We start from the raw sequence: 230,686 nt of genomic DNA, 5'->3' as shown, positions 1-230,686 counted from the left end.
TCCTCTGGTAACAGCGACATAAAACGAATCACTTCAGCTGTTCGCTCATGCGCACCCTTCCATGCCATAACATTACGTTCATTATTTTCATCCATGCAAACGATATAAGTGAAGTTCGTGAAATCATTTGTTTCAATTTGGCGTGCTTTCATGCCTGCATACGAAATCATCACTTGATCAAGCATGTTTCGAGTTCCTTCATGTGGTGGATGGCCAATGTGCCAATCCCCCGTTCCAGCGCTGTCTACTTGAATAGATGCAGACAATCCCGCATCCTCAACCTGCTGACGCATCACAGCTTCAGCCATTGGTGAACGACATATATTGCCCAAGCACACAAAAAGTACAGAGATCATCTCAATTCCCCCTCAACAAACAGCTACTTCATTGTAACGTTTGTTCATTTCGGTTTCAACTCTTGGTACATCTAGCAGAACAAGATATACTAACATATAACAGGACGACAATTAGAGTTTTGAAATTTATGAATTTTGGATTAAAGGAAGGTCTAGTCATGAAACAACACAGAGATCGCAAAGATCCACATCAGCGTGAAATTGTAATCGTATCTGGCGGAAGTCCAGATGCAAGCATCGCTACTGCACTGGCACAAGCTGATTACATTATTGGTGCGGACCGCGGAGCTGCCGTAATTATTGCACTTGGATATAAGCCGGACCTTTCGCTTGGCGACTTTGATTCCGTTGACGAATCAGAACGTGAACATATTCAAACTTCCAGTAATCAATACATAGGCTGCGATGCTATTGACAAAAATTATACGGACACTGAGCTTGCTTTTCTGGCAGCCATCGAACATAACGCTACTTCCATCACTTTATGTGCGGGTACCGGAACAAGACTGGATCACACGTTAGCTAATATTCACTTGTTAAAGCGCGCACTTGAATTACAGATCGACATGCGTATTATAGATGCACACAACTGCATCCGTCTCGTGGATCGAAAGTTAACCGTGAACAAGGAGCATTACACCTATTTATCATTACTCCCGCTGTCGTTGGAGGTGCATGGTATTCACTTGACTGGGTTTCAGTATCCACTGCACGATGCATCCCTCGTAATCGGGCAATCGCTTGGGATTAGCAACAAATGGATAGACGAGGAAGGCAGCATATCTATCCGCGAAGGTTTATTGCTCGTTATTTGCAGCAACGATTAACTTGCTTCAAATTGGTCAAGTTCGACGTCTTGAACGTAATATATCAAAAGAAGCCACCCTTTTCTGTGATTGCAGACACTGCTTTTTCATCAAGGCGGCTTCTTTAGGTTTAAATGGTTTAGACTAGCCTGTAAAAGCTTATCAAAGGTGTTGCATTGGGTTTACAACGGTCTTACAAAAATGATAACAAAGGGATTCCACAACCGTATCTATCGCCAAGGAAACAATCAGATAAGCATTTTCCAGTGCTGACGTTGCACTCATCAACTTTTAATGTAAGCGCTTACTATATTGATATACAGAAGTTTGTAAGCTTTTAGTATATTTTAGTATATAAACAGAGTAATTACAGTTTGTTATACTTTTGTTGACAAAAAAGTAACGAAAGGATGACAACAATGACACTTTTATCATATCGCCGCCTTGCAGTCGTTGCCATTATGGCAGCTGCTTTTACAGGTATGTTGCCTGGACATACAGCATTTGCGGATTCAACTACTAGCGGAAGCAGCACTTCAACTGCTACACAGAGTAATCAACAAGCATCTAATACAAGCGCCAATCAAACACAAGCTACTTATACAACTAGCTCTTTTACTGCTCAGGCTGCTAGTAACATTATTAGAAAAGGTGAAAAATACTTAGGAACACGTTACGTATTTGGTGCAAAAAGTTTCCAAACAAAAAGCTTTGACTGCTCTTCTCTTGTACAATACTTGTTTAATTTAGAAGGTGTTGACCTGCCTCGCGCTTCCTATGAGCAGGCTAAAAAAGGCGCTTACATTAAACGCTCACAACTACAAAAAGGGGATTTGATCTTTTTCTCCAGCGGTCGTCGTGGTGATAAAAAGATTAGTCACGTTGCTATTTATGCAGGTAACAATCAAATTTTGCATACTTTCGGGAAACCGGGGGTTACTTACTCCAGCTTAAACGCAGATTCGTGGAGCGATCGATATGTGACTGCACGCCGCGTACTGCTGCACAACAATTCAAATATTATTCGTACGCCTTGAAGCTGATTACTGTAACGATTGATACTATGAGTCGCTAGTTAAGCAGATGGAAAACAACTTACTTGGTTGGAGCTTTAAGCTGATAACCGTAGCCTCGAACGGTATGGATCAGCTTAGGGCTCCGACCTTTATCGATCTTGCGCCGCAAATAACGTATATAGACATCTACTATGTTGGTTGTAGTATCAAAGTCTATGCCCCAAACATGTGTCATTAAGAACTTGCGACTAACGGGCCGCCCATGATGTTGCGCCAAAATAACTAATAGTTCATATTCACGCGTCGTTAGCTGCAATTCTGTAGTACATCGACTTACGATACGCGCTTGCGTATCGATAATTAGATCACCTATCTGAAATATAGCAGATGGATCATCGTATTGTGACATTGCACGCAGCCATTTATGCTGCACCCTACAGTCCCATTCCATGCGGGAACATGGAAACTGGATGACATCATCGCCACCCGAAAGCAAAAATGTATAACTGTCGGGTTCAGGCTGATGTGGCACAAATAATATACAGGCTAGATGCTGTATGCCATACAGCTCTGTACTTGATCTTCCTTTGTAAAAAACACCTATTTCTTTGAGGACCGTCTTCCATTGATAGGATAACGACTCTCCTCCTTCCACAAACAACAAAACAAGCCCCTTTACCGTTTGATTACGGCCAGCCGCCACATGTAATAATTTCAAGTCACTCTCAAGCTGATCACAAATAAGTGTACTGTTCCATTCTTCGATTCGAAGTACATCTGCACCTAATTGCGAAAGCCACTGGACCGCGTCTTCAGCAAGCTTCGTTCCATCATCCAGCAACCATATATGAATAGGCAACGTCATCATTCATCATCCTTACTGCTTACCTACTTACCTTCTAAAATGAAAAATGTAAGATAAGCCATTCTAAAGTCTAATGCATGCGCGCACCTATTTTGTGTATTAATTTATATATTTATACATATTATTCTCGCACTGAGATCGTTTCTACAGGAGGACATGCCGCTTATGGTGTAAACAGCAATGACCCCGTGAGAGCAGCGGCAATTACAATGCTCCACGAAGGTAATTTCCAATATACGAGTAATACAAGTGCAGTTACTGCAACGACAAATTGGAGCGGTGTCTGCACCGCCGTCGTAAATATTGGATCGTACCACGCCGCGATCAATAGTCCGACTACCGCAGCATTTGCGCCTTTTAACGCCCTGGATATCCAAACGATACGATAAATGTGTTCTATAAAAGGAAGCGCTGCTCCCATCATCAAATAAGAAGGAAGAAAGATGCCAACTAGCGCAATCATTCCGAATAAGATAGCTTGGCCCCCATTCCCGATGGATGCGCCTATATACGCGGCATATGTAAATAGAGGACCAGGTACTGCTTGGGCTGCGCCGTATCCAGCTACAATGGTTTCTTCCGTCAGCCATCCCATATGAGCAAGCTCACTTTTAATTAGCGGCAGCACAACATGACCTCCGCCGAATACAAGGGAGCCCGTTCTAAACATCATGTCAAATAAACTTAAAGCAATCCCTGAAGACCAGGAAACGAGCCACGGAAGCAGACATAGTCCACCTATAAGTACGCCTAAACTGACGATACCACTCGTCCGCGATATCAAGGGAGCGTTCATCTCATGATCAACTGGCTTAACTTTTATATCTTCATTGCGATAAAGCCAACAACCCGCACATGCCGCTATGAGCATAATAACTACCCCTATATAGGGTGAGGCAAAAAAATAGCTTGCAGCTAACGCAGCAACTGCTATGCTCATCCGCTCCCGATCAGGTGTAAAATGCTTTGCCATTCCCCATACTGCATGTGCAACTACAGCTACTGCGACCAACAATAGACCTTGAAGCCATCCTGTTTGGCCGGAGCTCCATGTCTCAAGCCCAAGGGCAAACGACAATAACAAACAGGCGGAAGGCAATGTAAAACCTAACCAAGCAGCAGCCCCACCTAACCAACCAGCTCTTAACATTCCGATTCCAATCCCAAGCTGGCTACTAGAGGGTCCCGGCATAATTTGACACAAGGCATTTAAATTGCCGAATTGCGTCTCATTTACCCATTTTAGACGTTCAACATACTCTTTATGAAAAAAGCCAATATGTGCAACTGGACCGCCAAAAGATGTTAAACCTAGTTTCAACGCTGTAACAAATACTCCACCCACTGAACGCCACCTTCGCCACACGTCATGCTCCCCCTCTCACGAGGCACCACTATTCCCTACTGCTTACACATGCGTACAACTCGCTTGCCGCCTGCTCTATTTCGCCTGCTGCCGAGATCGCCTGTACCACCGCAATTCCATCTGCGCCAGAATCCATAACTTGCTTTACTCTTTCCTTGCGAATACCACCTATGCCTACTATCGGTATATCTAGCTTGGCGGCACGGATCGAAGCAATAACAGATGGCCCTGAAACCTGCTGAATGTCCGGTTTAGTAAGTGTATGAAACATCGGTCCCACGCCCAAATAATTAGCACCATCCGCAACAGCCTGCCTTGCTTCCTCCACATCATGAGCGGACACTCCGATAATAACATGCTGCGGCAATATTTGTCTCGCGTGAAAGAGCGACATATCTTCTTGTCCAAGATGAACTCCATCTGCGCCCAGCTCTACAGCCAAATGGACATCATCATTTACAATAAACATAACTTTGTGAGCAGCACACCATTGACGGATATGACGTCCCACGACTGTTTTTTGCGCGGCAGTCAGCACCGATTCATAACTTTTCTCCCGCCATTGAAAAGAGGTTATCCCCCCTTTCAAGGCAGCTAGCAGCGTATGTTCCAAGCCTAATGGGCAGTTGACCGTCCCCGCCACAAACATAAGCTTTAATTGCTGTCGAAGGCTGCGCTCGCTAGTTTGATTTATCATAATCACGCCCCTTTGCATTTCTTTGTCGATGTGCCCAGTGATTGACTGGCCCGTGGCCATGACCGATATTCAACGGTTCACGAATTGCAGCGTACACAAACTGTTTTGCAAGCAATACAGCTTGAGCAACAGACGCACCACCTGCAAGAAAAGCAGTCATCGCTGCCGATATCGTGCAGCCAGTTCCATGTGTGTGAGGTGTAATTCTTCTCTCACTAGAGAACCACCATGTTGCGGAACCATCGTAAAGCAAATCATCACACGTGGACCAGGTATTATCGTGTCCGCCCTTGATAAACACATATGGAACCCCATTTGCATGAATACGCGCTGCCGCCTGTATGCGATCTTCAAATGTGTGAATCTTCATATTTGCCAACACTTCTGCTTCAGGTATGTTAGGTGTCACTATAGTGGTCAGCGGCAACAGTTCCTTTCTCAGCGTATCAATTGCGGAAAGACTCAAAAGCGACGCGCCCCCTTTTGCGATCATAACAGGGTCTACCACTACATTTGACCACCCAAAAGCTTTCATTTTATCGCTAATTGTACGTATCGTCACCTCGTCTACCAGCATACCCGTTTTGATAGCATCTGGGACAATATCTTCTTGCACAGCATCGATTTGTGAAACGATATGTTCAACAGGAATAACATGAACATCTCGAACCCCATTCGTATTCTGAGAAGTTATCGCCGTAATGACTGACATACCATAAGCTCCGCACTCTTGAAAGGTTTTAATATCCGCCTGTATTCCCGCACCACCACTGCTATCCGATCCTGCAATCGTAAGTGCGCGTGGAACACGGGCTAGTGACAATTGAGAAATGTCCATAAATGCTGACGCGCCGCCCATTTGCCACTGATGATCCATCCAATTAAATAGCTCTTGCTCCTGTCCATGCTCACTTCTTCTACGCTCATTGAGGTGAGGAGCATCTTTGGAAACAACAATCATACGGGCAGCCCTTCAATCGGACTGCTTGCCGATGCATAACGTTTCATCGGGATTCGGCCTGCATCATACCCGAGTCGTCCGGCTTGAACAGCTAGCTTCATGGCCTCCGCCATCATAACGGGATCTTTCGCTCCCGCCACGGCCGTATTTAACAACACCCCGTCTGCACCAAGCTCCATTGCCTTAGCTGCATCTCCTGGGGTACCGATTCCCGCATCAATGATAACAGGGACAGTCGCTTGTTCGATAATAAACGATAAGTAATGAGGGTTCAGCAAACCTAATCCTGCTCCGATCGGAGACGCACCAGGCATAATAGCGTGGACCCCTAGCTCTTGCAGTCTTTTCGCCAAAATAACATCGTCTGATATGTAAGGAAGTACAGTAAAGCCTTCTTTTAGCAATTGCTCGCAAGCACGATATGTTTCGATCGGATCTGGAAGCAGTGTCTTCGCATCTCCAATTACCTCAACTTTAATCATGTCACACAACCCAGAAGCTTGTGCAAGACGTGCAATTCGAACAGCTTCTTCTGCATTAGATGCTCCTGCGGTGTTGGGCAGCAATGAATATTGGGATAGATCAAGTTGTTCCAAAAAGTTAGGTTGATTAGGATCAAATATGTTCATCCGACGTACAGCAAACGTTAATATTTGAGTCTCAGACACTTTAACTGCTTGCTGCTGCACTTCAAAGCTTGAAAATTTACCTGTTCCTAACAACAAACGTGATTGAAAGCGATGGGACCCTATTTGTAAATGTGATGATTTCATTATGTAATCAGCCTCCTCCAACAAAATGTACAATTTCAATACGATCCCCGTTCATAATCGGGGTCGCATCGTATTTATGTTTAGGTACAATTGTGCCGTTATGTTCAACAATGACTATTCGATGTGTCATTTGCAAATGTTCCATCAGATGCTGGATGTGTGCCTCCTGCAACGATAATTCCATAGAATGACCATTTACCTTTACTTCCATCGTACACCCTCCTAATTAAATCATTGCGCATTCACGCCAATCGCGTAGCTTTGCTGCGTTCGGGACTGAACGCATCCATCCACAACCACGGCACCTCACCTGTTGCTAGCCACCTTGCCATACCGATTGCTGTAGCGGCACTTAACAAAATCCCGTTTCTAAAATGGCCCGCCGCTATCCAAAGACCTTTAATATGCGATATCGGCCCCAAATAGGGAAGTCCATCTGCCGTTGCAGGACGGAGGCCAGACCACGCTTGCTCCCACTCGGAATGCTCCAATTCAGGAATACAGCGACATGCCTTTTCCATAAGCTTCATTACAGAACCAACTTCAACCATTTGGTCATATCGGTTCGGATAAGAGGTGGCACCAATAAAAATACGACCTCCACTCTTTGGTACGATGTATACACCGTCCCCATGCACTACTGTGGATATAGCTAATTTGGATCGAACAACAACCAATTCGCCCTTCACGGGGTGGAGTGGAAGATGAATTCCACATTTATCCGTTAACAAATGACTATCTAATCCAGAACAGATGATGACGTGATCACTGTACCATTCGCCTGATCCCGTCTTGACACCTTGGATACGGCCATTATGGATAATGAAGTCCACCACTTGCTCGTGTTCATGGAATTGGACACCTCGTCTTTTGCCCGCTGTAAACAAAGCTTCCGTCAATTTGGTCGGAGATAAATGGCCTTCTTTAGGAAGCACATACACCCCTTCCACGTCAGAGCCGTGATAATAGGGGAACGCTTGGAGCTTCGCATCGCTAATCCACTCCATCCCATAATGCATTCCAGCTGGATGTAGTAGAGCTGCTTTACGAAGCTGAAGCTCCGTTATTGTGTGGTCGCTTCCCTTCATCACAGGAACATGAATTCCTCGCAGATGCAGTTCAAGATCCACTTGCGACAACTCCCATAGCTGCTCACTCCATCCTGGGAATAGGTCATGACTCGTACAAGCAAATTGTGCCAGTTCATCCTGCTGAATACACTCTGCAACCGGCGCCAGCATCCCTGCCGCAGCCCTAGAGGCTCCGTACCCGATACGGTCTCTTTCTAGCACGATTACTTGCATCCCCGTTAAAGCCGCCTCATAAGCGATTGCGCAACCGATTACTCCCCCTCCTACAACAATCAAATCAACGTGATTCCTGTTTACACTTGAAGCTGAAAGTCCAGATGTTGTCATATGTGTTTCTCCTTTCTATCGTCATAAGCGGCCCAACAGCGACTCAAGGAACAAGGGCATGCATGGCGTCTCTATAACGCAGCACCATATTCAAAGGTGAAGATGTCTCCCATATCGGTGACATAACCGCAACTCCAGAAGCGCCTGCCTGTATTACACTCGAAACTCGCTCTGGTGTAATTCCACCAATAGCAATAATAGGAATGGCGCTTAACTGTCTGCATGACATCAAGCCCTGAAGTCCACGGCCAGCTAAACCTGGCTTGCATGCTGTCTCGTAAATATGTCCGTACAGCGCATAATCAGCACCGCCCATCACACAAGACGTAAGCTCCATCGGACTATGTACAGATACCCCTACTGTCAACTGCGGATATACTGGTCTTATTGCATGAATTGGTACGCTGTGATAGGCCAAATGGACACCACGCGCGCCACAGGAAGCCGCCACATCCGCACGATCGTTTACAATCCACTTATGCATCGGAATACCCTCTAGCCTCGCTTCTTCCAAAACGCTCCACATTTGGCGAGCACTCCACTGTTTCTGACGCAGATGGACGGCGTCTACCTTATGAGCAATTATCTTCACGGTCTGAACGATATCGTTCCCAGACAACCCTTCAGGTGTAACAATATGAAGCCACGGTACAATCACGTTGCTCTCACCTCTCATTTTACAGAGTGTAGATACGTGGGATAACACAAAAAACCACTCTCACATAGAGAGTGGTTAAAGATTGGCCTCATTCAGCAGCTTACTTCCAATTCCCATTGAAAGTAAGGAGCACCTAGTGGAATCAGGTCGTTTATTAGTTCACACTAATACACTTCGAATGGAAATAATGCCACGTTGCAACATAATACCACAAATTCGGAGCGTCAGCCTGACTCACTTGAAGAATTCCAATCCACACTTCCCTACGCTGGCATGATCCAGATCAGGTGCTAAGGGTCCGAAGCTTACACTTCATCTCAGCCGATATACGGCCCCCCTAGTGATGGATAACTATGACAATAATTTGATTGCTACGCTAGTTTATCACGAATTTTACAATTTGAAAAGAGACATGCCCTCCTATGCCATAATCCTCGTATCAACTATAAACAGCGCTTTACGAAATAACCTCGCTTCGCAGCTGCTCTGGAATTGGCCAGCACCTCCTCCACAACAAGTGGTTTACATGACTCGGGAAGGGCTATCTTAACCCCATCCCGTATAGTCCCATAAAATAAATGGTTTCGTACTAATCGGGCACCACCAATCGCATAGTTATTAAACTTATAAGCCCCCATCGGAAGGTCCTGTACACAAGCTAGTACACCAACGTCGTTTATAGAATTGGCCCATTCTTCTCCTGATATAGTAGGAAACGTAAACTTATATGCTGTACCTATCCGTTTTGAATTATTATTGTTCCTATTCACTCGGTAAGCAAGCTCTTCCTGAACCTTATTTACGATCGTCGTGCGCCGTACTGATTCGAACAGAGTTTGATCCCTTAACAGAGGTAACGTTGAATGCTGCATAAGCTCTCGCTGGTAGCCTTTAATCCACTGCTTTAGCTCAGGCTGATATACCGTTACATAATCGTCTAGTGTAAAAGCATAAACATTACCTTTTTGATCAGTATGAGTAAAAGGAATTTTAGGAAGCCATACATGTTTTAAATGTGAGATCCCCTCACGATCAACATAGGCCTCCTCTGTCCATATATCAAGTCCATCATAGCCCACTATTGCGATTGCTGGAATATAAGATGCCAGCATATCCTGGCTAATTCGGTCATCCACAATACTAATATTTATAAACAACGTTTCCATAAACGCTCGCAGTGCAGCATCTTTATTAATTGTAATGTGCTTTGGCGATTCGTAACCCATCTGCGCATCGATGTCTGTTGGATTAGCATGGAGAGTTGCCGCCGCATCATCAACGGCAGTGTCCAAAAAATAATTGTACGATTGTACAGAACGCAAATGATGTAGCTGCTCCTCGGCCTGTAAACGATTATTCCAAAACCACGGCAAACTGACGGCAGCCATTATGAGTGCGAACTTAATAATCTTCATTACGTACCATTCCTCCAACAGAAACGTCAATTCGCTTCCATTCTGAAAATGATGACGTCAACCATTCCAACAACACATCAGCCGCCAGTTGCTGCCTATTAGTCACCTTTACTTGTATGAAGTCGCCTGTCTTCAGCGTGTATCGGCGAGTTAACGCTTCATTCGGCTCCGCACTATGCGGAAATAAAATTTGCATAATATCTGCTGTATTTGTGACTTCATGGCGAACAAGAAATTCCTCATGAAAGCTCTCTGGCTTTAATGGGTCATCGTAAATTGGATCATATCGCTTCGCAGAATGCTCCATCTTAATATCCATCATTATACCAAGCTGCGTAAGCTCATCTTGAAAATCTAGCCACATACGCGGTGTAATATAACCCATATCCCGAATGGCGTCCGTAAATTCAGTCGTACTCTTAAACACATGTAAATACTGAATGTCGGCCTGCCTGGCGTATGATTGTTGTAATGGAAATATAAATAGAAGCAAAATAGCAATAATGAATCCTATTAGCTTTGACAACACGTCAACCATCTCACGTCACCTTACACATAATGAATAAGTACAATCTGGCCTGAACGATCACGATATGTAGTCTCACTGTATAATTTATTCAGCTTAATCATAGATACATTAGCCTCCTCAAGGTTCTTGACATTTAACTGTACAGCCTCATTTCCCACGACTATTTTAATATTTTCCTGCTGCATGAGTGTTAGCATCATCAAAATGTCACCCCCTGTCAAAGTTGGCTCCGATACTGAGCCGATTGTAGAATGAACGATACGATCCTTATTCACATTCGCTGTATTTAATTGCTGCAACGTGCTTGCTGACGCCTGTGCACTGGACAACGCATATATTAAGGAAAATACAAATAACAATACTACAACAGACAGTTCCACCACATTTCTCCCATTAGAACCCATAAATTTCTCCAATCGTGTAAATTAACGTTGATCAAATACAATTCCTCTAGTTACGTTTGATGAATCAACAATTAGACTAGCTTTAAATTTACCGCTTGGATTTACGTATGTATCTAATGATTCCGTTGTCGCCAGTAATATTGCACTGTTCGGCATAATAGCGTTATTAATCGTACCGTCAAGGTTCACATCGTAACCATAGGAGATTCCAGGGTGGCTAGCGTTTGCCACTTTATTTTTACCCGTAATTACACGTATTCCGAACTGCTCCTTTTGATTAAATTTGCGAATGGCGTTAACGACCTGCGAGCCGCTTACAGTCGTATTGTCATAGACCGTAAATGAAGCTTTGCTTAATTCGGTCTGTATAGAAGAGAACTCATTCTGTGCCGTCTTTGTCGCTTCTTGTGCAGAAACAAACAACAATACAACGATAGTAATCAGTGCAATTGTTAAAAATATACCTGCTGCAACTTTAAGCGCCGATTGGGCATTATTCATTAAGATCATCCCCTAGAGATGTTGAATTTGTGTAAAAGACTGATTCATCTGATGAGCACTTATCCATACTAACGGGAGTACTAAATATAAAAACGTAATTGCATACATCGGAGCAAATCCAAGCCATTTACCCCAAACTGCCTTCACCTCCACGCTTTGCTCTTCTTGTTGACGCCTCCACTCTTGATCAAATAGCCAATTTTGCTCCACATCATCAAATGCTTCTTTTAGTGGTACATGTTCATACGCCGCCTCCAATTGATCTACAAACCTTACAAATTCGGGGTACGGGATATTACGCCGCAGTGTAGTAAGTGCTTCCTCTGCTCCACTTTCCCACATCATCTGACAATGTAACAACGCACCACGGCAACTTGTTGAGCTTCGAGCCATCCAATCCAGTAACTGTTCCGCCGTCATTCGCTCAAACGATCTTAATAACATAGTCAAAGCATAAAATTGACTTAGTTCAATCCGAATGTCCATCGTACGGATACGCCTTTTCAATACAAGCTGTACGCTTGGGAAATAATATCCGATTACGCCAGCCATTATAACGATTAGCACTTCCCACCACTTAAATCCGTTGTACATAAATTCAGTATGTATTTCTACAAGACGTTCGCTCATCTGTTTTATTGCCTGTTGACTCCATTTCGGATATTGGGTAGTTATCCGCTCTCGCAGCACCTGCTTCTGCTCACTAATGGACAAGGTCGCCAGCTTTTCATCCTTCACCCAATGTTTTAATCGTTTGATGTGTTGTCTGTCTTCATCCGCTAGCTTACTTTCGCCAATATCGCTAGACACTGGCGATTGCCATCCCGAAGGTGCAACAGTTGTTGACAATAACGTCGTCCATCTCCGATCTTTGTTCAATAATTCATAGTCAATACTCAAGTGAATACCGATACATATAATCGCACTGAACAAAAGGCAAACAACGGATACTAGCAGACGACGTTTGTACCACGCCACAATCGATATTCCTACATTGGACTCCTGTAACGAGCGCACGTTTGCCTGAAGCGTTCGACTCGGAATGTGTTTGATCCAATTTAGGACAACAACATGGATCCATCTGGATTGTAGAATGCGAGTAGCGGAAAAAGTGTGGAGTTGTGCACGGACAGTAGTCGCTTTGTAATATTGCAATTCCCCCAGCAATCGATGGCACGCCAATACAATTGCAACTACAACAACTTTGACAAACCACCCCCACTTGCTCGTGTAAAATTCATTCATTGAAGGAAAACAGGCTCTAGCCCACTGTTCGATGGGGGATGCAAAAAGTACAGGTATTACCGCGATAGCTTTAAGTCCACTCATATGTATGTTAAGTTTATGGCGCAAAAGCTGTTCTGTGTGCATCTCACGAATTAACATCGAGATGCCTTGCAGAAAAACAGATGATCGCTGTTCATTCAAAGGATCTCCATATTCAGAGACCATCCTGCTCAACCGCGCAAACAATCTAAAATATCGATGCGGCGCCGCTTCATCATAAGCTGCCAAGGCTGACTCATCCTCTGGATCGACTATACAACGTAACAGTCTCTCACCATGTGGTCTTACAAGTGGGGCCGAGTGTTGTAACGCCTCTTCAATGGAGAGTTCAATCATACGATGACGATGATAGTCATGCCGAACATAAGATAACATGCCAATCGATTGATGAAGCAACTTCCGTTCTGCCTTATCAACAACGAAATCTATATATAAACTTTCAGCCACACTAAGTACGATCAGAAGCATTAACACTGAAATCCAGTCCTGATCAAACATGCAAAATACAAGGATGACAGCGACAATTGTCCCAAACACTCCCCACATCACTTTGGCCGTCTGTTCTCGCAATAACCACTCATCGTAACCGTACAGCACACTTAGCCTAAGACGTACTTTTTTGACTTTTGACTGAATTACTGGAATACGATTCAAAAGACGATAACTTGTCCGAATTACGCTTCGTATACTTGAAATATCTGTTCGACGCTCGAAATAAATAACCTTATGCCACGGTGACCGTTCCACTCTGTTGATCCTGATCCAGATTGCGAGGGCACACATACTACTTAATATAAGAACAACAACTAATATGTTGTTAAATGACATGTGGCTTCCCCCTTGAAAATAGCCAGTTCCGGCAAGCCTGATTATCTTCCTCTGTCATTTCCTTAAGCATGGTTGCTGTTAATTGCTCCGTCAAACCTTCTGCCCATATGTATTGGCCATTTTTAAATTCCATAATATTACGATAACTATACGAATGTTGATTTAAGCACTGTTTGTAATAGTCGCTTGCCACCTCAATAAATGACGACCAGCTGCTGATTGGAGCGTTCCTCGTCATCTCCTCCACATCTTCATCTAACAAAGAACTGGGATGCCGTGTTTTTAATAAGGGGATGCATTCCGTTATACGTTCAATATATCGCTTGCCTGTAGGGTCTCTTGCCAGATGAACATTTACATGAATTATTGAAGCCACTTGTTGCTCCGCAATTTTTTCATCATGAAACATCCCTGTCTTTAACAATGAATTTCGCAGGGACATAATCAGATCGGGAAACGTCTTGGCGTGATGGGTGAACACCGTAAATAAACTGGCAACTTGGGCCATCTGAATCATCCATGCCGCAATGGGGTCTGTAGACACCTCACCTAATATATGAACAGATCCATCTGTTTTCTTTTGGACGTCCAGACCTGCTTGTCCACTAATACGCTCCGTCTCACGTAATGTTAATATGTTGCGCTCTGGGTATAGTTGGCGCAAATGAAGCTCAAATGCCTGTTCCTGCACTCGAAGCGGATAAAACGGATAAATGGCCTCCACAATCGCCATCAGAAGTGTCGTCTTACCGGAGCCTTGCGCGCCAGTTATCGCCGTCACACAAGCTCCCTTCATTAAATACCGTAACAATTGAATCACGTCTTGTGAGCCTTTATCGGGAATAAGCTTTTCAAGAGATGGATTCGTCCTGTCGAACTTTCTCAAGAAAAATGCCCACGACTCGGAGAAAGGAGGACGCATAACTACAATCCTTGATCCATCTTTCAAATCATTAACTCGATAACCGTCTGCTTCTGTTAAAGGGCCAGGTGTCCTATACTTATAGATGTTATGGCATATACGTCTCAGTTCAGCATCATTTCCAAAGCTTAAAAATGACATACGGATAGATTTTCCTTTATAAAACAGCCACACACTGTCATAGGAGCGCGAAGCAGTGGGATGAGATCGAGATTGTTTATTGTCTATTTCATGAACGCGAAAACCATTAGCATATACTTGCTCAAATGTTGAGGTGGACATTCCGCTTACTCCCCCAGATATGCCATCAACACGTTGATCACGCAGTTCATCTATGACGGACAAACCTTTATATTGTTCATAAATACGTTGAGTTATAAGGCGAATCCGCATTTTGTCCTGTAAATGAATACGTTCTTGACGAAACGCTGCATCTATATCCTTCTCGCTAATTTCATAAGACGGTTCCCACTGACCATTTGAGTTATAGTGGTGTCTCATTTGATCCCATTTATATTTCTGAATAAGCTCATGCATAGCATCTGCACCATATCGTTCTGTATAAACAAACAGTAAAATATCAAATTTGTCTTTAATGCTCATTTCGGATGCCCTATGGAAAGGAATTAACAAATTATATTGCGCTTCTGTCCAAACAACGTGTGCAGTAATCAACTCTGAAATGATATCCTTGACGAACTCCTTCTGAGTTCGGTCCCCACTATTACATACACGTAATGCCCGACGCAATGATTCTCGACGTGTGAATTCTCTTCGATACGTCTCATCATTATCGTAATGATCCAGCAGCGGATCACTCGTCCATTGCTGGATCGTCTCACGTACCATTCGAATCAATTCCTCCCAGTTCCACATTGTGCTGGAGGAATGCTGCGTCTTGTGCTTCCGCCTCCACTTTCGCCAAATAAGGGCACTAACTATAAGCAATGTCGTCATAATTATGAAGAGCACCCCGTAGAGCTTAAACATTATCCCCACTGCCTTGCACCGTCCCATGACTGGCGTCCTACTGCATTGGAACAAACAATGATATGTTCAACAACCTTATCCATGCCTCTTAATAAAGGTACATGCTCCCCTTGACCCATGCGATAGCTTAACCTCATTAAATAAGGTAATAAGGTTCCAACCGCACTGCTATTACGGAGTGCTGAATCGTAAGGAACGGCAAACATGTGATGAGATTTGTATTTTCGCTTCAAATGAGTTAAGCTGATCGACAATTCTGGATCATACATGTTTATGATGCCTAATCGGTACTTTGATCGGGTTCCACTAGGCAAGGGATCAGATTCAAATCGAACTACTTGTGGACTACGAACTGTGTTCGTGCGCGCCTGATTCATAATCTGAATTAGACCAAAACATTCTTCAGCTAACCAATGAAAGCAGTTATATTTGCTTGATAGGCTGCACTCCTCTCGTTCCTCCTTCGTTGTAGCTGCAATCGAAATGTCACGGACGTTCCAATCCCATATAACGATGTCATAAGCAGTAGTCATCCAATGAATACAGCTCGACATAAGTGCGGTCATTTCATTAGAATGGTCATCCCTAGTGTCAAAGAGATCTGGTACTCGAATAATGTCCAACTTAGGAATTACTGGAGTTGTACATGACACAAGAAGCTCAGCATTTAACTGATGTGACTTTAAATATCGCTGGACAGCCGTCCAACCATCAGGCACATCCCCATATCGCGCAGAGGAAGTTGTTACGTGTGCCGAATGATATTTTGAGCTGCATAACAATTGTTCCGCCCCATTATTTAACTCGTCATTATGTACAATTAAGACACGCATACCATGTTGTACAGCTAACCTCACCGCAAGGATAGATGCAATAGTTGACTGCCCAAATACATGGCGAGATGCAGGAGATAAGCACCAATGCTTACATGGCATTATGTAACCACATCCCCTTCTGTGGCTGCTTCATACAATGACGCCACGCTTTGTCGGCAAGCGGGCCAAAATTCGATTCCACAATTTTTCGCCATGCCAACTTGGTAGCACGAGCATATATCGAGACATTGATTATATCCTCAGTTTCGTTGTTCAGCTTTGCTGTCCAATCGGATTCATCGTATGGTATGACAACACTTTCGCTGGCTGAATGATAACCCGATGTATGTAAAAGTCTTTCTACGTACAACTGATCCTGCTCTTTGTCTATTGCATGCAAAATAATAAACTGCAACTTACCATCCAACTTTGTGTCATGCAGTAAGCTAAATGTAGTTAGCCATTCCAAGTTCCTGTGCAACGAATGACTTTCCACCGTCTGCACAATATATCTTGCATGCGCCTCGATAAATAAGGGCGCTTCACTAAAAGCAACACGATCTGTATCGATAAAAATATCGTCATATTCACTAAGCTGAATATTGTACCCATTAGCTAGTTCTTCTAGCTCATCCCAATTCATGACGGCTGACACTGTATCGATCCCTTTCCAATGGGACCATTTTTCTTTTGTCAACCAAGTTTGATTGCGATACTTTAGCCATGGTGACGACATGGCATCAACTAACAGCACTCGCCGATTTAATCTGCTCAGCAACGTGCATATGCCGAGCAGCATGTCACTCTTGTCACATGCCCCAACAAAATAAGAAAGTTTCATCTCGTGTTTATCTCCTTGTCTAATTATTTAGATGGTTTCATTTCAAGCTCAGGTATTACTTCATTTATAGTGGAATTAGGTAGATGTCGATCAGTATCGTTTGAAAAGGTTGGTTGAGCAATTGGTTTTGGAGAACTGTTCGACTGATGCGAGGGTGCTGCAGAGCCCCCATCTTCTTCAGATGAACGCGGTGTGGTATCGTTCTGCTGCCCTGTAAATGGAGACAGCGGCAGCACGTTGGGATTCGTACTCATTAATCCTGGAGTAGACATAACCGGCTCCTTGCTACCTCCATAAACACGGGGTTGCCCGCTAGCAAAATTGCCTCGTTGAGGGTCCACTACTCTTAATTTATCCAATTGGGATTCCAATACGCGACGGGATTGTGCCGACAGCACCGCCTTGGAGGTTTTAATTATGTTAGGGTCTTTATCTATCAATGCCAAAACTTCAGCATTAACCGGATAGTTGATAACCGCTGGTTGCTGTAACATTGGATCAACGTAACGGACTGCATATAATTGAGCATTATTCACATAAGCATCGACACATGCACTTGACAGCATTAACAACTCCTGCTCTGAAAGTTGCATCCATACAATAGCCGGCTTGAGCTTCTCCACCATTTTGTGAGACAACACTACAAAATCTTGACCATCCGCAAACCGGATCCGTACATCCAAAACGTCACCTTCCAATAATTCAAGTGGAAGCTGAATAACTGCTGTCTCCATCCAGCGGACATCGTCCGCTAATACATCCCCTGCTACTAGCATTGATGCCAGCACAGGCGTCCGTGCGGTAACATCCAATTTAAGCAGCTTTCCCACGATATCCTCCTTTCTCGTAACTTGTTGATCGGGAATCCACATTGCTGGTAGAACAACTCGTTCAATGTCCTGCTCAGTTAGTGGATATCCCGACTGTAAAGTCTTCTTGAATCTCCATACCTGTTTAACTCCAGATGAAGAATTGGTTATCAACTTCGGGGAAGATGAGACTTGCTTCCGTGCCTTCTCTATATCCATCTCCAGTCGTTGGCGTTCCTGTGACCACACATGCTGCGAGTAAACGATAACAGTACCACTTATAACGCCTACACAACTTGCACTTATTGCTCCAGCAACTACAATTAGCCTCGTTTTCCTCGTCCAACGTTTGATCACAGCATCACATCCTTATTACAATCTCACTTTACTTATAACTTTCTGGTAGGAATTAGCCACTTCGGCCATGCAAATCTGCGCCTTTTGTGTCTATTTATTCCTGTCCAGGATTGCAGCCACTTCCAAACGTCTTCATTCCCACTAAACGGGTCAGCACAAGTCGGTATAGAAATGACTTGCTGACTAGCTTGCTGCGCAGGATGCTTGAGCAGATCAGCATCATCGTAATGCGGGACACCATAACACCAATAGCTATATTTCCTTGACGCAAAAATGTTCACTGCTGCTGTCGTCTCCTGTTGACGCCAAATCGCAGCCGATCCTACTAATAAGCTGAAGGTTGCCCTCATAAACTCATCCATGCCGGTATGTGCATGCACACTACCCAAGTCAAGAACGACGTAGCGGTATTCCGTCTGCAAATGAGGTAATATGTGACCTTCATGCTTCTCTTTAAGTTGTGGTAAGCTTAAATACGTAACCCCTCTCCACTTAAACGGCTTATCAATATCTCGCCCACTACTTTGCCCTTCAACCGCCTGTATAATAGGGTCAACAACCGAACTAGAGTGGATCTCGTTACTATAATCCATATAAGCAACCTGAACTTTAAGCCAATTACTTAAAGCATGTGCGATCATAATTGCAGTGTGAGTAGTGCCTGCACCATCTCCTGAACCCATAAGAGCAAATACTTCTCCCCGTGATAATTGCATACGCTTACCCGAGCTGTCTGTAGGCACAGCAGAAAAGTCGCTTGTGAGTAACGCATTATCGTTACGCTTCGTATATTCCTGTAAAACATCGCGTAATTGTTCTGCGCTCTGGTACCTATTTTCCGGATTATTATCTAGCAGCCGCAGCAACACAGAGGCAAATTGCTCGGGCACATCCGAGCGCAGCACCCCTCCTTTAAAATCAGACATGCCATACCATCGTCCATCTGTTAGCATATAGGCCATCAAAGCACCAACTGCATATAAGTCTGTACGCGCATCACTTTGCTTGCCGGCATATTGCTCTGGCGCTGCAAATCCAACTGTACCTAGCTTGATCGTATCTGCGTACGCATCCTCCCTCATCTGTCGCGCAATTCCAAAATCAATTAACTTAACTCCTCCTTGAGCTGTTATCATAACGTTAGATGGCTTCAAATCCCGATAAATAATAGGAGGAACATGCTGGTGTAAATAGCCCATTGCTGCGCACAACTTAATGCTGTACTCCATCGTCTCCAAAAATGAAAAGGACTTCTGTATCATACGCTCTGCAATCGTCTCTCCCTCGATATACTCCATCACCAAATAGGCGTGACTGCACTCGTCATGGGGAGGAAAGAAATCTACAATCAAAGGTAAATGGGGATGCTTTAACTCCGTTAACCATTGGGCCTCCCTAGCTAAAGGGTACTGATTATGTCTTAACGGGATGGACTCTTTAATAGCCCATTGCTTGCCCATCAGTCTCTCATCTCTGGCAAGATATACGTAGCTCATTCCGCCCGTACCGATCAACTTCATAATGCGATAACGCTGCGCTAACAAACTACCCTCCTGCAATCTTGACGGCACACGCACTTTATCCCTCCTTTTTCATGCAAATACACACAAAAAAACCCGAACACAGCCTATGGCCGCGCTCGGGATGCTTTCCCACATTTGAATATTCTGGTACGTGATGATGTCATTATAAAAGGCAAACTTTCATTTGTCCACACTTTTTTTCCACACTGAAGTCACACTGCTTTCCACACTGCATTGCATGCTGATTTATTTTACACTACAAAAGTGTAAAGGTACATGTTGCACCGTGAACCGCATAATAACTTACAATATTAATATTTCATCATATACAACGTAATTTCATCTCGATTGTGAAACAGCTGCTTCGCACGCACAATTTGTAAATGTTCTGCAAACATTTCCATACAATCCCGGATCGTTTGCAGCGGCTTTTTATGCATTAACTTCACCGTAACGATAACTGTTCCTCCAGGCATCACCGCATCAAGCAACTGGATAACGAGTTGAGCTGTATGCTTTGGACTCCAACTCATATCACATACGAGCAGGTCAAACTCATGCGGTTCAAATGCCACCTCACCTGCATTCCCTTTAATGATCGAAAGTTGCGGATGGTCAATTAGGCTCGGATGCATATTGGCAGGATCGACTGCCGTTACTGTCAATCCTCTCTCTAATAATAGACTCGTCCATCCACCTGGCGCTGCTCCGATATCCAACGCATTCGAATAAGCGGACAAATCTACCCCAAATGTCCGTTCCGCCTCCAACAACTTAAACTTTGCACGTGAGATTTGGCCTTCTTCACGCTGGAAACGGATGGCTCCACCCGGCCAGTCCGAACCTTGATTGGTAAGTGTCGCCATACCTGCATAAATGTTCTCTTGATGCTCAAAAATTGAAATAACATACTGAGGCTGTTGAAGGATCACCTTCGCCCCCTTACTTTCCAACGCATCTTTTATAAATGACTTAAGCGAACGCTGTTCTGCTTCATCCGCTCCTTTGCCACTTCGACGCAAATGGATCGATACAGCATCTGTAGATTGAATAGCAATCCCACTTCGTTCTTGCATCATCATTAACAAATGCTCCGCTTGCTTTGCGGTAGTTAGTTCTGTCGCTGCCATTACAACTTGAACTGGAAACATGTCCCTAACAAAAATGACAGGTTCGGCGTTCATATCATGCCAGATGGCATTCACTTCACGTGGAAGCTCCATAAGTGCTACTTCACCTGCAACAAAGATCTGACTCTTAAGCGTAGCATACCTGCGTCGCAGCTCTTCTTGAGCGTAAGGGATATAGCCATGATTAGACGTTATAATCCAGTGCGATGACCCTTCATAATTTACTGGTAATTGTATTTCTTTAATGTTTATTTCTGACAAAGTATAATTCCTCCAAGACTACATGTTTTGCTGCTTGTACCCGTTCTCCATTTTTCTTCTAAGCTGCTCATACAAATAAGTCACCGATTGCATGGCGTATATGTATTGAGGTGGAGCTGATATATCTTGATGATCCCATATAATTAGACAGGGCACACTTTGTATTTGTAATAAAATAGCCGCCTTTGCTGCATCATTGATGTTCATCCCATATACTCGGCATAGCGGCAATGCATCAAGCGCAATCTCTAACATCTTCTCACCAAGCGCACAAGTTCCGCATAAAGGCGAATAAACATACACTGCATCCAGTTCAGCTCTTAATGTGCCACCCTGTACATGATCGATGAGCTGTTGAGCGGATATCGACTTCATATTTTTCCTGCACTTGCTTCCAACAGAACTTCAGCAGGCATAGGACCATTTATAAGGAGCACATGATCAGGCTTATGCTCATATAGCATCTGATACATACGTTGTCTCCCAATTGCGCTTGAAGTATGCAAATAAATACGACGTGCAAACAGCTTTCGACGAATCATCTCACGAACGAGTTCAGTACCTGTTGGCTCATCTGGACCTAGATCATGATCAAGCGATAAAATATCCGTCTCTTCATTTTCAAGCAGCAGCAAGCATTCCTCTGCATTTTTGGCTAATACGAATCCTGTTGGACATCGCCGCCAGTCATCCAAATAAACATGTATCATGGTATCCCTCCCATGCCTTTTAATCTGTGTAGCAACTATTCTCACCACAAAAAGTAAATTATGCTGCTAATAGTGATGGGAGGTATGATCATTTAACGCATACCAGGTTCGTATTAATTCCCATTCTTCGCTATGCAGTCGTTCACCCGATTCAGGCGTTTCTAAAATAAACATCTTTCCTTGCAGCTCTGTAGACGTTAACAACTGCTCCATCGCAGTAGGACTGATCTTCCCCTGCCCAATTGGCGCGTGTCGATCTCGCTTACTGCCATAGGCCGCTTGAGCATCATTCACATGAACAGCTGCTACATACGGCCAATAGTCCATGTGCCGGCCATGCTCCAGCAATCGGGCCGTACCATCTGGTAGATTTGCATTCCACATCCCACTGACGTAAGCATGGCAAGTATCTAAGCAAAAACCGATCTGGTCTGGTTTACGGCACAAGTTACGAATGTGCACACATTCTTCCAACGTTACACCCAATCCACCATGAAGACCAGCTTGATTTTCCAATAAGATTAGGGCATTTCCATGCCAAGAGTCCGTTACTACATTTAGCATCGTGATTATATCACGATACCCCTGCAACTTGTCACGGTGCTTGATCACACCAAAATGAACCACAACCCCAACCGCTCCGCAGGCATCAGCAATAACAAGATCGTTAAGCAAGCTCATCGCATGCGCCTTAAATAAAGTGTCATCCGCTTGCATCGACGTAGCTATATTTAACACATATGCAGAGTGAATAATGGTCTGGATGGAAGCACCATCCAACAACAGCCTGCACTCGTGCGCATCATGCTCGTAACCGATTTTTAGCTGCAAACTGCGTGGATTTTTAGCAAAAAACTGAAAGCAACTGCATCCCTCTAGCTCAGCTAACCGGATGGCTGTATTCCCCATTTGTGTGAAGCTGCCATGTGAGCGTATGTGACAACCGTAACGAAGTGGACCTTTCTTCGACAACATCCTTATGCTAGTCTCCGTATTAAAAGCCCAACATTAGCCACATATCTGGCGTGCACTTCGCAGCTAGACGCCTTGCGGTACACTAACCTTAACATGCTCTTCTTGGCAACTCGGACAAAATACAGCCGTTTTCCCACTAATGCGCAGTTCTTCTAATTTTGTGTTACATTGGTAACAAGGCTCTCCCGTGCGCCCCGTTACCGCATACGTATGCTTTGCTTCTTCCGGTTCCTCAATCGCTTCATGCAGCCATTCCACCATCGTTTGATATAAGACGCCCCAATCTTCATCCGTTAATGTTTCAATACGGACAGAAGGAATGAGACCTGCACGATAACTAATTTCATCTGCTATTAACGGCGTTAATCCTGCAATAATAGCGGGGTTTGTTAACGCTGTTTTTAAAGATGAACGGCGTTTGGCAAATCGACGTTTAAACAATTCAATCGTCAAATTACGTGATAACGGCTCTGGTCCCCAAGCCTTTAGCTGCTCATCCAATTCTTTTGCCGTTATCCATTGGAGCGACAATGTGCGTGCTCCTGCTATACGCCAGCTGCCTTGTTCGAATTGGATTTCCATTTGCGGCTTGCTCGCATCCACTACGGCCTCTGCCTCATCGTGACTAAAGCTGAAATAAGCATCAACACCTACGTGCAGCAGTAGACGTTTTCCATCATCCAGATGAAAAATAAATGCTTTCCCTCTACGTTCTACAAAAAGTAACTGACGACCTATCACAGCAGCGGACAACTCAGCCAGAGACACATTGATCCAAGATTCCTTTTGTACCTTTATTTCACGGATACGCTGTCCGACAAAATGCTGGTCGAGCTTTCTGCGCTGTTGTTCAATTTGCGGTAATTCAATCATGCTTACATCTTCCTCTCTATCTCTAATTAACGGCCCAGTTGTATGCCTAACCACTTTTTCATGTCATGAAGGTGTGGACAGACAATCTCAGGGCTCACACCAGACTTCTCTTTATACGATGCTAAATTATTGGAAGTGGTCACACCTGTAAGGACTAATGCCGTACGACACCCCGCTCTTGCCCCTGCCAACATATCCGTCATCATATTATCCCCGATTACAAGCGTCTCTTCCGCCTGACAGTTTAATCGTTCCAGCGCCACCTTCATAATTATTGACGAGGGTTTACCGATCAAGACGGGCTCCGTTCCCGACGCTGCTTGAATCGCCGCCATTAACGTCCCCGCCCCCGGTGAAAATCCTTTGTCCGAAGGTAACATGTAATCCGGATTTGTAGCAACAAAAGCTGCCCCACCTCTAATGGCACAAGCGGCCGCCTCAAGTTTCTCATATGAAAATTGTCGATCGATTCCCTGTACAACAACGTCAATCCGCTTCTGCCATACATCTTGAGGCTGATCCGTCCATTCCACCCCTGCTTCGGCTAGCGCCGAACGAAGTCCTAATTCTCCAATCATATAAACAGACTTCCCCGTGAACTTGCTGGAAATGTAGTGAGCTGCTGCCTGAGCAGACGTGAGCACATCCTCCGCCTTCGCCGGTATCCCCATAGATTGCAGCACATCCGCAACTTGCTCAGGTGAACGTGATGAGTTGTTCGTGACAAATAAAAAGGGAACGTGCCATTCTAACATGGCGTGAATAAGTTCGTCTGCTCCTTCAATTCTCGTTGAACCTTTAAACATCGTCCCGTCCAGATCAATCAGTGCGTGAAGCTGACGTCGATTCGTTACATCCATCTCCTAATTCCTTTCTTCCCCAACAACCAATTCAGTTAGACGCATGACTAACAAGGCTGCACGAAGTGAAGTGTTCCACGTGCCTTATCCTACTAAAATATTCAGGATTGTTACTCTCTTCGCAGCCTTTCGACTGTATGGTCAGCAGCCTATTGGTGGGATTGTGAAGCTATAATATGATCTATCCAGCGTTCTACCGCATATCCGTCCGCGAGCGTAGGTGTAATTTCAGTCCATCTCATATCCCCTGCGTGTCGAAGCACAAAGTGATGAAGCGCCGCAAAATGACTATCCTGAAATACCCCCATCGTCGCTTTCTCATCTGGAAGCAGTTCTACAGCATCAGGTACAGGCAGCGCAGGAGATGAACCGCTAATGAGATGCAGCGTTGGTTGTGTATCCCGTTCCAAGTCACAAATAATGCTGCCTTTTGTCCCTACTATATCTAGTCGGAATTCATCCGCACCCCATGCGATACGTGATACTTCAACTTGTCCTCTGACTCCTTGCTCCGTCTCATAAGTCATCGTAGCCCAATCATCTACATGAACGCTGGTCATTTCCGATGAGCCAGCAGCCGTTGGCCTGCGGGGGACAAAAGTATGTGTCTTGCCTTCTACATACTTATATTCCCCGAACAAATGGCGAATCAAATCAAGGGCATGCACTCCGATGTCAGTTATTGCGCCGCCCCCTGACATAGTGTCGCTTAAACGCCAACTAACAGGGCGATTTGCATTAAGATAGCTCGAACGCATATACGAAATTTTGCATTGCAGTACATCCCCGATAATACGTTCTTGCAGCCAAGCTCTAACCCGCATAATAGCAGGATGATAACGAAATACAAATGCAAGCTGTTGCGGATAATCCACTGGTACGTCCTTTAGCAGCGACGCTGTGTTGGCCGCAGATTCTGTTACCGGCTTTTCACAATATATAGCAAGTTGATTGGATACCGCGAGTCGAACTTGCTCTGCATGCATCGCATTAGGTGTGCAGATGCTTATTGCCTGCGAAGTTCCCGCTGTCAGCGCTTCCTGCAAATGACTTGTTACATGACGAAACCCGATCTGTTCTGCCTGTTCACGCAACACATCAGGCCGTCGGGTAACTAATGTATCCAGAACCGGTGTAACCGGAAGTGACTTTATTATTGGCATGGTGCGCAAGGCAACCAGATGCGTTTTGGCAATCGCCCCGAATCCTACAATTGTAAATACTAGTTTGTTCATGGGGTACCACCCTTCTATGTATGTCATACATATATTCACTGCCGATGCAGCTTCATTCATTGTAAAGAACCGCTCGTCAGCATGCAAGAGCTCAAGCACAGCAGTTTCGACGAAAAATGACGAAGTCCTCGGAAGTTATGACAGAATTTGTCCCGTGTAAGGGTGTTGCGCGGACAAAGGTGTCAATTCCTGCGCTTTCCCGGAAAATAATATGCTGCCACACACATGAACTTCCGGCAGATGAAAAAAAGAAACGGATATTTCACCGTCTCTTGTATCTCTCTTAGTGTACCATATTTATTATACGTAAGGAGGTTCCCAGCCTTTCTTGTTCCAGCCCATTTTGGTATCAATCACATTGTAATCCACGTCAAGCACCACCTCGACTCGAAACGGAAATCGATGATTATGCCAAAAACGAACATCACTACATATAACTCGATAACCTTCCTGCCATTGTTGGCACTGTATGTTTACTCGCTCCGCAAAAGACAGAAAAGCTCGCACTCCATCTGTTGTCATCGCTCGGCTAACCGCCTCCGGCTGCGTATGTGATTTAGCATAAGTACCTTCTTCTGTAATAAATCGATTGTTCTTAATCCAGCCTGTCACAAAGCAATCCTCCTGTTCTATGAGAAACTGCCAACGCGACCACCTGATACCAGGAATTAACTGTACATGAACTGCATCCGCATAGGACTGTCGAAGCATCGAACGTACATCTGCATGCACAACTGTTCTCCAGCCAATATACAAAGCGGTAAGTACATACACACTAACAAACCACATCACCGCTTCAGCTCGCGGCAGCCATAACCAGCTGGATAACGCAACAGCATGAATACTAAACAAAAACGGATCAAACAAACACAACACATCTAAATGTACCCATTTACGTGTCCAAGGCCTAAGAACTTGTATCCCGTATGCGTTAAATGTATCAAGCACAATATGAAACAGAACAGAAGCACAACTCCAAATCGCTAAAGTAGGCCAATGATCCCACACTCCAAACAAGGCAGCGATAGGTATAGCTATAAGTAGAGGCCAAAGTAAAATGGCAGGGAGCGTATGCGTCCACCCCCGATGATGTCTAATATACGCGGAGTAGCTATGAAGCCTAGTTACGGTGTCAAAGTCTGGTGCGTGAGCACCAATTAACGATGCAGTCAAAACTGCATAAAATAATGGTGTCTGTCCGGCAATTGAAGGGTCCGCACAAGCTAACCCTGCCAATGTAGCGCCAAACAACAAATGACTCCCCGTATCCATAAGAACTCCTCCTCGGCATTAGAGGGTGGCATTTTTGTGCTAAGCTTTCGTATAAACGTAAATTCAGCACATACCATAACCCTTCCTAGCAAGAGCATACCGAAGGAGCGTTATCAGAACATTTTATCCATGTTAAGATGTCGTAATGATATGATGTTCGTCTGCCAGTTCTGTATTCGGAAAAATAGAAACGGCCTCTGCAAGCAATTGTTGAATTAATTCCTCATCCTTATACCTAGAGCTGAAATGCGTTAATGCTAACTTCTTGGCGCCTGCTTTTTGTGCAATCGTAGCTGCTTGCTTGGCTGTAGAATGGCCAAATTCATGTGCATTTTCCGCCTTATCCTCCAGGAAAGTCGCTTCATGCACTAACAAATCCACATGACGCGCTAACCGAACCGCATTGTCACACGGGCGAGTATCCCCCAGTATTGCTATTTTCTTGCCTGGAATCGCCTCACCTAACACAGAAGCTGCAAACACTAATTCGCCATCTGGTAATTGAACGTCTATGCCTTGCTTTAGTTGCCCATACAAAGGACCTGGCGGAATCCCTTTATCTCGCAGCATCTCAAACTTTAAACGACCAGGACGATCTTTCTCTTGAATCCGATATCCAAAGCTCGGAACACGATGTTCTAGCGGCAATGCTGTTACCGAAAACTGATCATCAGACCATACGATGCCTGCCTCAATTTCTTTAATTAACAAGGGATAAGGCACTTCCGTCTGACTAACTTCAAATACAGTCTTCATATACTTCCCCAGTCCTCTTGGTCCAAACACCGTTAACGGTGTTGTGCCGCCTTGATGAGCTCTGCTTGATAATAGCCCAGGGAGCCCGAATAAGTGATCTCCGTGCAGATGGGTAATAAATATAAATTCACACTTACTTAATTTGAGAGGCGAACGGAGTATTTGATGCTGTGTTCCTTCTCCACAGTCAAACATCCAAAAGCTTCCTCGTTCTTCATATAATCGAAGAGCCATACTGCTAACATTTCGTCTAGTCGTCGGCATCCCTGCTCCTGTACCTAAGAAGTAAACGTCCAAAGTAACACTTCCTATCATCATTAATGTAATTAACATTTAGTGTCGTTATATTTAGAGATATATTATATGTAATGGTATTGCCGAAAAGCCCCTGCATCTAATCCTAGATACAGAGGCTTTATTATCCCTACAATTCCCTATGCTTTATCCACGTTAAAGTATTGTGCTTGTGGATGTGCAAACACCATCGCGCTTACCGACGCCTCCGGTTCCATCATGCAGCCCTCTGTTAGTATAACACCAATATCCTCCGGCTGCATTAAGCGAAACAGCGGCTCCTGGTCCTCCAAATTCGGACACGCAGGATAACCAAACGATACTCGAATCCCTTGATATCGTGCACCGAACCGTTCCTTCATCGTCATATCCTCACGGTCCGGATAGCCCCAAGTCTCACGCATCATATGATGGATGCGTTCAGCCAAGCCTTCGGCCATCTCAAGCGCCAGCGATTGCAGCGCATGCGAGCGCAAATACTGCCCTTCCTGCTTCATAACATCAGCATGGTCACGAATTGCCCTTCCCGCAGTCACTACCATAAACCCTACGTAATCCATGACGCCGCTGTCCTTCGAGCGAAGGAAATCCGACAAACATAAATACGGCTCCACTTGTTGACGTGGGAATGTAAAGGTATGCAGCACCTCTGACACCTTGTCTGGGTTGTAGATATGAATGGAATCTCCCTCAGATTGTGCCGGGAAAAATCGGTACATAGCGTTTGCCTGAAGCCAACCCTTCTGTGAGCCTTCACGGAACAATTGATCAATCGTTTCCTTTAGATCAAGCGCTTTTGGATCTCGTGCCGCGAATAGTTGATCTACATTGCCTTTTAGGCCAAGATGGTGCCCGAGCAGCATCTGCATATTAACATATGGGATGATCTGCGGAGTAGGTATATCCCGCAGTACATGACGGTCCAAGTCAGGCGGAATGTACACATCCGCCTCCTTAATGTTCGATCGCACCGCTCTTGTCAGCTTAGGCAGCGCTTGCTGCTGTTCGCCTTCCCTTGCCAATCGTTCCTTATGAGAGCGAAGTTCTTCTACGAGTACTTGTCGTTCATTTGAGTTCATAATCTTATTCGCCAAGTCCAAACCATCCATAGCATCCTTCGCATACAACACAAGTCCATCATATTCAGGACTAATCCGATTTTTTGTGAATTTACGGGTTAATGCTGCGCCTCCAACCATTATAGGCACATCAATACCTGCTGTACGCATGTCTTGTGCCGTAATAACCATTTGCTGCGCGGATTTGACAAGCAAACCGGACAGCCCGATTGCGTCTGGTTTCTCGCGGCGATAAGCATCGATCAAATCCTGAGGAGGCACTTTTATACCTAAGTTAACGATTTGGTAGCCGTTGTTGGCGAGGATGATCTCGACCAAGTTCTTGCCAATATCGTGTACATCACCTTTAACAGTAGCTAGCAAAATTTTGCCTTTAACTGCGGATTCGTTCTTTTCCATGTAGGGCTCAAGAAAAGCAACTGAGGCTTTCATCACCTCTGCACTTTGGAGAACTTCAGCTACAATCAGCTCGTTGTTGTTAAACAAACGGCCAACTTCCTCCATCCCCGCCATTAACGGTCCGTTAATAATTTCAAGTGATGTATATTTGTCAAGCGCTAAAGTCAAGTCTGGAATTAAGCCCTCTTTTGTTCCTTCTACAATATAAGCACCTAGTCGCTCTTCCAAAGGCAAATTGCTCGTTTTCTCTTTTTTCTCCACCTTGCGGTCTCGAAACGCTGCTACAAAGGTAGCGAGTGTCTCATCATTCGTATCATAAAGCAGCGCCTCTGATAACTTCCGTTCATGTTCAGGAATCGAAGCATAACGTTCCAGCTTTTCCGTGTTTACAATTGCATAATCAAGCCCTGCCTTTGTACATTCGTATAGAAACACAGAGTTTAGCACTTCACGCCCTGCTTCTGGCAGTCCAAACGAGATGTTGCTGACGCCGAGTATCGTTTGACAGTGCGGCAACGCTTCTTTGATCAACCGTATTCCTTCTATCGTCTCTTTGGCTGATCCGATATATTGCTCATCGCCTGTCCCTACTGGGAAAACAAGCGGATCAAAAATAATATCCTGCGGCTGTATGCCAAATTGATGAACTAAAATATCAAAAGAACGCTTCGCCACTTCTAGTTTGTCTACTCTAGTAATCGCCTGCCCGCGCTCATCTATCGTACCTACGACAAGCGCCCCTCCATAACGATGGACGAGTGGAACAACCTGTTCGAATTTATCCAAGCCATCTTCGAGATTAACAGAGTTAATGATTGCTTTCCCTTGCGTATATTTTAATGCCAATTCAAGTGCTTTTGCATCTGTCGTATCAATGACGAGCGGCACTTTGACCTTTTTCACAACTTCTTGTAAAAACAACTTCAAATCTTCAGCTTCGTCTCGGTCCGGATCTTGCAAACAAACGTCAATAACGTGCGCGCCATTTTTAACTTGAGCACGTGCTACTTCGGCTGCTTCCTCTATTTTGCCTTCAGCAATTAAGCGCTTAAATTTTCTTGATCCGAGCACGTTTGTACGTTCACCAACCATGTAAGGTCGACCATCATTTTCAATATATACAGTCTCGATTCCAGATACAGCAGGTGGATGCTCGCCAAACTGGCGTCTAGGCTCATATTGAGCAAGAGTCTCCGCCAGTACACGGATATGTTCAGGTGTCGTGCCACAACAACCTCCGGCAATGTTCAACCAACCTTGCTCTGCAAAGGCAGCTATTTTGCGTGCTAATGATTCCGGTGATTCATGATAATGTCCATTCTCATCTGGTAAGCCTGCATTCGGATAGCAGCTAACCGCTGCGCTTGCGATACCAGCCAACGTTCTGAGGTGATCTCTCATAAATTCCGGACCTGTAGCACAGTTCAAGCCAATTGAAATCGGCTGCAAATGTTCAAGTGAAACATAGAAGGATTCAATATTTTGTCCTGCAAGTGTCGTACCCATCGGTTCAATCGTACCGGAAATCATAATGGGAAGTATTTTCCCTCTTGCTTCCATCGCACGTTGAATCCCGATTGACCCCGCCTTCACATTAAGCGTGTCCTGCGAAGTTTCTAGTAACAGCGCATCTACTCCACCATCTATTAATGCAAGCGCCTGCTCATAATAACTATCCACCAGTTCATCAAACGTGACTCCACCTGTTACCGATAGCGTCTTGGTTGTAGGCCCCATAGCACCTGCCACATAACGTGGATGATCTGGTGTCGTATACTTGTTTGCGGACTCAACGGCAAGTCTAGCTGCCTCCAGATTTAACTCTACTGCCCGGTCTTGCAGATCATATTCTGCAAGAACTACACTTGTTGAACCGAACGTATTCGTTTCAATAATGTCGGCGCCTGCCGCAAAGTATTGATCATGGATGCTGGAAATGACATCCGGACGAGTTAATACAAGCATTTCATTACAGCCATCCAAATGTTCCCCACCAAAGTCATCTGGCGTGAGATCAGCCTGCTGTATCATAGTGCCCATAGCACCATCTAAAATGAGAATGCGGTCTTGAAGACGCGCTTGTAATGCCGGTTTATTCATTCCTCAGCCCACCCTCTATGTCTGCTCTGTCTAAAAACGTTAGAACTAAGTTTAACAGAACTCTTACCAATAGGAAAGATGAGGATTACACGATTGAAAATGTTTCTTGCCCAATCATTTCCTCTGTACTATAATACAATTTAAGTAATCATATTGGAGAAGTGAGGGATTCACATGGCACAGATTCGAATTCGCAACACGAATGAATTGATCACCGGAGAAGAGCGCATCCAAGCCTTTTTAGAGGCTCAGGGCGTGTTATATGAGCATTGGGATGCTGGCAAGCTTGCACCGGCATTAAGAGATAAATTTGATTTATCAGACGATGAGAAGCAACAGATTCTGGAGACGTTTGATGTTGAGATTCGTGATCTGGCGCAACGTCGTGGTTACTTGACGTGGGACTTGATCTCACTATCTGACGCTACACCGAACATCGAAGAATTGTTGAAGAAGTTTGAGCAAGTCCATACGCATACAGAAGATGAGGTACGTGCGATTACTGCTGGTGAAGGATACTTTGTAATTAAAGGCTCCGACGACGTTGGTTATATGGATGTGTTAGTTGAGCAAGGTGACGTTATCTCTGTCCCTGAGAACATTCCTCATTTCTTTACTTTATCGGAAAGACGCGAAATTGTGGCGGTCCGTCTATTTATTGAGACAGAGGGCTGGATTGCACATCCATTCGAAGATCCTGCATTTATTAAAGCTTAATAAGCTTATCTTGCTAACCCGACAAGGCTTACGCCTGTCGGGTTAGTTGCACCTAGCTGCGTCTCACCACTGTTTCGTATCACTCACACCTTTTTAATACAAAAAGAACAGCCTCTTGTGCCTAGAGTCTGTCCCCTTCTATCATCTTACTTCTTCACTTCAAACGACTTCTTTGGCATCGAATGCATGCCATTTGCAGATACATGTGATATGATCGTATATTTACCTGGCACCGTAAATGTTTGTTCTAATTCATAATTGCCATCTGCTTTCACACCGACTACTTTTTTCTGATGCTCTGCACCCTCCAGCCACCATTCAAATTCAACCTTTTCAGCGTCATTGATCGGTTTTTCCTGTAACGTAACATGCGCTGTAAATACAGCCGGTTCATTAACCTTTACTTGCTCAGGGATTTGAAGTTCAACAGCAATCAAATCCATCTGGCCACCAAGCGCCTCAATGTCCATCCCCATACTGTGACCTTCATGACTGGAGTTGGTCCCTTTGTCGTTAGAGCACCCTGTAATAAGTGCTAATATAAGTATGGATGCTAAGGCTGTTTTCTTCCACATCGCAAGTTCACTCCTTATGTATGCTTGTCACACTGTGTTAGTTTACATTATATCCATCATATACCTTTTCGTTATAGCTCGATAGAGCTATATCTTCACTGTACTGTGAACTAATTATGACAATTATCACATACAACATCTACAACACAGTAATAAATGTAATTCTTACGACTACTATGAAAAAGAACCTGCACATGTGCAGGTTCTCATTGAATACGAAGTATTAATCTAGTGGTTCATAATGGTCGCACAAGCGCTGCATAAGGAATTCTAATCAAGCCCCATCATACAGGCATGATCCATCCTTATACAGCAGCTTGTTGATTATCTATGATCTGTATAATGTCAGTTATTTGGTGTAAACTATTAACTTCAAATTCGGGATGTACCGCTCCTGATAACTCTTGATTCGTTCGGTTAACCCAAGCGTTGTGCATGCCGACATTAATAGAACCTTGGATGTCAGTCGTTAACTTATCACCGATCATCAATCCTTCATGCGGCTTAATACCAAGCAAGGACATCGCATGTTCAAACAAACTAATGGCTGGCTTTCCTTCTGCAAAATTGCCCGATATTACTATGTGTTCAAAATATTGAAGAATATCTGGCACACCATCAAGTTTCTCCTGCTGAAGGCAAGGAGCACCGTTCGTGAGCAGCAGTAAAGGGTATTGTGCCTTTAGCTGTGCCAACACCTCAAATGTCTCCGCATATACATAAGGTCGCTGACGGCGCTCTTTCATAAACAAATCGGCACAAACGCTTCCTAGACCTTCATCATCAATCCCAAGCGCACGAAGACCCCGCGTCCACGCTTCAACGCGATACTGTGGAACGACGCGCTCAAGCCTGCGAAACTCTTCATGTTCTCCACCTGTGAAATGGGCCCACAACGCTTCAAATGGGTTAATGCCAATCCGCTTTGTGAATTCAAACGTATCATATGATGCATATAACGTGCGAGCTGCTTCACGTACTTCATGTTGCAGGGCGTCGGGATTAACTCCCGACACCGTTTGCGCATACTTGCAAGTTTCTGAAAATGCTTCCTCTACACTGCGTTCATCCCATAATAACGTATCGTCCAGATCAAATAATACTGCTTTGATTGTCATTCCTTACCCCCCGATTCCACTTACTTTGACAATTGCTCCAGCTCAATCTGATGTTGATTAGCAAACTTAGTTAAACGCGCACCCATTAGCTCTGTATCATAACGATTCATCACGCGTGAAAATACCCAGTTGGCACCGCGCTTTGATTGTTCGATTACCACATATCCCGGTTGAATCGTAATCTTCTTGATATCCTTGGCGTATAGCACACGTACTCGGTTCCACTTGGTAGTCATGATGTTGTCTCGGCCCACCTTTAGGAACGGCCGCTTTGCAAACAACACCACTCCTAGCCCAATGTACGCAATGACAGTCACCCAATACATCAAGGTCGATTGTTCCTTGCTCCAGAACATGCTTCCGATAACAGCATACATCAGTGCTAATATAATAAGAACAGACGGCAGAATAAAATTTCTTCCTCTGTACTCGTCATATTGCTCTTGCCCCACTTGAATAGCTGGCTTGCCGTGTTTTTGCAGTTTCTTGTTTAACACTGAACTGTTCTTGCGTACTTTACGTTCCCAACTGCGTGACATTACGATAACGACCTCCTAGATATAGGTGTAACGACTGTATATTTCGAGCAAAGATCGAAAAAAAATTCACATAGCATGATAGAAGCGCGAGCGCTTGCTTGAGTCTTACAGCGCTTGTCCATGTAGAAACTGTGGAATCTCTGCACTCGGATCATAGCATGCCACAGCCAACTTTGCTCGAAAATGTGCAAGAAGCGAAGCACTATAGTAGTGTTCGCATCTCACATGATCTATTTCATTTAGTGAACCGTGCCTGAAGACGGATCTTGCTGCTCTTCGTCTTCGGCCCACCGAATATTGTCCAAATTATTACGCACTTGCTTCCTAAATAAGGCTAAATACTGTTCACGCAATTGGGCACGTTCTGCTACTTCTTCTTGAGTCAGACCAACCGTCTTATGCTTGCGTGCCAGCTCATTAATACGTGATATCATCATATCGATGTTCATATTCTACCTCCATGTTGTACTGGCGTTAACCTTTACTTTGACATGGCGAAAGAATGTTGTCAAGCTTGATAGTATGACAGCCTAAATCAATAACTGCCTCATTAAGTTCGCAAGCTTCTATTTACACTAGGGTGTTGAAAAAAGAGGTACCTCTATCACATCACCTGCTTGGATTAATCCGCTATCCAAGTTGTTGTTCTTCATTATGATATAAACATACTCTCTAATGTCCATGTCGGAGGACAGATGTTCCTTTGCAATCGCCCACAACGTATCACCTGGTTGAATAATTACACGGACAGACGTCTTGGCAGGTACTTGTGTCTCGCGATTACGGTCATTTGCGGAAAAAGCTTGAACGATCGTACCAAACGCAATAAACAAACCAATTAAGACGGTAATCGCCAAAGCGAATCTCTTGACACGTAACTTGCGAGCTGATCTTCCTTTATATGTAGGTCTAGTTGATTGTGTGTAAATGGAACGATAGGTTGTATACATCATCGTAATCACTCCTCAAACATGTGTTCTCTTATTAAGCAAAAATTTAGCACGAACACACGTTTGAGTCAACACTTTTCTTAGAACATCCGTTCTCTTTTTTTCAGTTGCCGTTATCCTTTAGAACTTATGTTTGTACGAACGGAGGTTCTGTGATATAATCTTTGCAAAAGTGTACTCATTGGAGTTGATTCTATTGTCGAAGATTTCAAGCCGTCAACAAGCGATTCTTGAATTTATACGTACTGAAGTTCGATTGAAAGGTTATCCCCCGTCTGTTCGCGAGATTGGTGAAGCCGTAGGCTTAGCTTCCAGTTCCACTGTTCACGGGCATTTAGATCGTCTGGAGAAGAAGGGCTTTATTCGCCGTGATCCTACTAAGCCTAGAGCGATAGAATTGTTAAGCCATGATCAATCTGATCGCGGCAGCGAGTTCAGCCACACGGTTGTACGTGTGCCAATTGTTGGTAAAGTAACCGCGGGCGAACCTATTACAGCGACGGAGAATATTGAAGATTATTTCCCATTGCCATTCCATATGGCAGGCGACGATGACAATGTGTTTATGTTATCGGTTCATGGGGAAAGTATGATTGAAGCCGGTATACATAATGGGGACTTTGTTATCGTTCGTCAGCAGCAAACCGCTAATAATGGCGATATTGTAGTTGCTATGACAGAAGAGAATGAAGCTACGGTGAAGACATTTTATAAAGAGAAGGATCATATCCGTCTTCAACCGGAGAACGCAGCTATGGAGCCTATTCGTTTGAAGCATGTTACTATACTTGGCAAAGTTGTTGGCTTGTTCCGCGACTTTCATTAATAATAAGCCATTGCCGATCATTTATTCAGGTTCTAGTTAGCAGACACTTCCTTTTTAAGCTTCCTCGCTTAATACGAAGTGTCTTTTTTTGCACGCCGAACACCAAAAAAGCTCACCCCACACCTGAAGGAAGAGCTTTTATTTGGGATATTATCCTTCTAAAGCAGAACACGCTACTAATTTCTAGGCAGCATGCGGGTACGTTTATCATCTAGCCCATCGAGCGGAAATACATAATTGGCCAAGTGTTGAAATTCAATATGAAGGCCGCTTAACTGGTGTCCTTGCTTGACATATTGTGTGTACTGATTTAACCGTTCCAGCAAGCTTGAATCAGCAGATACGTATACTTCCTGACAATGAGGTTCCATTTGTTTTACTTCGTTTTTTATTTGGGCGATCAGTTGTTCATTTAGTATTTGTACTTGCATTCCCGTGTTGGACGTTCGGGCATGATAAGAGCCCATTCGTGCAGGGCTTGCATAATCCGTCTTCATGCGGCTGTTTCGACTGCCTTGATTATTATTTAAAGCTGCCTTGACTTTTAAAGCCACACCAACGTAAGCATTTCGATCTGTTACTAACACTTTAGCGGACTTAATCTCCTCTATACGTTCTAATCGTGCAGCAATCTTATCGTTTATAACCATCCTTTTAAAAGAATGTTTGGAACCATTGTTTGCGGTCACGTAATTTCGATCGATTGGATTAGCCGTTTGTGTATGGTGACCGTTATACGTATAGTATCTTCGTTCCAGTTGATTCGCATTCATACTATAGGGTTTGTTCGACTGTGGATGAATTGCTGTTTGTGGATGCGACGATTTTGCTTCCATATTATGATTTGCGCTACAACCTGTCATTCCCATCACTAGTATTGCACTCGCTATGACACTCCAGACAACAATCTTATTATTCATAAATGCGCACTCCTATCTGGCTAGTAATACAATTCGCCTTTGTTGTAGCATGCGCATTTGATATCATCTTATACGGGTCAGTAGCCATAACGATGGGCAATTACTGTGATGACGTTATACCCGCCTGTGCCACCATTTCTTTCTTCGCGTGTGACTCGTAAATGGTGTGCAAGCGAAGCGTCCTTATTTCCTTTTTTACACCTATAAAGGAAGCACAACACAAAAACCAAATCCCTCCTACCATATAAAGTGGTGCAGCTCCAAAGAAATCGGCTGCATACCCCCCTATTAAGCTGCTAATCGGGATTGCAATGACTGCAACACTGGACGAGATCCCCCAGGCTCTTCCCCGAAATTCTTGGGAAATGACTAATTGGATCGCCGTCCCCATCGCAATGTTTGTCATCGTCATACCAAGCATACGAATAGTAAACAACACCAACGTTAGTGGAAGCCAAGTGGACATCGCAATGCCGAGAACAGACAAGCCAACAATACATAAACCTACAATCATGACGCGTCCAGCACCAATTTTGCGTTCCAGAGAACCCGCAAATAAACCTGCCAAAATTGCTCCTACAACGGCGGCCGCCTCAATACTGCCCAATGCCGCTGCCCCAGCATTAAGCTGCTGATCGACTAATCCTGGCAGCAGTGGTCCCATAAAAGAAGCTACATTGATGAGCATACCTAACAAGATGATCGTTTTTAATATCGGGATTTTGGTCACCTCTTGCCAGCCATTCCTCATCTCACGAAAAAAAGAGGGCTTTTTAACCGCTTCTTGATCAGACTTGATGTTTGTTGGCAATTGAAGAGGCAAAATAAATAGTGCCGCCGCTAGAAAAGAGCATGCATTCACGATAATCGCCGACAGTACACCGTAAAAGGAAATAAAAATTCCTGCAACACTACTGCCTACGATATAAAATACACGAGATAAGATCGAATAAGTGCCGGTAGCGTCTGCAAGCAATTTAGGTCCGACCACTTCAGGTATGACTGAGCTTTGAGCAGGTGTCATAAATGTAGTAATGCCGTTTAAAAGAAATACAAAACATAGCGTTACTACAACTGGCGGGTTATCCCATTTCCAGACAACAACCGCCAATAACCCAATAATTGTACTTGCCAATACATTTGTGCTCACCATAATAAATTTACGATTGTAACGATCCGCTACAGTACCTGCTACAAATCCCATCAATAGACGATTAACATGCCAGACGACTTGCACAAGTGAAGATTGAAGCATCGATTGACTATGCGAATAGACGGCCCAAACAATTGCAATATTAAAAAATATATCTCCAACCAGAGAAATAATGCCGCCGCTCCACAGCATCATCAACGTACGATTTCGGAACAACTGCGCATAAGTAGATAGATTACAAGAAGGCTTCATCCGATCATCACTCTTCCTTGGCACTCTGTATGAGGCATTACACCGTAACGCTTGCGTCGGTACACGCATTAGCTTTACTAGCAGGCTCCAACAAATAATCCAGTGTGAAGTTAAAATTGTTTAGCTTCTGTTCACTATGTGCCAGACGATGTAAAAATACCGCTATACCTGCTGACCCAGTTGCATAATCTGTTGATATTTTCATCAGTTGTTCTCCTGGGAAGGCAATACCGTTAGGGCGCTCCAATCGGTACAGCATCACACCACTAGCAGCTCGATGCGCCGCTTCCAAATAGTGCTCATCATTAGTAAACTGATACATATCTATTAGCAAATTGCCCAAGCCTGACAACCCTTTAAATAAGCAAGGGAAATTAGTGTACTTTTTGCACGTATCTTTTGCAAGCCTTGTTAAAACATCATAATATGGGGACTTAGCCGTATGTGCCCAATAACGTACCAATACAGTGGCAACACCTGCTGAACCGTCCTGCCAATAATGGGATAACACATGGTCGGGGGCAGCTACCTTACCTCGGCGAACACTTAGATGACCTTCTGCAATTTCACCTAAATGTCCAAGCTCAAATGCAAGCGCTTGTTCACCCGCCTCCAAATAACAGGAATTATTCGTCGCTATGCTTAAATACAACAAATATAACGCGACACCACTTGATCCCTGAGCGAGACCATACCAAGCATCACCTTCAGCATCCAGCCAATAGCTTCCTTCCTCAGCAGCCTGTTTGGCAGCAACTATGTAATCACCTACCCGAACAGCTTGCTGCAACCAGTGATCGTCTTTTGTTGTATGGTAAAAATGTAAACAAGCCATGCCGTATCCTGAAGCTCCCGAAAATAAATTCGCAGATTGCCAAAGCATAGGATGATCCTGAATATTGTGCATCAAACGTTCAGCCGGTTCACGTAGACCTGCATCCAACAGCACCCATGCGATTCCAGAAGTACCTGTAAATAATCCTGGCGGAATATGATCAATTGACATCGTTCGTGCCAACATCCAAGCTAATACTGGCTTTGGCACTTCACCCGTAATAATTCGCAGCGCATGAGCTACTCCTGCTGCACCATGACTAATGCTAAGCGGATTCAACTGGAATATAATTGGATCTGCAGGAAATAGACGATCCGTCCGATAATAATCTGCGTTATGCATGACATAGCGGACTATGCCAGCTGTTGTATCTAGTAATTGTTCCTTCGTCATACGTACAAGTGGCTGCTCTGGCATGATCTTCATCTGCAATTTCTCTAGCTCTTCCACGATGCACTGAGCAGTTGGACGTAGAGAAGGATCAGGATGAATACAAGCTTTTATAAGCTGTTGCATAGCAACTGGCATGCCCAAATCCAGCGCGAACGCTTCTAAAAAAGTATTTTTTTTCGAGGGATCAATCTCATAAATGCTATTTACAGGCAGCAGCAGCGCCAACATAATGGCGCCTAATGAATAAATATCATCCTCGAACCTGGGGGCCTGGTTCACATCTCGTGTAGAATAGCCAGGTGTAAAGATGGAACTGGAACGATCGATCCTATTTCGAAAACCTGATTCCATGTCAATAAGTGTTACAGAGCCTTCTTCTACATCACGTAATATAACATTGGTAATGGACAGGTCACAGCAAACGAGATTGTGTTCATGGCATTTTGCTACACCATGCGCTAGCGAAATCCATATTTTTTGTAATTTGCTTAAATAATTGTGTTTCATGTCGTCACTTGGGTTTCCATACATAAGCGGAGTGTGTGTCACAAAGAAGCGGTTAAGTGGTATGCCAGGAATGTACTCTTCCACGAGAAAAGTATGCTCCCAATCCTGAAACAGATCAAGGGGTTGTGGAGCCACATTTGTTTCAGCGAGCAGCATTAAAATATCATATTCTTTGCGGAGACGATATACGGCATCATGTCCTTGTTCGTCCACTTGTGTGTATGGTCTCGCTTCTTTGATGATGACTTCCTGATTGGTCGTCATATCTGTTGCGATGTACACACCACCATGCATGGAGAAACTTAACGCACTATCGATGCGGTAACGTCCATCCTTGAGATAAGGGGAATCAGCGCTGTCTTCATCGTCGGGAAATGGATCATCTACCCAGGCCGGTGGAGTAAAATACGGCAGACGCATGTCCGGATGATGTTCTCCCTCAGGAGACACTAAGTAGTGCCGTCGATCCCCCATAGGCGTTAATAACGAAAATCCATCAAACCCTCCGTACCGATAATAGACAGTACTGGAATCTTTGTATCTGCGATCCGTTAATATGTAAGGTCCGTTGTATAGTTGTAAGGCTAGCCTCAATTGTTCAATGATAGAAGCAAATATATGATCATCTTTGGGGTATATCGTAATAAATTTGCCTCCAGCCTCTCGTCGCCACATCTTGCCCCCAGACAATCGAGCTAACCTAGTATCTCGTAAAAATTTAAAAGGTATCCCTTCTTTAAACAACATTTCCGCAACTACAAGCAGCACCTCACAGCAATGCTGAGGAATAGAGGAAATATGAATTTTCCATCCTTGACGCGGCTGCTTGTATCCAGATGGTGTCACATAACACCATACGTTCGATTGGCGAGTCACCCATTCGGACGGCAGCCGCGGGTGAACGATTGCCATCAGTTCATGCGTTGGGATATATCTATCAAAGGATTCATAATATTCACTTTTAATTACGCGGTTTAATTGATACCTGAGAAATTCCGGCTTCATAAGATCAAAGCGCCTCCTTTATTCCAAATACACACTACAATTAAGTAGAAGGACAGTGTGAATCACACTGTCCTTCGCTCATCCATTTACAATTAGCAGCTTTGAGAATCACAAGAAGAAATGCTGATTGCCTCTTGATCCAAATCAGACAACTTGCTTGCCGTTTGCAACTTTTGAAGATTGAGAATTCTACCCATCTGGATAACCTCCCTTCAAATATAAATGGATATTTATTTCATTTATGTTATTTCTTGTTTGTAATGCTATAATATACATCTTTTTATCGGATGTCAAGTAGATTTTTAAATATTAATTTCAAACTATTTTTTTCTACTTGGGCGACCGTTTTGATTTCAATAGTCAAAATAATATAGTTCCATGTTAATGAGCGGAACAAGGACCTCTGAAGCTTGGCTTCCAACCCGCCTAATTTGAAAGCGCATACATTATAACTGTAGACACAACGGAATACACCCGCACTAATCATAAAAGTAGTGATTGCATATCAGAAGTTCTTTCAAAGCCGTAAAAGGGTAGACTTAAAGAAAAGGGGAAATTACCGCATAGTTGCCTCATAAACGATTAGGAAGAATAATGAAAGTGCATACGTGTAGAGTACGACGAGATACAGCACAAATAGACGTTATGCATCATGTGACGATAAAGCTGTCTGAATGTAGGAGAAGTCAGAATTTAAGGAGATAACAGGGAAAGTAATTGGAAATTGTTTAGCAAACAGCATATGTGGATTCAAATCAACTAAAAGGAAGGATGTTCGATTATCAAAAATGTGAAATAAACGGAGAAGTGTCTTACTAGCTTGATGTAATTAGAGGCGAGCACAGTGAGCTTAATTGCACCATATACTCGTAGCTTAACAGGTAATGACGTCATCCTATTAATTAACTATTATAATATAGCTGCTAAGCTAAATCGTCAAGCGCTGAATTTTATGCCATCCAGTTGGCTCCCCCTCCCCCGCTAAGAAAACTATCTTCCCTCCCACTTGGAATGAAACTTGATGCAGTCAGCCATGTGCCGCGTGTTAGGGCAGCAGTTCCAGGAAACGAGCGGAAGCCGCAGATAGAGGTACGCCACGTAATGTCGCAATACCAATTTGACGTTCAGGTATTGCCGGAACTAAAGGAATCTCGATCAAGTCACCAGCGGCCAATTCCTTCTCCACATAGTTACCTATCACAAATGCAAGCCCGAAACCACTGCGCGCAAACTGTACAAGCAAATCAATGCTGCCCAATTCGAAGTCTGGTCGTAAAGTAACACCAAAACTAGAAGCATATGTATCGATAAAATGTCTCGTACTGCCTCCTGATTCTAACATTAATAGCGGGTAATGATGAATTTGTTGAAGCGGCAAAGCTGTACCTCCTTTAGCTGCGTAGCGCTTTCCTCCCACCAGACAATCTTGCAGTACAGAGCTTGTACGAAATTCAACTTTAGCATCTTCCGCAGGCAAATTAACGATGCCAAAATCAATTTTACCTTCTTTCAGCAGTGAAAGTGTTTCAGGTGTTGTTCGATTAGTGACTCGAATCCGAATCTCGGGGTACTGCTCATGGTACTGCTCTAAATACGGCAGCAAGTAATGTTTGCATAACGTATCGCTGGCCCCGATATTGATTTCCCCCGTTTGGAGTTGGTGCATCTCACCGATTTTTTTCTCGCCCGCCGCCACAAAGCTGAACGCTTGCTCCACATATTTGAAGAGGACTTCGCCTTCAGTTGTTAGCTTGACCCCTCTGGATGTGCGGACAAACAACTGCCCGCCAAGCTTCATCTCCAATTGCTTTAATGTATGACTAACCGCAGGCTGTGTAATGTGCAGCCGTTCCGCTGCTCTTGTAAGGCTGCTCGTGCAAGCTGTCCAATAAAAGACACGATACCATTCCAAATTAATTTCCATATCATTATCACTCCTTATGATAGGTATTATTAATATCAATTTTATTTATGATTATACCTTCATTATAATGAGAGATGAAGCATAATAACAAGCTCGGGAGGCGAATAAATTGACAGTTACAGCAATAGTAGGTGCAAACTGGGGCGATGAAGGTAAAGGAAAGATGACAGATGTGTTGGCGGCAACGTCAAGTTATGTCGTACGTTATCAAGGTGGTAGTAATGCAGGCCATACGATCATTAACGATTATGGAAAGTTTTCATTACATATGTTGCCATCGGGCGTATTTTACTCTAACGTAACCAACATCATTGGCCCAGGTACTGCGCTTGACGTTAATGTATTGCTGCAAGAACGGAACTCACTTCTAACAAGAGGAGTGCCAGAACCAAAACTTGTCATATCTGATCGCGCGCAAATGGTGTTGCCTGTGCATCGACTTTTTGATGAGCTCGAAGAGCTACGACTTGGATCGCAAAGCTTTGGTTCAACCAAGCGTGGCATCGCTCCATTTTACGCAGATAAATATGCAAAGCTCGGCATTCAGGTCGCTGATCTATATGATAAAACGCGACTTCGCAGCCGTCTTGAGCAATCTTTAGCTTCTAAAAATGTGTTGTTGGAACATTTATATAAGCACACTCCTCTGCAACTTGAATCGCTGCTGAAGGAGCTGCTAGAGCAAGCAGAGCTGTTAAAGCCATTTGTTGGCGATACGACTTCTATATTGCATGAAGCTTATGCCAACGGTGAAGACATCCTGCTCGAAGGACAGCTTGGTGCGCTACGCGATCCTGATCACGGAATTTATCCTTACTCAACCTCGTCCTCAACGCTAGCGGGATTTGCGCCTGTAGGAGCAGGACTTCCACCCTATGCGATCACAAGGGTAATCGCCGTTGTCAAAGCATATTCAAGCTGCGTCGGGGCAGGTCCTTTTGTAACCGAGCTGCACGGAGAAGAAGCAGAACAATTAAGGCGGCTTGGCGGCGATGCTGGCGAGTACGGTGCAACTACAGGCAGACCGCGGCGTGTAGGTTGGCTCGATACTGTTGCAACCCGTTATGGCTGCAAGCTTCAGGGTGCAACCGAGGTGGCGTTAACGAATCTCGATGTACTTGGATACCTCGATGAGATTCCAGTCTGTATCGGCTATAAGCTGAGTGATACGAACGTCACAAGCCATTTTCCTGCAACTGCTCAGCTAGAGGCTGCAACCCCTGTCCTGCAACGGCTACCGGGTTGGAAAAGTAATATATCGCATGTGAGATCATTTGCAGATCTTCCTGTGGAAGCAAAGCAATACGTTCATTTTGTTGAGGCGGCCATTGGAGTGCGCGTAGCCACCTTGTCTGTTGGCCCGCGGCGAGAACAAATCATTTCCCGCTAGCAATGAGGAGCACGTGCATCGATACGGCCAATCGCTCATGTTCCATTCGAAGCTGCAAACGACACAGCTCCTGCTAAAAAGGGGTTGAATGAACCGCCACAATTGGCGAGTCATTCAACCCCTTCTTTTAGAACAATATTGTATATACTAAGCCTGCCAACAGAGCAGTAATCGGAATCGTAATAAACCATGTTACAACGATCCTTCCAGCAAGAGACCATTTAACAGAAGAGAAACGTTTGGCAGAACCGACACCAAGAATAGCAGACGTGATCACATGTGTTGTACTAACTGGCAGATGAAGCATCGTTGCCGTAAAGATTACACTAGCTCCAGTAATGTCAGCAGCAAATCCATTAATCGGTTCAATCTTAAATATTTTGGACCCCATCGTTTTAATAATTTTCCATCCGCCAACAGATGAGCCTAAGGCAATTGCGGTGGCGGCAGACAACTTCACCCAAAGCGGCACAGCCAACGTATCCTGTGTGCCTGCTGAGACGAGAGCAAACGTAATAATTCCCATCGCTTTCTGCGCATCATTTGTGCCATGCGTAAAAGCTTGAAGTGCAGCCGTAAAAATTTGCATCGTACGAAATCCTCTGTTAACGGAATGCGGGTTACGGCTAGCAAAAATCCATTTCAGCAGCTTCATAATGATGTACCCGATCGCAAACCCGATCAGTGGTGAGAAAATGAGCGCCTTCACAATATCAATAAAACCATTCCACTTCACCATACTAGCGCCAGCACCTACAAAAACCGCGCCTGTCAATGCCCCAATCAAGGCGTGAGAGGAGGAGGAAGGAATACCAAACCACCATGTCACCAAATTCCATATAATCGCAGCAATAAGCGTTGCAATAACAATTTGAATACCATTATCCAGTTCGGCGGGATTAGCAACGCTTCCCCCGATCGTTTCGGCTACCCCTGTAAATAAGATAGCACCGATAAAATTCATTACAGCGGCAAGAATAATCGCAGCTTTAGGTGTTAACGCGCGCGTTGATACGGAAGTGGCGATCGCGTTAGCCGTATCGTGAAATCCATTGATAAAGTCAAAAGAAAGTGCTAGTACAATAACTAATCCTAATATCCAGAAGTTAATATCCATGTCCGAGCCCCTAATTCATATGTAGAATGTATGTAATATTCAGACATGCATGTTACGTCTTCATCTTATTCATTCTCTTTTTGCAGCTCATATATTCGCCGAACTTGTCCATCTACTCAGCTCCCTCATACTTTAATCCTGCAAATCCTCTACCTGGTATATTACTTTGTGAAACATAGCACTAAAGTGATCGATAACCCTTACAAAACCGTACCATTTCCCACCTGTATACGGCTTTATTTAGCAACTTGTATGAGGTTATACATTGTTTAGCCGCCAATCCCTCATCGTATCTGTATAACGACATAAGAGATCAGCAAACTGCTTAATATCATCTTCATCCCACTGCTCCATTATACGCTCTAATCCATCTGCACTCTTATCCAAAAACTTGAACAGTTCCTCTTCTCCAGTCAAAGAGATACTAATTACACTCGATCGCAGATCAGCAGGATCTGATGTTACCGAGATATGACCAGATTGCTTCAAAGCTTGTATACGTCTTGTAATGGAGGAAGGGTTAAAATGAAGCTCATTGGCAATATCAGACGGTCGGATTCTGCCTCGATTTTTGACCAGCATCAATATTTCAAACGTAATGCGATCCACTTCAGTCCGCAACTCCTGCGCTTTCTTAAACTCCTGAACAAGCCGAATAGTTCCGAGCGCAAGCTTGCGTAACTCGTCGTGTGAAGATGACATATGAGCCCTCCGTTAAATTATATAGTTAAATATAATTTATTTGTTTGCTCAAAGCAAATAAATAATTTTACATTTCCTTTACAAGAGCTTTCAACTACGCTCAGACAGCCCTATTTTTCACTGTCGTTATGTCTGCACCGTTTCAGTAAGGTACAAGCACTCGCTTGAGGTCACCTCATGACAAAACACCAAAAATAAAAAACAACGAGGAACTGGTCCACGTTGTTTTAAAATGAGTTATCGATATCTCAAATTGCATAACATAAACTATATGCCTGAAGCTTACATCTAAAGCGTGTCATTCCCTTAATTATGGGTGACTACTGCACCAGAACCTCCATACATGTCAAGCTCGCCTTCAAGTTCCAATTTAAGTACAGTGACCTGCTCATGCGTATCCTCTGGGGTCATATGAATCCATGTCGTTCCTGGAATGTTAAACCAAGGCACACCACCATGTATATCATGTGTCAGCTCTTTACCTGAATGTAAAACAGTAATTTTATTAATTTTATTCGATAAACCTTTTAAGCAAATACATTCCTTAGGTGCGTCATAAACGAACAAGTATAAAGAACGTTTATCTTGTGACACTGTACTGCCGCCTAAGTAATAACGTGTATGAATGCCTTCCGTTGTACCAAACACAGCTTCTTCATGTGTACGAATCCAGTCGCCTAGACCGAGCAAAATGTCCTCCTGCCGCTTATCAATCGTCCCATCTTCCAACGGTCCAATATCAAGCAGCATGTTGCCACCCATCGTAATACAATCACAAAACATCCGTATGATTTGATGAAGTGTTTTGTAATGGTGATCGTTTGGCTGATAACCCCAAGAACTATTAATGGTCGTACAAAATTCCCAAGGTCCTTCAGGTCGAGTTATCGGTATCCCTTGTTCCGGTGTTTTATAATCTCCGTGTCCTTGCAGACGGGAGTTTATAATAATATCGGGGTTAAACGATTGCAGATATTGCTTGAACTCCGGCAAGTTCCATTGCTCTGCGCTTCTTTCCCAATCGCCATCAAACCAGAGTAAATCCACTTGACCATAATTGGTCAGCAATTCACGTAACTGATTATTGTTGAATTCAAGGAACCGCTTCCATTTCTCTTCATCTTGAACACCGTCGAGTGGACTCGAGAAGCGATTAACTGAGCTCAAATCCGTTGGTACTTTGCCACCCTCGTATACACTTGGATAGTCTGGGTGAGACCAATCAATTAAAGAATAGTACATTCCAAGTTTGATTCCCTTTCGGGTGATCGCATCTGCGTACTCTTTTATGAGATCACGCTGCGCAGGCGTCTGCTTCACTACGTTAAGATCACTGTACATCGTATCCCATAAGGCTACTCCATCATGATGCTTTGTCGTAAGTACCGCATACTTCGCACCTGACTGCTCAATCAAGTCTGCCCACTTGTCCGCATCGAACCTACTGGCCGTAAAGCCATCTAATTGCTTCATGTACTGCTCGTGGGAAATGCGACCGTTATAAAAGGACCAAGATTCAGCGATGCCATCCACTGCATAAATTCCATAATGAATAAAGATACCAAGCTTGGCTTGCTCGAACCACTTTTGTACCAAGGTTACTCCTCCTTTGAGTGGGTAGTCCTCCGTATTATCTCATATTTTGTCGTCAAATGGTTTATATATTTATAAATTGTGCATTTGTACATTTCTTTGTTTTGTTGTATTTATTCCGATCCTAATTTAGGTATGTTGCAAAAAAAGAGGCTCCTCCCACACTTTCATTTGGAAGATCACCTCTTGTTCGTCGTTATGTACTATTTCGTAATATCAATAAATCCTTCACCAAATACATCACGTACATCATGAATAGTTATGAAAGCATCCTTATCGGTCGATCTGACAATTTTCTTTAATGCGGATACTTCCTGCTTGCTAATAACGATATATAAAATTTGTTTTGGCTCTTTGGTGTAATAGCCATGACCGGAATAAACGGTAACCCCACGATCCATTTGAACATTAACTTGTTCGGCTATTTTGTCGGGTTCTGTCGAAATTATCGTTACCGCCTTTTTAGGATTAACTCCTTCAATAATAAAGTCCATCACCTTTGTGCCCACGTACAGCATCGCTATCGTTAACATCAGACTTTCCGCCCCGATAATAAAATAAGAAGAGAACGCTACGATTAGATCAAAAAATAAAAGACCGTAACTAATATTCCAATCTAAATATTTGTTTGTTATTCGAGCTAAAATCGTTGTACCTGCGGTCGTCCCTCCTACTCGAATAATCATACCAATACCCACACCAGCAAAGACACCACCAAATATAGCGTTGATCATAAGCTCGTCTGAAGGAATATACCAGTTTTTTGTTAAATGTAAAAACAAGGAATTAAAAAGAACAGCTACAATCGTATAAATTGTCGTTGTCTTATCTAAAAACTTATAACCTACAATGAGTAAAATGGCGTTCAGTATAAGGTTAACGAGACCTGGCGACCAGCTAAACAAATAGTACAGAATAATCGTTATTCCCGTAACTCCACCCTCACCTAATTGATTGGGGATTACGAAAAGATTCACAGCTAATGCAAAAATAAAAGCGCCTACCATAATGATTAGTACGTCTTTAAATGTCTTCTTCATGAAATGCCCACCCTTTATAAGACAACAAATTTGCGTTATTAATGTTCTCTGTAACAAACACAAATATTAGTCCGTTTTGACACACAATTTATGAATTATATCCAAGCTAAATACGTTAGTCAACACGTAAAAAAACGATAATAGGTATGTGCAATCATGAAAATATGCATATTTCTTCACACTTATACACGATTGCACCCTTTTTGCAACGTTACCACACACTTTGATATGCACTAGTAGTTTAGGCCATATCAAAAATGGCTTTTCAGAGCAAATTCCCTGAAAAGCCATTTTGTAGTTTACTATTTATGAAGTCGTTCTTTTGAAGTTTGTTTAGGTTTGTTATTTAAACGTCCCCATACATATCCCAAACAAGCACCAACAATGGCTGGAATAGCCCACCCTACCCCTTGTTCGTACAGTGGAATATGCTTTAAATACGGTACAGCAAAGTCAATGGATATTTTCGCTGCTTTTAATCCGTCAAACAAACTTATGAGGGCTGCACCTAGAAGTGCACCACCATATACGGCGGGAATACCTTTAAACCATTTATGCAGGAAAGATAACAGGATAAGCGTAATCGATACCGGATAAATGACGAGTAATATCGGTTTAGATATCGATAAGATCGTATCCAGCCCTAGATTGGCAACTAATAATCCTAACAGGCACGTCCCGAATGTGACCCAACCATAGGATACCCGTGTCTGCAAAGATGCAAAATATTGACTACATGCGGATACAAGCCCAATACATGTCGTCAAGCAAGCTAATGTCACGATGACGGCCAGCAAAATTAAGCCTGATTCGCCAAACAAATGCTGCACGATTTGTGTCAGCAGTTGACCACCGTTATTCGCATATCCTAGTGACACGCTTGTAAGACCCATATAACCTAAAGCTGCGTATACTAACGATAGGCCAATACCAGCGATCACACCCGCTTGAATCGTTGCTTTTGTGATCATCTTCTTGTCTTCTACACCTTGATTACGGATCGAATTAATAACGATAATACCAAAGGCTAAGGCAGCGATGGCATCCAGTGTGAAGTAGCCTTTCATAAAGCCCTCTATGCCTGGAGAGTCCACGTACTCATTGATAGCCGGACCACTTTCACCTATCGGAAATAATAGAGCCGCAATAAATAAAGCAGCTATAGATAGAAGCAGTAAAGGCGTTAAAATACTGCCTATCGTACCCACAAGCTTGGACGGGGTTAAACTTAGCCAAAATACAATGGCAAAAAAGACGAACGTATACAGGAGCAGCGGCCAATGGTTAGCAGCCAAGTCTGTGCCAAGAAAAGTGCTGAAGCCCATCTCATAAGACACGTTAGCTACACGCGGAATCCCCATAGATGGTCCAAGCGATACGTATACCACAATGGCAAAAAAGATGCCAAACTTCGGACTGATCCGGCTTGCGAGGTGCTGCATGTCCCGGCCAGTTAGCGCAATTGCAATAACCGCCAGCAAAGGCAGTCCAACACCTGTTAATATAAAGCCCGCAATGGCTGGAATAAAATGTTCTCCTGCTTGCTGACCTAAAATGGGTGGGAATATAAGGTTACCCGCGCCGAAAAATAAAGAAAACAACATCAATCCGATAAAAAATACATTTTTGTTTGATATACCTTTCAAGCTGTAACCCCCTAGATGACTTTTCCTAGATGTCTTTTCCCAAGTGTGCCATCCCCTATATCAGTGTAATCGTATACACCTCGTGAACAATATAGAATATGGTTAAATACATGTACGTCCTCGTCTTATATTATATACAAACGTACAATTGTTCATATCTCTCAAGTATAACAAAACAACTGGGTCTCTCAACCCAGTTGTTTGTCACTACATTTAGAAGATATCGGATTGCTTCACACGATCATTGAGCACTACAAAGTCTTTGTCCTGTAATGGCTCGACTTTGCCCTTCTGATATCCGCTGCCCTTCGTTGAAAAGAAATCATGTGTGCTCGTTTCGGTACGAATACCGTTCAGAACTACCGGATTTACTTCTTCATCTGGGAAATGCGGCTCGAAGCCTAAGTTCATCAATGCTTTATTACCGTTGTAGCGGATATACTTCTTCACTTCGTGGGTCAGGCCGATCGCATCATACAGGTTCTCCGTATACTCCAACTCATTCTCATATAACTGAATGAGCAGTTCGTGTACATAGGTGTACAACGATTGCTGTTCCTGTTCGCTCAAGCGGCTATAAATTTCTTGAGCCAACAGCCCCACATACACACCGTGAACACTTTCGTCGCGGATGATAAGCTTAATAATTTCGCCGCTCGCCACCATTTTACCTTGTCCAGCAAGGAATAAAGGATAGAAGAAACCGGAATAGAACAGGAAGCTCTCCAAAAATACTGAAGCAACCATCGCTTTGTACAAGCTTACAGGATCATTGTCCCTAATTCCTTTATAAATATCATCAATAATTTCTGTTTTGCGCTGTAAGTGCTTGTTGTCTTTCACCCATTCAAACGTCTCTTCGATCATGTCAGAGCTTGCTACAGTCGTAAAGATGGTGCTGTAGCTCTTCGCATGAATTTCTTCCATTGCAGCTTGAAAGATGAGAATCGCTTTCTTCTGTTTACCCTCCACATGTTGAGCGATTAAGGGCATACCAACGTTGCCCTGCTCCGTATCCAGCAACGTTAAGCCACCTAATACGTGCATATAGGTCAATTTCTCATCGTCACTCATCTTTGACCATGCTTTTAAATCTTTGGATATCGGAATTTCTGTATCTAACCAAAATTGAGAAGTGTTCTGCGTCCAGAGCATCTCGATATAGTCAGATTCAGGAGCATTCCAGTTTACCGCTTCAAATTTTCTCATGGATCAACTCTCCTTAGATGACACAACTGACACATTCATCAATCGTCTTTTTTCTCGTACGTGTATAATACAGTGTTTTTAAGCCTTTTTTCTGTGCATAAATGTAATATTTCGCGAGATCACGTGTCGTCAGATCGTCTTTAACAAACAAAACGGTTGAGATCGCCTGATCAATATGAACCTGAACGTCAGCTACTAGATCGATCAAATTAAACATATCCATGTCATAAGCTTCTTTATAGTAGAAGTAGTTCTCTTCACTTATAAATGGCATCGGATATATCGTTTTGGAGTCGCCATATTCACGTTCTTCAATCTTTTGCGTAATCGGTGCTATGGAAGCTGTTGAGGATTGCAAGTAAGAAATCGATCCTGTTGGGGCAATCGCCAATCGATAAGCATGGTACAAGCCATGCTCCATTACCTGCTCCTTCAGACGCACCCAGTCTTCCATCGTTGGCATCACATGTCCTTCAAACAACTGCTGCACGCGTTCCGTTTGTGGACGGAAATCTTTTTTCATATACATATCAAAGTAAGCGCCGCTTGCGTATTCACTCTTCTCAAAATCTTTAAACGTCTCATTACGTTCCTTCGCAATTAACATAGAACGTTCAAGAGAATAGAAATTAAGCATCATAAAGAAGGCACGTACGAAGTCTCTAGCTTCCTTTGATTCGTAAGCAATTTTATTTTTGGCCAAATACCCATGCAAATTCATCGCACCTAAGCCAACAGAGTGAAGCTCGCGATTCGCTTTGGCCACCGACGGAACGATACTAATGTTGCTCTTGTCCGTCACTTCTGTTAAGGCGTCCATCGAACGGTGAACCGTTTCTTGCATTCTTTTGTTAGCCATCACATTTACGATATTAAGTGAACCGAGATTACATGAAATATCCCGATTAATGACATCATCCACACCATAATCGTTAATGGTTGATACCTCGCTCAGCTGCGCAATTTCGCTGCACAGGTTGGAGAATTTTACTCGTCCAAGCTCTTTTAACGCATGGTACTCATTTGTATTATCTACAAACATAATGTAGGGGTAACCAGATTCCATTTGAATTTGGGCGATCTTCAAAATGAGATCACGTGCAACAATCTTTTTCTTGCGGACGTTCGGATTGTTGACTAGTTCATCGTACATTTCAGAGATGTCCATATCGTCCATATGTACACCGTATTCCTGATATACCGTGTGTGGGTAGAACAGATACATATCTTTATCTTTCTCAACCAGCTCAATAAACTTGTTTGGTGCGACAACACCAAGTGACAACGTCTTGATTCGGATTTTCTCATCGCTGTTAATTTTTTTTGTGTCGAGGAACTCATGAATGTCAGCATGGAACACGTTTAAGTAAACGACGCCGCTGCCGTCACGCTGGCCGAGCTGATTTGCATAGGAAAATGCATCTTCAAACAACTTCATGACAGGCAGTACACCACTTGCCTTGCCATCCAGCCCTTTAATTTGCTCGCTTGCGCCACGAATCTTGCTTAAGTTAAGGCTGACGCCTCCACCGATCTTGCTGAGCTGCAACGCCGAATTAATTGCAAAGCCGATCGAGTTCATCGAGTCATCTACTTCCAGAAGGAAGCAGCTTACTAATTCTCCCCTGCGCTTCTTCCCTGCATTTAGGAACGTTGGTGTAGCAGGCTGGTACTCTTGTGAAATGAGCAGGTCTGCATATTCCATCGCCTTTTTCATATCGCCATTAGCTAAGAACAAGGATACTACCGCTAACCGATCTTCATAACGTTCCAGAAACTTCGTATCGTCATTTGTTTTCATCGCATAATTGTTATAGAACTTAAATGCGCTCATAAACGAAGGGAAGCGGAATTTTTTTGAATAAATATACTCATACAATTTTTTGACTTCTTTAAACTCATATTTGTTAAACAAATTGTCCTCATAATACTCATGCTCGATCAAATAGTTAATCTTTTCTTCGAGATTGTGGAAAAATACTGTATTTTGATTCACGTAATCGACAAAGTAACTTTTTGCCGCTTCACGATCCTTATCGAATTGAAAGCTTCCATTTTTCTGAACCATGATCTCATTGTTAAGCTGTATCCACTTTGGTATCAATGTTATGGACCTCCTGTATAAATTGTTCTACGTCTTTTCTTGTGCCGCTAAGCTCAAACTTCATCAGAACAGGTACGGAATATAACTCGGCAATATGATCCGCAGCCATTCCATAGCGCATCCCCCAGTTCATATTTCCGCTAGAAACGACACCACGCAGCAGATGGCTTCGCTGCTTCAAAAAGTCCATCGTTGACTGTGGCGCTTGCCCAAAGCCTGTCGTATAAGTGACAAGGACAAACGGTTCGTTCATCTCTGCATCCTCAGACACCCGCACACACTGCAAATCAAGCTTGTCCACGAATCGTTTCACGTTACCAGTCTTAGAATCATAGGCAATAAGCACGTGATCCCTCCGTTACTATGTTTGGTGCAACAAACGAAATAAGCTTGTCTCGCAACAAATGAAAGAGACGACAGCATTTATGACAGCCCAAATAATGTATCTATTCATCAACAGATACATATCAGGCTTCAATCAGCCGTATCTTATTTCCATTTTCTATACTGCGAAACCGTCAAGAGCGGGCAGTTTGACCAAGTTGCAGGGTCAGCTCTGGATTATACCAGAATCCCGGCTCCAGCGTCACATACCATTTATTTACTCAACATGTAGTATGATAACAAATTGTTATTCACTAAATGTAGTGTTACGTTGTAGCATAAACAATTTCTACACAATAATCAAGTTCATTATTACGCCTTCTAATGGAGCTAGGCAGCCTCTATTCTCTCGCATAATACCCCAAACCACGTATCCCGCGTTTTTTGAATATTGCTATCTGTTCATAACGTAAGCAGCACCTGAAGCTTTCACTCTATTTCTACCTTCCGCCTTAGCATCATATAAGGCTCTATCTGCTAGACGTATGAGATCCGAGGGGGTGGAGACACCTTCTTGTCGTCGAGATGCGATTCCCGCGCTAATCGATACGACACGGCCTGCTGTAGACGATTCATGGCGTATCGCCATCTCTTCTATATGGCTCCGAATACGCTCAGCCATACGGCTCGCCTGCTCCAAATCTGAGCCTGGCAGGAGAACGGCGAACTCTTCGCCCCCGTAACGAGCCAGCATATCATCCCTAGCAAGGGTACGCTGTAATTCTCTTGTCACGATCTTCAAGCAATCGTCCCCACGCTGATGGCCGTAAGTGTCATTGTATTGTTTAAAGCAATCAATATCAAGCATAATTAACGATAATTCGACATCATGCTGATTAGCTTGCTCCCATAACCTGATGATCTCCTGATCAAAGCTTCTGCGGTTCGGAATATCCGTTAAGCCGTCGATCGTGGACAGCTTTTGAAACATTGCATTTGCCTCTCGCATCTTAGCTTCGGCTTCTTTACGTTCCGTTATATCAGTTGCAACTCCCAAATAACCGACCGCCTGATCAGCGTTGTCCGTTATCGAGGTCACGATTAAATTGACGGTAATGATAGTTCCATCCGACTTCTGATACGTCCATTCACTTTCATATGAACTTGATGTATGAAGTACATTCCGTAATATATCACTACCTGATAGACGATAGGCTGCTGACCCGGATTGACTGCGCGCCAGTTCCGATATTTCAATAACATGATCAAACAGCATACTGGTAGATTTCCCTATCATCTGCTGCTCTGTATACCCGAGGAGCAGTTCAGCTCCCTTATTAAATAAGGAGATATGGCCTTTATGGTCCGTCGCAATGATAGCAACGCCAGTTGCTGATTGAAGAATTGCTTCCAAATGAGAGTGCAGCAGCCGATAACGCTCCTCATTCGCTCTAAGTTCTGTCTCCTGTTTATTAGTTGACATGAAGTAACGAACAAGGAAAGCTTTAAATAACCCACCTATCATCACAAGGACGACAAATAGTGGCAGGATGGCAACACCTTCATTCCCGATCAAAATATAAGTACAACTCGAGACAACGATAATGCTGAATACGAGGCTAAAAATCCATTTTTGCCAATAACCTCTTGTGTAGGTGCAGATGATCCCGCTGCCAATACCGAGAATGAGCGCACTTATCATCGCAATAATAGAAGATGAATTAAACGCACCAAAAAGGATCCCCCTGCTAATAACAATGATGAGACTGCTTATAAGTGCAGATGGAATACCGCCAAGAAAGGCCGCGCTAATAATTACAATTTGTCTAAAATCCAAAATGACGGATGGGGTTACATTCACACTAAACATCATTAACAAAATACCAAATGATCCGTATATCACTCCCACAATCACTTTCGTCTTCAAATCCGAATGAATACCGAAAGGCTTACTTTTATAGAGCAAGCTAAACACAAATGATATGACGAGCATGAGTGAGAGATTCGCTACCAAATTAATCATCATCGATGTAGAACTCACCTCAAAAACGACAAAATATATGTTATTATACCATACCTCGACGTATGGATTATAAAGAGGATTAATCTTCCTTAGAGAAATCAGCTCGCAGCTCCAATCAGCCATAAAAAATCCCACAGCCGAGGACTGTAGGATTGAGGAAGTTTAATTCTAAAGTTTAATTCAGATATTGCTGCTCGCTTGCTTCACCATTGTAATAGCAATCATTACTATGAAGTGCAGCCCTATTTAACATGAATACGGACAGGTAAAGGGATACTCCAATTCAGACCTGTAAATAATTTATCTGTGACTTTACGTGTTAACGTGAGCTGCTGTGGTACATGCTGCATACCGTCAATGAGGGCAAAAGGTCGTTCATCAGGGGTACCCCCGCTTAAAGTAAATGTCATTCGATCATCTTGTAAATGATGATAAGAAGCTGAGCCCCCTCCATTGATGTATACCTGATAATCGTGACCGTTTTCATCAACAGCCACCCATTCGTCATAAGTAAAGTTATTAACAAACACACCCGAGACGATCAGCTTCAATGATGTTCCTTTACCTTGCTTAACATAAGGACGTGAATCTGCAAATCCGACTACTTCCTCTACAGTAAGTACATCACCTTGCGTCTTCCAAACAGCAGCTTGTGTCTTTAATTGTGCTAAATTAATAGTTATCGAATCCGTTGTTTGCACTGGAAGATTGTAATTTTTAATTACAATTCGAGCTGGATCAGGCACGTTTTCCCTGATATTATAAATGGTGTACGTGCAACTGATAACATCAGATGACCCCTTGTTGTCGTTACGGCAGTACATGTTGCCTAAACTACTGCGATAATCCTCATCCTTATGGTGGGCATTGTAATTCACCCTGCCGATCTTATTTCCACCTTGATCTTCCATGTAGAAACCTAGCTGGTGGGCGTAGGGCAGTTCGAAGGTTGATGATTTTGCAGCAACTCGAGAAAGCTTTGTTTGGAACTCGATCTGATAGGCACTGCTATGATAAATTAGCTGAGTCGCTGCAATCTGTGTGCCATCTGGCGCTGTATAGTTGGCTCCATGCAGTGGAATCACCTGCATCTGTTTTCTCGCCATTCCCATGTTAATATCCAGTGCAAAGCTCCAATCTCCACGCAGCAAATCATGAAACTCAGGCTTCTCCGATGCATGACCAATGTAGTTTATATTACCTCTCATGTGTACGATATCCGTTTCAGGTGCATTTTTAAACATAAATTTGGCAACCTCATACTCCGTTTTATCATACCCGGTATCTGTTAGCTCGCCTAACGGTTCTCTACCTGTGACACTTGCGTCCAAAGAATTGCCTAATGCATCGATAAACTCAATCATGTCAGCATTAAACCTATTATTGTCCACTTTTCCGTTTGGATCTGTTAAGCGATAGGCAATAAGTGCACGAGCAGTATCTGCCACTACCTCTTTAATCTCAAGTGTATAGCCTTTGTCTGTCACCTTGATATTTGCAAAGTGATGAATGCCTAGCTGTTCAGCATGCAGCAAACTTACATCTATCGTATCCGCCGTCCCAAACAACGATTTGATCCAATTGGCAACCGTAGGTTGTGTGAAGCACATGGAAATAAGCACGAGCAGCATGACAGCGGCTGTTATTAGCGGCCACCGAACACGGAGCAAGCGCCCCTTCCGGTTCAAACCCTGGACATTATTTAGCTTAGGTGTCTCTATATCTGCAAATGGTGCTTGAGAGTTGAAAATACGAGCCATCACCTGGGCGGTGAATTGTTCGTCTGGCTGCGAACTGAATAAAGCTTCCTTCATCATCAGGCTCTCCTCCATACAAGCCCTTAACCGTTGACTGCAAGTTGTACAGCCTTCTATATGATCCATTACCGTGTCCAACTGCTTAGTGATCATTAATTGTTCCATACGTACCCGATTGATGCATTCCACAGACATACGAACTCGCTCCTTTTTGCTCAATGCGGTATTTTAAGGCTTTCTTTCCTCGATACAGTGCATTTTTAACCTGATGCACCGATAGCCCTGTCACTTCACACATCTCTTCATAAGTAAGTTCTTCCGTATAACGCAACAATAGAACCAATCGTTGCACATCCGGCAATTCGCCGACTAAACGCTGGATTGCTTCTTTTGATTCTGCTTTCAAATAGATAAGTTCGGGTGTATCCTCCTCGATCATCTGTTCGGTATCCAGTTCGATCAACATAAACGCTTTACGTTTGAATCTGTCGCGATACGTGCGGACTACAATTGTGTACAACCAGGCCGCAAAGCTCTTGCCTTTTTCATGCGAGCTAAGCTTGCGGTAGGCTTTAATAAAGGCCTCTTGAGCGGTATCCTGCGCATCTTCATGACTCGCCCCCATGCCGATTAATATCCCGTACACATTTTGCTTGTACTTGTTGATCAGATCAGCGAAACGCTCCGGCTTACCGGCTAATATACTTGCAATGATGTCATCCTCTGTCTGATGGCGGCTCATGACTCTCTCCTTCTTTACAAAGTGACTTACATCTATATAGACGAGTATGGTGAAAGAGATTTCTCACGTTACTGAAAAATAAGTTTGCAAAAGACACTATTAGGGGGATGAACTACGTGCAGCGTGTCAGTTGGACACACGAAAAACCGGCATCTCCTAGTTGGAAATACCGGTTTCCTCTACATTTACATAGGTTACTTGATAAGGTCAATCCTCCAAATAGCTAAAATACCATCTGATGTTAATTAGTTATTCCGTATCACGCATAATCGAAGCGACATCTCGAAGCGCCGACCTGCCTGCTTGGCTGATGCCTCCCAACTGGAAAAAGCCGTGGTTAACACCGAAATAACGTCGGCACTGTGCTTGAACACCCGCTTCTAAAAGACGACGATACAATTCCTCCCCTTCATCTACTAACGGATCGAATTGTGCCGTCAAAATATGTGTGTCAGGCAAGCCTGCCAGATCGTCGCGATACAAAGGGCTCGCTTCCGCATCTCCATGAGGCAAAGCAGCCATATAAGCTTCATACCCAGTAAGCAGCGTATCCTTCGTGATGATATAATCCTCGCCATAACGAGTATAGCTGTCACTGCTCAAAGAGGCGTCCAGCATCGGGTAGATTAAGATCTGGCGAGCAGGCAGCCACGCTCCTAAGGCTTTGAGCCGGAGGCATGTCACCAGCGCCAGATGGCCGCCTGCACTATCGCCAGCCAGTGTAATCTGCTGGCTGTTGCCACCCCAGCCTTCTCCATAACGACGCACAAGCTGCGCGGCATGGAGAGCATCGTCGTGTGCAGCCGGATAAGGATGTTCCGGCGCCAGACGGTAATCGACGGCCACCACAATAACGTTGCCGTCACGGCATATGTGCCGCAATTGGCGATCGTGGGTTTCAAGATCGCCACTCACAAAGCAGCCGCCATGATAATATATCATCATAGGCAGGTTGACTTCTGTGGAAGGTCTGTAGACACGTAAACGTATACCTTCCATTGTATAATCCGCTACACTCCATATGGGCAGTTCTTCACCCGCTAAATGGATGGAATCCACATACCCTTGGCGACGTTCCGATAAGGTCTGAGTCCTGACAGAGGGCCTTCCAGATTCTATAAATGTCTGAACTAGTCTCCGAATGCCCGGTTCAAGCTGATTAAAATTTATCATGTATGTATCCCCCTTAAGTAAGATTCGGATTGCTTTTCGAATTGCATTTTTTTGCGTTGCCCTTCTTGCCAAAATAAAGACGTGTAAGTTTATCATTATACCTTATATTCCCTAGTTAATTGACCATTGATTTGTGGTATGCAGCTAGTTTTCTTCCATACAGGTAACATTATAGATGAGAATATGAATTTTTATTTTCTTTTTTTTCCATTTTAAAACGATATAAAAACTTCATTTTTTAAATATTTTGAAGGGATATGAACGTATACACCTGTCTTATGGGACAGTAATGAATGACGCCTTATTATGATTTGCCTTTCACTCATCTCAATTTAGGAGGAACGTGTAATGACCATGAAACAACATGCCGCGACCCGACGGCCCGGCAAAAAAGTGCTTATTTCTACGCTTGCGCTTGCAACAGCCTTTACCTTTTTTAACTCCCTCTACTTAACAGATGCGTTCGCAGCCGCGTCTCCGACTACCGCTTCAACTCAAGCTGTACCTCAAGCATCATCCGGTCCGACCTCTCCCCAAGAAGTAGAAGCATTTGCCGACAAGCTATTCGCCTCACCCAAGATGAAAGATATCCCTGGTGCTGTATTTGTAGTCGTAAAGGATGGTAAGGTGTTGTTAAATAAGGGGTATGGATATTCGGATGTAAAAGCCAAAACACCGATGGACCCTCATAAAACGGTGATGCGAGTGGCATCTATCACCAAGCCATTTACTGCTGCGGTTCTGTTGCAGCTTGCCGAGCAAGGGAAACTCGACCTCAAAAAAGACATTTCCGCTTACTTGGGAGACCTTCACATTCCTCGCCAAGTCGAGGGTGATCTAACGGCAGAGCACCTCATGACGTACACAAGCGGATTTGATTTCCCTGATCCGCCTTTAAACGCCAATTTTGCAACGAACGCTGACTACTTACGACATTACACACCTACCGTTGTTCGTAAACCTGGACAATCCTATATGTATGACAATATGGCCTTTAACCTTCAAGGATACATTGTGGAGAGAATTACAGGAGAGCCTTTTCACCAATATGCAAAAAGGAACTTGCTTGACCCGCTGGGGATGAAACAAAGCAGCTTTATTATGACTCCAGACACTAAAATGGCGTTGTCCACGTCTTATGATGCGAGTGGCGAGCCCATGCCACCATATGATATTAATCCGGCGGATTCCCCCGATGGCAGCTTATTATCTACGGGCAGCGACATGGCCAAGTTTATGCTAGCTTTGCTTCATGATGGCAGCTACAATGGGCACCAAATTTTAAAACCAGCGTCCGTTCGCAGCATGCTTGAGATTAAAGTGTCTTCAGTTGCTGGGCTGCCTAACACTTCGTATGGATTTGAATCCCTCTTCCGAGAAAGCTACAATGGTCAAAACGTGGTCGGCAAAGGTGGGGATCTTCCTGGATTCAGTTCCTGGATGTGGCTGCTGCCAGATCAAAAGACTGGTGCCTTTGTTATCTTTAACCGGAATGACGCGACTAACGCCTACTTCCGCGAGCACGCGTTCACTTCTTTTATGAACCATTATTATCCCGTTAACAAGCCCGATCCCCACATCTTAAAGCCAACTCAGCAAGAGTTGCAGCCGTTTGCAGGAACTTATCGTGACCTGCGCTTAGGCTTTGAACTGCTGCGCGTAAAAGTACAACCTGAAGGTGTGTTGGAATTATCAAGCTCAAAAGGCACACAACAATTGCAGCAAATTGCACCACTTCTCTTTAAGACCAAATCGAACAAACTTATTGGCTTTAAACGGGATGAGACCGGACAGATCATGTACATGGATTGGGGAAATGTGTCATGGCTGCAAAAACTGACTGCACCAACCGTAACCATCACTGATATTAACGAGAAGCATCCCTACCATAAATATATTGACGATCTGCTCCTGCGTGGTGGTATTAAGCTAGGTTCAGGGAATACCTTTTTGCCAGACGAAGAAATAACACGTGGGGAATTCATCTCACTGCTCATTTCCAGTATGCATATTCGAAAATCGGACCAAACGTCCTCTTTTGCAGACATGCAAGGACATACGTATGCCAAAGACATTCAAACGGCTGCTGAGTTTGGTTTAGTTACAGGAACACAAACTAATCAATTTAGCCCGGACACCCCCATTACACGTCAAGAAGCAGCCGTCGTCTTATGGAGATTAGCGCAGCTTATGGGAGCTGATCCACAAGAGGCCTTACTGGCTGACGCAACGGATCATTGGGCACAGACTGCGGTCAAGTATGCTGTCGCCAGTCAATTGTATGGCCCTGATGTAAAGCCTCGGGCTGACGGAACTATAGACTACGGCTCAAAACGGAGCCTAGTACGTAAAGAAGCCGCAGCAATGATCAGTATGATGCTGTCCGGACCGATTTCATAACGGGCACTATTTATTTCCCCCTTCCTCATACGACGCTACCGCATAGCAGCAATAACACATAGATGCATCCTACTCTTCAGGCAACCAAGCAATAGCCTCATTCCGTCATAGCGGAAAGGGGCTATTTGATCGTGACCGCTTCCTTTATTTGATTTTAAGCCTAGAACCTTATATGTTTTGTATACATAGGAGGGGAAATAGCAATGATTGAAATTGGACTTGCGGGCTGGGGAGATCATGACGACCTGTACCGCAGTGGAGTTACAGCCCGCAACAAGTTAAAAGCATACAGCGCCCATTTTCCCATTGTGGAGGTTGACAGCTCCTTTTATGCGATTCAGCCCGCATCCACATTTGAGAAATGGTCAAAAGAAACACCGGATCAATTTGGCTTCATCGTCAAAGCCTATCAAGGAATGACCGGACATGACCGCAAAGGAATGCCTTATGAGGATGAAGAAGACATGTTCCGCAAGTTTATCTATTCTATTGAGCCCATAAGACAGTCAGGCAAACTAAAGTCGGTCTTGTTTCAGTACCCGCCGTGGTTTGACTGTACACGCGAACATGTACATACGCTAAAAAAAGCGCGACACCTTATAGGCGATCTGCCTGTATCGCTTGAGTTTCGCCACCAAAGCTGGTTTACCCCTGATATGCGAACACGAACACTCACCTTCATGAAACAGCAGCATTGGGCGCACAGCATATGTGACGAGCCTCAAGCAGGGCAAGGCTCTGTCCCGATTGTGCTACACCCGACGGACTCTGATATGACCGTGGTACGATTTCATGGACGAAACGTAAGTGGGTGGATATCACAAGGTCAAGCGAACTGGCGTGATGTCAGGTACTTGTATCAATACAACAAGCAACAATTATTGGAATGGAGAGATCACCTACTCTCTCTTCAACAGCAATCCAAGCATATTTATGTCATCTTTAATAATAACTCAGGCGGCCATGCGGCTCAGAACGCAAAGGAGCTCATCCAACTGCTCGGAATCACCTATAAGGGGCTTGGACCGCGGCAATTGGATCTATTCGAGTAAAAAGCCTTAAAGAACCTTAACAGGTATAAATGAGCATGTTCCTCTGCTCCGCGGACATACTAAATACAAATTAATCATAATGCGAGCTGAGCATGAGAGTATGGACAAAATTTTACTGGTAGAAGACGAACATAACGTCTCCCAATTTATTCAATTAGAACTTGAACATGAGGGTTATGAGGTGACTGTCGCTCAAGATGGCGAGCAAGCGCTGGAATATGTCAGTCAGGACAGCTGGAGCCTCATTTTACTCGATTGGATGATCCCAAAGCTAAATGGACTTGAAGTATGCCGCCGTATTCGCAAAACGAGTGATGTGCCTATTATATTAGTAACGGCACGCGATGACATTGGCGACCTCATTGCGGGACTGGATACGGGAGCAGATGATTATATTACTAAGCCATTTGAGATTGAAGAAATGCTGGCTCGTATTCGAACGGTTCTCCGCAGATATCATTGTGCTGTTGGCACACCAAATGCGGCGGTACATCAAATTGAAGACTTAGTTGTCGATGTCAAAAAACGGCTTGTGAATAGAGCCGATGCACGCATTGAACTGACACAAAGGGAATTTGACCTCCTTCTTTTTCTGTTAGAACATCAAGGTGAAGTCATTTCAAGAGAGCGGCTGTTATCTGCTGTTTGGGGGTTTGATTTTGTGGGGGAGACCAACGTTGTAGACGTATACATTCGGTATTTGCGCAACAAATTGGATCGGCAATATAATACGAAACTCATCCATACGGTTAGAGGCGTGGGATATGTCATACGATCAGAGTGAACAAGCGGTACCCTCACAGGGGAGACAGACACTAAGAGCACGACTTGTGCTTAAAATGAATACACTCATGTTTCGATTTACATTTTGGTACGTGCTCAGTTTACTAACGGTCATCTTATGTATTGGCTTGTTTATTATCGGCAACGTTAGTCATTACTTTATTGCCGATACAAAGCTGGAACTGCTTGCCGTAGAGCAAAAACTAAAAAGTACACTTCAAGATGAAATGCATGCAGACTGGAATCTGATCATAAATGAGCTGCTGTATCCCGAACACGTAAACTATGACGTCAAAATTGCTGATGCGGCTGGCAACACAATCGCTCAATCAAGAGGCTGGGATGACAACATTCGTAATGAGGAAATCGAAGTAGACTTGAAATGGACCGATACGATCTGGTGGAGTTGGAAAGGTGGTTTGTTCTTTCAGGATGAAGTCAAATGGAATCAACCTAATGGTGAAAAAGGGACCATTTATATTCACGTCCATCTTAATGCAATTGAACGTTTACTAAAAATTATTGTTAAAGTGCTGTTATTTACAGCTATCATTAGTGGTACACTTGGGACGTTTCTAATCTACCATATTACAAGGAGAAACTTGTCCCCCCTATTTTCCATTACGAATGCCGTTCGTAAAATGCGTAACCTGCCGAATTTGAATCAGCGTATTCCGATACCTGTGACACCCATTGAGCTTACTAATTTGGCACGGACCATTAATCAATTATTGGACGAGCATGAGGAACTGCTAGAGCGCGAGATGCACTTTATTACGAATGCTTCGCACGAGTTGCGCACGCCGCTTACCGCATTTCGCGGGCACGTCAACTTGATCAAACGCTGGGGTAATCAAAATCCAGTTGTGCTGAATCAGTCCATTCAGGCGCTTGACCAAGAAAGTCAACGCATGCAGCGGCTCATCATTCAATTGCTGGCTGTCGCACGGCACGGAAAAGTATCCATTAAACAGGATAAAGTCAATTTGAACATACTGCTCGAAGAGGTATTACGACAGTTATGGAAACAAGAATATGAAATCGTGTTCCAATTGCATGATGAGCAGCCTACCTATGTTACAGGGGACCGGGAGCAGTTAAGGCAAGTTGCTGTCATTTTAATTGAAAATGCTATTCGTTACACCAATCCACATGGACGAATTGATATACGTATTATGCAAAGTAAACAACACGTATGTTTCTCTGTTGCTGATACCGGAATCGGTATTCCACAAGCAGAACAAAGCAAAATATTTGATCGTTTCTATCGTGTAGATAAAGCACGCTCTCGTGTAACTGGCGGCACTGGCCTCGGTCTGGCTATTGCCAGGCAACTCGTCAACAACCATCATGGCACGATAACCGTTAAAAGCGAGTTGGGACAAGGCAGTACATTTACCGTTTGTTTTCCTTCACCTGTCTAAGCTATGTACGGAAAGCTATAGAAACGGAGTGAACACCGCTCCCTTCTATAGGCTTGTCCGGTCTTTCTATATACTATGGCACGTATGAACTACAAGGTGCGCATACTCGAATCCATATACGCTGCTACGCTACAGAACACGACGAATCTTATTGATGCGTGAATCCCAAGTGCTCAGTTTAGATACTGTCACACCAGGCTTGCCGTAAGTGTGCAATATTTTACCACCACCCATATACACAGCAACATGATGAATCGGTGAGTAGAAGAAGATAAGATCTCCTTTTTTAAGTTGACTTTTCTTTACCGCATAACCGACTTTGGATTGCTGTCTGGAGTCTCTTGGCAGTTTAATTCCATGTTTTTTAAAAATATATTGAGTAAAGGATGAGCAATCGAACGTTTTCGTTTGTCCACTTGCTGACCCGAACTTATATCGAACTCCCATATATTTTTTCCCAGTCGCAATAATGCTATCTGCCTTTGTACTTGTAGCTGTAGCCGCTTGCGCAGCTTGTAATGGAGCCACTACACTCCCTGCTAATAAAAATGATGCACTTAAACTTACACTTACGAGCAATTTGCCGAATTTGACTTTATTCAACAATCGAACTCATCTCCTTCAGTTATTTTTTATGGGGTGGTTAACCCTTTCCTAAGATAACATAAGGAATTTCCCCACAATTTACCGCCGAATGATGGAAGCCACTGCTGCTCCTGCTTTAGGCGTTTCTATGAAAAGACCATTATAAAATTCTCATTTAATTTACCTTGACAGCCTTAAAACAAGCGCAAAGTCAGGTCCGACGTCACTTTGTGCACACCAAAAGAGCGCTAAAAAAGCTCAAAGCCCTTTAGCGCTCTTTTATACGTACTAGAATAAACGACACTTGTCCCTGAAGCTTAGCTTACTTCTTGGCAAGTGTGGTGATGTCAGGCACCACTCGTTCTAAATCCGCTCTAAATCGTTCATACAGCTGTTGCAGTTGGACATCCTCATTTTTACCTGTTAGCTTTCTGACCTCTGCCTCACATTGCTTCAGCAGCATCGTTAATTGCACATTCGGTTGCTGCTGCATCCCCACACTTCGTTGATCATCGTACAGATCAACATACAACTGCTTATTGGAATCCACTTGTCCAAGAAACACTTCTTCCATCTTGTAACCTACCTTCTCCAGCTCATGATGAAGCCAATTAAGGTCTAGTCCCAATCCCCGCAACGGTTCAGGCAGCAGCTTGCCGTCCATAATGACAATTTGGGGTTCTTTCTCATTCGGCAATACAATGCCTAAATCTTTAGCTGTCAGCGGCTGTAGTTCTTTCTTTAATAACACATTAATTTCGCCACTCGGTTCCATCACCGCAAATTCTACGTCTGCGACGCGGAATGCATTATTTTTACGAAGCTGCTGCATAAGTTCGTCTGAAGTAATTCGTTCTTTATGTAAATTTTTCTCCAGTATTCTGCCGCCCTTTATTAATACGGTTGATTTACTGTCAATAAAGTCGCGCAATTTTTTGGTTTTGATCTGTAAATATTCGATACCAAGTGAGAACGCAACCCACACCACTAAAGAAATAATACCTAAATACCATTTTGCTTCTGCATCCAACGAGATGTAGGCGGCAATGCTGCCAATCGTTATACCTGTTATATACTCAAATAGTGAAAGTTGAGATACTTGCCTTTTTCCTAACAACTTGGTTAAAAAAAAGAGTACCACAACGGAAACCAATGTTCGTATGGCAATTTCAAATCCTTCCAACATAGACGCTCCTCCGTTCTTTAACGTGCTTGCGTTTACTATTTGCCATACATCACAAAGTTATGCCTCCCTGACCATTTGAACAGACTTACAACGACTTTTCCAACACATGATCGTTACACAATTGTTGATGAGAGATGCTGTGTACAATTGTACAGCTCGCAAAACCATCCCTTTTCGGTATAGATCAGACAAGTGAGCGAAGTATTGTCCAGCCATACGTTACGGTCTGGATGAGGAACAATTTCATCTAACATATATTTAATGATAGCGCCGTGGCTTACGACGAGTATGTTCTTTCCTTCGTGTTCTCGAAGCAGCGTTTCAAGCGCGGACAGCCCCCGTTCCACTACATGCTCTGTACGCTCAATTCCTAGATCGATTTCCCGCCATGTTGAACCCCATTTTGCGACACGTTCTGCTTCTGTCGTTCCTTCTATCTGTCCGCCGCCAGCTTCTCTTAATCGATCATCCAGCAGCATTGGGATGTGGCCGAATTTTTCTTGAATAATTTCTGCCGTTTGCTTGGCTCGCAGGAGGGAGCTCGACACGATTAAATCCCACTGTTCTAAACAAAGTCGCTCTCCCAGCAGAATAGCGTCACGTTTGCCTGCTTCATCAAGCGAAATATCGGAATTCCCCTGAGCCCTGCCTTCCTTATTCCAAGGTGTGCTGCCATGTCGTATAATGCCTAATTTTGTCATATAATATCCTCCAGATTGCTGTTAGGTGTTATTTGAATTTAATATCCGATTGCTGAATGGGAATATAAATAGACATCTTCATCTGATCTGGATAACGGGATTGCCCTACATCTGTTATTTCGAAGTCAGGCCCTTCCAATCGTTCATAATTGGAATTTGGCAGCCAGGTTCCGTAAATATAACGTCGTGTATGCTGCACCTCATCTGCATGCCCATGTACCTTAAATTCAGCGTAGAGACCTTCAGGAAGGCGATAGCGAATAAGACCTTTTGTCAGCTTCACATCTGAAGGGTGTACGGCCTCGCCTACGATAAACGAAAATTGACCATCGTCCTGAAACCGGCACGAAATGCCGTATGCCATCCCTGGGGCGGCTTGATTCGGAATGTGCAAATAATACTGCTGTTCACCAAAGTGATGATAAAATCCTGGAATGTCTTGATAATAAGCTTCATGTTGAAGCGTGGTCATATACTCATACCCAACAATATCTACCGCAGCCAAATTGGTAATAAACGGTTTATTCATAGTAAAACTTCCTCTCGCTTGATTTCGATAATCTACAAAGTTCATTTTCGACTGATAGACAAGCTGCTGAGTGGATGATCGATATTTAGCAGGTGTAATGCCAAAGCAGCTATCAAAAGCACGGGTAAACGCCTCTTGAGAGTTATACTGGTAATCCAAAGCCACATCTAATATGTTGCGGTCAGTTGACTTCAGGACGATAGCCGCTTCCGATAAGCGTCGTCTGCGAATATAAGTCTGAACCGAAAAGCCCGAGATCGCCTGGAACAATCTCTGAAAATGAAAAGCTGAAAAGCATGCAGCCTTTGCGATTTGCTCAATCTGGAGTTCCTCCTGCAAGTGCAGTTCCATGAAGTCGATAGCTGCTTGGATTCTATTATAATGATCCATCTGTCGCTGCCCTCCCTCACATCGTTGTATCGTTATTGTACACGATGTTTGCAGTTCCTTTTTGATTAGTTGTGCTATTTGTGATGGGTGTATAGTTGTCGTCGTTCGCACAAACAAAAAGACCACATCCGGCGTAAACCGGTGCAGTCCTGTTGCTTACATGATGACTCAGCACCCACAGGGGTTCCATCTAAGTGAGTAGGATAACTTCAATAACCTGTGCGCTTATCGCCCCACATTTGCTCACTGCTAGGTGTCGTACAGTCCAGAACGTGACTTAAACCATTGGAAAAAGTGTGTAGCAACGACTTTTAGCACTGCATAACCGGGCACCGCTAGTATAATACCTACGATACCAAACAGGTTTCCTGCTGTTAAAATGACAAAAATAATCGTAATGGGATGAATTTTTAGCGACTTTCCCATAATTTGTGGAGAAATAAATTTACCTTCAACCAGTTGGACAACTGTCCAGACTACAACCATCTTCAGCAGCATTACTGGCGAGGTAACTAGCGCGATAATTAAAGCTGGCGTAATGGCAATTGCGGGTCCCAAATAAGGAACGATGCTCGTACATGCCGCGATAACAGCCAGAACAAGCGAATACTCAAGCCCGATGATCAAATAACCAATGTACAATAAAATACCAATACAGAAGCTGACAATAATTTGTCCGCGGATATAAGAGCTGATTTGCCCGTTAATATCTGCCATCACTTTATACGACCGCGAGCGAAGGCCCGTCGGAATAAAGTTGGTTATATAATTCGGAAGCTTTTTCCCATCTTTAAGTAGATAAAACAATATAAACGGCACGATGACAAAAGCTAACACAAACTCTGTTATTTTCCCTAAAAATGCCCCTAATCCTTTAAACGTATCATTAAAGAAGGAGGAAGCTTTCGCGGTAATATTCTGCACAAGTTCGGAGGCATTAAATCCTAGACTTTGTTGAACCTCATTAAACACATCACTGCCGATCCAACTTTGGAATAACAGCTGTGCCTCATGATAATATTTAGGGAAGTTCTCCGATAAACTTATAATCTGATCACGCACAAATGGAACGATGGCAACAATTAAAAATGTCACCAATCCGGCAATAAGCAAATAGAGCACCAGTATAGAATAGATACGTTTGATCCGAAAGCGCTCCAACAAATCGACGATCGGATTAAGTAAATAATATGCCACACCTGCTAAAATAATAGGCAGTGAGACAGTGGTCAACAGCACTTTAAAGGGCTCGAAAACGTAAGAAATTTTAGTAAATACATATACGTTTAATCCAACCAGCAGCAGAATAAGCAGAAACAGAACAAACTTCTGGTGCAGGAAAAATTGCAGCAGCCTACCGCTCCAATTCGTTGGTGACTTGACACGCGCTTCGTCCGAATTCAAGTACGACTCACTCCTTATTAAATTGTATATAAGAGAGATTTATCTCTATCCTCTACTCTCTTTCCAATGTACTACGCACAAAGTTACGCATAAGCGTCAGAAATGTCATCATTTTTGTGAATGTTATTCGCATCCCTATCTTCTACTCCTCCTCCAGTCGTCTAAGAGGGAGCAATGGTAATCCAATACTTGCATATCCCGTTCTGAATTGAAGTAAGGCGTCCACGGTTGGCTTCAACCACCCTTCTGGACGCCATATTGGTTTCATCTACAGTTAGCAGTACTTCCTGCAGCGCTCTGTTAGACGCTTCCTCTAGTAATAACTTTAAAATAATCGTCCCATATCCTTTATTCCGTTCGCTTGGTCTGATTGCATAGCCAATATGGCCGCCTCTCTCTGCTAAAGATTCATTTAGATAATGCCGCAGCTTCCCAAGTCCAACAGGTTGATCATTCGCGAGGAGCCAGTAGGAAGTTTGCGGCACGAAATTTGGAGCCAAGGCTACTCCACGTGACATCTTTTCAGTCTGACTCAAAGCAAGTCTGAACTGCTTGGGTGTTAATCCGTAAAAACTATTGTGAAACCCGTTCTCCCCCGGCCCCATTTCTTGCGACATCTCATAGTAACGATAATCATCGAATTTCGTAAACTTACGAAGTTTGATATTCATCATCGACTCCCCCTCGAATAACACTTTATGATGCTCTAGTTCAAAAGATGAAGCATGCATATATGGCGAATCCTATCAATTAACTTACTTTGTCTACTCCCCGAAGTCAGATATACAAATGAATCATTTATAAACGTTATCCCTTTCAGGTGACTACATAACTTATGTTGTTGGGGGTATCTGGTCAAATGTAGGAACGAGTTCATGTTATATTATTAGGAAATACACCACACTGACATGAGGATCATACCCGTTTAACGTTAACATCTATACGCATACACGCAGCTTATTCACCTAACACAAGGTGCGCTAATTCTCCCGCCAGAACTGATGTCGTCATCGTAACAAAATTGCTGAGCACTACGACTGTAAGATGCTCATCAGGGTATCGCAGCAACGAAGAGGTAAATCCGTTAATTCCCCCATGATGGAACATCATACGTGGATCTGAATCGGATATGAACCAACCCATGCCATATCCCCCTTTATAGGTAGTGAACATGTCAGTTACTAACTTAGGACTCATCAGATCTCCAGTCGTTAAAGCACGTTCCCAACGATATAAATCCTCAACAGTCGAATAGAGTCCTCCAGCTGAATATGCATTTGACATATCAATATAAGATGCGTTCCTTAGGATCCCCGACTGGTCAAACTCATACCCTGAAGCTCTTCCTGCTAACACCTCCCCATTGACATCAAGTCCGGTGTGACGCATGGAAAGCGGCTTACATACGTGCTCACGCATATAATGATCGTACGCTTGGCCGCTCATCACCTCGATAAGCTTGCCTAACAATACATAGCCTGAATTGGAATAGGAAAATTGATCCCCTGGATTAAATTCTAACGTCTGTTGGTTAAAACGTTCAATTAGGTCATTCACCCCAACCGGCTGCATTAAGGTGACCGCAATATCTTCAGACACTGTAAAGTTCGGAATACCAGACGTATTGGTTAACAAATGTCTAATGGTGATACGATGGCCCGATACGAAATGAGGCAGGTAACAACCAATCGGATCATCTATGGATACTCCCTTCATCTCACAGCATTGAAGAACTGCGGCAGCGGTTAATGATTTGGTCACGGAGCCAATCCGAAACTTCGTCTCACTTGTATTTGGTATTCCCCACTCATAATTAGCCATGCCAAATCCTTGACTCACAAGTAGGTTTCCTTCTCGTGCCACCAAGACGGAACCGCTAAATTTTTGCTTCGATACCGCATGTTGAATATGAGTCACAAGCTTTGTCTTTATCATCTCGGTTCATTCCCCCATTATATTAATAGCGTGTCACGCAAAGCAGCTTCAAGCTGCTTATAAATAGACTGAATAGCTGCTACTGACTCCAGATTGCGCAGCATCCCTGTTATTATGACTTTACGGGGCTGTACCGCGAGCAACTCAAACTCAAGCACTTGAATAGATTCCATTACCACTTCCTTCTCTTCAACATTTAACGTCGACTGCTTGACGTATTCCCTCAATTGGCTAGTAAGTGTTAACGGATGAACTGGATGATGCTGTTGGGAAGTATGGGAGTGTTGGAATGTGCCTTCGGTAAATAAAGGCACTGCCCGTTGTGTCACCATTCCGTCAACGACATGATCCATAGCCTGACTAATCGCTTGTGCCGACTGTTCCACAGAGAGTTTCGCGTGTTCAAGAACAAACAGTCCCATAAAAGATGAGATCATGCCACTTAACATAAGGCCCAATTCAAATCGGTACATTAACGCAGCTTGCCCATAGTTCACAACTATAGTGTCTAATAGCAGTTGAAGATTCCGATCATTTATTTGAGCGATAAAGTGCTGCATCTCTTCACTCGCATAACTTACATTCTCTCTTGTTTGCATAGTAAAAAATTCGGGATAGTGCTTGCACATGGATAGATGAGCTACAATCACCCCAAGCAGTCGATTCTGCGTGCTATAAGATTGCTCCGCTTCCTGCAACTGCGCAACAAACAAGTTGTCATAATATTTGAAGATGTGCAGCAGCAGTTCGTCCTTTGATGAATAATGTTGGTATATACTTCCTTTAGATATTTTGCAATACTTTGCGACTTCCTGCATCGTTGTCTGCACATATCCTTTGGAAGCAAACAATTTGGTTGCGGACAACAAAATTGTCGTCATTTTATCTGGCAATAAGCCATTAGACGGATCGGTCATTTTGATCACACCTTTCAAGAACTTATAAGTTCTATATTTGACCAATAAGTTCTTTCATCGTAACAAAAATAGTTTTCAGATGCAAGCTGATGTTCCATTTGCACTTGAAATGACTTGCTCTCTCTTTACCCTTACAAAAAAAAGCAGACGTACGATGGATACTTATACCACAAAAGGCAGCCCCGAGGGCTGCCTTTTCAGTCGAATCAAGTATGATCTATTCTCTATCAAATAAAGCTGCGCCTGCAATGCCAGGCTTGGTCATCTCATGTGCGTCCAAAATAATATCCAATTCCTCTTCGGTTAACACTTGATACATCAAGCACAATTCACGCACGGACTTCCCGCTTTCTGTCGCTTCGCGTGCAATTCGTGCAGCGACCTCGTAACCTAGGTGCGGACTTATCGCTGTTATGATCCCTACACTATTTTCAACGTACAAGCGGCAACGTTCTTCATTAGCCTCGATTCCTTCTAGGCAGTGTGTGCGGAATACTTTAAAGACGTTGTTCATCATGCTGAGCGACTGTAGTAAGTTAAACACCAGTACCGGCTCCATCACGTTAAGCTCCAGTTGCCCTGACTCCGATGCGAGACAGATCGTATGATCATTTCCGATCACCTGGAAAGCGACCTGATTCACCACTTCACACATGACCGGATTCACTTTCCCTGGCATTATCGAAGATCCTGGCTGACGTGCTGGCAAGCGAATCTCACCAAATCCGGTGCGTGGTCCAGATGCAAGCAGACGCAAATCGTTTGCAATCTTGGACATATTCATCATACAAACCTTTAATGAAGCAGACACTTCCGTATACGCATCCGTATTTTGCGTTGCATCGATAAGATGCTCTGCATGTTTAAGCGGCAAGCCACTTAACTGCGCTAGCAATTCCACCACTCGCTGTATATAACGCGGGTCAGCATTTAAGCCTGTTCCAACCGCAGTAGCTCCCATATTAACTTCATATAAATGTTCCTTTGTATGCTCGATTCGTTTAATGTCTCGAGCAAGCATTCGGCTATAGGCTTCAAACTCTTGACCTAAACGAATAGGTACGGCATCCTGTAAATGAGTACGTCCCATCTTAATTACGTGGTCAAACTGCTCTGCTTTGTCACTAAAAGTCTGGTGCAGCTCTCGCATCGTAATAAGCAGCTTATCTATAAGAGTTAAGACAGCGATGTGTATCGCAGTCGGAAAGGCATCGTTCGTGGATTGTGCGCGATTCACATGGTTGTTAGGGCTCAAGCTCGCATAATCGCCTTTAGCCTTGCCAAGCAGTTCCAACGCGCGATTGGCAATGACCTCGTTGGCATTCATATTGATCGAAGTACCCGCTCCACCTTGAATCGGGTCAACGATAAATTGATCATGCAACTGACCTTGAATAATCTCATCGGCCGCTTGTGTAATCGCTTGGCACAAGTTGGGCTGTAGTTGCTTCACTTCCATATTGGCAATCGCTGCTGACTTCTTGACAATCGCTAACGCACGGATCAATTCTTCACTCATCCGATAACCGGTAATAGGGAAGTTCTCTACTGCCCGCAGCGTCTGAATACCATAGTATGCCTCAACAGGCACGTCTTTTTCTCCAAGGAAATCTTTCTCTGTTCTTGTTAAAAGTGTAGCCATAGGATTCACTTTCTTTCTGTAGGTAATAGAAAACAAATCAGTAAAACACGAGTAAGCGTTTACAGGGATAGTATACCATTGATTACCATACTTATCTATTATAATCTTATGATTTTCATCACATAATTTTAACCAGTGTATTATTATGATTGATATTTTGGTCACCTCCTTCAAAAAATACCATATTTTAATCATTGCATTAGATACTCAAAAATTTGAATATTATGATCTAAACGCAAATGGAAAAAGCCATCATTTGATGTTGATTTTATTTGACTGAAACGAGATTCGATGAAATATTAAATATAAAAACTGGAGGAGCAGACATGGATTCCAAACAAGCCTTTGCAAGGTTTGAAGAACTATCGCAAGTCTACATAACAGCAATTGAACGTTATAGCTACGAGGAACTACTCTTTAAACCCTCGCCTACTTCCTGGTCGCTTGGTGAGTTGAATAACCATGTAGTGGGTACCGGTTTCATCCAGATGGAGACTTTAATGAATTGCAGGACAGCCGCGGCACTGCCAAAGAAGAAATCGTGGTCGGGAAAGATTGTGTATTGGATGGGCTCCATGCCGCCAATTAGAGTCAAAATGCCAGAGACCATTGAACATACCCCTTTCCAACCGTGCAGCAAAGAACAGCTATTAGAGCGCTGGGTTTCTTTTTTGAATACGATGCGAGAACTGGAAACGCTTGTATCCACCATTCCTCGCGATCAAAAAATGAAACAGCCCTATCTAGGCTACTTAAATGCTGAAGAGTGGTATGAGCATATTGTGATGCACGTTGCGCACCACTTGCGGCAGCAGGCGCGTATCGAGCGAGCGCTCCGTAAACGAATACATAACCATAATTAAGATTCACATCGCGTACCATTTACTGTATACTAGCTGATGGTGAACGGATCTAAATCCATCGTGTCGAGGTGTTAAGCAGCATGGCGTCTCAGAAATCATTACATTTGTATGTTTTCATGTTTATCGGTATCATTGCGATTTCATTTTCAGCTATTATCGTTAAATGGTCAGCAGCTCCAGCTTCAATTTTGGGCATGTATCGATTGCTGCTTACAAATTTGCTGTTGCTCCCTTGGATGTGGTCGTATCGTGAGGAGTGGAAAGCCGTTCGGAAAAATGATTGGTTACGGCTTTCTATGTCTGGAATATTTTTAGGCATTCATTTTCTGCTCTGGATGGAATCACTGCGTTACACATCTGTATCCAGTTCAACGGTCATCTTGACCTTAGAACCTGTCCTAATTCTAATTGCATCATACTGGCTGTTTCAGCACCGCATTAAACGTTCCGCAATCTATGGTCTTGGTCTTGCCTTAATTGGCATGGTAATGATCGGTTGGGGAGATTTTCAAATTTCCGATCAAGCCTTATATGGTGACTTTTTGTCCGTTCTGGGCACGATTGCAGTTGTCATACATATGTTGCTAGGTCAAGATTTAAGAAGCCGCGTCACCTCCTATGTGTACAATTTTTATGTTTTTCTAATTGCCGGACTTAGCTTGGCCGTATACAACTTATGTGCAGGTCTCCCTCTCGTGGGGTACCCCGCCAATGAGTGGCTCCTATTCGCTTTAATGGCTGTCATTCCAACGGTGCTTGGCCATATGCTGTTTAACTGGCTGCTTAAGTATGTCAGCGCCACTTCAATTTCAATGAGCATCCTTGGAGAACCGGTGGGGGCTAGTTTGCTGGCGTGGGTATTACTTGGTGAGACACTCGGTGCGTTACAATGGTTTGCTTGTGTACTGCTCATTGTTGGCGTCTGGATCTTTCTGCGAAATGATAGGCCAACATATCAAATATCCGAAACTAAAACCACAGCTGCTCCTTCTACTTCACAGTAATGAGGCAGCTTCTATGCCGCATGGACAAAAGCGCAAACGATTACACGACCAAATAAGTCACGGTTTATCCAAACAAAACGACCCGCATCGCTGTATTAAGGATGCGGGTCATTCGCTTACCTATTTAACATAACTTCTTTGTTTACCACCTTAGAAGAATTTCTTCCCCAAATAACCGACAAACCGAAGCTTATAACCAGAATGATGGCACCAACTGAATAAGGCAAATCCAAATGGATATCAAATAATATGCCTGCCAGTGCAGGGCCAAAAATGTTGCCCAAACTCATGTACGCATTGTTCATCCCAGCTACGAACCCTTGCTCTTCGCCTGCAAGTTTAGATAATAACGTATTAATGGCAGGGCGTAATATCGAGGTAAACGTAAAGAAAAGGACAATCATCACGAGCATGTACAGCATATTACCTGAAAATAACATCAAGACCAGTGTTGCTGCTGCTGCCAAAAAGGTCACATTGATCAGCCTGCGCTCCCCAAACTTCTTCAGCAATTTATCAATAAATAGCGCTTGGATGAACACACCAACCAAAGCTCCTACCGTAATTAAAATTGAAATGTCACGTGCGGTATAACCGTACTTTTGGTCAACAAACAACGGGAAAATAGCTTCAAAATTCGCCAAACCAAACGTCAAAGTAAACATCAGGAACAAGAAGATCCAATAAGGCGCTTTTATAGACTGTGCCAACTGTTTAAAAATATGCTCAGATTTCTGCTTATGCTTAATCAACTGCTGGCGCTGTTCCACAGACAACGTCTCGGGTAGGACAAGCAGCGAAACAATCATAGCAATCGCTCCAACACCTGCTGACACATAAAATGGCGCCCGAATGCCCAACTCAGCTAAAAATCCACCAATACCAGGTCCAATAACAAAGCCTAATGACATCGAGGCGCCAAGCATTCCTAATCCTTTGCCTCGACTTTCAACACTAGTTACATCGGCCACATAGGCCATCATCGAAGGAATCATAGCCGCAGCGCCAATTCCTCCAATAAACCGGGACACATAAAGCATCCATATTTGATCTGCTATTGCAAAAATTAAATTGGAACCACTAAATAGAAGAAGACCTGCAATAATTAACTTTTTGCGTCCGAATCGATCGGACCATTCCCCTGCGATCGGTGAAAAAATAAACTGGGTCAATCCCATTGCTGCCACTAAATATCCCGCCGCCTTACCCGTTGCACCAAATTCCTTCAGAAACTCAGGCAGCACGGGAATAATTAGACCGATACCCAACATGGCAATAAACATGTTGATCATTAAAATAAAAAGCGGTCCTTTATTCATTTCCTTGCTAGACATAGTCGTATGCTCTCCTCCATCGCCGTATGCGGATACTATCCTGCATGATTGGTATGTTACTATCTTTTTTTCTGTACGATGTAGTATATCTCACAGATTGACCCAAAGTCAATCTGTGAGATGTTTCATTTTTCCTGTCATGAAATTGCTTGACCTTGACGTTCTTTCAGGAACGCTCTATCATGAATAGGTCTTACATATGGAAACCAGTATGGGGAGGACGGCAAAGTGGCCAGAAATGAAGAGAAGGACCGAGAACTTCGCAAGGAACGTTGCGAGCAGATCATGTCTGCGGCGGTTGAGTTATTTGCTAAAAATGGAATAAACTCTACGAAAATATCGGATATCGCCAAGCAAGCTGGCATGAGTCACGGACTTGTCTATAATTATTTCAAATCCAAAGAAGAAATCTATGTATCTCTTTTAAATAAAAATATAAACAGCTTTAAGCATGAGCTAGTACGTATAACTCAAATGCAAGCAACCGCAGACGTGAAACTACAGTGTCTGGTAGAACAAGTGTATGTATGCAAGTGGGAGGATGTTTTATTTCATCAATCGTTTGTGGATCAATTTATGACGTCTGACTCAACTAGTGCAGAATTAAAAGATGCTGTCAAACAGCAGATGAAGGAAAATTTACAGCTGGTGACCTCCATTATGGCAGATGGCCAAGCTACGGGACATATCGTTGACGGATCACCTAGTGTGCTCGCTTATTACTTTTTATCTTGTCTCCAGTCCATTTTATTAGCGGAGGCAAAAGACCTATCCTTTATCGAGCAAGATTCAGCGATGCATGTGCTGCATTTATTTGTACGTCATCAACAATAAGGCTCCAATCACGTATCAGAAATGGCCTCATCAGTGGAATACTGCTTGAGGCTCGTTCCAACTTCCTCTTCTTTATAACTCCCCTTATTTAAGCATGAAACCCTAAATCACATAGGTGAATATGATGCTGTTACTGCATAAAAAAAGCGATATTTACACAAACTTTCCACAATATGAACAATGTTGGGGATGAGATAATGGCAAGTTCCGGTGGAACAGTACACGAGCAATTGCAGCACAACATTTCACAATTGCAAACTATTTTTACGCTGGCTCCAGACCTTGTCATCCGGAGCATGGATACAGAGCAAGGTGCATCAGCAGTCGTAGCCTACTTTGAAGGACTTGTCGACATGAATTCTATTAATAACGATGTACTGCGCCCCTTTTTCCACAGCATCCACAATCAAGAAGGTGTTGTTCCTGTTACTGTCGGCAACATCAAAAACACAACGAAGTGGAGTGAAATAGAACATGGCTTATTAATCGGAAAATCTGTCGTATTTATGGAAGGACAGGCCAAAGCTTTCCTGTTAGACACGAGTGGATGGCCGCAGCGAGCGATTGAAGATCCACAAATAGAAGCTTCAATTAAAGGTGCTCATCAAGGATTCGTGGAGACAGCGCAGCTGAACATTGCGCTTATTCGCAGATACATACCCAATCGTGAACTAAAGATTACGGAATTAACAGTTGGCGCACGCGGCAAAACAAGCATCTCTATCATGTATCTTCAGGATGTCGCCGATCCCGAAATATTGACAGAGCTTGTTGAACGTATTGGCAAAGTAGATGTTGATGCCATTATAAATACGGGGGAATTAGCGGAATTTGTGGAGGATCGCTCTTTTTCACCTTTTCCGCAGCTTTTAATGACCGAGCGTCCTGACTCTGCCGCTTCTCACATCTTACAGGGGCGCTTTGTGATTGTAGTCGATCGTTCACCAAGTGTGTTAATTGCTCCTGTCACCTTTGTGGCCTTTTTTCAGAGTGTGGATGATTACAGCATGAGATGGTCGATAGCGACTTTCATTCGTCTACTTCGAATGTTTGCGTTTATGATCGCCTTGTTTTTACCTTCTATTTATATTTCATTTTTAACTTTTAATTTCGAAGTCATCCCGATCCAACTCGTACTATCGATCGCAGAGTCCAGAGAAAAAGTTCCCTTTCATCCGTTTCTTGAAGCCGTCATGATGGAAATAACACTGGAAATGATGCGTGAAGCAGGCATTCGTCTACCGGCGCCTATCGGGCAAACTGTTGGATTAGTAGGAGGCATCATCATTGGTCAAACCGCAGTGCAGGCAGGAATCGTCAGCAACATTATGGTTATCGTCGTATCTGTCACGGCAATTGCCTCGTTTATTATCCCGAACTACGATATGGGCGCAGCCATTCGTTTCCTTCGATTTCCAATGATGCTACTTGCTTTTATGTTTGGCATTGTAGGATTGGTTTCTGGAGCAATGATGCTTGTTTCACATATAACGGCACTGACCTCATTGGGAGCGCCCTATGGCAGTCCCTTATCACCCTTAAAATTTTCAGATTTGAAGGATGCATTTGTTCGATTACCGCTTTGGAAAATGAGTTCTCGTCCTACCAACGCCATGCCAAAGCAAAGTAAACGGCAAGGAAACAACAAACCAGATGGTGATGCGTCATGAAAAAAAAACCCGTCTTTACATTTCTGCAATTTTCGCTTCTGGTCCATAGTATGCAAGTTGGTACGGGCATTTTGTCACTCCCACGGCAGTTGGCTGAAATTGCAGGAACAGACGGCTGGATCTCTATTTTGCTCGCCTGGGGGTTAAACGTCTGCTTTGGTATCATTATGGTGCTCGTCATGCAACAATACCCGAATGATACACTGCCCGACTTGTTTATGCGACTGTTTGGCAAAGTGATCGGAAGAGTATTCGTGCTGCTGCTGGTCGTACATTTTGTATTTTTCAGCTGGAGTGTGCTAGTCAATGCCATGTTGTATATTCAAGCTTGGTTCCTGCCTTTAATGCCTATGACGATGATTATGATGTTATTTGTCGTTCCCGCTTATATGATGGCACGTCATCATATTGTAGCGATAGCCAGATACTGCGAATTTGTTTTCTTTCTCTCGTTATGGATGGGCTTCGTCTTTATTATTCCGTTGCGCGAGGGGCAATTCGTACACATGCTTCCCCTCATCAAGGAAGGCTGGCTACCTATTTTTAAGGCTGTGAACTCAACAACATTTTCATTTATTGGATTTGAGATCATCTTTCTGGTCTATCCTTTTTTAAATCGCAAGGAACTAGCCATCCCTGGTGTGTTGTTAGGAAACACCTTTACGCTGCTGCTTTACTTAGCCAGCACAATTGTTTGTTTTGTGTATTTTAGTCCAGATGAGATTACGCAATACAATCAGCCCTTCTTATCGCTGCTTAAAGTGGTAGAATTCCGCTTTCTGGAACGGTTCGATATCATTTTTTTAGCATTGTATTTATTCGTTGTCTCTACTGCATGGGTTCCTTATATTTATAGCGCCGCCTACTGTAGCTCCCATCTGCTCGGTTCATCCAACCATTCGATGCATGTGCTTCTGTTTAGTGTTGCATCGCTTGTGATCGTTACTATTATACAGCCGTCTTGGAATCAATCCGAACTATGGAAAACATGGGCAGGCTACTCTGGACTGATGGTGGCTTACACACTCCCTGTACTGCTGTTACTTTATGTCAAACTGATCAAGCTAGTTCCGAGGAAAGAGGTACATCCATGATAAATCGCTGGCTGTTACTCCTTGTCTGTCTCTTTACCCTCTCGACAGTTTCAGGCTGCTTTGAGCAGCACAGTATCGAGAATCTTACCATTTCAATGCTTGTCGGAATAGATGTAAACGAAAATGGACAGCTTATTATTTCACAGTCAAGTCCCGTCTTCAGTACCGAAGCTAAAGAAAATGAGGAAGACTATGAAGTCATCTCCAATTCCATGCGCAGCGCACGGGATCGTTTTGATACATTAACACTAGGCCTCACCTCATCAAACAAAGCGCAGGTCATATTAATTGGAAAGGAACTGACCAAGGTAAATGGCTGGCAAAGCTTAATTGACGTCTTCTTTCGGGATTCTCGAAATACGGTAAGTGCCCGCATGGTCTACGTGGACGGGCCTGTAAGTGAAATCATTAACTTTAAGCCGAAGGACAAGCCGCGACTTCCATTTCATCTATCCAAGCTTATTGATACAGCTCTGAAGCGTAATGATACGACAAGGACGACGATTCAGGACTTTCATCGTCAGCTTCACGAGAAAGGCAATACCCCTAGCCTGACCGCTATGCGCAAAGAAAAAGACATTATTTTGCTGGGCACGGCGTTGCTTAATCAACAAGCTGGCTTTGTAATGAACGTTACGCCTGGTGAGACAAAGCTGCTCTATATTTTAGAAAATAAAACACGAGGAGAGTTTCCCTATACACTGATTATGCCTATGAATGAGTCTGAAGGTATTATTAATAAGAACATTCTTAGTTTTAATATGCAAAAAATTAAAACAAAAATTAAAGCCTCCTACAGTGACGGGAAATTTAAATTTAATGTACATATAAAAGGTCAAATTTACCTGACTGAAAAGTTGTTTAATAAAGGAATCCGTGACAGCTTTGATGAGCTGGAGCAAAAAATTAGCAAACTGATGAAGCGTGATTTTACGAAACTAGTCACAAAGTTGCAGCGCGCGGCAATTGATCCTGCTGGCTTTGGCATGTATGCACGAGCGTATGCTTATCCAGAATGGAAAAAAGCAGAAAAAAATTGGACAGATGCATTTAAAGAGGCAGACGTTAACGTGAACGTTAATTTCAAATTAATTGGAGTCGGTGCCATAGAGTAGTGCTTCGCAAGCTTCACTTTCTCTCCCAAATGGTATACGTTGGGCGATCGATAGGCACACGACACATATAAGCCCGTGCCAGCGCATAGAATGGGGAAGCTGGCTCTAAGCCTACCGTGAGAGAGGAGCAATTCGAATGTCTCTTGCTGCTACCCATTCACTGGCACCTCAACAGATGATCGAGATTATTCATAATGGACTTCCTGCTGCCAAACAGCCGAACCGCATTTTAATAGTAGGGGCCGGTATGTCTGGACTCGTTGCCGCCTCGCTATTGCAAGCTGCCGGCCATGAAGTTCAGATTATCGAAGCAAATAGTCGAGCTGGCGGGCGTGTGTTCACGATCCGCGCCCCATTTAGTCACGGTTTATTTTATAATGCAGGCGCCTATCGGATTCCAGATGTGCATTATTTGACGATGGCATACGTAAAAAAGTATCATTTACCTCTCAATGAACTGAGACTAGCAGATCCATCGGATCTACTAGTTGCGAACGGCCAACACATCCGCCGGAATGCGTATGAGCGAAATCCTGCTTTGCTTCGATACCAAGTAGCCCCTCACGAAGAAGGGCTAACCGCCTCCACATTATATCAACTCGCGCTTCAGCCCGTACTAGATTACATTATTCAAAATCCCGCGTTGCATTGGCCACACATCGTACGCAGCTACGATTCATTGTCTCTGGATACCTACTTGAGACAATATCCGTCCGCCTTCGGTGTCCCTTTGTCCGTAGGCGCGATTGAGATGATTAACGTCTTGCTTGAAAATGAAGGCATGAAAGAATATTCCGTGCTGGAGTTCCTGATGTCAGCACTAACCTACAACCAGACAGGGGTTACTTTTTATGAGCTGGCAGGCGGAATGGATCAGCTTCCCGATGCCTTCCTCCCCCAGCTGTCAGACGTCATTCACTATAATAACAAAGTAACCAAAGTAGTACAGCAGGCCGACCAAGTGACCGTATTAACTAGGCAAACACGCTCGCATCAAGTGTCTACCTTTTCAGCCGATTATTGCATCATTACGCTGCCCTTTTCTGTGCTCAAGCAAGTAGAACTGCTCCCTTTCGCTAGCTTCTCCCTGCCAAAACGACAAGCCATTCGTGAAATGAGATATATGTCAGGTACCAAAGTAGCGATTGAATTTAAACATCGCTTTTGGATAGAGCAACACTTAAATGACCGCCGAACTGTCTCAGATCTACCGCTGCGAATGACGTATTACCCCAATCATGTACCTGACCCTGATGGCCCTGGCATCGTATTAGCCAGCTATACATTAGGCAACGACACAGCAAGTTGGGACGGGTTAAACAATGAGGAGCGAGTCCGTTCTGCCCTCCAGCATCTCGCTGTATTTCACGGTCAACAAGTCTATACCCACTTCGTTAAAGGCACCTCATTTAGTTGGAATCAGAACCCTTATTCATGCGGAGCCTTTTCATATTTCATTCCAAACCAGGCCAGCAAATGGTATCCGCACCTGAGCACACAAGAAGGCAACGTTTTCTTTGCTGGTGAGCACACGACGTTTACCCACGGATGGGTGCAGGGAGCCATTGAATCAGGAATTCGGGCGGCGTATGAAGTGAATCTGAAGACATCGAATACATAAATAAAAACGGTCGCGGGCTTGTCGCACGCAGCCGTTTTGCTGTGTAATCGTTTAGAATTCGGATTTAGGTTTGCGCGGCTTAGGTTTCACTTTATTCTGAACCTTTGCTAGATGCTTAATACTGCGAATCATAGGACCTTTACATAGCGGACATACTTGGTCCGCAACTGCAAATTCTTCTCTGACCCATGCTTTACAATCTGCATTTCTGCACTTCAAGATTTTGGTAGGCATTAATTGCGGCTTTTCTTCTTCCATAGTTGTCACTTTATTACATCCCTTTCTCTCTGCTAGTAACACAAGACTGAGTAGAAAATATATCACTGATACCGTATTCAAGTCAAAAAAATTTCCCGACAACTTAAAAAGACTGCTTCTCCAATAGGAAGCAGTCTTTTTAAGTGATATCTTTATATACCTATTTTGCAGCTCAATTTCTACTTTTATGCATTTAATAAGCGAATACCTTTAACGACATTCCATACAAAATAATAAATTCCAACTAAAAAAGAAACGATATAAGTTATGGATAACCCTATTCCAAGCGATGTCACATTTTGAATGCCAAAGCCAACGCCTGCCGAGACAATTAATCCTGTGATCAATAACGCGTAAGGTACAAAGTGTGTCCACAGTGCTTTTTTGGCGTGTGCTTTAACGTCACCCTCAGCTACAAACCACACAATTATCGGAAACAGAAACGGTGCAAAAAAAATACTGAAATAGCATAAAGAAGATAATATGTTGTTCGTTTTCATATGCAATCACCTCGTGGTTTATTGTTCGTGTTTTGTTTATAGGCTCATTATCACACGAGTTATCTTTATGTCCTATTTAATTTCCTTTCAGTAAACTGGCATTTTTGTAACGTTCCTATCGTTCGATTCATCTGCTGAGGGCTAATTGCTTTTTAGAGCATGCATCCACTTACTTTTGGATAAGACCTTCTGCTACACACTTGATCAGCAATGTTTTTACCTTGTCATAACGCTCGGTTCCGATTTCTTCTCTATGTAGCGATATCAACACAACAGCACGTAAAAGTCCGATGATAATATCAGGTTCTTCATCAACTAACAGGCGATTGCTTTTCCATTTGGCAATCAATTCAGCACCTGACTCATTATCGGACTCTGAATGAGACTCTAACATCTCCTTTGGAACTTTTCGGATCAGCAACTCATACTCTTCTTTGCGAATGACTCGCTGTAGAAATGGATTCGATTCGAGCATGTCAAACGACTTAGTAAACAAATCGTGTAGTAATTCTTGCGGATTCCGATCCGAATTTATCATTTCCTGAATCATTGCGTCTTTGAATGCTTCCTCCTGTTTCATAATCGCGTAATAAAGCTCTTCCTTCGAATTAAAAAATGTATAAAATGATCCTTTTGCAATACCGCAAGCATTCACAATCTCATCAATACTCGTCTTTTTTAATCCATACTTGATAAACAATTCCTTCCCTTTTATCATCAAGCAGTTTCGAACCGTTTCCTTCTCATCTTCACTGAACTTAGGTATATTAAACTCCCCTTTGCTTCATACAGCGGTATAGTGCTTGCCGTACCGCATTCTCTCTTGGATTGTTGTCCATATGACCTCCCACATGGTTAAGTCCATATGCATAGCCCAACTTGTAGTCTGGGTCTGCAAAACAAAATGATCCGCCCGCTCCGGGGTGACCATAGGCTCGCTCACTGCTACCAAACTCATGACCTGCTAACGGCTTCCAAAAACCTAACGAATATGCTAAATTCGTACGATTCACATGATCATACCAGCCTGATGTAGGTTGAGTTGCTGATGCCTCAATGGCTTGCAGCGACTTCGGATGAATTCCAAGACGTTGGCCTCCACTTGCAAATTCTCCATAGATATTGGCCATTGCGCGTACTTCACCAATACCGTTCCCAGATGGAAATTCAATCGCAAGCATTTCACGTAGATTGAAATTGCCGTTAGCTACTAATCGTTTAGGATCTACGAGGCTTCGTGCAGTTAATGAGCGTGGGTTTAGAAACCCAAACAACATGGGAATAGGTATCTCGTGAATGTGCTTTAATAGCTGCAAGGGACTTTCGATCCCCTTGATTCGAGCTAAACGAGTATCAGGCACTGAATCAGGAAGCCCAATGTAGAATTCTGCTTGCAGCGGCTCAGCTATTTCTTCTTGGAAAAATCGTCCCAAGCTTCTCCCCTTAGGATCTACACGTCGTATAAGTTCACCAATAAACCATCCAATTGTCCAAGCATGATAGCCATGCTTGGTACCTGGCAACCATTCGGTTCTCACACCAGCCAGTTTATGAATAACTTCACTCGTATGTAAATCAGAAATGTTCTCCAACCGTAATGTATCCAGTGTACACAGTCCTGCCTGATGGGACAAGAGCTGCCTGACCGTTATTTGATCTTTTCCATTCTGGGCGAATTCAGGCCAGTACGTCCCTACATATTGTTCGAAATCCAACAACCCACGTGAATGTGCAAGTACCGCTGCCAATGCAGCAAACCCTTTAGTGCTTGAAAATACAGGAACCATCGTATGCTGCTCCCATGGCATTCCCCGATCTGAGTCTCTTAGCCCTCCCCACAGGTCAACAACTTGAACACCTCGAACATAAACGGCACATGCGGCTCCCCGCTCTCTCCGTTCTAATAAATTTCGCTTGAATTCTTCCTTCACTTCTTCGAATCCCGGTGCAACCCAACCATGAACGCAGTATGTTGTCATGTAATTATCCACCTCACCATTTATATGACTATTATAGTTTATATAGTCATATAAATGGTGTAACGTTCTTTGATATTTGTATAGAGTAAAAACAAATTTTTTCTTCTACATTAAAATGAAAGTGATAAAAACGCATCTCACGGTATGTTTCCTTAATAGGATTCTGGTATGTTAAAAGTTAAAATTTTGCTGTGTAAACTCAAGAAAATACTCATTTTATATAATTTTGCATATGTTCATTAATTTTTTTATTCTTTTTTTTGAATGCGCTAACAAGCATAGCCCGTCTCGTTTTTCTCTTATTTACACGACCTTATAACCCTCACAAAATGAAAGTTTTACATATTGACACGTTGACATTCCCCTCCCACTATCCTATTATTCATACTAATCCTATCAGATTTAAAAATTAACAACTGGTTAAAAAGATCAGCGTTTACACTTTTTGCAGCTATTTACCCAACTATACATAGTGTAATACTCAATTTAAATAGACAGGAGAAGAAGATGTTATGTATGTTGTAAAACGGCTGTTTACGATGCTAGTGACTTTATGGGTTATCGTCACCTTAACCTTTCTCATTATGCATCTTATACCAGGGGATCCATTCGCTACGGATTCCAAGGCTATTCCTGAAGCCGTGCTGGAAAATATGCGAGCCAGATACAATTTGGACAAGCCCTTGTCTACGCAGTACGTATTGTATTTAAAAAATTTGCTGACGTTTGATTTAGGGCCTTCCATCCAATCCAAAACGACGGATGTGAACACACTTATTGCCAGAGGGTTTGTCCCCTCAGCCTTATTGGGCATTCAGTCTATGCTGTTGGCACTTTTTGCAGGCATTATGCTGGGCACGATAGCCGCGCTTCACCATAATCGCGCCTTGGACTTTATATCCATGTTTATTGCTATGTTAGGGATCTCCATTCCAAGCTTTATTTTGGCGCCCTTGCTTATCAAGTACATGGCTGTGCAGTGGGGGCTGCTTCCCGTCGCGGCATGGGGCACATGGAAGCATACGCTGCTGCCAACATTCGCATTGGCCGTCACACCTATTGCGATCATTGCGAGATTTGTGCGGACAAGCATGCTCGAAGTTCTTCATCAGGAATACATTCATACGGCAGAAGCCAAGGGATTGCCGACTTGGAAAATTGTGCTCAAACATGGCTTAAGGAATTCGCTGATTCCGGTGCTGTCCTTTATCGGACCGCTGTTTGCCTCTGTTGTCACTGGTACATTTGTCGTAGAAAAAATATTCGCCATACCTGGAATCGGTAAATATTTTGTGGACAGTATTTTTAATCGAGATTACCCCGTCATTATGGGAACGACGATCTTTTATAGCGTTGTCCTTGTTGTCACCTTGTTCTTGATTGATCTGTCATACCGGTTTATCGATCCAAGAATCAAATTGTCCAGCAAAGGAGCTTAGCATGAACGTTACTTCAACCAAGTTGGATCAGCCTTTGGATCATTTGTTCCATCCGGTAGACCGTAGTCAATTAGCTGATCAGACATTAGCCTATACAAGCGTCCCGATGTGGAAAGACAAAATAAGAAAGCTAGTACGTAACAAACTAGCTGTGATTGGGCTAGCCTTGCTGCTGTTGATTATGCTGCTTGCAGCAATAGGCCCTTCATTGCTGCCCCATTCGCCAAGTGCGCAGTCCTTGACACAAACGAACCTGCCTCCGTCCGCAGAGCATTGGTTCGGTACGGATGATCTCGGTCGTGATGTATGGGCACGGACGTGGGCAGGAGCTCGTATATCGCTCCTAATTGGATTTGCAGCAGCAGCCATTGACTTAATCATCGGAATTATAGTCGGCGGAATATCCGGCTACATGGCTGGCAGAAGCCGTTTTGGGGATCGAATCGACAGCATATTGATGCGTATCGTGGAAATTTTGTACAGCATCCCGTACCTGCTAGTAATCATCTTGCTCCTTGTCGTCATGAAGCCAGGTATATTAACAATGATCGTAGCGCTATCCATCACAGGCTGGGTCGGTATGGCCCGGGTCGTGCGTGGACAAATGCTGCTGTTAAAGCAGCAGGAGTACGTGCTGGCTGCTTCCAAGTTAGGTACGTCGCATGCCAAAATTATTTTTAAACATCTGCTGCCAAATGCAGCAGGCATCATTATCGTCAATTTGACATTTACAATTCCAGCAGCCATATTTTCCGAGTCATTTCTAAGCTTTCTCGGCTTAGGTGTTCAAGCCCCGATAGCCAGTTGGGGCACAATGGCTAATGACTCCCTTGGTGTCATTTTAAGCGGACAATGGTGGCGGCTGTTTTTCCCGGGATTTATGATATCCCTTACGATGTTTGCGTTTAATGCATTTGGTGACGGGTTACAGGACGTTCTGGATCCCCGCTCCCATCAATAAAGGAGGTGTTCACATGAAGCATTTGCTGGAGGTTCATCATCTAAACGTCGTGTTCCGCTCCCGTGAAAAGGAACTCCAAGCCGTGCGTGACGTGTCCTTTCATGTTAACGAACGAGAAACGCTAGCCATTGTAGGTGAAAGCGGAAGCGGCAAGAGTGTGACCGCTCGTGCCATTATGGGGATGCTCCCCTCTCCTTATGGACGAATTAAAGGTGGCGAAATCCACTTTCAGCAACGGAATATTACACAGCTATCCAAGAAGGATATGCAAAAAATTAGAGGATCTGAGATCGGTATGGTGTTCCAAGATCCGATGTCATCCCTGAACCCGACGATGATCATCGGCGAACAAATTAGTGAAGGTTTGCGCCAGCATCAAAAATTATCAAGATCCGCTGCCCGTGACAAAACCGTGGAATTACTAAAGCTTGTTGGCATACCTGATGCGGCGAATCGGTATAAGCAGTATCCGCATGAGTTCAGTGGAGGCATGCGGCAGCGTGTATCCATCGCGATAGCACTTGCCTGCAACCCTAAGCTGCTCATTGCGGACGAGCCAACGACAGCTCTCGATGTGACGATTCAAGCGCAAATATTGGATATGCTAACTGCGCTTCAGGAACAAATGGGAAGCTCCATTTTACTTATCACCCATGATCTAGGTGTAGTAGCAGAGGTTGCCCAGCGAGTTGCGGTTATGTATGCCGGCATGATTGTGGAGACAGGAACGGTAGAGGACATATTTGACCGCCCTAAACATCCGTATACATGGGGATTGCTGCAATCCACTCCGAAGCTGGATGCCAACAGTCAGGAGCGCCTTATACCGATTGAAGGAACACCGCCTTCCCTGCACGCGTCCATTGCTGGATGTCCGTTCGCAGCGCGATGTCCTTATGCCATGAACGTCTGTGTAGAGCATTTGCCAGCATCTATATCATTTACAGAGCAACATAGCGCGCGCTGCTGGCTGAATGATCCGCGATCTCCTGCCCTGCACACGCCAGCTGTATTTAGGAGGGATAAGCGATCTCCTGCCCTGCACACGCCAGCTGTATTTAGGAGGGATAACGATGCCGAAGCCTATTCTTGAAGTTCAGGAGCTGCACAAACATTTTCATACGGCAGCGGATCAAGTCGTCAAATCTGTTGACGGCATAAGCTTAACGATACAACCTGGTGAAACGTTGGGACTCGTCGGAGAAAGCGGAAGCGGAAAATCAACCCTTGGCAAAACAGTCGTTGGACTGCTTGAGCCGACTTCTGGAAAGGTGGTGTTTCATGGACAAAACATTGCAACTGCCCGCGGCAGTCAAAAACGAGAACTGAATCGTAACATGCAAATGATTTTTCAAGACCCCCATGCCTCCCTTAATCCAAGATTTCGGGTTGGCGATATTATCGCAGAGGGAATTGATGCGTACCGTTTAGCGCGGGGGCAAGCACGAAGAGATCGTGTCGCCGAGCTGTTAGAGCGAGTAGGTCTGCACCCGGATCACGCTGCACGATATCCACATGAATTTAGTGGTGGGCAAAGACAACGAATCGGGATCGCACGAGCGTTAGCGGTAAAACCGCAATTCATCGTTGCAGACGAGCCTATCTCCGCACTCGACGTATCCATTCAAGCTCAAATCGTTAATTTACTTAAAGATTTGCAGCAAGAAGAGGGTCTGAGCTATTTGTTTATCGCACACGACCTGGCTATGGTCAAACATATAAGTGATCGCATCGGGGTGATGTATCTAGGCAAAATGATGGAGCTTGCAGACCGCGATTCTTTGTTCATGGAACCATTGCATCCCTATACAAAGGCATTGTTGTCAGCGGTGCCCGCTTCTAATCCATCAGCCAAACGATTGCGTGAACGTATCGTGTTACACGGTGACCCGCCAAGTCCGCTTTCACCGCCGGTCGGATGTCCATTTCATGCCAGATGCCCGGCAGCAACTGAAATATGTGTTCGTTACATACCCGAAGGCAAAGAAGTACGTCCTAATCATTGGGTTGCATGCCACCTGTTTTAACTTTTTTGAGGTATAACCTGTTATGAAGATCAACCTTTAATCTTATGTAATGGAGGAATCATTATGAAAAAATGGAATCTTATGCTTGCCATTATAATTCTTACTGCGGCGGCGCTTACTGGCTGCTCTGGCAGCGATAACAGCGGTGCGACACCGACCGAGGCTTCAAAGGACGCTGCTAGTGTGCCGCAAGTGCTGACAGCAAATCTGTCAGGCGGCGAGCCGTACACGTTAGATCCTGCCTTTGCATCAGATACAACTTCTTATTTTATTATCGACAATCTGTACGAAGGTTTATATACCTATGACAAGTCTGGAAAAATTGTGGAAGGTGCAGCTAGTAAAGTTGATATTTCTCCTGATGCCAAAACTTATACGTTTACGATTCGGGACGGGGCCAAATGGTCCAATGGCGACCCTGTAACCGCACACGATTTCGAATATTCTTGGAAACGTATTTTGAATCCGAAAACGGCAGCCTATGATCCTTCTTCCTTGTATTACATCAAGGGAGCAGAAGAATATAACAAGGGCAAAGGTAAAGTTGAAAATGTCGGGGTTACGGCTAAAGATGACCGCACACTTCTAGTTGAACTTAAAGCTCCACTCGGTATTTTCCCTACGATTGCTGTAGGCCATGCTTATCTTCCAGTGCGCTCTACCGTTGTAGACCAAAATGAGAAATGGGCGGCTGAAGCGAATACGATCGTTGGTAATGGACCATACAGTCCGCAAGAGTGGAAACATAATGAGCAAATCACATTGACTAAAAATGCAAACTATTGGAATAAAGATGCAATCTCTATGGAGACGATCCATTTCAAGATGGTACAAGATGCAACTACCTACTATCAAATGTACAAAACAGGAGATCTCGATCTGATTTTGGCACTCCCGCTTGATACGATTGATCAAGAGAAAAATAACAAAGAATACTTGTCCCACCCTTCGTTCAGTGTGTATACATACTCGTTTAATGTGAAGGAGAAACCATTTACAAACCGTAAAATTAGACAAGCCTTTTCTTATGCCATTGACCGTGAGACACTTACTACTAACGTAACAAAGGGTGGAGAAAAAGCAGCCTTTGGTTATGTACCGTATGGTGTTATCAATCCGTCAGGCAAAGATTATCGCGATGATGCGCCTGAAAAATACTATGCGTTTAATGCAGAGAAAGCTAAACAACTACTTGCAGAGGGGTTAAAAGAAGAGGGCTTGACGCAACTGCCAACTGTGACGTTTAAATACAATACAGCTGACAATCACAAAAAAATTGCTGAGGCGCTGCAAGCGATGCTGCTTGAAAATCTGGGAGTTGAAGTGAAACTTGAAAATCAGGAATGGAAAACGTACATCGATACTTTTAAACAAAAGAACTTCCAAATCGCCCGTATGGGATGGGAAGGCAACTATTTAGACCCACTCGGTGTACTTGGTCATTATACTTCCAGCAACTCCAACAACTTTACGAATTGGAGCAACAAAACGTATGATGATTTGATCGAAAAAGCAACGTATGAGCTAGATGCAAACAAACGGGTAGCATTGACCCAGCAAGCTGAGAAGGTGCTTATGGAAGACTTGCCGATTATACCTATTCTGTTCTCGGCGGATACTGCACTCGTTAGCCCGAAAGTAACGGGTATCGTGTTTGATGCCCGCTCCAATCCAGATTTGCGCTTTGCTACAAGAGTTGAGAAATAAGGATGTATAAGCCTTATGTGCTTGCTTTTATAATAACTGCTGTTATGCTATGCGGCGGATATATTCCAATCGTGTCTGGCTATAACAACGTGGATATAACAATGATCAATTCACTATTTCTATACGGCTTGTCCGCGTCCATAATCGGAGCCATCCTGTATGTGCTTCGAACCGGATTTCTCACGCCGCTGTATCGCGGCTTGGCGACGATCAGCTCAGCTTTTCTGCCCAAGTCGCGAGCTTTGCAGGAGGAAGAAAAACGAGCCGCTCACACCGCTTCGGTCGTGTGGAAGCACGTCACTTTCCAAAAGCTTGGTGCCTACTTTCTCGGCGCAGGCACAGGAATCGTTACGGTATCTATAAGTATGCAGTTGTATTATTTCTAAAATTTCGAACGAAATCATTCAACACTCAATTTTGACTTGTCGTTTTTTCGCTTCAAGTAAAACCATGTCATAAAAGGACCTCATTTCCCACTGAAGTGCCCCCCTTAGTATTTCATCGGATAAACCATGGGTTTATTCCAATGTTCATTATAAGGGGCACTTCACACTTTACCGTGGATTTTGAGGTCCTTTTGTATAGGCATGGGGATAAGGAAAGTCATACATCACGTTTGCGTGATCCCCTGCTGTAGGTTACTTTAAGGTGTCCACCAATTACCAGACATCACAATTACGGAAAAAAGCTTAATGCTGTCCTCGTAATATCCTTCAGCTGCGCTATTAGCGACGTGTGTCCACACCGAATTTAGCCAGCTTTGATTGGAGCTGCTCGTCATTGCACTTACTCCGAATGGGGCGTAGAAAGCACCGCTGTTGTAAGAGCCATAGTTGCTGCCATTTAGCTTATAGCCATCGACAATGTTGGCAGGTGAATTGCCTGCTTTCGCCTTTATCCAGCTGTTTAATTGATTCAACTGCGCTAATGCGCGGTTATCCCCGCTAATTAAGTAGTCAGTTGTAATACGCCAAGGTATGCGACAGGAATTGTAATGATAATGACCATCATGTTCGGATTCAAGAAACTCACCTGAAACTGGCTTGTAAACACCACCCGACAAAATCACAAAATCAGGCAGCAGTCCGGTATTCGGACTATTGTTCGTATAAAGAGTGTTAATAATGCTGTAGGTTTTGTTAATGACATTTGTCCATTTGGCATCACCTGTCGCTGCTCCAAACGCCTTCATATGACTCAGCATAAAATCAGAAGGACGTGTCGCCGTATCCTCACTTCCGCTTGTAGCCCAGTCCCCTAGCCTTGTGGTCCATTTAGATTGATTCACATCTTTGGCCATAATCGCATTAATGATGTTTACTGCCGCCTGAGAATAATTTATAGCCCCACTACTCCCCCACTGTTTGTCAGCGAGCAGCAAGGAATAGGCAATATCCATGTCGCCATCTGTAGCGGAATTAGCGCCTCCAATATTTTGGAAGCTGCTGTTCTGTTTCCAAGCCATCAAATACGGGTTGTTGTTGCTTGGGTGTGCTTTGTAATATTGATACAAGCCATCGAAGTAACCCTGAGCGTTAGCTTCATGCCCCGCCATAATGACAGAGAGCAGCATCCCGTACCCGTGTGCTTCTGACACTGTTTCTCCTTTTGAATTGTATTTCACATAGTACTTTCCTGTACCCGCCGGCTTTAAGTATTTGGACTTCCAATTATCCCATTTACTTTTAACTGTATTATCCATCGCGCTTTGCGTAACATGATTAGGCTTTATCGCCCCACTGGTGTAACTCGTATGCTGCGGAAATGGTTTGCTCGGTCCCGCGGCAGACACGATTCCACTCACAGGAACTAGCATTGCCACTAGAAGTGCAATGATGGCTGTACCCTTAAGCTTATAGCTCTTGTACATAAAGCTAAACACTCCTTCATCAATGAATTGGGTTTCTTCAGTCCATGTGATAAGTTACATTTACTTCATTAACAGCAGCCTAACTTGTGTGAGTATCCATGCGGGTTTGCTCGCTTGCGTATCATTAATAGTTTAACTTAGAACTTCTCAAGCACTTCTTGCACCACCCCTTCAAAGAAGGTCGATTTTCATAGCATAACAGCACTGTTTGAATGAGAATTGAAGTAAACAATTAAAGCATCATGCAGCTTTTTAGTATGGTTGGATGTTGGTTGGCTAAGTGATAACATCGTTCGCTTCAGTTACGTACCTAGTGGAGTGGAAGAAAAGAGGAGTGAATGCTGGATAAAATCCTACAATTGGTAATTACCTTTTCTAAATCATATCTTTTGTAATGACATATGTCAATTTCATTCTTCTAGCTTTATTACGCTATCCCCTTAGCTCATGCAAATAACTGGGAATAAACGCCACACTTCTATATAATAAATTCATAATAACTTTATATATTTCGTATCGGGGGAACATTGGTTATGACAAAGAGGCAGACGGATTCACTTTATACAAAGGTGAAAGAACAAATTTTAAAGCATATTCACTCTGGCGTTTATCCCGTCGGCTCCCAAATCCCAACAGAGGCGGAAATGTGCAGGATGTACAGCGTAAGCCGTACGACCATCCGTACAGCTCTGCAAGATTTGGAGCGTGACCGTCTACTAGAACGAACGCAAGGTCGTGGCACGTTTGTGAAGCGACAGGAGCTTCAAATGAAGCCGACGCGCAGCTTTGCCGATGACGTGCTTGCCTATGGCAAACGGCCCAGCAGTAAAGTGGTGGAGACAGCCGTTGTGCCTGCCGCCCCACCACTGGACGAACTGCTAGGTATCCCCTTGAATTCAGCGGTGCACCAAATACTGCGTGTCCGATACGCCGATGATGAGCCTGTCCTGTACGAACAATGTCATATTCCGTGGCATCACGCACCTGGACTTGCCCGTGAGTTAACGGAAGGTTCACTCTATGAACTATTGCAGCACAAATTCAATTTACATGTACGTACGTCCACTGAAAAGCTGAAGCCTGTACTCGCCGATCATACAGCGAGCAGGCTGCTAGGCATTAAAGAGGGTGCTCCATGCCTGCAAGTTGTTACGTTATCGTATCTCGACGATGAAAAACCGCTTGAATATACGTATGGTATTTTCCGTGGGGATGTATCCTATTATGTAATTGAAAGAACCTTTTGAACCTACACAAAGAGCTGTCAGCATCAGGTAGCAGGCCCCCATCATCGTACACAGTAGACACAACTCAAACTTCTCCTGCTACCATGATCGGCACATCCCTATCGCAATCGACAGCTCTTTATTTCCGTACTAATGAAGCTCCTGTTAACGAACTTTTGCTTGTTTTGTTCCATATGTGTGTAAATCCTTATGCTTTACAATGCTTTTGCTGCCAAATGAGAAGTAAGCGTCTAACCTTTGTAGACATATAGACTTATAGACATATAGACTGCTCCAATTAACAACGACGTGCCATGCCGCTAACAAAACTTAGCATAAATTGGACCGCCATGCGCGAAGTTACATTACGTACATCAACCGTCGGATCAATACATACAAAGTCAAGCCCTTGCACCTGCGGCATTGCCCCCAACCGATAAAGCGCATCCAGTGCATCCCAGGGATTCATCCCTCCTGTCCCTACAGCAGGACAGCCAGGGGCGTACGCCTGATCAATGACATCGACATCAAAGCTGACGTAGATTGCTTCTGTTTCATGCCCAGCTAACGCTACTGCCTGATCCAACACAGCATCAATTCCGAGACGCCGTACATCACGTGACGTATAAACATGCACGCCGTGACTCTTCACATAATCATGATAAGGCTTAGAATTCATAAATCCACGTATGCCAATCTGGACGATGTGTTTTCCTTCGACGATGCCTGACTCCAATATTCCACGAAAGGGGGTTCCATTTGTGACACCCCCATCTTCGAAGTTACGTACGTCATGGTGGGCATCAAAATGAATAATGCCCACCTTTTTTGAGTCGTAACGTTCGACGAAGGCTTTGACAGAAGGGCACGTAATCGAATGGTCTCCACCTACAATAATGGGGACAATATTAGGCTGTACAGCGTACAAACGTTGCATGCTCTCTGCAATGCGCCGGTGACATTCGCCAATATCAGTTGCGTGCATTCGAATATCACCGAGGTCACGCACAGGAAGATGCTGCAAATCTACGTCATATTCCATGCTATACGTCGTAAACGATTTAAACGCGGCGCGCACTGCTTGAGGCGTGCTAAATGCACCGGAGTGCGAGATAGAAGACTTTGAGAGCGGAACACCAACAATACCTGCTAACAGTTGCTCTTCTCCGTCCCACTGTCTTAGCCAATGCGCTACTTTCGTTTCCATCTGGTCTCGAAATACAGCCGCCTCTGGCGTCGTCAAATAGGGAACATGGCTGCTGCTCATTTAGCATCCTCCACTCGATGGACGAGTTGACGGTCCCATACGACTGTCCGTCCGCGTTTAATAACGCCAAATGTATGGTTGATACCAAAATGATAAGGCAAGTAAGCCAAATTTGGCGCGTTCCACACCGTTAAATCTGCATGTTTTCCTATTTCGATAGAGCCTATGGAGGACTCCCTTCCAATGGCGGCAGCCGCATTTAGTGTGCAGGCCGTTAATATTTCCTCTGGCGACATGTTGAGATTTAAGGAAGCTAACATAATGATTAGTTGAATTGACTCTGTTGGGCATGAACCAGGATTATAGTCTGTTGACAACGCAACTGGCAGTGCAAAATTATCGATCATATCGCGGGCGCGTGCATGCTTTGTCAGCCCCAAATTAAATGATGTGCCAGGCAACACGACAGGGATAACACCCGATTTCGACATAGCGGCAAGTCCTTGATCCGTGGCCGCCAATAAATGCTCTGCCGATATGGCCTGAATCTCCCCCGCCAACTCCGCTCCACCTAGAGCAACGATTTCATCAGCGTGAATTTTGGACTTAAGCCCATAACGCTTGCCTGCCTCCAAAATACGTCTTGACTGCTCCACTGAAAAGACGCCATGCTCACAGAACACGTCGCAAAATTCGGCTAATTTTTCCGCTGCAATTACAGGCAGCATATTTTCAATAATAACTTGAACAAATTCATCTGTTCTGCCCGCATATTCAACTGGGACAGCGTGGGCACCCATAAAGGTCGACACTAAGTCAATGGGGTGGGCTGCCTGCAAGCGCTGCGCTACACGAAGCTGTTTTAGCTCCGTTTCGAGATCTAGTCCATAACCGCTTTTCGCCTCAATCGTTGTTACGCCCTGCAAAAGCATCTCATCTAGGCTTTGCTTGGCTTGGTTATATAACTGCTCTTCACTTGCTTCACGGGTCTTGCGGACCGTACTTAAAATGCCTCCCCCTTGCGCCAAAATGTCCAAATACGGCACACCCGATCGTTTTAATGCCAATTCATGCTCGCGCGAGCCTCCATGAACGAGATGCGTATGCGGATCAATTAAGCCTGGTGTCACCATTTTGCCTGCTGCATCAAGCGTTCTATTAATAGAACGCCCCTCCAGCTTTTGTTGTAACTCCACTTCCTTGCCTATAGCAACGATGCGGCCTTCATGAACGGCAATGGCCGCGTCTGTTATTTCAAAGACATCGCCCATATCGCGACCACGGCGTGCCTGTTGGCCGATCGGGGTGACGAGCCTCCCAATTCCCGTTATGAACAGATCAAGCTGTGACATATAAAGATCCTCCTGTTCCTATGACTGGATTCGCATTGGAATTCGAATCTGATGCTGTTCAGCCGTTTGAATAGCTTCCTCATAACCTGCGTCCACATGGCGAATGACACCCATGCCAGGGTCCGATGTCAGCACGCTGCGCAATCGCTCAGCAGCTTCATCTGTACCATCGGCAACGACTACCATGCCTGCATGTAAAGAATACCCCATGCCCACACCTCCCCCGTGATGCACGGATACCCATGATGCACCTGCTGACGTATTAATGAGCGCATTTAATATCGCCCAGTCGCCTACTGCGTCTGATCCGTCCTTCATACTTTCCGTCTCACGGTTAGGAGATGCGACGGATCCACAATCCAGATGATCACGGCCGATAACAATTGGTGCGCTTAACTCGCCGTTCTTGACCATCTCATTAATAGCAAGGCCAAACTTGGCACGCTCTCCGTATCCAAGCCAGCAAATTCGGGCTGGAAGGCCTTGGAATGCCACCCGCTCGCGTGCCATCGTAATCCAACGATGCAAATGCGCATTGTCTGGAAATAACTTCAACACAAGCTCATCTGTCTTACGAATGTCTTCTGGATCTCCTGACAAGGCTGCCCAGCGGAAAGGCCCCTTCCCTTCGCAGAACAGCGGCCGGATATAAGCCGGTACAAAGCCCGGAAATTGAAACGCATCCTTTACACCTTCGTCATAAGCAACTTGGCGAATGTTGTTGCCATAATCAAATACGATCGACCCCGCCTGTTGCAAATCCAGCATCGCCTGCACATGCAAAGCCATACTCGCTTTTGACAATGCTATATAACGATCTGGATCTTGTGCACGCAGTTCCGCCGCTTCTGCCAAGCTTATGCCGGCAGGAACATAGCCAATTAACGGATCATGCGCAGAAGTCTGGTCCGTAACAAAATCCGGTTTAATCCCGCGACGAACGATTTCTGGATATATTTCTGCCGCATTGCCAAGTAATCCGATTGACAAAGATTTCTTTTCAGTTATTGCGGTCATAGCTAATTTGAGCGCCTCGTCTAACGTCTCTGCGAGTACATCGCAATAACGTGTTTCGATCCGGCGTTTAATCCGCGTTCGGTCCACTTCAACTGCAATGACAACCCCACCGTTCATCGTTACGGCTAACGGCTGCGCTCCCCCCATACCACCTAATCCTGCTGTCAGTGTTAACGTACCTGCAAGAGTACCCCCTGCATGCTGTCGTGCCGCTTCAGCAAATGTTTCATATGTTCCTTGTAAAATACCTTGCGTGCCAATATAAATCCAGCTGCCTGCTGTCATTTGTCCATACATCATTAAGCCTTTTTGCTCAAGTTCGCGGAAATGCTCCCAATTGGCCCAGTTAGGTACGAGCACAGAATTGGAAAGTAATACACGTGGTGCACGCTCATGTGTACGAAATACACCTACAGGCTTGCCGGATTGAATAAGCAGCGTTTCATCACTTTCTAGTCGTTGCAGTTCACGTATGATAGCCTCGTAGGATGGCCAGTTGCGGGCAGCCTTGCCAATACCACCGTATACGACCAAATCTTCTGGGCGCTCAGCCACATCCGGGTCTAAGTTGTTCATCAGCATACGCATTGCCGCCTCTTGAACCCAACCTTTACAGGATAGCTCCGTTCCTCTTGGTGCGCGAATCGTTGTTGTTTTTGTATTCATGGACATACTCCTCCTCAAGAGAAAAATAGTGTTGAATCGAAAAACAAACCTTTCTACGAACAAGTGATTGTGGCTGATTGGAGGGATAGCTAGTAAAATTAATAAAGTGGTCCGCTTACATCCTCAATGTATGTTAGAAATTCCCCTTGCAGCAATGCCTCGGCGAGCCGCTCAATATCAGCACTGGTGGAACGATCCGTTAATACAGGCGGCACCAACGCTCGCACCTTATCAAATAATACACGTGTTGCTGGTGCAAGCAGTTCTTCCCCGCGAAACTGAATCGCTTCTGCTGCGCATATCAGCTCAATAGCAAGCACCTTGGCTGTATTCGAGATCACTTGTGCCGCATGCCGTGCCGCGGTTGTCCCCATAGAGACATGATCTTCCTGATTCGCAGAAGATGGAATCGAATCAACGCTTGCTGGATGCGCAAGCACTTTATTTTCCGACACTAAGGATGCGCTTACATATTGCGGAATCATCATGCCGGACGCGATGCCAGGTTGATGGCTCAAAAAAGCTGGCAAGCCACCAGACAGTGCCGGATTCACCAGCCGTTCTGTTCTGCGCTCTGAAATGTTAGCAAGTTCGCTCATGCCAATCTTGAGGAAATCCATTGCAAAAGCGATCGGCTGCCCGTGAAAATTGCCACCTGATATAACGATCTCTTCCTCCATGAACAATAACGGATTGTCGGTGGCTGCATTCATTTCGATCATGAGCTTCTCCTCAACGTAAGCTAACACTTGTCGGGTTGCACCGTGCACTTGCGGCAAACAACGAAGGGAGTAAGCATCTTGTACACGTAATTCACCTTGCCGTGTCGTTAGTTTGCTGCCCGTCAACAAAGCACGCAGGTTTTTCGCCACTCCAATCTGCTCAGGATAAGGACGAACCTGTTGAATCTCCTCTGCAAACGCGTCCGTAATGCCTTGCAAACATTCCGTAGTTAGCGCTGCAATTACATCGGCCATTTTTGCCAGATGCTGCGATTGGATGTACGCCAAAGCACCGATTGACGTCATAATCTGGGTACCGTTAATAAGCGACAGTCCTTCTTTCGCCTGCAACTGGATCGGCTTCAGTCCTGCTCGCGCCAGCGCCTCTTTCCCTGACATACGTTCACCTAAATAGAGTGCCTCTCCCTCTCCCATCAGTACAAGCGCCAGATGTGACAAAGGTGCTAGGTCACCACTTGCTCCTAGTGAGCCCTGCTCAGGTACGACAGGATGCACACGTCTGTTCAAACAATCAAGCAGCAATTGCAGTGTCGTCAGCCGAATGCCGGAATAACCTTTAGAAAGCGCATTGGCGCGAAGCAGCATTAAGGCTCTAACGGTTGCCTCAGGAAGGGGTTGACCAACAGCACAAGCATGGCTTCGAATCAAATTCGCTTGTAACTGCGCGCTGTCTTCAGGCGAGATAGTCACATCACTGAACTTGCCAAACCCTGTTGTGACCCCATATACAACCTTGTTCGACGCCACTAAATTTTCGACCATCGTTCTACAATCCGCAACACGTTGCGCCGCTTCTTCCGCAAGGACTACAGGTGTAAAGTCATAAGCGATAGCACGTACTTGCTGTAAGGTTAATTCTTGTCCACTTAATACAACAGCTGCTGGAACAAAGTCATTAGATGTTGATTGTACCGCCAATTTTGTCATCCCCTTTCTTGCTTTAGCAAAAGAAAGAGGCTGTGCGGAATGTACTACCTTCCACACAGCCTCTTAGTAAAAGAGTGAACTATGAAATTGTTATCCCATCTTCGATGTTCGATAAAAATCATGAGCCACACTCTTTTCTCAGGTATTTTTAACCATTTGCTCCACTATTACATGTGTATGTCGTTCTGTCAAGTCCCGTGCACAGGATTACGTTAAATTTTATACTTTTAAGCACACGCTCGTCCGTACTCCGGCAGCGTTGGTACGTTCCAATGCAGGACTTTGTCCGATGCCAGCACCTGAGCCGGTTATAAGCCACACTTTTTGCTGAAGACGCATCTATCAAACTTCTTAACCAGATACTAATATAAGGTTTGCATAAGGAATCGTATCTCCTGTACGAACGACTGCTCGCGACTGTTCACTTAACGCTTTCAATTGAACGTGTGGTACAGTCACGATTTTAATATGCGGAAAATCCATCTCCAAGGCTTCAACATGCTTGGGACTAATGTTCCACATCTCCTCGGTAATGATAATCCGATCGATGCTGAACTCTGAGTGAATTAAACGCACCACATCCAACACTGTTGGCAAGTTATCTGTCAGCGCCAGATCGATCCGTTCTACGTGAACAGGGATCGGGAAGCCACGGTCTGACACTGTAATATAATCTGTATGTCCTGCCTCTGCCAACACGCGGTTAAGCTGAGGATGAAGAATACCGCCTTTTTTCATCGCGCTGCCTCCATCCTGCTTTGTGAACTTAAATCAGCACGCTGCTCCAACGTAATCTGTTCTCGCAATGTAGGCAAACATCGTTTAAGATGGTATCGTTCAGCTTGATTCCAGACGGTAACACTAACCAATTCCCAACCTGACATCCCTAATTGTTGCAGCTCTATAGTTGATTCTGTGCTTATATACTCCCACTGTACGTACATTTGGTCCTCTCCTTTGTGCGACTCCGCTCTCTATCTAACACGTCCATTGTAACGCCACAATTCGGGCAGGAGCGCCACTGCTATCCCTTATCTTTACAGGCATCGCAAACACATGCCACTCCCCTTGCAGCAGTTCCGTATCATTTAGCTGTAACCCTTCCGCAATCCAGATGCCTGCTCCTAACAAAATACGATGCGTCTCTTCATTGTCGTGTCCGGTTCCCCCGATGCTGAAATGATCGATGCCAACAGCTTTCACCTGATGATTCACCAAATACTGCGCGGCCTCATTTGACAAATAGGGGGATTCATAAATCCACTCCTTAGTCCACGCCCGCTTCTCCCCCCAACCGGTATAAAATAAAACGATCGCATCCGCTGCTAATTGGTTACAGTAAGGAGTAATATCCGAAACTACGATCGGTTCACCTGCACTTTTGGTAGATACATTCACTAGCACCAGTCTCCCTTGGAACTGATCAAGCGGGAATTGATCAAGCGTCTTGTCAAATTCACCCAAATGAGCTGGCGCATCCATATGTGTGGCAGTATGAAGATTCATCGTGATCTGTTCCAGTTTCCAGCCATCACGTGGGCCAATACAAATATAATCTAGCTTGGGTGGCTCAAATGCGGGAAGCACTGGACAGAGATGATACAATTCCTGCGACAGGTCCACCATCTTTTTGATACTTGGAATACGATCCACTCATTACCACCTACCGTTCCATATGGTCATCGGGCTGCGCCGCCTTAACCGTCAATCCGCCATCCACCATCAGTAGATGTCCATTTACCTGCATAGCCTCATCTGAAGCAAGGAACACAACAGCATCACCAATCTGCCGGGCGGTTCCGAGTCGTTTCATCGGATTGGCTTGTGTTTCTTTTTCACGCATACCAGGTGCCGCTAAATATTCCGTGCACATGTCCGTATCCACCGTGCTTGGTCCGACCGCGTTTACATTAATGTTGTAAGGCCCAAGCTCAATTGCCATTCCTTTGGTCAGCATATGTGCCGCTGCTTTAGAGGACTGATAATGCGGAATAACCGGACTCGTCACAACAAGGCTTGCCGTGGACAATACGTTTACAATTTTGCCGTATCTCTGTTCCATCATCGAAGCGGCTGCACGCTGCGAACATAAAAAGATCGATTTCACGTTTGTTTGGTAAGTCCGATCCCACGTTTCTTCTGTCACCTTCAAAAACGATTCAAACGGTGCTATGCCCGCATTGTTCACGAGAATTTCCACTTGACCTAACTTGTTTTCTATTTCTTGGAACATATGTTGTACATCATCATATTTACCTATATCTGCTTTTACGATAATAGCTCGGCGTCCGATCTCCTCGACCTTCCGCTTCACTTCCTCAGCCTCGGATTTAGACGCATCCGTGTAATAATTAATGGCGACATCAGCCCCTTCCTCAGCTAAACGAATAACGATAGCTTTACCGATGCCGCGACTGCCGCCGGTTACGAGTGCAATTTTATGAAGTAAACGCATCATACTGTACCTCCACCTTTCATTATTTAAGTATTTGCCTTCGGGATAAATGCAATTTGGGTACTAACTTTTGAATACGGTTACAAACCTGATTAAACAAATGGAACTCTGGATACGCAGCAAACGATATGTGGTACCGATAACATTTTGTCGCATCGATATCTTTGCCACCTAGAAATTATATCAGTTGTCCCCCTACTGATAGGCTTGATGGCCCCGTTTTGGAATGCCTTTTCAGATTGTGTACATGCACATAACCAAACATAATGTCCTGCTTCAGCTTTACGCTGCGCTGCTGCCCCCGTATGACACCATACAGCTCATCTCCGACTTCACAAATTGAAATACGGTCGCTACATGATCACATTCATCCATCACAATCATTGGAGCAGCCGCCAGAATCGGAACGGACATCAAAACACCTCCATTTATTGGTGTGATACCGATATCTCAAAATTATCACTTAACCCCCTTGCTGTCAATTCAAATATTCGACTACAATAGAGAGAGTGCTTTTTTTTCAAGGATGATCACATTTCACACGGAGTGATAACAACGAATGACCACGATATATGATATTGCCAAACTTGCCAACGTATCACCGATGACGGTGTCGAGAGTGATTAACAATAACGGCAGAGTAAGTGATAAGACTCGTGCCAAAGTAAAGAAAATTATGAAAGACTTACACTATGTGCCCAATTCTATGGCGCGCAGCCTTGTCCTGCAACAAAGTCACATTATTACGTTGCTAATTACAGATATTACGAACCCGTTTTATACTACAGTGGCACGCGGTGCAGAGGATGCTGCGAACCGTAATGGCTACAAGCTGATGTTTGGCAACACAGATGAAAGTCTGCTAAAAGAGCAGGAGTATGTTGACACTTTTCTCTCCATGCGAGTTGACGGGGTTTTGTTTGCGCCTGTCGGCGACGATTCCAAGCCGCATTTGGAACGGCTGCAACAAAATAATATGCCGCTCGTGCTGCTCGACAGAGAGGTGCCTGGCGTTACAGCGGATGCTGTCATCGGCGACAGTAAAGATGGCGCGCGCAAGCTGGTTGAACTGCTCATTCAGCAAGGGCATACCCGAATTGCGCTCGTAAATGGCTCCAGTCATGTTTCTACGGCACGTGAGCGTTTAAATGGATACGTGGAAGCTTTAAAGCTGAACGACTTACCTGTAGATCCAAGCTATGTTACTGAATGGAAATATAATCAGACTGGTGGTGATCGCGAAGTAATCCGTAGCTGGATGGACCGTGAGGATCGGCCTACTGCCATTTTCGCAGCTAATAATATACTTGCGCTGGAGACGTTAAAGCTGCTTCGTTCGATGGACGTCCGTGTACCCGACGACATCTCATTAGTAAGCTTTGATGACTTCGGACAAGCTGATGAAGTGTCACCGTTTCTAACCGTCGCTTCACAGCCTGCTTATCAATTTGGCGTTCTCGGTATGCAAATGCTTATTGAGCGTATCCAGAACAATGAACAACCTGCACGCAAGCTGGTGCTGCCATGTTCTCTTATTACTCGAGCATCCAGCATACCGCCACTCCACTTGAGTTGATCATCTTGTATCCTCATCCTGTTCAGCTCTTAATCAAGCAAAGCCTTCAGCCTTCCATTCAGGAAATGACTTAAGGCTTTGTGTTGAACGGTGCAAAACGATACCCGCAAGAAACGATTAAAATCGCGGCGGCTGCACTGCTCATCATCGATACAATCCATATACCGTATGCATAAATAGAGATGCCTCCTCGCAAATAACTGCTTAATCCAAAAATGGCTAACGTAGTCATCGCAATCAGCAGCCAATAGGTCCATTTTACCGATACCGCTATGTAATGAGCAGGTTCATGCTCCTTATCTCTAATTTGATAGGCCCACACGATCACACAAATACCGCCGATAAGCGTGCTGCCATGCTGGGCCAGCTTATACAATGGAACGTGCCAGGGACCAATCTCTAACGAAGCCGCCAATAGAGGGATTCGAGTGACCGCATAACCTTGCACATGCGTAAAGGCATCCCACAACACATGGGTAGTCATACCTAGCAGCGCAGAATAAACAAATCTAATAACGGAATAAAGGGAGTGGATCTCCCACGACAAAACGGCATGAGTTCGATACCAGGTTGGGATTGGTTCCGGTAAATGTGGAATAAGTATTCGTTTTACGATACGGTGATAAAGATAACTGCATATGAACACAAGCGGCAAATTAAAATACAAAAAACCTAACCATGAATGTCCGATAAGTCCGTGTGGTTCGAAATATATAAAATATTCAAAATCAGGTGCCATACTTCCTAGCACAAGCGCTGTGAAGCAAAACATATGTTTTCGCTTATACAAAGGAACTACAGCAGCTGGATGCGCCAACGTAAATGGCATATACTAACCTCCTTTATTTACATATATCCTTATCGATTGTAATACTGCATCTTCGTCCAACAGCAAATACACTCGGTATCGAGAGTTTGCAAACCGATCTGTTGCCTCATCACCGTACTGATTATATAGCACTGCTGCCAAAGTCCTTTTTATCAGCTTATACGAATGGCTCATCCGATTCAATCTCTCTCCCCATGCACTGCTCATTGACTAGAACTACTTTCCGACAGCTCAGCCTTAGATACAGCAACAGGTTGAGAAAAACACACCATAATTAGCAAATTAGTACACAAAACTATAACATATAGCTTTCGTCTGTTGTCTCCTTCGGCTCATTGCTGTATAATGAATTAGCAAACATATGTTTGCATCGACAACAAGATATACATAATGAAGGAGGACAATATGAAAGGAAGGACCCATCTTGGGATAGGCTGCGCAATCGGCGTGGCAGTTGCAGCCTATTATCCCTTTACTTGGCACAATGCCACACTCTACATTGCAGTGTCAGCCTTTTCAGCGCTCAGTGCTGATCTGGATGGGCCAAGTTTATTAACAAGCAAGCTTGGGAAGGTATCCAAGCTGCTGCGTGAACTAGGACTGTGGTTGGGGGCGCTGATGGTAACAGGTATCATCTATTTATACGCCAACAATTATGAGGTAGCCCCAGCTCTCTCGTTATGCGCCATCGCAGTTATGCTGCTTGGTATTGTAGCACGAGATGGATTTATTCGGAACGTACTCGCCTGTTTAGCTGGCTGCGTAGTAGTCTACTTCGGATTTCGAGAACAGATGGATTGGCTGCTGCTGCTCGGCTTGTTTGTCGCTATTGCGCCATGGCTCAAGCATCGAGGCATGACACATACGATCTGGGCCGTCCTCCTCTGGGGATATATCGGCTCTGGTCTGGAACACTATTTGCAGCTTGAAGGTATTATGTGGGCTGCAATTTTAGGATATGTCTCTCATTTGGCAGCAGACACACTCACACCAAGAGGTGTAAAGTGGCTATTCCCTCTTTATAAGAGGTCGATCCGTCTTCCCTTCTAGTTGACGTCCCACACCAAGTTCGCTTTTAAGTCTAACTGCGATAATAGATATGGAATACAATAAGGGCAGTCCTCCGCTATGATGCGGTAAGACTGCCCTTAGTTCGACAAGTTATCTGTACATACTTATTATAGATTGTTAATCGACCTGCTTCTTCACATCTAGTATATCCAGCAGGAAGACAAAGATCGGAATACCGATAATTAACCCCCATACCCCCATAAAATGCTCGGAGAACAAGAGAACCAAGAACGTATAGAACACAGGCAGATGTGTCTTGGAAGACATCAGCTTCGGATTCAGCATGTAAGCCTCTATAGCGTGAATAACCGTAATTAAGACGATCACATAAATGATATACTTCAGTCCGCCAATGCTGAACGCAATCGTACATAGCGGAACTAATGATATAAACACACCCGCTACTGGAATAAGACCCAATACAAATATTATAAGCGCTAATCCGATAAGTTGCGGGAAGCCAAGCATCCACAAGGCGAGCGTAGTCAGAATACAGTTAATCAGCGCGATCAGCAACTGCGTTTCGAGAACTTTTCCGAATGTCTGAACAAATTTGACACCAAAGTAAGCCACTTCGTCAAAGAACCAAGATAGTTTGCTGGACTTAAATTGTGCTGTAAATTGAGTCACCTTGGTTTTCTCTAGCAGGAAAAATAAACTCAAAATTAAAGAAATAAACAATTGCAAACCAAAATGGCTTATTTTAAACACAAAATCCATACCTGGCTTGATATAGCCTTTAATGTCAAACGAATGCAAGAATGACACAACGTAATCAGGGAGCCCGTTAGCCCTTGGATGTGTGTAAATGGCCACAATATAATGGTACAACTGTAGTACCTGCTCCCATATCATCGGGAACAGCTTATACGAACCGAGTACAATAATAGCTACAAGCAGGACGTACAGTACCGGCAGAACGATCTTGGGGTGAATGCGCATAACCCTGTCAAGCGGTTTGGTCACCATCTCATGCAGCCTGCCCATTAGAAAAGTAAAAATAAACGTCAGCAATATAACGTTCATCATACTTCTAACGCTGTACAACACCAAACAGAAAAGAGCCAGTATGGCAAATCGTCTAACGCTTTTACTCTCAACAATCCTCTTCCAATCCATAAGATTCCTCAATTCTATTTAAGTAGACTGAACAATTGATTATACGTATGACATCATAAAAAGAAACAAATACTTCATTATCATAACGTCTACCCAATTATTTTACAAATATTGAGCTTCATCTAGCAAGGTATATAATCAAGCGTACCTTGTAAAGCCCCTTTATACATACTTATTCACGATTGTTAAGGTTTCTTCCAATTTTTCCTCCTATCATAAAAATAACCAGACAAGCCGCGCGGCAATGCCTGGTTATTCACAGTATTTAACTTTTAATCCGGTGATCCAGATGCGTCAACTCTATTTAAATGAGGTTGATCTCCCCATTGTAACCGAAATTATTGCTGTCTCGATACAAGATATAAAGCGATCCATATTAGTGCAAATCCGGTAACTTGTGCTGTTGTCACCATTTGTTGAAACACAATCCAGTTCATCAACATACCTACTAACGGAAACGAAAGTTCAGCCAGTGTTGCATAAGAAGCCTTTGTTGTTGACAAACCTCGATAGTACAGCAGCAGACTTACAAGTCCTGGAAGCAATGCTTGCAGCAAAATATAAAACGTCACCGTGCCCCATTCGGTACTAGACACGTTCCAACTTGGTGCTTCCGACCACGTAATAACAAACAACAACGGGAGCGCTAGCAAGAAGCGTAATGAAGTTACTGTTTCGTACTTCATCTTTCCAAGCATATATCTGCCCATCACTGTCGAGCCGCCCCATAGAAACGCTGCCCCTAATGCCAGTAAACTGCCTGTTCCAACCACATCATTCATGTGGCCAACTGGTGATGACCAGCCAAACGTTAACAAATAGGTGCCTATTACAGCTAGCAGGAGCAACGATGAGAAACCTTTTGGCAATGACTCTTTAAGTAGAATTCTCGCCAGCAATACGGCGAATATGGGTTGCAGCTTCTGTAGCAGCAGAACCCCATTTGGATTCCCTTGTGCGAAAGCATCTGTAAACATAATCGTTGCAAACACGGAGCCGCCCCAAGAAATAAACAGGAGCGCAAACAAGTGACGCCATGAACACCCCTTTAACTCATGGCGATGCAGCCATAAGACAGGTGCCGCAAATACAAACAAAATCAAATGTTCAATCAGTACAATTTGTGATGATGTTAATAACTCTAACAACAACACACGGAACAAAGGTCCGATGCCCCATAAAGCAGCTCCCATTGCAACCAGCCATACGCCAGTCCGTGAGCTCCCCATTTTGCCTTGATCCACGTTTAATCGGTTCTCCATATTCAATAACCTCCCAAGGTCGTCGAATATAGGATCTTTACGTGCTTGAAGAAGACATACCCCACCCAACTATAGAACTATAGCTGGTTGTGGTATCAGCGAATTTCACTTTCGATCTGTAATTACAGTCATCCTGTGGAAATGCTTGCCAACATGCGATCTTCTTCCATCCGGACTATACCGTCGGCCTTGGATTCTCACCAAGTCAGTCGCTGTACACACTTGCTGTACTGCGAGTCGCGGGCTTAGCGTCAACTACCGCCTCACCGCCGGTCAGGAATTTCACCCTGCCCTGAAGATCCTACTTCAAAAGTATGTAGTAACAAGTCAGCCTAAGTACAGATTGACTTGTCCCGCTTTTTATTATACCGCCATTTCACTATAGAGCAATGATGATTTTTGTAATTGACAAATTGAACTTACATGCCTATCAAGTAGTTCAAGCACAATTAGCGTTTCGGCATTTTGCTCTCATCCATATATAGCAGGTTCCAGCGATGCCCGTCCAGGTCGGCAAATGCTGCGCCGTACATCCAACCGTCCGTGTCACTCGGCTTGCCAAAAATGGTTCCTCCCGCAGCCTCTACTTGTTGAATACAGGCATCTACGTCTTCTCTGCTTTTAGCACCAATAGAAAATATAACTTCTGCGCTTTGGGAAGTATCTGTAGCTTTTGTGCCTGTAAACTGCTCAAACACCGCATTTGGAAACAGCAAAATGGTGGTTTGGCCAATGACAAGCTTGGCCCTCTCCGTCCCAACGCTATCCGCTTGGAATCCGATGTCATTAAAAAAGGCAGTTGACCTTTCAACATCTTTGACCGGCAAGTTAATCCAAATCTCCTGTGACATGGCTGTAGCCTCCTACAATATATTTCAAACTACTCCTACTATACTCTACCTGTTACGCAAATCAAATCCACTTCTTGATGTGATTATCGTGCTTTATTTCCAAAAACATTCAGTTTATTTCACTGCCTATATTCGCACAATAAAGTAAAGCATACTTGGTAAGACTACAGTTTCCTGCAAAGGGGATACATATGTTACGAAAAGTTGTCGTTGTCCTGCTCTGCTCCTGCTTATCTTTTTCAACCCTAGAAGTTCATGCCTGGCCTTCCCAAAAAAGCAGAGAAGAGTATGAGAAGCAGGGCCACATTATATGGGAGGCAAAAACCGATCAACCCATAATGGCTTTAACTTTTGATGATGGACCTGATCCAACGCAAACGATCGCTATATTAAATGTTTTAAAAAAGTATGGTGTAAAAAGCACCTTCTTTGTTCTCGGACGCAGAGTGAAACAACATCCTGAAATTGTTAAAAAAGTGATGGCCGACGGGCATGAGATTGCTAATCATACGTTCTCTCATGCCTATTTCAACGCTGGATCAACTTCTTCCTTTATTCGCCAGGAGATAGAACGGACCCAGCTTGCTGTATATGAAGTAACAGGCGTAAAGCCAACTTTGTTTCGGCCACCTGGTGGTAATTACAATGATCGTATCATTAACACAGCTCACCTGCTTGGGTTGAAATCGGTGATGTGGTCATGGCATCAAGACACAAAAGACTGGACGCATCCAGGTGTCCACAAAATATGTGACAAGGTGCTAAAAAACGCACACAACGGAGATATCGTGTTATTCCATGACTACGTGCCAGGAAAAACACAGACCGTGCAGGCGCTTGAAACCATTTTACCCGAATTACAAAAAAAAGGGTTTCGTCTTGTTACGGTTTCTGATTTGATACGGCAAAGCGGCAACCAACAAAAAGTTAATCAACCTGATAATCACCGTGCCAAAGCAAAGCATGTTGTGAAATAACAAAAAGGGAGGCATTACATTACATGTTAAAACCATATGTAGCTTCGATCGTAATCGTCGGACTTATGCTAGTCTCAACGGCAGCATGGTGCACTGACGTTTATGCACATCAAGGCCCAGCTTATCACTTTGGCTTCAAAAAAAGCCAAAATGGAAGTATGCCCTCCATTAATGAGGAAGGCTTTAAACCTATTGTTGACAAATACGGAGCCGTATTTCTGGGAGATACAAGTCGCAAAGTATTATATTTAACTTTTGACAACGGCTATGAGAATGGATTTACAGGTAATATTTTGGACACATTAAAGGCAAAAAAAGTGCCTGCTGCCTTTTTTGTAACCGGCCACTATGTAAAAACACAGCCCGAGCTTCTAAAACGAATGTATGCTGAAGGACACATTATCGGTAATCATTCTTGGAGTCACCCGGATATGACGCAAGTGACGTCCTCACGTTTGCGGGAGGAATTGGACAAAGTACAGACAGCTGTGTCCCAAGTTACAGGTCAAAAGGAGATGCGCTATCTTCGTCCGCCTCGTGGTATTTTTAACGATCAAACCTTATATGCAAGCCAACAATTAGGATATGTGAACGTATTTTGGTCCATCGCCTACAAAGACTGGGATGTTAATCAGCAAAGAGGGTCGCAATACGCCTATGAAAATGTTATTAAGCAATTACATCCTGGGGCTGTCATTCTTTTGCATGCCATCTCAAAAGACAATGATGGCGCCCTCGGCCGTATTATAGACGAGGCGAATAGACAAGGCTATCAATTTGTTAGCTTGGATGAGCTGACTGCTGGCAAGCGCTGAGCTTTGGCCGTTTCAATTCATATCTTTTGGCTCGTTTGACTAGTTTGAGCAAAATAAATCCCCTTGGCCCTTAGCCAAGGGGATTTATTTGCCCCGTAAATGAAGTCGAAAGTTTGAACTCTTGCTTGAGCTGATGGACAAGCTCACCTAGCGGCAGCACACGATCTACTTCGCCTACGCCTTGCCCCGCAGACCATATATCTTTCCAAGCCTTCGCCTTCATTTCCAAGTTCACAACTTTCGCTTGATGCGCTGACTCTGTTAAATTTACGTTTATCCCTGCGGTTTCTAAACTGCGCTTTAAATAATTTGCCTTTACTCCGCTCACCGCATCTGTATACATAATGTCATCCAAGGAGGATTCAATCAGCATTTGCTGATAAGCCTCATTCGCACCGCTTTCAACCGTTGCAATAAAGCGCGTCCCCATATAGACTGCGTCCGCTCCAGCCACGATGGAAGCATGAATATGCTGACCATTAGAGATGCAGCCTGCTAAAATAGTTATCCCCTTCCACCAGCGTTTTACTTCTGCAACAAACGCATATGGGTGGATCGTGCCCCCATGACCGCCAGCTCCATTACATACCAAAATAAGCCCATCAACACCACAATCGGCTGCTTTTCTCGCATGTGCAATCGTACTCACATCAGATAACACGATTCCGCCATAGTCATGTACAAATTGTACCACTGATGCCGGATTGCCGAGTGAGGTTATGACGATTGGAGGCTCATGCTTACGAATTAGCGTGGTATCCTCCAGCCAACGTTTATTGCTGCGATGAACAATCAAGTTAACTCCCCACGGGCCTACGTTCTGTTCAGGATGTGAGTCACGGAACGCTGTTAAATCCTGTTTAATGGATGTCATCCATTGATCAAGTTGCACGGAACTACGGGCATTCAAGAGGGGAAAGGTTCCAACGAGTCCTGCACGGCAGCTTTCCATGACCATACGGGGAGTGGAGACAAGAAACATCGGGGCCACGATGACTGGCAAGGATAAATCGTGTAACCAACGTGAGGATAACATCAAATGGCTCACCTCTTTTTTCGTTGAGAAAGCACTTTATATGGAGTGTATTCGACTACGCTGTTTATCATGCCTGTGAGCACGTCTTCTACTGTGGGTTAGCTTCCCGCTTTTTAGAAACGTCTTTCGCATTAGCCGCTGCTAAGCCAAAAAGCACCGCTACATTTTAGCAAGTGCTTTTAGGTGCTTTTTCTAACCTTGACTGCCGTTAATGCTAACACAGCCGCTACGGCCCCTGTAATCGCAAGTGTCACAAACAAGCTATTATCCGAACTACTCATAAGCAGTGATGCCACCATAGGCCCTGCTGCCACCCCTACAAAGCGCATGCTGCTGTACAAGGAGCTAATCGTACCACGCTGTTCTTTCTCAATCCCTTCTGTAATAAAGGAGTCGAGACATGGCAATGACGCACCCAACCCCAATCCTGCCACACTGAGGCATGTCATGAGGCCCACAACAGACTGAAACAACAGACAAAGGCTAACTGCAACGGTTGATACTGTAAATCCAATACACACGATCCATTTCATCGCATATTTATTCTCACCGATCAGCTTGCCTGCCACGTATGAAGCTACACTAAGGACAGCTAATGGGATCGCGATAATACAGCCCTTTACTATTCCTTTGTAGCCATGAGCTTCTTCTAATGTTTCTGACAAATAAAATAGCGAGCCGAACAACATAAACATACCTATACCGCCGATAATAAACAGAGCTATTAACCATCGGAAATTGCTTTTAATTAACTGGCATGTAGTATGCAAAAAGTCGCGCACAGGGACAGCTTTATGCTCGGTTGAGACAGCCGGTTTCTTGACTAGAAACAACACCAGCACGATGGAAATTAAGCATAAGACGGGCACAGCCCAAAAGGGCAAGTACCATACAATGGCCACTAACGCCGAGCCTATAATAGGGCTTAACACTTTCCCGCATGTGTTGGACGTTTCAATCAGGCCAAGACCACTGCTTACATCCTTCTCATTTTTAAACATGTCCCCGACTAACGGAAGCACAATCGGCATCGCCCCCGCTGCTCCAATTCCTTGCAGCACCCTGCCGATCAAAATAATAGTATACGATTTGTCCATCCAGACGGCCGCAGCGCCGCATACACCACCACCAATACCGGCAATCGCCAGACTTGGAATAATAACCGCTTTACGCCCAATGCGGTCAGATAAATAGCCTGCAATCGGTATTAAAATAATGGCCATTACGGAATAAGCTGTAATGAGCAGACTTGTTTGGAAAGAACTGACTTTAAGCTGCCTCCTGATTTCAGGCAATACAGGAATTAACATGGAGTTGCCTAACGTCATAATTAGGGGGATAGATGAAAGCGCTAGTAAATCAGATCGCTTGTCCGCTTGCAATATCGGCACCTCCGCACATTTAACCCATTTACGGACCTTAAACAGCTTCCTAAAATGATAATCTGCACTTCAATGCCATGAATTATGCTTGCCCAGTTAAGAAGAGCACGGTTTCTTTAAAGCGGATTGAGTTGGATACATGCCTGCTTGCCGCTTAATTGAATACCCGATTGCTTGCTGCCGGCATGTGTCAAGTCCGCGAGCATACGTTGCAGCAGCGATTTGGCTTGTTCGCCTTCTTTACCTGTTATTTTGACGACCAGCAAGACCGAATCTCCTGATTTTAACAATCTCTCCGCTTGATGAAGCTTCGTTTCAAAATCGTGATCTTCTATTTTGGCCGTAAGTCTAATTTCTTTCACCTTAGCATTTTGTTCTCGTTTGCGGGACTGCTGCGCTTCTTCTTTTACTTTGCCTGATCGAACTAACCTGCAAGGAGGCGGACTGCTCATTAATGAGGTGCATACTAAATCAACTTTATACTGCTTTGCCAACACTAGCGCCGCTTTTGTGGACATAATACCTAAGTCTTCCCCTTCGATCCCTGTCACATGGACCTCTGCCGCTTTTATTTTTTCATTCTTTATCATTGTGATAACCCCTTTAGCTTCGCTATAATGAACCCATATTAACGTGATTAAGGAGATTAAGCAATGAACGCTAAAGAAATGGAACAACAAATGATTCAAAGCTATCAGCAGGATGAAAATATGATGATTCTTGTATTTGCGCAATGGTGCGTCAACCATAAGCTCGACCCGGAACAGCTGTACCAGCGTGCATATCCGCAGCAAACTGCTAATCACGCCTTGCAGCAAGCTGTGGAGTTAACCGTTCCAGCTGATGAAGCTGGTGAAATACCGGATGACACGCTGCTTGGTGTACTTTCCTTATTTGGGAACGAAGACTTGGCTTACGTCGTTACTGAAGAAATTCAAAAGCGACCTCCTGCGAAAAAATAAGAGGAACAAAATACAACCGACTGCCCGATTTAAGGGCAGTCGGTTGTATTTATTCAGACGAGCTTTCCTTTTTGTCTTACAACGTGATAAATCACGTAACCACCTAGAACGATAGCGATGACAATTGCTACAGGCATTAAATAGGCCTTGGCTATTGGCGCAACGTCTTTCCATCTCGGCCCGAGCCGGTACCCCAAATACACATACAAACTAGTAATCGGCAGCATGGCAGCATACGTGTAAGCCACAAATTTAGTAAGACTCATATTTGCCATTCCGCATGGCAATGATATAGCCGTCCGTACGCCTGGAATAAATCTCCCAAAAAAGGCAACTCCCGCGCCATACTTAGCAAAGAACCGTTCCGAGGCTACTATTTCCCGCTCGCGAATCAAGAAATACTTTCCATATTTCAAAATAATAGGTCTTCCCCCATATTTGCCAAGCGCATATAAAGTAAGCGGTCCTGTGACGCCTCCTATGGAGCCAGCTAGTATGGCTAGCCACAAATTCATATCACCTTGAAACACCCAGTACCCCACTAAAGGCAGCACGATCTCCGCAGGAATAAATTCAAATGTGAGTGCAATAATAATACCCGCATAAGATAATTGCTTGAAATGCTGTAAAATATCAATAATAAACGATTCCATTCCTCACCTCATGAAGCTTTGCCAGAAAGAGCTGATTTTTTTAATACAAGCCATACTTGCCCCGCGATAAATAAGGAAGAGCATACACCAAATACAAGTCCAAGTGTCATCGCAAGGGAAAATAACTGAATTGATTCACTTCCGAATACATATAAAATTAACGAGGCTACCATGACTGTAAGTCCCGTATTGAGTGACCGTACTAATGTCTGATTAATGCTGTTGTTAACAAGCGCTGACAAATCATGAACGTTTTTTAAGGTAGCAAATCTTAAATTTTCACGGATGCGATCAAAAATAACGATCGTATCATTAATCGAGTATCCGATAATGGTAAGAATTGCAGCAATAAACGGCAGATTCACTTCCAACTGTAACAAAGAAAATAGACTGATGACCATAAAAGCGCTAAATAACAATGCAAGTACCGACGCAAGCGCAAAACGCCATTCAAATCTCGCCGCGACGTAAATAATAATACCGATGCTGGCAATTAAGACTGCATAAATGGCTTTTAAACCAAGCTCTTGCGCAATTCCCGGGTCAACTGTATGTTCTTCGCCAGATACTTGATCCCCATAAATCATACGGAAAGCTTGTATAATGGATTCCGCCTCACCCGTGTCATTGTTCAGCACCTTGTCAAAACGGATCGTAATTCGATCCTGTTCTGTTCCTCCGATCGTCATAGTGCCCGGGACCAGCCCGGTTGCTTCAACAATCTGCTCCGCTTCCGTCTTTGTTATTGATTTTCCAATTGAAATGTCAATGGATGTGCCTGCTTTAAAGTCCACTCCAAAATTAAAACCTAACGTCATAAGCGAGATAATGCCTGCCACTGTCATTGCTAGGGACAGGCTGAATGCTACTTTGCGATATTTTAAAAAGTCAAATGTCCATTTTGTTTTGTTATGGTGACGTGTGTTTGCTTGCTCAGTAATAGGAATGATCTGGGATGGCTTCACACCCAGATATTCAGGCTTCGTGATCAATTGACTTTTGAGCAGTAATTGCAGCAGAAAACGAGCAAAAATAACATTTGTCACAATACTTAGAATTATGCTTAAAATAAGGGTTAACGCAAAACCTTGGATCGCACCTGTTCCCAAATAATAAAGTACAGCCCCTGCTAAAATAGTAGTAATGTTCGCGTCCATAATCGTCCGGAAGGAATGCTTTGATCCCTCCTTTAATGCGGAGACCATACTTTTTCCGCTGCGAATCTCCTCCTTGATCCGCTCATACGTAATAATGTTGGCGTCCACTGCCATACCAATGCCGAGTACAAATGCAGCAATCCCAGGCAAAGTAAGTGTTGACTGGATCGCATTCATCACAAGCAGAAGCGCCCATGCATACGTAATTAAGGAGATGCTGGCCACAAGTCCAGGAACACGATACAAAATAATCATAAACAATAAAATAAATATCGAAGCCAGCGTGCCCGCCTTAACCGTCTGATCCAATGATTGCTGCCCTAATGTTGCGCCTACAGATTGTGTATATTTTTCGGTCAGCTTAAGTGGCAGCGCCCCCATATTAATGACCTCAGCCAATTCGCGTGCCTCAGCTTGTGTGTAGCTGCCTGTGATCGATGCGTTGCCATCTTTTAACACCGTTCTGACAACAGGTGCGGACAGCTCTTCCTCATCCAAATAAATAGAAAGCGGCTGGTGAAGCAGTTTCTCTGTAACTTGCTTTAGCTTCTCTTTGTCACGTACTTTGATCTGAATTAGCGGCTGATGAAGATCATCAAAGCCAACTTGGGCAGCACCTTCCACAAAATCACTGCCGTGCAGCTCGACCTTGCCGTCAGGACCTCTAAACGTCAAGTTAGCTGGCTTCTTCATCATTTCTCGAACCGTTGTCTCGTCGGCCACGCCAGCAATTCGCGCACGAATACGGTTCGTACCTTCTGGTGTCACTTCCGGTTCAGCCACGCCGTAAGCATCGGCGCGTTTTTCTAAGCTCCGTGCCGTCTGACGCAGTGCTTCCTTCGTAATCGTTCCGCCTTCTTCTACTGGCTGTGCTTCATATAGAATCTCAAAGCCACCTTTGAGATCAAGTCCTAGTTTGGTGTTCTGAATAAGCTGTGGTGAAGTTACTGCAATAATGGTAAATGTCACCACAACCGTTAATATAAATGCGCCAAGTCTTTTCATTTTCATCATGTAACGCTCCCTTTAATCGGCAATGTAAGCTGAAAAAGAGCAGCACAAAATAAACAGGCCGCCCTGCTGCTGTTAAAGAGAGCTAATGATAGCTGTCGTAGTCCGTTTGATGGGCATTAGAAATAAACGTCTTATAGCGGTAGCAATATACGTGGAATGATGAGGGAAGCTTATTCGTCTAATGGAGCTAATAAACAAACGATACATCACTACAATCAGAATCAAATGCAGCAATGTATATTTAACAGATTGCGTCGATTTGCGTACAAGTAATATATCGGCCGATTCCAAGCTGCTGCCAAATTCTATAGTTTGGTGAATAGTAGGTTCATTATGTGCAGCAAGCAACGGTAAGCATAATGAACCTACCAGCACAAGCACCATTAGTATAAGTGTGAACAAATGATTTCGTCTGTGAGTCTGCTTTGTCAACTTGCTGCACCTCCCTACCGTAATTTAAAGCATAATCTTATCATACAGAGCAACAAGCAAACAAGCGATTAAACAATCAAGGGTTTCAAGGGCCCCGCATTACTTCTCACCTATGGTGCCAAACACCATTGCCCCCTTGTGAATAACCGCTTTTCTCACCGCTCTTCTGGCTACAGCTTCAGCTGTGCAGCTCGCTTCTACTAGTACAAGGCTGGCTTCATCACCAACAGATGGCCACACGCGGTTTCCATGTTCATCTAATGGGGTTATTCCATTAGTAATATACTTGATGGACTGGGATAAGGCGAACTCAGAACTATGGCCATACAATTCGGCCAAGCGTCCTACCTTCTCCAAGTTGTCCCCATTGCCAAAGGGTGACCAATGATCTGTAACACTGTCGGTCCCGAGCATAACGTTTACGCCAAGGCTGGTCATTAGCGGAATCGGCATATTCATCCTGCCTATTGGCACCGTTGAAGTTACAGCTATATCAAGCGCTGCGAATCGCTTGGCAAGCGTTGTAACCTCCTCTAAAGCGTTAGTCGCAAATGCAAACGCATGGCTAACGGTAACTTTCCCCTGCCATCCGGCCTCCTCCGTCAAGTCGGCCAAGCGGACAAGTGTTTCTAATCCCGCAGTTCCCTGATCATGAATATGCACATCAATGCCTGCCCCCGTCTCAACAGCAATTTCCATAATAGTTTGTAAGGAACGCTCCATGTCACGATCTACAGTCGCCGGGTCAACAGCTCCTACATATTGCGCACCATTTTGCATGGCTGCTCTGACAAGTGTGACAGAGTCCGAGTGGAGCAATCCATGCTGTGGAAAAGCGACCAGACGCGTAGTTACTCGTCCTTTGTAATCCTCAAGTGCCGCAAGTGTCGATTCCAGCATCCGCAAGCCGCTCACTGGATCGATATTTACATGCCCTCGTACATGAGTCGACCCATGTGATAATAAAAGATCAAGTAAATGTCCTGTACGCTGCCGAGCTACAGGTATTAGTTCTGGGAGCAGTTTACGTTCCTGCTCGATACGCTCAAATAGGCTACCTGCTGGGCGAACAGCGCGCCAATTCCCACCATAAAACGTCTTGTCTAAGTGAATGTGCGCATCATGGAAGGAGGGCAGCAGAAGCAAACCATTTGCATCATATGTGGTCAAATGCTCGTCAACGATTATACTGGATACAGGTACGATTTCCTGAATAAGTCCATCCTCTATCCGTATGTGAAACAATGCTGTACAAGTTTCCACTACTTGCTCATCTTCATATAAATAGCCTGTATCCAATCTGACGTTTTTGATCCAATAGGACATGCACATGCGAATACCTCCAATATCAAGCTAAGTTCATCGACTTCGTTAATAGATAGCTGTCCTAGTCTATTATAATATACTTAACTTTCGTAGCTGTAGATTAACCAGAAATCTCCGTGATTTTAGAAATGATAGTGGAGAGGTAGTTTATACGAATTAAAGTGCTGCTTGGATCACGCCAACCCAATTTGGATTGTGCATCATCTCGGCAGAATTGCCACGAAATGCTTTCATGGCTTGCTGGTCATCAAGCAGCCAATATCGCATCCAAGCCGTTAAATAGCCCCTATGATAGCTGCCATTACCTTCAATTGCTGTATGCGCGGCACCTTTTGCCATCCCCATCATTACAGGCGTGTTTGCTTTCGTATGCTGCACGGCTAACTGATTCGTGGATCGCGGTGAGATTAAAAAATCTCGTGTACCGCCCATAATAAGGAAAGGAACCGAAATTTGTGCTGTATCGTACTTATCTTCTGGATCACAATACTTCAAATCCGGGAGTGCAATAGATACAACCGTTTTAATTAACGCTCCATTAGGATAATTGGTGTGCGCATTAATGACACCTGTAGACCCTTGAGAATGCCCCGCTACGCCAACATGATCCGTTTTTATTTTTTGATAAAATAAGCTGCTTGCTAATTGGTTTTCATTTCTCAAATAATCAATTGCAGCCACAATTTCTTTGCCTGTTCCTGTCGTCTTGCTGTAGGAATCAATGACAATAAATCCCCAGCTGGCAAGGTGAGTCAAAAGTTCATCATAATTATTTGGCGTGGCACCCGTTCCATTTCCCCAAGAAATAATAGGATAAGCTTCGTTGCCCTGAAATGCTGGATAATATATTCGATAAACAGCCTCCCCGCCCATCCCTTTCACTTCTTGTATATTGACCTCATTACTTCCTCGCTGTGCAAATCGCTGCTCAATGCTTCTCACTGCAAGTTCTGGCACATTAGAATGAGTCATCATTTGCATGAAAATAGTTAGCGGTACTGCAAGGATAAAAAATAAAGCTAGCACCCACAATATCCACTTTCGTTTTTTCAAAAAGGACATACACGTGACCTCTGCGATAGTCTATAAACTTCTCTATCGTTTTCCTTGTTAGAATATGAGACTAATGGGATATACGCAAAAAAAGGTAGTGATGTTTCATGAATTTCACCGTCTGCCAACAACATAAAGAGGATGAGCAGCACAGCCGGAAATATCCCGCTATACCACTCACCCTACTATGTACATATTCCACAGCATTCCATGACTTACAAATTATTAGTTAAAGTGGACTTCCCACGCCTTCATCATAATAGCGCACTTACGACGCTTATAGCCCTTCATCCATGCTACAGCTTCTTGCTGCCCGTTAAGCGACTCTGCCTAATAATCCAGCCTAACGTTGCCAAAACAACAGTAACGAGCCCAAACAATAACAACGGACTACAAATAGAATCAAACTGTCGATTAGGCTTAGGCTGCTTAGCCTCTATCCCATGTGTGGCCAAATATTGTGTAAAATACAATTGTGCATAGGGGTCTTCTGGCTGTTGTACTTTTGTGTCTTTCAAGCGCACCATCCCATTTGGTCCACCTACTGGTGTCATGAGATTCGTCTCCAAGTCACGCTCCAGAAACAGTAAATACTCCCCGCCCGCATTTTGATGTTCAACAGCACCCTGTTGGTCATACCGGTCAATTCCTGCCGTTATCATTTGGGGGCTATGCCCCTTTATAACGTGAGAAACCGTAAAATTATAACCTTCCCACATCGAGGATGGATCCGATGCAGAGTCGCTAAACGCATAAACGCCTGTAACGACAAGCTGAGCCCGTTGAACGACCATTTCTGGCTCCATCCGAATCCAGCTCGTAGCGTCCACCTGAGCTTGAAAAGAAACATGGAACAACAAAACTAATCCTATGACACGAGTCCACAAAATTCTGTTTCGAAATAGACACATAACTCCTCCTCGACAGCGCAGCCTTCATCTCATACAAACTTCTGTAAAATAGACGTAGGCTTGCCCAAAAAGGTTACATGTCAGGTTCATTTCATTTTGTGAACAAAGACGTTAATCAAGTTCTAAGCCTTAAATCGAGCATGCGCCATCTGCGCACGAATCCCCAGCATTAGATCCAGCAAGCCCCTCTTGCGCTGCGGATTCGTTCCATGCTTTAAGCAATTGCTCTGCAAATGCTTCCGTAGGTTGAGCACCAGAAATACCATACTTCTCATTTAAGACAAAAAACGGGACGGCACGAATGCCAAGACGACCTGCCAATTGCTCATCAAAGCGCGCAGCCTGAGCAAATTGATCGCCTCCCAGCACCTCTGCAACTGCCGCTCGTTCAAGGCCAACACTGACAGCTAAATCAGACAGTACATCATGATTACCGATGTGCTTGGAGTCCGTAAATACTGCACGGAACAAAGCTTCGTTCATCTCACGCATTTTGCCATGCTGAGCAGCAAAGTGAGTCAATCGATGAGCATCAAAGGAGTTGCTCAACACCATCGTATCAAAATGGTAAGTCAGCCCAACACTTTTTGCTTGCTCCGTAATGTTATCATTCATAGCTTTTGCTTCCTGCACACTCATATTGTACTTTTTGGACAGCATCGTATGAACATCATAATCAACATCACGAGCAGCTTCAGGATCAAGCTCAAAGCTCCGATAAATCACTTCTACTTTATCCTTATGTGGGAATTGATCCAATGCCTCCTCAAAACGGCGTTTACCAATATAACAAAATGGACACATATAGTCAGACCAAATTTCAACTTTCATCATAGACCTCCACATTTAATTATCATAAGATTTGATTAATTATTTTTATTGTAACCGTTGTGGTTACAATAATCAAGTAGCTTACTTTTATTTTGTTGAAATAAAGATTCCCTAACTTAAATTATATATGCAAAAGGTTCCTTTTATTGTAAAATAAACAACAAAGAACATCGTTAGGAAAAGGGGACGAAACTTCCACTATGAATCAATATTTCGATGTCCATCAAACCCAAGTATTCACATTTTATTCCACTGCACATTTGAGTGCGTTGGCTGTATTTGGGTTATGCCTCCTATTGTTATATGCGAATCGGCTTCGTCTTCGAAATAGTCGCTATCGTCAATACGGACGGTTTATTTTGGCCGCCGTGTTGGTCCTATGTGAAGTGACACTTAATATATGGTACATCACACAAGACATATTCCGCCTTCAGGACACACTTCCGTTGGAGTTATGCAGCATTTCATTGTATTTATGTGTAATTATGCTGCTGTTTAATCAGCGGCTGCTTTTTCAGATCGTTTATTTCACAGGACTTGGCGGGGCGCTTCAAGCGATCCTTACACCCGCTCTTACCTTTGATTTTCCCCATTATCGTTTTCTTGAATTTTTTGTTGCACACTTCGCCATTATGCTAGCTGTACTTTACATGGTATGGGTGGAGCAATACAGACCAACATTTCAGTCCGTCGGGTTAGCGATGGGATTCTTAAATGTATTGCTCGTAATCGTCGGCTCCATCAACTATGTCGTTGGCGGGAACTATATGTTCCTGATGAAGAAACCGGAAACAGCCTCCATGCTTGATTGGTTAGGTCCATATCCTTGGTATTTACTATCATTGGAGGTAGTTTCATTTGTGTTGTTTACGTTGCTTTACTTACCTTTTATTTTTGTTGCAAAAGACCCGTCGTCACGCAAAAATAAGCTCCCCTTATCTGAATGACGGCTTACTGTGACATTGAATAACTCGAACAATATGAGTACATGCACAAGGGAGGTGGTTTCAGCTCATACAATTTAGCTTCTTCACAGCTAAGAGGTACTAGTCGAATAAACAAACAACTGGAAAGGTGATGATGATTGATGAAAAAATTGTCCGGCTTTATTCTGTTGTATGTTATGGTAGCATTCTTATTCTCCTCAAACGCATCTGCATATGAAAGTTATCAATATTATCAACACAATACGTATAGCAACCTGAATGTCAAAATTGATGTTGCATACAAAGGTTCTGAAACAACTGGTACGCGTCAGTTTGTCGTTAAATTGTTTAAGATTACCCCTTGGGGCGAAATGCCTGGTGAAAATGATATTTTTATTAATTTTGATTTATCCGACCCTAAACCCCATCCTAATGCCTATCGTGTCAAAACGGTGGTTGATACCTTTTTCCAACTCGATCCAGGCCAATATGTGATCCGGGTATATGCTGACGGCGGTACAGATAAATGGTCACACAGCATTGTGGCGCCCTACTAGTTAGAACTTAATATTAATAAGCTTCAATTAAAAGAGCAGACCATTCCATCATATTGGAAGGTCTGCTCTACTTATTTATGAGATAGATGCAGGCTCACTTGTATATACGGTTACGACCCTTTTATCAAGAGCAGTGCGCTCGATGCTGTTATGGACACAGAGCTCGTCGAGCAACTGATTTAGCACGATTTTTTCAGTCGTGTGCAGTTCCGCAAGACCAACATCTATTTTGTCCAGCAAAGCTGGCAGCGTTGTAAAAAAATATTTTAACAACAAATTTCTAAGCTTTAGTGCTATACGCTCCATCTTTTCATATCCCTGAAGTGTCGAACTGTCGGCATTTAAATACCCATGCTGCTGCAAATAACGAATCCGCTGCACCATAAATTTTTTGTGCTCCCAAAGTAAATGCAAAGGACGAACATCCAAAGCAATCTTCTCTTCTGCAAGCAATTTGAAATAATGCTGCAACGCCTCATACACCTTCATCCCATAAACGCCTGGCTCCAAGTTTCGATATAATCCCATCCGTCGGGATGAGTTAATACCGTGGAGGTACTCTGTTAATGATTCCATCATCACGCCCAGGTCAAAATCAAACAATCCGTTTTTCAAGTCATACTTGGTTTGTTCATAATTGTCAGCTTTGCGGAACATACTAATATAGTTGTGTGTTGTTGGACTGTTATAGGCAGTCTCAAACTCTTCAAAACTGATTTCTCGGATGCTAAAGGCCCGATCCTTGTTAAAGCCCGCAACCGTATACGTTTGCTTGTCCAGGTTGTACCCTGACACTAGCAGATCATGGGTCATATGGCGGAACTGATAACATAACGTGTTTGGAATATAAAATTCATCGATATAAGAGAAAAAGTAAAAGCCCCGATTAATATGATCGATAATAAAATCACGGATGTTAATATTCATTCGAGTCAGCATCTCTTTATCTGTTCGATGATAATCCAGCCAAGGCACGTTACCAAAAATGATTAACAGGTCCGGATAAAAATCCAATCGATACTCACCTAGCTCGATGTACTGCTGCGTTATATGAAGCTGAACATAGTTAGTATAAAACCAATCCATACAGCGCTCGTCATCTTGCAGGGCACCGAGTACATAGGCATGGCCCAGAAAACCATACAATTGTGGCTGGCTAAAAGGTAATATGTTCTCCCGCATGGAATTCCTCATTTCTCATCTGAGTTGTATATCAGGTCATTAAAATGAATGAAAAGATTTAAAAACTGAAATGAATTAGAAAGAATCTTTATCTGCAAACATACGAACACAGCGATTACAAACTAATAAATTGTCATTTCTCATATAATTACGGAATTTTACAGCACGTTCCCCTTCCCACATTTCTTGGAACGTATTTTCATAAATATTTCCATATTTATAGTCTGGGAAATCAACACAAGGATAAACATCCCCAGTACGACGAATTACAAGTTCGTGCCACGGTGCAACACATTTCGTATGGCCAAATACGTTATCAATGTCAGTAAAATATTCATGAATATCGATATACTGCGAGGAATCGACTCCCTCTGAGCGCCATATTTCTTCCATATCGCGTTTTAACAATTGGGTATCGATGCCGATATCTTCTTCAACAAAACCCTGCCAAGCAGGAGATACGTTGCAATCCAAATGCTCTTTCATTTGCTCTGCATACTTTAATCCACGTTCTTGTGATGTAAACAACAGTGGAGCGAAGTTCACCGACATGTCGCGGCGCTTTGTCCAAGGTGTTTTGGTATCATGCAGGACAATGTTGGCGTCCTTGAAGCGGTCTCTGAGCGCTTGCATAAAGTTTTTGGTACTCTTGTAGTTGTACTTGGACAACACCATCGTAATGTTGATAAACGGGAACATTTTGTTATGACGCTTTTTCTCTTGAATTAACATTTCTACGTTTTCACAAACCGTGTTGAAACTGCCTTTGCCTCGAATGGAATCGTGAAACTCTTCAGGGCCGTCCAGAGAAATATTCATAGCTACAATGTTTTTCATAATAAACGGGATCTGCTTCTTCATTAATGAACCATTCGTTAACAAATAAATGTTGGCCTTTTTGCTGCGTAAATGTTCGACTAGCTCGTTTAAATGCTTGTACAACATCGGTTCGCCACCCGTAATAATGACACCTAGCTTCTTGTTGTCCGCCGTAACCTGATCGATGAACCCTTTTAACACGTTTATGTCAAGCTGTTCACGAATGACACGCTGCGGCTCTTTTAATGCCCAGCCAGTCTCTCCCCAAATATGGCAGAAGCTGCAACGATAATTACACATCTCAGAGGGGAAAAGTGTTAATTGTTTAATCTCTGGTGTTAAATTACGAACATAGTCCTCAAGTGCTTCATCTCTTAAACCTATAGCTTCCGTTAACATTATAGTTTCCTCGCCTTCATCTTCTATATATAGGGGTGTATTGCAGGGTCAACAGGCAATTTGATGCAGGTTTACTCGTTCTCGTCATCCGAAGCGATAATATAATTCATAATGCTGTTAATCGTCATAAAGTTACGGAAATCCAAATCTTCATCTTTCCAAGTCACACCAAACTCCATTTCCGCAGCAATGACCAATTTAATAAAGGTAACCGAGTTGATGCCTAGCACGGTCAATTCATCGTCTGGGCCAAGCTGGTCTAACGCATCACTATCATCTACATTGTCTTTCAGCATTTCAATTACACGTGCCCGCAAGTCGTTTTGAAGTTCGATTGTCATTGTAAATTCCTCCTAAAATGTGTGAATGATAGATTATATATTTAATTGCAAGGTGTAAGCAGTAACTGGGCCAAGCGTTGCTCTTCTTCTACAACTTCTTGCAACCTGACGCAGCAGGCTTCGAACACTTCTGGCTTATAGACAGGCAGGTACAAATAACGAACGACACCTTTACGTACTTCATCCCATTTTTTAATGATGCGATTAATGGACTGTAACGTATCACTCTCCAGCCCGTATAGCTGCCTTATGCGATAGCTCTCTACGTGCTTGGCGTTAATCACCTCATTACAAAAGGCAATCGTATCCTCCAGATGGAGCTTGAGTTGCTCCTCATCAGATGTCCAGCGTCGGAAAGATTCGATATAACGGGTTAACGCCTGCACACTTTGTTCCAACAAATGTGTGCGTCCATTCAGCAATGCTTCATAAGCGTTATCGAGCCGGAAGACTTTTTCCAGAATTGTCAAGGGAGCAGGCGCAGCGCTAAAAATGTAATGGGTCGCTTCATGTCCACGATACAAATATCGTTCTCTAAAGCCAACGTGTCCTTGCTCCAAGTCTGCAAAAGGTAAAACGCATGATTTGTACGACAAGTTTTCTCGTCGGTCATGCTCTATTACATGGAATATCTGTTCCTCTTTGTTATAACCGTATACGAGTAACGTATGGTCCAGATGTTCCTTTTCAAAAGTATCTTTGCGAATCGATTCGTAGTAAGCATCTACCCAAACCACTACAGGGCTGCCGTGCGAAATAGCCTCGATCAGCTCTGCCACAATGTTACTTGAATCTGCTCGTATATCGACCTTCATATTTAATTGTTGAAACATTTGCTGCATCGGATATTGCTCGTCGTAGCGGATGCGATACCCTCTGTCCAAACTTGCAGCTTGCTGCCCACGTTCATCCTTCTGATCATATTCATACAGAATGAGATCATTCAGCATGATGCACAGTGGGTCTTGACCAAAATGCCGCACGACTGGAAATACCGAATTAAAGAAGCAATTTTTGTAGAACACGTCGTTAAAGGGCTCGATCGCAGGGATGATCACCTGTATCGCAGTCCTGTCTGACTCAGCTTCGGTTAATCTCACAACTGTTGCTTCGGCTTGCGACATCGTTGCAGCAGTCGCGGCAGCTTCTGTCTGAGCGACTGCTAGTGTAGCGATCGGCAGCTCTTGTCTCTCATTTAAAGCTATCTCACGACTTGAACCGATTACGTTAGCCGCGAGCTCTGTGATCGAGCTGAATCGATACAGATCATCGGAGCTGATTGTGACATGCTGCCGCTCCAACTCAACCTCCATTCGAATAGCTTGGATGGAGTTTCCACCTAGCTCAAAAAACGAATCGTAGACGTTAATTTCGGATAGCCCAAGCAGCATTCCCCATACATTCGCAATTGTTTGCTCTGTCTCGTTGTATTGCCTACTGTCCCTGCCCGTTAGTTTCACAACTATATTGGATGACGAAGTCGTATCCACGACTGCCGCTTCATCCGTTCGAACAGGATTACACTCACCAATCTCAATCGAGTTCTGATCACCTCCTTGTAGCGCCTGGTAATGCTCGGATGTATATTCATCTGCAAGTTCCAACCAACAGCGTGAGCGCTGAAACGGATAGGTTGGTACGCTGACCGTACCTATCTCCTCATCCATATCAAGCAGCTGCCACTCAATGTCGGCACCTTCCGTATAAAGACGGCATATCTCATCCAGTCCGTCTGCATACGATGTTGTACGGGCCATCATCTGTTGAATCCGCTCCCGCCCCTGCTCGTTTTTAGCTATTAGTTGTTCACTTGTTAACGCCCCTACTTGGATTTCTCCTCGCTGTACATTGCGAAGCCGGTGCTCACCATAATACACACCGTCCATCGTTGGAACCGAGGTAAGGCCTGTTTGTTGAAGCTGAGTCAGCTTCTGACAAAGTTCCTCCTTGTCGTACGCGGTTAAAGCTAATCGATGTCCGTAATGCCCTCTACCCGTATTGGCTGTATAACAAATTGATCGTAAATCTGCTATTGAATGGCGCAAAAATGTGGCATACTCATTCACTAGCTGCTTTACTCCTGATTCGCTTTTTGCTGATAAGCACAACACTGCCCGCTCTCGCTTAGGTTGCGTATCGACTCGCTCCACCGCAAATGAAGGCTGCTTAGTAGGCGGTTCCTCTAACACGACATGGCAGTTCGTTCCGCTAAAGCCAAAGGAACTTACTCCGCATCTTAGCGGGGTACCTCTGCCTTCCCAGTTCCGTAGTTGGTCATTCACATAAACTGGCGAACTTTCAAATGCAATTTTGCGATTAGGTCTCGTAAAATGCAGTGTCGGCGGCAGCTGCTTATATTGAAGCGCAGCAATTGCTTTCACGAGCCCGACTATTCCAGAAGCGCTGTCCAGATGGCCTACATTCGTTTTGACCGAGCCTACCGCACAAAATTGCTGCTTGCTTGTGCGCTGTCTAAAAGCACGCTTTATACCGTCTATTTCGATCGGATCCCCAAGCTTCGTGCCCGTGCCATGTGCTTCGATGTAAGAAATCGAATCTGGCGGGACATCCGCATCTTTCCACGCTTGCAGCAGCAGTTGTTCCTGCGCCTGCGCATTTGGCGCCGTAATACCTGCTGATGCTCCATCCTGATTAACTGCGCTGCCCTTAATGACCGCATAAATACGATCCCGATCCGCAACAGCCCGCTCCAATGGCTTCAACAGCAATGCTGCTGTCCCTTCTCCCCAGACAGTACCGTCCGAACTGTCGTCAAAAGTGCTCGTTCTAGCATTGGACGATTCGATTCCAATCGCAAATACATCGTCCACTGGCAGGAGACATACCTTCACCCCTCCGGCAAGCGCTTGATCACAATCCCCATTTCGCAAAGCCATACATGCAAGATGTACAGCTACCAGAGAAGAAGAACAAGCCGTATCTACCAGAAAGGCTGGTCCTTTAAAATCAAGCAAATAAGAAATTCGGCTTGCGATTAAAGAAGGCGTATTACCAACACTAGCCATATCTACCAATGTTGGCTGCCGCTTTGAAATATATTGACCGTATACCGGCCAATCTGCATAACCGAGGTATACCCCGGTCCGACTGCCTTTTAGCCGATTGCCGCCATACCCTGCGTCCTCGATCGTTTTCCAGGCAGTTTCCAGAAACAGTCGCTGATTTGGGTCCATCAATGCCGCTTCCTTGGGTGACAAGTTAAAAAATCCGTAATCAAACTGATCGATTTGATCCAAATAGCCGCCTTGACTAAATGTAATTTCATGTTCCCTAAGGCTCGTAAATTGTGTAATAAACGGTCGTGTATCCCGCTGCCGATCAAGTGGCAACGGTCTGACAAATTGTTGACCATCGCGAATATTAGCCCAAAACTGCTCTAATGTGTTCGCATGAGGCATGTCCAGCCCTACTCCAATGACGGCAATATCCTTTACGCCTGATGATTGTTGCTGCAGCTTGAGTGCTTTCAGAACTTGAAGTCCTGTCGCTCGATCCATTTTTCCGGCAGCCACTTGTTCAAATATGATTTGGGCAGCTTTCATATGCGAGCCACCTCCATTAAACGGTAACGCTCAACAGCTTCCGTAATTGTCAACGTTCCTGCTTCGATATGATCAAACCATGCATACACCTCAGCCTCAAACGGATCTTCCTCTTCCATTGGAACTGGCGCCGAAGCTTGTAGGCCTTGGCTCACATATTGTGCCAGCTTGGCAATAGTGGCGTAGGAAAACATATCGGATATGGACACCACACCCGGATATTGAGCTTCAACTAACGCGTGTACTTTAGTAACCAATATGGAGTCGCCGCCAATTTCAAAAAAGTTAGCATGAATGTCCAGCTCCTCATACCCTAAAATGTGCCGCCAAGCTTCCGCAATGCGGCGCTCGATGTCTGTATAATCGCTGTTCGCCTTCCCTTTAAGGGCAATATAACTTAGTTTGGCGCGTGCAGCAGAGGTACTTCCCCCTCTATCATGCTGCTTGTCCGCTATCGCGCCAGCCCGCTGCTCCAGCTGTGCTTGCACACGTTCTGTCATGCGGAATGGAAGCTTATCCCTTAGCTGAAATAGAGCGGAATCTACATTTAATGGACCGACATACATTTGTGTCACATTATGCTTTAAGGCGTCATCAAACGCTTCGACTCCTTTTTGTACAGGCAGTACGTTAAACAGTTCTTTGCTTTCATCAACGTCTGCGTTTTCAGATAACCCTGTGTTGTCCCATGCAGGCCAATTTAACACAAGCGTCCGTTTCCCTTGCAGCAATGAACGGCATGCGGCAACAGCATCCAGATAAGCATTGGCAGCTGTGTACGGCCCAGAGCCCATGCCCCCGACAAGCGTAATAGCGGAGGAGAATAACGCCAAAAATTCCAAGTCTTCATCTCGCAGCACTTGATTCAGCACCCATGTTCCCTGTACTTTTGCTGCCATCACTTTTTCGAAATGATCCTGTGTCAAGCGACCGCTTATGTCTCCCTCGGCAATGCCTGCCGCATGAATAACACCTGTAATAAAGCCATACTGCGATCGAATATCGCCCAGTATGGACTGAATATGCGCTTCGTTTGTAATATCCGCTTGTATACATGATATGGTAGAGCCTAATCGCTCTATTTCTTGTAAGACAGCAAGGGTACGGCTTACGTTGTCACGTGACCTTTCCCCTTCTATTTGCGGTACAGATTCAAGTGCAGATTGATGAGCACTGCTATGTGTATCTGTAGGTGAAGCATCAGCAGAACAGTTAATTAAAAAATGGTCATTAGGTTCGGTTAAATGCTCTTGATGTGGCTCGTGGTGGGTGGCTTGCAGTTGAAGCAAAGTGTTCCATTGCGTGCGCTCTGGAAATGGAGATCTATTTAGTAAAATGATTTGAACAGGCTGTTGCGACGCCAAATATCGGGCCATTTGAAGTCCGATGCCGCCAAGCCCCCCCGTTATTACATACACGCCATGAGGCTTGATGACTGGCAGATTGGAATGTAATGGTTTGTTCACATCTGGCAAATCCAGCTTGTCCAAACGTTCTACATATCGAATGCCTCGTCGATAGGCTGTTACATATTCTGCTGCGGGTTTGTGAATTTCCTGTATACAGCAGCCTATGTCTGTCTCCAAATCCATATCTAAACATCTGATATGGATGTACGGATATTCCCAACCAATCGCTTTGCTAAATCCGAACAAGGACGCATGCTCAGGCAGTACGGGATCAGGAAGACCTGCAATCGCCGTCAGCATCTGGCCATCAACAACGGAAGCGCCGCGGCGGGTCATGATCGTCAACTCCAATGCATCATTACGCTCTTGACGGACGATCGCTTTAATCATGCGGTGGAGCCGATATACGCTTTTTTCCAAACGATTTTGCAAATCCGTCAATGTTGCAGGCACCGTCGTTTCTTGTGCCGCACATATAAATACGATACGACGGACGTTCCTATCCTTGAGCTGCTGCAACAGTTTGTCATAGTCAGCTTCATTGTCTTGTATCCGGAAGCCATCTCTACTAACTTGCTCGTAACAGTCGGCATAATCAACTTCAATAACAGGTGTACCTGACTGGCGCAGCTTGTCCTTAACACCAGCATCCGCTTTATCTTCGCTTTTGAATATTAGCGTAGTAACTCGTCCCATTTGAACCGAATCATCCATAGATAAGGGCTGGGCTTGCCATATAGTATGGTAGTAGCGATTATGATCCAAAAGTGTAGTAGTATGCGGATCATATTCAGTCAAATTCAGCCAGCAGCGCTTGCCTTCAAACGGATAGGCAGGTGCGTGTAACCTGTGGGGTCTTCCTCTGCGATACAGCGTATTCCACTGAATTTCGGCACCATGCGTATATTTTTCCGCCACTTGATAACACGCTTGCGGGTCCGATTCCATGTAACTAAGCAATGCACGGTTACCTGCTAATGACAGCTCTTTGCGATCGCTATCGGAATCAGGTCCCGCATCATAATAGTAATAATCCACGTGCCCCTGTTGGAGTCCTTCTTGCTGTATTCTAAGCAGGGTGGATTTAAGCTGCTTATGATTTGCTGTCACGATGGCTAGCCGATGCTGATATTCACCTCTACCCGTCTGCAACGTGTAGCATAAATCGGTTAAACTTATATCCGTTTCAACGTCTAAATAGTAAATAAATTTCTCCACAGACTGCTGTAGCGCTTCTCTTGTTAAAGCAGACAACACAAAGATGTTATTCTTCTTTTCCGACTGGAATAGCGGAGCCGAATTTACCTCAGTCGATTGGGAACGATTGGCGGGCTGACTCTCTTCCAAGACAATATGGCAATTCGTACCACTAATACCAAATGAACTCACACCACAACGCCGTTTCTCAGCAGGATTACTGATCCACTCGCGCAGCTTGTCATTTACATAAACAGGTGAATCTTCGAAGCTGATCTTTCGATTGGGACGACTAAAGTGAAGGGTTGGGAACAACTCCTTGTACTTTAGCGATAATACTGCTTTGACCAGGCCGGCAACACCCGCCGCACTGTCCAGATGTCCGATATTACTTTTCACACCACTTACCGCACAAAATTGCGCCTTGTTCGTATAACGCTGGAACGCTCGCCGGATGCCATCCATTTCAATCGGATCGCCTAGCTTAGTACCGGTCCCGTGAATCTCGATATATCCTATCGATTCGGGATGTATATGGGCACGAGACCACGCTTCGGCAAGCACCTGCTCCTGGGCTTGTGCATTCGGTGCGGTTATGCCTACGGAAGTGCCATCTTGATTGACCGCGCTAGACTTGATAACCGCGTATATCGCATCCCGATCTTCCCGCGCTTGACGCAGCGGCTTCAACAAAATCGCTACCGAGCCTTCTCCCGTCCCTGTTCCATCGGCGCTATCATCCAATGCTTGTGTTCTCGATGTGGATGATTCCACCCCCACCTCAAAATCACGCACTGGAATGAGATGAAGCTGTATCCCGCCTGCAATCGCCAAATCACACTCCCCATTCCGAAGCGCCTGACACGCCAGATGAATGGCAACCAATGACGAGGAACAGGTTGTATCTACAGTCATATTAGGACCTTTCAGATCGAGCAAGTAGGCTATACGACTCGCGATCATCGGCCTAACGTTGCCTGGCATAGACATGGAATAGGCATCAGGTTCCACTTGGCTAATCATCTGTTTGTAGTCCCCATCTGAACCATATCCAAGATATACACCCGTGTTGCTGCCTTTTAGCATCGCTCCCCCGTACCCTGCATCTTCAATTGCTTGCCATGCCGTCTGTAGAAACAGGCGTTGATTCGGGTCCATCAATGCTGCCTCTTTGGGAGACAACTTAAAATAGCCGAAATCAAACTGATCAATACCCTCCACATATGCCGCCGCACCATAGTTAATGGTTTTAGGATCTTTGCCGATATGATTAAAATACCGATCCGTATCTTTTCTGCGCGCTTCTGGAAGATCACGGACACAATCTTTTCCTTCTCTAAGGTTATGCCAATATTGTTCCACGGTGTCGGCAAGAGGCAACTTTAACCCGATCCCGATAATCGCAATATCGTAGGCCTCATCTCCGTCATCATGAAATGGGTCGGGAGCTGCTGCTGACTCCTCAAATAGCGAGTTTTTTAATGTAATGGAGCTAAAATCCAACAATCCCACCTCCTTCTTTTTCAAGCACACATTTATTTAAGTACGAGCATAACGTTCAGACAGCTGATGCAACATATCCTGATATGCTTGCAGCAATGCCGATATTTTCTCTTTCTTTAATCGCTTGTCATTAAATCGAAAGCTAACCGTCAGACCTTGTCCTCCCTCTTCTTCATCCAGAAGAAGCATCACATCATATGTCTTTAGCCACTCCCCGCGCTGTGATACCTCCGTGTTGTACGTGACAAGCGCAAGTATTTCCTCCCTTGCTTTCGGCTGTTGAACTAGCAAGTGTGGTGCGATGTGGAGCACATAATATGCCGGTGGATCAATCCGTGTTGTGTGCACAAGGCTGAACAACTGTGCAAACCCTTGCAGCTCGGACAAATTAATGGCAAGTGGCACAACTTGTTGACCATCTTCGCCCAACAACTGAATCGTTGATTCCGTGCTGTTATTTATTTGTGTTAGCAAATAGGCATACATGGAAATGACGAGATCTACTAACTCTGCTTTATGTTCACGTGCCATCTGTCTTAACGAAGTTACGGTTTCATATTCAAGCTGGCATGTAACGGACATCGAGCCACTAGCTAAGGGCTGATGCGTAAAATATTCAACCGGCAGCCGTTGGTAAGCAATTTGGGGAACATCCGAAGCTTGTGTATGCTTCAAATCTACATACTTAGCAAACTTGGCAATGGTCGTATGTGTAAACAAATCAGTAACCGTCGTTCCCCAGTTGTACTTTTTCTCCAGCTTCGTATGGAGCTGCATCAGCAGAATCGAGTTGCCTCCTGCCTCAAAAAATGGCTCGTGACGACCTATATGTTGTCTTCTCAGCACATCTTGCCAAGCCTCGAGAACAAGAGCCTCCGTGCTGGACAAATCAGTCTGATCGTCATCTTCAAGGGGGATGTGCAGGCTGCGCTTCATCGCCTGCAACGCCTTTTTATCCAATTTACCGTTAATCGTTAACGGCACGGCATCCATGTGGTACATGACCGTTGGCACCATATATGCAGGCAGCTTGTCCACGGCATATTCTCGTAAGGTCAATCCTGCTGTCTCTAGCACGGCATCTTCTGCAAGTTGAATATAAGCTGCCAACATCTTGCTGCCGTCGCCATCATCTACGGCTAACACAATCGCTTCCTGAACGGCTGGATGTTGGCGCAAATGGTATTCGATTTCGCCCAATTCAATTCGGTATCCCCGAATTTTGACTTGTTCATCGCTGCGACCGACATATTGGATGCTGCCGTCTGGCATCCACTTGCCAAGGTCACCCGTACGATACAGCTGACCTTGGCCGTGCACAGGATCAACTACAAACTTCTCCGTCGTAAGCTCGTTCCTATTCAAATAACCTCGCGCTACCCCATGCCCTGCTATACAAATTTCGCCAACTACACCAATAGGAAGCAGTTCAAAATAATTATCCATCACATACACGTTATAATTAAAAATAGGTTTACCGATCGGGACGTCCTGCTGTTCGCTGCCCGTACAACGATGATAGGTTGCACACACCGTTGCTTCAGTCGGGCCGTACGTATTGTAGACCCGTCCAATTTGGACTAGCTGGTTGATATACGCCGGCTTTAGCACATCGCCTCCACTAATGTACGTGTGCACGTTAGGTAAACCATTACGCTTGTTGATCTCATTTAGCAACAGTGGCGAGCACGACACGATACTTACGTTTTGATCCCGTGTGGTCTGCGCCAATCGCTCCAGATCAAGCACATCCTGCTTGTCCGCAACAACGACAGCTCCTCCTGCTAAAAGTATGGGATACACTTCTTCCACAAATTGATCAAATGAACAAGAAGACTGCTGTAGAAAGCGATCTGCACTTGTAAGCTGGAACTCGTGTTGAAAGGCTGCTGTATAAGCTACCAACTGCCGGTGCTCGACAACTACGCCTTTAGGCTTGCCAGTTGAACCAGACGTATAAATGATATAAGCAGCTTGCTCAGCTTCTACATGTTGTGACAAATTGTCTGATGCTAGCGTTGCAGCACAATCTGAATCCGCCGTCTCCAGCCCCGATTCCATGTGAAGTATGGTCCCTTTAAATGAAACTCGTCCCCGCCATTCCTCGCTAGTAACCAGCAGCTTTGCGTTGCTATCTTGCAGCATGTACTGAATACGATCCTCAGCATATTGCTCGTCTATCGGAATGTACACACCACCAGCCTTTAGCACCGCCAGCATGGCAATGATTGTACATGCAGACCGTTCCAGCAAAATCGCAACTGGCTGTTCTGGCTGGAGTCCTTGTTGAAGTAGACGCCTAGCCAGTCGGTTAGCCTGTTCGTTCACCTGCTTATATGAGATAGACTTGCCGCGATGCACAATGGCAGGTTGATTTTCAACAGCGGCAGCTTGTCTCTCAAATAAACGATGCACTGGTTCAACCGTATGCTGTGCGGCAACAGGCTTGTTAAAACAAGTCGTGATGACGCTCCGCTCTGCCTCAGTCAGCATAGTCAGCTGACCTATCGGTTGCTGCGCGTCTCGAACAATAGCTAGCAGCAGCGTCTGCAGATGACCAGCCATGCGTACCATCATCTCTGTTGAGATGCGCTGCGGATTAAAGGAAAGATCAAGTTCAATGCTATCCATCGACATGACACCCAAAGTAACGTCATAGTGTGTCATTTCATGCATATAAAAGTTGTCAATCTTCAACATCCGATTTGAGCGTATTCGCTCATCCAATGGATAATTTTCCAGAACAACAATCGTGTTAAACAGAGACTCCGCACCCGTCAGCCCGCTGTACGTTCCTATGTCGATCAATGGTGTATGCTCGAATTCCTCTCGTCTTTTACATTGGTCATGTGTACGATTGACCAGTTCTAGCGCAGACTCTTGTTCCTTCATCGTTATGCGGAGTGGAATCGTATTAATAAACAACCCCACCATATTTTCCACACCATCGATATCCGGCACTCTTCCAGACACCGTAGTGCCTATTACGATGTCTGCACAATGTAAATACTTTTGCAGTACACTGCCCCACGTCGTATATAAAAGGGAGGCGAGCGTAACTCCGTACTGTCGTACAAAAGCAAACACTTCATCACACTCAGAACTGGACAGACTGAGCGTTACATGTTTAATAGAAGGGGCTGCTCGTTGTTCAAGTGAAGCTTCGTTGCTCAAAGAAAGCGACTTTCCGGCTTCAACACCACTAAGCACGTCACTCCAATAAGTGCGTTGCTTGTTGGCATCTTGATTTTTCAGCCACTTAACCAGCTCTTTAAATTTCGTTTTTGAAGGTAGAGTCTCTTCAGAAGTCACGGATTGTGTAGCTAATCGTTCATATGCCTCCATCCATTCCTGCAAGATGACCCCATTGCTCCACCCATCGTATAAAATATGGTGCCAGCTGATCATCATCTCACAATGATCTGGTCGAATTAGCAGCAGCGCTATTCGAAACGGCTGCTCCTCTAACGTGATTTGAAGCTGTTCCGTACATGACAGCTCTTCTCGCGTTGCAAGCAATTCGTCTTCAGAGAGTGAAGTAGCATCGATTACTTGCCATACAACAGGCTTGTGTTTAAGTACAACTTGAATCGGGCTCTCCAGTTTATCCCAACGATATATTGTTCTTAACATCTCATTCCGAGAAATAACAGTCTTCCATGCTGTACGCATATGATCCACGTCAATTTGACCTGTCAGTGTTAACACAAGCTGTTGCACATAAAAGGAGCGATTTTCCTGCCTCAAATAATGAAACAGCATGCCTTCCTGCGTAGGGGTTAACGATACGATGTCCTCTACATTTGACTTGTCTATTTTGTTGGATTGCCCAGTAGCAGCCACAACATTCATCCTCTCCGTGTTCCATTGTGCTCTATAAACGGCTTACAGCGTTGTTTTGTCCGCATAACTAGCAGTTGCTGCAATCTCAGACAAACGCCCTGCTTCCTGATGTACAATCTGGCCCATATCCATTTTAATGATATGATCCGCCAGTTCGAAAAATCGATCATCATGTGTGATCGCAATTATACATTTCCCCCGCTGCCGAAGCTCTGGCAGCAACGTGTTGTAGAAAAAGGCACGGAATTCCGGATCTTGGTCTGCCGCCCATTCATCAAACAAATAAATTGGCCTGTCTTCTAAATAACTGATGAGCAGCGCCAAGCGCTTACGCTGACCGGTTGACAGCTTGATCGTATTCAGCTTCCCGTCTTCAATATTTACTTTGTCCTGTAAATGCAGTGTACGGAGGTAAGTTTGAATTTCTGCTTGTTTATGTTCGGTTTCGATGCCGTATAATTTCTCAAACAGATGAAAATCGCTAAAAATGGCCGCATATTGCTGGCCAAGCGTCAGACTGTCAACGATTTGCCCGTTAATAAACACTTCGCCCTTTGTTGGTGTATAGAGGCCCGTAATCAGCTTGGCAAGTGTTGACTTGCCACTTCCATTGCCCCCGGTAATAAACGTAATTTCTCCCCCACGGAAGGAAAAATGAATCGGCCCTACCGTAAAGGTATCCCCTTCCTTGTTGTCATACTGATACTCCACTGCTCGCAATTGTACATCAAGCTTCTGCGCCTCCACCTTCGTACCGGTTGACGTATGATCCACTTGCAGCTGCTGTTGCGCCCGATATTCATCCAATTGCTTAGATAACTCACTAATCCGATTCCAACTGATCCGAACACGGAAAATATTCGGAATCGTGCCTAAAATACCATGAACAGGACCTGTCATATATAACAGGACAAAGACATAGTTTCTTAATGCGTTCACTTTAAGATCTGTAAATAATAGTGGAAACAAAAATGCGACAGCCCCAATGACTAACGTAAACAACAATTCTCCGATAACGTTGACGTTGGCAAACTTCAGTCCACCTTGAATCCGTTTCTCCCGATATGTGTTGCAGCTAGCTTGCATATCCGTCTTAAAGTCCTGCTTTTTGCCATTATGCAAGCTCAGTTCTTTAAAGCCGGTAATCAAGTCATTTATAAACTTAAAAAATACATTTTGAATGTCTCTTGTTTGTTCCCACAGCTTGTTAGCCTGACGACCAATCGCAAAGTGTAACCCTGCGGCAATAAAAATAAAGGCAACTGATACGACCAAACCGTACACGCTAATAATTCCCATATATACAAAACAGCAGATTAACGTAACAAAGCTAGTCGCCCCAGTAATGACAATGCCGGAAAATTCACTAATCGTTTCCGTGTCATTGTTAAGCGCAGCCTGAATCGATCCGTCCTCTAAACCTTCGACCCGCTGGTAAGGAGTATCCAAAATTTTATCGATTAGCTCTGCCCTTTTTTCGTAAACCATATCATTTGCGATGTAAATTAATCTGGTCCGCACCAGCTTCTGACCAACGACGTAGATTGCAATCCCCACTGCAAAGTAGAGCAGAAGCCCCCCCTGAAAGCCGTCATCGCGATTAAGCGTTTCATTAACGATAAAAATGATAAGTGCGTTTCCGAACCCACTCGCAATGCTTAGCAGCGTCAAGGTAAACATCGAGCGATCATTTTTCTTAGGAAATAACGTGGTCCAAATGAAATAAAAATTAAACAGCAGCACCGCAAAAAAGAGCAAAATGATTGCAGTAATAAAGCTCTGCGGAGCCCACACCTGCACAAAATCCCACGATAATCCGCCATAAATCACATCCGGGATTCGGTACAAACAGTACGTGAAGCCAGACATAAACAGTAAGGAAATAAGCAAATTTGCTGCCAGCTTGCTGCCACTGCCTGCATACCGCCGCTTGCCGCGCACGGCTTCCCATATAGCCGTACCCGAGAACCAGATGATCATTAGCATTGCGGGAATCGCAATAAATAAAATAGCGGATGCGGTGTTGTCCATACTTTTATATTGGTCTGTCGCAGGATCGGGAAGCTCTTTGCCTAACAGCATTTGCATGATCCCGTGTCCAATTGTTTGCGTATACGTAGAGTTCAGGTTGGCAAGGACACCTACGCCAATTCCATCCTGCGGCCTAAATAAAAAGGCGGATGAAAAGTTAGGGTTCTCTCCCCCGTGTGTAATTTCACCGCTGCCTCGTTGATGAATTGTCCAGCCAGCGGCATAGGAAGACCCATCCCCTCCTGGCATTACAGTCCGGTCAGGTGCATGCGATTTCTCGATAATTTGCTGTGGAAAAGTAGGTGCAATGCCTTCTTTCTGACCAAGTTGAATACTTAACCACTTGCCAATATCGTTCGCACTGGACATGACATATCCGGCTGGCGTGTTTCCCCTATAGACAGGTGCATCGTATTCAACGGTTCTCAGCAGATTAAACTTGTATCCTTTAGCCATCTGTTCAGCAGGAACGTCGTTTCGGAATAAGTACGTATGCTGTAGTCCGAGCGGATTGAGTACTTGCTCAATTACATACTTCTCATAGGTGTTACCTGTGACGAGTTGAATGATATAACCGAGCACATCATAGTTAATCGTGGCGTACGAATACACTTCCCCAGGTCTATCATCCAATTCAATACCTTCCAACGTTTTCACCGTCTGCGCAAGCGCATCGTCTCCGTCTGCAATCGGTATGTTTCCGATCGTGTCAAATGGAATGCCGCTTGTGTGATGAAGCAGCTGATACAGCGAGATATCTACTGGTTTTCCTTCATAGGTTACTTTAAATGTAGGAATATATTGATTTACGGTGTCTTCCAACCGTAACTTGCCTTCTTCCACAAGACGAAGCAGCGCAATTCCTGTAAAAGCTTTACTTGTCGAGCCTAGTTCAAACACCGTATCCGACGTTACAGGTGTAGAAGCTGATTGATCAGCATAGCCAAACCCTTTCGTATACACTGGCTTATTATTCTGAAGAATAACGACGGATACCCCAGGTATGTCCCCTTTGGACATTTGCTGCTCAATATAGGCTTCAATCTCTTTTTCCTTACCTGCGAACAGATCAGCCGCCGACACTGATCCTAGTGGCAGGAGGAGTAAACAATAAATAATAGCCAATATTGGAAAATGCTTTAGTCGAATCATATCGGACCCTCATTTACGATTTAATGGTTATGGAATAAGCGCTCCATTATGGACTTCACTGTCGTAAAACTGATTTACGTACTCGAATATCCGATCAACTGCGGTCGTCAGTCCCCCCGCCTCGTCGAATTTTCGCTTTACATCCAAACAGTTTGTACGATAGCAATCGTCCCCAAGCACCCGCTCTACAGCTTGTTGAAGCATAACCGCAGTCGGCTCACGATCGGTCACATACAGACCTGCTCCAACTCGTTCCACCATCATCGCTCCCATAAATTCGTCGAACACTTGAGGGACAACGACCATCGGCACGCCATGGGCAATACTTTCATATATACTGTTAGCTCCACCGTGCGTAATAAACACGTTCGCATGCTCTAAAATTTGTAATTGCGGGACATATGGCCGAACGATAAAGTTGTCTGGAATTTGTCCAAGCTCGGCAAGAGCAACTTGATGCCCTACCGACATAATGACCTGGCAATCTGAATGTGCAAAAGCTTCAAAGCACGCTTTGTACGTATCTACAAGCTGATTGTAGATGGTACCAAATGCCACGTAGATTAACGGTCTGCCATCTAATCGATCAAATGGAAAGTCTACAGCTTCAGCACGCGGGAAGATCGGGTACCCCAAAAACAAGTAACTGTCGTCAAACGCTTCTTCGTGAAGTTGGAAAAATCGCGATGAAAAAATAAGATTTAACGGCTGCTTGCTGCAAAAAATGTCATTAATGACATTCACCTGCATCAAGCCGTACTTTTTGCTGATAAGCATCGACATTTTGTCTAGCAGCTTACGATAAAGGAGGCTGCTCCCTTTAAATTTCTGATATAACGGGTCATTGGAGGCCCTCAGCACATGTTCCACAAAAAAGTCCGGGTCCAAGTCGGCCATTTCATCGATATAAGGAAAGTTCGCACATAAAGATATAGCAGGCACACCGAGACGCTCTGCACATACTTTTCCCCAATAACAAAAGGCATCATGGATAATATAATCTGGCCTCCAAGCGGCAATCTCGTCATAGAAACGTGCCAGCACAGCCTCCGTTCGACTTAAAATAAAGTCGGCAAATACTAGAAACGTATCAATGCCATGCCCATCATGTGTAGCAAATCCAACAGTTCCCTCATAACTTCGAAACTTTGCCCCTGTCTGCTCGACCTTCTCCTGAAACGGAGTGCTGGCGTAATAGACAACTTCCTCTCCAGATTCAACCAACTTATGAATCAACCCCAATGTCGGATTGACGTGTCCATGAAGATCTACGCTAAAATAGAGCACTTTTGCCATATTAGCCCCCATCCTCCATTAATAGATTGTTCTCTCTAATCGAAATAACATGTTTGTATGCTAGATCGTTTCTAAATAAACAGTTCGTCCAAATCATCCTGAGTAATCTGGACGGCATCAAAATCGGATGGCGTATAGTCCTGATCAGTCTTGCCACAACAGTGATTCACGATTTGAATCAGCTCATGCACATACATGGAAACTAGTTCTTTACCTTCACTTTCATTAAAGTGCAAGTGACTGCAAGCCAATTCCACACGCAATTGTTGATCAATTACAATCGCCTGTATATCCAGTAACGCTGTCATTTCATTGTGTATGTCACTCTCTGAGCCTGAAGACTCATGTGCCATGCAGAACCACTCGTTATTAAAGCTTGTGTCCACATCCCCTAAGTAATTAAATCGGATTGGAGCCTGAAGTCGGGTGTCCTTTAAGGTTTTTGTATAATACCGAAGTACCCCATATCCAATTCCGTTATAGGGAATAGATCTCAGCAATTCTTTAATCGTTTTAATTTTATGGGTAATAGGTCCTGCATGATTTTGAATCCGAACAGGATAAATTGAAGTAAACCACCCTACTGTTCTAGACAAATCCAAACTGCTGTCTACCAGCTCTCTACCGTGCCCCTCAAGCTCTATTACTACTTCATCAAGCTCGAATTTATGGAATAGAGTCAAGGCTAACGCTGTAATCAATAAATCCTTAGTCTCTGTTCGATAAGCTTTATTCGCATCTTTCAAAAGATTAGCGGTTATACTTTTGTCAAATACGTGATGGTACGTTTGTGAAGTTACAAGCATCGGCATTGCTCCACCCATTGATTGCTGAACCGGAATAACAGGCGGGTCTTGTATGACGGCTTCCCAATATGTTTGTTCTTTGCTTGTTTCGCCCTCTAATTTCCCCTTATAACTAGACCAATCCTGATAAGAAGATGTCTTGTCTGGCAACTGTAACTTTCCGTGATCAAGCACCGATTGCTCCAGCAACAAGGCCAAATCCTCCAGCAAAATACGCCATGACACCCCATCTACAACCAGATGGTGACCAATTAGCAACATTCGTGTACCTTGTTGACCCAGTTCAAACAGATGAGCTTTAAACATCACTCCACGGTGAATATCCATTTCCGACTTGAGCTTGTAGCCTGTCGATGCTAGCCTTTGCAACTGCTCTGCTGCACAGTACCCCGTCAGATCCGTCTTCCCTATCGAAAGCGCTCCATCTGTATGTTCCATATAAGCTAATTGCTCATCCTCTGCTTTGACATAAATGCGCAGGGAATCGTGATGATGCAATAAAATATTTAGCAGTTCGGTGAGTCGTTCTGTACTAATGTCCTGCTTTAATTGCAGCAGTACTGATTGGGTATAATGGTTCGGATTCCGCAATGATAATTCTTGAAACCAGCTTATGATTGGTGTTGTCCCGATCGTCCCTGAACGGGGAGACTGATCGATTTGAATTGCATCGTGTAATGGACGGACCTGCATCACCATATCAATCAACAAAGGATTGGACAAAATATCCTTCACCTTTAATTGATAGCCCGCGTTTTTGAGCTTAGATGCCAGTTGAATCGCTTTGATGGAATCTCCACCCTGATAAAAGAAATGGTCTTGCCATGTCAAGCTATAATGGTTAAGCACTTGTTCAACCGCAGCCATAAACACGGCTTCCATCCCATCACGCGGGATATTCCGCTCCACCACATCAAGTGTCATCTTGGCCGTCAAAGGCTCAGGCAGCTTATTACGATCTACTTTTCCATTTGCCGTTAAAGGAATGGACTCTAGTTCAACGAAATAAGCCGGAATCATATAATCTGGCAAGCTTTGCTTCAAAGCTATGCGGATTTGTTGCTCGGTTATGGATGCCTGCTTGACAAAATAGGCACATAAATATACAGCTCCCTGATCGTGCTTTCGATCCATTACAACAGCTTCCCTGATTGCTGTTATACGCGTGAGGGCATGGTCAATTTCGCCTAATTCAATCCGATAACCTCTAATCTTTACTTGATGGTCCACTCGTCCCATATAAATAATCGAGCCATCTTCCCTCATGAACGCGAGGTCTCCAGTCCGGTACATCCGATATTCAGGATGGAAGGGGTTGTCGATAAAGCGGGTTGCAGATAATTCCGGCTGGTTCCAGTATCCTCTGGCGACGCCGTGGCCTGAAATGTAAAGCTCCCCGATCCCATAACACGGCATAGGATTCAGTTGAGCATCCAGTATATAGATCATGACATTGTTCGCAGGTACACCAATCGGAACTGACAAGGAGGTTTCAGTACGATCGTACTGATAAATCATACAACCAACTACTGTCTCCGTTGGCCCATATTCATTGTAAATTTCGATCTCGTGATCAAAACAATGCTCAATTTGCGAGGCAAGTGACGACTTTAAGTCCTCTCCGCCTACAATAAATCGTTTGACCGAGCTGTGCGGATATCGACGATCTTGCAGCAACGATAAGTGGGCTGGTGTTAGCTTAATAACTGTTGCTTCATTGTCTGCCAATATACGAAACAACACGAACTCATCCTCGTCATCACGGTAAATGGTGATAAGTCCTCCACCAATTAAAGGTGTGAAGATAGACGTTATCGTCAGGTCAAACGCCAGTGAAGAATATAAAGGGAATACGGCTCGTTCCTTTTTCATATACGTTTCTTTGGCCCACCAGCTATAATTGACCAATCCCCGATGCTCTATCATCGTGCCTTTCGGCTTCCCTGTAGAGCCTGAGGTGTAAATAATATAGGCCAGATCTGATGGACCACTTCCGCCCGCTAAATTTGACGCATCTCCGCGATAAAGGAATGTCTGACGAAGATCAATCACTTCACCTGAGTACGCTATAGCTGCTGGTAGGTCTGTATTCGTCAGCAATACAGAGGCATTGGTGTCTGCAAGCATATAGGCAAGTCGTTCTTCAGGATGTTTAGGATCTAAGGGGAGGTAAGCCCCACCAGCTTTCAGTATGGCAAATATGCCAATTATCGATTCTAGTCCATGCTCCGTATACAATCCCACGATCGATCCACTGCGTACACCTTTGCCTTGCAGCACTCGTGCTAATTGGTTTGACTTTTCATTTAACTGCTGATAGCTGCACTGCTCACTCTTATATTTTGCGGCAATGGCATACGGTGTTCGTTCAACCTGCTCTTCAAACAGTCTTGTAATCGTCATTTGTTCCGGATAAGACACTTTTGTATCGTTAAACCGAATGATTTGCTGCTCATACTGCGATTCTGAGAGCAGGCTAAGCTGATCAAGCGGCCGTTCTGGATAAGCCATAATCTGTTCTGACAAATTCATCATGCCGCTAATCATCATTTTTATATATTGCTCATCATATTCAGTCGGTTTATAGTCAACATCTAACGTTATACATCCCGTATCGGACCATTCCTTGATCACAAGCTGCTTGGCGTATAATTGAAATCCATTGTAGAATTCTTCATTTTCGACGGGACATCCGTTCCAATCATTAACGTGCTTGGAGTTGTAATAATTAACACATACGTGGAACAACTGATCGAATCCCTGTCGTTTAAGCTCCAGGTCCTGCACAAGTAAATCATACGGGTATTTTTGGTGGAAATAACATTCGATCAACTGCTTGCCCATCTGCTGCAACGTGTCTAAAGCAGAAAGACTTCCGTCTATCCGATAAGCAAACGGCATCGTGCTCGTAAACATACCGATTGTGCTTTTCTCCTTGCGTCCTGAGCGGTTCAACACTGGCGTTCCGATCACTAGATCTTGCTGGTTGGTTGTCTTGTACATAAAGAGTAGATATAACATTACAAACTGAGTATTTAGAGAGGTCTTATGTATGGCGGTGAAACTTTGCATGCGAGCTGAAGTTAGCGCATCTAAGGTGTGGGTAATCCTAGTCCCTACGATATGGTCTGTGCCGTAGGACATATTCACATCAGGCAACGGAGTAAATTTATTAATCCAGAACTGTCTATTCTTATTATACCGTTCTGATTGCAAATAATGGCGTTCCGAATCAATGACGTCCAAATAGGAAGGAGCAGCCGTTAATTCGATATATTCCCCTTGACTGATCTTGTTGTATAGATTATAAATTTGCTCCGTCATAATCTGCGTGGACCAGCCATCTGCGATAATATGATGCAGCTTAATCAAGTATCCGCTATCATGGTCTGAAATTCGGAACAATTTTAAATCGTACAGTGGAGATTCCAGCAGTTGAAAAGGTGTGCGTGCTTGCTCTGATAGCCACAGCCGATAAGCTGCTTCAGCATCGCTGCTGCCCGTGAAATCTACCAACTGTAAACGTTCTTCACATGCTGCACTCACATATTGGTATATGACATTATTAAGCTCACGAAGACGAATCCGCAAACCGTCATGCTGCAAAATGACGTGTCGGATCGCTGTCTCAAGCACATCCATGTCAACGCGACCCTTAATGCGAATCGTTCCTCCAATGTTGTGGAGCGGAATGGATGGATAAATGTTTTCGATATACCAAATACGTTTCTGCGGATGAGTCAGCTCATGCAGAACGACTGGTTCAGGTGTAAGATGAGCTGTATGGCTCATAGTCAATCCCCCATCATATGAGATTCAAAATATAAACATGTAATATATACTGGAAAAGATGTGTAACGACAGGAAAGGTATATCGCGGAAGGGCATGCTCATGATGTCCGCAATGTATGAAACAGCAGCTATACAGCCGAGGAATGCTTATGCAGAATCAATGTTGTTGCAAAATTGATGTTAAATCTTGTGAATTGTTACGAATCTATTTTTATATTAGCAAGTGCTATTTCGCTTTTCAAGGGTCCAAAGCGTGAACAAATCATACGACGTCAACGACTGCAACAAAAGATAAGCGCTTTCATTTGTTGCTGTATCAATGTTTCTTCAGCTTTCCTCTCCTATTTTGACAGATACAGGGGCAATAAAATTTTACCTAATCTTTAGCAAACGGACAATTTTGGAAACCATTTAATCCCATATAATATTAATGTTGTTACTCTTATCTTATCGATTTCATTTGTTATACTGAAATAAGACACAAGTAACCTCCTACAAATGAGGAACGTAAAGGGTGAAAAATGGAATGGCTTTTGGTATCAAGAGACAGGAACTTAATCAGTGGAAGCAAAACGTACTGCGAGGTGAAATCGCGTACCTTACCCACTATTGGTTGGATAATCGTTATCCAGGCGTCACCTCCGTCACAAAGGTTGGCTGCGCGGACATCATACGTTTACAAGCATGGTGTGTTAAGCACAAGCTGCCAGCTCAATATATCCATAACCGCGATCCATTTCCCCATTTTGATCTGATCGGATCACGTCAAAGGCCCATTCTGGAACAAGAAGGTCAATGGGAGCAAATCAAGCGCTTTAACTTAATATAAAAAAAGGAGACGATAGTATATCTATCGTCCCCAACAGTTTGGTCAATGATTAAAGCGAAAGTAATATTCAAATTATCCCTAGTGGATTAATCGATTATTACTTTAACATGAACTTCACTGAATCGTCAAGGTTTGTTGCACCTGATTTCTACACCTTGCCGAAACCTTTCCCAAAGCTTACAAAGGGCGTCCTTTATAACTTTATATATGGTTAGGAATTTCGTCTGCCGGCAGCTCACCATCTGGACCTATATAATAATGTCTGATTGGCTTCAGCGTATCATTGTCTAGCTCATATACGAGTGGAACACCAGTTGGTATGTTTAGGTTAGCAATACCATCACTTGGCACATCATCCAAAAACTGAACAAGCGCTCGGATCGTATTGCCGTGGGCGGCGATAACGACCCGTTTGCCAGCATGTAAATCGGGCAAAATACACGTATTCCAGTAGTTGACTACACGTTTCTCTGTATCCTCGAGATTTTCGGTTAAAGGAAATTCCCCTTTAGCAAGCGCCGCATATTTAGGATGTTCCGCTTCATACCGCTCGTCATCCAGTTCTAACGCCGGAGGTCTAACATCAACAGAACGACGCCAAAGGTGAACTTGATCTTCGCCATACTTTGCGGCTGTTTCCGCTTTATTTAATCCTTGAAGCGCACCGTAGTGGCGTTCATTTAACATCCACGTCTTCGTCACAGGAATCCACATAAGATCCATCTCATGCAGTACGATCCATAACGTTCGTATCGCTCGCTTTAGTACAGAGGTATAAGCTGTATCAAAAATAAAACCATTTTGGCGTAAAATGATTCCCGCCTGACGTGCCTCATTTAACCCTTGCTCCGACAAATCAACATCTGTCCATCCCGTAAATCGATTTTCCAAATTCCACAAGCTTTGACCATGACGTATAAGTACAAGTTTAGTAGTCATCGAGCAAACCTTCTTTCACCATTGTGCCTGAAAAGCGGCTATATATCCCTATATATTTATTGTACCCGTTCCCCCTAAAAAGGAATCAATATCCATTAGCCAAATCAACCCTATTGATTAAAGTGTCTCCTTGACGATACAGATTCAAATTTTGTTCAAATAGGGATAAACATCGCGGCAGATACATTTTGGACATGCCCGAGACGTGCGGGGTAATTATACAATTGTCAAGCTGCCATAATGGGGATTGTTCTGGCAATGGCTCCATCTCAAACACATCCAGATATGCACGTCGGATGCCTCCATTGTGAAGCAGGGCCGCAAGTTCCGTCTCCACTACAATTTCCCCTCTCCCCAAATTTATAAACACGGCATCTTTCTGAAGCAAGCCTAGCCGCTCCTTGTTAAACCAATGTCTCGTTTCTGTCGTTAGAGGGGCTGCCACAATTATATAATCAGCGGCTGGAAGGGCTTGATCAGCCATCGTATATGAATAAACGTTTTCAAATCCTGTCACACTGCGACCTGTGTAGTTAATGCCGATACAGGTCATACCAAACACGCCTGCTTTGCGGGCAATTTCCTGCCCGATCGCACCAGTACCGAAAACACACACCGTCTTGCTGTACAATTCGCTTATTTCCAGTTTGCGGTTCCACTCTGAACGCTGCTGATTTCGATACATTGGCACAAATTGCTTTGATTCTTGCAGCATAAGTCCGATCGCAAACTCTGACATCGGTACAGCATGAATGCCGCGTGCATTCGTCACGATAATGTTACGCTCGGCCAATGAAAGTAATGGCATCTGATCCACGCCCGCACTGAACACCTGAATCCAACGAACCTGCTTTAATTGATTAAGCATCTCATCTGTAATATCAGTACCATAAGTGACAACTATTTCTGCCGTACTCAACGCCTCTTCGAATTGCTCCATCGGATACACAATGTCGACTTGATCCTGTGGACACAACTGCTGCAAACGATTCATATATTCTGGTCGTAACTTTACAGATGTAACGATATGCATATGCTAGTCTCCATTCCTCTTATTTGTCCGCTTGATCCCATAAAAAAGCAAGCCTAACAATAAACCTGATATGCCCAATTTAAAGATAAGGTCATTGGTTAGAAAAGCTTCTCCTACCATCGTCTCGATATAAATGGAAGGAGCTTTGCCCACAAAAGTCACAAGCACAAAGTCCGCTAGCCGCATACTCGATAATGCGGCTACTGCATTAACTAAGCCGGACGGCATAAGCGGAATCAGCCTCGCAACAGCTATAATCGCCAGTTGCCGTCGCCGCGATGCTTGATTCAGCCTTTGCAGCCAGCGCCATCTGTCTGTATGAATAAATGGCAGCCGCGATACACCTTTACGATAGAGTAGAATCGTAATGCCTGCCCCAATCGTTTCCCCGAGCAAAGAAAGGATAAATCCGTATCCCGTGCCGAATACGAGCACGTTAGCTCCTGTTAGAAATACGCTCGGGATAAATCCGGCAACACTAATTAGCACATTCAAGAGCAAGCTGACCCCAATAGCCCAAGGACCAAAGCTGCGCAGCCACTCAACCGCGCTGAACATATCCAAGCTTTGCAGCATCTTATATATTTCCGTCTCTTCCATTAAATAATAGACTTACCTTGCCTTATACGTCACATTATAGCACAATAGCCTCTCTGCACTTCCTTCAACATACTGTCTTTCTCCCCGTGAATACATTAAAACCATTTACCAATGGTTAAACTGACATCGGCTGCGCATGTCCCCGTTTGACCTGAACATAAAAAAACAGAGCATGTGAGTTCATCATGCCCCACTATACTCTGCACCGAATCTTTATTGACAATGGATGAGCATGTCATTCTCCGTTACTTGTCTTCTGAATTGTGATGGGGAGTTCTAAACTGTGATTCCATGCCACCCGCTTGTACAACAAAGAACTAATATTAATTAGTGTAAACATGCTTGTTGGTGACCAATACATTGGCGTGTTTGGTTTAGTATCGTAAAAACAACTACCGATGGAGAACGCAATGAAAAAATCTTCCCAGTTATGATACGCAGCTTGAACCATCTTGGCTGCCTGTATTTTATAGGTCCAAGCCTCCTCTTCTGTAATCATTTTTGCAGCCTGGCCTGCACGACACAATGCAACTACCCATGAAGCGCCGTAGCCAATTAGGTTACCCGATGGCAGATGCTGTAAACAATTGTAAACCAGAGACATCTTCGCATAATCTTCGTGCCTGCGGTACGACTCCAAATATTTGACGCGCGCCTTCTCTGTCAGCACACTCAACTGTGTATGTAGTAATTGATATTCCAAATAAAAATTGTTACCTAACAATATATGTATTCGTTTGTTCAAGTCATCAGCATTTGATATATCCCAGTGTCTGAGCAGCTTGAAACCTTGTCCTTTGGTGGATATGAACGCGTTAGATGAGAACTCATGTATAACAAAGTAATTTCCCATTATCCCATTAAAGCAATTGGCCGATAGACAGCGAAAATAGAGATCCAGCTTATACTTCTTTATCGATTGATAATTTCGAAACATACAATTGCCCTCCTGTAATTAGGTCAACAGCAAATATGTAGCTCGGATGGACTTCCATGTTCGCCAGAGCATAGCTCCAGCCGCAATGTATGCAGGCAGTGATCCAAAGCCAATAATATAACCGCTAGCAATATAGATTAGCAGGAGCTTCCAATTAAGCTTCCAAAGGAGCAGAAGAAATTCCATGATTCGATATCCGGTAACGCCTAGCATGTACTTAAAGGACTTCTTTCTAGGCTTTTGGGCATATATTTGCTTGTTGCAAAGCGCCATTATAACTGCACAATACCGGAAATATATTTTTGGCGGTTCATTCTGTATCGCCCATGCTTTTTCTAATTGGTTCAGTGCCATATAACATTCAATAGCCAGACATCTTGCATCTTGCGATTTAGGCACTTGTTGGAGCAGCAATTCTGCATCTTGCTGTGCCTCCTTATACTGTTTCTCGTTAAACAATAATCGTCCCCGCAACAAATAAGCTTCCCATTCCTGCGGATTATAGCTGATCACTTGGTTGAGGATTCCAAGCACTTCTTCTGATACTGCTCCATTCATCAAGGCAAATTTGGCCCGCATCAATTGCAAATCGGGGTCTTCCTGAAACAACTCGTTGGCCTGAGCGAGCCTTTGCTCAGCATCCTCAAATTGCCTTCTCATGAGAAAGAACTGTGCTGCTTCCCTGCAACTTAAATAGTCATCTATATCAAATGTAAACTCACGCCCCACAAAACAGACATACCCCATTTCCATTGTCCCGCTAATTTGTAATGTAATGTATTCGATCACATCGTTATCGTAACGTTCCCGCCTATTTTCGAGGTTCTTACTCAGTTCAAACGTTAAATCAAGCAAAGTCCATACGTCATGCGGCATATATCGGCGCTCGGCTAAAAAACGCATGAGTACGTCAAACCGTTTCTCCACAGTCCCCATATCCCACATATAATCTTCATTTAGCAGGGATTCCCATTGCTGTGGGTCTACACGCCGACTAATATCACGATACCGTTCATGAAGCCCTTGCCAAAATAACTGAAGGGGTTCAATACGAGTATTCGGCATGCCCCCTGCTTCCATCTGGTCCTCTAATCCATCAGCTATAACGTCAAGAACTTCAGTTTCATTTACAGACGACAATGGTGATAAAGTATGTAACCGTTCTGGATCTGGCCTCTCATCTCTGACAAGTATAGAATGGATGATTTCGGGACTGGTTTGCTCTTCAACAAATGGAACGGATTTTCCAGCCTGCTTCATCGCAGCATCAAATGCTTCTCTAAGCCGCTGGTAATCTTCTGGATGATCCTCAGGATGATAGACGCGAAGTTGTTTCGCATAGGCTTTCTTAATGGCAGCCTTATCATCAGTCGGACTTATGCCTAACATTTTCCAGTTAATCACGAGAAATATCCCCATCCTTCCATCTGTGCCAATTGCTCTTTATACCATTGAGCTACTTTTTTAATGACCCGATCGTCCTGCGTATGCAGCGCATCCTCGAATTCCTTTAAGCATCGCGCGATAAATTCCCGCCGTTGACCAAGCGACTCCTCATACAGCCGCTCTCCTTTGGCAATAAGCAGTCTGTTTTCCACTCGATCCCGGGGGTGAATTTTGATGCTTGCAATTTCTAGCAGGCGGGCTTCAATCTGCTCCCGGCTCATAGTACCCACATGCTGTTCAATGAGCAAGCGATTTTTTTCACCTGTTGTCACGCTGATGACCTCAACCTCAAGAATTCCGTTAATATCATAAGTGTAACGGACATCAATACACTGTTCTCCAGCCTTAGCCGCTGGAACATTAATATTTAGCTGACCAAGCTTCAAATTGTTCTCTACTAGTCTGCTCTCGCCCTGATACACATCCACAATCAGCACTTTCTGCATATCATTTACGGTGTATAACCGCTCTACCCGACTCACGGGAATAGGTGTATTACGTTCAATAATTGGTAAATAGTGACCGTCACTTAACTTCCCTTTTGCTCCGATCTGTATCACACTAGTTCCCAATGTATACGGACAAACATCCGTCAGAATGATTTCTTCCAACGCCTGATTTCTCTGCTTCAAGGCGGCTTGGACAGCCGCGCCAAGTGCAACAGACTCATCTGGATCAATGGAGGCGTATGGCATCTGCCCAAACATTCGACCGATAACATGCTTCACTAGTGGCATTCGGGTTGCACCACCTACCATGACAATGCCATTCAGGTCGGAGGGCAGTAGTTCTGCATCCCGCAATGCGCGCTCCACCGGTTGACGTAAACGAATGATTAGGGGCTGTGCCAACTGTTCAAACTCTGGCTTGGTTATATGAAGCACAAGTTCACGGTCCTCCAGAACTGTGCGCATACATCCTCTAGTTTCAGCACCTAAACTGCGCTTGCATTGTTCCGCTTGCTTGTAAAGAGAAGATATCGTTTTATCATCAAGCTGTTCGAGTATAAGCTGATGCTCTGAAACGAAGTGAGCAACAAGTAGCTCAGTAAAATCATCTCCTCCCAAATAATTGTCGCCGGCAATCGCTTTGACGTCCATTACACCCTCAAACATTTCTAAAATGGAAACGTCGAACGTTCCACCACCGAGATCAAATACCAAAAATCGCATTTCTGCTTCTCCTTGGTGCAGACCATAAGCAAGGGCCGCCGCTGTAGGCTCACTTATGAGACGTTCCACCTTCAAACCCGCCAGTTCCGCCGCTTTTTGGGTCATTTTACGTTGGACATCATTAAAGTAGGCCGGAACACTAATTACCGCTTCATGGACCGCTTGTCCAAGATAAGCCTCTGCATCCTCTTTTAATGTTCGCAAAATGAATGAGGACATTTCTTCTGGTGTAAACTCAAACGCACCTAGCTTATATTTCTTCTCAGACCCCATAAATCTCTTAAAAGAGGCTCCCGTTAAATGAGGATGGGTAATGAGGCGCTCCTGTGCAATTCGTCCTACTAATATTGCTCCATTATCATCAACGCTTACCACTGAAGGAGTCAATTTTTCCCCTAAAACATTCGGAATTATTTGCGCCTGTTTACCGTCCCAGTATGCAACTAAACTATTCGTCGTTCCCAAATCGATTCCAATCATACAATCATTTATCCCTCTTTCAACATTGGAATAACACAACCTAAATAATACTATATAACAGACATACCGAAACAAAATATGAATTAATGTTCATATTTCTTCCATTTTCTTAACTTTGCACGAAAGGTACGAAATGGCGCAACAGAATTAATGTGTATCCATCTGACAAGAGGCCAATTCGGCTTCTCTCCTGTCCACTTACGAGCACCTTGTGTAAATAGTTCTTCCTCGCTTAATTCATCTACCCAACAGAGCCACTCCTGCTCCGTCTGCTGAAGCAGCACACGCAGTTCATGTAGTGAATAGCTGCCATAAGCTGCATAAAAAGAACGGTTCAACACGCCAAGCTGATTCCATTTGTACCCAGGCGCTGGCATAAGCACTTCTTGATTTGATCGCTCAGCCTTTTCCCAACCCATAACTAAATGAAGCCAACCGAGCTGATAGGCGATAATTTGTGCCGGTGTTTTGTCTACTTCTGGAACAAGCACATCTTTTTTATGATGATCAATGTCCTCAAATTCCTGATCCAACAACAAGTATGTACTGTGGATAGCATTCTTTAGCGCCTCCCTAGATCGATAATCATAGCTCGCCATAAGTAAGCTCCTTTGCGACGTTTATAGTTATCGTAGCATACAACTGTGACACCCCTATGACAGGTTAAACATGCGGTAAGCGATAAATTATAAGATTATACGCTTGCCGCCAATCGAGATTAGCACGCCAAGCGCGCCAATTCATTACGAGCAAATTAGTTGAAGTATAGAACATATAATATAGAGATGGTATACTCAGAAAAGAGTGCTAAGTGCTAGATTAGAAGATCTCTTTTATAATATTCCAACCTAAATAAAGTTCAGAAGAAAAGGTGCCCTCATGCCAACCATTCAACTGTCCGCCCCACCCCTGCCTCATTACATCAATAGCGGTCATCGTGTAATGTCGATCGGCAATAAACCGCCTGCCCGACGACAGATCGATCTGTTTCAATTAATCGTTGTCCGACAAGGATGCCTATATATTGGGCAGGAACAACAACACTATAAATTATCTGCTCAACACACACTAATTTTACTACCGAACCAATATTATTTTCCTATACAAGCATGTGAAGAAGAGACGACCTATGACTGGATTCATTTCCAATCCGAGGGCAACTGGACGTTAAACAACACAGAACATACACCACCGCCACAGTATGGCTCAGCCCCCCCTGATGTACACCCAATAAATGCTGAAGTAAAAAAAGAGGACAAACGTATCAGGGTGAATCAATTTCATCTGCGACTGCCTCAGCTCAGTGTCATAGAACAGCCTGATTCGTTATTAGCTACGTTAAATCTGCTCTCGTCGCCCCATTTGAACGATGACCTGGCTCACAATCGGTGGCAGCAGCAGCTACTCTTCCAACAACTACTGCTGCAACTAGCTAGCACAGGTGGGGCCGTAGAGCAATCATCTGCTTCCCAATGCGCTGCTCAAGCCGCGCAATATTTGCGCAATCATTATCAGGAGCCTATTACGGCAGAATTGTTAGGTGAGAATATTAACTTTCATCCAGTCTATATTGCAAGGTGTATGCAGCGGCAGTTCGGCTGTTCTCCATTTGAATACTTGCAAAAATACCGAATTGAGCAGGCCAAGCTGCTGCTCTTGCAGACTGATAACTCGATTGCTAAAGTAGCCGCTTTAGTTGGCTTTAATCAACCCGCTTACTTTACGGCATGCTTTGCCAAGTTGGAAGGTATCTCACCTCGTCAATACCGTCAACAATTCATTTGACAAGCGTTTCAATGGGTACTACTTTCACACTCTCTCAAAAAGCTATATAATACAGTTTATGTGCTTGTCATTATAGAAGGAATGTATGTAGGAGAGTGAATCAGCTTGAATTGGTGGGAAATGTTTGTCGCCTTTATACTAGGCGTCGTTGAAGGATTAACGGAATTTGCTCCGGTATCCTCAACGGGACATATGATTATTGTGGATGATTTTTGGTTTCAGTCGAAAGACTTGTTTTCTCCAGAGGTAGCAAACACTTTTAAAGTCGTTATTCAGCTTGGTTCCATTTTAGCTGTTGTAGTGGTGTTCAAAGACAGATTTTTGGATCTGCTTGGACTTAAGCGCAGACGATCACAAGACGCTGTCCAACTAGGACGGGGCGGACATCTGAATCTGCTGCAAGTGTTGGTAGGGCTTATTCCAGCAGGTGTGCTGGGCGTACTTTTTAACGATTATATTGATGAATATTTGTTCTCCACAAAGACTGTAGTCGTTGGTCTTGTGATCGGAGCAATTCTGATGATTGCAGCAGATTGGTTCCGTCCTCGAAGACCAAAAGCTGAAACAGTCGACCAGATCACGTATGGACAAGCATTAGGGATTGGACTCTTCCAATGCTTGGGCTTATGGCCTGGCTTCTCCCGCTCCGGATCAACGATATCGGGCGGTGTTCTACTTGGAATGAGTCATCGTGCTGCATCTGACTTTACGTTTATTATGGCTGTGCCAGTTATGGCGGGCGCTAGCGGCCTGTCACTGCTAAAGCATTGGGAGAACTTCACGTTAGACGCCCTTCCATTTTTTGTTGTAGGCTTTATTAGCGCATTTATTTTCGCTTTAATATCCATTCGTTTCTTCTTGAAATTGATTAATCGCATTAAGCTCGTGCCTTTTGCAATTTACCGTTTAGTGCTTGCTGCCATTATTTATTTCGTCTTTATTATGTAATCACGTAGCCTTACACAAAAGGGGCAATCCCAAAGTCATCCAAAATGACTAGAGGGATCGCCCCTTTGCTGTCTATGGAGAGTTATCTTTTGGAACGACTTCGAATGGAATATTATTCTATTTATAAGACTTTTCCTGATTGTGCTCTCGTATACCTACACGAGCTTTCCATAATCCATAAATAAGAAAGTGGGACCAATAATATGACCAGTATAATTAAAACGTATTAGTTTCAGTGAAAACTAAATATAACTAAGGTTATATTCAGGAGTATATTGCTCATACCTTCTTCACATTATCGTCTCCAAACCAATCTTTAGCTTGACGTATAATTAAATCATTTGGATTATGAAAGAAGATAACTAAGTTGTTTCTAGCTCTTGTACAGCACACATAGAATAGTTTTTTGGTTCTATAGTACACAGAGGCTTTCTCTGTTTGCTCGCTAAATAAATAATCGAAATTAAAACTAGTCCACTTTCCATTATCCAATACCACAAGAACATTTTCAAACTCCGCACCTTTTATCTTGTGTTGCGTGGAAAAGGGAGTAAAACCCTCTAAATAATAAAATAGATTTTGGAATTCAGCATATTTAACTTCCCTCACTCTGTCAAAAACATAGAAATTGTCTTGGACGAACTTATTGTACTTATCGTCCTTTTTGCAAATACCATTGATGTCGGCTAATTCAATAATCTCGCCTATTTTTTTGTTAGAGGAATCACTAAAACTCTCAATAATATCATGAATATCTTTTTTTCTTTTTATCGATGTAATCGGAAGCTCTGTTCGTCGTATAAACTCATTGTAATTTTTCTTGTTGTATAGATCGACTATGTGCTGGATTTTGAACAAATGTTTCACTAAAGCATCTCTCTTTGAACCTTTTCTATTTTCATCTGTTTTATCTTGCTTTTTATCATCAATAAGTGACTCCTTATCTAAGTAGATACCTTTGACTTCATAATATGGTTTGTCTTTCAAAAGGTTATATAGAATACGTGTCTCTGGGTCTTCTAGTAAAATTTCTTTCTTTAGTTTTTTTTGTTTTGCTAGTAGATCGGCTATCTGATCAAAGGTATCGTTCTCATTAATAGATACGTTGTCCTCTTTAATCTTACGTCTCATTTTATTTTTAAATTTAATTATTGGATCTTTATCGTATATTTCCATGAGACTAGGAAAGCCTGCCTTGGCTGCTATAAGATTATGTGTCAGGTATAACTCTTTTGTCTGTTTCGAGTCTGTGAAATCCCATCCCTCAAAATATAAAGTTTTCTTTATTTCTTCAATACTGTCGTTACTAGAATACAGGAATTTGATATTACCTTCCTTGATCACACCATTCAACATATTAGGAGCAGCAGGGTCTTCTGAAGACTCCTGAACTAAACTATCATATCTTAACTTATTAGCAAGTTCTATGACTAGTCTAGGATTCCTTCTATTTTGCTTCTTCTGAATTTCAAAGACTTCGTTAGATTCGATGTACTCGTTTACATTTCCAATACCGCTGTCATAAATTGATTGCATTGCATCTCCAAATAAACCAATGATACTTCTACGTTTACTTTTTTTTACGTGTTCTAAAAATATTTTGATCACAAGTTGACTAGTATCTTGATATTCATCGATGAAAATAAATTGAAACGTATCTTGCAAAATGTCACATAACACAGAGTGCTTTTTATACAAATAATTTGCTAACTCAAGCACCTCATCGTGAGAAATTATCCCTTCTTGTATACGAGTATACTCTTTATACTGAATCCCTTCGTTTAAGTTGTCAAAGTAAAATGCTTCTACAGTTCCGTCTGGACTAGTTATCTTTGAATCTTCAGTATTTATAAGATCAATTAATCCATTCTTCAGGTCCTTTTGATAGTTTCTAATGCTATCCCACAAGAAATCATGGATGGTTGAGACTTTCAAATTTTGGTGACTGACCCTTTCTTCAATTTCCTTTACTGCTGCATTTGTATAAGTTATACAGGCGATTTTAGCTAAAGGATTAGTATGAATAATCTCTTCGATGAGTTGAACCAAAGAATAAGTCTTACCTGATCCTGCTCCGCCACTTAGCAAAAAGTTCTGTTTTCGTGCTATACACTTTAGTATTTCCTGAACTTCTAATTCTAATTTTTCAACCATAGCAAACCTTCCTTTATGTATGCTGGAATTTGCCAATTACAAAAATCAAGTCCATTTTCGCTTTTACTATTGAGAAGAATTTCCATTGCAAAACTGGGTTTCTTATCGATGCACTTCTCTGCTAATAAGTACGGGTCTTTAGATGTTTTTAGATTTTCTTTATTTTTAAGGCTTTGAAACCGATCAAGATTATCTAAAATAAAATCTTGATTTAAGTGGAAAAATGAATCCTCAAAACTTCTTGCATGATATGTCTTCTTGTATGAGTTTTTCTCTGGTATTTGAAAGATAACTAATACATTTCCATCATCTTTTTGCATCCATTGCTTTGTCTCCGAATGTTTGCGAAGCAATTTTCCTCGCAAATCTAGAGACTTTAAGAATCCCAGTTCACCTTCGTTATCAACATTATATGAATCTACTTCCACAGTTACTGCGACACTCGAGTTTGATTCTTTGAATAACTCAAACGATGTAGAGTAAAAGAACTTCAAAGACGAGTTCGTTGAAAATCTGGCGTGTTTTTCAGTTACTTTGCACTTTTTTGTGTCAAGTACCAAAGTCCCCTTATTGTTTTTTCGAGGAACTTTTTTTGCAGAATCTATATCTGTAATAATTAATGCTTTAATACCAATGAAGTCGATGAATTTTTCAAAAATCTGTGAATATGCCCCGACTTCAACTATGGAAATATTCTGAGAAAGCAAAGGGTTTTCGGGAAATTCTTGATCCATTTTCTTCATAAAGGCCGGGAAAAGTATTCTTTCAGTATCCCCTTCAATAAAGATCGCTTTATCTACAAAAAATAATTCAGCACGATTAAGAGTGAGATATTGTTTTAGAAATTTAAATGATTGGACTTCTGTCTCATATTCTTTTTCCAAATCCTTTAGGTTTTTCGAGTAAACTTCGTTTGTATTAATTTTAAAAAAATACTTGATGTCATTAAAGTCACATTCCGAAGTAATATGAGACGAATGTGTAGTTATTATTGTTTGTAAATTAAATTTTTTACCGTCTATGCCCTGGCTAGCTTGCGTCAGAATATCCTTTATGTTTTTTATGAAAATATATTGCATTTGAGGATGCGTGTGCGCCTCTGGCTCTTCAATAAACAGCAGATTTATATCTGCTGGAGAATCATGAATGTTCGACTCCCTTCTAAATTCACTAAGTAGAATCTCAATTTCAAAAATCATTGTGATTAAATTCAAATAACCTAGTCCGTTATAATTTTCAGGTAAAGAGTGCTCTGTATCATGATCATACATAACAGTTGTGTTACCTTTCAGGAGTTCTCTGTGTTGTAATGAAGAGGCGATTTTAATTATTGAATCGCCTTTATTAAGGCCACCAAACTTTTTGACTTTATCTATGACACTGGAAAAAAGTCCGTTATAAATTTGATTTAAATGTGAGTCGGTTGATCTAAGGGCATCTTTGAAATCTTGTACTTCATTGGACTGGTTCTCTTTGTCCTCTTTCTTTTCGTAGTACTTTGAAGAGAGTGTGGATAAAGCTCGATCTGAATCATTATTTGTTACGTTTCTTTTTGCGCTAATAACTTTAAAGTTTATAACTTTATCCAGAAGGTTGTTCTCTTTTCCTAAATCTACGTATTCGTCATCTATCTCTATTGAATTGATAGGGTCATATCCCAAAGCTCGTTTACTCATTTTAAAGTATCTTTTATGATTATCTTTCAAAAACTCATTAATACTCTTTGCTTGTTTGCTTGATTTTGCACGCTCTTTTTTATGATTGGCGTAGTCGGTTCGAATATTTACTAATTCTTCATTAGTTATAATATATTCAAATTTAATGACTACGTAATTATTACTTGGATCTAAGTCCATCATTAACTTGCTGATATTAGACAAGTTATCTGTTTCACCGTATGAAATAATAATTGTTAGTGTAATACCGATGTTATCAACGGTATAATCGACTGCACTAGAAACAATTAGTCTTTCTATTTGTTTTTGAAAGTTAATATTAAAGTCATCATAAGAAAATACGTTTGTAGTCGAACGTTTTCCAATAAATTTGTCTAAAACTGAAAGCATGGAAGTTTTTCCGCTATTGTTTTTGCCAATTATAACGGACAGATCATTCTCAAGATCAAGTTCAAATTTCTTTAGAAGCCTGTAGTTGTTAACTTTAATTTTGGTGATTTTCATAGGAGTAACTCCATTTCAATTAGTATTTATATTGTTTATATAAGAATCTACTCGAGATAAATAGCAAAAAGGAAGACCTTTTCTTGTAGAATTAAGTCACCACAACACAATTCACAGAAAAGAGACCTTCCCTATGAATCATTTTACATCAGATTTGGTCCAAGCTCTAGTCACGAAGCAAGATGTGACTTAGATTTTACATAAACACCTAGAAACGACAATGAATCACTTGTCAGAGGCCGAATTAACAGCATTTCTGGATGAGGAGAAGTATGACCGCACTAGAGTCAATTCTGGAAATTCCCGCAACGGTAGGTACACATGTACACTTCACACCGAATACGGGGATCTGCAACTTTGGTATCCGACGGGATCGTAATGGGAGTCTAAACAGCAGACGGTCGCTCCATATAAGCGTTCTAATGACATGCTTGAATACTTTGTCATTCATACGTTTCAAAAGGGCGTAAGCATGACTGAGATTGCTGACCTCATCAAGAAGAAGTATGGTCATCACTACATGCCTCAGACCGTATCCAATAGGAGAAGCATTTATTCAACGAATCTCATTGAATCATTCAACAAACAGATTAAGAAATACACCAAGCGAAAAGAACAGTTTCCACATGAAAAAGCATTAGAGAAGTTCTTGGTCGCACAGTTCGAAGACTACAATCAACGATTTGCTACTCGCTGTCACATAGGCTTTGATCAAGCACGTGCCGAACTCCAAGCCATGTTTATCACCAAGGACTAGCACCATCTTTTCTACAAGGGAAGGTTATTTCTATTTACACATAAATTTTGACGCTACCATCTACTTTAATTTAATAATGTTAATATAATTCTCAAATGAAGGTAATTTTCGATTGCTCAATAACAGGTGATGAGATTACATTGCTTCTCCTAGTTTAAAAACCATGAAATTCTAAATAAGGGTTTTTATGTAATTATCTCTTTGTTGCTATATGAACCTTTCACTAAATGGTATATAATGGGATTTAGATTCGAATTAGTCTTTTTAAGAGGAATATAAATGAAGATTACAGAAACAATGAAATCTAGAGATGGAACGTATATGGGATCGAAATTAGATGTAAGTGACATTTATTATCTTGACCAATATGCTACAGCTCATATTACCGATGGTGCGCATACCCAGTCAGGATCATATAAAATGCAGTGGTCTGGCCGAGTAAAAGGTTACTATAGTGACGGAAGTGATTGGTCCGACTCAGGAGAAAAAACTTATTATTTGAACTAAATATTTTATGAGGAGTGTTAGTAATGAAAAGAAAAAATAAAATGTTTATCATCCTTGGATTAGCTACTTTCATTTTAATAACGGGTACTAGCGCATATGCCAGTGGAGCTCTCTCTTCTCTTTTTCCGACTTTAAGTTCTGAACAGTAGGCTGAAGCCAAAATAGTAGAGGAACGTTTAACTCAATCATGGAATAAAGGACGGGAAATCATTCAAAAAAGTGAACAGGTTAAAGCATTTGCAAACAGTAATGATGTCAATGCAGACCAAGATCTTAAAAATTGGACGTTTGTTAATTCACATAACTTAAGAGAAGATATCCTATCTTCTTTATCTAAAAAAGAACAATCTTCTTTCCTAGATGCTTTTTATAGTGAGAAGAGAAGAAAAAATCTTGAGGTAGGCGATAAAATGTCCTCCTTACTTATAAGTCCAGATAAGTCACAAGCTTTGGTGTATTGGGAAAAAGCTAATGGTTCTTACGTTGTAATTGGGATGAAAACAAAAATCACTAGTTCTGACACATGGTATGTGGATGGAGTTAGCATTGTACCCTCTAAATAGAATATTGACGTAAAGTAAACTAAATATTTTCATTTGATAGCAAAACAACCCTCATGAAAGATGAAAACCTGTCCTCGCACACAGAACATGATCAAGACCCATTTATCCTAAATTCATTACAACAACATTTCTAGCGTATTGGAAACCTCGAATCGAGGCAAAAAAGAAGTGACGTTAGCTAGATATTGGAAAAATGTCTTTTAAACGAAAAAAGGTTCCAGCATAAATGGGCTGAAACCCTTGATCTTATTGATGCAATGGATGGAGTTCGAGCCGATGCATATCACCTATCGAGTAATTACACCATCAATAAGCCCATAAGCCTTCGCTTCAGCTGCACTCATAAAGAAATCGCGGTCTGAGTCGCGTGAAATTTGCTCCAACTGCCGTCCCGTCCGTTCAGCCAACAATTCATTAATTTTCAAACGTGTCTTCAAAATCCATTGCGCGTGAATATGAATGTCACTTGCTTGGCCTCGCGCACCTCCCAAAGGCTGGTGGATCATGACTTCACTGTTCGGCAGGGCAAATCGCTTGCCCTTCTGACCGCCTGCCAGCAGCACTGCTCCAAAGCTAGCCGCCATGCCGATACAAATGGTTGAAACGTCGGGCTTAATATGCTGCATCGTGTCGTAGATAGCAAAGCCTGCTGTGACAGAACCACCAGGGCTATTAATATACATTTGGATGTCCCGATCTGGATCATCCGCCGCTAAAAACAGCAGCTGCGCCACGATGGCGTTCGACATCTGATCGTGAATTTCATCGCCAACGATGACGATCCGATCCTTTAGCAAGCGCGAGTAGATGTCATAACTGCGCTCCCCGCCCTTGGACTGCTCAATTACGTAAGGAATTACCCCCATCTTTCATCCTCCTTATCCCTCATCAGGCAGCCATTAATAATGGTGTGCAGTCATCTATCTCTGGAACTGATCGATAGCTACGTCCTGTTGGCAACGTCAGCACATGGCTGGCCGCATAGGCATGACTGACAAGCTCATCCTGAATAAGAGCCAGCAGACGCTGAGCGTCTTCTTCCATAATCGCTGACACATACGCCCTCAACATCTGCTTATCTTCCAGCTCCTGTAGACAAACGGCCTGCAGCACGAATTCAGGGTCATCTTCACGAATGGAGCGCACAACATGACGTGCTCGATTAAGCAGCGACTTGATTGCTCCATCAGTTCGCTTCAACATGGAGGCCACTTCCATCGTGGAATAACCAAGCACCTCACGCAGCAGAAATACAGCACGTTGAAGCGGCTGTACACGCTGGAGAAGCAGGGCAACAGCTAACTCGATATCCATCACACTGTCGCTCAAGTAAGGATTCAACTGCATCTCATACGCAAGCAGTTCTACTTTCCCCCTTGACATGTGATGCCTTCGGCGCTGATCCGTCCACTTATTCTTCGCGATTCGCAGTGCATACGCGACAGGACTAGGATGGCGCTCGTTCCCCTGTAATACAGGCAGCAACTTCAAAAATGTATCTTGCGTCAAGTCTTCTGCATCCCACCGAGAACCCGTTAGCCCTGTGCAATAGCGAAAGATGACGGATCTCATCTGGTCCCATTCGCCCACAGCAGCCCTCTCAGTCGATTCCACTTGCTGGTGATGAGTCATGTGCAGGCCTCCTATGACCTTAGAATTAATGGATACACCTTATTAACGAATGACATCCAACAAAAGATACGCGATGCATATAGTTACGTCCCCCTATTCAGGGAAGACACCGCCAATAACCAGCGCAGGAGGGGAAGGTGAACTTGTAATCTCACTTATCTTCTTCTTGTGAGGCTTGTGTATGCTGCTCTAGCTTTTCAAACAACGAGGCGAACGTTTCAAGCTCCTGTGGGGTAAATACCGATAAGTAACGAATAAACACCTCACGCGAAGCTTGTCGTGTTTGGTCCAAGATGTGTCTGCCGTTTTCCGTTAACGTTATAATAACCGCCCGTCGATCCTGCTTGTCCATTTGACGCTCGATAAAGCCGCTTTGCTCCAAGCGATCTAACATAACCGTGGCTGCGCTCGGCTTCACGTCCATTCGCTCCGCAAGCCTAGCTACTTTAGCAGCCCCTTCCTCATCAATTAGATTAAGCAAATAAAATTGAGGCCCTGTAAGGCCCAGTTGCTTATGCTCCATCACTTCCGATGACATTTTTCGATGCGTACGCCACATGGACATACCAATTCGGTTCGTGTAATCCTGTATATCGTCCATCATGTATGTTCCTTTCGACTAGGTTATCGCTATTATATGTACACGATATGTACACGTTGAATTAAATAAATCAGTTAATATTTAAATTGTAAAAATAATAGCTGCGACAGTCAATGGGGAAAGTTTATCGATACATGGTCCAAAAAAGCGTCCTGCTACACCTTAACAGGGTGCAGCAGGACGCTCTGCGCTAATGCATATTCGTCTATATGCTAATACATTCCTAAAGCCAGAACCCCATCTACCGTAGTAACATCAAGCCAAAGCCCTCTAATACAAGCTGCCTCACCTGCGACACTGCTGCATTTACACGTCTAATTCAACGTACAGTTGCTCTAGCTCTGTAATCAAATCGCCAACATAACGAACGGCTGCTTGGATCGGCTGCTTGGTGGACATATCCACACCCGCCAGCTTCATTAACTCAAGCGGACTTAATGTTCCGCCAGCCCGCAGTGCTTGCAGCCAGCGATCAACAGCTGGTTGGCCTTCAGCTAGTATCCGTTGTGCTGCCGCTGTTGAAGCTGTCAGTCCGGCTGCATACGTATACGGATACAACGACATATAATAATGAGGCTGGCGCATCCAGGTAAGCCCCGCACCCTCGTCAAGCTCAACGCTGTCACCCCAGAAGGCAGACAGTGCGCTTAGCTTTAGCTCATTTAATCGTGTTGCGGTTAATGCTTCACCTACAGTAGCTGCTGCATAAACTTTACGCTGCATCTCCCCTTCTAACAAGTGGGTGACATAGTTATGGTAATACGTGTTCAGCAGTTGTTCGATGACCCATCTACGCATTCGTTTATCGTCAGACTGCTTCATAATGTGTTGTGCGAGTAGCAGCTCATTCATCGTTGACGGTGCTTCAATAAAATACATAGAAGGACGTGCATTGATGTAACTTTGGTGACGTCCTGCGAGCGTAAAATGGCCCGCATGCCCGACTTCATGCGCTAACGTAAAGGCACCACGCATATTGTCTGCCCATGAGATGAGTATGTAGGAGTGGCTGCCATATGCTGTTGAACAAAACGCGCCTGTAGACTTACCTACATTGTCCGCGTAATCGACCCAGCGGTCAGAAAATGCCTTCTCTACTATAGCTACATATTCAGGCCCCATAATTTGAAGAGCATCTGAAATGAGACGGCATGCATCCTCATAAGTCGTTTTCGGGTTGTAATGAGGATCAAGCGGGGCTTTAAGATCGCTATACAGCATCTTGTCAAGCCCGAGCACGCGCTGCTTCAGACTGGCAAGACGTCTCATATGCGGTGCTAGTTCCATTTGAATCGTATCCAAAATATTGTGATACAACTCCTGTGATACTTCCTGTGGCTGGAGCAGCATATCCGTTACGGAATCGTACTTCCGTAATCCCGACATAACGACTTGTTTCTTGACTTCTGTTGCATACGTCTCGGCAAATGTATGCTGATAAGCGGCCAGCGTCTTCGTAAAGGAATCATAAGAAGCTCTTCTCAACGCTGTATCAGACGATTGAATATATTTATTCTCATATAATGCAAATGATACGGGCCAAGTCTGACCTTCACTATCCTGTACTGGCTCAAAAGACATGTCTGACAGTTTACTGCGCAAATAAATGCGGTACGGGGCTCCCCATACTTCACCTAGAGAAGCAAGCACAGCTTCTGTCTCCGCACTTAATTGATGAGGCTGCACAGCCATTAAGCGGCTCAAATAACGGTGGTATACGGCCAACTTCGGCTGATCTTTATAATATTGTTCCAACGTCCCTTCAGGAAGAGATAATATTTCTGATGACACAAAGGAAAGCGCTGCTGAAGTTTTGGATACGATGTCGCCAGACCGTGCTGAACGTGCTTGATTTTCAGGATCTGTATTGTCTCCTGAGGTGTGAAGATGCGCGTAAGAAGCAAATCTTGAGATGCGAGCCTGCAACGCTTCGAGCGACTCCAAACATCCAAGCAGCGCATCAGCGCTTTCTCCTAATCTACCTGCATATTGTGTAACAGTAGATAAATCCTGTAAGAGTTGATCCGCTTCTTGCAGCCATAATGCAGATGTTGCGAATAAATCTTCCAGTCTCCATGTGGCTTCCAAGGGTACATTAGCCCGTGACAGTCTTTTCTGCATCTTGGCACTTCCTCTCTGGTTTAAAATGGATATCGTAATGATTGCCGTGAAGAAATAATACCATATTTCGGCAGTCTCGTAAAAAGCATCTGCTCATCTTAATGTTACTGGTGATCGCGTTTTTTTCATTTTTCTGTGTGTGTTCTACCTATAATATTCATCTAGGTTATTAAATAATCTCAATTGACCATCGGCATAAAAAAAGAACCCGCAGCCACTGTCTCAACTAAGAGCAGGGATGCAAAGGTTCCGGTTGACTCTATTTGATGCTGTTTTTGCGACAAAATCGACTCCACTTATTTAACTTTTTTGGCAGAACTCGTGTACCAATAAGCAAACCCTACAAACACCGCACCACCTATTACATTTCCTAGTGTTACGGGAATCATATTATGCAGCCAGCCCCCCCATGTAATCGCCTCTGGATGTTGGGGCAACAAAAGGGAAACGGTTAATAATGACATATTGGCAACGCTGTGTTCATATCCAGACGCGATAAAGGCATAAAGCATCCACCAGATCAAAATCAATTTTGCTGTATCCTCTTTTGCACGCATCGAAGTCCATATAGCCAAACAGACGAGCCAATTACAGAGAATTCCCCGGAAAAACAATTCCGATAACGGCATACTCATCTTATTTGCAGCGGCCAAAAACAGTAAATGGTCTGGAGCAATCTTGCCAAATATGCCAGAACCGTATACAAGCAAGCTGAACAAAACAGCGCCAAGCAAATTCCCGAAAAAAACGACAATCCAATTGGTGAAGGTAAAAGACCACGGTGTTCGTCTGGACAAGCTGCTTACTGTAAATAGCATATTATTTCCCGTAAACAGCTCAGATCCGGCAAAAATAACGAGCGTAAGTGCGATCCCAAAAGACATTCCCATCACGACCGGAGTACCTGCCGCACCTGCGGCTTTAAACGGCCCCCCTACCGTAAAGATCAGCATAATCCCAAATCCGACGTAAGCACCTGCAAGCAAAGTAGCGACAACATAACGCATAAAGCTTGACTTCATTAACGACTTCTTAACTTCAACCGCCTCATTAATCTGCTCGATCGTTGCCTGATACATCTCTCTCCCTCATTTCCCGATCTACCGTCTACTTTACTTACTTGCTGACCAACTGATTCCCTGCTATTAAGAGATATACATCCTCTCCCTCAACAATAAGCGGGAACGTCTGGACTTGGCCGCTATCAGGCTCTTGCACCATGCCATCTCGCATATCTATCTTCCAATCGTAAAGAGGGTCATATAGGAAACTTCCTGAGACGATGCCTTCATTGAGAGGACCGCCTTTCGGATGTGGACTACGATCGAGCAGCGCATACATGTGTGTTGACGTTCTGAACACCGCTATCACTTGTCCTTCTACCTCAACAGCACGCCCGACCCGCTCCAAGAAATCATCCTGCTTGCCGATACATATTTTTCTTTCCGCTCTAACCTCAGACACAAGCGAACACCTCTTTCTCTAGTTTAATGTGTACACGGTTCATTGACGATCACTTTTTCGAACAATGCAGTTCGCAGCTTCTGATCTCCGACCACTTTTTTCCATGGATCTTCAAGCTTACTAAGTGCAATTTCCATGCTGGCCGTTAGTCGTTTCCGCTGATCTGCATCATGAACGATCATGTTTTGAACTTGCGTCAGCCCCACACGTTCAATCCAATCGGATGTCCGTTCCAAATAATTAGCCGTTTCCCGGTAATACTGCATCGTCGCAGCTACCATTTCCATCAATTCTTCATCTGTTTTTACCTTGCACAATAAATCAGCCAGTCGTGCTTTAATCCCGCCATTGCCGCCAACATAAATCTCCCAGCCACCATCATTGCCCACTATGCCGATATCTTTAGTGCAAGATTCTGCACAATTTCGTGGACAGCCATTTACAGCAAATTTGAACTTAGCAGGCATATCCACCCGCTCAAACTTCCGTTCTATCAAATCTCCGATCGAAAGCGAGTCTTGTGTGCCAAAGCGGCAATAAGTAGAGCCGACACACGTTTTAACTGTACGAAGAGCCTTGGCGTAGGCGTAGCCAGAAGGCATCTCCAGCTCTTCCCACACTTTTGGAAGGTCTTCTTTTTGAATCCCAATAATACCAATACGCTGTCCACCCGTCATTTTCACGAGTGACGCTTTATATTTAATCGAAACGTCCGCGATTTTCTTTAGATCTTCGGGTGTAGTCATCCCACCGTACATACGTGGTACTACTGTATAGGTACCATCCTTCTGAATATTTGCATTCATCCGTTCGTTTACAAATCTCGAAGCCCTCTCATCCACATAAGTTTCCGGCCACAGCATCCCCAAATAATAGTTTAAAGCAGGTCTGCATTTCGAGCAGCCCTCAGCTTGACTCCACGCCAGCGCTTGCGTCACTTCCGTAATGGTATACAGTTGTTGCTCCTTGATCGCCGCTACAATTTCGTCTCTGCACAGCGAGGTACATCCACAAATACCTTGCTTCGTTTGTGTGGATTGGAAGCTTTCGCCCAACACATGCTGCAAGAGCTGCTCTACCATAGGCTTGCAGCCACCACACGAACGAGAAGCACCCGTCTTCATTTTCACAGCATCCAACGTCGTTAAGCCATCCACCACAATCGCATCTACGATCATCTTTTTGGTCACACCGTTACAACCGCACACGATATCATCATCGACCAGTTCAGCGGCCATATTGGACTTGGCCTTCCCTCCGCAGCAGCCTCCCGAACCTGTTAACTCCTGATACAATTCCTCCGTCATCTGCTCGCCCTTTTTGACCAAACGCTCAAGTCGGGATGAATCATCAATGTTGCCGAACAGTACAGCCCCTACAACGACACGATTATGCAATACAATTTTTTTGTATGTTCGGTTCCACCCGTCATGGAGCCTAATAATATCATGATGAGGCTCCTCCAAAAAGGTTCCCGTAGAAAATACGTCCACCCCGGAAACTTTTAGCTTTGTAGATACAATGGAGCCTTCATAAGGTTCTGTTTCAACACCTGCAAGTGTTTTCGCTAAGACAGCCCCTTGCTCAAATAATGGTGCGACCAAGCCATAACAGATGCCGCGATGCTCGGTGCATTCGCCTACCGCATATACACCTGGAACCGATGTCTGCATATAATCGTTCACTACAATTCCACGGTTTACCTGAATATCGCTCCCCATCGCCAAGTCAATGTTAGGTCGAATTCCAACAGACATGACTACCAAGTCGGCTTCAAGTGAAGTGCCGTCGGCAAAGGTTAGCCCCGTCACTCGTTTAGTTCCCGTTAAGGCCGTTGTCTGTTTGCCAAGAGCAAACTTTAAGCCTTGACGTTCTAGCTCTTGCTGTAGCATTTTGGCCGACGGCACATCCAACTGTCGCTCCATCAAATATTCTGGCAAGTGTACTACGGTTACGTCCATGCCCAATTGGACAAGTCCCTTGGCTGCTTCAAGACCAAGCAGACCGCCACCAATTACAGCTGCTTTTTTATAGTGAGCTGCTGCTTCCATCATCGTTCCACAATCCTCAATGGAACGGAACCCGATAACACCATCTAATGTTGAACCCGGTACAGGCAAAATAAACGGAGTGGAACCCGTAGCGATCAGCAGCTTGTCGTAAGCTACCACTGATCCGTCCTCCATCATCACTTGTTGATGCGTCGTATCCAGACGTACCGCTTTACAGCCGGTCATTAGCAAAATACCAGCAGACACATACCACGCTCGATCATTTATAATAATATCATCAATTGACTTGCTTCCTTCCAACACGTAAGACAACATAATGCGATTGTAGTTCGGATGAGGTTCTGCCCCAATAACGATAATTTCATACCGATCAGTGAGCTTTAGCAACTGCTCAATTGCATTCATACCTGCCATTCCATTTCCGATTACGACCAATTTCTGTTTCTCTGCCATCGTTGTTTCCTCCTCATTTCCAATTACAGTTATGCATGGAAACGCCTCAATTACATTTGTCATCGTCATCATTAGTTAGCTAGTACCGATAATGTTATTAATTTCACATAGTTAAGTAAAAAAAGTGAACTGGTGCCGACTCTCCTCATCATCTGCATGACAGCTCACTCTTTATCTTTACATTAAAATAGACCGCATATTTCAATAGTGATTACACTCACATCAACTATGTCAAAAGTGTGTACAATAGTTACTCAATCGTCCCTGTCCGAATTAGGTTGACCTCCACTTGAGCGTCGAAGCGAGCATTCGGAAACTTTTTTTGCCACACCTCAGGACTTAGACCAGAATGTCGGATAGAGCTTCGATACACCTCACCAAAACCGACTACATCCGCATCCAACTTTTGAAAATGATTCAAGGCTTCCATAAGTTTGGCGCTCATATTTTTACTAAGCTCTGCTTGTAAATTTCCAATTGCCTCTTTAGCTGTAAAATCATAATTTTCAGTAATTTCTTGCAGCTCCGCTTTCATCTTAATTTTCACTTTAAAGGTTAACGGAGAGGAGGATACAAGCTTTAGTGATGATGAACTGCCTAGGTTTGATATGACGGCATTTACTTTGTTGTGTACGGAATCTCCTTTCTTAATAAACTTTCGCATGCCCTCAAGCGGCATAGCAACCTCGAATTGACTTGGCTGTCTCTCTTGCAGCAGCAGCTTTAAATATGCCCCTTGCTCTCTTGTTGCCTCACCCACCATTTTGCCGCCTTTAAACAAAGCCAAAGACTTAATGAGCACTTTGCCATTCTGACGTGCAACTATAGGCAGCACCGGCTGCTTGCCGATACTATAATAATCTCTGCGAAATTCATGCACCGTACAGGACGGCACCCATTCATTCCGTACATTCTGATCAATCATGCCATACAAGTACAGCCCTACATTCGGATATTCAGAGTAATTGTAACTTAGCAGGTCACGTGTGGACATGTCACTGACGACAAGATAAATCATATCGCCATGCGAAGGATCACGACTTAACGTGTCCGCAATATCAATGACACCTTCCTTTGCTAATTTATCATTATATAAAATAACTCGAATCTGGCCGCTCACGAGCAGGCGCGCCATCTGCTGATTCATCGCCATTCTCGCGCCTTTACTCGTTAAGGCTTCTACGGATACGACTTGGCGTTTCTCCTTCGCCTCCGGCACGGATGCCAAAGTAACCGTCGTGACCTCCATCTTATTATCTGGCAAGCGGTCGTATCCAACGGCGACACCTAAAGATAATCGCTCCAGCACCGTTGTGCGGACACAGCCTGTCAGCACAGACACACAGCACACTAGAAGCGCCGCACACCTACTCGTTCTGTTCATACGTCCTCCTTGCTCTTAGCACGAAGCTTGTTCAGACTTGACTTCATCAGAATAGATATATAAATAAAAGTTGGATAGACGAAGCTGAATATGACAGCCGATTCACTTATGTAGTCATTTAACTTGTCGATATGTCCACGGTTAACAAATAAAATCGAACAAATAAAAATAAATCCCGAGATCACATATCGCATGCGATATTGGCGAAAGCCAAATAAGCGGTTAAATCCGTTAGACGTGATCCACGTGGTCAACATAATCGTTGGAATTAAAGTAATCATCCATACGGCAAGCGTAACAAATTCCAGCCTCTCGATGAACGGATACTTTACAATTTTCTGCATATTGATTGAACTCCACGTGCCTTTTAACAGCTGGTTTTCACTAAAATATACAATTGAAATAGCCATCACCAAAATAAGCAGTACGCTTGATATCGCAATGCTAATTTGCATACTCCTCATCGTTTTGGGCTTATCACGAACAAAGGGGTACAAAAAGTAAATAACCTCAAAGCCGGTCATCGTAAAACCCATATGTTTCGCACCTGACATTATTTGGGATGGACTAGCTTCCAGTAACGGCAGCAGTCGAGACCACTGCGCATAACGTAAAGGATAATAATACAAGCTTGCGATTAAAAATATAATTACAAAGCTAATCAAGCTCATACCTACGATCACTCGAATACCGCCTGCTCCTCCGTATAAGGCCAGACTTAGCATCATCGCCACCATTAACCAAGTTGGGAAACTAGGGAATATCCATGACTGAACTGCTTCAATATAGGTTCGTATGATCGTTATTGTAATGGTGCTAAAGTGAATCATAAGCAAGATGCTGAGGAATCCACCAATCCATTTTCCGAAAATATCTTGGTGAATACCGTACAAATCTGTAGATTCGTAACGTTTTAATGCGGATACGATCAGCCAGGCGGAACCGTGGCAAAACAACGCTGCTACAAGTACAGACACCCATGCATCATGTCCTGACTCTCTGTAAATGTAACGCTGGAAGCCAAAGATACCTACGCCTATTTGACTATTGAGCACCATAAAAATGAGCATATACGCTTGAAACTTATAATGGGGCTTGGGCCGAATCGTGATGTCCATCTGGATACCTCATTTATTTCCATTTTATTCATTAGCGCCGCCTTTTGGCAGGCTGGGCGGTTTGGCTATGTTCCTTATCCTGCTCTCGCTTCGTATGGTCATGATCGCCACTCAGAAGCTCATCATGTGTATGCTCATTTTGCGTGAAGCCTGTCTTATGTTGAAAATGGGAATCGTGTGTTACTAGCATGTCCCGCCATATCTCCTTCACCCGAAATGGAAAGATCGGATACATGTAAGGTCTGCCGAGGCTTGTCATTTTCAACAAATGAATAATAATGAGCGCCGTCATAAACACGATGCCGATCACGCCCCACAAGCCTGCAAATACGATAATCGGAAATCTGACAAATCGGATCGCTCCGCTCATCATATAATTGGGTGTTGTGTACGACCCGAGCGCGGCCAACGCCACAAGCATAATTAGAATATTACTCGTAAAACCAGCCTGTACCGCAGCCTGCCCAATGACGATACCACCCACGATACCCATCGTCTGACCAACCTTCGTTGGCAGTCTCGCCCCTGCCTCCCGCAGCAATTCCATCGTCAATTCCAAAACTAACGTTTCAATCAGCGGCGGAAACGGAACTAAGGACCGGGATATAATAAGAGGTGCGAGCAGCGTTGTAGGGATAATTTCGTAGTGGAAAGTTAATGCTGCCACGTACCCAGGGGTTAGAAATACGGACATAAACAAGCCGATAAGACGTATCATTCGATAAAAAGTTCCTAAGCCCCATGAGGAAAAACGATCCTCCGTCGATACGAAAAAATCAACAAACGAATTAGGACCAATAATTACTTGCGAATTCCCCTCAACAATAACTACCAGCTTTCCCTCCAGTATAGCTTGAGCTGCTCGATCCGGTCTTTCCGTTAAACTAAGCATCGGAAATAAGTAATAGCCGCTGTCTTGAATTAATTGCAAAAACTGTGCGCTTCCAATGACGCCATCACTTTTCATGTTCTTAATCCGCATCCGAACCAAGTCTACATATTGATGGTCCGCCACATCGTCCAAATAAAGCAAGCAAGCTTGTGTCCGTGTCCGCTCCCCTACCGCGTACTGCTCATTGCAGAGCGCTGGATCTGTTATAAACGAACGCATCAACGCCACATTTTTATCAAGCGATTCAATAAAAGCTTGCATCGTACCAAACATTAACGTTTCATTTTCAGCGTTGGAAGGCTGACGGGTCGGAATGTCAGCTACATCAATCATTACACAACCCTGCTGCCCGCTTACAGCGACTAACACCCGCCCTTGCAGCAGCTTAACAGCCGCTGTATCATCGATGGCAGGCAATATCTCGCTTCCGCCGATCGGGATCACCGTCAACACCTGCTCTAACGTGAGTCGGTGATCTTGATTCATCAGCACGGACAGGATGTGTGCATTCAACTCGCTGCCTTGTACTACACACGACATATAAGCAACGGCCATATCATTATCCACACTCTTAACGACCAAATCAGAGCTGTTATTCAGCAGCTTTCCTAACTTATCAAAGATTTGATAACTGAATGTTGACAATTTCCGGATCTCCTTTCACCTGTCGCATTTCATGATGAAATGTTGTTCCCTTAAACAGTTAATCAGCTAACAATGTATCCGAATTGTTCCCCGTTTTGCCTCATATCATGCACATGTTCAAGTAAAGGAATGTTCATGCTCGTATAGCACCTGTCCCAATAAAGTCCCTTTAAATCGGGAGTAAGAGGTTGTGAATGCATAAAAAAAGACCAGAGCTACACAGGGTGTAGTCTAGTCTATTAGCGTTCATTGTTGGTCAGGCTGAATGCACGTTGTGCTCGTGAATCGGTTAATCATAAGGAACATGATCCTGATGCTCTGCAAGCGGCTTCGCCAAGTAGATAAGCAAGTCATCATCAACACATACTGTTGCGCCAGGTGTTACCGTGTGATTGTTATATTGAATACCTTTTCCATCTGGTACATAACCAAGTCGAGCGTAACATCTCTGGGCAGGCCCGTAATCAGGATATAATCCCACACCGATACCGACATAGTTTTTGCCTCTATTCACCGCTTCTAACTCAAGCTCGCTAATTAGACGGGTGGCAACTCCTAAACGTCGATAAACAGGAAATACAAATAAATCATTAATTTCAGGAACATCATGTAAGGCAAAATAAGCATAATCAGATATCAACTTTAAGTGAATGCATCCGGCTAGCTTATCGTCAACGTACGCCAGAAGACTAACACGCTCGCCTTGATTACATTCGTCATAACAACGCTCGAAATAACCTTCTGGCCGTTCTACACCGTGTGTCTTAAAGGTTTCCCGCCACTCGTCTAGCATCTTTTCCGAATGTAGTGCTTGAATAATTAGTCTCATGCAACCACCTCATCTCTCCTTGATGGATCCTGTGTTCCTGCTTCACGTTCGCCACCGACTGCTGAGTCATTCTTCAATAAGAAACAAAAGACATCAAGTTCCCGTTTCTTGATGTCTTCAGCAAGCGCTCCCTAGCATCATAACAATCATTATACCACTATGAGGGCCTAAGTTACGATTCCTTTTTGCGGGCAGCCAGGAGAAATCTGTGGCATGTCACGTCCACATAACCTTTCGTCACCAATTGATCATGAATATTTCGCAGCTGCTGCTCATAACGTTCTACACTAAAATTCTCCACTTGCCATTCGATAATGTTCAAATAATATATAATAGCACCTATATCAAAAAAGCGAGTGATCCCCTTATGCTCCTGCTGCGCTATTATTTCCAATCCAGCTGCCCTTACTCCTTCAGCCGCACTCTCCAAGCTCCAATCCTTATACACCGGATCAGGGGCACCCAACATATGGTTAAATTCAATATCATTGTGACCGCCGCACTGCTGAGTTATAAACAAAGCGCCAGGCTTCAGCATTCGATACACTTCCTGTGGTGCGAACGATTCATGTCGGTTCATAATAAGATCAAAATGAGCAGATGGCAGCGGCAATTGTTGCTCATCTTCATAAGCGACGACCTGAACGTTCCAAGGTTTTAATCTTTCTGCTGCAATTGATACGTTGGGCCTATACCCCTCTGTGGCATATGTATGAGGCGGCAATGGCGCCAGCCGGCTTAGAAATTCACCGCCTCCTGTACCCATATCAAGCAAGCTCTTGGCATCGCGTACGAGCGGTTCGATCAGCGTATACAAGTTCCAAGGGAGTGGACTTTCACTCATCCGACCTGTGGCGACTAAATAAGAAAAGTCCCAGCCAGTAAACCCCTGTAACGCATCCGATACATAATGGGAAAAAGGTCGTGTTTGCAGTATGGTCATTTGTACCATCCTTTCTTTTATCTGATTCGATATGAAATGAAGTTAGATTTTCAGCATCAAATCGCGCACATCACCGCATGACGCTCATCTAAGTATGATGGTCCTGCGCGTATAGCTCCTTGACTCGTAGCATCATAAGTCCACTAACAAACAATAGGACGGAGCCTATGTAAAACATGAGGTCAAGCGTAAATAAATCGATCAGGAATCCACCTGCGATGACCGCAATCCCCGCGCATATGGACACACCTGCTTGGTATGTACCGATCTGTTCTCCGCTTCGCCCGCTTTCTGTCAAATCAGCTAATAGCGCCCGTTCACAAGTACGCTGCATCGCACCGAAAATCCCCATTACAACTTGAAGTACGTAGATCTGCACGATACTTGTTACTAGAGGAAATAGTAAAAACAACACGGACGTTCCCCACGCACTTATAACCAAGTAACGGACTTTGCCGAAACGGTCTGAAGATTTGCCAAACCATATACTAAGTAAGGCTGCACATAAAGTAAACAGCCCATAGGACAAGCCAAATTCCGTAAAGTCGCCACCGATTTCTTTTACAAATATAAGATAAAATGGAAATACGATGCCCGCCCCTAAAGTCATCATGCTTTGGGAGAGCATAAGCCATCTCCATCTGGATGTACTAGTTCGTGCCTGAACAATCGACTTCATTTACTTGTACCTCGCATAAAATTCGTTCATAAATAGCTCCTCTGGATCCCACTTACGCTTCATGCGGAAAAACAGCTCCGCCTGCGGATAGGCCTGTCTGAATTGCTCTTTAGTCGGAAATGGTAAATACGTTAAATAGTAGCTCCCTTTAAATTGTAAGGAAAGCTCCACCAGTCGTTGAGTAGCGGCTTGCAAATGCTTCAATTCGGCAGCGCTTTTTTTATGATTGATTAACAACACGAGGCCAAAGCTGTCCTGTCTGGCGTACGAAAGCAGTGCTGCGCTCGATCTGGGGACATATCGCACCGTTATGTTAACAACATTCAACTGCTCCTCCTTTAAAATGCGTCTTAAACCATCTACAAACGGTACAAACTGTTGTACCGGAACGAAGTATTCTTGTAATACATCTGTCTTCTGCACATCTTTGTATTCTGCAAATGAAACGTCAGGCCGCATCGCATTGTTACGAGAAATGAACATCCCTTCTTCATGAGCGAACAGTTGCTTTTGCAGCTTCCAGCTTACATTTTTGCCCCAATCCCATTTACGGGCCAAACCGAATATAAATTTAGCCGTGCCTATACCACGTTGATGCTGCAATTCTCTATACGCAGGTGTTAATGGCTCATCTGTACGCTCATAATTAATGGTGTACATTTGGGTCAAAAAAGAATGGGGAGCCGTTGATAATCTTGCTACTGATAATGCTACCATCGGGTTTGAGATCACATTTTGATCAACATATTTCGGAAACTGCTTATACGTCATGGGCACCATATGCTCCACATACAACTCATCATCTGTCAATTGCAAATCTACGTCCAAAATAACACCCATTAAACCAAATCCCCCATTTACAGCTCGAAAAAGCTCCTTGTTCTCTGTACGGCTAGCTTGAATGATTCGTCCATCCATCGTCATAAGTCTAAATGATTGGATACTATCTATTAACGGACCTTCATTCGGGTCGCGGCCATGTACATTAGCACTGATCGAACCACCGACTGTAAATATATTGGAAGACTGCATCATACGAATAGCAAAACCGTGAGGATTAATATAATCCTGAACCTGCTCCCAAGTCGCTCCACTCTGTACTCGCAGCACCTTATGCGCCTTGTCTAGCCTGAGCATTTGATTGTAAGCACGCATATCAAGCACGATTGCATCTTCGTAGAAGATATGGCCCCCTTGGCTATACCGTGCTCCTGAAATGGATATTTTCTTATGGAGGCGTCGCGCCTTAGTTAGCGCTTGTTGGATATCAGCGTCAGTTGAGACGACTATCGTTTCAAAGATCCGAGCAGACATTACTCGTCCAGCATCCGTCATCTCTAACTGCTCTTTTTCATGGAATCGGTACCAAGCCGATCCAGCAAGCAGGATGACATACAACATAACGACAGCCAAGGTCCTCCACCTTGATGCATGTCTTACACGATGAACCATGTATAGAAATTCACCACCTTGTAAACATATAGTAAATTATATGTTTATTTACTATATTCTTCATTTATTATACAAGGTGATTTTCGGGATTGCTACTTGAAGGGCTGTCCGCCAGAAATCGTTGGAGCGCAGCATACAACAAATGTGCCTCTGTGTGCTCCACATCATGGGCGGAGTGAGCAAAATGAACCGTTTCAGCATCAGGATGACTGGTCAAATAACGATTAAGGTCAGTATCGTCAAGGAGTGATCCTTCTAAAGTACCACGCATAACGAGCAACCGGATGTGAGCAGGTACTTGCAGTTCCACCTCCACGGATTCCTGTTGGATGCGGTAAACAGCCTCAGCTCTAATGTGAGTTGTACGCCCAAATGGAATTAAGTAGTCATTAATATAGGCGTCAGCCCAAGATTGCTCCATTCGTTTATGTACAGCGGGATAATCGAGTATAGCAAGTGACAATATGGTCATTGGGGTCTGCATAGCATAAGCAATCGCATAAGAGACCCCGCGTGAATATGCATACAGATGGAATCGGTCCAAGCCAGCATGCTCCACAACCGCAGCAATGTCAGCAACATGATGCTCCAATGAATACCCTGTTTCTGGTGTTCCACTCTTCCCCCGCCCTCGAAAAGATAGAACGACACACCGGCGAGAATGAAGCTGTTTCATATATTCGACACACTCTTCTGCTGTCTGTGATAAACCTGGACAAATGAGTAATGGCGAGAGCTCAGAACTGCTTTCAGGTTGTGAATCCAAATAATGTATCGTTGTTCCGCCATGATGTACGACTTGTGACACGTATTGCACATGAATCCCTCCTGAATCTTCTATTCTGATTTAATTACAGATTATATCATGTTCAGATGAGTAATCTATTCTAGTTAAGGGGCTTAAGCTTGAAAAACATCTCTTGCAGTTCCATAACCCCTATATGACTTTCTTGGATGCCGCGGCTTTAAGGAGTATTTGCTTAATATAACTGTCCTTGCCACGCGTGTAAGCAGCTCGGTTATACTTATGGCACTGCTCAAGCTGTTTTTTTAACTTATAATACTGCTGCGCTTCTTGAGAATGCTCACGCAAGTAATTTCGGAACAATAGTTGATTCGACCAAGCTGTGCTTCCCAACGGGTACATATGAAGATGATGAGTTCCTGCCCTCCACTTACCACGGCGAAAAAATAACCTGTCTGGAAATTCCGGTTTAGGCACATATTCATAACCGATCTGCAACAAACGCTCCTTATGGCTCTCCTTCACAACGGACAACTCAGTAATTCCCACCATTATATCTATAACAGGCTTCGCGCCTAGACCATTGATTGCGGTGCTGCCTATATGCTCTATCTGGATGGATAGATCTAATAGCGCCTCCTCCAATTTCATACGCTCTATCTCATACTCATGCGCCCAACTAGTTGAGTATTCTACCACAATAACTTCTTCCATGGAGTACCTCCGTTAGTGGTTCGTTTAACCGTCGATAACGAAACGAAATCAAAATAGGCCGAGCCTCTGGCAATCAGAAGTCGGCCTTCATTGTATACCTTACTAGGTCTGCCTAGCTGCTATGTATAGCTGTTAGGTATGCGCTTACGAATCCATCTGATTTGACCCCGATGATTAATCTCATCTTCAAACACATGGAACCATTTGAAGTAATGGTTTGCTGGTTGATTATACCAGAACGAAGTCGTTTGTTCCAGCCAATCATCATCGCGCAATTGCAGTTGACGTAACGTATTCTCCCTTACTTCTTGCATAGCTTCCAAGTAATAAGATAACGGGTTACCATGTATATGACGACCACGTTCGCCCAGATCCAGAGCAGCCCCCCACAGCTCCAGTTCTTCTTCCGTCAACTCCCTGTTATCAAATGTTTCGCGCTGATACGCATATTCAATCGCTGCTACGTGAAGTAATAAAGAGCCGATTGAATTTGAAGCTTCATCCATACGATAGTCTAGTTCATCAACTGTACAACCCTGAACACTTTCCAACGTGGTGTGCCGTGCATAATTCATCATCGACACCAACTGACCTATTTGTGGAGTAAAACCTTCCTTATGCGTAATTAGATATAATTGTGATGTGCTCACTCATTTTCCCCCGTTTCATCATGTGTGGCAGGTAGATCAACTAAAATATGACATGTTCTAAAACGAATGATAAGGAAAACATTTACATTTAGTCAGTTGTTTGTGTAATATCTCTTATTTTTCACAATTTGTTCACAAACATTTCAAGCTGCATGTCTCTTCGCATGAAGATTGTTTATTAAGGATGTGATTCATTTTATTAATAACCCCAAGAAATTATACGAACTGGTCATCATGACTATGCAATGATAAGTTATGGATAGGATACATGATCCTATGGTCTTTATCCTATATCGCTTAATGGAGGTTGGCTCATGACATCAGATATGTCCATTTCACTAGGAGAACATTATTTACAAGTCGTGATGGAGAAGTTTGTGGAATTAAAAGAGGTGTCAGAACGCACATTTGACCAATTAAGTGAGGACGAGTGGAACTGGTGCATGAATGCAGACTCGAATAGTGTGGCCACAATCATCCAGCATATGAGCGGTAATATGATTTCACGCTGGAGTGACTTTCTGACAACAGATGGAGAGAAACCGAACCGAAATCGGGATTGTGAATTTGAGTTGCAAATGTGGACCAAACCCGAACTATTAGACATCTGGAATCAAGGGTGGGAAGTATTGCTCGGAACAGTGGAACAATTAAGTCCAGAACACCTACAGCATACGGTATTCATTCGGCAGCAGCCACATACCGTCTTGCAGGCCATTGAACGTCAATTGTCCCATTATGCGTACCATGTCGGACAGATCATTTACGTGGCCAAGCTGCTCCGAGCCGATGAATGGTCATCTTTAACGATACCTCGCAGGAAATAATAGATACTAAATTCGAAGCGGAGACTTATTGTGTTGCTTCTTATTTCGGCGGGGAATTACGCACAACCGGTACCCCCTCATCCACCATACAAAGCGGCAACTTCACTGTAAAAGTTGACCCTACTCCTCTAGTGCTTACCACGGCAATTGTGCCTTTATGAAGCTGTACAATCTTTTGCACAATGGACAACCCTAACCCATTGCCACCTTGCGTACGATTACGTGATACGTCTGCCTTAAAAAACCGTTCAAACACGTGTGGCAACTGATCAGCTTTAATACCGATACCACTATCTTGCACAACCACTTCCACATAGGCATCAGACTTCTTCATATCGATTCGAATGGAACCATTGTCTGGTGTAAACTTGATTGCATTATGAATCAGATTCACCCAAACCTGACTTAACATCTCTTCATCTGCCTTAATGCTTACCTTCGCCAAGTTCAGGTCAATATCCAGCTCTTTTGCCGACCATTGTGGCTCACTAACTAGTATCAGCTTGCGAATCTGGCTGTCCAACCGGAACAATACCGGCTCCATCGGATGATGGTCCGATTCTAATGACGTTAGCTTTAGCAAATTATCGCTTAATTTAGATAAACGCATCGTTTCCATCTCAATAATGTACAAATAATGTTGGCGTTCATCCTCAGTAAGCTCCTCGTTTTGCAAGACGCGTGCAAACCCACGAATGGACGTTAAAGGTGACTGAATTTCATGGGAAACATTCGAAATAAATTCTTGACGCATTCTCTCCATCTGTCCCAGTTCACCCGCCATATGGTTAATGCTTTCTACCAAGGCGCCATACTCATCCTCAAAATCCTCATGCGGCTTAATTTTAACATCAAAATCACCACGAGATATTTGTTTAACGGCATCAACGATTGATTGGTAAAATGCCAAATGTTTGTTGCGTGCTAATGGAAATAATATGCCAATAACTGCGCCCAACAGCAGCAATGCCACAATACAAACCAAAACAAAAGCCCAGTAGTCTGTAACACTCCATCCTGCCCAGTTTATCAAATAAGGTGTAATGAAATAGGAAATAGACCACGACGCAAGTATAAACAGCAAAATGACCATAATGCTAAATGCTAGTTTACATGCTCGCCACATCTTATTGGCCTTCAGCTTCTTAAGACGTAGTCTCAGCCTCATACCAGCACCTCTAATCGATAGCCCAAACCTCTTATTGTCTTGATTTTAAACGCATACTCCTGTTCCGGAAAACGTTCACGCAAACGATTGATGTGTACATCAAGTGTTCTTTCATTTCCTTCAAAATCGTAACCCCAAATGTCCTCGATCAACTGCTCTCTCGAAAAAGACTTGCCAGGATAACTTCCAAGTTTAAATAGAAGCTCAAATTCCTTCATAGGCAGTGAAATCTTTTGCTTGGACGAGGTGACTTCGAATGTTTGGCGATTCATCGTAAGATGCCCGAACTGTACGGTATGGGATACCGCGATCTGGTAGCGCTTGAGCAGTGCCTTCACCCGCACAACCAACTCCATCGGATCAAACGGCTTTACTAAATAATCGTCTGTCCCCAAATTAAAACCTTTAACTTTTTGCGAGGTTTCCCCTTTGGCGGTCAGCATGAGCAGCGGAATGTCGTATAAAGATTTCAACTCGCGGCACAATTCCCATCCATCCATATTCGGCATCATAATATCAAGGACGACAAGATCCGCTCTATCCATCTCCATCAACTGTACTGCCTCAATGCCGTCCGCGGCTTCCATTGTCCGAAAGCCTTCCTTTTGAAGAAATACGGTCACTAATTCACGAATATGTGGATCGTCATCAACGATTAAAATCGTGTTCATGCTGATGTTCCGCCTTTCAGGGAGATAACTTTTATGAACTGTGCTGCTCTTGTACGCGCAATTGCTGGTTTGCAAATTCACGATACATAGCATGGCTTTCTAACAACTTATGATGGTTACCGCTGCCAGTCAGTTTCCCCTTCTCTATAAATAAAATCTGGTCTGCATCCACTACAGTTGATAATCGATGCGCAATCACTAACGTGGTTCGACCTTTCATCAAGTTGTGGAGAGCTTTCTGTACGACAATCTCGGATCTGCTGTCCAGACTAGATGTCGCTTCATCCAGCATTAGAATTTGAGGGTTGCGCAGCAAAGCTCGCGCAATAGCAATCCGTTGCCGCTGACCACCAGACAACTTAATACCGCGTTCGCCAACTTCTGTCTCATATCCGTCGGTCAATTCTCGAATAAATCCGTCAGCGTAAGCCATTTCAGCTGCCCGCTCCAGTTGTTGCTGTGATACTTCCTGATCCATGCCATAACATATATTATCCCGAATCGTCCCATCAACTAAAGGGCTCTCTTGAGAAACATAACCGATCTGTGAACGCCACGATTGTAATGAAAATTCAGTAATGCCTTGCTGACCTAACTTGATTATACCCGAAGTCGGCATGTAAAAGCGTTCAAGCAAGGAGAACAAAGTTGTTTTGCCTCCTCCACTCGGTCCCACAATGGCCGTTACTTTCCCTGGTTTAATCGTAAAACTAATATTTTCCAGTATCGGTTCTGCCTCTGAGTAAGCAAAGTGGACTTGTTCAACTGTAATCGGCAAATTCGTCTGCGTAACTTCTTTGCCGCTGCTGTGATCCTCTTCTTGCGTATCCAGAATAGAAATCATATGCTCAGTCGCGCCAATAGCTTTCTGCAATTGGGTAAAGAACATCGACAATTGACTCATCGGCATTACAATTTGAATCAAATAAAGTATAAATGCAACCAGTTCACCTGCCGACAACACGCCAGATGAAACCCTCATGCCACCGTATCCGATCACAACGACCAGCAGTACCATCAGAACAAAAGACATAATCGGTGAAATTAGCGCTTGCACAACTCCTTCTTTAATCCCAAATCGCTGCAAATTGTGGATACCTTTGCTGCCTTTTTCGTACTCGCGCGACTCCGCATTAGACGCTTTGACTAGTCTAATTTCGGACAACACCTGACTTAATACTGCCGTAAACGAAGCCGTTTCATCCTGAAGACCTTTTGAAATTTTAAACATTTGCTTACCAAGTGGTACCAAAATAAGGGCGGCTAACGGAATGACTATGAGCATAATAAGCGTCATTTGCCAGTCCAGATACAGTAATACGATAAACGAACCAACAACGGAAACGATTCCCGTAAAGAAACTCGCAAGGTGCTCGGTAATAAAGGCCTTAACGATACCTGTATCATTTGTAATTCGACTGACCGTTTCGCCTGTCTTGTTCTGATCGTAGTACGAAACGGGAAGAACGAGCATCTTTCTCCACAACCGATCTCGTAAGCCAGCGACCGCTTTCTGTCCGATCAAATTCAGCAAGTAAATGGACAGCCCTGCTGCAATCGTTTGTACGATAAAGGCTCCTGCAAGTAATGCAATCTGCATCCCGTCTAGTTTCGACATAGAAAAATTGTCTACCATTCCCTTTGTAAACATCGGAATGACCAGCGATACCGCAGTCGAGCCGATACTCATAAGCAGCGCAACCATTAACATTAATTTGGAGGGCTTTGTCTCATTAATTAAGTTCATAAATTGACGCCAGTTGCTAATGGACCCTTTTCGTGCAGCTGTAAATGTGGTGTTGTCTTCCATAACGTTCACTCCTTCATCTTGACCGTATTGCTTATGGAATACATCATAATGCGTAAATGTAAACGGAATTTAAACAACTGCAACCAGGCCAAGCGATCATCCACCACACAAAAGCCCCTTCTTCGTCGCGGAAAACAAAGAACCATCAATTCGAATATTTGCTCCTGTCTCCTCCGCTACCTCGCGTATGGCAGCATCAATCAAGGACTCGCCAAGCTCAACTTGTCCACCAGGCAATTCCCAAGTGTCCGAACGGTACGCTGTCTTAACCAGAAGAACATCATTTTTATCATTTGTTACATATGCACTTGCAGCTACTATGTGCTTTGGAGGATTATACAAATCTGTTGTAGAGGTTACATTAATCATACAATCATTTAAGCAATTTATAGTTATGACCTGCATGATGACATTCAACATAGAAGATCCACAATTTTCATTTTCGAAGTAATTCCTCTATTAGTAACAGTCGTATTTCTATTAAACGTAAAAGATAGGGAGCGTGTTCGCATGTTAAAAGATTTGAATACACCTGTAGCAGCATCCCGCAAAAAGAAATGGCCACGCATAGTTCTTATCATAGTTGCTGTTATGGTGATGCTTGTTGGTACAGGCATGCTGTATCAATTTTTAGCTGTTAAGCAGGATCAAGCACACTACCCTCCAACCGGCCAGCTTCTATCTATTAACGGTCACCAAATGCATATGTATAGTATTGGCGAAGGTGCACCTGCTATCGTACTAGGTGCTGGACTTGGCACGCCTAGTCCATATGTAGATTTCTATCCGCTATACACTGAACTTGCTAAACATACTCGCGTAATCGTTTATGAGAAAGCGGGATACGGATGGAGTGAGCCAACAGATAGAACACCTGATATTGATACGGTGACAGATGAGTTACACGAAATGTTAAAGCAAGCTGGAGTATCCCCCCCTTACATCATGGTCGGACACTCGCTTGCTTCTTTAGAGGCGATTCACTACGCACAAAAGTACAAAAGTGAAACCGCAGGGGTAGTCCTGTTGGATGGAGGAAACCCTGACTTTTACAAAAACAATAAGTTAACTTGGCAGCAAACTCTTTCTATGTTTGCGATTCGACTCGCCACAAACATCGGGCTCGTCCGAACATTATCTATCAACCACGATATAGCCAACTTTATTACAACGATAGAAGAAGGTTACGGTGAACAGCTTCCGTCACAATTAAAACAGTTAAGTCTAGCGATGACTTTAAAAAATGTATACAATCCTATGATTATGGAAGAATTGGACCATTCCATCGACAATGCCAGCAAAGTATCCGCAGCCGGCCACATCGGAAATATACCGCTACTCATTTTCACCGCTGGTCGCGCAACGCTCCCCGAATGGGTAACGTCACAACAAAATTTGACCAATTGGTCTACTCAAAGTACACAATTCGTCCTACAGAATGCAGGACACTACGTGCATCATCATAACCCAGACACCATTAATGAACAGCTTATAAAGCTGGTACAACAACTCAAAAGACATGCTAATCCTTCATAAGACACAAAAAAGAAGAAGGAGGGGCATTTCCTCCTTCTTCTTTTATCTATGGATTAATCGTGCAGGCTACTCATGTAGTGACTTGACTGGGACATAGATGTCATAATCAAATTGTTCAATGACGTCTGCTGGTATGTGAAAAGGATTCACGGGCTGCAATCGATTGGCCTCTACGCTGTAACTGCCATGCCCGCTTAATCGTTCGTATTCGTGTTCACGGATCCATCTATCGATTGAAGCATAGATTGACATCATATGATTACGATCACCAGTGCAGCGCACTTTCATATACATCCCTGCGGGAATAATTTTCGTATCAAGTCGTTCCGGAATATGCTCAAAGCTGTGCGTCTCTACACCGACCCACAGTTCTTTGACTCCACTGGCCCATTGCCACTCCGGCACGATCACATACCCCATGCTTCTATTTACCCAATTCACCTCGTGTATCTCTAGTTGCTGCTGAATCTCAGACCACGCTCTTCTAACATCAACGCCGCTCTGTTCGGCATGTAACACAATTAACTTTAGTTCTTGTCTTTCCACAATTATCGGTTCCATTTACGTGGCCCCCCCATTCCGTTCATCTCCACTCATTATACTGCTAGTCTTACATAATAGCACTTCCTATTCGTTTGTCGTGTGCGAGCGAGTGATGTACGAATGTGATGAATCGAAGATGGCTGTGTGTGGTTTCGTACAAATATCCCTCGTTTAAACGCTAAATTCTCGGGCGCTCAAAAAAGCAGCTTTGCCCTCAATCATAGCCCTAAATGTTGTTTTTAATGAAATTCCAATCAAATCCGGCGGCGATTTCTTCGATTTGAGGTCAGAGACGCTCTGGCGGCATCATACAGTGGTATACATGTACGTGGAAAAATAACCTGTCTGTAACATCACATGCCTGCCCCCTATATTAGAGAGCCCGCGCAACAATATCGAGCATGTACGCAATGATACGCTTGCAAGATCATGCCACTTCATTTGACTCATTTACACCTGCTCATGTACCCGTAATTGGGCCATTAACGCCTCGATCTGGCTCATATGGTGTTGATCGTGCCGAATAAAATCATGTAAATATTGTAACACATTAAATTGGTTTCCATCTCTCATCGGATAATCTTGCTCACACTGCTGTATCGACATCGAATCGATGCAATCCACAATAGCGGTTCGATACACAACTGATTCGGATACGATCCGAGAGATCGTATTGGCATGCCCATACAGCTTGGCATGCTCGTTAAAAGAGTCAAAATCAACGTGCTGAAATGATAAAGGATCATGGTCTGCCAGTTTTCGAATTGCCTCTTCATAAAAAAATTGATCCCACAACATGATATGGCTGACGACTTCTTTGACGGTCCATTTGTTCGCCGCAATCGGCTGACTCCATATTTCTTCTACTTCAAGAAGCTGCTGCAAAAATGGAAGCCATATTTTAAATTGCGATAGAAGCTGCTGTTTGTTGGACATGTTGTTTTCCCCTTATCTGCAATATATCATTATCAACTCATATACTCATAATTCGATGTAATAATGGTTTTCTCCTGTTCAAACGACCTGTTTATTTAGCTGTTAGTCTGTTTTACGTTGAAATGATGTCATATATTTAATACAATAATAGCATTGATAATGATTATCATCAAAGAGAGGAGCTACAACCATTGACACAGCTAAGTATACATACTCCTCCATTACGCTCCTTGTCCTTCCAATTGTCCGATACGATACGAATCGAACAATTAACGAATAGCCCTCTAAATGTAACCGATTGTACGATGCACACCTTACTCTTATTTGAGCGTGGCAACGGCAGCCTCCATATCAATCAGACCGCTTTTGAATACACGGCTGGAAAGAGTTATCTTGTACCTCCACAAACTTCACTTCGCGCGGATCACGACGGTCAAAGTGACGTTTGTGTTTATCGGATTACGTTTACCATTATTCAGACCCTTTCAGACGGCCAGCACTCCAGTTACTTACAGCAGCTGTTTGCCGACCGTTTTGAAATATCAACTTATCCGTGGTCGAGGCTGCTCAAAATGGTGGAGGAATTATACGCGGGTAGATCAGGCAAGACAGAAATGGAATGGTTTACGCAACAAGTTCGTTTCTTACAGCTAATGGGCTTTATACTGGAGCACAACCTGCGCTCCCACCTTTCTCAAGGTACGAGTCAATCGGTGCAGAACACCATTCAGTATATGCAACACAATTATATGAATCCGATTACCGTCAAGCAGCTCGCTCAACTTGCTAATGTGTCACAATGGCGCTACACACCGATATTTCAGGAATTAACAGGAAAGAGGCCGCTTGACTACTTGACAGAACTTCGGATCACACGTGCAAAAGAGCTTTTATGCTGCTCCGAACAGCCCTTGCGTGAAATTGCCGAGCGTGTAGGCTTTGCGGACGAATACTATTTTAACCGTCGTTTTCGTCATACGACTGGCATTACACCTAAGCAATATGCACGCCGGATGCAAGGCAAAGTTCGCGTCAAAGATTGGACTGGACATGAGGTAGACATCCCGGCTACACCCCAACGTATTATTTATCACGGGGAGACTTATGGTGATCTGGTTGCGTTAGGCGTAAAAGCGATTGGCGGAGCTTCCTATTTCATCCAAGGAACGATTTATGAGGAATATGTGCATCGCATCGAGGATGTGGGCCACCCTTGCAACCCGCACGCCTCTCGTATGCTGGAACCAGACTTGATCATTATGGCAAATGAAGACGAAAGCTTGTACAACTCCATTTCACAAATTGCGCCAACAGTTACGTTTAATTCGTTTGCTCCACTGGATCAGCGCCTGCATACACTGGGCAGCCTTCTTGGCAAGCAGCGTGAAGCCCAGCAATGGCTTGATGCCTATACAGCAAAGGAAAATGCCATGTGGCGTGAGTTGCGATCCCACATTAAGCCCGGTGAGACAGCTTCAGTCTTTATTTATGATCACGGTGATCGACTTTTTGTGATGGGAACTACAGGGTTGTCCTCTGCCCTCTATCATCCGATCGGATTTAGACCCGTGGATAAAATTCAGCACATATTAGATGCAGGATGTAGCTTTATGGAAATCAATCCTGAACAGGTTGCTGACTATGCTGGAGACCGTATCTTTATGCTGATCAGTGGCAATGAGGTTTCCAGACAAGCAACAAAGCAACTTATGCGCAGCACTGCCTGGAAGCAGCTTCCTGCCGTTCGTGCCGGATACGTCTATCAGGTAAACGCCTTACATTGGAATCTGAGTGATGCCCTGACTAGAGAGCGACTCCTTCAGACACTTCCTTTATTGTTAAGCCGAACCTCCTAAGCATAATTAAAGCTAGTTTTTAATTCGAAGCCGTCGACTGTTCTCGATGGCTTTTTTACTTAGAGTTGCTTGGAATAGCTGTTTTCTGTGGATGAACATGGTCAACAGTCAAATTGTACATGAATAGTTGAGGAGGTGAATATGTATGAACCATTCCCTAATTAAAGGAGGATGATTATGTCCGGAAAGAAAAAACGGTTAGCACGTCTGCTCGTGCACCAGACCGTCTCTTTGTCTATTGGCGCATCACTTGTTATGACACCGCTTACAGCTTTTGCAGCTGCCCCCTCTGCCGCAAGCAAAAGCACCTCAACCTATTCTGCTAAGCAGGTACATAACAATAGTGCCGAGCGCATATCTCAAACTGGCGATCGGTATGTTCAAGCAAGTGCCCTGCAAGTTGGCGAGAGCAGGCTGCTCACGCGCAAAGAAATTCGTAAAGAATGGGACGGCATTGACCCTGATTATGTGCCAGATAAAGCAGTAGAGGCGGTGAAGGCAGCCTTACCGCAACAAGATTATGAGCAATTATTTCCATACCGCTTAGGCTCTCCCGAATGGCACAAGGCAGCAAAAGGCAAAGATTATTATAATGTTAACCAAACAGATTATTTCTCCTACGATAATCTAATCCAAGCCGTAGCAGAAGTTGCAAACATTAAGTACAAGGTCGTTAGCCGTGTAGGTGACCTTAATGCGCAGGAAATCTATCGGCTAGATAAGGATGCTAGAGCTGAGACGCTTGTATCTCGTTCTGCTAATTTTAACTCCGAAATTAACCGCAAGCGTAATGTAGTTGTTCATATTGTGGATTATGGCTCCTTTCTGAAAGAAGGGACCAAAAAAGATCGCAAGCGTGAACTCGCGGCTTTACTTGCCAATCTCTCACATGAAACAGGCGGCGGTTGGGATACTGCGCCAGGCGGGCCTCTGCGTTGGGGACTGTTCTGGAATGAAAATATTGCAGGTAGAACCGGTAAAAACAATTCCAGCTTTGTAGACCCAAATAGCAGTGAACTGTACCCTGGCTACAAGGACAAAAGATACTATGGTCGAGGGCCCATCATGTTAAGCTGGAACTTTAATTATGGGTTGTTCAGCTCCGTTATTTACGGAGACAAAGAGGTTTTGCTCAAAAATCCAGAAATCGTTGCCGCAGATGGCAAAGTCGGATTTATGACGGCTATTCTGTTCTGGATGACACCACAGGCGCCAAAACCGTCCGCACATGACGTTATGGTCGGAAAATGGAAGCCTACCAAGGAATTGACTGCAAAAGGGCTGAATTCGCCAGGATTCGGTATTACAATTATGGTTCTGAACGGACTCGAGGCCAATCTAGGCGAAACAGAGGGCAGCCCGGTGAAGCGTCGCGCAGGACATTACCGTGATATTACTACCAAGATGGGGATCGATGTTTCTAATGAGAAGCTTGATACACTAGGCATGCAGCCTTTTTAAAGTCTTTTTAAAGTTAAATGTAAGCGATAAAACTGCGAAATAAAAAAGAGAGCGAGCAATCCCGTTTATGGACTGCTCGCCTCTTTGTGCTCCATGTAGCTAAAGGAATCTATGACCATGTCGTCCGCATACGGACATTGAGCGACTTGAGCCGATGCTGCTGCTTGTTCAACATCATGTACCATTTCATTGAACAATGCAAAAAGTTGCTGAAATTGTTGCACAGCACCGCTGTCAACATGCTGCTGCATCCACTTTAATCGACCCGCGCGAAGAGAATGCGCAATTTTAAGGCCCGTGCTTGTAGGTACGATCTCCGCCTTCTTTCCAGGCCCCCATTGCGCCAAACCACTAATGATAAGGCTATCGATTGCCTCTTCAACTACCTCAGACGTTAAAGTCAGCCGATTGGCCAACTCGGCCACTGTACAATCGGGTTGATCGCTTATCATTTCCAAAATGATATACTTAGTGCCGAACATTTTACTGTTTAAATAGCGGTGCCACTTGCGAATAATTTGACGGACCGTGTATATGGATTGTGCATCCATCCCATCCCCTCCCGTCTTTAAGCTTTCACAGCAGACAAAGCAGCCAATTCATATGGCATGCACAGTGGAACTCCAGACCTTGGGTCGGACATAATATCAGCCTCGATCGCAAATACTTCCCGCAGCACCTTCTTATTCATAACTTCAACGGGAGTACCTTCACAAATAACGGTTCCCGCTTTGATGGCTACCATATGCTGTGCATATCTGGAGGCATGATTTAAATCATGCACGACCATAACGATCGTTCGTTTCTCTTCCTGATTCAGCTTATGGAGCAATTGCAGCACTTCCAGTTGATGTGCCATATCCAAAAACGTTGTCGGTTCATCCAAAAATAAAATGTCTGTCTGCTGCGCAAGCGCCATCGCAATCCAGGCTCGCTGCCGTTGCCCCCCAGACAACCTGTCAACTGGGCGATCATGAAACGACGTCATACCTGTCACTTCAAGCGACCATTGGATGACCTTTTTATCCTCACTCGTTAAGGAGCCAAATCCTTTCTGGTGCGGAAATCTTCCATAAGAGACAAGTTCAGACACCGTTAATCCGTCGGGTGCAGTTGGGTTTTGCGGCAAAATAGCCAGTTGCTTCGCGACTTCCTTGGTTGACTTTGATTGAATGGACTGTCCATCAAGCAGAACTGCCCCTGCATTAGGACGCATCAGTCGCGCCATCGCCTTTAAAATTGTCGATTTACCCGAACCATTGGCGCCAACTAGCGCAGTAATTTTTCCATCAGGAATCGTCAGATTCAAATTGTTAACGATTTGCGTATCCCCGTATCCAATTTGGAGCTGCTCCGTATGAAGACGTTCTTTTAGTGTTTGCATCCTTTGATGCCTCCTTCTTCATATTAGGTGGTGCTTATATGGCGTGTATTGTAATAGGCAAGCTACCGGCTCCGCATACACATGCTGTCCATACAAAATATACGTCCCTTAAACTAACAAGCACCTTTGTTTATGAACGACAGCTCTGTAAGTATAGCTGGGACTATACAAGTTAAGTGCCAAATTGTGCCTCGTGTAATCTGCTGTATGTGCCGCCTACTTTAAGAAGCTGCGCATGGCTGCCCTGCTCTGCTATCCCTTGATCGGCAACTACGACGATACGATCAGCATTCTTAATGGTAGCTAGACGGTGAGCAATTACAAGCGTTGTTCTACCTTCTGATAATTGAGTAAGCGCCAGCTGAATTGCAGCTTCCGTCTCTGTGTCAAGCGCCGATGTTGCCTCATCGAGAATGAGAATCGGTGGATTTTTCAGGAACATACGTGCAATGGACAAGCGCTGCTTTTGCCCTCCTGATAGCTTCACGCCACGCTCTCCTATGACAGTATCCAGCCCTTCTGGCTGGGACAGGATTAATTCCTCTAATTGTGCACGGCGCGCCGCTTCCCAAATTTCATGCTCAGATGCGCCTAACTTGCCATAGGCAATATTTTCACGAATCGTCCCATCAAATAAGAAGACGTCCTGCTGCACGATACCAATATGACTGCGCAACGACTCTAATGTCATGTCGCGAATATCGATATCATCAATCGTAATTGTACCTTCATCGATTTCATAGAAGCGAGGCAGCAAGCTGCAAATCGTCGTCTTGCCTGCGCCTGAAGGGCCGACCAACGCAACGGTCTCACCTGCTTTGATCGTGAGATCCACTTGCCGCAGCACCTTATCTTTGTTCTCGTATCCGAAAGTAACACCTTTATACGCAATGTCTCCCTTTAAATGGGTAACAGGCTTGGCATGTTCAGCATCTGCGATATCAGGTGCCAGTTCCAGCAGTTCCAAATACCGCTTGAAACCCTCAATCCCTTTAGGATAAGTCTCAATAACGGAATTGATCTGTTTAATCGGTTGCAGAAACACAGTAGAAAGCATCACAAAAGCAATAAATTCACCGTATGTCATTTTCCCAGCGATCACAAACCAAGTACCACATACAAGTACAAATAACGATACAAATTTCATTAAAATATAACTTAACGAAGAGTTCCAAGCCATAATTTTGTACGTGATCAACTTGGTTAGACGGAATTGTTCATTACGCTCTGCGAAGCGAGCAATCTCATGCTTCTCGTTTGCAAATGCTTGCACGACGCGAATGCCGCTGACATTGTTCTCAACGCGGGCATTATAATCCGCTATATCTTTGAACAATCGGTCAAAAGCTCGTGACATCTTCTGACTAAAGTATAAAGATAAATAAATCATAAGTGGAATAATAACAAAGGTAAGCACCGCCAACTGCCAATTGATACCGAGCATAATGCCGAATGCACCTGCCAACGTCATAATCGCAATAAACAAGTCCTCTGGACCGTGATGTGCAATCTCCCCGATATCCATCAGGTCATTGGTCATACGAGATACAAGATGTCCAGTTTTGCTATTGTCAAAAAACCGAAATGGAAGCTTTTGGACGTGATCAAACAATTTTTTTCGCATATCGGTTTCAATATTGATCCCCAGCTTATGTCCCCAATAAGTCACCACAAAATGCAGACATGAGCTAATAACATAAATACCTAGTAATCCCGCACATCCCCAAAGAATCCAATCCCAATGTCCACTCGGCAGCAGCTTATCTACTACTTGGTTTACAGCTAACGGAAATGCAAGCTCTAATGCCGCAGCGATAATGGCACAAGAAAAATCTAATATAAACAGCCATTTGTATGGTCTGTAATAAGCGAAAAATCGTCGCAGCAATTATATTCCCTCTCTCTCATCTTCAAGTTTTTTGACACTGTTATGTACCTATGCTTTGGACTTTGCAAGCAAGTATAAGAAGTACGGCGCTCCTACTACAGCTACTACGATTCCCGTTGGCACCTCGGAGGGCTGAATAATCCAGCGGCCAATCGTATCCGACACGAGGACTAGTAGTGCTCCAGCTAATGCAGAGGCAGGCAGCAGCAACTGATGCTTGGGCCCTACTAACCTCCTTGCTAAATGCGGGCCTATCAAGCCGACAAAGCCAATTCCACCGCTTACTGCTACACACGCACCCGCAAGTCCGACTGCTGCTGCAATCAAGACGAAGCGTTCCTTCTCCACAGGAGCACCAAGTCCAGTTGCCGTCTGATCTCCCAGATTTAAAATGTTCATTACTCGTGCCTTATAGAACACATAGGGAAGCAGAATAACAATCCAAGGCAGCAGCGCAAGCACAAACTTCCAATTGGAGCCCCAAATACTTCCGGCTAGCCAAGTGGCTACGAATTGGTATTTTTCTGGACTGAGCTTTAAAGTTAATACAACCATCGCTGCGCTTATTCCCGCTGCAACCGCGATCCCTGTTAGCAGCAACCGCGTCGGGGACAAACCTTCATGAGGCTTGAAAGCAAGCGCATAAATTAAAGTTGCCGTTAATCCTGCCCCAATCCATGCCAATACAGGAAGCAAATACACAGGTGCAGCAGCCGTCGTCGGATAAAAGGAGATAAACAGCATTACCATTAATCCTGCTCCCGCATTAATGCCAAGAATACCAGGGTCCGCTAATGCATTACGTGAAATCCCTTGCATAATACATCCCGACACTGCCAAACCGGCCCCAATCAAGACAGCTATAACGATCCGCGGCAGGCGGAAATCAAACAAGATGAGATTCTGTTTCGCTGTACCCGAGCCAAACAACGTCCGTATTAACTCCATTGGTGATAGCCGAATATGTCCTGTATTAACGCTGATCATTAATGCAATAACAATGAATACGCCTAAAATGACTAGCACAGCTATGCCACGTTTCTTTCGCTGTCGCTCGCTTAACGCAATTCTTGAGCTTTCCATATTTATAGCTCCCTTCTTTCTTTACGGGCTAGATATAAGAAGAAAGGAACACCGATAAGGGCAATAAGCGCGCCAATTGGCGTCTCATACGGTGGATTAACTATTCTAGCCGCCAAATCTGCAAAAACGACCAGCAAGCTGCCAAGCACAGCAGAACACGGTATAATCCAGCGGTAATCAACACCTACCAGATAACGGGTCAAGTGAGGAACAATCAATCCTACGAAGCTAACCGCACCCGCGACCGAAACGGCAGCCCCCGCTAACACAAGAACAATGAAGGTACCAGCAAGTTTAACTAGCACGGTTCGTTGACCCAAACCTTTCGCAATGTCCTCTCCCAAACTTAACATAGTAATGGAACGGGATAGAATCAGTGCACCGATTATTGCCGCTGCAATCCAAGGAAACATAATCTCCAAGTGCTCCCACTTTGTACCCGCTACTCCACCTGCACTCCAAAAGGCCAAATCCTGACCCGTTCGGTAGTATAATGAAATCCCTTCCCCTAATGCAGATAGCAGTGCGCTTAAAGCTGCACCTGCTAACACTAGACGTACCGGTGTTAAACCACCTTTCGCCAGTGATCCAATACCATATATTAGCCCTGCACCTACAGCCGCACCTACAAAGGAATACATAATAAGATACATGTAGGGTAAACCAGGGAAAAAGGCAAAGCATAACGCTAACACAAAGCCGGAGCCTGAATTAATGCCTAGGAGACCTGAATCTGCCAGCGGATTACGTGTCATCCCTTGCATGATCGCCCCTGCCACTGCAAAGCAAGCACCTACTATAGCTGCTGCTAATACACGAGGAAGGCGGAGCTCCTGTATAATTTGATGCTGTGTCACATCTTCATTAAAGTTAAAGATTGCATGCCATACAGTAGGCAGCTTAATATCTGCCGCGCCTAAAGATACTGAAATACCGATCCCAAAAATTAAGGCTATGACACCTCCAATAAGGATCAACGTTGCAGTCAATGGCCGAGATTGGAACTTAACTGCTGGTTCTGCTACTACTTCAACTGCTGAACGAATAGTTTCACTCATGCTTGCCACCCTTGTTCTCGAGATGATGTTCCTAAAAAGTTAATTTGTTGATATTGATTCTCAATCGCACAAAACATATTGTATGCCAATGCCTAGTCGCACCGCAATGGACAAACTGAACTGTTTTTTTGTACAAAATAGACAAGCAATACATAAATAGAAGCTTTTCAGTTCAAAGACTGAAAAGCTTTATTTTAATTATCGGGCCGTACATTGCCTCGTACCTACCCAAGCTTATCATCTACATACCTAATAGCAGTCGCGCGAACTGCTCTCTTTTGACTGGACTGCTACCACCATCTCCCTATCGTCAATGTACACCCAGCAAGCTTTACCTGCGTAATAAATAATGATAATCATTATCACTAATTTGATTATACTTCAATTTTTCTTTCTCGTGAAGGAAATAATTACATTACGTGTTACCGCGCCGCCTGTCATCCTCCAACTACTAAGGGAAACTCCGCACGATCCTCTATCGCCAATAAATATCCCGATCAAAGCTAACTCAATTCATCCCATGCTACGTAACAAGAGGTCCTTTAAATGACTACAATAACAATCTACTAGAGCTCTAATGTCCCATCGCTTGAATAATATCTTCAATACCATTGATTTTGGCTAGCGCCATCGGCCCTGGGAGGGAGGGATCTTCCAGATAATAAACCTGATCCTTCTTAACAGCCTCCATGCTCCGCCAAACTTCATTATCTTTTAGCGTCTTGCTGACTCCTCCCTCAACCGGATTTTGCCAATTATTAATCACAAAAATATGATCCGGATTCAGAGCTGCCAGACCTTCTAAGGTTAAAGGCCCCCCTTTCTCCGTGTTTGGTACCGGTTTAAGTCCTAAACCTTTGTAGAATGGTTCAAATCGCTCCCATTCCCACGTGACAAATTGATCCTTGCCGCTGTACATTGCAAACAGTACCGTTTCATGCTCATGTGCGGCCAGCTTTTGTTTGTACGCTGCAGATTTCATGTCAAAGGCAGTCAGAACGCTTTCCGCCTTCTCTTCCTTGCCGATCATATCCGCAATCTGGATTAACGTCTCCCGCCAGTTCCCTGCCTGAGGCAAAATGACGGTAGGGGCAATCTGCTTAAGCTGCTCGTACTTATCGGCCATGTCATTCGCTGCAATAATGAGATCTGGATTTGCGGCGAGCAGCTTCTCCATGCTCACCTCCATACCGAGATCCGTAATCTCCTTCCCTTGCAGCAGTTTGCTTAGATTCGGGAAATTATGATGAATCGTATCTATCCCTTGCCCCGCAACCGGATAAACGTTAAGTACGGCCAAATAATCCACAAAAGCGATATATGGCGTCGCAATCTTCATTGGCTTCTTTGCAATGACGGTTTCACCGCTCAAATGTGTAATCGTTTTCGGGAAAGAGGCATCCGCTTGTTGTTCGGCTTCTTGGTTACCATAACTAGACGTCGCTGCCTGACCCTCACTAGAATTTTCACTCGAAGGTGTGCAGCCTGCGGCAAATAATACGGTTATCGCAACCATCATCCACACTATTGTCTTTTTTCTCACCATATGTCACATTTATCTCCCTTTTCTCGGCAGCACTTATGGCGGCCATGTAATAACGATTCTCATTATCGTCATTTGCATGTTACAATGTGCAGCAGCCACGAATCTACCAGTAGACGGAATACGACACTGGTTAACGGGATAACAACCAGCAGCATGCAACACAAAACAAGCCACCCTCTGTTCAACTGGCTGGCTTCTACATATTGCAGCATTAGATGCTGCACACGTACGTTATATTCGTCTAACGAGAGCCCCAGGGTTAATGCCATACTTGTCGCGGAACGACTCCGCAAAATAGCTCGGGTTCGAATATCCGACAGCACAGCAGGCCTCTGTCACATTCACGTTCCCTTCCTGAAGTAATAAAAAAGCTTTCTCAAGTCGTTTGTCCCGCAAATAACCAAAAACAGTGTTGCCATACATCTCCTTAAAGCCAATCTTTAACTTATAATCATTCATTCCAATCATGCGGGACAGTTCTAACAGTGTCGGTGGATTTATCATTTGCTCCAGCATAATGTCTCTAGCTTGCTTCAACATGCTCATATCACTTCTTGTCAACTTGCTTGATTCCGTCTGTCCTTCTAGCAGAAAGGAATGAAACGCGGATGACAGTAATTCCAACACACCACACTCCATTTCAATATTACGAGTACTCGGCAGTTGGGATGCCCGTATGATACGGTTCAGAAGGATTGAATCCGCAGGCTGAATCATTTGATTAAACATCCGATAAGGCCGTCCACCCATAATATCCTGAAAAGCAATAGCTCTAGCACCATTTCCCTGCTCGATGAAGTGATGGAACGTCGCAACAGGAATCGCCATACTTACCATAAAAAAGGGCTGGTCGCCGTCAAACTCAAATTGAACCTGAGCGTCATCAATAAATTGCAGCATACACGTACCAGGCACGGTTTCATACTCGCTGTCCCCTACACTCGCAGATCGTTTGCCTTTCACACAATAACTTAATTCCACCATTGGATTGTTGGCGTGTAAGCCGAAACGACGTTGTTCGTGAAATTGATACTCCGAAATGATCACTTCCATATCCATACGTGGTACATATCGCTGAATGCTGCCATGACCTAATTGGGCATGTAACTGCATACGTTCTGTCTTAGTTCGATCTGATCTATCCAACTTTAACGCGTCAAAAAATTGATGAAAATTGTGATGAAAATCAGGCTGATAACTTCTTTCATTCATGCGCTTCGCTCCGATATCGTATTGTTCACGTGTAGTTGATAACTATTATCAAGCATTATAACGGATTGAGCAGCAGATGCCTATCTCAAGAAATGGAACTCCCCCCCTTACACCTGTAAGGACAGAAGTCACATTGATACATTCTGCGCACGACAAAACGGATTAGGCCTTCCACGACCTAATCCGCTTTGTTCGTCCTATGGTTAGTTATAACACTATGACGATGAACTATAACAGTGTTTCCCCAATGTATCCCCCTTCACGAGCACCAGGGAAGCAGGCAAACGTAGCACTGCCTACATGAACGATATACTCGTTTAACTTATCCGTAGCTGCCAGTTTCTTCTGCATAGGAATAAATTGCGTACGCAAATCCTGTTGATAGCAAATAAAAAACAAGCCGGCATCAATCTGCCCTGTTTTCGCATCAAGACCACTAGAATACGAAAATGCACGGCGTAAAATTTGAACTTTGCCATCCATATGCGCCAGTCGTGAATGTGCCGTGGCCGGTATTACAAGCTCTCCGGCAGCATCTCGCTTTTCCAAATCAAGCGGCTCGAATTCATCCTTGCCGCCAAGCGGAGCTCCTGTAGTTCTGTACCTTCCGAAAGTAACCTCCTGATCTTGAAGGGTGGAACGATCCCATACTTCAATGCGCATCCGTATTCTGCGCACGACCATGTAGCTGCCGCCGTCCATCCAGGATGCACCATTACCAGGCTGGACCCATACGACCTCATTCATCTTCTGCTTGTCATTAGTATCTGGGTTGCCCGTTCCATCCTTGAAGCCCATCAGGTTACGCGGCGTGCTGCCAGATGGATCTGCCTGGCTGGAGCGCTGGAATCCGTCTTGTGTCCAGCGTAATACGGCTGTACCGCGAGCGATACGCGTAAGATTACGCAGCGCATGAAACGCAACTTGCAAATCATCCGCGCATACTTGCACGCCTAGATCTCCGCCTGACCATTGCGGCTGAATATCATCTGCGACAAATTTGGGCAAGTCCGGAAATGCAGCCGGACGCTTGCTTGCCAATCCGAAGCGATTGTCAAACAACGCAGGACCCGCTCCAAATGTAATTGTCAGCCGTGACGTGGACAAGCCTACTGCTTCCCCTGTGTCCGAAGGGGGCATATTCAGATTATCGTTCACATCACCAATCATTTGACCAGCGGACATTGCAGCAGCAGCTTTGGTCCATGCTTGAAAAAGCTTGCGAACATCTTCGATGGACGTTGTTGTGAAGTCAAAGGCACCAAAGCAAACAAAATTTTGCGCTGGCGTTGTAATTCCAGACTGGTGTGTCCCATAAAAGGAAATTTTATCTTCTGCCGATGAGGGTAGACTGTTCGTTGCGGAGGACTCTCTACTTGTAGCAGAAAGAAGACCCCCAACACTAGTCCCACCAAGCAACAACCCAATTCCCCCAACACCGGCCATTTTTAACAATTCTCTTCGACTTAGCTTGCCGTGAGTACCAGAAGATCCAGCGTCGATCTTATGCTCTGTGGTGTTCGTTCTATTATGAGCTTTCTTCTTCATGTGTTACACTCCTAGCTATTTCCCCATTTTAAACAGCAGCTCAGCCTGTACGTTAACATAAGGCTTCATATGACAATTTCATCATACGTTAACTTTGCCCCGATAGATAAGGCTTGATCCCGTTAATTGATAATGATTATCGATGACGTATTTATCATAAGACCAACCCTTCATTCCGTCAAGAAGCGGCATTCAAATTTATTTACTTATCGGTAGCGTGTAAAAAGACCTGCCCCAGAAGTGTTCCAATCACTTGACAGATATCATCCCAATCGACATACCAAAGGACCTCCACATCCACTTCAAAGTGGGGCCGAGGTCCTCTTTAAAAATCTATTGTTCCATGAAAATAAAGTAGTAGACTGCCGGTACTACATCTCTTGTGTGTGTTTAAATTTTTGAAGTTCGATCATATTTCCTAAAATTGTGAAAATAGCCGTTCCTATAATCACTATCATTAACTCGGCATCACGGAAATAAAAATACGAAGTTACCCAAAAAGTATCGGCTTGATCGTTATTTTTTTGATTAAAAATAACAAATAATAAACGAAACAATTACCAGAATAGGTGACCAGAAAGTGATAAATCTGATGCTTCCTAAGAAAATAAGCGCATCATCATTACCACTCAGATTCTGATAACTTGCTGCTAAAGAAAGAGGCGAGAATTGCGGCAATAGCAGCAACTAAATAAGTTGTGACATTTAAAAATAATTTCAATTTGGATACCCCTTTGGTTCTAAAGGCTGTTATCTAAAATTTACACCTATTCGATGTTAATTGGATGTGAAATGGGCAGCACCAATCAAAATTGACTTAGAAGACATCCCGTTCTTCGCTACAGTGCTGCTCAAACAAGGAAGTTCCATCATCGTCTAAACGTATTTTGCACACGCTCCGAGCGATTAAAATAGGGGATCCATATTAGACAACTGAGAATACTCCGTACCATATCTTTTGACGAATTCATATCAGATATTTCATTTAACAGCGGAATCTGCATATATAGTGTATAATTAATGATTTGGATCATTGCAAATAAAATGTATAAGATTTTGATAAACTTGGGAAAACTTGATTTCTTACGATACATCTGGACCAAAGCAAAAATCGAAAGGCCGCCTACTACTAAATTCATGACGATTTCAAATATAATAGTTGGCGCTAATAATGGGTGGAAATATTCCCAGCTTTCTGTTGTAATGACTTCCCACATTTGGGCTGAAAAAACCCAATCCCAACTTTGATAAATCCCTGCCACGCTCATCGCTACAGACGCGAACAGCCCCATTTGAACGAAAATAAGCCATCCGCCTAAACCCGACACACCTAAAGGAGGCAACGGCTCCGCTTGCTTGTTTACAACTTCTTTAATTTCCATACTCATCTGATCTCACTACCCCTATGTCTTGTTATGTATCTGTACGATCTGTTTGTAAAATAGCAAACAATGAAGCGTCTACAAATTTACCTTTTTCAAAGAAATAAGCTCTGAGCAAGCCTTCCTCCTGCATCCCGACCTTTGTTAACAACTTTCGGGAGGCTTCATTCATAGGATCAATAAACGCTTCAATACGATGCAGCTCCAACTGCTCGAAGCCATATTGGATAATCGCATGTACAGCCTCCGACATAATCCCTTGTCGCCAATAGTCTGGATGAAGCTCGTATCCGACTTCCGCTTTGAAATGTTCCTTAGACCAGTTATGATAACCGCATGTACCGATAACACGGTCATCGCCCTTTAAAGTAATGCCCCACCGAATGCCCTCTTGCTGTTCAAAACGGTTCCCCCAACTCAAGATGAGCTCTCGAGCTTGCTCGCAATTCGTGAAGCTGTCCAAATCATAAAATTCAGTCACCTGATCCTGCGAAAAATAACGAAATAAATCTTCTGCATCATCTGCTCGTAATGCTCTTAGCCACAATCGATCCGTCTGTAATTCCGGAAATAGCTTCATATGTCTCTTCCCCTTTCCTATGTATCTCTTCCGACCATTTCTCAATAAAGAGTCATCGTCAACCACACTTCAAAAAAACCATATTGTTCCTAAAAAGTTTAATTGTAGCACAACCCTACCATTTTTGAATAGACGCCCACTCCACCTAAAAGAGGGCCTGTCCCGAAAGTCAGTCTAAACTGACTTGACTACGGACGCCCCGTTTTGTTGAATGGTAAAAATAAGCACAAAAAACCGTCTTTTCTTGTGAAATGGAAGTTACGCCACTAACCTTTCACAAAGAACGGTTTTTATGCGTAATCAAATGACCACTACGGAACAGTATGTTTACAGCTGGCACCAACGTCCCCCCGATACGCGCCGCTTCATCCCCCATATGAAGCGCCTGGCTACGTCTTCTTTGCCCTTGCCCAAGACGGTGCTAACCCTCGCAGGCTATGGCAGGGAGTATATTCATTTGTATGCGATAAGGGAAGACAAAAAAACGGATGTGCTCCTGCCTACCAGCAGCTATATGAAGGAGATTATACGTCGCTGCAAAAAGAACATTCGGCACGCCTCAAAGGGGACGTAGGAAGGGCACGATGATCGGTTCGTGTCCGAACGGCCGCTTTAAGAATACAAAACGATAGCGAAGAGCATAGAGAGCGACGATATTTGGCTGAATAGACTGGCTTGGGTGGACAGACGATCCGTTATGTACCGTAATAACACGCTTTTGGTGTAGTTACCGGACAGGAAATCCGCTATTGCCTCCAAACTAGCGCCAAATCGGGATGAAATATGCCAATAGCGTACCTCCTGTCCGCTAAGCGACCAAATAATCCTTACATCCACTCCATAACGGATCTCTCGTCCGTTCACGTATTCCGCGCCACTACCGCACCATCATACCGATGATCCGCACGCTCTGCATCTAAGTTGTAACGGGGTCTTTTAATGTGCGCATGTTGAAGGTGGGGGCATCCGTTTCGCCATTTCCAGCAGAAGCAAAAGCACAAAAAAGTTGGACGGAAAACATTACGTTTCTCCGCCCAACCTTTTATTTTAGAGACTTATTGGACAGCCCCTTTTCATGTAGTGCTACGGATGTCTTTGAAAGTTTACAGCACGGTGTCGTCTACGCTGTTTAGCCAATTTTCAATCTCACCAATAACAGAAGCGATACAGCCATCCTGGAATGGAGAAATGAGACCTGCGTATTCAACCAGATGAACAAAAGATTGGCTTCCGCCAGCTTGACACAGTTTCAGGTAGTCTTCCCACGCAGGCTTAAAGTCCGCATTCATACGCTTCCAGAATTGGAAGGCACAGAGCTGAGCCAGCGTATAGTCAATGTAATAGAACGGCGTTGAGAAAATATGGCCTTGCTTGTGCCAGAAGCCTCCACGCTCCAAGTAATCATTGTTGTCATAATTACGATGCGGCAAATACTTCTTCTCAATCGCACGCCAAGCACTCTTACGTTCCGCAGGTGTTGCGTCTGGGTTCTCGTATACAAAGTGCTGGAACTCGTCAACCGACACACCGTAAGGAATAAACAGCAAGCCGGAAGACAAGTGATCAAAATGATACTTATCCGTATCTTCTTTAAAGAAAAGCTTCATCCAAGGCCATGTAAAGAACTCCATACTCATAGAATGGATTTCACATGCTTCATAGGTTGGCCAGTTGTATTCTGGCACTTCAAAGTGTCTGCTCTCATATACTTGGAACGCATGGCCCGCTTCATGAGTCAGTACGTCAATATCACCCGAGGTTCCGTTAAAGTTCGAGAAAATAAACGGTGCTTTGTATGCAGGGAAATAAGTGCAGTAGCCGCCACTTTGTTTCCCCTTCTTACTCACCAAATCCATCAAATCGTTGTTTACCATAAAGGAGAAAAATTCATTCATCTCTGGTGACAGCTCCGAATACATCGTTGAGCCGTTGGCTACGATCCAGTCCGGATCTCCTTTTGGCGTCGGATTACCGGATTTAAAGCTGAAACTTTCATCATAGAATTTCAGTGTGTCCACACCAATTCGTTTGCTTTGACGTTCTCTCAGCTTCGTTGCTACCGGAACGATATGTTCCAACACTTGATTGCGGAAGTTCGCAACCATTTCCGCATTGTAGTCAGTACGGCTCATACGAGCGTAGCCCAAACCTACATAATTGTCATAACCAAGCTTCTTTGCAATTTTGGTACGTACTTTTACCAAATCGCTGTAAATACGATCAAATGTTTCTTCATTTTCTGCCATGAACTGATAACGCGCTTCAGAAGCACGACGTCTCATTTCACGATCAGTTGACTGTTCAAACGGAGTCAATTGCGACAATGTGCGCTCTTCGCCTTCAAAAACAATTTTAGCGGAAGCGATCAGTTGAGAATACTCTGTCGTCAATTTATTTTCCAATTGTAAATCTTCGATTACCTCTGGGCTAAATGTCTTTAAGGACAGCTCCGCTAATTGGAACAATTGAGTGCCCCACTTGTCCTCCAGCTCTGTTCTAAATTTAGACTGAACTAGCGCTCGGTAGTAATCCGTTATGTACTCTTGTATGACTGGACCCATTTCATCCATATACTCTTGTTCTGCTTTATAAAATTCATCTGTTGTGTCGATCGAATGCCGCACGCTTACAATTGTTGCTTGTGTGTCGATGCTGCCGCGCAACTGGTTAATGTCTGCCATGTATTTATCTTGTTCTTCAAAGCTGGAGGCTGCATGAAAGCCATGTAACAGCTCTTTAAACCGTTGTTCAATTTCTTTAATGTCAGGACGTTCATACTTAAATTCATTAAACTTCATACTACACGCTTCCTTTCAATTTATAATCTATTTACCATTATACAAAATCTTAACCTAACAATACCATTAATTTGTATTATATTTTAAGTTACACATTCGAAATACGACACTATGCATGATGATTTACCCCCTCAATCTGTCCTGGTCCACGATAGCTTGCACCTCGATTTCTACAAGTAAATCGGGCTCAATTAATGCCTTTACTTCTACCATCGTTGCTACCGGCCTAATCGTGTTAAAATACTCGCCGTGAGCCCTTCCAATATCCTCCCATGCCGAAATATCGGTCACAAACATGCGGGTCCGGACTACATCCGATAGTGTTGCTCCCACCTGTTCGAGCACCTGTTCGAGCACCTGCTCGATCGACTGTATTATATATTTGGTCTGCTCATACGCATTACCAACTGCGATGACCTTCCCATCTTTCATGGCTGTCGTTCCTGCTACCTCCACCACATTTCCTACTCGGATTGCCCTGCTATAGCCTACTACAGGCTCCCACGGAGAGCCTGTACTTACATGCACTCGATTGGACATCATAATCCCCTCCACTATAGTTATGTGTATGCTACTATCTACTCGTTTCTGTCCCCTTCATCAGGATCGCGTGCTCCATTCTATTTCCTCCGCTCTGCCAACCACCTAACTGATTGTGAAGCTTTGTATGTGCTATTCGCTAACACCGCTAACACCATACATTATATTCCTCCCGAGTCAATGATGGCGAGCTCATTATGCTATTTGCACATACTCCGCTGCCCTTGCTCCATTCTAAGCATCTGCCATAACAAAAAAATCTGCAGCACAAGCTGCAGACCCCATCTTATATCCTCTATGTAGCTCAAGTATTAATTAGTCACGATATCTCCCAAACACTTGCTTCTCTAATTCACGAACACGGAATAGCAGCTCTTCCAACTCAAAATGAGGCAGCATCGAACGTTGTTGAACAGGCTGCTGAACAGATGGTTGAGCAGGCTGCGATGGCTGCATAAATTGAGGAGGCTGCACAGGAATCGACGGCTGCTGCCGCTGATGCGCAGCACGTGCAGTTAGTTCGTCAATCTGCTTCTGCATATCCCGAATAACGACAGCAAACTTCTGGTAGTCTACAATAATGCGATCCAGAAATTCATTAACCTCATCAGAATCATATCCCCGCATGCGGGTTGCGAATTCTTTCTCGTGGATCTCCAGTGCCGTCAATTCGATGCCAACGTGCTGTAGTGAATCCGGCTTATTAGATTTATTCATAATAATAGTAATCTCCTTCCCTAACAAGTACCCCTCTATTTTAACACAAAATTGTGGTTCATTTCTCCCTGCGAACAGGTAAATTGTCCCGTCTGCCTAAACAACTAGACGATCGATGTCACACAAGCTGCTTCCTGACTTCATAAAGCAAAGGTTGCCGCCAAAAAACGTTCCAGTATTTCCAAAGCAGCACTCCGTCCATTATAATGCTAGTAATCAATACTTTCCAATCTCACTTTTCAAAAACGAGGAGATTCGTAATGACATCTGATATGGCAACGATTGAAGATTTTATGAAGCTGGATATTCGGGTCGGTACCGTCATTCATGCTGAGCCCTTTCCTGAAGCAGCCAAGCCTGCTATTAAGCTGCAAATTGATTTTGGTTCATTAGGTGTTAAAGCGTCTTCTGCACAAATAACGAGACGTTATGAACCTGGCAAGCTGATTGGAAAACAAGTGGTAGCTGTCGTTAATTTTCCACCGCGTCGAATTGCGGGTTATAAGTCAGAAGTGCTTGTACTGGGCGGCGTGCCAGAAGAAGGGGATGTCATATTGTTGGCACCTGAGTCCCCGGTCACAAACGGGACCCCTATTGCCTAATGCACTAGATTATAGGCATACGGGTTCTTGTAGGACCAACCGTGTCGAGCCCGTATGCTGCACAACTATAAGTATAATGCTACTTCACGCTTTCCTAGATCAGTTCTACGACCCAGCTAATAAAATAAGCAGCAGGCACAATTAACGCTTGGGCCAGCAGCGTACCCAAAAAGCGTGAGGTCATAAGCAGTGTGTAAATTTTCCCTAATTGCTGTCTGGATTGTTCATCTCGTAAAGCTTTGTCGGTAATGAGCCCTAACTGCGGATCAATAAATATCGTTAGTAAAATAGTTGCTACGCCATTAATGATACCGGAAGCCTGAGAAGCGGTGGTACTATACTCCGGCAATAAATGAGCAGCATACAAGGAAGACAGCACACCTACCGTGTAAAATGCAGTTACGATAACATTTAACAAAATAAAGCGCTTAGGTATGCCCAGCACTCTAAAAGACTGCCATCTGATGGATGGTCGCTTTATATAGTGCTTCGTATTTTTTAATTGGCCAATCGTCACACTTGATACTAATCGTGGAATTGAGCCTGCTATTTCCAGCTTGGCTATGACTCTACCAAACAAATTAACGAACGTCGGAAACAACATAATGGCCAAAATCGTTCCAATGGACGCGGCAAACAATATAAAGCGCAGATGGCCAAGCAAATCAAAACTTGGATGCACTTTAGCGTAATCAACAAATTTGGCGGTTAGTGGTGCTTGAATCAAATTAGCAGTCCTTGACACAAGTACGATAATACCTGTTAAAGATAAGGCAACCGCTATTTTGTTAAGTTTAACGCCAGCATATCGCACCGAATAAGACAAAGTCTCAGCCGTATGGATAATCATCGTGAGAACAAATACTACGATCAGACTGTTGGTCATCCCATTTCAACTCCATTGCCAGTAGATCGATTCCATAATCGCACGTTAGAATTAAGCTCTCTTCATCCAAGTATTTGTAATCGTATCGTGGAATACTAATTCGTGATTCATCCAGAAAATGTTGCAGCCTACACTTCATATGTAACACGGAATACGACTAGCTAAGTGCTTCGTTCCAAGCATCATAGAAAGCTGCAACCGAGGCAAACCTCTCATCCCGCTCTAATGACACCGCTTTAGCAGCGACCTGGTAAAGCGCATCGCTTGCCTCCCATTTGGCACAAGAACGATCCCTTTCGCCTCCAATTAAGGAAAAAGCTACAGCTCCCATGTTAAATACATTCGTTCGTTTATCGATCAGCGCGCCTAACTCAAACTCTTCTGGCGACATAAAACGTGACGACCCCCATAGCCTGCCCATCTTATTTACAAATGGAATGCGCTGATACAAATCAATGTCACAGATTCTCGTAACATGCTGCTCAAAATCATATAGAATACTGCCGTCATAAAAATCAACCGCTACATACTGGCGCTCTTCAACAGCCTTATGAAACGAAAAGATGCTGTCCAGAGACGCTAATTTTCGCTCTAATGGCAGCTGCTTAAAACGAAAATACGGCGATCCTGAATCCGTGTATTTAGATGGTGGCGGAAAAGACCAATGCGCATGCAACGTCTCCCCCTCAAACCATTCAAATACTGCTGCATAACCACCACCAACTTCAAAATGATCATGTAATCGAATTAAATGATCATGCTGCAGATGTTCGTATAGAGGAATCGCCCGAATCAAGCATTGAACAGCCTCCTCAGGCTTTCCCTTATAGTTGCGGGTAGGTGCGCCGGCATATTTAACAAATTTTTTCAGTCCATCTTTTTCAATACCAAAACTAATGTTTCCAGAGTCTTGTTGGTCGAATACAGCAAAAACGACTCCCATTTCAGTCAACCATTCAAATGGATGGTCTGCAGCTAATTGAAAGGTCACTTGGTCAAGTGTTCTCGAAAATAGCGGCATACTCATAGATCTACCTCCATACCGTTACAATTATATTGTTATATGAGTATACATCATAGGAAAGTTAAAGTACCGATTATTCCATTCTTTTCATCTATCGCTCAATACGATTGCCATCCACAGCAAAAAAACCGCTAATTAGCGCGGTTCTCTGTATCCTCATTACTTGCGGATAAACGTAAAACAGTACACACAACCGTAACTGAAAATGGAAATAGCAAAAATAAGCAGTGAAAAAGAACTGAGATGATGCAAACGAACAGGATCGAGGAGCATCTGGTACAACTCTTGTATCCGAATACCTGGCATCGTGAGAAGATCCCAGCTGTTCCAGCGTATAAACCTGCCAATATAGATACCTACACTGCTCAAAGCCAGCACGACGCTAACAAACAACCAGCTCGTAATGGTGCCGAACGATCGAGACACTAACGAGTGGAGGATATAAAGAGAATAAATTCCAAGCATTATACCTACCCAAGCCGCTGAAAAAAAGACAAGTAGATGATGCCAAAATTCGATGTCATGCGTAAATCGCATTCCGGCTGCTGGTTTATAATGTACGAAGGGATGGAGCATGTCCGTAATTAAATAAGCTGAATTCGGATAAAAAGCCAGCCATATTAAACCTAACAGTGACATGATTAGGACTCTGATGCCACGACTTGTCCACCTGCCCCAGTAGATACACTCAATAAGCAGTGCACAAACAACAGGCACCCATGCCAAAAACATATCCCATCGTAGAAAGGAGTACACGTTGCGGCCTGTATATTCTCTTATGTAACTTGCCAATAGTAAACAAGCTAGCGAGAATACACATAGAATACCGAGTATTACAATTCTACTTTGCACATGCTTCATCCGCAGCACAAGAGTCACCTCCATTTCATTCGAGACAACACGCCATTTGGAACTAGTCAAAATGGGAATAGCTCGATTAAATTTAACCGGGCCACCTTCAGCACATCACCTGTCAGGTTCATGATGAGGCGGCCTCTACCCAGTTGACGTAACCTCTCATGTAGATTCTCCGGCTCTAATTGTCCAACAAACCACCTCATCTACAGTAAAGGCTTCAGTTGATACCTTTTCACAGTGACTGGTTGTACAAACTGAACATGCTTCATATTTCGTGCTGTCATTTCATCTAACATTTTCAACAAAATACGACCTGTCAGCATACTATTTCCAAGAGCATCATGCCTTCTAATGTTCGAATCAGCTACGTTGTAGTATTGAATCAAGTAGTCCATAAACAAAATATCGGTTATTTCGGGATGAAGATATGAAAATAGTGCCTTGATGTCCAGGCAGGGCAAATCTAACATTTGTAAGCGATTTCTATAACATTCCTGATGTAGTAAGGGAAGGTCAAATTCGTATCCAGCGTGAGTGACCAGAATACTATCTTTGGTAAACGCAACAAAATCATCGTAAATGACCTGTAATGGGGGCGCATCTTCAATATCTGCATTGTAGATGCCGGTAAATCGTTCAATTGCGGCTGGAATCGGCTTAGGGGATTTAATATTAGTCTTAAATACTTTGGCTTGTTGAATCTGCTGATGCTCAATGATGACCGCGCCGATCTGAATAATATGTTCCGTTTCGTGGTTAAGCCCAGTTGCTTCAACATCAAATACGCAAAACCTTTGTGCTTGAATATTGTGAATCATTAACCCCGATACATGATAATCTTGATCCGACACGTAATTGATCTCCATTGAACTCACCTCAACTTAGATTTAATCGGCCTCTGCCTAGTTTATGACACGATTACGCTTACAATGACGTTGGTCATCGTTGGCGAACGTCAACTCCAAGGCTTAAACCATCCTATCTATATCAAACTAAGGCAGATTCCGTGCAGCGTTTCATCGCCTCTGGCTGCCTTAGTCTAAATAGTGTGAGTAAATGATGCCAATACTTGATTATACTAAATACCGCTCCTGAATAATATGAAGATGATGAAGTTCATGCCCTGCAATAATGTATGCAAGCGCGCGGGCAGATACACTACTGTTATTAGCAGTACCTTCCCTTAACCAAGCTGATTGTTCAATCCCCTTACACAATGAGATCGTCGCATGACGAACTGCTGTATAGTCCGCTTGAAGCTGCTGAATAGAATGGGTTGCAAAAGAGGCCCTTTTCACATACTCTTCATCATCATAACCTGGCAGTGGTGTAGTATCTCCCCGAGCGATGCAAAGCAAGCGATAGCTCATAATACGCTCCGTATCCGCAATATGACCAAACACTTCCTTTATACTCCATTTATCTGGTGCATATTTATAGTTAGCCTCTGCTTCCGTCAGTGAATCTAACAGACGAACAGTGAGCATGTTTTGCGAATGTAGATGCTCAATGACGTTCCCTTCATGAACTAAACTTATGTATTTCTCATAATAAGGATCATATTCTCCGATTAATGGTCGTACTAACATGGTTTGGCCCCTCCTGCTTACGAATTTCTAATAAGTATCCCTTGTCCTGTCAGTACACATCCCCGTTTCATCCATACATGAACACATGGAATGTAACTATGAGAATAAACGAAGGTCTAAGCTATAGTATACATCATCCTTAAATCCTTTACATTAAATTCCTGCAATATGAAGTAAAAGCTGAAATCCTACAGCTTCTGATAAGTATACAAACCTCCATTACGAGGGGCGTTAACGAATGGTCTATCGTACCCCCTCACCCGCAGCTGCTCGCTTAATATTTTAATAAACATCCCGTGGCTAACGACCAGAACGCTGTCTACTTGATAAGACTCGATCAAATTAATGACATGCTGCGCACGGGCCATAACTTGAACTTTCGTTTCCCGCTGAGAACGGTGTGCAAAGTACCACACAATTCGACCTAATGCCAACCATACATTAATATGAAGTCGTATCCGCAGTCGTAAAATGGGGGCAATGTCTATTTCTCTTAAAAGGCTCAAATATTGAACATCACCTGAATAAACGATGGGTGCCGTCTGTCTTGCACGTATCGTATCACTGGATATGCACACATTCCAATCCGAAGCCACTACCTGCGTCTGATTGGGCCTAATGTTTGCACCGTTAAATTAGAGCAAAACTTATTTTTATCTCATATACTCAAATACGCAAAAAGACCGTTATGAAAAGAGTTCTTTCCCCCTTCATAACGGCCTAATACCGTCTATTTATTGGTACATTTTGTTCATGTTTACATTTGACCCATCCGATGTGACATATTCATTCTATCACTCCTCATGGAGCCGTCGCGAGTTTCACGATGACGCTCCAATTGTTCATGACAGCTCTTTCTCATTTGCCCGATCTCATTCTCAGTTCGCTCTGCATACATCTCGCTCATATGAAACATTCGATCTGCCTTACTTGTCATATCGCCATTCATCCATGCCGCGGCGGCATAAGCACCTGTACCTAACACCAAGGTGAGCACCAAACTAGCTGTAAATATCCTACGACGTTTTTTCATGCTGATCTTCTCCTCTGGCTTCTGTATATCTCTCTTTTGTGTAAAATGATGTGATCTAGCTTTAGCTACGTTTTAGCAGTTCTATTCGCCATTAGTTCGTAGCTTCACCCGTTGTCGCTTGCAGCTCCGCTTCAATCATTGCTTTTAACGACTCATAATCTCCGTCCGGAGCCATCTTCCCATTGATAAATATAGTCGGTGTACCGCCGACCTCAAACTTGCGAGCCACTTCTATATCGGCATTTACGACAGATTCAAATTCCCTAGCTTGGAGCTTGCTCTGGAAATCAGCTGCGTTTACCTCTGGAAAATGCTCCTGTATTAACTGAAAAAGAAAGGTTTCGTTGGCCCACGCCTCTTTTTTAACCCCTTGCTTCTCATTCATTAACTCGTGATAACGCCAGAACAAACCTTCATCCTGCTTATGGAGATACTCGCCTGCTAACGCCGCTAATGTGGAATCTGGAGCTAGAAAAGGGTCATTCATATAATAAAATGCTGCTTTCCCTGTCTTCACATAATCACGCTCCAGCAGCGGATAAATCGTATCCGTCCATACTTTGCAGGACGGACATTTGTAATCACCAAATTCCACGATTTGGATTGGCGCTTTGCGGTCTCCCTTTACAGGCTGCTCCGCTAGCTTCATTTGTGCCGTGACTGTATCCAAGGACAGCGATGCTGTTGCCCCCTGTTGGTCATCCGTTTGCTTCTTCTCCCATGAGGTCATCCCTAGTATAAATACCCCCACCACAATGACTGCCGCAGCCAGCGTAACAAAAAACATACGGTTTCTTTTCATTTTATGACAACCCCTGTCTTGTTATAGTGTTTGTATGTATAGGCTCGATGTTGGATAAGCCATTATAGCGAATTGTTAAGGCTCTGTGGTATGCTCTTTTTCACATGTACCTGCCAACATAAGCAGTTATCTCCAACAAAAATAGCCCCTTCCATTTCCATTGAGAAATAGAGGGGGCTACACTTGCCATAATTTAAGGACCCACTAGCACTAATACATTCCCATCAGGCGCTTGCATAACAGCTACATTTCCGTCTTCTACTTGGAACGGGGTCTGTATCCATTTTACTTCAGGATCTTGGCTTAAACGCTCGTACACCAGACGGACACTTTCCACGCGTACTTCAATGTCGATTTCTTTAAGCTGCGGATTATTTTGCAAAACGAGCTGCGCCCCACCATCAGGAAACTTCAGCCCAGTAAGCGTCCACTCCCGCCCGCCTTCAAGCGGTCGTTTCACTTCCCACGCAGGCAGCACACCTAACTTGCCGTAAAACGCTTTTGACTTCTCCATATCATCCGTATATAAAGCGGCACAATGTAAAGCTCTAAACATTTCCATCATCCTTTCGTCTCTAAAGTGAGCTCCATCTTATAAATCAGTTCCTGCATGAGCGCTGCTGCTTCCCGCTCCGCCGCTTGTGCTACTGTCAGGTCCGCGACCGCATGGTCAACTACCACTCGATCACGCGGATTTCCCCCGCTCGGAAACGGAAATTGAGTCGCAACGCTGTGGAGAGCCTGACTGGACCGCTCATACAGTTGCTGCAATTTGGCGGCATCCTGCTCCCATGCCTCGTACTGAACCCGCTCCTTAGTGGAGCGTTGCTGCTTATTGTTAAAATAAGTTACCCAGTGCGCAAAAAACTGCGCAGCATAACTACGGTCATCAGCTGCTGTCGCTGCTTGATAGGCATTACCTAACACATCAGCCGTACCGCTGCGCAGCGCGTGAATCCAAGCCGTAAACGCTTCAAGCCCGTGCGAAAAGTGTAAAATGTGCCAATCCTCCCCGCGGAGGTGTCGAACCGCATCCTGTAACGTCATACGAAACGTGTCTTCAGGTCTAAGCTTGTGCTCGTAGCGATAAGCTGCTACAAACAGTTCTCCCAATTGTCTACGGCCCAATTGCTCATAAGAAATCGGGCCGTCCCCAAGGGGATCAATCGCATACACAACCTGTTGCTTGTCATCGTAGCCATAAATGAGACCAAATTCAGATACGTGCATATCCCACACCATAACCGGAACGCCCTTATCCACGCTATCCGTTATAAGCCGAAGCGCATCACTCAACTGGTCTGCTGTTGGGGGCTGAAAGCAATCCGTGCCAACAACACGAATCTCAGCTCCACAGCGCTGCATCCCTTGCCGGAAGACGTGCTGCCAATCGTAAGCTGTCGGGCCCGCAATATCGACGGTGCCCTCTCTGACTTGCAGACGGAACGGCAGTGAGCTCAAGCCCATCACTTCCTGTAAAGTCATGTTCCGCTCTGGCTCTGCGCTTGATAACATGCCGTACATCGCCAAACCAGCCGATGACCATGCGCACGGCTGGCCATTTGCGCTGCGAAACAATTGCTTGTAACGTTCCGAATCGAGTATTTTGCGTTTCATCAGCCCGTGCTCCCTCCTCTCGTGTACCATGAAGCGGAGCGTTGAACGTATAACTTGCTGCTGAAGCTTCGTTTTGGACCGATGGATAGACGTATAGACGACACCCGTTGACACTTGCAGTAGCTCAGCTATCTCAGCAGGTGCCAGCTGTTCAAAGAAATGAGCCTCGAAGATGCGTCGTTCTTTCGGCTTTAAGTGCTGTAGCATTTGTACGATAAAGATGGCTGTTTCACCACGCATCACCTTGTCCAATGTCTCATTCCCTAAATGCACACGGGACTCAGATTCTAATGTATTCGTTGATGTACCCGAACGCCTGGCAGCCACATGTTTGGCAATGCTCTCGACATTGGGACAGTCCACCCGAGCATTAGGATGAGACGCTTCATCATAGGGAACAGGCGTCTCTTTCGCATAGGGACCGCCACGACGCAGCTTCGTATAAGCTTGGTTGCGCACGATCCGATGGAGCCAAGGTACAAATCGGCTTGCATCCGTTACCGATCCTACATGTAGGAATGCATTTAATAACGCATCTTGCACGATATCTTCAGCCAGTGCATCCTGCTTGGCAATCTGTCTCGCCCAACGAAATGCCTCCTGCCGATGTCTGCGCACAAGCTCGCCAAACGCGGTGCGATCCCCAAGCTGAGCCTGCCTCACAAGTGCCGTTTCTTCGCGCATGCGTGTCTCATCCGCTGCTCTACTCGCTGTCAGTAACTCCGCTATCGGTGCCGTTTCAATCGGTTGTGCAACTACGCTTTGACCAAGCCATTTACCTGTTGTCTTCACCATCTTCCAACCTCATTTCCTCTGCTGCAAGTTACAAATGTATTGTTGAGCTTGCCAACGTTATCCGCTTCTATCTTGTCTGATGCCAGAACACGAGTAAGTCTTACAATTCAAGCATTTTTATTTTTATCATTATTGATAGTTGTTGTCCGTCCCCTGCATAAGTACAGGCAGACATGCGTCTACACGCCAAAAAGGACTGCGCTCTCATCCTAATGCCATGCAGAATAAATGCTCGGCATTAGGATGGAGAACATCAGTCCTCATCGATTATTAGAATCTATAACTACGTATAAAATTGTAGGTCTACTCCAATACCCGAGCTAAAAATGTACAGATTCAAAATATGTACCGCTTGTATTGTAGTCCCTTTATTCTGTAATGGCCGCGTATCGTTCAGGAGAAAGCAGTTGTTTTAGCGCGTCTTCCATGCTGCCCTCCACTTCAATCTCAACAATCCAGCCACTCTCATACGGTTCTGTATTCACTTGCTCAGGTGATTCTTCCAGCTCTGTGTTTACTTTTGTCACTTTGCCAGTAACCGGCGTGTACAATTCCGATACGGTCTTTACCGATTCAATGGAGCCCATACTGTCACCAGCCGACAACGCAGTGCCTACCTCGGGAAACTCAAGAAAAACAATGTCGCCCAATTGATGCTGCGCATGGTCCGTAATACCGATGCGCACCGTGCGCTCACCAACTACTAACGCCCACTCATGCTCCTCACTGTACAGCAGGTTGTTCTTAATTTCGCTCATCATAGAACCCTCTCTTCTTTGCGTAATCATAACGAAATGACCATCAAGAATATATAAAGGAATGAATACACTACTTTAAACGTACAGACAACTGGTCTGATTCTGTATGCGCTAACAAAGTTGGTTATATGCTGCTTTTATTTTAACGCCTGTGCAGGCGTCCCCGAGTTACCTATAGGGTAGTGCAGTTCGATAGTGCCTGTCAATACTCTTATGATTTTCGTCAAAATTGAATAAATGGATTGACAATGTCAGGAATGTTCAAGTAATAATGTAGGTATAACAATTAAAAAAACAGCGGATGAAGGTATAGGGAGAGATTACGGCTTAGTTTAGCAATCTAGCGCGTAACGCCGAAGGAGTAAGCCGTTAAGGTGAATCTCTCAGGCAAAAGGACTTTTACCGGACGCACCTCTGGAGAGAATCTTGTCAGTTGTGAGCGTAACAGCTTGCATATTTGCGACAAGGTCGCCCAAGGGGAAACTCATAAAGAATGATGTAAGCGTTCACCCCGAGTGACGCGATCGCTTCTAAAGTTATGAGGACACTCTCAGGTACAAGGGACAGAGCAGAAGATATACGGGCTGTTGGATTAAGCCTGCGTTTCTTTTGCCTGTTCTTTTTTGCATGTGTTGCTGGTCAAACAGATCATACGAGGTGATGACATGACAGAATTGAAGCGAACCCCCTTATTTCCGCAATACGCCAACTATCCTGGTGCCCGTTGCATAGACTTCGGTGGCTGGGAACTCCCTGTTCAATTTTCTGGTATTCAAAAAGAACATGATGCCGTTCGTCAACAAGCCGGCTTGTTTGATGTGTCGCATATGGGTGAATTTTGGATTGAAGGCCCGCAGGCAGAAGCCTTTATTCAAGGGGTGACCACAAATGACGTTACCCGCCTAGTTGATGGTCAAGCCCAATATTCTTTGCTCTGTTACCCACACGGCGGCGTCGTAGACGATCTGCTCGTTTATCGTGTTGCAGAGGGACGTTATATGCTAGTCGTAAACGCCTCTAATATCGATAAGGATTTCGCTTGGCTGGAGCAACATATACCTGCTAGTGGCGTTAACCTTCGTAACGTATCCGACGAGACCGCATTAATTGCGCTGCAAGGCCCACAAGCCGTTGCAATTCTAAGTTCGCTGACAGACACACCTGTTGCACAGTTGAAGCCGTTTCACTTTGAAGAACACGTAAATATTAAAGGTGTGACTGCGCTCGTATCCCGTACAGGCTACACGGGAGAAGACGGCTTTGAGTTATATGCCGCATCCTCTGATGCACCTAAGCTTTGGGATATCATTATGGCTGCTGGAGAGCCACATGGACTCGTTCCGGCAGGACTTGGCGCACGCGACACCCTACGCTTCGAAGCGAGACTACCACTGTATGGGCAAGAACTCTCACAACATATATCACCACTTGAGGCCTCGCTTGGCATGTTTGTTAAGCTTGACAGCGGACCCTTTATCGGCAGTGATGCCCTTCAACAGCAAAAGCAAGAGGGCCTGAAGCGTAAGCTTGTCGGATTAGAAATGATCGATAAAGGCATCGCCCGTGCCCACTACCCTGTATACGCTGATGGCAAACAAATAGGCGAAGTAACGACAGGAACACAGTCACCGACCCTCAAGCGTAATCTTGCTCTAGCTCTCATCGACACCAAATATGCGGAGCTAGGAACTGAACTGAACGTGGAAATACGCGGTAAACAGCTGAAAGCCCAAGTCATTAAAGCACCTTTTTATAAACGTAATCAAGCATAATAACATGACGTTCATTTCATACTTCATACAGCAAGCATCTGTTGCCTAATTCATCCTTACCGAAGGAGAGAACTACAAGATGAAGCAGAAGCATCGTTACATCCCGATGACTGAACAGGATCAAGCCGAGATGATGAAAGTCATTGGCATTTCCTCCGTAGAGGAACTGTTCCACGATATACCCGAGGCTGTTCGTTACCAAGGTACGCTGCCGATGTCAGAAGCGCTAGATGAGCCGTCGCTCTTGAAGCATATGAAGCAGCTAGCAGAACGCAACGCCGACTTCGAGCAGTATGTCAGCTTTCTTGGCGCAGGCATCTACGATCATCACGTGCCAGTGGTCATTAATCATGTCGTTTCTCGCTCTGAATTTTATACGGCCTATACGCCATATCAACCCGAGATCAGCCAAGGCGAACTGCAAGCGATATTTGAATTTCAATCCTATATATGTGAACTGACGGGCATGGCTGTTGCCAATGCAAGCATGTACGACGGGGCAACTGCACTTGGTGAAGCAAGTGCACTCGCAAGCGCGCATACGAAGCGCAAACAAATCGTGATCTCTCGTACCGTTCATCCTGAAGCACGTGAAATTGTATATACAACTGCAAAAGGACTTGATCTGGACGTCGTTGAGGTTGATTATAACGAAGGTACTACAGACCTCGATAAGCTTAAAGATCTCGTATCCGATCAAACTGCTGCTGTTGTCGTGCAGTCCCCTAACTTCTTTGGTGCCATTGAAGATGTCACAACTATTGCGGACATCGTACATGCACAGAAGGGCTTGCTTGTTATGAGCACTAATCCGCTCTCACTCGGTTTATTAGAAACTCCGGCCAAGCTCGGTGCCGACGTTGTCGTGGGAGACGCACAACCATTTGGCATCTCCGCTTCACTAGGCGGACCAACATGCGGATTTTTCGCTGTATCGGAAGCTCTCATGCGCCGAATGCCTGGACGCATTGTAGGACAGACTGTAGACCGTGACGGCAAGCGTGGCTTTGTACTCACTCTGCAGGCGCGCGAGCAGCATATTCGCCGAGAAAAAGCAACGTCCAACATATGCTCAAACCAAGCCTTGCTTGCTTTATGTGCATCTGTATACTTGTCCACAATGGGCAAAGCAGGTTTGCAAGAGGTCGCACAGCTAAATGTTCAGAAAGCACATTACGCAGCCAAGCAATATGAACAAGACGATAGTCTCCAGCTTGCCTTCTACGCTCCGTTCTTTAATGAGTTTGTCGTAAAGCTTCCTGAGGGAGCTTCGATACCAGCTATCAACGAGCAGCTCATTGCTAAAGGTTATATCGGTGGCTATGATCTCGGTCAGGCGTATCCTGAATTGTCTGGGCATCTGCTGCTTGCCGTAACTGAACGACGGACGAAGGATGAAATCGACGCCTTTAAGGCGCAGCTCAAGGAGGTGCTCGTATGACGGACCAACACACACAAGCCGAAGCTCCACTGACACAAGCACCAGCTCAACCGGACAAAAAGCTAATCTTCGAGCTAAGCCGTCCTGGACGTGTCGCTTATTCTCTTCCTGCTTGTGACGTACCTCTCGAAGACGTAGGCAGCCTCATTCCTGCTAATTATTTACGCAGTCAACCGGCTGAACTTCCTGAAGTATATGAAGTTGATGTCATTCGCCATTATACAGAGCTATCCCGTCGTAATTTCGGGATCGACAATGGCTTCTATCCGCTCGGTTCGTGTACGATGAAATACAATCCTAAAATTAACGAAGACACGGCACGCTTTAACGGCTTTGCCAAAATACACCCTTATCAGCCCGAATCCAGTCTGCAAGGCGCACTGGAGATGATGTATACGCTGCAACAAGATTTGGGTGCATTAACGGGAATGGATCAAGTGACACTTCAGCCCGCGGCAGGCGCACATGGTGAATGGACTGGACTGATGATGATCCGTGCTTATCATGAAAGCCGCGGCGAGACGCGTACGAAAGTCATCGTGCCTGACTCTTCACACGGCACCAATCCAGCAAGTGCAACCGTCGCAGGGCTGGAGACGATTACAATCAAGTCCAACCAACAAGGACTCGTTGATCTTGATGCCTTGCGGGCTGTAGTAGGTCCAGACACGGCTGCACTTATGCTCACAAACCCGAGCACGCTTGGCTTATTCGAAGAACATATAGTCGAAATTGCAGAAATCGTTCATGAAGCAGGCGGATTGCTGTATTATGACGGAGCTAACTCGAATGCCATTATGGGAATTACTCGCCCTGGCGATATGGGCTTTGATGTCGTTCATTTGAACTTACACAAGACGATGAGCACACCACACGGTGGCGGTGGCCCTGGCGCAGGACCTGTCGGTGTGAAGAGCAAGCTGATTCCATTCCTGCCGAAGCCGATTGTCGCGTTACGTGAAGATGGCACCTATTATTTGGACTATGATCGTCCGTCATCCATTGGTCGCGTTAAAGCTTATTACGGCAATTTCGGCATACTTGTGCGTGCATACACGTATATGCGCACTTACGGGCCTGACGGGCTTCGCACCGTGTCTGAATGCGCCGTACTGAACGCTAACTACATGATGCGTCGTCTTGCACCATACTTTGAACTTCCATACGATCAAGTATGCAAGCACGAGTTTGTTATGTCTGGACGAGCGCTTAAACAATATGGCGTCCGCACACTTGATGTAGCCAAACGATTGCTCGACTTTGGTTTCCATCCGCCTACCATCTACTTCCCGCTTAATGTAGAGGAATGTATGATGATTGAACCGACCGAAACCGAAAGTAAGGAAACGCTGGATTCCTTCATCGATACGATGATTCAAATCGCACAAGAAGCAAAGGACAATCCAGAACTATTATTAAATGCACCTTACTCCACACAGGTCCGTCGACTAGACGAGACGCAAGCCGCACGCAAGCCCGTCCTGAACTGCGCGTGCAGCTAACATTTTGGGCTCGCTCACATGGGCTTGCTGTCACCACCCTCAACGGGGCCTCCCAGAAAGCGTCCGTAGTCAAGTCAAATTAGACTGACTTGACTACGGATGCCCCGTTTTGTTGAATTTCATAAATAAGCACTAAAAACCGTCTTTTACTGTGAAATGGAAGTTACGACGCCAACATTGCACAAAAGGACGGTTTTTAGTGCGTAATCAAATGACTACCACGGAACAGTATACTACGCAGTGGAACACTTCCTTTAGGAGCAATGGAAGAACAGCCTGTTATCAAACACCTGCTCGCACCTATCTTTAAGCCCTTTGAAATAAACAAGCTCAGATGATTGTGGATTTGGAGCGCTACATTTATGCGGATGAAGGAAGATCACATGATAAACGGTCAATTGAAACAGGAAACCGGACTACGATGTGCACATAGCGACCGAAAACCAGTTCATTCTGTTCAAGAGCTGCACCAACCGATACGCGCTACTTCATCCGCCCATTATGAAGCGCCTGGCCGCATCTGCTTTGCCGATGCCCAAGACAGTGTTAGCCGAAGCAGGCCAAGGCAGTGAGGGAAATGATCTGTATGCAATAGGGAAAAACAAAGAACCGCGGGTGTGCACCTGTCTTACGGTAGCTATATGAAGGAGAAGACACGTCGTTACAAAAAGGACATTCGACATGCCTCGAACTGGACCTATGAAGGGCACGATGATCGGTTCGTGTGCCCGAATGGCCGCCAAGTTCGCTTTAAGAAATACATAACAATAGAGGAGAGCACAGAGAGCGATGATATCTGGCTGAATAAGCTGGCTTTGGTGGACAGACGATCCGTTATGTGCGGTAAAAACACGCTTTGGGTGTAGTTACTGGACAAGATATCCGCTATTGCCTCCAAACTACCGCCAATCGGGGATGAAATACGCATATAGCGTACCCCCTGTCCGCTAATCAGTCAAATAATCCTTACATCCACTCCATAACGGATCTCTCGTCCGGTTACATATTCCGCGCCGCTACCGCACCATCATACAAATGAACCGCACGCTCTGCACAGCTACATTTTGTTTGGTTTGAAAATGAGTAGTTGAGATGTGACCATATCGCTCCAGCTCGTTACAGATAGGTAGACGATGGATAGCGTGTGCGAGTAAAAATTTAACGAATGGATACGTATAAACCCTATTCCTGCAAAATGGAAGTTACGACGCCAACATTGCACAAAAGGACGGTTTTTAGTGCGTAATCAAATGACTACTACAGAACAGGATACTACGCAGTGGAACACTTCCTTTAGGAGCAAAGGAAGAACAACCTGTTATCAAACACCTGCTCGCACCTATCTTTAAGCCCTTTGAAATAAACAAGCTCAGATGATTGTGGATTTGGAGCGCTACATTTATGCGGATGAAGGAAGATCACATGAAAAACGGTCAATTGAAACAGGAAACCGGACTACGATGTGTAGATGGCGACCGAAAGCCAGTTGAAGGTGGTGGGCATCCGTTCCGCCACTTCCAGCAGAATCATAAGCCCCGTTTTTTTAACGCACGCACCCATTTTTTATCAATACGAATGCAATGAGGACAAAGGAACATCCCTTTCCTAATAGACCTTAATATAATGAACTATCACAGAAAGGAGTTGTTTGCATGTCAGGTCATCGTGAGTGCCCTCCAATTGATCCCATTCATTGCCGCCCAACGGTAATCTATCAAGACCGTTTCATCCCTCAAGTTGTCCCCGTCGTTCACCCGATCGAGATCGTTGAACGTATTCATTGTGTTCCCGTACCTAAACACATTTATGAGTGTCATCGTCGTGTTGAGCACAATTATAACGACGGATTAGGGTATGGAGACGATGCTATTAACATTAACAGCAAGCAAAAACAGACCTACAAAAAAACAAGAACGTCCAGCAAGCATCCAAGCAGAACAAAAGGAAAAAGCCGCACTAGCCGTAGAAAATAACTGCATGTTACTTTACTAAATAGCGAAGCATAATTAAGTTCATATCCTATCTCTATTCCGATACTGTTCCATATTCTATATGAGGTTATCAGTCATCACCTTCATCCCCTTGCTGACACCCACGTCTTACGAATCATATGTCCGAGTTAGCCTCGGGCCTCCTGCGGCTAACTTGGACCTCTTTAATGCACCACAACGTTCTCCGCCTAACCTCTTATAAATAAACGTTTCTACTATGTAACCTGCCGTATGTTAACGGCAGGAAAAAATGAAGGTATCCACCTTATTCCGACACTTATTTTTTTGCTAATTCTTGCAGCAATGACGCCCATTTCTCCATCGTAACATCAGAAGGGGATGAAGCAGGGGCTGGAGTCTCCACTACATGTGTTGCTTCATCTTGTGCTTGCAGACGCTCACGTTTACGTTGTGCTCGTGTTTCTCGAAGCTGTGCCATCAATGATTCCATTTTGCGTTCATTAAATTTTTTGATTTGTGCCAGCACGTCCTCCATATTGTTAATGTTGTCCAAAGGAATCCCTCCTCCCTTCGGTAAAATCAACTTTTCCACGTATAATCGTAATTACAGTACGTCAAGTTGAATGACCAAAGCCAGCAATATTTGGAACAGAACTTGAATGTTAACCGAAACGAAAGAATCTGTAGTGGACACAACAACACCTTTTGAATTTTGGATTACGACGCGCTGACGGTTCGTCTGCTTCACGTCGATTTTTTGCAACAAATCGTTTACAATCGATTCTGCACGTGTGGAACTTCCGATCGAAATGCTAATGACAACTACTAACGCGGCCTGCAACGATGCTTGCAAGGATGCCGCTATTTTTGTATCTGTTGTTGTTACATTGACATCACAGGAATCTTTAATAATAACTTCCTCATAGGAGGCCTGTACATTTTCGATAGACTGATCTGCGTCTTGTTTAACTGTAGAATGATCCAGTGGATGACAGCAATGCTCCAATGCCGACCAGTGATAATGTTTCTTGTGCCCATCGTTACACTTTTTGTGTTTTTTCTCACGCTTCTCGTGGCAACTCATAGGACCTGCACCTCACTTTATTATTTTTTACAAAACATCTATTTTAATGACCAACGCCAGCAAAATTTGCAGCAAGGCTTGTATATTTAACGATACATCGGTACTTGTCGTAGAAACGTTAACATTAGCAGAACGTTTTACAATTGTTCTTTGATAAGTCTGCTGTTTCACTTGTACCTTTTGCAATAATTCTTGTGTAACCGCCTTCGCACGATCACCATCAGCAATCGTAAGATCAATGACAATAGCAATTGCCGCTTGTAAAGCGATCTGCAAAGTAGCTGTAATCTTCGTATCCGTGGATTCTACTGTTACACCACAGGAGTCCTGTATAAATATAAGTTCTTCTGAGCCTTGCCATGTGCTCGAGATTTGATCAGCCTCTTGGTTAATATCTCCTCTGCTCATGAACTTCACCTCCCCCTTGATACTCTATTTCTATTCGATTCATATCCAAATGGTATAGATGAATTCTCTATTAAAACGTACATTCTATTCATATAGGGAAAACTATTTTTAAAAGCGCCCTAGGGCGCTTAAATAAGAAATCATTTTTTCTTCGGTTTCTTTTTTTCCTCGCTTTTCTGTTCTTTGTGCTTTTTGAGCCGTTGTTTTAGTTCTTCCTTCCCCTTCTTAGTAGAGTCAACGGCTTCTCTGACAGGCGGCTTTGAAGCTTTCATTCCCGTGGGCTTCATTGGCAGTGATGTTTTGGCGCGCGCTGCTTTATTACGTTGTTCCTGCATAAATTGAACGTATTCTGGTTTCATTTCAGCCTTCTTTTGCTGTTCCTCCAGTTGTTTCTGCGCCTCAATAAACTGCTGGACCTGCTTGGACAAATCTTCTACCATCGCTTTAATTTGTGTCTTATGGCCTTCAGCAATAGGTTGTTGAGTTTCAGGTGTAATCCCATTCCGGTGAAACGAATCTGATATAAGTAAATCCAGCACACTGTTTGGCAGCAGAAGTGGCGTTGGTTTTTGTTCGTTTTGATCTCCACTCATTGGACATTCATCCTCCTACATGGCTCATTTCGGATGTTCTATTCCACATTCTATGTATTAAAAACATAGTTTGATTGGGTGATAGGAGCAAAGGCACCAGCAAGAAGTACAGTTCAATTATTGTCCCTGTCAGCAATCGTAGTTGTGTCTACAAAATAAAAAGCCCTGCACCATTGCAAGGCTACCGATTGCTCATAAGTTTGCTATTCTTACGTGAACACTTAAAAAAGAAGCTCATTAATCCGACGGGCGAGCTTACCCGCACCATTTGTAAGGTTGCTTAGGATGTGTACTCGCGCATTCGTGTTCGTGTAAATGGAAGAATATAGTCCTACCCCAGGATCACACCCCATCACATAATATTTCATGACTTCATTATCGATGACGTTGATCCATACACCGTACCCGTAACTTACATACTCGCTTGATTTCACAAAAGGAGTTAGCATCGTCTTGGTGATTTCCTCAGTAAGCAAACGATTGTTCACTAACGCCGTCCAAAACATATCCATATCAGCAGTTGTTGTAAATGCACCGCCGTCTGACAAGCTCATAATCGGAATAGAATACATATTCGTCCGCCAAGCGCCTGCTTGATCCAGCATATATCCTGTTGCTGTACGCGCAGGAAGCTGGTCTAATCGATAGTAGCCTGAATCTCTCATCCCACAAGCTTCAAGCACATGCTGTGTAACGAAGGTATGAAACGGCATTCCTGATACATTTTCCACTATAATACCTAAAAGGATATACCCTGAATTATTATAAGCAAAGCGCTCCCCTGGTTTAAACTTCATCGCCTGATCATGAAACAACGGCAGCATATCCCGCGGTGATAAGATCGTATACATCGGCGTAGTTTGCCACAGCTCGCTATAATCTGTCATATACTCTTCATCAAAGTAATCCGGCACGCCAGAACTATGGGTCAGTAAATGATGGATCGTAATTTCTTTGTCCCAGCTTGTTCCTGATATATCCAAACAAGTGTGCAGCGGGGTCTCAAAGGTTAGCATTCCTAGCTCTACTAATTTACATATGGCAACTGCCGTAAATATTTTGCATCCAGACGCCATTCCATATCTTGTATCCACTTGGTTAGCCAATTGCTCGCTCCGATTAGTTAACCCATATGCCTGTTGAAGAACAGTTTGCTCCCCATTATGTACGAGAATACTTCCCGAAAAGGAAGCATAATGTTCCTCCATTTCCGTAGTTAGCTTGATTATGTTCATAAGCTATTCCTCCACATGGTGT

At 44.0% G+C, this 230,686-nt stretch carries 205 protein-coding genes, 1 pseudogene and 3 riboswitches (1 of these 209 running past the window's edge); of the genes and pseudogenes, 48 read left to right on the top strand and 158 right to left on the bottom strand.

Translation table 11 applies throughout. The annotated features are described in order from the left end of the window. A protein-coding gene (locus tag H509_RS0112955) for a low molecular weight protein-tyrosine-phosphatase (protein ID WP_028545458.1) crosses the window boundary here: on the bottom strand, window positions 1–356 show its 5' portion. The gene continues 124 nt to the left of window position 1, outside the view; the window shows 356 of its 480 coding nt (coding positions 1–356); it begins with the start codon at window positions 354–356; its stop codon lies off the left edge, out of view. Between the two features lie 158 nt (window positions 357–514). Here H509_RS0112955 and H509_RS0112950 point away from each other — a divergent pair, with 158 nt between their 5' ends. Further along, window positions 515–1,183 carry a thiamine diphosphokinase gene (locus tag H509_RS0112950; protein ID WP_036697019.1) on the top strand — a complete coding sequence of 223 codons (669 nt, stop codon included), beginning with the start codon at window positions 515–517 and terminating at the stop codon, window positions 1,181–1,183. A 398-nt stretch (window positions 1,184–1,581) separates the two neighbouring features. Next, on the top strand, window positions 1,582–2,199 hold the full coding sequence (locus tag H509_RS26795) for a C40 family peptidase (protein WP_051287055.1): 618 nt from the start codon (window positions 1,582–1,584) through the stop codon (window positions 2,197–2,199). A gap of 58 nt (window positions 2,200–2,257) precedes the next feature. Here H509_RS26795 and H509_RS26790 read toward each other — a convergent pair whose 3' ends face one another. From H509_RS26790 to metH, 28 genes are all read right to left on the bottom strand, one after another. Further along, on the bottom strand, window positions 2,258–3,043 hold the full coding sequence (locus H509_RS26790; RefSeq protein WP_051287053.1) for a winged helix-turn-helix domain-containing protein: 786 nt from the start codon (window positions 3,041–3,043) through the stop codon (window positions 2,258–2,260). Between the two features lie 163 nt (window positions 3,044–3,206). Continuing rightward, a complete protein-coding gene (gene chrA / locus H509_RS0112935; protein WP_028545455.1) occupies window positions 3,207–4,409 on the bottom strand; it encodes a chromate efflux transporter in 1,203 nt (400 codons plus the stop codon). A 28-nt stretch (window positions 4,410–4,437) separates the two neighbouring features. Continuing rightward, window positions 4,438–5,106: a thiamine phosphate synthase gene (gene thiE, locus H509_RS0112930; protein ID WP_028545454.1), complete on the bottom strand. Its 669-nt coding sequence runs from the start codon at window positions 5,104–5,106 to the stop codon at window positions 4,438–4,440. Continuing rightward, the gene (thiD, locus tag H509_RS25200; protein WP_036697359.1) at window positions 5,090–5,944 is read right to left on the bottom strand and encodes a bifunctional hydroxymethylpyrimidine kinase/phosphomethylpyrimidine kinase; all 855 of its coding nucleotides are present in this window, start codon (window positions 5,942–5,944) and stop codon (window positions 5,090–5,092) included. The genes thiE and thiD overlap by 17 nt, the downstream gene beginning before the upstream one ends. 119 nt (window positions 5,945–6,063) lie before the next feature. Beyond that, complete coding sequence (locus H509_RS0112920) at window positions 6,064–6,840, bottom strand: thiazole synthase (protein ID WP_036697016.1); 777 nt, start codon at window positions 6,838–6,840, stop codon at window positions 6,064–6,066. A gap of 7 nt (window positions 6,841–6,847) precedes the next feature. Continuing rightward, window positions 6,848–7,051, bottom strand: a complete 204-nt coding sequence (gene thiS / locus H509_RS0112915; protein ID WP_028545452.1) for a sulfur carrier protein ThiS — start codon at window positions 7,049–7,051, stop codon at window positions 6,848–6,850. Window positions 7,052–7,082: 31 nt separating this feature from the next. Then, window positions 7,083–8,258, bottom strand: coding sequence for a glycine oxidase ThiO (gene thiO, locus H509_RS25195; protein WP_051287051.1), 1,176 nt, complete (start codon window positions 8,256–8,258; stop codon window positions 7,083–7,085). A gap of 43 nt (window positions 8,259–8,301) precedes the next feature. Further along, entirely contained in the window at window positions 8,302–8,916 is a 615-nt protein-coding gene (locus H509_RS0112905) for a thiamine phosphate synthase (protein WP_051287050.1), read from the bottom strand. 243 nt (window positions 8,917–9,159) lie between these two features. After that, window positions 9,160–9,265: riboswitch (TPP riboswitch) on the bottom strand. 94 nt (window positions 9,266–9,359) lie between these two features. Further along, on the bottom strand, window positions 9,360–10,331 hold the full coding sequence (locus tag H509_RS0112900; RefSeq protein WP_028545450.1) for a hypothetical protein: 972 nt from the start codon (window positions 10,329–10,331) through the stop codon (window positions 9,360–9,362). Beyond that, the gene (locus tag H509_RS0112895) at window positions 10,318–10,869 is read right to left on the bottom strand and encodes a hypothetical protein (RefSeq protein ID WP_028545449.1); all 552 of its coding nucleotides are present in this window, start codon (window positions 10,867–10,869) and stop codon (window positions 10,318–10,320) included. Before H509_RS0112895 ends, H509_RS0112900 begins: the two co-directional genes overlap by 14 nt. 11 nt (window positions 10,870–10,880) lie before the next feature. After that, on the bottom strand, window positions 10,881–11,264 hold the full coding sequence (locus tag H509_RS0112890) for a hypothetical protein (protein WP_028545448.1): 384 nt from the start codon (window positions 11,262–11,264) through the stop codon (window positions 10,881–10,883). 21 nt (window positions 11,265–11,285) lie between these two features. After that, a complete protein-coding gene (locus tag H509_RS0112885; RefSeq protein WP_028545447.1) occupies window positions 11,286–11,765 on the bottom strand; it encodes a hypothetical protein in 480 nt (159 codons plus the stop codon). A 12-nt stretch (window positions 11,766–11,777) separates the two neighbouring features. Beyond that, entirely contained in the window at window positions 11,778–13,880 is a 2,103-nt protein-coding gene (locus H509_RS0112880) for a hypothetical protein (RefSeq protein WP_028545446.1), read from the bottom strand. Beyond that, complete coding sequence (locus H509_RS25190; protein WP_211234334.1) at window positions 13,870–15,759, bottom strand: ATPase, T2SS/T4P/T4SS family; 1,890 nt, start codon at window positions 15,757–15,759, stop codon at window positions 13,870–13,872. Before H509_RS25190 ends, H509_RS0112880 begins: the two co-directional genes overlap by 11 nt. Before the next feature lie 32 nt (window positions 15,760–15,791). After that, on the bottom strand, window positions 15,792–16,625 hold the full coding sequence (locus H509_RS0112870; RefSeq protein WP_211234333.1) for a hypothetical protein: 834 nt from the start codon (window positions 16,623–16,625) through the stop codon (window positions 15,792–15,794). Between the two features lie 91 nt (window positions 16,626–16,716). Next, window positions 16,717–17,448: a hypothetical protein gene (locus H509_RS0112865; protein WP_028545444.1), complete on the bottom strand. Its 732-nt coding sequence runs from the start codon at window positions 17,446–17,448 to the stop codon at window positions 16,717–16,719. A 23-nt stretch (window positions 17,449–17,471) separates the two neighbouring features. Continuing rightward, window positions 17,472–18,614, bottom strand: a complete 1,143-nt coding sequence (locus H509_RS25185; protein WP_051287046.1) for an SAF domain-containing protein — start codon at window positions 18,612–18,614, stop codon at window positions 17,472–17,474. 32 nt (window positions 18,615–18,646) lie between these two features. Further along, the gene (locus H509_RS25180; RefSeq protein WP_036697011.1) at window positions 18,647–20,191 is read right to left on the bottom strand and encodes a serine/threonine-protein kinase; all 1,545 of its coding nucleotides are present in this window, start codon (window positions 20,189–20,191) and stop codon (window positions 18,647–18,649) included. Window positions 20,192–20,448: 257 nt separating this feature from the next. Beyond that, entirely contained in the window at window positions 20,449–21,528 is a 1,080-nt protein-coding gene (locus tag H509_RS0112850) for an SAM-dependent methyltransferase (protein ID WP_051287044.1), read from the bottom strand. A gap of 18 nt (window positions 21,529–21,546) precedes the next feature. Further along, on the bottom strand, window positions 21,547–21,903 hold the full coding sequence (locus H509_RS25175) for a YbbN family protein (RefSeq protein WP_051287042.1): 357 nt from the start codon (window positions 21,901–21,903) through the stop codon (window positions 21,547–21,549). After that, window positions 21,900–22,238 carry a cyclic-phosphate processing receiver domain-containing protein gene (locus H509_RS0112840; RefSeq protein WP_028545442.1) on the bottom strand — a complete coding sequence of 113 codons (339 nt, stop codon included), beginning with the start codon at window positions 22,236–22,238 and terminating at the stop codon, window positions 21,900–21,902. The genes H509_RS25175 and H509_RS0112840 overlap by 4 nt, the downstream gene beginning before the upstream one ends. Before the next feature lie 66 nt (window positions 22,239–22,304). Next, entirely contained in the window at window positions 22,305–23,213 is a 909-nt protein-coding gene (locus H509_RS25170; protein WP_036697008.1) for a deoxyribonuclease IV, read from the bottom strand. 63 nt (window positions 23,214–23,276) lie between these two features. Then, window positions 23,277–24,086 (bottom strand): DNA-formamidopyrimidine glycosylase family protein, encoded by an 810-nt coding sequence (locus H509_RS0112830; RefSeq protein ID WP_028545441.1) that lies wholly within the window; start codon window positions 24,084–24,086, stop codon window positions 23,277–23,279. 26 nt (window positions 24,087–24,112) lie between these two features. Further along, entirely contained in the window at window positions 24,113–24,946 is an 834-nt protein-coding gene (locus H509_RS0112825) for a TIGR01457 family HAD-type hydrolase (RefSeq protein WP_028545440.1), read from the bottom strand. Window positions 24,947–25,095: 149 nt separating this feature from the next. Further along, window positions 25,096–26,181, bottom strand: a complete 1,086-nt coding sequence (locus H509_RS0112820; protein ID WP_028545439.1) for a Gfo/Idh/MocA family protein — start codon at window positions 26,179–26,181, stop codon at window positions 25,096–25,098. Between the two features lie 300 nt (window positions 26,182–26,481). Beyond that, window positions 26,482–27,453: a metal-dependent hydrolase gene (locus tag H509_RS0112815; RefSeq protein WP_028545438.1), complete on the bottom strand. Its 972-nt coding sequence runs from the start codon at window positions 27,451–27,453 to the stop codon at window positions 26,482–26,484. A 132-nt stretch (window positions 27,454–27,585) separates the two neighbouring features. Next, window positions 27,586–28,506, bottom strand: coding sequence for a ribonuclease Z (gene rnz / locus H509_RS0112810; RefSeq protein ID WP_028545437.1), 921 nt, complete (start codon window positions 28,504–28,506; stop codon window positions 27,586–27,588). A 137-nt stretch (window positions 28,507–28,643) separates the two neighbouring features. Continuing rightward, window positions 28,644–32,081: a methionine synthase gene (metH, locus tag H509_RS0112805; protein ID WP_028545436.1), complete on the bottom strand. Its 3,438-nt coding sequence runs from the start codon at window positions 32,079–32,081 to the stop codon at window positions 28,644–28,646. 174 nt (window positions 32,082–32,255) lie between these two features. Between metH and H509_RS0112800 the strand changes: the two genes are divergently transcribed. Next, window positions 32,256–32,798 carry a 1,2-dihydroxy-3-keto-5-methylthiopentene dioxygenase gene (locus H509_RS0112800; RefSeq protein WP_028545435.1) on the top strand — a complete coding sequence of 181 codons (543 nt, stop codon included), beginning with the start codon at window positions 32,256–32,258 and terminating at the stop codon, window positions 32,796–32,798. A gap of 146 nt (window positions 32,799–32,944) precedes the next feature. On the opposite strand, the gene H509_RS0112795 is transcribed toward H509_RS0112800, so the two are convergent. From H509_RS0112795 to H509_RS0112775, 5 genes are all read right to left on the bottom strand, one after another. Beyond that, complete coding sequence (locus H509_RS0112795; protein WP_028545434.1) at window positions 32,945–33,373, bottom strand: FixH family protein; 429 nt, start codon at window positions 33,371–33,373, stop codon at window positions 32,945–32,947. Between the two features lie 305 nt (window positions 33,374–33,678). Continuing rightward, complete coding sequence (locus tag H509_RS0112790) at window positions 33,679–34,491, bottom strand: HAD family hydrolase (protein WP_028545433.1); 813 nt, start codon at window positions 34,489–34,491, stop codon at window positions 33,679–33,681. Window positions 34,492–34,511: 20 nt separating this feature from the next. Next, on the bottom strand, window positions 34,512–35,030 hold the full coding sequence (locus H509_RS0112785; protein WP_028545432.1) for a hypothetical protein: 519 nt from the start codon (window positions 35,028–35,030) through the stop codon (window positions 34,512–34,514). 239 nt (window positions 35,031–35,269) lie between these two features. Further along, window positions 35,270–35,479 carry a DUF896 domain-containing protein gene (locus H509_RS0112780; protein WP_028545431.1) on the bottom strand — a complete coding sequence of 70 codons (210 nt, stop codon included), beginning with the start codon at window positions 35,477–35,479 and terminating at the stop codon, window positions 35,270–35,272. Window positions 35,480–35,605: 126 nt separating this feature from the next. Then, window positions 35,606–35,983, bottom strand: a complete 378-nt coding sequence (locus H509_RS0112775; protein ID WP_028545430.1) for a LysM peptidoglycan-binding domain-containing protein — start codon at window positions 35,981–35,983, stop codon at window positions 35,606–35,608. A gap of 193 nt (window positions 35,984–36,176) precedes the next feature. Here H509_RS0112775 and lexA point away from each other — a divergent pair, with 193 nt between their 5' ends. Then, window positions 36,177–36,806: a transcriptional repressor LexA gene (lexA, locus tag H509_RS0112770; RefSeq protein WP_028545429.1), complete on the top strand. Its 630-nt coding sequence runs from the start codon at window positions 36,177–36,179 to the stop codon at window positions 36,804–36,806. A gap of 176 nt (window positions 36,807–36,982) precedes the next feature. On the opposite strand, the gene H509_RS0112765 is transcribed toward lexA, so the two are convergent. From H509_RS0112765 to H509_RS0112745, 4 genes are all read right to left on the bottom strand, one after another. Further along, on the bottom strand, window positions 36,983–37,726 hold the full coding sequence (locus H509_RS0112765; RefSeq protein ID WP_028545428.1) for a YhcN/YlaJ family sporulation lipoprotein: 744 nt from the start codon (window positions 37,724–37,726) through the stop codon (window positions 36,983–36,985). A gap of 100 nt (window positions 37,727–37,826) precedes the next feature. Beyond that, window positions 37,827–39,155 carry an MFS transporter gene (locus H509_RS0112760; protein WP_169450901.1) on the bottom strand — a complete coding sequence of 443 codons (1,329 nt, stop codon included), beginning with the start codon at window positions 39,153–39,155 and terminating at the stop codon, window positions 37,827–37,829. Between the two features lie 13 nt (window positions 39,156–39,168). Then, entirely contained in the window at window positions 39,169–41,871 is a 2,703-nt protein-coding gene (gene lanKC / locus H509_RS0112755; RefSeq protein WP_028545426.1) for a class III lanthionine synthetase LanKC, read from the bottom strand. Between the two features lie 1,045 nt (window positions 41,872–42,916). Next, the gene (locus H509_RS0112745; protein WP_028545425.1) at window positions 42,917–43,795 is read right to left on the bottom strand and encodes a LysR family transcriptional regulator; all 879 of its coding nucleotides are present in this window, start codon (window positions 43,793–43,795) and stop codon (window positions 42,917–42,919) included. A gap of 109 nt (window positions 43,796–43,904) precedes the next feature. On the opposite strand from H509_RS0112745, the gene H509_RS0112740 reads away from it, so the two are divergent. Then, window positions 43,905–45,185: an adenylosuccinate synthase gene (locus H509_RS0112740; protein WP_028545424.1), complete on the top strand. Its 1,281-nt coding sequence runs from the start codon at window positions 43,905–43,907 to the stop codon at window positions 45,183–45,185. A gap of 127 nt (window positions 45,186–45,312) precedes the next feature. On the opposite strand, the gene H509_RS0112735 is transcribed toward H509_RS0112740, so the two are convergent. The 12 genes from H509_RS0112735 to H509_RS0112680 form a co-directional block, all read right to left on the bottom strand. Then, entirely contained in the window at window positions 45,313–46,302 is a 990-nt protein-coding gene (locus tag H509_RS0112735) for an inorganic phosphate transporter (RefSeq protein WP_028545423.1), read from the bottom strand. Window positions 46,303–46,560: 258 nt separating this feature from the next. Then, window positions 46,561–47,004, bottom strand: a complete 444-nt coding sequence (locus H509_RS0112730) for a MarR family winged helix-turn-helix transcriptional regulator (RefSeq protein ID WP_028545422.1) — start codon at window positions 47,002–47,004, stop codon at window positions 46,561–46,563. A 306-nt stretch (window positions 47,005–47,310) separates the two neighbouring features. Further along, complete coding sequence (locus H509_RS0112725) at window positions 47,311–48,600, bottom strand: alpha-L-fucosidase (protein WP_028545421.1); 1,290 nt, start codon at window positions 48,598–48,600, stop codon at window positions 47,311–47,313. Between the two features lie 200 nt (window positions 48,601–48,800). Next, on the bottom strand, window positions 48,801–49,637 hold the full coding sequence (locus H509_RS0112720; RefSeq protein ID WP_028545420.1) for a YitT family protein: 837 nt from the start codon (window positions 49,635–49,637) through the stop codon (window positions 48,801–48,803). A 302-nt stretch (window positions 49,638–49,939) separates the two neighbouring features. After that, the gene (gene brnQ, locus H509_RS0112715; protein WP_028545419.1) at window positions 49,940–51,283 is read right to left on the bottom strand and encodes a branched-chain amino acid transport system II carrier protein; all 1,344 of its coding nucleotides are present in this window, start codon (window positions 51,281–51,283) and stop codon (window positions 49,940–49,942) included. A 213-nt stretch (window positions 51,284–51,496) separates the two neighbouring features. Beyond that, entirely contained in the window at window positions 51,497–52,492 is a 996-nt protein-coding gene (gene nrdF, locus H509_RS0112710; RefSeq protein WP_028545418.1) for a class 1b ribonucleoside-diphosphate reductase subunit beta, read from the bottom strand. Window positions 52,493–52,505: 13 nt separating this feature from the next. Further along, a complete protein-coding gene (nrdE, locus tag H509_RS0112705; RefSeq protein WP_245596067.1) occupies window positions 52,506–54,560 on the bottom strand; it encodes a class 1b ribonucleoside-diphosphate reductase subunit alpha in 2,055 nt (684 codons plus the stop codon). Between the two features lie 10 nt (window positions 54,561–54,570). Continuing rightward, window positions 54,571–54,942, bottom strand: coding sequence for a class Ib ribonucleoside-diphosphate reductase assembly flavoprotein NrdI (nrdI, locus tag H509_RS0112700; RefSeq protein WP_028545416.1), 372 nt, complete (start codon window positions 54,940–54,942; stop codon window positions 54,571–54,573). Window positions 54,943–55,374: 432 nt separating this feature from the next. Then, window positions 55,375–56,946, bottom strand: coding sequence for a diguanylate cyclase domain-containing protein (locus tag H509_RS26785; protein WP_051287040.1), 1,572 nt, complete (start codon window positions 56,944–56,946; stop codon window positions 55,375–55,377). Window positions 56,947–57,185: 239 nt separating this feature from the next. Then, window positions 57,186–58,895, bottom strand: a complete 1,710-nt coding sequence (locus H509_RS0112690; protein WP_084159172.1) for a DUF4179 domain-containing protein — start codon at window positions 58,893–58,895, stop codon at window positions 57,186–57,188. Further along, on the bottom strand, window positions 58,843–59,442 hold the full coding sequence (locus tag H509_RS25160) for an RNA polymerase sigma factor (RefSeq protein ID WP_051287038.1): 600 nt from the start codon (window positions 59,440–59,442) through the stop codon (window positions 58,843–58,845). Before H509_RS25160 ends, H509_RS0112690 begins: the two co-directional genes overlap by 53 nt. A gap of 249 nt (window positions 59,443–59,691) precedes the next feature. Then, window positions 59,692–60,615 carry an alpha/beta hydrolase gene (locus H509_RS0112680; protein ID WP_157277651.1) on the bottom strand — a complete coding sequence of 308 codons (924 nt, stop codon included), beginning with the start codon at window positions 60,613–60,615 and terminating at the stop codon, window positions 59,692–59,694. A 348-nt stretch (window positions 60,616–60,963) separates the two neighbouring features. On the opposite strand from H509_RS0112680, the gene H509_RS0112675 reads away from it, so the two are divergent. The 4 genes from H509_RS0112675 to H509_RS25155 all read left to right on the top strand — a co-directional run bounded on the left by H509_RS0112675 (window position 60,964) and on the right by H509_RS25155 (window position 66,274). Next, a complete protein-coding gene (locus tag H509_RS0112675; protein WP_245596035.1) occupies window positions 60,964–63,015 on the top strand; it encodes a serine hydrolase domain-containing protein in 2,052 nt (683 codons plus the stop codon). Between the two features lie 203 nt (window positions 63,016–63,218). Beyond that, window positions 63,219–64,067 (top strand): DUF72 domain-containing protein, encoded by an 849-nt coding sequence (locus tag H509_RS0112670; protein ID WP_028545412.1) that lies wholly within the window; start codon window positions 63,219–63,221, stop codon window positions 64,065–64,067. Window positions 64,068–64,167: 100 nt separating this feature from the next. Then, window positions 64,168–64,851, top strand: coding sequence for a response regulator transcription factor (locus tag H509_RS0112665; RefSeq protein WP_028545411.1), 684 nt, complete (start codon window positions 64,168–64,170; stop codon window positions 64,849–64,851). Continuing rightward, window positions 64,832–66,274, top strand: coding sequence for a sensor histidine kinase (locus H509_RS25155; protein WP_084159171.1), 1,443 nt, complete (start codon window positions 64,832–64,834; stop codon window positions 66,272–66,274). Before H509_RS0112665 ends, H509_RS25155 begins: the two co-directional genes overlap by 20 nt. Before the next feature lie 129 nt (window positions 66,275–66,403). Here the strand turns inward: H509_RS25155 and H509_RS0112655 are convergent, their stop codons facing one another. The 9 genes from H509_RS0112655 to aspA all read right to left on the bottom strand — a co-directional run bounded on the left by H509_RS0112655 (window position 66,404) and on the right by aspA (window position 75,563). Next, entirely contained in the window at window positions 66,404–66,877 is a 474-nt protein-coding gene (locus H509_RS0112655) for a C40 family peptidase (RefSeq protein ID WP_028545410.1), read from the bottom strand. A gap of 304 nt (window positions 66,878–67,181) precedes the next feature. Next, entirely contained in the window at window positions 67,182–68,045 is an 864-nt protein-coding gene (locus H509_RS0112650; protein ID WP_028545409.1) for a DUF421 domain-containing protein, read from the bottom strand. A 113-nt stretch (window positions 68,046–68,158) separates the two neighbouring features. Continuing rightward, a complete protein-coding gene (locus H509_RS0112645; RefSeq protein WP_028545408.1) occupies window positions 68,159–68,746 on the bottom strand; it encodes a histidine phosphatase family protein in 588 nt (195 codons plus the stop codon). A 28-nt stretch (window positions 68,747–68,774) separates the two neighbouring features. After that, on the bottom strand, window positions 68,775–69,665 hold the full coding sequence (locus H509_RS0112640; RefSeq protein ID WP_028545407.1) for an effector binding domain-containing protein: 891 nt from the start codon (window positions 69,663–69,665) through the stop codon (window positions 68,775–68,777). A gap of 249 nt (window positions 69,666–69,914) precedes the next feature. After that, a complete protein-coding gene (locus H509_RS0112635) occupies window positions 69,915–71,069 on the bottom strand; it encodes an AI-2E family transporter (protein WP_036697005.1) in 1,155 nt (384 codons plus the stop codon). Between the two features lie 161 nt (window positions 71,070–71,230). Continuing rightward, window positions 71,231–71,740, bottom strand: coding sequence for a GNAT family N-acetyltransferase (locus H509_RS0112630; protein WP_028545405.1), 510 nt, complete (start codon window positions 71,738–71,740; stop codon window positions 71,231–71,233). Between the two features lie 286 nt (window positions 71,741–72,026). Continuing rightward, window positions 72,027–73,004, bottom strand: a complete 978-nt coding sequence (locus H509_RS0112625; protein ID WP_028545404.1) for a serine hydrolase domain-containing protein — start codon at window positions 73,002–73,004, stop codon at window positions 72,027–72,029. Window positions 73,005–73,021: 17 nt separating this feature from the next. Continuing rightward, on the bottom strand, window positions 73,022–73,921 hold the full coding sequence (locus tag H509_RS25150) for a TetR/AcrR family transcriptional regulator (protein ID WP_051287036.1): 900 nt from the start codon (window positions 73,919–73,921) through the stop codon (window positions 73,022–73,024). A 217-nt stretch (window positions 73,922–74,138) separates the two neighbouring features. After that, window positions 74,139–75,563, bottom strand: a complete 1,425-nt coding sequence (gene aspA / locus H509_RS0112615) for an aspartate ammonia-lyase (protein ID WP_028545403.1) — start codon at window positions 75,561–75,563, stop codon at window positions 74,139–74,141. 326 nt (window positions 75,564–75,889) lie between these two features. Here aspA and H509_RS0112610 point away from each other — a divergent pair, with 326 nt between their 5' ends. Together H509_RS0112610 and H509_RS0112605 are read left to right on the top strand one after the other, a co-directional pair. After that, the gene (locus tag H509_RS0112610) at window positions 75,890–76,426 is read left to right on the top strand and encodes a DinB family protein (protein WP_028545402.1); all 537 of its coding nucleotides are present in this window, start codon (window positions 75,890–75,892) and stop codon (window positions 76,424–76,426) included. A gap of 80 nt (window positions 76,427–76,506) precedes the next feature. Then, window positions 76,507–77,430 carry a DMT family transporter gene (locus H509_RS0112605; protein WP_028545401.1) on the top strand — a complete coding sequence of 308 codons (924 nt, stop codon included), beginning with the start codon at window positions 76,507–76,509 and terminating at the stop codon, window positions 77,428–77,430. Between the two features lie 116 nt (window positions 77,431–77,546). On the opposite strand, the gene H509_RS0112600 is transcribed toward H509_RS0112605, so the two are convergent. Further along, entirely contained in the window at window positions 77,547–78,764 is a 1,218-nt protein-coding gene (locus tag H509_RS0112600) for an MFS transporter (RefSeq protein WP_028545400.1), read from the bottom strand. A gap of 228 nt (window positions 78,765–78,992) precedes the next feature. On the opposite strand from H509_RS0112600, the gene H509_RS0112595 reads away from it, so the two are divergent. From H509_RS0112595 to H509_RS0112575, 5 genes are all read left to right on the top strand, one after another. After that, the gene (locus tag H509_RS0112595) at window positions 78,993–79,598 is read left to right on the top strand and encodes a TetR/AcrR family transcriptional regulator (RefSeq protein ID WP_028545399.1); all 606 of its coding nucleotides are present in this window, start codon (window positions 78,993–78,995) and stop codon (window positions 79,596–79,598) included. Window positions 79,599–79,795: 197 nt separating this feature from the next. Further along, a complete protein-coding gene (locus H509_RS0112590) occupies window positions 79,796–81,268 on the top strand; it encodes a spore germination protein (RefSeq protein WP_028545398.1) in 1,473 nt (490 codons plus the stop codon). Then, window positions 81,265–82,362 (top strand): GerAB/ArcD/ProY family transporter, encoded by a 1,098-nt coding sequence (locus H509_RS0112585; protein WP_028545397.1) that lies wholly within the window; start codon window positions 81,265–81,267, stop codon window positions 82,360–82,362. The genes H509_RS0112590 and H509_RS0112585 overlap by 4 nt, the downstream gene beginning before the upstream one ends. Beyond that, window positions 82,359–83,477, top strand: coding sequence for a Ger(x)C family spore germination protein (locus H509_RS0112580; RefSeq protein WP_036697002.1), 1,119 nt, complete (start codon window positions 82,359–82,361; stop codon window positions 83,475–83,477). The genes H509_RS0112585 and H509_RS0112580 overlap by 4 nt, the downstream gene beginning before the upstream one ends. A gap of 136 nt (window positions 83,478–83,613) precedes the next feature. Continuing rightward, window positions 83,614–85,098, top strand: coding sequence for a flavin monoamine oxidase family protein (locus H509_RS0112575; RefSeq protein ID WP_028545395.1), 1,485 nt, complete (start codon window positions 83,614–83,616; stop codon window positions 85,096–85,098). A 51-nt stretch (window positions 85,099–85,149) separates the two neighbouring features. Here the strand turns inward: H509_RS0112575 and H509_RS0112570 are convergent, their stop codons facing one another. The 4 genes from H509_RS0112570 to H509_RS0112555 form a co-directional block, all read right to left on the bottom strand. Next, on the bottom strand, window positions 85,150–85,356 hold the full coding sequence (locus H509_RS0112570; RefSeq protein WP_028545394.1) for a cold-inducible protein YdjO-related protein: 207 nt from the start codon (window positions 85,354–85,356) through the stop codon (window positions 85,150–85,152). 185 nt (window positions 85,357–85,541) lie between these two features. After that, window positions 85,542–85,856, bottom strand: a complete 315-nt coding sequence (locus tag H509_RS0112565) for a magnetosome magnetite crystal formation protein family (protein WP_028545393.1) — start codon at window positions 85,854–85,856, stop codon at window positions 85,542–85,544. A gap of 169 nt (window positions 85,857–86,025) precedes the next feature. Continuing rightward, window positions 86,026–86,574: a TetR/AcrR family transcriptional regulator gene (locus H509_RS0112560; protein WP_245596034.1), complete on the bottom strand. Its 549-nt coding sequence runs from the start codon at window positions 86,572–86,574 to the stop codon at window positions 86,026–86,028. A 49-nt stretch (window positions 86,575–86,623) separates the two neighbouring features. Continuing rightward, window positions 86,624–87,835, bottom strand: coding sequence for an EstA family serine hydrolase (locus tag H509_RS0112555; RefSeq protein ID WP_028545391.1), 1,212 nt, complete (start codon window positions 87,833–87,835; stop codon window positions 86,624–86,626). A 512-nt stretch (window positions 87,836–88,347) separates the two neighbouring features. Here H509_RS0112555 and H509_RS0112550 point away from each other — a divergent pair. The 6 genes from H509_RS0112550 (at window position 88,348) to H509_RS25140 (ending at window position 94,355) form a co-directional block, all read left to right on the top strand. Next, a complete protein-coding gene (locus H509_RS0112550) occupies window positions 88,348–89,274 on the top strand; it encodes an ABC transporter permease (protein WP_028545390.1) in 927 nt (308 codons plus the stop codon). A gap of 1 nt (window position 89,275) precedes the next feature. After that, window positions 89,276–90,235, top strand: coding sequence for an ABC transporter permease (locus H509_RS0112545; RefSeq protein WP_051287034.1), 960 nt, complete (start codon window positions 89,276–89,278; stop codon window positions 90,233–90,235). Between the two features lie 13 nt (window positions 90,236–90,248). Next, window positions 90,249–91,328, top strand: coding sequence for an ABC transporter ATP-binding protein (locus tag H509_RS25145; protein ID WP_051287032.1), 1,080 nt, complete (start codon window positions 90,249–90,251; stop codon window positions 91,326–91,328). Continuing rightward, the gene (locus H509_RS0112535) at window positions 91,309–92,262 is read left to right on the top strand and encodes an ABC transporter ATP-binding protein (protein WP_028545388.1); all 954 of its coding nucleotides are present in this window, start codon (window positions 91,309–91,311) and stop codon (window positions 92,260–92,262) included. Before H509_RS25145 ends, H509_RS0112535 begins: the two co-directional genes overlap by 20 nt. 63 nt (window positions 92,263–92,325) lie before the next feature. Continuing rightward, a complete protein-coding gene (locus H509_RS0112530) occupies window positions 92,326–93,969 on the top strand; it encodes a peptide ABC transporter substrate-binding protein (RefSeq protein ID WP_028545387.1) in 1,644 nt (547 codons plus the stop codon). A 2-nt stretch (window positions 93,970–93,971) separates the two neighbouring features. Beyond that, window positions 93,972–94,355 (top strand): DUF3899 domain-containing protein, encoded by a 384-nt coding sequence (locus H509_RS25140; protein WP_051287030.1) that lies wholly within the window; start codon window positions 93,972–93,974, stop codon window positions 94,353–94,355. Window positions 94,356–94,612: 257 nt separating this feature from the next. Here the strand turns inward: H509_RS25140 and H509_RS0112520 are convergent, their stop codons facing one another. Next, entirely contained in the window at window positions 94,613–95,839 is a 1,227-nt protein-coding gene (locus H509_RS0112520) for a family 8 glycosyl hydrolase (protein WP_028545386.1), read from the bottom strand. Between the two features lie 533 nt (window positions 95,840–96,372). Here H509_RS0112520 and H509_RS0112515 point away from each other — a divergent pair. Further along, window positions 96,373–97,086, top strand: coding sequence for a GntR family transcriptional regulator (locus H509_RS0112515; RefSeq protein ID WP_036696999.1), 714 nt, complete (start codon window positions 96,373–96,375; stop codon window positions 97,084–97,086). Between the two features lie 277 nt (window positions 97,087–97,363). On the opposite strand, the gene hutG is transcribed toward H509_RS0112515, so the two are convergent. The 9 genes from hutG to H509_RS28585 form a co-directional block, all read right to left on the bottom strand. Beyond that, complete coding sequence (hutG, locus tag H509_RS0112510; RefSeq protein ID WP_028545384.1) at window positions 97,364–98,332, bottom strand: formimidoylglutamase; 969 nt, start codon at window positions 98,330–98,332, stop codon at window positions 97,364–97,366. Further along, entirely contained in the window at window positions 98,329–99,624 is a 1,296-nt protein-coding gene (gene hutI / locus H509_RS0112505; RefSeq protein ID WP_028545383.1) for an imidazolonepropionase, read from the bottom strand. Before hutI ends, hutG begins: the two co-directional genes overlap by 4 nt. A gap of 18 nt (window positions 99,625–99,642) precedes the next feature. After that, complete coding sequence (gene hutU / locus H509_RS0112500; protein WP_028545382.1) at window positions 99,643–101,307, bottom strand: urocanate hydratase; 1,665 nt, start codon at window positions 101,305–101,307, stop codon at window positions 99,643–99,645. Window positions 101,308–101,405: 98 nt separating this feature from the next. Next, window positions 101,406–102,977 carry a histidine ammonia-lyase gene (hutH, locus tag H509_RS0112495; protein WP_157277648.1) on the bottom strand — a complete coding sequence of 524 codons (1,572 nt, stop codon included), beginning with the start codon at window positions 102,975–102,977 and terminating at the stop codon, window positions 101,406–101,408. 351 nt (window positions 102,978–103,328) lie between these two features. After that, a complete protein-coding gene (rbsD, locus tag H509_RS0112485; protein ID WP_028545380.1) occupies window positions 103,329–103,715 on the bottom strand; it encodes a D-ribose pyranase in 387 nt (128 codons plus the stop codon). Beyond that, entirely contained in the window at window positions 103,712–103,921 is a 210-nt protein-coding gene (locus H509_RS25135; RefSeq protein ID WP_051287028.1) for a hypothetical protein, read from the bottom strand. The genes rbsD and H509_RS25135 overlap by 4 nt, the downstream gene beginning before the upstream one ends. A 34-nt stretch (window positions 103,922–103,955) precedes the next feature. Further along, window positions 103,956–104,630, bottom strand: a complete 675-nt coding sequence (locus H509_RS0112475; protein ID WP_245596033.1) for a cyclase family protein — start codon at window positions 104,628–104,630, stop codon at window positions 103,956–103,958. Window positions 104,631–104,640: 10 nt separating this feature from the next. Next, window positions 104,641–105,435: an SDR family NAD(P)-dependent oxidoreductase gene (locus tag H509_RS0112470; protein WP_028545378.1), complete on the bottom strand. Its 795-nt coding sequence runs from the start codon at window positions 105,433–105,435 to the stop codon at window positions 104,641–104,643. 279 nt (window positions 105,436–105,714) lie between these two features. Next, window positions 105,715–105,846 (bottom strand): hypothetical protein, encoded by a 132-nt coding sequence (locus tag H509_RS28585; RefSeq protein WP_281169731.1) that lies wholly within the window; start codon window positions 105,844–105,846, stop codon window positions 105,715–105,717. A 145-nt stretch (window positions 105,847–105,991) separates the two neighbouring features. Between H509_RS28585 and H509_RS0112460 the strand changes: the two genes are divergently transcribed. Next, window positions 105,992–107,008, top strand: a complete 1,017-nt coding sequence (locus tag H509_RS0112460; RefSeq protein ID WP_028545377.1) for a LacI family DNA-binding transcriptional regulator — start codon at window positions 105,992–105,994, stop codon at window positions 107,006–107,008. Between the two features lie 70 nt (window positions 107,009–107,078). On the opposite strand, the gene H509_RS0112455 is transcribed toward H509_RS0112460, so the two are convergent. Beyond that, complete coding sequence (locus H509_RS0112455; RefSeq protein ID WP_028545376.1) at window positions 107,079–107,837, bottom strand: DUF4184 family protein; 759 nt, start codon at window positions 107,835–107,837, stop codon at window positions 107,079–107,081. A 405-nt stretch (window positions 107,838–108,242) separates the two neighbouring features. Here H509_RS0112455 and H509_RS0112445 point away from each other — a divergent pair, with 405 nt between their 5' ends. Then, window positions 108,243–108,887 (top strand): metal-dependent hydrolase, encoded by a 645-nt coding sequence (locus tag H509_RS0112445; RefSeq protein ID WP_028545375.1) that lies wholly within the window; start codon window positions 108,243–108,245, stop codon window positions 108,885–108,887. A gap of 138 nt (window positions 108,888–109,025) precedes the next feature. Here the strand turns inward: H509_RS0112445 and H509_RS0112440 are convergent, their stop codons facing one another. From H509_RS0112440 to H509_RS0112430, 3 genes are all read right to left on the bottom strand, one after another. Beyond that, complete coding sequence (locus H509_RS0112440) at window positions 109,026–110,027, bottom strand: AI-2E family transporter (protein WP_028545374.1); 1,002 nt, start codon at window positions 110,025–110,027, stop codon at window positions 109,026–109,028. A gap of 338 nt (window positions 110,028–110,365) precedes the next feature. Beyond that, a complete protein-coding gene (locus H509_RS0112435) occupies window positions 110,366–111,289 on the bottom strand; it encodes a DMT family transporter (protein WP_084159169.1) in 924 nt (307 codons plus the stop codon). Window positions 111,290–111,443: 154 nt separating this feature from the next. Continuing rightward, window positions 111,444–111,593: riboswitch (FMN riboswitch) on the bottom strand. A gap of 145 nt (window positions 111,594–111,738) precedes the next feature. Next, a complete protein-coding gene (locus tag H509_RS0112430) occupies window positions 111,739–112,140 on the bottom strand; it encodes a VOC family protein (protein WP_028545372.1) in 402 nt (133 codons plus the stop codon). Window positions 112,141–112,331: 191 nt separating this feature from the next. Between H509_RS0112430 and H509_RS25130 the strand changes: the two genes are divergently transcribed. Continuing rightward, window positions 112,332–113,117, top strand: a complete 786-nt coding sequence (locus H509_RS25130) for a polysaccharide deacetylase family protein (RefSeq protein ID WP_051287027.1) — start codon at window positions 112,332–112,334, stop codon at window positions 113,115–113,117. A gap of 65 nt (window positions 113,118–113,182) precedes the next feature. Next, the gene (gene pdaA, locus H509_RS0112420) at window positions 113,183–113,932 is read left to right on the top strand and encodes a delta-lactam-biosynthetic de-N-acetylase (RefSeq protein ID WP_245596066.1); all 750 of its coding nucleotides are present in this window, start codon (window positions 113,183–113,185) and stop codon (window positions 113,930–113,932) included. Between the two features lie 70 nt (window positions 113,933–114,002). On the opposite strand, the gene H509_RS25125 is transcribed toward pdaA, so the two are convergent. The 3 genes from H509_RS25125 to infC form a co-directional block, all read right to left on the bottom strand. Further along, the gene (locus H509_RS25125) at window positions 114,003–114,968 is read right to left on the bottom strand and encodes an NAD(P)H-dependent flavin oxidoreductase (protein ID WP_036696996.1); all 966 of its coding nucleotides are present in this window, start codon (window positions 114,966–114,968) and stop codon (window positions 114,003–114,005) included. 179 nt (window positions 114,969–115,147) lie between these two features. Beyond that, a complete protein-coding gene (locus tag H509_RS0112410; protein WP_051287130.1) occupies window positions 115,148–116,296 on the bottom strand; it encodes an MFS transporter in 1,149 nt (382 codons plus the stop codon). A gap of 170 nt (window positions 116,297–116,466) precedes the next feature. Then, on the bottom strand, window positions 116,467–116,940 hold the full coding sequence (gene infC / locus H509_RS0112405; protein ID WP_028545369.1) for a translation initiation factor IF-3: 474 nt from the start codon (window positions 116,938–116,940) through the stop codon (window positions 116,467–116,469). Between the two features lie 63 nt (window positions 116,941–117,003). Between infC and H509_RS0112400 the strand changes: the two genes are divergently transcribed. Continuing rightward, the gene (locus tag H509_RS0112400; protein ID WP_028545368.1) at window positions 117,004–117,312 is read left to right on the top strand and encodes a hypothetical protein; all 309 of its coding nucleotides are present in this window, start codon (window positions 117,004–117,006) and stop codon (window positions 117,310–117,312) included. A 53-nt stretch (window positions 117,313–117,365) separates the two neighbouring features. Here H509_RS0112400 and H509_RS0112395 read toward each other — a convergent pair whose 3' ends face one another. The 7 genes from H509_RS0112395 to H509_RS0112365 form a co-directional block, all read right to left on the bottom strand. Next, on the bottom strand, window positions 117,366–117,965 hold the full coding sequence (locus tag H509_RS0112395; RefSeq protein ID WP_028545367.1) for a DedA family protein: 600 nt from the start codon (window positions 117,963–117,965) through the stop codon (window positions 117,366–117,368). Window positions 117,966–117,973: 8 nt separating this feature from the next. Further along, window positions 117,974–120,133 (bottom strand): protein translocase subunit SecDF, encoded by a 2,160-nt coding sequence (locus H509_RS0112390; RefSeq protein WP_051287025.1) that lies wholly within the window; start codon window positions 120,131–120,133, stop codon window positions 117,974–117,976. Window positions 120,134–120,208: 75 nt separating this feature from the next. Then, entirely contained in the window at window positions 120,209–120,568 is a 360-nt protein-coding gene (locus H509_RS0112385; protein WP_028545365.1) for a hypothetical protein, read from the bottom strand. 99 nt (window positions 120,569–120,667) lie between these two features. Next, window positions 120,668–121,900 carry an amidohydrolase gene (locus H509_RS0112380; RefSeq protein ID WP_028545364.1) on the bottom strand — a complete coding sequence of 411 codons (1,233 nt, stop codon included), beginning with the start codon at window positions 121,898–121,900 and terminating at the stop codon, window positions 120,668–120,670. Window positions 121,901–122,050: 150 nt separating this feature from the next. After that, window positions 122,051–122,956, bottom strand: a complete 906-nt coding sequence (locus H509_RS0112375; RefSeq protein ID WP_028545363.1) for a poly(ethylene terephthalate) hydrolase family protein — start codon at window positions 122,954–122,956, stop codon at window positions 122,051–122,053. Window positions 122,957–123,243: 287 nt separating this feature from the next. Then, entirely contained in the window at window positions 123,244–123,858 is a 615-nt protein-coding gene (locus tag H509_RS26780) for a hypothetical protein (RefSeq protein WP_051287023.1), read from the bottom strand. 129 nt (window positions 123,859–123,987) lie between these two features. Further along, entirely contained in the window at window positions 123,988–124,689 is a 702-nt protein-coding gene (locus H509_RS0112365) for a DsbA family oxidoreductase (protein ID WP_028545362.1), read from the bottom strand. A 200-nt stretch (window positions 124,690–124,889) separates the two neighbouring features. On the opposite strand from H509_RS0112365, the gene H509_RS0112360 reads away from it, so the two are divergent. Further along, window positions 124,890–125,636, top strand: coding sequence for a YwaF family protein (locus tag H509_RS0112360; RefSeq protein WP_028545361.1), 747 nt, complete (start codon window positions 124,890–124,892; stop codon window positions 125,634–125,636). Between the two features lie 140 nt (window positions 125,637–125,776). Beyond that, window positions 125,777–126,172 carry a hypothetical protein gene (locus tag H509_RS0112355; protein ID WP_028545360.1) on the top strand — a complete coding sequence of 132 codons (396 nt, stop codon included), beginning with the start codon at window positions 125,777–125,779 and terminating at the stop codon, window positions 126,170–126,172. Window positions 126,173–126,247: 75 nt separating this feature from the next. Here H509_RS0112355 and H509_RS0112350 read toward each other — a convergent pair whose 3' ends face one another. The 9 genes from H509_RS0112350 to H509_RS0112310 form a co-directional block, all read right to left on the bottom strand. Beyond that, the gene (locus H509_RS0112350; protein WP_028545359.1) at window positions 126,248–127,354 is read right to left on the bottom strand and encodes a hypothetical protein; all 1,107 of its coding nucleotides are present in this window, start codon (window positions 127,352–127,354) and stop codon (window positions 126,248–126,250) included. Between the two features lie 75 nt (window positions 127,355–127,429). Further along, entirely contained in the window at window positions 127,430–128,572 is a 1,143-nt protein-coding gene (locus H509_RS0112345; protein WP_028545358.1) for a radical SAM/SPASM domain-containing protein, read from the bottom strand. Between the two features lie 71 nt (window positions 128,573–128,643). Next, window positions 128,644–128,913: an acyl carrier protein gene (locus H509_RS0112340; protein WP_028545357.1), complete on the bottom strand. Its 270-nt coding sequence runs from the start codon at window positions 128,911–128,913 to the stop codon at window positions 128,644–128,646. Between the two features lie 41 nt (window positions 128,914–128,954). Then, window positions 128,955–132,476: a beta-ketoacyl synthase N-terminal-like domain-containing protein gene (locus H509_RS25115; RefSeq protein ID WP_051287021.1), complete on the bottom strand. Its 3,522-nt coding sequence runs from the start codon at window positions 132,474–132,476 to the stop codon at window positions 128,955–128,957. Beyond that, entirely contained in the window at window positions 132,473–136,585 is a 4,113-nt protein-coding gene (locus H509_RS26775; protein ID WP_051287019.1) for an SDR family NAD(P)-dependent oxidoreductase, read from the bottom strand. Before H509_RS26775 ends, H509_RS25115 begins: the two co-directional genes overlap by 4 nt. Before the next feature lie 36 nt (window positions 136,586–136,621). Beyond that, window positions 136,622–140,428 (bottom strand): non-ribosomal peptide synthetase, encoded by a 3,807-nt coding sequence (locus H509_RS0112325; RefSeq protein ID WP_028545356.1) that lies wholly within the window; start codon window positions 140,426–140,428, stop codon window positions 136,622–136,624. A gap of 42 nt (window positions 140,429–140,470) precedes the next feature. Beyond that, window positions 140,471–143,611, bottom strand: coding sequence for a cyclic peptide export ABC transporter (locus H509_RS25105; protein WP_051287017.1), 3,141 nt, complete (start codon window positions 143,609–143,611; stop codon window positions 140,471–140,473). 27 nt (window positions 143,612–143,638) lie between these two features. Further along, complete coding sequence (locus H509_RS0112315; RefSeq protein ID WP_028545355.1) at window positions 143,639–144,907, bottom strand: macrolide family glycosyltransferase; 1,269 nt, start codon at window positions 144,905–144,907, stop codon at window positions 143,639–143,641. 71 nt (window positions 144,908–144,978) lie between these two features. Further along, on the bottom strand, window positions 144,979–149,505 hold the full coding sequence (locus tag H509_RS0112310) for a non-ribosomal peptide synthetase (protein ID WP_036696994.1): 4,527 nt from the start codon (window positions 149,503–149,505) through the stop codon (window positions 144,979–144,981). A 526-nt stretch (window positions 149,506–150,031) separates the two neighbouring features. Here H509_RS0112310 and H509_RS0112305 point away from each other — a divergent pair. Continuing rightward, a complete protein-coding gene (locus tag H509_RS0112305; protein WP_028545353.1) occupies window positions 150,032–150,334 on the top strand; it encodes a hypothetical protein in 303 nt (100 codons plus the stop codon). A 201-nt stretch (window positions 150,335–150,535) separates the two neighbouring features. On the opposite strand, the gene gpmA is transcribed toward H509_RS0112305, so the two are convergent. From gpmA to H509_RS0112270, 7 genes are all read right to left on the bottom strand, one after another. Continuing rightward, a complete protein-coding gene (gpmA, locus tag H509_RS0112300; protein ID WP_028545352.1) occupies window positions 150,536–151,273 on the bottom strand; it encodes a 2,3-diphosphoglycerate-dependent phosphoglycerate mutase in 738 nt (245 codons plus the stop codon). A gap of 85 nt (window positions 151,274–151,358) precedes the next feature. Beyond that, window positions 151,359–152,306 (bottom strand): D-2-hydroxyacid dehydrogenase, encoded by a 948-nt coding sequence (locus tag H509_RS0112295; protein WP_028545351.1) that lies wholly within the window; start codon window positions 152,304–152,306, stop codon window positions 151,359–151,361. Window positions 152,307–152,309: 3 nt separating this feature from the next. Continuing rightward, on the bottom strand, window positions 152,310–152,906 hold the full coding sequence (locus H509_RS25100) for a TVP38/TMEM64 family protein (protein ID WP_051287015.1): 597 nt from the start codon (window positions 152,904–152,906) through the stop codon (window positions 152,310–152,312). A gap of 235 nt (window positions 152,907–153,141) precedes the next feature. Next, window positions 153,142–153,843: a DUF1266 domain-containing protein gene (locus H509_RS0112285; protein ID WP_028545350.1), complete on the bottom strand. Its 702-nt coding sequence runs from the start codon at window positions 153,841–153,843 to the stop codon at window positions 153,142–153,144. 18 nt (window positions 153,844–153,861) lie between these two features. After that, window positions 153,862–155,247 carry a tetratricopeptide repeat protein gene (locus H509_RS0112280; protein ID WP_028545349.1) on the bottom strand — a complete coding sequence of 462 codons (1,386 nt, stop codon included), beginning with the start codon at window positions 155,245–155,247 and terminating at the stop codon, window positions 153,862–153,864. Next, window positions 155,244–156,941 carry a molecular chaperone HscC gene (locus H509_RS0112275; protein ID WP_036696992.1) on the bottom strand — a complete coding sequence of 566 codons (1,698 nt, stop codon included), beginning with the start codon at window positions 156,939–156,941 and terminating at the stop codon, window positions 155,244–155,246. The genes H509_RS0112280 and H509_RS0112275 overlap by 4 nt, the downstream gene beginning before the upstream one ends. Window positions 156,942–157,024: 83 nt before the next feature. Continuing rightward, window positions 157,025–157,540 carry a ClbS/DfsB family four-helix bundle protein gene (locus H509_RS0112270; RefSeq protein WP_028545347.1) on the bottom strand — a complete coding sequence of 172 codons (516 nt, stop codon included), beginning with the start codon at window positions 157,538–157,540 and terminating at the stop codon, window positions 157,025–157,027. A gap of 280 nt (window positions 157,541–157,820) precedes the next feature. On the opposite strand from H509_RS0112270, the gene H509_RS0112265 reads away from it, so the two are divergent. Further along, window positions 157,821–158,726, top strand: a complete 906-nt coding sequence (locus tag H509_RS0112265; protein WP_028545346.1) for a helix-turn-helix transcriptional regulator — start codon at window positions 157,821–157,823, stop codon at window positions 158,724–158,726. 120 nt (window positions 158,727–158,846) lie between these two features. Continuing rightward, window positions 158,847–159,674: an undecaprenyl-diphosphate phosphatase gene (locus H509_RS0112260; protein ID WP_036697303.1), complete on the top strand. Its 828-nt coding sequence runs from the start codon at window positions 158,847–158,849 to the stop codon at window positions 159,672–159,674. Between the two features lie 279 nt (window positions 159,675–159,953). On the opposite strand, the gene H509_RS0112255 is transcribed toward H509_RS0112260, so the two are convergent. Both H509_RS0112255 and H509_RS0112250 read right to left on the bottom strand, forming a co-directional pair. Then, a complete protein-coding gene (locus H509_RS0112255) occupies window positions 159,954–161,828 on the bottom strand; it encodes a UvrD-helicase domain-containing protein (protein WP_028545344.1) in 1,875 nt (624 codons plus the stop codon). After that, window positions 161,813–164,008: an ATP-dependent nuclease gene (locus H509_RS0112250; RefSeq protein WP_028545343.1), complete on the bottom strand. Its 2,196-nt coding sequence runs from the start codon at window positions 164,006–164,008 to the stop codon at window positions 161,813–161,815. The genes H509_RS0112255 and H509_RS0112250 overlap by 16 nt, the downstream gene beginning before the upstream one ends. A gap of 193 nt (window positions 164,009–164,201) precedes the next feature. On the opposite strand from H509_RS0112250, the pseudogene H509_RS28775 reads away from it, so the two are divergent. The 3 genes and pseudogenes from H509_RS28775 to H509_RS0112240 form a co-directional block, all read left to right on the top strand. Then, window positions 164,202–164,537, top strand: a pseudogene (locus H509_RS28775) (transposase); the annotation flags it as partial. Continuing rightward, window positions 164,529–164,765 (top strand): transposase, encoded by a 237-nt coding sequence (locus H509_RS28770; RefSeq protein WP_028545342.1) that lies wholly within the window; start codon window positions 164,529–164,531, stop codon window positions 164,763–164,765. The pseudogene H509_RS28775 and the gene H509_RS28770, both read left to right, overlap by 9 nt. 279 nt (window positions 164,766–165,044) lie before the next feature. Further along, window positions 165,045–165,272 (top strand): hypothetical protein, encoded by a 228-nt coding sequence (locus H509_RS0112240; RefSeq protein WP_028545341.1) that lies wholly within the window; start codon window positions 165,045–165,047, stop codon window positions 165,270–165,272. Window positions 165,273–166,122: 850 nt separating this feature from the next. Here the strand turns inward: H509_RS0112240 and clpP are convergent. The 17 genes from clpP to H509_RS0112150 all read right to left on the bottom strand — a co-directional run bounded on the left by clpP (window position 166,123) and on the right by H509_RS0112150 (window position 184,097). Continuing rightward, a complete protein-coding gene (gene clpP / locus H509_RS0112230) occupies window positions 166,123–166,701 on the bottom strand; it encodes an ATP-dependent Clp endopeptidase proteolytic subunit ClpP (RefSeq protein ID WP_028545340.1) in 579 nt (192 codons plus the stop codon). A 22-nt stretch (window positions 166,702–166,723) separates the two neighbouring features. Then, complete coding sequence (locus tag H509_RS26770) at window positions 166,724–167,467, bottom strand: RNA polymerase sigma factor (RefSeq protein ID WP_051287013.1); 744 nt, start codon at window positions 167,465–167,467, stop codon at window positions 166,724–166,726. A 151-nt stretch (window positions 167,468–167,618) separates the two neighbouring features. Next, window positions 167,619–168,071, bottom strand: coding sequence for a MarR family winged helix-turn-helix transcriptional regulator (locus H509_RS0112220; protein WP_084159165.1), 453 nt, complete (start codon window positions 168,069–168,071; stop codon window positions 167,619–167,621). 303 nt (window positions 168,072–168,374) lie between these two features. Continuing rightward, complete coding sequence (gene pepF, locus H509_RS0112215) at window positions 168,375–170,189, bottom strand: oligoendopeptidase F (protein ID WP_028545338.1); 1,815 nt, start codon at window positions 170,187–170,189, stop codon at window positions 168,375–168,377. 296 nt (window positions 170,190–170,485) lie between these two features. Next, on the bottom strand, window positions 170,486–171,268 hold the full coding sequence (locus H509_RS0112210) for a formate/nitrite transporter family protein (RefSeq protein WP_028545337.1): 783 nt from the start codon (window positions 171,266–171,268) through the stop codon (window positions 170,486–170,488). Between the two features lie 37 nt (window positions 171,269–171,305). Further along, on the bottom strand, window positions 171,306–171,653 hold the full coding sequence (locus H509_RS0112205) for a nitrite reductase (NAD(P)H) small subunit (protein ID WP_028545336.1): 348 nt from the start codon (window positions 171,651–171,653) through the stop codon (window positions 171,306–171,308). 23 nt (window positions 171,654–171,676) lie between these two features. Beyond that, complete coding sequence (nirB, locus tag H509_RS0112200) at window positions 171,677–174,118, bottom strand: nitrite reductase large subunit NirB (RefSeq protein WP_028545335.1); 2,442 nt, start codon at window positions 174,116–174,118, stop codon at window positions 171,677–171,679. A gap of 250 nt (window positions 174,119–174,368) precedes the next feature. Beyond that, entirely contained in the window at window positions 174,369–175,502 is a 1,134-nt protein-coding gene (locus tag H509_RS0112195) for a Ger(x)C family spore germination protein (protein WP_028545334.1), read from the bottom strand. After that, complete coding sequence (locus H509_RS0112190) at window positions 175,499–176,620, bottom strand: GerAB/ArcD/ProY family transporter (RefSeq protein WP_051287011.1); 1,122 nt, start codon at window positions 176,618–176,620, stop codon at window positions 175,499–175,501. The genes H509_RS0112195 and H509_RS0112190 overlap by 4 nt, the downstream gene beginning before the upstream one ends. Window positions 176,621–176,651: 31 nt before the next feature. Beyond that, complete coding sequence (locus H509_RS25090; protein WP_051287009.1) at window positions 176,652–178,157, bottom strand: spore germination protein; 1,506 nt, start codon at window positions 178,155–178,157, stop codon at window positions 176,652–176,654. A gap of 289 nt (window positions 178,158–178,446) precedes the next feature. Further along, complete coding sequence (locus H509_RS0112180) at window positions 178,447–178,986, bottom strand: GNAT family N-acetyltransferase (RefSeq protein WP_028545332.1); 540 nt, start codon at window positions 178,984–178,986, stop codon at window positions 178,447–178,449. A 172-nt stretch (window positions 178,987–179,158) separates the two neighbouring features. Beyond that, window positions 179,159–179,929 (bottom strand): class I SAM-dependent methyltransferase, encoded by a 771-nt coding sequence (locus tag H509_RS0112175; protein WP_245596032.1) that lies wholly within the window; start codon window positions 179,927–179,929, stop codon window positions 179,159–179,161. Window positions 179,930–180,017: 88 nt separating this feature from the next. Beyond that, window positions 180,018–180,608, bottom strand: a complete 591-nt coding sequence (locus tag H509_RS0112170; RefSeq protein WP_051287007.1) for an MFS transporter — start codon at window positions 180,606–180,608, stop codon at window positions 180,018–180,020. Then, the gene (locus tag H509_RS0112165; protein ID WP_051287005.1) at window positions 180,609–182,021 is read right to left on the bottom strand and encodes an FAD-binding oxidoreductase; all 1,413 of its coding nucleotides are present in this window, start codon (window positions 182,019–182,021) and stop codon (window positions 180,609–180,611) included. A 106-nt stretch (window positions 182,022–182,127) separates the two neighbouring features. Then, the gene (locus H509_RS26765) at window positions 182,128–182,877 is read right to left on the bottom strand and encodes an alpha/beta fold hydrolase (RefSeq protein ID WP_051287003.1); all 750 of its coding nucleotides are present in this window, start codon (window positions 182,875–182,877) and stop codon (window positions 182,128–182,130) included. Between the two features lie 120 nt (window positions 182,878–182,997). Further along, window positions 182,998–183,519, bottom strand: coding sequence for a GrpB family protein (locus H509_RS0112155; RefSeq protein ID WP_028545328.1), 522 nt, complete (start codon window positions 183,517–183,519; stop codon window positions 182,998–183,000). A 119-nt stretch (window positions 183,520–183,638) separates the two neighbouring features. Beyond that, window positions 183,639–184,097, bottom strand: coding sequence for a DinB family protein (locus H509_RS0112150; protein ID WP_051287129.1), 459 nt, complete (start codon window positions 184,095–184,097; stop codon window positions 183,639–183,641). Window positions 184,098–184,483: 386 nt separating this feature from the next. Between H509_RS0112150 and H509_RS0112145 the strand changes: the two genes are divergently transcribed. After that, window positions 184,484–184,996 carry a DUF1572 family protein gene (locus tag H509_RS0112145; RefSeq protein WP_051287001.1) on the top strand — a complete coding sequence of 171 codons (513 nt, stop codon included), beginning with the start codon at window positions 184,484–184,486 and terminating at the stop codon, window positions 184,994–184,996. 40 nt (window positions 184,997–185,036) lie between these two features. On the opposite strand, the gene H509_RS0112140 is transcribed toward H509_RS0112145, so the two are convergent. The 4 genes from H509_RS0112140 to H509_RS25080 form a co-directional block, all read right to left on the bottom strand. Further along, window positions 185,037–186,164, bottom strand: a complete 1,128-nt coding sequence (locus H509_RS0112140; protein WP_028545325.1) for a sensor histidine kinase — start codon at window positions 186,162–186,164, stop codon at window positions 185,037–185,039. Then, on the bottom strand, window positions 186,161–186,835 hold the full coding sequence (locus tag H509_RS0112135) for a response regulator transcription factor (protein ID WP_028545324.1): 675 nt from the start codon (window positions 186,833–186,835) through the stop codon (window positions 186,161–186,163). Before H509_RS0112135 ends, H509_RS0112140 begins: the two co-directional genes overlap by 4 nt. Window positions 186,836–186,866: 31 nt before the next feature. Beyond that, window positions 186,867–188,645 carry an ABC transporter ATP-binding protein gene (locus H509_RS0112130; RefSeq protein WP_028545323.1) on the bottom strand — a complete coding sequence of 593 codons (1,779 nt, stop codon included), beginning with the start codon at window positions 188,643–188,645 and terminating at the stop codon, window positions 186,867–186,869. A gap of 96 nt (window positions 188,646–188,741) precedes the next feature. Beyond that, window positions 188,742–189,014 (bottom strand): NUDIX hydrolase, encoded by a 273-nt coding sequence (locus H509_RS25080; protein ID WP_084159201.1) that lies wholly within the window; start codon window positions 189,012–189,014, stop codon window positions 188,742–188,744. Between the two features lie 141 nt (window positions 189,015–189,155). Here H509_RS25080 and H509_RS0112115 point away from each other — a divergent pair, with 141 nt between their 5' ends. Further along, window positions 189,156–190,181 carry an alpha/beta hydrolase gene (locus H509_RS0112115; RefSeq protein ID WP_051286996.1) on the top strand — a complete coding sequence of 342 codons (1,026 nt, stop codon included), beginning with the start codon at window positions 189,156–189,158 and terminating at the stop codon, window positions 190,179–190,181. Window positions 190,182–190,247: 66 nt separating this feature from the next. On the opposite strand, the gene H509_RS0112110 is transcribed toward H509_RS0112115, so the two are convergent. Further along, a complete protein-coding gene (locus H509_RS0112110) occupies window positions 190,248–190,742 on the bottom strand; it encodes a GyrI-like domain-containing protein (RefSeq protein WP_028545321.1) in 495 nt (164 codons plus the stop codon). Between the two features lie 432 nt (window positions 190,743–191,174). Next, complete coding sequence (locus H509_RS0112105; RefSeq protein WP_028545320.1) at window positions 191,175–191,660, bottom strand: DinB family protein; 486 nt, start codon at window positions 191,658–191,660, stop codon at window positions 191,175–191,177. Between the two features lie 191 nt (window positions 191,661–191,851). Between H509_RS0112105 and H509_RS0112100 the strand changes: the two genes are divergently transcribed. Beyond that, the gene (locus H509_RS0112100) at window positions 191,852–193,516 is read left to right on the top strand and encodes an AraC family transcriptional regulator (RefSeq protein WP_084159162.1); all 1,665 of its coding nucleotides are present in this window, start codon (window positions 191,852–191,854) and stop codon (window positions 193,514–193,516) included. Between the two features lie 177 nt (window positions 193,517–193,693). Then, on the top strand, window positions 193,694–194,977 hold the full coding sequence (locus H509_RS0112095) for a chitinase (protein WP_028545318.1): 1,284 nt from the start codon (window positions 193,694–193,696) through the stop codon (window positions 194,975–194,977). A gap of 65 nt (window positions 194,978–195,042) precedes the next feature. Here the strand turns inward: H509_RS0112095 and H509_RS0112090 are convergent, their stop codons facing one another. The 10 genes from H509_RS0112090 to H509_RS0112040 form a co-directional block, all read right to left on the bottom strand. Continuing rightward, the gene (locus H509_RS0112090) at window positions 195,043–195,528 is read right to left on the bottom strand and encodes a hypothetical protein (protein WP_028545317.1); all 486 of its coding nucleotides are present in this window, start codon (window positions 195,526–195,528) and stop codon (window positions 195,043–195,045) included. A gap of 17 nt (window positions 195,529–195,545) precedes the next feature. Beyond that, on the bottom strand, window positions 195,546–196,361 hold the full coding sequence (locus H509_RS0112085; protein WP_028545316.1) for an ABC transporter ATP-binding protein: 816 nt from the start codon (window positions 196,359–196,361) through the stop codon (window positions 195,546–195,548). Between the two features lie 172 nt (window positions 196,362–196,533). Continuing rightward, window positions 196,534–198,249, bottom strand: coding sequence for an ABC transporter ATP-binding protein (locus H509_RS0112075; protein ID WP_028545315.1), 1,716 nt, complete (start codon window positions 198,247–198,249; stop codon window positions 196,534–196,536). A 48-nt stretch (window positions 198,250–198,297) separates the two neighbouring features. Beyond that, window positions 198,298–199,332, bottom strand: coding sequence for a FecCD family ABC transporter permease (locus tag H509_RS0112070; RefSeq protein ID WP_028545314.1), 1,035 nt, complete (start codon window positions 199,330–199,332; stop codon window positions 198,298–198,300). Between the two features lie 2 nt (window positions 199,333–199,334). Continuing rightward, on the bottom strand, window positions 199,335–200,390 hold the full coding sequence (locus H509_RS0112065) for a FecCD family ABC transporter permease (protein ID WP_028545313.1): 1,056 nt from the start codon (window positions 200,388–200,390) through the stop codon (window positions 199,335–199,337). 574 nt (window positions 200,391–200,964) lie between these two features. Then, window positions 200,965–201,936 carry an ABC transporter substrate-binding protein gene (locus H509_RS0112060; RefSeq protein WP_028545312.1) on the bottom strand — a complete coding sequence of 324 codons (972 nt, stop codon included), beginning with the start codon at window positions 201,934–201,936 and terminating at the stop codon, window positions 200,965–200,967. Between the two features lie 231 nt (window positions 201,937–202,167). Further along, window positions 202,168–203,148: a helix-turn-helix transcriptional regulator gene (locus H509_RS0112055; protein ID WP_028545311.1), complete on the bottom strand. Its 981-nt coding sequence runs from the start codon at window positions 203,146–203,148 to the stop codon at window positions 202,168–202,170. A gap of 228 nt (window positions 203,149–203,376) precedes the next feature. Next, complete coding sequence (efeB, locus tag H509_RS0112050; protein ID WP_084159161.1) at window positions 203,377–204,696, bottom strand: iron uptake transporter deferrochelatase/peroxidase subunit; 1,320 nt, start codon at window positions 204,694–204,696, stop codon at window positions 203,377–203,379. Window positions 204,697–205,565: 869 nt separating this feature from the next. Then, window positions 205,566–206,078, bottom strand: a complete 513-nt coding sequence (locus H509_RS0112045; RefSeq protein ID WP_211234332.1) for a DUF2569 domain-containing protein — start codon at window positions 206,076–206,078, stop codon at window positions 205,566–205,568. Window positions 206,079–206,109: 31 nt separating this feature from the next. Beyond that, window positions 206,110–206,658 (bottom strand): GNAT family N-acetyltransferase, encoded by a 549-nt coding sequence (locus H509_RS0112040; RefSeq protein WP_028545308.1) that lies wholly within the window; start codon window positions 206,656–206,658, stop codon window positions 206,110–206,112. Window positions 206,659–206,950: 292 nt separating this feature from the next. Here H509_RS0112040 and H509_RS27670 point away from each other — a divergent pair, with 292 nt between their 5' ends. Then, window positions 206,951–207,232: a hypothetical protein gene (locus H509_RS27670; RefSeq protein ID WP_157277644.1), complete on the top strand. Its 282-nt coding sequence runs from the start codon at window positions 206,951–206,953 to the stop codon at window positions 207,230–207,232. A gap of 529 nt (window positions 207,233–207,761) precedes the next feature. Here H509_RS27670 and H509_RS0112035 read toward each other — a convergent pair. From H509_RS0112035 to H509_RS25075, 3 genes are all read right to left on the bottom strand, one after another. Next, entirely contained in the window at window positions 207,762–209,456 is a 1,695-nt protein-coding gene (locus tag H509_RS0112035) for a M3 family oligoendopeptidase (RefSeq protein WP_028545307.1), read from the bottom strand. 123 nt (window positions 209,457–209,579) lie between these two features. Continuing rightward, window positions 209,580–209,996 carry a RidA family protein gene (locus H509_RS0112030; protein ID WP_028545306.1) on the bottom strand — a complete coding sequence of 139 codons (417 nt, stop codon included), beginning with the start codon at window positions 209,994–209,996 and terminating at the stop codon, window positions 209,580–209,582. 315 nt (window positions 209,997–210,311) lie between these two features. Continuing rightward, on the bottom strand, window positions 210,312–210,713 hold the full coding sequence (locus tag H509_RS25075) for a DivIVA domain-containing protein (protein WP_036696980.1): 402 nt from the start codon (window positions 210,711–210,713) through the stop codon (window positions 210,312–210,314). 272 nt (window positions 210,714–210,985) lie between these two features. On the opposite strand from H509_RS25075, the gene csaA reads away from it, so the two are divergent. Next, the gene (csaA, locus tag H509_RS0112020; RefSeq protein ID WP_028545305.1) at window positions 210,986–211,315 is read left to right on the top strand and encodes a chaperone CsaA; all 330 of its coding nucleotides are present in this window, start codon (window positions 210,986–210,988) and stop codon (window positions 211,313–211,315) included. 94 nt (window positions 211,316–211,409) lie between these two features. On the opposite strand, the gene H509_RS0112015 is transcribed toward csaA, so the two are convergent. The 11 genes from H509_RS0112015 to gcvH all read right to left on the bottom strand — a co-directional run bounded on the left by H509_RS0112015 (window position 211,410) and on the right by gcvH (window position 220,677). Next, window positions 211,410–212,201, bottom strand: coding sequence for a lipid II flippase Amj family protein (locus tag H509_RS0112015; protein WP_028545304.1), 792 nt, complete (start codon window positions 212,199–212,201; stop codon window positions 211,410–211,412). A 157-nt stretch (window positions 212,202–212,358) separates the two neighbouring features. After that, window positions 212,359–213,228: a serine/threonine-protein kinase gene (locus H509_RS0112010; protein ID WP_028545303.1), complete on the bottom strand. Its 870-nt coding sequence runs from the start codon at window positions 213,226–213,228 to the stop codon at window positions 212,359–212,361. 156 nt (window positions 213,229–213,384) lie between these two features. After that, entirely contained in the window at window positions 213,385–214,146 is a 762-nt protein-coding gene (locus tag H509_RS25070) for a DUF1361 domain-containing protein (protein WP_084159160.1), read from the bottom strand. A 140-nt stretch (window positions 214,147–214,286) separates the two neighbouring features. Beyond that, complete coding sequence (locus H509_RS0112000) at window positions 214,287–214,934, bottom strand: 3'-5' exonuclease (RefSeq protein ID WP_169450900.1); 648 nt, start codon at window positions 214,932–214,934, stop codon at window positions 214,287–214,289. Window positions 214,935–215,156: 222 nt separating this feature from the next. Beyond that, window positions 215,157–215,672 (bottom strand): DinB family protein, encoded by a 516-nt coding sequence (locus tag H509_RS0111995; protein ID WP_028545301.1) that lies wholly within the window; start codon window positions 215,670–215,672, stop codon window positions 215,157–215,159. A gap of 188 nt (window positions 215,673–215,860) precedes the next feature. After that, window positions 215,861–216,250 (bottom strand): histidine phosphatase family protein, encoded by a 390-nt coding sequence (locus H509_RS25065; RefSeq protein WP_245596063.1) that lies wholly within the window; start codon window positions 216,248–216,250, stop codon window positions 215,861–215,863. Window positions 216,251–216,429: 179 nt separating this feature from the next. Continuing rightward, window positions 216,430–216,705 (bottom strand): hypothetical protein, encoded by a 276-nt coding sequence (locus tag H509_RS0111985; protein WP_028545300.1) that lies wholly within the window; start codon window positions 216,703–216,705, stop codon window positions 216,430–216,432. 91 nt (window positions 216,706–216,796) lie between these two features. Further along, window positions 216,797–217,507: a DsbA family protein gene (locus H509_RS0111980; RefSeq protein WP_028545299.1), complete on the bottom strand. Its 711-nt coding sequence runs from the start codon at window positions 217,505–217,507 to the stop codon at window positions 216,797–216,799. Between the two features lie 193 nt (window positions 217,508–217,700). Then, window positions 217,701–218,063: a VOC family protein gene (locus H509_RS0111975; RefSeq protein ID WP_028545298.1), complete on the bottom strand. Its 363-nt coding sequence runs from the start codon at window positions 218,061–218,063 to the stop codon at window positions 217,701–217,703. A 5-nt stretch (window positions 218,064–218,068) separates the two neighbouring features. After that, window positions 218,069–219,919 (bottom strand): sigma-70 family RNA polymerase sigma factor, encoded by a 1,851-nt coding sequence (locus H509_RS0111970; RefSeq protein WP_028545297.1) that lies wholly within the window; start codon window positions 219,917–219,919, stop codon window positions 218,069–218,071. A 368-nt stretch (window positions 219,920–220,287) separates the two neighbouring features. Next, the gene (gcvH, locus tag H509_RS0111965) at window positions 220,288–220,677 is read right to left on the bottom strand and encodes a glycine cleavage system protein GcvH (protein ID WP_028545296.1); all 390 of its coding nucleotides are present in this window, start codon (window positions 220,675–220,677) and stop codon (window positions 220,288–220,290) included. 301 nt (window positions 220,678–220,978) lie between these two features. Continuing rightward, window positions 220,979–221,086, top strand: a riboswitch (glycine riboswitch). 256 nt (window positions 221,087–221,342) lie between these two features. Between gcvH and gcvT the strand changes: the two genes are divergently transcribed. The 6 genes from gcvT to H509_RS25060 all read left to right on the top strand — a co-directional run bounded on the left by gcvT (window position 221,343) and on the right by H509_RS25060 (window position 227,365). Then, complete coding sequence (gene gcvT / locus H509_RS0111960; RefSeq protein WP_028545295.1) at window positions 221,343–222,449, top strand: glycine cleavage system aminomethyltransferase GcvT; 1,107 nt, start codon at window positions 221,343–221,345, stop codon at window positions 222,447–222,449. A gap of 79 nt (window positions 222,450–222,528) precedes the next feature. Then, complete coding sequence (gene gcvPA, locus H509_RS0111955) at window positions 222,529–223,890, top strand: aminomethyl-transferring glycine dehydrogenase subunit GcvPA (RefSeq protein WP_028545294.1); 1,362 nt, start codon at window positions 222,529–222,531, stop codon at window positions 223,888–223,890. Next, window positions 223,887–225,392, top strand: coding sequence for an aminomethyl-transferring glycine dehydrogenase subunit GcvPB (gene gcvPB / locus H509_RS0111950; protein ID WP_051286989.1), 1,506 nt, complete (start codon window positions 223,887–223,889; stop codon window positions 225,390–225,392). Before gcvPA ends, gcvPB begins: the two co-directional genes overlap by 4 nt. Window positions 225,393–225,754: 362 nt before the next feature. After that, window positions 225,755–225,964, top strand: a complete 210-nt coding sequence (locus H509_RS27995; protein WP_211234331.1) for a hypothetical protein — start codon at window positions 225,755–225,757, stop codon at window positions 225,962–225,964. A 69-nt stretch (window positions 225,965–226,033) separates the two neighbouring features. Further along, the gene (locus H509_RS27660) at window positions 226,034–226,258 is read left to right on the top strand and encodes a hypothetical protein (protein WP_157277638.1); all 225 of its coding nucleotides are present in this window, start codon (window positions 226,034–226,036) and stop codon (window positions 226,256–226,258) included. Between the two features lie 786 nt (window positions 226,259–227,044). Further along, window positions 227,045–227,365 carry a hypothetical protein gene (locus tag H509_RS25060; protein ID WP_036696979.1) on the top strand — a complete coding sequence of 107 codons (321 nt, stop codon included), beginning with the start codon at window positions 227,045–227,047 and terminating at the stop codon, window positions 227,363–227,365. Window positions 227,366–227,660: 295 nt separating this feature from the next. Here the strand turns inward: H509_RS25060 and H509_RS0111935 are convergent, their stop codons facing one another. From H509_RS0111935 to H509_RS0111915, 5 genes are all read right to left on the bottom strand, one after another. Then, window positions 227,661–227,897, bottom strand: coding sequence for a hypothetical protein (locus H509_RS0111935; protein WP_028545291.1), 237 nt, complete (start codon window positions 227,895–227,897; stop codon window positions 227,661–227,663). Between the two features lie 51 nt (window positions 227,898–227,948). Next, window positions 227,949–228,428, bottom strand: a complete 480-nt coding sequence (locus H509_RS0111930; RefSeq protein WP_028545290.1) for a spore coat protein — start codon at window positions 228,426–228,428, stop codon at window positions 227,949–227,951. 27 nt (window positions 228,429–228,455) lie between these two features. Next, window positions 228,456–228,836, bottom strand: coding sequence for a spore coat protein (locus tag H509_RS0111925; RefSeq protein ID WP_051286986.1), 381 nt, complete (start codon window positions 228,834–228,836; stop codon window positions 228,456–228,458). 140 nt (window positions 228,837–228,976) lie between these two features. Beyond that, window positions 228,977–229,429, bottom strand: a complete 453-nt coding sequence (locus H509_RS25055) for a hypothetical protein (protein ID WP_036696978.1) — start codon at window positions 229,427–229,429, stop codon at window positions 228,977–228,979. Window positions 229,430–229,650: 221 nt separating this feature from the next. Continuing rightward, window positions 229,651–230,664 carry a serine hydrolase domain-containing protein gene (locus H509_RS0111915; RefSeq protein WP_028545288.1) on the bottom strand — a complete coding sequence of 338 codons (1,014 nt, stop codon included), beginning with the start codon at window positions 230,662–230,664 and terminating at the stop codon, window positions 229,651–229,653. Window positions 230,665–230,686: the final 22 nt, after the last annotated feature.

The sequence above is a fragment of the Paenibacillus taiwanensis DSM 18679 genome, from assembly GCF_000425125.1.
Taxonomy (GTDB): Bacteria; Bacillota; Bacilli; order Paenibacillales; family Paenibacillaceae; genus Paenibacillus_B; species Paenibacillus_B taiwanensis.
Note: the sequence above shows the minus strand (reverse complement) of the source record. Positions and strands in the feature narration are given on the sequence as shown.

Bases quoted from the DNA above. Each gene is read 5' to 3' on its own strand.
- H509_RS0112950 (WP_036697019.1), top strand. From the start codon at position 515: ATGAAACAACACAGAGATCGCAAAGATCCACATCAGCGTGAAATTGTA.
- H509_RS26795 (WP_051287055.1), top strand. From the start codon at position 1,582: ATGACACTTTTATCATATCGCCGCCTTGCAGTCGTTGCCATTATGGCA.
- H509_RS26790 (WP_051287053.1), bottom strand. From the start codon at position 3,043: ATGACGTTGCCTATTCATATATGGTTGCTGGATGATGGAACGAAGCTT.
- thiE (WP_028545454.1), bottom strand. From the start codon at position 5,106: ATGATAAATCAAACTAGCGAGCGCAGCCTTCGACAGCAATTAAAGCTT.
- thiD (WP_036697359.1), bottom strand. From the start codon at position 5,944: ATGGACATTTCTCAATTGTCACTAGCCCGTGTTCCACGCGCACTTACG.
- H509_RS0112920 (WP_036697016.1), bottom strand. From the start codon at position 6,840: ATGAAATCATCACATTTACAAATAGGGTCCCATCGCTTTCAATCACGT.
- thiS (WP_028545452.1), bottom strand. From the start codon at position 7,051: ATGGAAGTAAAGGTAAATGGTCATTCTATGGAATTATCGTTGCAGGAG.
- thiO (WP_051287051.1), bottom strand. From the start codon at position 8,258: ATGACAACATCTGGACTTTCAGCTTCAAGTGTAAACAGGAATCACGTT.
- H509_RS0112900 (WP_028545450.1), bottom strand. From the start codon at position 10,331: ATGAAGATTATTAAGTTCGCACTCATAATGGCTGCCGTCAGTTTGCCG.
- H509_RS0112895 (WP_028545449.1), bottom strand. From the start codon at position 10,869: ATGGTTGACGTGTTGTCAAAGCTAATAGGATTCATTATTGCTATTTTG.
- H509_RS0112890 (WP_028545448.1), bottom strand. From the start codon at position 11,264: ATGGGTTCTAATGGGAGAAATGTGGTGGAACTGTCTGTTGTAGTATTG.
- H509_RS0112885 (WP_028545447.1), bottom strand. From the start codon at position 11,765: ATGAATAATGCCCAATCGGCGCTTAAAGTTGCAGCAGGTATATTTTTA.
- H509_RS0112880 (WP_028545446.1), bottom strand. From the start codon at position 13,880: ATGTCATTTAACAACATATTAGTTGTTGTTCTTATATTAAGTAGTATG.
- H509_RS25190 (WP_211234334.1), bottom strand. From the start codon at position 15,759: ATGACGACATTGCTTATAGTTAGTGCCCTTATTTGGCGAAAGTGGAGG.
- H509_RS0112870 (WP_211234333.1), bottom strand. From the start codon at position 16,625: ATGCGTGTCTTAATTGTACATAATGACGAGTTAAATAATGGGGCGGAA.
- H509_RS0112865 (WP_028545444.1), bottom strand. From the start codon at position 17,448: ATGAAACTTTCTTATTTTGTTGGGGCATGTGACAAGAGTGACATGCTG.
- H509_RS25175 (WP_051287042.1), bottom strand. From the start codon at position 21,903: ATGAAGTCGATATCCGCTCAACAGCTCATCGATCATGTACAGGGTGGC.
- H509_RS0112840 (WP_028545442.1), bottom strand. From the start codon at position 22,238: ATGATACATGTTTATTTGGATGACTGGCGGCGATGTCCAACAGGATTC.
- H509_RS25170 (WP_036697008.1), bottom strand. From the start codon at position 23,213: ATGTTGTCGAAGAAAGGTCCACTTCGTTACGGTTGTCACATACGCTCA.
- H509_RS0112830 (WP_028545441.1), bottom strand. From the start codon at position 24,086: ATGATTGAATTACCGCAAATTGAACAACAGCGCAGAAAGCTCGACCAG.
- H509_RS0112825 (WP_028545440.1), bottom strand. From the start codon at position 24,946: ATGGATGTAACGAATCGACGTCAGCTTCACGCACTGATTGATCTGGAC.
- H509_RS0112820 (WP_028545439.1), bottom strand. From the start codon at position 26,181: ATGAACAAACTAGTATTTACAATTGTAGGATTCGGGGCGATTGCCAAA.
- H509_RS0112815 (WP_028545438.1), bottom strand. From the start codon at position 27,453: ATGGATACGGGGAGTCATTTGTTGTTTGGCGCTACATTGGCAGGGTTA.
- metH (WP_028545436.1), bottom strand. From the start codon at position 32,081: ATGAATAAACCGGCATTACAAGCGCGTCTTCAAGACCGCATTCTCATT.
- H509_RS0112800 (WP_028545435.1), top strand. From the start codon at position 32,256: ATGGCACAGATTCGAATTCGCAACACGAATGAATTGATCACCGGAGAA.
- H509_RS0112795 (WP_028545434.1), bottom strand. From the start codon at position 33,373: ATGTGGAAGAAAACAGCCTTAGCATCCATACTTATATTAGCACTTATT.
- H509_RS0112790 (WP_028545433.1), bottom strand. From the start codon at position 34,491: ATGACAATCAAAGCAGTATTATTTGATCTGGACGATACGTTATTATGG.
- H509_RS0112785 (WP_028545432.1), bottom strand. From the start codon at position 35,030: ATGTCACGCAGTTGGGAACGTAAAGTACGCAAGAACAGTTCAGTGTTA.
- H509_RS0112780 (WP_028545431.1), bottom strand. From the start codon at position 35,479: ATGAACATCGATATGATGATATCACGTATTAATGAGCTGGCACGCAAG.
- H509_RS0112775 (WP_028545430.1), bottom strand. From the start codon at position 35,983: ATGATGTATACAACCTATCGTTCCATTTACACACAATCAACTAGACCT.
- H509_RS0112765 (WP_028545428.1), bottom strand. From the start codon at position 37,726: ATGAATAATAAGATTGTTGTCTGGAGTGTCATAGCGAGTGCAATACTA.
- lanKC (WP_028545426.1), bottom strand. From the start codon at position 41,871: ATGAAGCCGGAATTTCTCAGGTATCAATTAAACCGCGTAATTAAAAGT.
- H509_RS0112745 (WP_028545425.1), bottom strand. From the start codon at position 43,795: ATGGAAATTAATTTGGAATGGTATCGTGTCTTTTATTGGACAGCTTGC.
- H509_RS0112735 (WP_028545423.1), bottom strand. From the start codon at position 46,302: ATGGATATTAACTTCTGGATATTAGGATTAGTTATTGTACTAGCACTT.
- H509_RS0112730 (WP_028545422.1), bottom strand. From the start codon at position 47,004: ATGTCATCTTCACACGACGAGTTACGCAAGCTTGCGCTCGGAACTATT.
- H509_RS0112720 (WP_028545420.1), bottom strand. From the start codon at position 49,637: ATGAAGAAGACATTTAAAGACGTACTAATCATTATGGTAGGCGCTTTT.
- nrdF (WP_028545418.1), bottom strand. From the start codon at position 52,492: ATGAGAAAATTTGAAGCGGTAAACTGGAATGCTCCTGAATCTGACTAT.
- nrdE (WP_245596067.1), bottom strand. From the start codon at position 54,560: ATGGTTCAGAAAAATGGAAGCTTTCAATTCGATAAGGATCGTGAAGCG.
- H509_RS26785 (WP_051287040.1), bottom strand. From the start codon at position 56,946: ATGATGATTAATTTGGTAGCGAATCTCTCACTCATGCTCGTCATATCA.
- H509_RS0112690 (WP_084159172.1), bottom strand. From the start codon at position 58,895: ATGTCTGTGGAATGCATCAATCGGGTACGTATGGAACAATTAATGATC.
- H509_RS25160 (WP_051287038.1), bottom strand. From the start codon at position 59,442: ATGAGCCGCCATCAGACAGAGGATGACATCATTGCAAGTATATTAGCC.
- H509_RS0112680 (WP_157277651.1), bottom strand. From the start codon at position 60,615: ATGATAAATTTTAATCAGCTTGAACCGGGCATTCGGAGACTAGTTCAG.
- H509_RS0112675 (WP_245596035.1), top strand. From the start codon at position 60,964: ATGACCATGAAACAACATGCCGCGACCCGACGGCCCGGCAAAAAAGTG.
- H509_RS0112670 (WP_028545412.1), top strand. From the start codon at position 63,219: ATGATTGAAATTGGACTTGCGGGCTGGGGAGATCATGACGACCTGTAC.
- H509_RS0112665 (WP_028545411.1), top strand. From the start codon at position 64,168: ATGGACAAAATTTTACTGGTAGAAGACGAACATAACGTCTCCCAATTT.
- H509_RS25155 (WP_084159171.1), top strand. From the start codon at position 64,832: ATGTCATACGATCAGAGTGAACAAGCGGTACCCTCACAGGGGAGACAG.
- H509_RS0112650 (WP_028545409.1), bottom strand. From the start codon at position 68,045: ATGTTGGAAGGATTTGAAATTGCCATACGAACATTGGTTTCCGTTGTG.
- H509_RS0112645 (WP_028545408.1), bottom strand. From the start codon at position 68,746: ATGACAAAATTAGGCATTATACGACATGGCAGCACACCTTGGAATAAG.
- H509_RS0112640 (WP_028545407.1), bottom strand. From the start codon at position 69,665: ATGGATCATTATAATAGAATCCAAGCAGCTATCGACTTCATGGAACTG.
- H509_RS0112630 (WP_028545405.1), bottom strand. From the start codon at position 71,740: ATGAATATCAAACTTCGTAAGTTTACGAAATTCGATGATTATCGTTAC.
- H509_RS0112625 (WP_028545404.1), bottom strand. From the start codon at position 73,004: ATGATAAAGACAAAGCTTGTGACTCATATTCAACATGCGGTATCGAAG.
- H509_RS25150 (WP_051287036.1), bottom strand. From the start codon at position 73,921: ATGACCGATCCGTCTAATGGCTTATTGCCAGATAAAATGACGACAATT.
- aspA (WP_028545403.1), bottom strand. From the start codon at position 75,563: ATGGCTACACTTTTAACAAGAACAGAGAAAGATTTCCTTGGAGAAAAA.
- H509_RS0112610 (WP_028545402.1), top strand. From the start codon at position 75,890: ATGGATTCCAAACAAGCCTTTGCAAGGTTTGAAGAACTATCGCAAGTC.
- H509_RS0112605 (WP_028545401.1), top strand. From the start codon at position 76,507: ATGGCGTCTCAGAAATCATTACATTTGTATGTTTTCATGTTTATCGGT.
- H509_RS0112600 (WP_028545400.1), bottom strand. From the start codon at position 78,764: ATGTCTAGCAAGGAAATGAATAAAGGACCGCTTTTTATTTTAATGATC.
- H509_RS0112590 (WP_028545398.1), top strand. From the start codon at position 79,796: ATGGCAAGTTCCGGTGGAACAGTACACGAGCAATTGCAGCACAACATT.
- H509_RS0112585 (WP_028545397.1), top strand. From the start codon at position 81,265: ATGAAAAAAAAACCCGTCTTTACATTTCTGCAATTTTCGCTTCTGGTC.
- H509_RS0112580 (WP_036697002.1), top strand. From the start codon at position 82,359: ATGATAAATCGCTGGCTGTTACTCCTTGTCTGTCTCTTTACCCTCTCG.
- H509_RS0112575 (WP_028545395.1), top strand. From the start codon at position 83,614: ATGTCTCTTGCTGCTACCCATTCACTGGCACCTCAACAGATGATCGAG.
- H509_RS0112570 (WP_028545394.1), bottom strand. From the start codon at position 85,356: ATGGAAGAAGAAAAGCCGCAATTAATGCCTACCAAAATCTTGAAGTGC.
- H509_RS0112565 (WP_028545393.1), bottom strand. From the start codon at position 85,856: ATGAAAACGAACAACATATTATCTTCTTTATGCTATTTCAGTATTTTT.
- H509_RS0112560 (WP_245596034.1), bottom strand. From the start codon at position 86,574: ATGATAAAAGGGAAGGAATTGTTTATCAAGTATGGATTAAAAAAGACG.
- H509_RS0112555 (WP_028545391.1), bottom strand. From the start codon at position 87,835: ATGACAACATACTGCGTTCATGGTTGGGTTGCACCGGGATTCGAAGAA.
- H509_RS0112550 (WP_028545390.1), top strand. From the start codon at position 88,348: ATGTATGTTGTAAAACGGCTGTTTACGATGCTAGTGACTTTATGGGTT.
- H509_RS0112545 (WP_051287034.1), top strand. From the start codon at position 89,276: ATGAACGTTACTTCAACCAAGTTGGATCAGCCTTTGGATCATTTGTTC.
- H509_RS25145 (WP_051287032.1), top strand. From the start codon at position 90,249: ATGAAGCATTTGCTGGAGGTTCATCATCTAAACGTCGTGTTCCGCTCC.
- H509_RS0112535 (WP_028545388.1), top strand. From the start codon at position 91,309: ATGCCGAAGCCTATTCTTGAAGTTCAGGAGCTGCACAAACATTTTCAT.
- H509_RS0112530 (WP_028545387.1), top strand. From the start codon at position 92,326: ATGAAAAAATGGAATCTTATGCTTGCCATTATAATTCTTACTGCGGCG.
- H509_RS25140 (WP_051287030.1), top strand. From the start codon at position 93,972: ATGTATAAGCCTTATGTGCTTGCTTTTATAATAACTGCTGTTATGCTA.
- H509_RS0112520 (WP_028545386.1), bottom strand. From the start codon at position 95,839: ATGTACAAGAGCTATAAGCTTAAGGGTACAGCCATCATTGCACTTCTA.
- H509_RS0112515 (WP_036696999.1), top strand. From the start codon at position 96,373: ATGACAAAGAGGCAGACGGATTCACTTTATACAAAGGTGAAAGAACAA.
- hutG (WP_028545384.1), bottom strand. From the start codon at position 98,332: ATGAGCAGCAGCCATGTTCCCTATTTGACGACGCCAGAGGCGGCTGTA.
- hutI (WP_028545383.1), bottom strand. From the start codon at position 99,624: ATGTCACAGCTTGATCTGTTCATAACGGGAATTGGGAGGCTCGTCACC.
- hutU (WP_028545382.1), bottom strand. From the start codon at position 101,307: ATGAATACAAAAACAACAACGATTCGCGCACCAAGAGGAACGGAGCTA.
- hutH (WP_157277648.1), bottom strand. From the start codon at position 102,977: ATGACAAAATTGGCGGTACAATCAACATCTAATGACTTTGTTCCAGCA.
- rbsD (WP_028545380.1), bottom strand. From the start codon at position 103,715: ATGAAAAAAGGCGGTATTCTTCATCCTCAGCTTAACCGCGTGTTGGCA.
- H509_RS25135 (WP_051287028.1), bottom strand. From the start codon at position 103,921: ATGTACGTACAGTGGGAGTATATAAGCACAGAATCAACTATAGAGCTG.
- H509_RS0112470 (WP_028545378.1), bottom strand. From the start codon at position 105,435: ATGATGCGTTTACTTCATAAAATTGCACTCGTAACCGGCGGCAGTCGC.
- H509_RS28585 (WP_281169731.1), bottom strand. From the start codon at position 105,846: ATGTCCGTTCCGATTCTGGCGGCTGCTCCAATGATTGTGATGGATGAA.
- H509_RS0112460 (WP_028545377.1), top strand. From the start codon at position 105,992: ATGACCACGATATATGATATTGCCAAACTTGCCAACGTATCACCGATG.
- H509_RS0112455 (WP_028545376.1), bottom strand. From the start codon at position 107,837: ATGCCATTTACGTTGGCGCATCCAGCTGCTGTAGTTCCTTTGTATAAG.
- H509_RS0112445 (WP_028545375.1), top strand. From the start codon at position 108,243: ATGAAAGGAAGGACCCATCTTGGGATAGGCTGCGCAATCGGCGTGGCA.
- H509_RS0112440 (WP_028545374.1), bottom strand. From the start codon at position 110,027: ATGGATTGGAAGAGGATTGTTGAGAGTAAAAGCGTTAGACGATTTGCC.
- H509_RS0112435 (WP_084159169.1), bottom strand. From the start codon at position 111,289: ATGGAGAACCGATTAAACGTGGATCAAGGCAAAATGGGGAGCTCACGG.
- H509_RS0112430 (WP_028545372.1), bottom strand. From the start codon at position 112,140: ATGTCACAGGAGATTTGGATTAACTTGCCGGTCAAAGATGTTGAAAGG.
- H509_RS25130 (WP_051287027.1), top strand. From the start codon at position 112,332: ATGTTACGAAAAGTTGTCGTTGTCCTGCTCTGCTCCTGCTTATCTTTT.
- pdaA (WP_245596066.1), top strand. From the start codon at position 113,183: ATGCTAGTCTCAACGGCAGCATGGTGCACTGACGTTTATGCACATCAA.
- H509_RS25125 (WP_036696996.1), bottom strand. From the start codon at position 114,968: ATGTTATCCTCACGTTGGTTACACGATTTATCCTTGCCAGTCATCGTG.
- H509_RS0112410 (WP_051287130.1), bottom strand. From the start codon at position 116,296: ATGACGTTAGGCAACTCCATGTTAATTCCTGTATTGCCTGAAATCAGG.
- infC (WP_028545369.1), bottom strand. From the start codon at position 116,940: ATGATAAAGAATGAAAAAATAAAAGCGGCAGAGGTCCATGTGACAGGG.
- H509_RS0112400 (WP_028545368.1), top strand. From the start codon at position 117,004: ATGAACGCTAAAGAAATGGAACAACAAATGATTCAAAGCTATCAGCAG.
- H509_RS0112395 (WP_028545367.1), bottom strand. From the start codon at position 117,965: ATGGAATCGTTTATTATTGATATTTTACAGCATTTCAAGCAATTATCT.
- H509_RS0112390 (WP_051287025.1), bottom strand. From the start codon at position 120,133: ATGAAAATGAAAAGACTTGGCGCATTTATATTAACGGTTGTGGTGACA.
- H509_RS0112380 (WP_028545364.1), bottom strand. From the start codon at position 121,900: ATGTGCATGTCCTATTGGATCAAAAACGTCAGATTGGATACAGGCTAT.
- H509_RS0112375 (WP_028545363.1), bottom strand. From the start codon at position 122,956: ATGTCCTTTTTGAAAAAACGAAAGTGGATATTGTGGGTGCTAGCTTTA.
- H509_RS26780 (WP_051287023.1), bottom strand. From the start codon at position 123,858: ATGTGTCTATTTCGAAACAGAATTTTGTGGACTCGTGTCATAGGATTA.
- H509_RS0112365 (WP_028545362.1), bottom strand. From the start codon at position 124,689: ATGAAAGTTGAAATTTGGTCTGACTATATGTGTCCATTTTGTTATATT.
- H509_RS0112360 (WP_028545361.1), top strand. From the start codon at position 124,890: ATGAATCAATATTTCGATGTCCATCAAACCCAAGTATTCACATTTTAT.
- H509_RS0112355 (WP_028545360.1), top strand. From the start codon at position 125,777: ATGAAAAAATTGTCCGGCTTTATTCTGTTGTATGTTATGGTAGCATTC.
- H509_RS0112350 (WP_028545359.1), bottom strand. From the start codon at position 127,354: ATGCGGGAGAACATATTACCTTTTAGCCAGCCACAATTGTATGGTTTT.
- H509_RS0112345 (WP_028545358.1), bottom strand. From the start codon at position 128,572: ATGTTAACGGAAGCTATAGGTTTAAGAGATGAAGCACTTGAGGACTAT.
- H509_RS0112340 (WP_028545357.1), bottom strand. From the start codon at position 128,913: ATGACAATCGAACTTCAAAACGACTTGCGGGCACGTGTAATTGAAATG.
- H509_RS25115 (WP_051287021.1), bottom strand. From the start codon at position 132,476: ATGAAAGCTGCCCAAATCATATTTGAACAAGTGGCTGCCGGAAAAATG.
- H509_RS25105 (WP_051287017.1), bottom strand. From the start codon at position 143,611: ATGATTCGACTAAAGCATTTTCCAATATTGGCTATTATTTATTGTTTA.
- H509_RS0112315 (WP_028545355.1), bottom strand. From the start codon at position 144,907: ATGGCAAAAGTGCTCTATTTTAGCGTAGATCTTCATGGACACGTCAAT.
- H509_RS0112310 (WP_036696994.1), bottom strand. From the start codon at position 149,505: ATGAGCCATACAGCTCATCTTACACCTGAACCAGTCGTTCTGCATGAG.
- H509_RS0112305 (WP_028545353.1), top strand. From the start codon at position 150,032: ATGGCTTTTGGTATCAAGAGACAGGAACTTAATCAGTGGAAGCAAAAC.
- gpmA (WP_028545352.1), bottom strand. From the start codon at position 151,273: ATGACTACTAAACTTGTACTTATACGTCATGGTCAAAGCTTGTGGAAT.
- H509_RS0112295 (WP_028545351.1), bottom strand. From the start codon at position 152,306: ATGCATATCGTTACATCTGTAAAGTTACGACCAGAATATATGAATCGT.
- H509_RS25100 (WP_051287015.1), bottom strand. From the start codon at position 152,906: ATGGAAGAGACGGAAATATATAAGATGCTGCAAAGCTTGGATATGTTC.
- H509_RS0112285 (WP_028545350.1), bottom strand. From the start codon at position 153,843: ATGTTTCGAAATTATCAATCGATAAAGAAGTATAAGCTGGATCTCTAT.
- H509_RS0112275 (WP_036696992.1), bottom strand. From the start codon at position 156,941: ATGATTGGAATCGATTTGGGAACGACGAATAGTTTAGTTGCATACTGG.
- H509_RS0112270 (WP_028545347.1), bottom strand. From the start codon at position 157,540: ATGGCGAGCTATGATTATCGATCTAGGGAGGCGCTAAAGAATGCTATC.
- H509_RS0112265 (WP_028545346.1), top strand. From the start codon at position 157,821: ATGCCAACCATTCAACTGTCCGCCCCACCCCTGCCTCATTACATCAAT.
- H509_RS0112260 (WP_036697303.1), top strand. From the start codon at position 158,847: ATGTTTGTCGCCTTTATACTAGGCGTCGTTGAAGGATTAACGGAATTT.
- H509_RS0112255 (WP_028545344.1), bottom strand. From the start codon at position 161,828: ATGGTTGAAAAATTAGAATTAGAAGTTCAGGAAATACTAAAGTGTATA.
- H509_RS0112250 (WP_028545343.1), bottom strand. From the start codon at position 164,008: ATGAAAATCACCAAAATTAAAGTTAACAACTACAGGCTTCTAAAGAAA.
- H509_RS28770 (WP_028545342.1), top strand. From the start codon at position 164,529: ATGCCTCAGACCGTATCCAATAGGAGAAGCATTTATTCAACGAATCTC.
- H509_RS0112240 (WP_028545341.1), top strand. From the start codon at position 165,045: ATGAAGATTACAGAAACAATGAAATCTAGAGATGGAACGTATATGGGA.
- clpP (WP_028545340.1), bottom strand. From the start codon at position 166,701: ATGGGGGTAATTCCTTACGTAATTGAGCAGTCCAAGGGCGGGGAGCGC.
- H509_RS26770 (WP_051287013.1), bottom strand. From the start codon at position 167,467: ATGACTCATCACCAGCAAGTGGAATCGACTGAGAGGGCTGCTGTGGGC.
- H509_RS0112220 (WP_084159165.1), bottom strand. From the start codon at position 168,071: ATGATGGACGATATACAGGATTACACGAACCGAATTGGTATGTCCATG.
- pepF (WP_028545338.1), bottom strand. From the start codon at position 170,189: ATGCAGAAAAGACTGTCACGGGCTAATGTACCCTTGGAAGCCACATGG.
- H509_RS0112210 (WP_028545337.1), bottom strand. From the start codon at position 171,268: ATGTATCAGGCAACGATCGAGCAGATTAATGAGGCGGTTGAAGTTAAG.
- nirB (WP_028545335.1), bottom strand. From the start codon at position 174,118: ATGGCAGAGAAACAGAAATTGGTCGTAATCGGAAATGGAATGGCAGGT.
- H509_RS0112195 (WP_028545334.1), bottom strand. From the start codon at position 175,502: ATGAACAGAACGAGTAGGTGTGCGGCGCTTCTAGTGTGCTGTGTGTCT.
- H509_RS0112190 (WP_051287011.1), bottom strand. From the start codon at position 176,620: ATGGACATCACGATTCGGCCCAAGCCCCATTATAAGTTTCAAGCGTAT.
- H509_RS0112180 (WP_028545332.1), bottom strand. From the start codon at position 178,986: ATGAGACTAATTATTCAAGCACTACATTCGGAAAAGATGCTAGACGAG.
- H509_RS0112175 (WP_245596032.1), bottom strand. From the start codon at position 179,929: ATGACCATACTGCAAACACGACCTTTTTCCCATTATGTATCGGATGCG.
- H509_RS0112170 (WP_051287007.1), bottom strand. From the start codon at position 180,608: ATGAAGTCGATTGTTCAGGCACGAACTAGTACATCCAGATGGAGATGG.
- H509_RS0112155 (WP_028545328.1), bottom strand. From the start codon at position 183,519: ATGGAAGAAGTTATTGTGGTAGAATACTCAACTAGTTGGGCGCATGAG.
- H509_RS0112150 (WP_051287129.1), bottom strand. From the start codon at position 184,097: ATGATGAATTATGCACGGCACACCACGTTGGAAAGTGTTCAGGGTTGT.
- H509_RS0112145 (WP_051287001.1), top strand. From the start codon at position 184,484: ATGACATCAGATATGTCCATTTCACTAGGAGAACATTATTTACAAGTC.
- H509_RS0112140 (WP_028545325.1), bottom strand. From the start codon at position 186,164: ATGAGGCTGAGACTACGTCTTAAGAAGCTGAAGGCCAATAAGATGTGG.
- H509_RS0112135 (WP_028545324.1), bottom strand. From the start codon at position 186,835: ATGAACACGATTTTAATCGTTGATGACGATCCACATATTCGTGAATTA.
- H509_RS0112130 (WP_028545323.1), bottom strand. From the start codon at position 188,645: ATGGAAGACAACACCACATTTACAGCTGCACGAAAAGGGTCCATTAGC.
- H509_RS25080 (WP_084159201.1), bottom strand. From the start codon at position 189,014: ATGATTAATGTAACCTCTACAACAGATTTGTATAATCCTCCAAAGCAC.
- H509_RS0112115 (WP_051286996.1), top strand. From the start codon at position 189,156: ATGTTAAAAGATTTGAATACACCTGTAGCAGCATCCCGCAAAAAGAAA.
- H509_RS0112110 (WP_028545321.1), bottom strand. From the start codon at position 190,742: ATGGAACCGATAATTGTGGAAAGACAAGAACTAAAGTTAATTGTGTTA.
- H509_RS0112105 (WP_028545320.1), bottom strand. From the start codon at position 191,660: ATGTCCAACAAACAGCAGCTTCTATCGCAATTTAAAATATGGCTTCCA.
- H509_RS0112095 (WP_028545318.1), top strand. From the start codon at position 193,694: ATGTCCGGAAAGAAAAAACGGTTAGCACGTCTGCTCGTGCACCAGACC.
- H509_RS0112090 (WP_028545317.1), bottom strand. From the start codon at position 195,528: ATGGATGCACAATCCATATACACGGTCCGTCAAATTATTCGCAAGTGG.
- H509_RS0112085 (WP_028545316.1), bottom strand. From the start codon at position 196,361: ATGCAAACACTAAAAGAACGTCTTCATACGGAGCAGCTCCAAATTGGA.
- H509_RS0112070 (WP_028545314.1), bottom strand. From the start codon at position 199,332: ATGGAAAGCTCAAGAATTGCGTTAAGCGAGCGACAGCGAAAGAAACGT.
- H509_RS0112065 (WP_028545313.1), bottom strand. From the start codon at position 200,390: ATGAGTGAAACTATTCGTTCAGCAGTTGAAGTAGTAGCAGAACCAGCA.
- H509_RS0112060 (WP_028545312.1), bottom strand. From the start codon at position 201,936: ATGGTGAGAAAAAAGACAATAGTGTGGATGATGGTTGCGATAACCGTA.
- H509_RS0112055 (WP_028545311.1), bottom strand. From the start codon at position 203,148: ATGAATGAAAGAAGTTATCAGCCTGATTTTCATCACAATTTTCATCAA.
- efeB (WP_084159161.1), bottom strand. From the start codon at position 204,696: ATGAAGAAGAAAGCTCATAATAGAACGAACACCACAGAGCATAAGATC.
- H509_RS0112045 (WP_211234332.1), bottom strand. From the start codon at position 206,078: ATGGAAATTAAAGAAGTTGTAAACAAGCAAGCGGAGCCGTTGCCTCCT.
- H509_RS0112040 (WP_028545308.1), bottom strand. From the start codon at position 206,658: ATGAAGCTATTTCCGGAATTACAGACGGATCGATTGTGGCTAAGAGCA.
- H509_RS27670 (WP_157277644.1), top strand. From the start codon at position 206,951: ATGCGTAATCAAATGACCACTACGGAACAGTATGTTTACAGCTGGCAC.
- H509_RS0112035 (WP_028545307.1), bottom strand. From the start codon at position 209,456: ATGAAGTTTAATGAATTTAAGTATGAACGTCCTGACATTAAAGAAATT.
- H509_RS0112030 (WP_028545306.1), bottom strand. From the start codon at position 209,996: ATGTCCAATCGAGTGCATGTAAGTACAGGCTCTCCGTGGGAGCCTGTA.
- H509_RS25075 (WP_036696980.1), bottom strand. From the start codon at position 210,713: ATGAATAAATCTAATAAGCCGGATTCACTACAGCACGTTGGCATCGAA.
- csaA (WP_028545305.1), top strand. From the start codon at position 210,986: ATGGCAACGATTGAAGATTTTATGAAGCTGGATATTCGGGTCGGTACC.
- H509_RS0112015 (WP_028545304.1), bottom strand. From the start codon at position 212,201: ATGACCAACAGTCTGATCGTAGTATTTGTTCTCACGATGATTATCCAT.
- H509_RS0112010 (WP_028545303.1), bottom strand. From the start codon at position 213,228: ATGAGTATGCCGCTATTTTCGAGAACACTTGACCAAGTGACCTTTCAA.
- H509_RS0111995 (WP_028545301.1), bottom strand. From the start codon at position 215,672: ATGTTAGTACGACCATTAATCGGAGAATATGATCCTTATTATGAGAAA.
- H509_RS0111985 (WP_028545300.1), bottom strand. From the start codon at position 216,705: ATGAAAAAACGTCGTAGGATATTTACAGCTAGTTTGGTGCTCACCTTG.
- H509_RS0111980 (WP_028545299.1), bottom strand. From the start codon at position 217,507: ATGAAAAGAAACCGTATGTTTTTTGTTACGCTGGCTGCGGCAGTCATT.
- H509_RS0111975 (WP_028545298.1), bottom strand. From the start codon at position 218,063: ATGTTTAGAGCTTTACATTGTGCCGCTTTATATACGGATGATATGGAG.
- H509_RS0111970 (WP_028545297.1), bottom strand. From the start codon at position 219,919: ATGGTGAAGACAACAGGTAAATGGCTTGGTCAAAGCGTAGTTGCACAA.
- gcvH (WP_028545296.1), bottom strand. From the start codon at position 220,677: ATGAGCGAAATTAAGAACAACCTGCTGTACAGTGAGGAGCATGAGTGG.
- gcvT (WP_028545295.1), top strand. From the start codon at position 221,343: ATGACAGAATTGAAGCGAACCCCCTTATTTCCGCAATACGCCAACTAT.
- gcvPA (WP_028545294.1), top strand. From the start codon at position 222,529: ATGAAGCAGAAGCATCGTTACATCCCGATGACTGAACAGGATCAAGCC.
- gcvPB (WP_051286989.1), top strand. From the start codon at position 223,887: ATGACGGACCAACACACACAAGCCGAAGCTCCACTGACACAAGCACCA.
- H509_RS27995 (WP_211234331.1), top strand. From the start codon at position 225,755: ATGCGGATGAAGGAAGATCACATGATAAACGGTCAATTGAAACAGGAA.
- H509_RS27660 (WP_157277638.1), top strand. From the start codon at position 226,034: ATGAAGGAGAAGACACGTCGTTACAAAAAGGACATTCGACATGCCTCG.
- H509_RS25060 (WP_036696979.1), top strand. From the start codon at position 227,045: ATGTCAGGTCATCGTGAGTGCCCTCCAATTGATCCCATTCATTGCCGC.
- H509_RS0111930 (WP_028545290.1), bottom strand. From the start codon at position 228,428: ATGAGTTGCCACGAGAAGCGTGAGAAAAAACACAAAAAGTGTAACGAT.
- H509_RS0111925 (WP_051286986.1), bottom strand. From the start codon at position 228,836: ATGAGCAGAGGAGATATTAACCAAGAGGCTGATCAAATCTCGAGCACA.
- H509_RS25055 (WP_036696978.1), bottom strand. From the start codon at position 229,429: ATGAGTGGAGATCAAAACGAACAAAAACCAACGCCACTTCTGCTGCCA.
- H509_RS0111915 (WP_028545288.1), bottom strand. From the start codon at position 230,664: ATGAACATAATCAAGCTAACTACGGAAATGGAGGAACATTATGCTTCC.